This is a genomic window from Hymenobacter psychrophilus, assembly GCF_900107135.1.
Classification (GTDB): domain Bacteria; phylum Bacteroidota; class Bacteroidia; order Cytophagales; family Hymenobacteraceae; genus Hymenobacter; species Hymenobacter psychrophilus.
This window is the reverse complement of the sequence record NZ_FNOV01000006.1, coordinates 111,810-322,152: the sequence shown is the minus strand read 5'-3', so window position 1 is coordinate 322,152 and position 210,343 is coordinate 111,810. Positions and strand designations below refer to the sequence as shown.

Genomic DNA, 210,343 nt, shown 5'->3' with positions numbered 1-210,343 from the left:
CTACCGGAACTGCTGGCCGCCCTGCCCGAAAAGCCCGGCGCTGTGGTGGCCGATAAGGCCTACGACACGAACGCCGTGCTAGCGGCTGTGGCCGGGCAACACGCGCAAGCCGTGATTCCGCCTAAGGCCAACCGGATAGACCAGCGGGCCTATGATGAGAACCTGTATGCGGACCGCAACAAAGTCGAACGCTTCTTTGGCCGGCTTAAGGAGGCGCGGGGCTTTGCCACCCGCTACGAGAAAACCGCCACCTGCTTCTTAGCCGGCGCTCACCTGCTCGCCGCCCTCGATTGGCTCCGATGACTGTCCACACAGTCTAGCCAGCGCCCCGTTCTTCGTAACGCATAACCACCGCGAAACCCGCTACTGGAAGGTGCTCACCGATAAAATGCCCGGCTACCGCCAGGAAATCGAGAACATTCCCAAAGCCAACGACTCGGACAAGGAGCGCGAGGCTTTGCTGAAGAAGCTGCGCACCTTCCGCGAAGACGAGTTTGCCAACGTGCTGCGCGACTGCCACAACATTATCCGCAACCGTGACCACCTCGACCCCACCGCCGCCTTCGATGAAATTGCAAAGGTGCTGTTCGTGAAAGTATTCGTGGAGCGCGAAATGCGGGCCAAGCGGGCCAGCAAAAACCTGTTTACGGTAGAGGTGCTCGAACAGCAGATTGGCGACGACCCGCTGAATATCCTGTTCGAGCAAACCAAGAAGGTGCGTAAATCCGACCGCCTGTTCAAGGCTGACGAGCGCATTATGCTTAAGCCCGAAACCAGCAAGGCTATCGTGAAAAGCCTGGAGGTGTACAACCTCTCCGACACGAGTGAAGACGTGAAGGGTATTGCATTTGAGAAATTTTTGGGTCGCACCTTCCGGGGTGAAATCGGTCAGTTCTTCACACCCCGCCCCATCGTGGAGTTTATGATTCGGATGGTGGGCTTGCAAGAGGGCGAGGTGATTCTGGACCCGGCCGCCGGATCGGGCGGCTTTCTTATCCGGGCCTTTGAGTTGCTGCGGGAACAGATTCTAGCCGACGCCGACCGGCAATACCAAGCCGAAAAGCAAACCATTGAAACCACGCCCGGCCTCTCGGTGGCCGAGAAGGGAGCTCAATTATTGGCCGCTTACAACCGCATTCAGCACGAAATTTCGGCCGAGCGCGAAGGTGGCCGGCTCTGGCACCTGGCCAACCGCTGCCTGTACGGTACCGATGCCAACGACCGTATGGCCCGCACCGCCAAAATGAACATGATTATGCACGGCGACGGCCACGGCGGCGTGCATCACCATGATGGCCTGCTGAACGTGAACGGCATTTTCGAGGGTCGTTTCAATGTTATCCTCACCAACCCGCCCTTCGGCTCCAGCGTGGAGCCTACCGCCAAAGTGCTGCCCAACCAGGTAGAACTAGCGGAAGAAGAAGAGGAGCGCTACCTGAAAATATACGGCGAGCCCTACCGCCTGGCCCGCGAGCAGCAGCAAACCACCCTCAACAAGGCCATTGCCAACCTGTTCGAGCTCGGGCGCGGCCCCAGTGAGAAGAAACCGCTCAAGCAGAAAACCGAAATCCTGTTTGTGGAGCGCTGCCTTAACCTGCTGGCCCCCGGCGGGCGGCTGGCCGTAGTGCTGCCCGAAGGTATTTTCAACAACCCCTCGCTTGAGGCCGTGCGCCACCACTGCGAGGGCCGCGCCCGCCTGCTGGCCGTGGTGAGCCTGCCCGCCGAAACCTTCCTCTCGTCGGGGGCCACTGTGAAGTGCTCATTGCTTTTTGCCCAGAAGTTTACCGAGGCCGAGGCCCAGCAGTACGCCGATACCGTGGCCACGGCCCTAGCCGAGCGCACCGCCCACCACGCCCCCGCCCGCAACCAGGAGCTAGAACGTCTCGACGACCTCATCAAAGAAGCCCAGGCCACTAAGCAGCGCGACGACCTCAAGACCCTACGGGCCGAACGTGCCACCTACGAAAAGCGCCTCGCCGCCACCATCGAGCGCGAAGCCCGACCCTTGGTCAAGCAGCGCCTCGACTACCCCGTGTTCCTCTACGAAGCCGACCGCGTGGGCATCACGGCCACCGGCGAGCCCGACCTGAACGAACTCTACCCCAACGCCGCCCCCCTGCACCCCGACGAGCCCACCGCTCTCGAACTCTACCAGCAGTTCCAGCAAGACCCCGCCGCGTTTGTTGCTTCCGCCCCTACTGAACCTTCTGTATGATTCGTATTAACCCTCAAACATTCGTCGCCAATTGGAGCGAAATAACCCGCTGGGACCCAGTAAGCTTTCACGATATGGTTTGGCACTGGCCGGCCGAGGTACTGCGCCCCATTGGGTCGGTGCTCAAAGCGCGTAAAGAGAAAGTAGACCGCACCAAGCACGATTTTGCCAACTTAACGCCCATTACCATTCACTTTGGCGGTACCATTTCCAAGCGGAATGTGACAGGCAAAAACTACTCAATGGAGTTGTTTTTTGCCCGACCCGGTGATGTCGTTCTGTCAAAAATTGATTTGAAGAATGGGGCCGTCACGCTGGTGCCCGAAGACTGGGAAGACGTGGTTATTACCGGCCACTTTGCTACCTACGAGCCTGACCTTACTCAGCTACTCCCCGCTTACTTCACCCGAATCATTCAGGCAAAACCCTTCAAGGAACTGCTTTGGCGTAACAAAACGGGTGGTGAAGGGCGAAAGGAAGTGAAGCTAGACTTTTTCCTTTCTACGCCCGTGCCCCTGCCGCCGCTGCCGGTGCAGGCGGCCATTGTCGCAGCCTACGAAACGGGCGTGGCCGAAGCCGCCCGGCTGCGGCAGGAGGCGGCCGGGTTGGAAGGGGAAACCGAGAAATACTTTCTGACAGCGCTTGGCATAGAAAACACTTATCGGCCGAAACGCGCGAAAGTACAGGTACTCGAATGGAGCCGGTTGGCTCGTTGGTCGGTAGAAGCGGCCTACGAAGCTATTCATGGGAATGGACAACCCACATCTACCTTATTCCCAATGGTTACCCTTGATGAAGTGAGTGCCGTGTCCTACGGCATCCAAAAATCCCCTTCGAACCGGCCGGGTATGCACCCACGCCCTTATTTGCGCGTTGCAAACGTGAAATCTGGCTATCTTGATTTGAATGAAATTAAATATATCAACGTGCCTGATGCGCAATTTCCTCTGTTCGAAGTGTTGCCCGGTGATTTACTTTTCGTGGAAGGCAACGGTAGCCGCACCGAATTAGGTCGTGCCGCTCTATGGAACGGTGAAATCGATGGTTGTGTCCACCAGAACCATTTGCTAAAAGTGCGCTTCGACCAAAAGAAAGTAGTTCCGGCATTTGCCTCGCGTTGGTTTAATACTGAGACGGGCCGGGGACATTTTTTTCGCTCTGCAAAAACCTCTTCCGGTCTAGGAACTATCAACTCCAAAGAAATGCGACTAGCTCCCATACCCTTGCCGCCTATCGAAATACAGTTATCAATTTTAGAACAGGATTCACTACTCCGCACCCAAGCCGCCGCGCTCCGCCTCGCCGCCGCTGAAACCGAAGCGGCCACCGTGGCGCGGGTGGAGGGGATGATTCTGGGAGTCAACTAAACAGGATGTATGCTGTATAAATCACACCGTAACCAACTATTCCGGTTGTTGCAAAGTGCAGCCCTAAACCCAGAGAAGTTCACAGAACTAACCTCCGGCTTTAGTTACCGGGTTGAAGTAAAAAGCACAGACTTCTTTTTTGAAATAACTCCCGGCGGAACATCGGCTGCCTATTCGGTTTCAACAGTGCCCGGTATTGGAAATACCATCCGCCGCACCAAAAAGGCGGCAAAAACATGGGCCGACATTCAGGAATATTTCATTCGTTGGACTCAGATAATCCGCGAGGAACTCGACACCCCCGACCTCTGGGCCGAAGCCACCAAAACCGCGCAACTCTTCACTGGCACCACCGAAGCTCCCGATGACAAATTCAACCGCCACGAACTAGCCGAAGTACAGGCGCAGCTACGCCAGTTGCAGCAGAGCTTCGCCGCGGCTGCCTTCCCGGAGCCTGCCCGGCAGAAACTGATTGAGTTAACCAAAACAGCCGCTGTAAAGGCCGAGGGCCTCACCAAGAAGGACTGGCAGAACTGGATAATAGGCGGCTTCATTAGCGCCATTACGGGACTAGCACTCAATCCAACTCAGGCCAGCGAAGTATTGAAGCTTGTGAAAGCAGCGTTTGGCGGCTTGTTTCTGCAGTAGTGGGCTTAACCCCCTACGCTCTCAAAATCATGTCGGCCACCTCGCGGCCCGAGGCCAGGGCGGCGTTGAGGGAGGGGTAGGCGGCGTAGTCGCCGCAGCGGTAGAGGTGGGCGCCGAGCCGCAGCGCCTGGCGCGCGGGCTGGCCGGCCGGGTATTCGGGCAAAGCAAAGGGCAGCTCGTAGGTGCGCAGGTGCGGCCAGCCGGCGGCTTCGGGGCCGAACCAGGCCGTCAGCTCCCGGCGCAACTCGGCCGTCAGGCCGGCTTCCGAGAGGCCGTGCTCGCCGTGGGTGCTCACCGACACCAGCCTTTGTCCGGCCGGGGCGTAGGCCGGGGCCACATCCGAGGGGAAGGCCACGTTGTGGGCCAGGCCGGTGGGCGAGGCGTTGAGGCGCAGGAGCTTATCGGGCTTGCCGCTGGGGGCAGGGGCGGCGAAGTAGGTGCAGGTAGTGCGCCGCCACGCCAGAGGTTTGGGGGTCGAAACCAGCGCCGCATCAGTCGCGGCGGGCAGCAGGCGGGCGGCGGCCTCCCCATCAACGGCCACCACTACGGCCGCGGCGGCCAGGGTTTCGCCGCTGGTCAGCCGGACGCTGAGGCCCTCCACGGCGGCCACCGGGCTGTTCAGGCGGACGGTGCCGGCGGGCAAGCGGGCGGCCAGCTGCTCGGGAATCTGTTGCATGCCCAGGGCCGGCACCACCGCTTCGCCAATCACAAACTGCTGAAACACGAACTCGAAAAAGTTGGCCGCCGTGCTCAGGCTCCGGTCGAGGAACACGCCCCCGAAAAAGGGCCGGAAGAAGTTGTCGATGATTTGCTCGCTCCAGCCGTAGTGGCGCAGAAATTCGAGCGTGGTCTGGGCATTGGTGGAGTTGCGGCTGATGAGCTGCGCGCTGTTGTAGCCGCGCATATGCTGCACCAAGCTCAGAATGCGCAGCTTGTCGGGCAGCGTACCAATACGCGAGGTGAGGGCCGAAAACGCGGCCGTGGGCTGCTGCAGCGGGTTCTGCAGGGTCGTCTGCTTGCCATCGGGCAGCCGGATGACGGCCCCCGAGCGGAAGGCTTTGAGGTCCAGCGCCCCGTAATCCAGCAGGCGCTCCACCTCGGGGTAGCGCGTGAGCAGCACCTGAAAGCCCCTATCGAGGCGGAAGCCCTCGGGCGTTACGTCGGTCCGGACCCGGCCACCCACGGCGTCGGCGGCTTCGAGCAGCAGCACGGGGCGGCCGGCGCGGTGCAGGTAGTTGGCGCAGGCCAGCCCGGCCATACCGGCGCCAATAATGATAACGGGTAATTGGGCAGAAGCAGCAGTGATTGTCATAGAAAAAGCAAACTGCAAATGCGGCGCGAAGGTTGTTTTCTAAAGAAGTTAGGAGATAGAAGCTAGTAGCTAGCAGCAGGAGCCTGAACGAAAAGGCCTCTTACTTCTAGCTACTAGCTTCTACCTCCTAACTTCTCTCAAAACAACGGCTTGCGGGGCTTCATGATTTTGCGGGTTTTCATGGTCCAGAGCTCGGCCGCGCCGCTGCGGCTGAGGCTGACGCGCCACGCGCCCATGACCTGGCCCAGTTGGTAGCCGGTGGCCTGGTCCTGCGGGTATTGCTGCTTGATAAGCGCGTAATCGGCGGCGGCAATATCCTGGCCCACTTCGCCGTGGCAGCGCAGGCAAAGCTGGTCGTTGAGCACCAGGGGGCGTTGGTAGGTGAACACCTCCTGGCTCGGGCGGGCCACTTGGCGGGCGGTGTCGGCGGGGTTTAGCTCGGCGGCGGTTAGTTGGGCCTGATTGGCGGGGTTGCGCGGGCGGCTGCTCACGCGGCTCAGCGTGGCCTGCAGCGTTTTGGCCAGCGAATCGGTGCGGGGCAGCTGGGTGGGGCGGCAGAAGGGTAGCGCCGCCGCCACGCCGCCCGCGGCCAGCTTGTCGGCCAGCACCTGGCGCAGCTCGCGCTCGGCGGTGCGCGTGAGCGAGTCGCCGGCCCAGGCGGTGGCCCGCAGCAAATCTTTGGGCATGATGCGCTTTACCTCCCAGTTGGGCGCCTCCAGGGCCAGCTCCTTGGTGTTGCTCAGGTGCTCGACCTGGTCGGGGCTGCAGGCGGGAAACAGCAGGAGCAACAAGGAAGCGAGCGGTAGGATCGGGCGCATAGGTTTGGGCTTATAGCTGATAGCCAGTAGCTGGCAGCTTCTGTACTGGATAAGAAACAGGCGAAATCGAATGTTCGGAGTAGAAACAAAATTGCGCTGCCTACGCCGGAACAACCAGCCGGAACCCTAAAGCTAACAGCTCAAAATGTAACCGTATCTTTGCCATCCTACTACAAATTTCAGAAGGCAAGATGCTAGATAAACTGGAGGCCATCCAACGGCGCTACGAGGACGTGAGCGAGGAGCTGACCCAGCCCGAAGCCATGAGCGACATGAAGCGCTTTAAGTCCCTCAACAAGGAATACAAGGACTTGGGCAAGATTATGGTCGAGTACAAGGCCTACCAGAACGTGCTGGCCAACATTGCCAGCTCCAAGCAGGTCATTTCGACCGAAAAGGACGAGGACTTCCGCCAGATGGCCAAGGACGAGCTCGAAGAGCTTTACCCCGAGGAGGAACGCCTGGAAGCCGTTATCAAGGAGCTGCTGATTCCGAAAGACCCCAACGACAGCAAGGACGTCATCATGGAAATCCGGGCCGGGGCCGGGGGCGACGAGGCCGCCATTTTTGCCGGCGACCTGCAGCGCATGTACATGCGCTACGCCGAAAAGCACAACCTCAAAATGGACCTCATTGACGCCACCGAAGGCACTTCGGGCGGCTACAAGGAAATTATTCTGGCCCTCAAGGGCGAGGATGTATACGGCAAGCTCAAGTTTGAAAGTGGCGTGCACCGCGTGCAGCGCGTGCCGGCCACCGAAACCCAGGGCCGCATCCATACCTCCGTGGCTTCGATTGTGGTAATGCCCGAGGCCGAGGAGCTCGACGTGCAGATTGACATGAACGATGTGCGCAAGGACCTGTTTATGTCGTCGGGTCCCGGCGGCCAGTCGGTAAACACGACTTACTCGGCCGTGCGCCTCACCCACCTACCCACTGGCCTCGTGGCCCAGTGCCAGGACCAGAAGTCGCAGCTCAAAAACTTCGATAAGGCCCTCGGGGTGCTTCGCTCGCGGATTTACGAGATTGAGCTGGCCAAGAAGAACGAGGCCGAAGGCGCCCAGCGCAAAAGCATGATTGGCAGTGGCGACCGGTCGGACAAAATCCGGACCTACAACTACCCCCAGGGCCGCGTCACCGACCACCGCATCGGTTTCACGGTGCATAACCTAGCCAACGTCATGGACGGCAACATCGACGATTTCGTGGAGCAGCTGCGCCTGGCCGAAAGCGCCGCCCGCCTGCAGGAAGGCATCGGATAATTTTTGTCGGCAGGTAATCGTTTGCTGGCTGATAGTGAGAAAAAACGTGTCATGCTGAGCGAAGGCTCAGCATGACACGTTCTGTTAGCATCACACCAAAAACTACCAACTCATGCGTTACCTGCTTCCGCTGCTGCTCCTGCTCTCGGCCCTGACTACGACGGTGCTGCTGCCGGGCTGTGAGCCCAAGGAAGACCTGGTGACGACCGACAGCGGTGCCCGGCTGGAATTCTCGCTCGACACGGTGAAGTTTGACACCGTATTTGTGGCCACCGGCACCGTAACCAAACGCCTGTGGGTGTACAACCGCAACGCCCGGGCCGTGCGGGTGGCCGAAATCAGCCTGCAGAGCCGGCCGGCCGTAACGTACAGCCTACTGATAAATGGCGACGCCGTTGCCAGCGCCCGCAACGTAGAAATCCGGGGCAAGGACAGCCTGCTGGTGCTGGTGCGGGCTACCGTCGACCCCACGCCGGCCGATGGCAAGCCGTTTCTGGTGGAGGATAACCTGCGCTTTGTAACCAATGGCAACGAGCAGGCCGTGAAAGTGCTCAGCTACGGCCAGAACGCCTATTTCCACGACGGCGAAACCATTACCGTCAATACCGTCTGGAAGGCCGATAAGCCCCACGTCGTCTACAATTCGGTGCTCGTAAATCCGGGCATTACGCTGACTATTACTGCCGGCGCGCGCATCTACTCGCACTTCGGCTCGTTTCTGGTGGTGAAGGGCCGGCTGCTGTGCAACCCCGACTACCAGCCCAAAGGTCCCATCAAGCCCACCGACCCCAACATCGTGCGCTTCCAGGGCGACCGGCGCGAGGCCGAGTACGCCGAGCGACCCGGCCAGTGGGGCGGCATCGAGTTCGACCTGGGCAGCCAGGGCAACGTGCTGCGCTACACTGAAATCAAGAACAGCACGCTGGGTCTTTACCTCTATAATCCCTTCGACGAGCAACCCCGTCCCCAGGTGCGGATTGATAACGTGGAGCTGCGCAACATTTCTACGCTCAACAGCGGCTACGGCTTCGATGGGGCCGCACTGCTAAGTTTGTGCGGTGATTTGGCAGTCAGCAACACGCTCATCAGCAACTGCGAGCAGTACGCGGTGTACGCCACGCAAAGCAGCCAGGTGCAACTCGATTACTGCACCATTGCCAACTACAGCCTCGGCACCCGCGACCAGCCCTCGGTGCTGGTTTCGCCCGAAGCGCCCTTTGTGGCTATCAACAAACGGCCGTTGCCGGTGGTTGCGCCGCGGCTCTTTGCGGTGCGTAACTCCATTATCTGGGGTAGCGTGCGGAGCGGCGAGGAGCTGGAATTTGTGGCTGGTGAGCAGTACGTGGGCAATATCAGCATCCGCAACAGCCTGCTCAAAACCAAGCGCTACGACAACACGGGGGCGCTGGGCCAGCAGAAGAACGGCAACATCCTGAACCCCGACGAGTTTACCGCTTCCATCTTTAAAAGCACGCCCTCGCGTCCGCGCCTTCCCCAGCCCAATTTCGAGCTCGACACCCTTTCGCCGGCCAGCAACCGGGCCCTGCCCCTGCCGGGCCTGAGCACCGACCTGCTCAACCGCCCCCGCAACCCCACCACGCCCGATATCGGCGCCTACGAGCGGGTGAACCCTTAGCGGAGAAGTGAGATGGTAGAGGTGAGACGTGACAAAGGAACGTCATTCAGAGCGGAGCGAAGAATCTCGCGTGAAGTCGTTGTTATGTCGTTACACCATCAGCACGCGAGATTCTTCGCTCCGCTCTGAATGACGTTCACTTCTCACTCCTCACTTCTCTAAAATGCACTGCTTCCAAAAACGGTTGCGGCTGCCGGCGCTGAGCCGGGGCTTTCATCTGATAACCGATTTGCTGGTGGCCGAGCTGCCCGAGCTGGAGCAGCTGCAGGTGGGCACGGCGCACTTTTTCATCCAGCACACCTCCGCCAGCCTCAGCCTCAACGAAAACGCCGACCCCACCGTGCGGGCCGATTTTGAGCAGTTCTTCCGCCGGCTGGTACCCGAAAACGCGCCCTACTTCCAGCACACCCAGGAAGGCCCCGACGATATGCCGGCCCACCTCAAAGCCAGCCTGCTGGGCCACGCCGTGAGCGTGCCCATCGGCCGGGGCGAACTGCTGCTGGGCACCTGGCAGGGCATTTACCTGGGCGAGCACCGCACCCATGGCGGCCGCCGCTGGATAGTAGCCACGCTGATGGGGGAGTGAACAGTGAATAATGAACAGTGAATAGTCTTGTCATCCTGACGAAGGAAGGACCTTATCGTGCCCGAACTGTCGTAATAACGACTTGTTTCAGCGGGGTAAGGTCCTTCCTTTGTCAGGATGACAAGACTATTCGTTTCACTATTCGCTAACAACTCCTTTCACCGCGTAGCGCACCGAGTCGAACAGAATCAGCTTCTGCACGCCCTGCACGCGGTAGGTGCGGAGCTGGCCGTTTGGGCTGTCGAGCTCCAGGGTTTTGGATGAGTACACCAGCGGGTTGTCCTGGGCCACAGTGGCGCGCACCTGCTGCACCTGCCCGGCGCGACTGACGACGGCGAGCTGGCGGACCGGATGCTTAACGCCGGGGCGGCGGCGGTAGGTGCGCAGCAGCAGCCCGTCGGGCGTAACCAGCGAATCGACGAGGTACTGGCCGCGCAGGGCGGGCTTGTCGATGTCGGCCTGCTGGAAAATCTGGAGCTCTTTGGCCCAGTCGGTAGGCGTGAGGCGCTTGGTTTCCTGGCCGCCGTCGCGCAGTAGCACCTGTTTTTCTATGGCGGGCTTGCGGCGGTTGAGCGCGGTGCTCTGCTCATTTAAAAAGGCCGGCAGATTAAAATAGCTGGTATGCTGGCGCAGGGCCTCAGTGGGCGCCGGCGCATCAGCACCTGTTCCGCAGGCCGTTAGCAGCAGGGCCACGGCCGCCGACAGCACGAGCCCAGCCTTACGCATTCGGGCCAGCGGTTTGGGGCAGTAGCAGGCTCTGGCCAGTCATGATTTCGGGCTTCGGGATACCCATCAGCTCGAGCACGGTGGGCGCAATGTCACCGAGTTTGCCGTCGGCCAGCGGGCCGCGGGGCTCGTTGGTGGCCAGAATGCAGGGCACCAGGTTGGTGGTGTGGGCCGTGTTGGGCGAGCCGTCGGGGTTCACCATCATGTCGGCGTTGCCGTGGTCGGCAATGATAATGCAGGCGTAGTCGGCGGCCAGGGCCGCTTCTACCACGCCTCTGGTGCATTCGTCGGCAGCTTCGGCGGCCTTTACAGCGGCTTCAAAAATACCAGTGTGGCCCACCATATCGGTGTTGGCGAAGTTGAGCACCACAAAGTCGGCCGATTTGGCCAGCAGTTCCGGCACCAGTGCGTCGCGCAATTCGTAGGCGCTCATTTCGGGCTGTAAGTCGTAGGTGGCTACCTTGGGCGAGTTGCGCATGATGCGGCTTTCGCCCGGAAACTCCACCTCCTGCCCGCCCGAGAAGAAGAACGTGACGTGCGGGTACTTCTCGGTTTCGGCAATGCGAATCTGCTTCTTGCCGTGCTCGGCCAGCACCTGGCCCAGCGTGTGCTCCAGGTTGTCTTTCTCGAAGATGGGAATGACGCCGGTGAAGGTGGCGTCGTAGTTGGTCATGGTCAGGTAGTGCAGGTTCAGCCGGTGCATCTGGAAGGCGTGAAAATCCTGCTGCGTGAGGGCCTCCGTAATTTCGCGGCCCCGGTCGGTGCGGAAGTTGAAGCAGATAACCACGTCGCCCTCGGCAATGGTGGCCAGCGGCGTACCGTCGGCATCCACCTTCACAATGGGCTTCATGAACTCATCCGTCGCGCCCTCCTTGTACGAGTCGAGCATGCTCTGAATCAGGTTTTGCGAGGGCGTGCCGATGCCGTTCACCAGCAGGTCGTAGGCCACTTTCACCCGTTCCCAGCGGTTGTCGCGGTCCATGGCGTAGTAGCGGCCCACCACCGAGGCAATTTTGCCGCTGGCCCCGCGCTGCAAGTGCTGCTCCAGGTCGTTCACGTAGCTCACGCCGCCCTTGGGGTCAGTGTCGCGGCCGTCGGTGAAGGCGTGAATGAACACGTTGTGTACGTCCTGGTCGTGGGCAATGGAGCATAGGGCCTTCAGGTGGTCGATGTGCGAGTGCACGCCGCCGTCGGAGAGCAGGCCCATCAGATGCACGGGCTTGCGGTTTTGGCGGGCGTACTCGAAGGCCTGCTGCAGGGCGGGCATGGCGGTCAGCTTCCGCTCGCGCACAGCCTTGTTGATGCGCACCAGATCCTGGTACACCACCCGGCCGGCCCCGATGTTCATGTGGCCCACTTCCGAATTGCCCATCTGGCCATCGGGCAAACCCACGGCCTCGCCGGAAGCTTGTAACTTGCTGTGCGGAAAACGCTCGAACAGCGAATCGACGAAGGGCGTGCGTGCCTGGTCGATGGCCGAAACCGCTTTGTTCTGAGCCAGGCCCCACCCGTCCAGAATCACCAACAGTACCTGTTTATTCATGCGTGCAAAGATACGGCGGCCCCGCTAAAAAGGCTGGCTCATCCGTAACTTGCCGGCCCGCCGACTTGTTTGGCCAGTGCCCGTTTCCAACCTGTAACACCTTGGCACCATTTTCGCGCACTGGTGGCCAAACTCTTTCTGTTTCCATGAAACGTCTAACTTCTTTTGCTTCGGTGCTGGTGCTGGGGTTGCTGCTGGCCGTAAGTGTGCTGGCCCAGGCCGATGGCTTTGGCCCGGTCCGCAATGCCATTCGCAACAGTAGCGCCCGCGAGCTGGCGCAGCATTTCGCCCCCAACGTGGAGCTGAGCTTCGACAGCGACAAGCAGAGCTACAGCGCCACCCAGGCTGAGTTCGTGATGAAGGACTTCTTCTCCAAGCACGCGCCGGCTTCGTTCGAATTCATTCATTACGGCGGCAGCAATGAGGGCACAACCTACGCGGTGGGCCGCTACACGGGCAAGGAAGGGGCTTACCGCATGTTTGTAAAGATGAAAACAACGGGCAGCGCCCCCAAAATTGCGACCATCGAATTCACCAAAGAATAACGTCCGGCTTCGGCCGGTTTACCCCCGCAATACCGCGCCCCAGGGCGCGGTATTTTTTTGTGGGGTAACAGTGGCACATGCCCAGCAATCCAAACCCGGGGCATGCGTCAACTCCGCCCTAGATGACGCGTTCTGGGAGTTCTGACCGGCCCTCATTCGGCCGGAATCGTAGAGACTTCAACCATACCGCCCGGAACCGGGCCGTTTTTGCTATTTTTGTCCCGTGCAAACGCCTTCCTACCTTACTCCCGAAGCCCTGACGGCTTTCATCCAGGCCGCCCTGGCCGAAGACGTCGGCGACGGCGACCATTCAGCCCTGTCGGCCATTCCGGCCGAGGCCCGCAACCGGGCCCATCTGCTTATTAAAGATGCCGGCGTGCTGGCCGGAGTAGCGCTGGCCCGCCATATTTTTGCCTTCGTAGATGCCGACCTGGTACTGGAAGGGCGTTTGGAAGATGGTGCCCGGGTAAGCTACGGCGACGTGGCCTTTACCGTGGAAGGCCGGGCGCGCAGCATCCTCACGGCCGAGCGGCTGGTGCTCAACTGCATGCAGCGCATGAGCGGCATTGCCACCCACACGGCCCACCTCGTGAGTTTGCTGGCCGGTACCAAGGCCCGCCTGCTCGACACCCGCAAAACCACCCCCAACTTCCGGCTGCCCGAAAAGTGGGCCGTGCTGATTGGCGGCGGCGTCAATCACCGCTACGGCCTCTTCGACATGATTATCCTCAAGGATAACCACGTGGATTATGCCGGGGGCGTGCGCCAGGCCATCGAAGCCTCGCGCGCCTACCTGGCCCAAACGGGCCGGCAGTTGCCCATCGAAATTGAAACCCGCTCGCTGGCCGAAGTGCAACAGGCCCTCGACGCCGGCGGCATCGACCGCATCATGCTCGATAATATGGCGCCGGCCCAGCTCCGCGAGGCTGTGGCCCTGGTGGCCGGCCGCTACCAACTCGAAGCCAGCGGCGGCATCACCGAGGAAACCATTGCCGACGTAGCCGCTACCGGCGTCGATTATATTTCAGTCGGAGCCCTCACGCACTCCGTTCGCAGCCTGGACATGAGTCTGAAAGCATTTTAAAATCAGTGATTAGTGATTAACGGTTCGTGAGTAATGACTGTTCAGGGTGCTTTGCTCCTACTAGCGGGAGGGAGGCGCTGAACAGTCATTAATTACTAATCGTTAACCACTAATCGCTAAGCACTAAGTACATGCAACAACCCAACCAGCGCGGGGGCTACCGGCAGCAGCAGCAGGGCCCCTCGCCGATGGCCATCCGCACCAAAAAGCACCAGCTCGACACCAATACCTACACCAGCATCGCCATGGGCCGGGTGTGGCGGCGCGAGTGGTGGTACGCCCTGATTCCATTTGCGGTAGGGCTGCTGCCGGCCATTATCTGGCACTCTTGGTGGTGGCTGGCCCTGTCGGTCGGCCTCACGCTGCTCTACGTGCTCTTCCGCTCGGCCCAAGTAACGGGCGTAACGCAGGTGGAGCAGAGCAAGCCGCTGTTTGAAAAGATGACCTACGAGTTCGACAACAAGCAAATTGTGCTGCGGCGCAACGAAAAGGAAGGCATGCGCCTGACCTGGGACATGATTGGCGAGGTGAAGCGCGAGCCAGCCGGCTATCTGCTGTTGCTCAAGTCGCCCGAGCTGCCGCCCGAAGTCAAAGGCTTCAAGCGCTGGATGGCCCGCACCTTCGATGCGCCTATCTTTGTGGAAGTGCCCGACCGTATTTTCAACTCCGGCAACGACCAGAAGCTGTTCGAAGCCATGCTCAGGCGCAAAAGTCTTCTGCAGTAGTTCGCCCTGAACACCCAATTCAACGATTCTTTACGAATTTTTCCGTTTCCAATGAGCAAGCAACTCGTTTTTTCCGCTTTGGCCCTGGCTGCGCTAGCCTTGGGCGGGTGCAGCGCCGAACCGTCGGACTGGCGGCCCGATAAAAAAGTGTCGGTGGACATGGTGGCTCCCGGCACCCGCGAGAGTGAAAATTATGGTCATACCGAATTGACCGATAATGAGAAGGGCGGCGCTATTGCCGAGCCCATCAGTTCGGGTGTAACGCTCGACGAGCCGAATCAGCGCAAGCGTACCACGGCCGAAGAAGCCCGGAGCGCCAACGACCCCTCGGCCCCGCTCACGCGCAGCCCTGAGGCCCTGAAGAGCGTGAAAAAGCCTTCGGACACCACCGCTACCAAGGCCCTAGACGGCCCCATGCAGTAGCCCGCTATTTTTAAGCCCATGAAATACCTGAAGCAAGTCGTTCTGGCGCTGTGTCTGTTGCCCTCTTTGGGCCTGCTGAGCAGCTGCGAGCAGAAGCCCGCTACCACCGAAGTCCCGGCGGCCGCTACCGAAGTTCCGGCTGCCACCGATACCGAAGCGGTGCCCACGGCCACGGCCGCCTACATCTGCCCCATGGGCTGCGAGGGCAGCGCCAGCGACAAGCCCGGCCAGTGCCCGGTCTGTAAAATGGATCTGGAGCCTAACCCCGCAGCCCAGCCGGCCACTACGCTCTAACGCCCGGCCCGCGCCCCGCCTGCGGGCAACCTGCTTTCCCGAATGCGAAAAAGGGCGTAGTTACGCCCTTTTTCGTTTTTCCGCCCCTGCCTATGTCTGCTGCTGCCGAATGGTTTAGCACCTGGTTCGATTCGCCTTACTACCACCGCCTTTACCAACACCGCGACTCCGCCGAGGCCCAACAGTTTCTGGGGCGGCTGCTGAGGCATCTGCACCCTAAGTCTGATGCCCGCCTACTGGATCTGGCCTGCGGCAAGGGCCGGCACTCTCGCTACCTCAGCGAGCAGGGCTACGATGTAACGGGTGTTGATTTATCGGCCCAGAGCATTGCCTACGCTCGGCAGTTTGCCCACGAGCACCTGCATTTCTACGAGCACGACATGCGTGACGCGCTGCCCTACGGTCCCTTCGACTTGGTACTGAACCTGTTTACGAGCTTTGGCTACTTTGCCGAGGAGGTCGAAAACGTGGTGGCCCTGCGCCACGCCGCCGACGCGCTGCGGCCGGGGGGCAAGCTGGTTATCGACTTCCACAACACCGACCTGGCCATCCGGCAGTTGGTAGCTCACGAAACCCAGACCATTGACGGCACTACCTTCGAGCTGCACCGCCACCTCCAGCATGATTTCATTGTGAAGGACATCCGGTTTGCCGATGAGCAGGGCCGGCCGCAGCGCTTCGTGGAGCGGGTGCGGGCTCTTACACGGGAGCGGTTCGAAGAGTATTTCCACTTGGCGGGCCTACGCCTGGCCGAAACGCTGGGCGACTATCAGCTGCGCCCCTTCGAGCCCGCTACCAGCCCCCGCATGATTTTCGTGCTGAAGAAATAAGCACAGGAGGACAGGGGCTTACTTTACCTCATCAATTCTTTACTCTATGTGGTTTGCCGTTTTTGCGCTGTTCCTGACGGTGCTGGGGGCCGGGTGGCTGACGCGCTTCGTGCCCACGGCCGGCACCGTCTGGATGAAACCGCTGCTGGCTTTCAGCGGCGCTTACCTGTTCACGCTCACCGTTACGCACCTGTTGCCCGAGGCCCTGGAGCTACGGGCCGGCCACGAGGTGGGCTACTTCGTGCTGGCAGGCTTTTTCGGGCAGATGCTGCTGGAGGTTTTCTCGCAGGGCGTCGAGCATGGTCACGTGCACCATCATACCGAGCACGCCGGTCGGGTACCGTTCATGCTGCTGTTTTCGCTGGCCATCCATTCGTTTCTGGAAGGTAGCATCCTAATCAACGACCCGGTAGCGGGCGATGTCAGCCATAACTTCTACGCCATCCTGACGGGGATTGCCCTGCACCACATTCCGGCCGCCTTCGCCCTGATGGCCCTGCTGCGGCTGCGGCTGGGCTCGTTCCGGCGGGCGCTACCCTACCTGCTGCTGTTTGCGTTGGCTGGTCCGGCCGGCATCGTACTCAGCAACTACGTGGTGCTCGACCAACTGCTGGGCACCGGCCTCTACGCGGCCCTGCTGGGCCTGGTAGCCGGCAATTTCCTGCACGTTTCCACCACTATCCTCTTCGAAACCAGCCCCGACCACAGCCTCAACGTCCGTAAGCTGCTGGCCACGCTGGCCGGCCTGCTGCTGGCGCTGGCCGTGGATGTTGTTTGATTTCATAAGCTGTTAGCTGAGAGCTATTAGCTGTTAGCTTTCGTTCAGAAACCATTAATTATTCCGCACAAAAAAGGCCCCGCACTCAACCGAGCGCGGGGCCTTTCTCGTTTTTCAGCTAACAGCTAACAGCTAACAGCTAACAGCTAACAGCTAACAGCTTAAAAAACCCTACCAGATGCGGGCACGTTGCTGCTCGGTGCGGACCATTTTCGCGGGCTCTTTGCAGCCGAAGGCTTCGTAGAACTCGGGCATGTTCATGAGCGGGCCGTTGGTGCGGTATTGGGCCGGCGAGTGCGAGTCGGTGAGCACCTGCTGGCGCAGGTATTCGGGGCGGGCGTTGGTGCGCCATACCTGGGCCCAGGCCAGGAAGAAGCGCTGCTCGGGCGTGAAGCCGTCGTAGCGGGGCGGCGGGGTGCTGCCGTACTTCTGCATGAGCTGCTTTTCGAGGGCTGAGTAGGCCAAGGCCAGCCCGCCGAAGTCGGCCAGGTTCTCGCCCATCGTCAGCTTGCCGTTCACGAACACCGAATCAAGCGGCGAGAAGGCCGAATACTGGCTCCCAACCATATCGGCGCGCTTCGTGAACTCCGTCGCGTCTTCCTTAGTCCACCAGTCGCGCAGGTTGCCTTGGGCGTCCGACTGCCGGCCGCGGTCGTCGAAACCGTGCGTGATTTCGTGGCCGATGACCGCGCCCATGCCGCCGTAGTTGACCGCGTCATCGGCCTTGGGGTCGAAGAAGGGGGGCTGCATGATGCCGGCCGGAAACACGATTTCGTTGAGCGAGGAGTTGTAGTAGGCATTCACCGTGGGCGGCGTCATGCCCCACACCGAGCGGTCGATGGGCTTGCCGTAGCGACTCACGTTATCCTGGTTTTCCCACTCGCGGGCGGCCAGCACGTTCTGCAGGTACGACTCGCGGCTTATGTTGAGGGCCGAATAGTCCTTCCACTTATCGGGGTAACCGATTTTCACGGTGAACGAGTTGAGCTTCTTCATGGCCTCCTCCTTGGTGGCCGGGCTCATCCACTCCAGCCCCTGGATATGCTCACCCATGGCCTCCTTGATGTTGGCCACCATCTGCTGGGCCTTCACCTTGGTTTCGGGCTTGAACGCCTTGTCTACGTACAACTGGCCGAAGGCCTCACCCAGCGAGCCGTCGGTGGCCCGTAGCATGCGCTTCCAACGGGGTTGCTGCTGCTTGGCCCCGCTCAGCACCTGCTGAAAACGGAACGACTCCTCGACGTAGGCCTGGGGCAGCGCCGAGGAAACCGACGACACCAGGTGCCAGCGCAGGTAGGTTTTCCAGTCCTGCAGCGGCTCCTGCGTCAGGGCCGCGTTGGCCTCCTTCAGGAACTCGGGCTGGCCAATAATCACCTCCTGGGCCGCGGCCAGGTTGAGGGCGGGCAGCATGGCGGGCAGGTTCAGGTTGGGGAACTGCTTGCTGGCCTCGGCCACGTTCATCTTGTTGTAGTTGGCGTAGGGGTCACGCAGGGCCACGCGGTCTTTGCTGGCCTTGGCCAGGCGGGTTTCAATGCGCAGCACCGTGGCGGCATGCTTGGCCGCCTCGGCGGGCGTGTTGCCCAGCATTTTAAAGGTGTTGTTGAGGTACACCGTGTAGGCCGCCCGGATGGTTTTGGAGCGCGAATCGTCCTTGAGGTAGTAGTCGCGGTCGGGCAGGCTCAGGCCGCCCTGGCTCAGGTACAGCGCGTACTCGTCGCTTTTCTTGCGGTCCTGCGACACGCCCAGGCCGAACACCGAGCGTGTTTGCAACTGCTGGGCGCGCACCAGACCCAGCTGCAGATCTTTCAGGCTCTTGATTTTGTCGATGCGGTTCAGCTCGGGGTTGAGGTACTTAAGGCCGGCCTTCTCGATGGTCGTCGAGTCCATGGCCGAGGCGTAGTAGTCGCCCACCTTCTGCAGGTTCGAGCCCCGCGCCGCCGTGGTGTTGGCCGCCGACTCCTCCAGAATCTGGCGCATTACGGCCTCGTTCTGGTTGATGAGCCCATTCCAGGAGCTCCAGCGCGACTCGGCGGCCGGCACCGGATTGTTCTTCAGCCAGGTGCCCGAAGCATACTGGAAAAAGTCCTCGCAGGCCGACACCGAAGGATCGATATTGGCCGGGTCGAGGCCCACGCCGGGCATGATGGGGCCGAGTTGCGGGGCGGCCGCAGTGCTGGCGGTAGTAACCGGCGTGCTGGCCGCGCAGCCGCCCAAAGCCAAGCCGGCGGCGGTGCCTAAAGTGAGTAACAGGGTACGTTGTGGCGTCATGGGGTTGTGGGAATTGGTGAGGGGAATTAAACATTTTTAGAGTTAGCTCCCCTCCTTGGAAAGGAGGGGCTGGGGGTGGTTGATACAGCTTGAACGATTACTAAATCTAATTTCTAGAAACTGTCCAACGCTAATCAACCACCCCCAGCCCCTCCTTTCCAAGGAGGGGAGCTAGTTTCTAGCTTCTGGTACTACCAAATCTTGGCCCGCTCGTCTTCGGCCCGAACCATTTTCTGGCCGGGCTGGCAGCCGAAAGCCTGGTAGAACTCGGGCATGTTCATGAGGGGGCCGATGGTGCGGTACTGGCCGGGCGAGTGCGGGTCGGTGAGGATTTGTTGGCGTAGGGCTTCGGGGCGGATGTTGGTGCGCCGCAGCTGGGCCCAGCTCAGGAAAAAGCGCTGCTCGGGCGTGAAACCGTCGATGAGCGGACGCTGGCCCTTGCCGTAGGTTTTGTCGAGCTGCTTCTGCAGGGCGGCGTACACGATGGTCAGGCCGGCGAAATCGGCCAGATTCTCGCCCATGGTCAGCTTGCCGTTCACGTACACCGAATCCAAAGGCGAGAAGGCCGAATACTGGGTGCCCACGATGCCCACGCGCTTGGTAAACTCGGCTGCGTCGGCCGGCGTCCACCAGTCGCGCAGGTTGCCCTGCGAGTCGTATTTGCGGCCCGAGTCGTCGAAGCCATGGGTGATTTCGTGGCCCATTACGCCGCCAATGGCGCCGTAGTTCACCGCGTCGTCGGCTTCGGGGTCGAAGAAGGGCGGTTGCAGGTAACCGGCCGGAAACACGATTTCGTTCATCGGCGGGCTGTAGTAAGCGTTGATGGTGGGCGGCGTCATGCCCCACTCGGTGCGGTCAATCGGCCCGCCAAACTTGCTCACGTTCTGCCGGTAGCTCCACTGCCGGGCGGCCAGCATGTTCTGCAGGTACGACTCGCGGCTGATGTTGAGCGCCGAGTAGTTCTTCCACTTGTCGGGGTAGCCGATTTTTACCTGCAGCGCGGCCAGCTTCTTCAGGGCTTCCTGCTTGGTGGGCGCGCTCATCCAGGTGTTGGTCTGGATGTGTTCGGCCATGGATTCGCGGATGTTGGCCAGCATATCCAGGGCCTTCTGCTTGGCGGCGGGCGGGAAGGCCTCATCCACGTACAGCTGCCCGAAGGCCTCGCCCAGCGTGTTGTCGGTGGCGCTCAGCATGCGTTTCCAGCGCGTGGGCTGCTGCCGGGCCCCGCTCTGCACCTGGGCAAACCGGAACGCCTCGTCACCAAACGCCTTGGGCAAAGCCGAGGTCAGCGACGACACCAGCTGCCAATCGAGGTAGGTTTTGAGCTCGGCCACCGGCGTCTGCTTCAGCACGTTGCTTAGCTCCTGGAAGAATTCCGGCTGGCCCACAATTACCTCGGCGGCCGTGCCCAGGCCGTTGGTTTTCAGCAGTGCGGGCAGCCCCATGTTGGGGAAGCGCTGGTTGGCTTCGGCCAGCGTCATCTTGTTATAGCTGGCATAAGGGTCGCGCAGCGAAACCCGGTCTTTGCTGGCCTGGGCCAGGCGGGTTTCGAGGCGTAATACGGCTTTAGCTTTTGCCGCAGCGACCGTTTCGCTCTCACCCAGTAGCTTAAAGGTATTGGTCAGGTACTGCACGTAGGCCGTGCGCACGGCCAGCGAACGGGCGTCGCTTTTCAGGTAATAGTCGCGGTCGGGCATGCTCAGGCCGCCCTGGCTCATGCTCACCACGTACTGGCTGCTGTTTTTGCGGTCGGGTGTGACGCCGGCCCGGAAAAAGGCGCCGGTGCCCAGCGTCTGCTGGCGGGCAATTTCGGCGCGCACACCGGCCAGGTCGCGGATGGCCGCAATGCGGGCCAGCTCGGGCTTGAGGTATTTGAGGCCGGCTTGTTCGAGGCCCACCGAGTCCATGCCCGAGGCGTAGAAGTCGCCCACTTTCTGGCGGTTGCTGCCCGGCGCGGCGCTGCGGTCGGCGGCGGCATCATCGAGCAGCTGGCGCAGCTTGGCCTGGGTGCGGTCATTGAGCAGGTTGCGCGGGCCCCAGCTGGAGGCATAGCCCGGCACCGGGTTATTGCGCAGCCAGTTGCCGCCCGAAAACTGGAAAAAATCGTCGCAGGGCTCCACCGAGCGGTCGACATCGGCCAGGTTGATGCTGCGACCGGGACCCAGGTCAGCGGGGGCAGCAGGCGCGGGGGCCGCCGGGGCGGTTTGAGTGACGGTCGCGGGCTGGGTGGTAGCGCAACCGGCCAGCGTCAGCAGCAAGGCCGCTGCCGCCCCGGCCCGGTGAGGAGTGGAAAGGTTGTTCATGCAGGAAGATAAAGACAAGGCTTGAAAGCAAGGTCGTGAAATAGAGCCACAAGCTGCAGGCTTTCAAGAAAACGGTCATTCCGAGCGAAGCGAAGAATCTCACGTGCCATACTAACCCCTGACAGCAGGATTATTTTGGCACGCGAGATTCTTCGCTTCGCTCGGAATGACCGTTTTTTTTATTCAGTCCGCCTGTCGTTTCAGGCCTACCGTTTGGGTTGGGCCCGTTCGTACTGCACCGGCCACTTTACATCAACCCCTAACTCGTGGGCGGCATGAAGCGGGAAGTAGGGGTCGCGCAACGACTCACGGCCCAGTAATACCACGTCGGCTTGGCCAGAAGCTACAATTTCTTCGGCCTGTTGGGCATCGGTGATGAGGCCGACGGCACCGGTGGGCAGACCCGTTTCGCGGCGTACCTGCTCGGCGAACTGCACCTGGTAGCCGGGGCCCACCGGAATGTCGGCCTTGGGCACATTGGCGGCCGTCGAGCAGTCGAGCAAATCCACGCCGGCATCCTGTAGCAGGCGGGCCAGGCGCACCGAGTCGTCGCCGGTCCAGCCGCCTTCGGTCCAGTCGGTGGCCGAAATGCGCACCCACAGCGGCCGGTCGTCGGGCATTTCGGCGCGGGTGGCCGCCACCACTTCCAGCAGCAGCCGGACGCGGTTTTCGAACGAGCCGCCGTACGCATCGGTGCGCTCGTTGCTAAGGGGAGACATGAATTCGTGCAGCAGGTACCCGTGAGCCGCGTGCAGCTCAATTACCTCGAAACCAGCCTCAACGGCCCGGCGGGCACCCTGCCGAAAATCCTCCACTACCTGCTCGATTCCGGCTTTGTCCAGAGCCTGCGGAGTTGGGTAGTCGTCACTGAACGCAATAGCGCTGGGGCCCACGGTGGTCCAACCGCCCTCAGCCGGGGTCAGAGTCTGGCCACCTTTCCAGGTGTTGGCGTGGCTGGCTTTGCGGCCGGCATGGGCCAGCTGAATGCCCGAGGCACCGCCTTGGGTGCGGATGAAATCGGTGATGCGGCGCAGGCCGGGCACATGCTCGTCCTGCCAGATGCCGAGGTCGTCGGGGGTGATGCGGCCGACGGGCGTTACGGCGGCGGCTTCGAGCAGCACCAGCCCGGCCCCGCCCACGGCCCGCGAACCTAAATGCACCAGATGCCAGTCGGAGCTAAAGCCATCAACGGAGCTGTACTGGCACATGGGGGAAATAACGATACGGTTGCGGAGCGTGACGTTGCGCTGAGTGAAGGGCTGAAACAGATGAATCATTCTTGTAGTGAGTTGTCGGTTGTCAGATGCCGGTTGATAGCCGTCTTACGCGGTGATACCGAATCGGGAGGGTTCATAACAAAAGTGGCGGCCAATGTTTTGGTTACCTCGTTATCCTCACTGACAACCGACAACCGACAACCCCAAGCTGATAACTAATCATATGCACACCGTCAAAGCCGTTCATCAAGCCCAAAACGCCCCCGTGGGCGACCTGACGACCTACCGGGCCCTGCCCACCCGCTCGCTGCCGCACCTCGACCCGTTTCTGTTTCTTAACCACCACGGCCCGCAAACCTACCCGGCCCACAACCGCGGCCTGCCCTTCGGCCCCCACCCCCACCGCGGCTTCGAAACCGTTACGTTTATTCTGGAAGGCGACATTATGCACCAGGATTCGGGCGGGCACCGCAGCGTTATCGGGCCGGGCGGCGTGCAGTGGATGACGGCCGGCCGCGGCCTGATTCACTCCGAAATATCCTCCGACGAGTTCAAGCAAGCCGGCGGGCCGCTGGAAATTCTGCAGCTCTGGATAAACCTGCCGGCCCGCCTCAAACTAACCGAGCCCCACTATATCGGCCTGCAGGAACCGCAAATTCCGGCCGCAACGCTCGATGAGGGCCGCGTAGTCCTCCACGCCGTGTCGGGCGAGTGGGCCGGCACCGCCGGGGCCGTGCGGCCGCTCACCGATATGGCGCTGGCCACCTTCAACTTCCGGCAGCATGGCCACTTGCGCCTGCCTGTTGCGGCCGGGCGCACGATTTTCTGCTACGTAATCCGGGGCCGGCTTCGGATCAATGGCCGGGAGGCCGAAGCCCGGCAACTGGTTGATTTCAACTACGATGGCGACGCGTTGGAAGCCCAGGCCCTGACCGATGACGCCGTGCTGCTGCTGGGCCACGCCGCGCCGTTCGGGGAGCCCATTGTGGCGGCCGGACCGTTCGTGATGAATTCCGAAGCCGAAATCCGCCAGGCCTACCAGGATTACCAGGCCGGCCTGTTCGGCACCTGGGCCGACTGACCTAAGCTACGCCGGCAAGCTGGCCCACCCGGCCCTAAAAAAGCCGGCCCGTTGCGCAACGGGCCGGCTTTTTTACAGACGAAAGATAGCAAACTGCTAGGGCGCCACCACTATTTTTTGCTGATACAGGGCATCGGCACTCTGCACTTGCAGCAGATACACGCCGGTTGTCAGCGCTTCCAGGTTCAAGTGGGCCTCGGTCTGCCGGGCGGGCACTTCCCAGCGGCGCACCAACTGGCCCCGCAGGTCGAGCAGCGTGGCGGGCCGGGCCTGGGTGGCTGGTGGCAAGGACAGCGTAACCGACGTTTGAGCGGGATTGGGATACACTTGCAGGGGCAGGATTACCGCGGCCGCCTGGCTCGTTACTACGGGGTTGGTGAGGCGGGCCAAGCCAATGCGCGGCTGTCCGGCCACGTAGCGGAACGAGCCGTAAAGCACGATTTTGCCATCGGCGGGTTGCAGCGCTACGCCGCCGCCACCCCGCGTGCCTACCGCCAGCATATCATCCGAGCCAAACGCCAGGGGCAGCGCCACGGGACTGAAGCTGCCATCCAGGCGGCCATCGGGCGCCAGCCGTAGCAGGGCGTTCGACGCGTAGTCAGTAAACGGCAGGATCCGGGTAACCAGCAGGCGGCCGTCGGGCTGTACCGCCCGAACGGTGTACTTGTCGGCTACTCCCGTAAAGGTGGGGTCGAGGGCCCCGTCAACGGTCAGGCGGACCAGCCCGTAAGCCACGGTTTGGCCATTGAAAGTGGCACTGTTCAGGTCGCTTAGCACAAGCTGGCCGTTGTCCTGCATCACTACCCGATAGCTCCCCGAGCCGGCTCCGGTGCCCGCAGCAAAAGTATTGTCGGGCGTGCCGTCGGCATTGAGGCGCACCATCGTCAGGCCCGCCGGCCCCTGCGAATCGGAGCTAACTATCACCAGCTTGCCGCTGGGCTGCCGCAACACCTGCCGCACCAGGCGGCCGGATGGGCCGGCAGGCGGCGTAAACGTATTGTCGGGGCTGCCGTCGGCATTTACGCGCACCAGCCCGCTGAGACCACCGAAGCTGCCGTAGCTGGTAAACAGGCCGTATAGCAGCGCTTTGTTATCAGGCAAAGCTACCATGCCCCGCGGCTTATCCGGGCTGATGGTCGAGCCGGGGTCCAGCATTTGTCCCACGAAACCCTCATCAACTGCCCCATCAGGCAGTATTCTTATTACCGGATTGCTCAGCAAGTAGAAGCTGCCATCGGAATGCACGGCCAGGATGGTGGCAGACGAGGCGGCAGTGAAGGTTTCATCCAGCGTTCCATTGGGGTTGAGTCGGCGGATGGTAGAAAAGTAGCTGTCTGGCAGGGCCTAGCCGTTGAAATTCCCGAATTCGCCAAACACCAGCAGCTTTCCGCTTGGCAGCGTCACCAGCTCCCTGATGGAGCCCCGGGCTTCAATCAGAGGGGCAAAGCCGGCGATATGCTGGCCGGTGGCGCTCAGGCGTAGCAGTCCGGTTTGGGGCAGCTCGTTATACTCATTGAAGTCCCCTCCAACCAGAATATCCCCGTTGGGAGCTAGGCTGAGCGCACTGCAAGCACCATTCGGGCCGGCAATAGGCGCGAAACTAAGGTCCAGTTTACCAGTAGCGTCGAGGCGCACAAACTGGTGACGGGAGATACCATTATAGTAGGAGAAGAGCCCGGAAACGATAATGCCGCCATTGTTCTGAACGGCAACCCGCAGAATGGTGCCGGCTTCGTTGGGGTCGGCGAGGTTGGGCTGGAAGCTGGCATCCATCCCTCCATTCAGCAGGCGGCGCGTCAGGTTGCGGGTAACCTGCCCGTCGAAGCTGGTGAATCTACCGGCAATAAGCAGCTTGCCATCCGGCTGCTGGGCCAGGGCGTTCACGGTGCCATCGGCTCCCGGTGTGGCGCTGGTGCCGATGGAAAACGAGGCGTCGATGCTGCCGGTAGCGGTCAGGCGCACCAGGTTGCGGGCCGCTTGCCCATTGAAGGTCGTGAAGGTGCCGCCCAGCAGAATCCGGCCATCTGCCTGCACCAGTACCGCGCGGGCGGTGCCGCTGGTAAGGCCCGTGCCCACGTCGAAGCTGGCGTCGCGGGTGCCGTTGGCGTTCAGCCGGACCAAGCCGCCCGCTGGCTGCCCCGTAAAGGTTGCCCCCGAGGCCACCAGGATTTTCCCGTCGGGTTGCAGGGCCAGAGCCGTTAGCGTGCGGTAGTCGTCGGGGGCCGGATTGTAGGCGAACGTAGGGTCGAGGGAGCCGTTGGCGTTCAGGCGCACCAGCATAACCCGCGGCTGGCCGTTGAAGGTGGTAAATGTGGCCCCGGCCACCAGAATTTTTCCATCGGGCTGCAGCAGCAGGTCGTTTATATAGCCATTGGCCCCGGTTCCGTTGGGGTTGAAGGTGGCATCGGTGCTGCCATCGGCGTTGAGGCGCTGCAGCTTGCCGACCAGCGCCCCGTTCACGAAGTCGAAGCCCCCCGCCACCAGAACTTTGCCGTCGGGCTGCACGGCTAGCGTGTTCACGTTTTGGGGGGGAGTGTAAGCGAGCGGCGTTTTCAGTACCGTTGGCTGAAATGAGGGGTCCAGCACCTGAGCCCGCAAGGCCGGTGCCAGCCCGAGCCAGCACAGCAGCACCATCAAAAAATGGAAAGTCTGAGTAGATTTTTTAAGCATCGTAACGCAGTAAGGGCAGGAAAACCGGGTAAAATATCCGGCAAATGTAATTGGGTAATACAATACCGCTGGTGAGTCTATTAGCCGTCCTCCTATAAGATTCGGGAAGTAGATAACCGCGCATCTTTTCTTGCTCCCTTCCTCCCGAAGGCGTGGCCGTTGCGTAAGCGAGTGGCGGTTGAAAAACAAAGCATAGAGGAGTTAACAGAGCTACTCCAAAAACTGGATTCGGGCCGGATAAAACACAAAGGTTGCGCACAATCATTTTCTGTCGTACATTTGTAACCGAATCTGTTACTTACTTCAGTATGAACACCCGCTTTGCCGTCGCAACACACATCCTGGCTTACCTGGCGCACTCGCCGGGGCAGCCGGTATCGTCGGATGTGCTGGCCGGCAGCGCCGGCACGCACCCGGTAGTGGTGCGGCGGCTGCTGGGCGCCCTGCGCACGGCCGGGCTGGTGCAGAGCCAGCGCGGCACCGGCGGCGGCACGCTGCTGGCCCGCCCGCCGGCCGACATTTCGCTGCTCGACGTGTACCGGGCCATGCAGCAGGCCGAGTCCGACCTGTTTCAGGTGGGCAGCACCACCCCCAACCAGGAGTGCAACCTGGGCCGGGTAATGCAGCAGACGCTCGAAGAAATGTTCGGCCCGGCCATTGAGGCCATGTGCACCGCACTGGCGGCCGTGTCGGTGGCCCAGCTGCAGCAGCAGCTGCATCAGCGGCTGGCCGATTGCTGCCCCCACAGCTCGGCCTGACCTAACGGCGGTGCCCCTGGTGCGGGCAGCTTCTTTACTTTTTCTTCTTGCTTCTGCCAGCTTTCGCGCAGAAGCGTCTTTTTTGCCGGCGGCCGGCCCTTATGGGTCTGCCAGCCGGTTTCAGCTCATGAAAAAATCAATTGGCGCAGGACTACTCCTGTTTGCCTTCGCGGCCGGCGGCACCGTAGTGCCCCGCTGGCTCGCCCCCTCCCAACCGGCCCCGGTTTCCGCTGTGGTGGCCTTGCCGCTGGTGTCGGCTTCGGCACCAGTGGCGGGCGAGCCGCTACTGGCGGGCCAGCGCGGCCGGGTCCACGAGGTGTTCTACCACGCGGGCCAGTCGGTTCGCCGCGGGCAGCTGTTGCTGAAGCTGCTGCAAAAGCAGCCCAGCGTGCAGCAGCAGCAGTTACAGCTCCGGCTGAAGCGGCAGCAGCAGACCTACGCGGCTCTGCTGAATCAGGCGGCTCCGGCCGAGCAGCTGGTAGCGGCCCAGGCTCAGCTGGCCGCCACCCGCGAGCAGCTGGCGCGGGCTGTGCCCATGCTCAACTTCGTGTACGTCACGGCTCCGGCCGATGGCCTGCTGCTGGCGCCTACCGCCCACGCCGGCGACCAGCTCCGGCCCGATTCGCCGGTGGCGCAGCTGGCCCCGCTGCCCACCCCCGATACTACGCCGCTGCTCAGCCACGTTGAGTAGGGCCCCAACAGTTCGTTTTTCTGCTTTTTGATTCTCCCATGGAAAATATCATTCGTTATCAGGTGGAGCGGATGCTGCTACGCAAGCGCCGCAACCCGGCGCTGGTGATGCAGCCCGGCACCCGTCTGCAGCAGGACATCGGCCTCGACTCCATCGACCTCGTGGAGCTGGCCATCAATTTGGAGCAACGCTTTCATATTGAAATTCCCGACGCCGAAATGGAGGATCTGCGCACCGTGCAAAATGTGCTCGACTGCGTAGACCAGCACCTGAGTGTAGCCCCGGTGGCCGTGGCCGCGGGCGGCCGGTAAACTTCTGCAGCCCGCCGGTGCGGCTGCCCGCTCAACTGCCAGCCAAAGCCCGGCTATACCCTAATCCGGTCCGGCTGCGTATCTTTTTGCATGATTCCACTCATTACTTACACGCCCCGCCTGACGCTGGTTGCCGCCAGCCGGGCCCTGCTGATTGCCGAAACTGCCAAGCCCCAGTATTTCCCTGTATTACTTGGGGCTCAGCTGCCCGAGCACTGGCCCCCACCCGAGTACGATGCCGAAGTGCAGCAGCATTTTCTGGAGCAGCTCACGGCGGGTGGCCGCGAGGCGGCGGGCTGGTACGGCTGGTATGCCCTGCTACGGGCCGGCGCCGAAGTGGCGGCCAACACGCTCGTTGGCACCGCCGGCTTCCACGGTCCGCCCGTTGACGAAACGGCCGAAATAGGGTTTGCCGTAGTCACCGACTGGCAGGGCAAAGGGCTGGGCACCGAACTGGTGGCGGGCCTTGTACGCCACGCCGCCGACACCGATATGGTGCGCTACCTCACTGCCCGCATCAACCCCGCCAACGCGCCCGCCCGCCGGGTGCTCGAAACCAGCGGCTTCCAGCAAATCAGCGAAGCCCCCGACACCGAAGGACGACACCTGTTCGGCCGCAACGTAACGGCGGCGGATAAGAATGAAAAAAGGGCGTAGAAACCCCACCTTCCGGAAAAGCCGAAGGGCCTTAGCCAGTTGAAACGAGTCGTTGTTACGGCCGTTTCAGCTGGCTAAGGCCCTTCGGTTGCTTTGAAGAGCAAGTTGCTGCTGCTCAGCGCTACTTACTCGCCCGTACCTTAATCTTCTTGGTGGTTGGGTACTGCAGGTCGAGGGCAACGAGCGTGTCGCGCAGGGTTTGGGCAACTACGTGGGCTTTGTACCAGTTCTGGTCGGCGGGCACGATGTGCCAGGGGCAACTGGCGGGGCTGCAGTTACGGAACGCGTCTTCGTACACGGCGCGGTAGGCGGGGCGCTGGCTGGCTTTTTTCTCGTCGCCGGCCTCATATTTCCACCGCTTGTCGGGGTCGGTTACGCGCTCCTGCAGCCGCTCGTGTTGCTCCTCCTCCGATACGTGCAGGTAAAATTTGAGCACCGTAGTGCCGGCCTGCTGGAGCAGCTTTTCAAAGTTATTGATGGCCGTGAAGCGCCGTCGGGCCTCGGCATCGTCAATCAGCCCTTCCACGCGGGTGATGAGCACATCTTCGTACTGCGAGCGGTTGAATACCTGCATCATGCCCCGGGCGGGCGTCTGCTGGTGAATGCGCCACAGGAAATCGTGCGCTAGCTCGGTCTCAGTGGGCTCTTTGAACGAATACACCCGCACGCCCTGGGGATTTATGCCGCTGAACACGCGCCGGATCAGGCCGTCTTTGCCGCTGGCATCCATCCCCTGCAGAATGATGAGCACGCTGTGGCGGCCCTCGGCGTACAGGCGGTTCTGCAGCTCTATCAGCTCTTGCCGGAGCTTCTTGTTGGCCCGCTTAGTGGCCGCTTTATGTACGCTGCCGGGCGCGCGGGTAGGCAGTTGGGTAAGGTCGAAATCAGCCATGCGGGTAGTGTTTGGGGCCTAATGGGTAGCGCTTAGATACAGAAAAGTCATTTCGCGCATGTGGCGCACAAAGCCAGAGTCGAAAAACTGCGCGTGGTTCTTTAGGTGAGTATGGAAACGAATCAGGCCAGGTTCTTCGCGCTGAATAACAGGTTGCCAACAGCCGCCCGCTTACTTTCCTACCGTGCCCAGGGCGGCGAGCGTGAGCGGGCCTTCCGATACGTAGCGGTGCTGGGCGCTCAGGCCCACGTCCTGCAGGTCCTGGAGCAAACCGGCCCCCACGGCCTCGGTCGTGAAGGCTTCGGTCGTGGTCGAAATCAGGGTGATGGGCCGATCGGGCAGGCCTACGAGCGTGGCGCGCCGGTCGATGGAGGGCGGGAAAACGGGTGCGTAGAGCAACAGCCGGTCGTAGTGGGTGCGGCCCCCGGCCAGCCAGCGGCAGGCTGCGGCCGCGCCGCTGCCGTAGCCGAGCACCGTAACAGGCACACCAGCGGGGCAGTGGGCCAGCACTTCGGCGGCTAGCTCGTCGAGGTAGGCGGTCAGATCGGCTAGGTCGGGCAGCAGCGAATCGGCGGCAAACCAGGAAGCCACCGTGAGGGGCGCTCCGGCGGGGCCGGCTGGCATAGTGTAGCGCGAGAGAGCCTCGGGCAACACCAGCAGCCGTTCAGGCGTATCAAAATTAACGAGCTGGGCCGCAAAATCGGCCAGCGCCTGGCTTTCGCCGTGCAGGCAGAAAAACACGTGCTGAATATCGGCACCCGGCTCGCCGAGGCTGATATAGCGGGCCGTGCGGGCCGTAGAAATGGTTTTAGGCTCCATAGCGCGAAGGGGCTGAAGTTGATTGTCTGCACCCGTGTACGCAACGGCTGGGTTTTCCGCCGCCCTGCGGAAAGCAACACACCTGCTGCTGCGCCCGACACAATGGCCGGACCAGCGAAAAAATACTCCTGCAACCGGACTTTATGGCATTGTGAAGCTTGTAGCGCCTTATGTTCATCCTTGGTATAACTTTTGAATTAAGTCAGTCACATCAACAGAAAGGACCCATCTTATGAACCTGATCAGCAAAGAATTTATCCGTAACATCGCGCCTCAGCTCGACCTGCTCAACACCCTGGGTGGCGGCGTCGCGCAGGCCCAGGTGCGGATTGATAAGCGGGAGAAAGGCGTCATTATCCGCGTGGCTCTTCCCTCAGTCAATCCGCAAAACTTCCACGTCGTGCTCAATGAAAGCACCCTGACCGTGTACGCCGAGTTCCGGCACGAGCCCGATGACAAGCTGGCCGCGCCCCTGTTCAGCCGCACGCTCAGCCTGCCGGCCGGCCTCAACGTCAGCCGCATCGATGCCGTGTTTGAGGGTGCCGAATTGCTCGTGCGTATCCCCTACGCCGCCAACGGCGAGTCGCGCGAAATCGACATCAGGCAGCGCTAAGCCGCTTTTCATTGCCATAACGCCGGGACCGACCGGCCCACCTGTATCACCTGGCCACTGCCCTCAGCAGTGGCTTTTTTCATGCAAAAATTCAGGAGAACAGCGGAATCAGCAAGGCGAAACCAACGAGCAGCGAAAGGTAGAACCAACCCATAAGCTGGCCCCGCAGCCGGCGTGGCAGCCGGTTGCTGAGCACCAGCACCGCCACCACTACCAGCGTCAGGTGCAGCAGCAGAAACACCACCGTTTTCACCCAATTGCTCACAATAGTGTTTTCGGGCTGCAGTTGGTCGGCAATGCCGAGGCCCGAGGTAACAAAGCGCAGCAGGTAGTACGCGGCCGTTTCGAAAGCCACGAACAGGCCGGCTCCCACTAAAAAAGCCAGTGGTCCGGTTTTCTGCTTGATTTCGGCCATGGGCGGTGAAGTGGTGATGAGATGAATGGGTGAGGAGGGGATAAGGTGATGATAGAGGTATAGGGTTGTAGGGTAGGAGGGATAATAGAACAGTCATTCTGAGCGAAGGCGCAGCCGCAGTCGAAGAATCTCTACCGCCAAACTAACTCCCGACGACAGGATTACTTCGGCGGTAGAGATTCTTCGACTGCGGCTGCGCCTTCGCTCAGAATGACTGTTCTATTGTTTTCATCCCCTTCACTACCAGCCTACGACTTCGCCTTGCGCAGCTCTGCCGTGCGGGTGTTGATGTACAGCTCCTCGACTTTGGCGCGGGCCCAGGGCGTGCGGCGCAGGAAGGTGAGGCTGGATTTGATGCTCGGATCCGTCGAAAAGCAGTTGATGCGGATGCGGCTGTCCAGCTCGGGCCAGCCGTAGGCCGCCACCAGATACTCCAGAATCTGGGCCAGCGTAACCCCGTGCAGCTCCCGAATCAGGCGGCCCGATTCGTCGCGGGCATCGTGGGCGGAGGGAGGGGGGGATTGGGACATGGCGAAGAAATTTAAGAAGCCGAAGGTGCGAAAAAACCGGCGGTTGCGCCCAACCCATCGGGACTTTGCGGCGGCCGGGGCACCAACTGGCCGGGTTGGGGCGTTACCTTTACTTACGTACCGCCGGTTATATGCCCCTTACGTCGTCTTCCTCGCCGCGGCGCCCGCCCCGCTCGCCCCAACCCCGCCGTGCCACCCGGCGGTGGCTGGGCTGGCTGCTGGCCGGGCTGCTGCTGGCTGGCCTGGGACTTTACGGACGCTACGCGGCCCAGCTCAACCGCTACGCCCGCCGGGCCTACGCCACGCTGCTGGCCGGCTCGCTCACGGGGCGCGAGAAGACCCCGCTCCGGACTGACTACGAAGTGCACGGCATCGACGTTTCGGCCTACCAGGGGCGCATCGACTGGCCCCGGGTGGCCAGCCACGAGGTGCGCTTCGCTTTCATCAAAGCCACCGAAGGCGGCACGTTGCGCGACGCCCGCTTCGGGCGCAACTGGCGCGAAGCCCGGGCGGCCGGCGTCTTTCGCGGGGCCTACCACTACTTCCACCCCAACTCCGACGCCACCCGGCAGGCCAGCCTGTTCACGCGCACCGTGCCGCTCGGGCCCGGCGACCTGCCCCCCGTACTCGACGTGGAGCACGCCAACTTTCACGACGTGGCCCAGATGCGGCGCGGGGTGGCCCTGTGGCTGCGGCTGGTGGAGCGCCACTACGGCGTGCGGCCTATTCTGTACTCCAACTACGGCTTCTATCAGCGCCACCTGGCGGGCCATTTCGACGATTATCCGCTCTGGCTGGCGCACTACGAAGTCGACCAGCCCAAGCTGCCGGCCAGCCGCTGGATTATCTGGCAGCACTCCGACGAATCGTACGTGCCCGGCATCCGGGGGCCAGTTGATTTCAACGTGTTCCAGGGTAGCTTCGAGCGGCTGCGGGCCCTGCGGATTCCGCCCAAACGGCCGTAGTGCTCCGGCCAGACTATCATTTAGCCGTTAACTTTACTGCTATGCGCTACTTCATCCAACTTGGGCTGTGCTGCGGAACCGGGCTGCTGCTGGCTGGTTGCGCGGGCAGTACGGCCTTTACCGAATCGGGCAAAGCCTCATACTACGCCGACAAATTTAACGGCCGCCGTACGGCCAGCGGCACCGTGTATCGGCCCGGTAAGCTCACGGCGGCCCACAACACGTTGCCCTTCGGTACCCAGGTGCGCGTAACCAACCCGCGCAACCACCGCTCAGTAAAAGTGGTGGTAACCGACCGGGGCCCGCACGCCAAGGGCCGCATCATCGACCTTTCGAAGAAGGCAGCCCGCAAAATCGACATCATCGACGCCGGCGTGGCGCCGGTAACCCTGAAAGTAATCCGCAAAGCCCGTTAGCCGGGCCCGCCCGCTTCATCTCCTTCTACTATGCGCATCCGTAAAAAAATCCGCTGGACGGCCCCCGCTGCGGCCGACCGTTTCGTCCAGCTCAGCTCCTTCATTCAGGCGGCCGAAGACGAAGGCTGGCGCGAAGACGAGGTTCAGTTCGTCATCAACGAAATCGTGGAAGCGCCAAACGAGGCCGAGGTAGCCCTCATCTTCCAGGATTACAGCCACTAGCTTCGATCAACGATGACAGATGACAAAAGCAGGGGTTGATTCGAGCTTACGCCTGCATCAACCCCTGCGGTATTACTACCTGTTTTCGCCACCCAAACGGCCTTCATGCAGGTAGTGACGAGCTTACGGACAGCGCCCGGCAAGCGCGCAAATAGCGCCGCAATGCCCGCCTACCGCTTCTTTTTGCCCTTGGCTTTCATGATCTGCACCTGCCTGAGGCTGTCCTGCTCAGCCTTCATGGCGCGGGTAGTCAGGCGGCCGGTCAGCGACATGTAATCACCTTCCTGGAGGCGAACGGTGGTACCGTCGGCCATCATAATGGTGCCATCGGGTTGCACCTTGGTGCCGTTTACCAGGGCCGACTCGGTGCTGATGGCGCCGGTGTGGGCGTCGCGCGTTTCGAGTACCTTACCGTCTTTCATCAGGAAGCCGTCTTTCATGGTAGCACCATTGGATACCATGCGGGGCTTGGGCTGCACGCCGCGGCGGGCGGGCGGGGTGGCGGCCTTGGTTTGGGCTTGCGCCGCAACGGCTCCGCCCAGAAGCAGAGCGGCTGCGAGAGAGACGAAAAATTTCATAAAGCAAGAACTGTTGAGGTGAAAGTAAGAACGGCCGGGGCCAATAGTTCTCCGGTAACCCGTAACGGTCCGGGTTCGTTCTAAAGTATTGACCGGCTTGCCATCTACCAAATTCGGGCCGGTTTTCCTTCCGTCCCTCCGCCCTACTCTCCCGTGGACTACAAAGATTATTACAAGACGCTGAGCGTCGAAAAAACGGCCACGCAGGACCAGATAAAAAAGGCCTACCGCAAGCTGGCCCGTCAGTACCATCCCGATCTGAACCCCGATAACGCCGCGGCCGAGCAGAAATTCAAGGAGGCTAACGAAGCCCACGAAGTACTCAGCGACCCGGAAAAGCGCCGCAAGTACGACCAGCTGGGCGCCGACTATCAGCGCTACCAGCAGGCGGGCGGCCGTCCCGGCGGCAGCGGTGGCGGCTTCGATTGGTCACAGTATCAGCAGGGCGGCGCGGCCGGCGGTGGCGACCCGTTTGGCGGGGCCGACTTCTCCGACTTTTTCGGCTCTATGTTCGGGGGCATGGGCGGCAACGGCGGGGGTGGCAGCCGCCCCCGCACCGGCCAGGACTACCAGGCCGAACTAGAACTGACACTGGAAGACGCTTATACGGGTGGGCCCCGCACACTCACCGTCAATGGTAAAAACCTGCGCCTTACCATTCAGCCCGGCGTCGAGGACGGGCAGGTTATCCGGTTGCGCGACCAGGGTGGGCCGGGCCGCAACGGTGGGCCGGCGGGTTCGCTCTACATCACACTGCGCATCCGGCCCGATGCCCGGCACGCCCGCACCGGCAACGACCTGACCATGGACGTGCCGGTAGACCTCTACACGGCCCTGCTGGGGGGCGAGCATACCGTGGAAACGCTGTCGGGGGCCGTAAAAATCAGCATCAAGCCCGAAACTCAGAACGGTACCCGTCTGCGGCTGCGCGGTAAGGGTTTCCCGATTTATCGCCAGGACGGCCAGTTTGGCGACCTGTACCTGCGCCTTTCCATCAGCCTGCCCCAGCACCTGACGGAGCAGGAAAAAACGCTGATCCGCCAACTGGCCGAGCTCCGCAATCAATAGCCGTCGGGCTTTTGCAAACGGACAAACCGGCGGTACTGAGGTGGATGGCTAGCGGCTCAAGTCAGGTGAGAAAATAATTTCGAACGAAGGCGAACAGCGTAAAAGGAAAACCATGGAAGCGGCTATTATTACGATTACTTTTCGGGAATGCGTGGTGCGCTATGGGCTGAGCGAAGCCGAAGTGCGCGAATTTGTACAGCTGGGGCTGTTGCACCCGGCCCCCGATGTGCCCAACGCGCTGCGCGAGGAGCCCGAGCGCGTTGCCCGGCTGGCCCGCCTGCATCAGGAGCTGGGCCTGAGCAAAGACAGTCTGGATGTGGTGCTGAACATGCACCAGCAACTGGAGCAGCTGCAGCTGGAGGTGCGCCGGCAGCGGGCCCGGGTACGGCAGCTGGAAAACTTTCTGGGGGGCCTGGGGCCCGTGCTCGACTTCGAGTAGCAGTGGTGGTCTGTTTCCCCGATCGGTAGCCCGAACCAGATAGTGCGAATTGACCAATAGCCGGTTATACAGCGGCTTTTTATTGCCTGCAAGCTCCTTTATGTACAGGCAACTTTTTATCTCTTAGCCAAGTATAGAAAACCATTCTGCGTCCGCAGAGTGCTCTCCCGTCACTTTTCCCTCTCTATATGCTTCCACGCATTCCCCTTTCCAAGGTGTTGGCGCTGGGTATAGCGGCCTGTACGCTGGCTCCGCAAGTATCCCAAGCCCAAACTTCCGACCGTAAAACCAACATCAGTGTCTACTACAACTGGCTGCAGTACCACGGCGACCTGGGGTCGGAGTGGTTCAAGCACGACAAGGTAGAGTACGGCCTTGGTCTGACGGTAAGCCGCTACATTGCTCCGGGCCTCGACATCGGTCTGGACCTGAGCTACGGCGACATGAAGTTCTCGGCCGACTATCCAAAGAACACCCAGTTTCCTATCCGGCGCTTTGATGCCAACGTGGTGAACGTGGGCGTTCCGATCAAGCTGAAGCTCAACAACGGCTGGGCGCTGAAGGAGGATGCGTTCATCGCGCCTTACTTGGTGGTACAGCCCGGCGTATTCTTCGCCAGCCCCGATCTGTACGACATCAACGACAAGGTTGTCGGCAACTCGGACGTGTACGCGTTCGACATTGCTGCCGCAGCCGGTATCAAGTTCAACTTCTCGGAGGCTTTCGGCATCTTCATTCAGACCGGCCAGCACTACCCGCTCACCGACCAGATTGACGGCATTACCAACGTTGGGAAGAAGAACGACCGGTACCTGCAGCACAAGCTGGGCCTGAGCTTCAACCTCGGCAAGATGGCTGACGAGGACGGCGATGGTGTGGCCGACAAGAAGGACAAGTGCCCCGGCACCCCGGCCGGCGTGGCCGTGGACATGAACGGCTGCCCGCTTGACGGCGACAAGGATGGCGTTCCGGATTACCTCGATAAGTGTCCGACGGAAGCCGGTGTAGCCGCCCTGGAAGGCTGCCCCGACCGTGACGGCGATGGTGTACGTGACAGTGAGGACAAGTGTCCTGATACTCCTGGCAAAGCGGCCCTGCAGGGTTGCCCCGATGCCGATAATGATGGCGTAATTGACCAGAACGATAAGTGCCCCGATACTCCGGCCGGCGTGCAGGTAGATGCCACCGGTTGCCCGCTCGACGGCGACGGTGACGGTGTAGCTGACTACCTCGACCGTTGCCCAACCCGTCCGGGCCCTGCCTCCAACAAAGGCTGCCCCGAGATGAAGGTAGAGGAGAAGAAGCGTCTGGAAGAAGCTACTAAGTTCATCCAGTTCGAGTTCAACAAGGCCGCTCTTAAGCCTTCGTCGTACTCGACCCTCGATGCCCTGTCGAAAATCATGCAGGACTACCCCGACTACAACCTGAGCATTTCGGCCCACGCCGATAGCAAGGGTGAGGATAATTACAACCTGCGTCTGTCGGATGAGCGCGCTGCTTCGGCCCGTGCTTACATGCTCAGCAAAGGCGTACCCGCTGACCGCATCGTGTCGAAAGGCTACGGCGAATCGAAGCCGATTGCCAGCAACAGCACCGATGCCGGCCGCGCCCTCAACCGTCGCGTCGAGTTCGATGTGTACCTGCCCGGCGACCCAAATCCAGCCGTGGAGAAGTACGGTCCTGCTCCCGAAATGATGGAGGCTCCGGCCGTGGCTCCCAAGGCTCCGGTGAAGAAGGCTCCGGTTCGTAAGCCTGCCCCGCGCCGCAAGTAATTCCGGCTCAGGTAAAGTAAAAAGCAGCCCGCTCAGTTGAGCGGGCTGCTTTTTTTATGTGCTCTGGGGTGGTTTTGAGCGCCCATAAAAAAAATATTCTATCTGGAATATAGCAAGTGTTACGAACTGTTCGTAGAATTACGAAACAATCATAGCATCTCATATGGAACGACTTACCCAACCCGAGGAGGACGCCATGCGCATATTCTGGGAGTTGCGCGGCGGCTTTATCAAGGACGTGCTGGCGCAGCTTCCTGAGCCGCAACCGCCCTACACCACGCTGGCTTCTACGGTGCGCAACTTGGAGCGCAAAGGCTACCTCAGTGCCGAGAAGCTGGGCAATACCTTCCGCTTCACACCCGCCATCGAAGCCGAAGAGTACCGCAAGCGGTTTCTGGGCACCTTCGTGGGCGACTACTTCCGCAACTCCTACAAAGAGCTGGTTTCCTTCTTCGCCCAAGAGCAGAAAATCAGTGCCGAGGAGCTGAAAGAAATTGTGCGCCTTATTGAAAACGGCCCGCCGAAATGAGCACGCCCGAGCTGTTGCCCTACCTGCTGAAGGTGAATGGGGCCCTGGTGCTGTTCTGCGGCATCTACTACCTGGGGTTGCGGCGGCTCACGTTTTTCGGGCTGGCCCGTGCCGCACCGCGTCCGGCTGAGCTGCTGCGCCTGCCCATCGAGTGGCCCGCGTTGGCCCTGCCGCCTGTAGCGGTAGCTCCGGCCGCTACCAGCTGGCTGCTAGTGGCTTACTGGACCGGCGTAGCGGTGTTTGGGTCGCGGCTGCTGATGCAGCTGCTGGCCGTGCGGCGCCTACACCGCCGTTCCCGCCCCCAGCAGCTGCACGGCCAGCCCTTCCGGAGCCTGAGCGGGCCAGTGATGCCCTTCGCCTTCTGGCAGACGGTGTACCTGAACCCTGCCCGGCACCCGCCCGGCGAGCTGCCCGCCATTCTGGCCCACGAGTATGGACACGTGCGCCTCTGGCACACGCTCGATATTCTACTGGCCCAACTGAGCCTAGTGTTCTACTGGTTCAACCCGGGGGGCTGGCTGCTACGCCGGGCCCTGCACGAAAACCTGGAGTTTCAGGCCGATTACCAGGTGTTGCAAGCCCGTCCGCACGAGGCCAAGTCGTACCAGTATGCGTTGCTGCACCAGAGTATCGGGCGCGGTCCGGCCAACGATTTAGTGTGTCATTTCAACTTTCATCTCCTTAAAAACCGCATTGCCATGATGAACCGCCCCCGCTCTGCCCGCCCGCTGGCTGTCCGCTACCTCCTGCTGCTGCCCTTGGTTGGGGCATTATCGCTTGGGAGCTGCGAGAAGCGTGCTTACCCCGAACCCAGCGTGGCAGTTAGCCAAGCCCAGAACGCCAGCAGCCCCGAAAACGGGCTCTACTTCGTTGACGGCGCCCCGGTAGCGTATGCGGCCATCAACCAACTGGACCCTGCTGCCATTGCGAGTATGAATGTTCTAAAGGGCCGCAAGTATCGCCCCGGCTTTAATGAAGCAGCCTTCGAACGGGACTTTGGTGTAGTGGGCGAGCGGGGCATCATCCTCATCCTCACAAAAGTACCTGCTAATCCAGCCGTGCTGGAAGCCTTCAACAAGAAATATAATATTACATACAGCCAGCAGGATCCGGCTGATAAAGTGCTGGCTGAAAAGATAGTAGCTGGTCAGGGTCTGACGGCAGACGAATTACAGGGCCGGCTGCTGATCATGAATGAGAAGGAAGTGGCGGCCGAGAAATCGAAGGTCGCGGCCGGTCAGTTGAAGAGTGTATTTGTCATGAGCCCCGAGCAGGCTGCCAAAAAGTATGGCGAGAAAGGAGCAAAGGGCGCTGTCCTGATTCAGACGAAATAGCACTACACATTGCTTTCACAGCCCCCTGTTTTATGGTCCATCACACATACAATACTGTCCTGATTACGCTGTCTGGCCCAAACGCAGTCGAGGCCGCCGCCGCCGCTAGATAACGTAGAAGTGATGCCCTTGTAACCGCAGAAGCCGTTCATACGCCGACCCGGTAGCACAAAATAGGGGAGAGCGTCCAAAAGGGCTCGATTTTCGTACTGATTAAGGACCGTACAAAATAAAGCCTGCCTTCAGGAGTTTATACCGCCGGGTCGGTTGTCATATGCAACCAGCCCGGCGGTATCTGTATCTTGTTGGTTACAAGTCCTCCATCCTTCCTATACTCCTTCTTATCTATGTCATTTTCCCTTGTCTTAGGCGCGGTGCTCGTAACGGCCGCCCTCAGCCTGGCCGGCGTTGCCCGGGGCCAGAGCCAGCCGGCCGGCGCCGCCGAAACCCGTGCCGCTGCTGCCCCGAGCCTGTATTTCCTCGACGGGCAGCCGACGGCCAAAAAAAATATCGATGACCTTAACCGCCGCACGATTGCCTCGGTGCACGTAGTGAAGGGCGCGGAGGCCATCCGTATTTTCGGGGCTGCGGCCGGCGAAGGCGTAATGGTTGTGGTGACGAAACGCAATGTAGCTTCGGCCGCCGTGGCCGAGTTCAACCGCCGCTACGACATCCGGCCCGTAGAGGCGCCGGTAGTGGCCACGCCCCCGGCCCCGCCCGTGCAGCACTAGCTGGACAGTGAGGCGACGCGTATCATTCTGGCTGCAGGTATCGTATGAAAGGTTTTAACCTTTTGACTGATAGAACTATGCTTCGCTATTTCATTCTGACTGCGCTATTAGCTGGCGGCGCGACTTCGGCCGCTACGGCCCAAACCACTGAAGTCGAAACTCACCTTGCCCCTTCCGACACTACGAACCGGGTGGAGGGTATCTATGTGGCCCCTGGCATGACCGGGGCCCCTAAGCAGCAGGTAACTACCGACTACGACAACCAGCCTCTGAAACGGGCAAAGACCAGGAAAAGCAAGTCGTCGACGCTTACTTCTGACGAGCCGCGCCGGCCTTAAGTGGCCCATTGGCCAACGCTGGCCCCGGTAGGAGCGTATGGCAACGGACCGGCTAGCCGGGTCCACCTGATTCTGCCCGCATGACAACTGCCACTGCCTCGCTCGCCGACTTTCTCGACCTTACCTACCGGCCCGATTTGGGCCTTATTACCGCCCGCTGGCTACGGCCAACCACTTCGGGAGAGTTGCGGGCGGGTTACCAGTTGCTGCTGCGCCACGCCAGCACCTGCAACGCCTGCCAGTGCTGGCTGGTTGATGCCCGTCGCCGCATCGGGGTAGACCTGGACGATGTACACTGGCTCACTGAGCACTTCTATCCTACCCTGCGGCAGCAATTAGGCCACCACGTTTTCCTGGCTTTTCTGGTAGCTCCCTACCAGCTCGACGATGCCCAGGACGAAACGCTGCCCTCCCTGCCCCACACGCACGGCGACTACTGCTCGGTACGCCAGTTCACCGATGAGGGCGAGGCGGTACGCTGGCTTTGTTCGCGCCGGTAGAGGTGCGGTGGCGGTAGCGCCGGTTTTTGTACTATGAGAAGTAGGGGTATTTCGTTGCCTTGCAATAAGACAATTTATTGCAAGGGGGATGAACCGTGCAAAAGATTCGTGGAAAGATGAATTTTTATAGCGCGTGTATTTGCTTTACCTTCATTGTGAGCTAGGTACTTCAATAGTAAGACCCGTAGTTCGCTTCTGGCAGGCATTTCCAATCCACCCTTCTCTTCCTCTCTATGTTCAAAATGCTACTTTTCTTGCTGCTGGCTTTTGCAATGATGCTGGAGCCCGCGCCGGCCCGCGCAACTACCAGCGCGCCCGCGGTTGCAGCCGGTACTGCACTACTGGCCCCGACTGCTACGTTGGGTGGCTTTTTCCGGCGTGCCCCCCGCAAGGGTCGTCCCAACTACATGACCTACAAGGGCGGTGCCCGTAAAAAGATGAAGAAGCTTGGTCCTGTGCGCCGCTGGAAGCTGCGCCGCAAGGCCCAGGCCAAACGGCGCACCCACGTTCCGAACGTGAAGGCCGGGGCTCCGACCCGCGTGATGAAAAAATAGCCAGCCTTACTAAGCCACAAAAGCCGCTTCCTGCCAAGGAAGCGGCTTTTGTGGCTTAGTAAGGCTGGCATTGCCGGCCAACCAAACGCGGCGAGGCTCGTTTAGTAAGCAGCGGCTCCGCCAAAATAGAAGGCTGTCCAATCGACCACTCCGTAGCCGGCCGTCGCCCTGCGCAGCTGCCGGGCTACGGCCGGTTTGGGCGTATGCAGCCGGTGGCGTGTGCGCTCCTCCAACCCATACCTGCATGAACGAAGTAATTGAAATCCGCCATTTGCGGGCCGAAGACTATGAATCCTTTAATGCGGCCATGCGCCGGGCCTACCCCGAAATGGGCAGCTATTGGCCCGCCGAGTCGCTGGCGCGGCTGCGGGACCTGTTTCCGACGGGCCAGTTGGTGGTAACCATGAACGGAACCGTAGTGGCGGCGGCGCTTTCCATCATCGTGGAGCGCGCCAAGTACTCCGATGATCATACCTACCGCCAGATTACCGGCGACTATACCTTCAGCACCCATAACCCGGCCGGCGACACACTTTATGGCATCGAGGTATTCGTGGATCCCGAGTACCGTGGGCGGCGCCTGGCGCGGCGGCTCTATGAGGCCCGCAAGGAGCTCTGTGAGCGGCTCAACCTGCGTACCATTGCGTTTGGGGCCCGCATTGCCGGCTACCGCGAGCACCAGGATACATTGACGCCCAAGGAGTACGTGCAGCGGGTGAAAAACCGCGAAATTCTGGATCCAGCGCTTAATTTCCAGCTTTCCAACGACTTCCATCCGGTGCGCGTGATCCGGGGGTACCTGCCCGGCGACGAGGCCTCGGGCAACTATGCCCTGCTCATGGAGTGGGACAATATGCTCTACCACGAGCGGTCCGCTACGGCGGTGGCGCCCAAAACCCAGGTGCGCCTGGGCTTGGTGCAGTGGCAGATGCGCCTCTATGATGGCGTAGAGGATATGTTTCAGCAGGTCGAGTATTTCGTGGATGCGCTGGCTTCTTACCGGGCCGACTTTGCCCTGTTTCCCGAGCTGTTCCACGGGCCGCTGATGGCCGAAACCAACGAGCTATCCGAAATTGATGCTATCCGTAAGCTCAGCCAGTTTTCGGATGAAATCCTGCGTCGTTTCACCCAACTGGCCGTTAAGTACCACATCAACATCATCACTGGCTCGATGCCCGAGCTGGCCGCCGACGGCCAGCTGCTGAACGTGGGCTACCTGTGCCGCCGCAACGGCACAACGGAACGCTACGAGAAAATCCATGTAACGCCCAACGAGGCCAAGTATTGGGCCCTGAAGGGAGGCAACCGCCTCCAGACCTTCGATACCGACAGCGGCCGCATCGGCATACTTATCTGCTACGATGCCGAGTTCCCGGAGCTGGCTCGTTTGCTGGCCAACCAGGGCATGGATATCCTGTTCGTACCCTTCCTCACCGACACTCAGACGGCCTACTCGCGGGTGCGGCACTGCGCCCAGGCCCGGGCCATCGAAAACGAGTGCTACGTGGCCATTGCCGGTTCGGTGGGCAACCTGCCCCGCGTGAAAAACATGGATATCCAATACGCTCAGTCGGCCGTGCTTACGCCCTGCGACTTCTCGTTTCCTACCACCGGCGTTAAGAGCGAGGCTACACCCAACACCGAGATGATTCTGGTGACCGACGTCGACTTATCCATTCTGGACAAGCTGCGCCAGCAGGGCAGCGTACAGAACCTGCGTAGCCGCCGCCACGATGTGTACTCGCTCAGCTCGGCCGAGCTGATGCCTAAGCATTAAAGCAACTCCCGGGTGCTGCAACCAATCCAACGCCGATAACCGGACTGCCGTAACAGGTAGTGAGGGCCTGCTGCCCTGTTCCACCTTAGCCTCCCCAGCCATGTTTCGTTTCCTGACCGTTGCCCTGCTGCTGGGCGGCCTGAGCGCCCCGCTCACTGGCCTCGCCCAAAACCGCACGCCCACTACGCCCACCCGCTACCAGCCCACCGAGCGCATTAGTCCGGTGCCTGGGGTGGTGCTGCCCACGGGGGTCGGCCAGGGTGGCGCCGAGCCGCTAGCAGTGCCCGCCGTGGAGCCTAACGCTCAGTTGCCCATGCCTAAGGTGCGGTTCGGGGTAGTAAGCGCCGATTCGGTGCAGATAGAGCCAGCCCCGGCCCCGGAGCCGCCCGTGCGCAAGCGCAAGCGCGCCGCCCGGCAGTAATATGCCGCCCAACTGTAGCGCGAAGCTCCGGCTTCGCGTGTCGTTGAACGACGTCGTTATCACGTCAGCAACGACACGCGAAGCCGGAGCTTCGCGTTATAGTCGGGCACCAAGGCATCCTGTTACTTCACCTTCACGGTGCCGTCGTCGGCATCCCGTTTTACTTTGTTGCCGTCGGCGTCTTTCACCTTGATGTCGCCATCGGCCTGCTTCACTATTTTACTGCCATCGGCGCCCTTAATGGTAGTGCCGGGGGGCAGGTCGGCGGCTTGCTCCAGGGGCGTTTCGGTGGTGGCGGGCGCATCGGCAGGTTCGCCAACCGAGGGGTCGGTGGTTTGTGAGCAGGCGCTGAGCAGCAGGGCGGCGGCGGCACTCAGGAGGATGGTCATTCGTTGCATGATGGACAGGGAAAACTATGTGGGCGAAACCGGCTGCCCCGCACAGGCCGCCGTAGGGCCTGCTACGTGCCGGAGCGTTGCCGCGTTGGCGCTGTCCTACCGTGGCACTCGCTTCCCGGCCCGGCCGATGCATGGGTCCCGCCGCTTTTGTAGCTTTGGTTTCTACTGTTTTCGTTATGGCCCCCGATACGCCCGCCGAGCTACTCCAGCTCACTTACCGCGCCGACCTCGACCTGCTGGTGGGCCGCTGGACTCATGAGCCCGACCCGGCCCTGCTGCCCGCCGCCTACCAGCAGTTGGCCCGCGCGGCCGAGGCCAGCAACTGCCGCTACTGGCTTCAGGACATCCGACGCCGCGTGGTGAACGACCCGGCCATTACCCGCTGGCTGCTCACCGAGTTCATGCCCAATATGGCCCGCCGCCTGGGGGGCGTGCGCGTGGCCTACCTCACCAGCCCTGCGCTGCTGGCCCACATCATGGCCGCCCCCGAGTTCAAGTCCGTGGAACACTACGCTGGCAAGCCCTATCAGGTGAATTTCTTCGGCGACGAAGGCGCAGCCGTGGCATGGCTTTTTGGGGTATAAATTTTAGAGTTTAGAGTTTGAATTGGTGGGTGGGGCCGTATGGTAGAAGGGGCAAGCACGGATGTTCAGTAGTAGTCCGGCAATGCCCCCACGACTCACCCACTCCCCCTACTACACTCCCCATACTCCCCCAATTCAAAATCTATAATTCCTCCCCCGTGTCCGCTCCAATTCAAAATTCAGACTCCATAATTCCTGATTCCCGCTTCTCCGCCGAAGTGCTAACGAAAGAGGAGAAGCGGAAATACCGCCGCCATATCCAGCTACCCGAAATTGGGGAGGCTGGCCAGTTGAAGCTGAAGGCTGCCCGGGTACTGGTGGTGGGCGCAGGCGGGCTGGGGTGCCCCGTGCTGCAGTACCTGGCGGCGGCCGGGGTGGGCACGCTGGGCATTGTGGATGCCGATGTGGTGGACGAGAGCAACCTGCACCGCCAGATTTTGTACGGGCCGGCCGATGTGGGGCGCAGCAAGGCCGAAACCGCCGCCGCAGTGGTCGCCCGTCTGAACCCGCTCATCGGCACCGAGGTGCATGCTGTGCGGCTCGATATGGGCAACGTTCGGGCGCTGGTAGGGGCCTACGATGTGGTGGTGGACGGCACCGACAACTTCGCCACCCGCTACCTGCTGAACGACGCCTGCGTGCTGCTGGGACGGCCACTCGTGTCGGGGGCCATTTATAAGTTCGAGGGGCAGGTATCGGTGTTCAACTTTGAAGGCGGGCCCACCTACCGCTGCCTCTTTCCAGTGCCGCCCGGCGCGGCGGAGGCCCCCAACTGCTCGGCTACCGGCGTGCTGGGGGTGCTGCCCGGCGTGGTGGGCACCGCCCAAGCCACCGAAACGCTGAAGGTGCTGCTGGGCCTGGGTGAGGTGCTTTCGGGCCGGCTCTGGCTCTTCGATGCCCTCACGTTTGCCACCCGCACGCTGCGCTTCGCCCGCCGCCCCGAACAGGCGGCCCTGTACCTGGGCACGGCCGATCCTGCCGCCTACGCCGAGTTGTGCCAGCCCGTGCTGCCCACCCTAACGGCCGCCGCGCTGCGCCGGGAGTTGGCCGGCCCCGCTGCCCCGCTGCTGCTTGATGTGCGCGAGCCCCATGAGTACGCCGCCGGCCACCTGTCGGGGGCCGTTTCGCTGCCCCTAAGCCAGCTGGAAGCGCGCGCCGCCGAGGTGCCGGCCACCGGCCCGGTGGTGGTGTACTGCCAGGGCGGCACCCGCAGCGTCCGTGCCGTAGCGCTGCTGCAGGAGGGGCTGGGCCTGCGTAATCTGCGGAGCCTGGACGGCGGGATACAGGGGTTCGGGGAGGGCTAACGGCCTTGCGTTGCCGCCCTCCGTGGGCACCTCACCCCCTAGCCCCCTCTCCCCCAAAAGGAGAGGGGGGACTAAAACTAATTTCTAGTTTAGTTGCGGCTGCTTTAGCTTTAGCAACTACAAGCTAGTCGCCCCTCTTCTTTTTGGAGAGGGGGCTAGGGGGGTGAGGCGCACGCGCAGAGCGGCTACGCGAGGTGCTAGCTGCCGGCGTCTATCACCCGGCGCTGCTGCTCGTACTGGGCTACCAGCTCGGGCAGGAAGGGGCGCAGGTTGGGCATCCGTACGTCGAGGCGTTCGAGGGCGGCGCGGGCTTCGGCCAGATGGTCGAGGGCCTGGCGGCGGGCGGCGGCCCCCGCCACTGTTTGGGTGCGGGCCACGCCCACCATGGCCGCGAAGGCCGCCGCCGTGTCGCGCTGCCGCGTTAGCTGGTCGGCCGTTATCAGCTCGGCGGCCAGCTCGGCAGCCAGCGGGGCCGCTACGGTACCAATCTCAATCAGGGCGTCGGCCTGGGCCTGGTCGCGGAGCTTGGTGAGGGCCGAGGGCGAGTAGGCGGCCACCTTGGCCAGGGCGGGCCGGGGGGTATCGAGCTGGAGGGTGCGCAGGCCGTTTACCACCACCAGGGCGGCATCGAGGGCGGCCGTTTCGGCGGCGTCTTTGGCGCTGGTGTAGCCGGCGGTGCCGGTGCTGCTGCGGGCCTGGGCCTGGGTGTCTACTTCGGCCAGCGCCTGTTGCAGGGTCTCGTAGTCGGGCAGCAGCTTGGCGTAGCGGGCCTCCCACTCGGGGCGGGTGCGGGTAAGCAGGGCCAGCACGCCCTGGGCCATAATGCGGTAATTCTGGCTTTTGTCGTCCATGGAACGGTAACCGAATGGAAGGATGGAAGATAGCCCCCGGTTGCGGGCCGGCAACTACCGGGTAAGCTAGCCAATGCCCCACCCAACTGCAAGTCGCGGGCAGTGGGGTTCTGGTCGGAGCCAGTCGCGCTCCCGCCACGGCCGTTCGCGTCCCCGCCACGGCCGTTCGCATCCTCGCCCAACCCGTTCGCGCCAGCAAAAATAGGATTCGCTTAAGCGTACGTAGGATGCGCACCATTACCGCAGCCGTTCGCGCCAAAGCAAGTAGGATTCGCACAGGCGTAAGTAGGATTCGCACGGGTGCCGCACCTGTTCGCGCCCTTGTCGGCACCGTTCGCGCTACGGCCGTGCTGGTTTGCGCTATAGTCGTTCAACGACCCGCCTGCGCCGTACCTTGCACGCCGTTATGCCCACGCCCCCATGCCTGCCACTGCTTCCCCCTCCGCCGCCCGTCCACGCATCCGCTTCGACCGCAACGAACTGGCCGGGGCCTTCGGCGACTTAGGGACTGATCTGCCCTTGCTCATCGGGGTAATTGCCGCCTCCGGCCTCGACAGCGCCGGGGTGCTCATCATGTTCGGGCTGATGCAGCTGTTTTCGGGCCTCTGGTATGGCATGCCGATGCCGGTGCAGCCGCTCAAGGCCTTCGCCGCCCTGGTTATTGCCCAGAAAATCCCCGGTCGCGTCATCTTCGGGGGTGGGCTGGCGGTGGGCGTGGGCATGCTGCTGCTTTCCGTTACGGGCCTCATCGATGGGCTGGCCCGCCTCGTGCCCAAGCCCGTTATCCGCGGCATTCAGTTCGGGCTGGCCCTGCAGCTCTCCACGCTCGCCCTCAAGCAATACGTGCCCGCCGACGGCCTCGGCGGTTATGCCCTGGCGGCGGCGGCCTTCCTGATAACGGTGGTGCTACTGGGCAACCGGCGCTGGCCGGCCGCGCTGGTCGTCGTGAGCCTGGGCGTTATCTACGGGCTGGTTTTTCAGCTCGATTTCAACTCGGCCCAGCAGGCCCTGGGCCTGCGCCTGCCCAGCTGGCACGTTCCCCAACTGGCCGACATTCTGGCCGGGGCCGTGCTGCTGGCCCTGCCCCAGATTCCGCTGTCGCTAGGCAACTCGGTGCTGGCCACCCGCCAGGTGGTGCAGGACTACTTTCCCGAGCGGCCCCTCACGGTGCGTAAAATCAGCTTCACCTACGCCCTCATGAACCTGGTGAACCCGTTTTTGGGTGGCTTCCCGGTCTGCCACGGCTCGGGCGGCATGGTGGGCCACTACACGTTCGGGGGCCGCACGGGCGGCTCGGTAGTTATCTACGGCGGGCTGTTTCTGGTGCTGGGCCTGTTTTTCAGTCAGGGCTTTCAGCAGCTGGTGCAGGTGTTTCCGCTGCCTATTTTGGGGGTGCTGCTGTTCTTCGAGGCCCTCAGCCTGGCCGCCCTGCTGCGCGACATCAGCACCGAGCGGGCCCACCTGCTGCTGGCGCTGCTCACGGGCATTCTCTGCGCCGGCCTCCCCTACGGCTACCTCGTTGGCCTGACCGTGGGCACGGCCCTCTACTACGCCATGCAACGCGGCTGGGTGGGCCTGGGGAAGTGATTTTTTAAGCTATTAGCTAATAGCTTCGGGGCAGCGGCGCGGGCGATAACCGCCGGACGCAGAGCCGCGTATTCGCGTCTCATCGTTGAACGAAACCAGCAGGAGGGCGCGGTATGCATAGCTGCTCAAGGGCCACCAGAACGAAAGCTACCAGCTAATAGCTATCAGCTAACAGCTCCAAAAATCAGTCCGGCTGAAATGGGGTGAATGGAGCAGGTTTTTCGTCGGCCCTGGCGCGCACGATGCGGTAGACCAGCGTCAGCACGAGGTTGTCTTTGGCCTGGCGGGTGCGGGCGATGAACAGGCCGGTGCCGGGCTGGGCGCGGGCCGGGCGGTAATCGATCTGGTTCAGCCAGGCGGCCTGTACCGTTACGTTCCGGTTCAGCTGCACGCCCCCGCCCGCGTATACCCGGTTGCGCTCGAAGTAGGGTCCCCGCGGGTCGAAGAACACCTCGTTGTACACCGACAAAAACGCCGTGCCGGGCTGCATGGTGGGGTTGTTGAGGGGCAGCACCGCGCTGAGCCGGTAGCGCTGCCGCCCCCGGTAGCGGGCTTGGTTAACAGGCACCACATCGTCGCGGAAGCGCGTCCAGCGCTGCTCTACCCGAAACCGGTGCTCCAGCTTAACGCGGCCCACGGGCTGGGTGAAGGTGAACTGCTGCCACAGGCGCCGCTCCAGGGCCAGGTAACCCGCGCTCAGGTCGCGGTAGTCGGCCGTGGAGTAGCGGCCGGTGCCCAGCAGCACCGTGAAGTTGTTGGTTATGTCGTAGCTGACTCCCCCCTTGATTTCGTTGTAGAAGAACTGGCGGGCAATGGCGTTGGCGCGGCCCTGCAACTCGAAGTAGCCGCCCCAGCCTTTGGGCCCGCCGGGCAGCACGAGCGTATTAATTGTCCAGGAGCCCCACTGCCGGTCGGGCGGGCGGGGGGCGGTTTGGGCGTGGGCAGCGGGGCCGGCCAGCAGCAAGAGGCCTCCCAGCAGCAGGGCGCAGGCGGTGGCTTGGGTGGGAGGGAGGGACGGCCGGTTCATGCCCCGAAGGTAGCGGGCCGGCGCTACTTGCGGTGGCAAACCACCGGCAGGCAACCCCGGCGGGCCGGCGCGCATCTGCGGCGTTACGTGCTGCTTTTCCTCTAACGTAGGCCCCTATGCTTCGCTTCCTGTTTCTGCCGGCTCTGCTGCTGCTGGCTGCCCCCGCCGTCCGCGCCCAGTCGGCCGCCGCCCTGCCCGCTGCGTCCGCCCCCTGCAACTGCGCCCAGAGCCTCGGGCAGATGCGCCAGCTTATCGAGGCCAACTACGCCGGCTACACCGACAAGGTAACGCCCGCCACCCGCCCCCGCCTCGATTCCCTGACGCGAGTGGTGCAAGCCCGCGCCGATACGGCCCGCGCCGCCAGCTGCGGTCTGGTATTGTACGAGTGGCTGACCTTTTTTCAGGATGGTCATTTGCAGATCAAGAACGACCAGCCCCTCCCGCAGCTCGACCCGGCTACTATCCGGGCCCGGTTTGTCGGTGCGCCCCGCCTGCCCTGGACCCGCGCTAGCTTCCGCGCTTACCTCGACGACCCCGCCCGCCCCAAACAGCCCCTCGAAGGCATTTGGCGCGACGCGGGCAACAATTATAGCGTGGGCGTAGTGGCCGCCGGTCAGCCCGCTCACTACCAGGCATTCGTGTTGCGGGCCGACAGCGTGTGGTGGGTGCCCGGCCAGGTGAAGTTCGCCTTTGCGACCCCCACCGCCGCCGGCCCCGCTACCGGCACCTACCGGATGCAAAACCACGAGGAGCAGTTGCGCCGCGTAACGCTGCCGGCCGAGGGCGTTATTCAGTTTGATGATTCGCCCTGGTACCGGGTGTACCCGCGGCCGGTAGCGGTGCCGCCCGCCCCGGCCCGCGTCGCCAATCACCGCTTCCAGATGCTCGACGACACCACGGCCCTCTACCGCATCGCCTCCTTCGACGGCCAGTACCGCCCCCTCATCGACTCGCTCACGAAAGCCAACGCCGCCAACCTGCGCCGCACCCGCCTGCTCATCCTGGACCTGCGCTACAACGGCGGCGGCTCCGATGGATCTTACCGCTCGCTCACGCCCTACCTCTACACCCAGCCCGTGCAAACCGTAGGCGTAGCCCTGCGCTCAACGCCGCTCAACAACGCCAAGTACAACGGCGCCCTCTACCCCGACATGAGCGTGCCCGAAAAGCTGTTCATCGCCCAGCTGCGCCGCCGCCTCGATGCCCACCCCGGCCAGCTTATCAAGCAGCGGCCCAACAGCGACGGGGTTTCGGTGCAGCGGCTGTCCCGCCGCCGCCAGCACCCCGAAGTAGCGCGCGTGGCCATCCTGCAGAACCGGGGCTGCGGCAGCACGACCGAGCAGTTTCTGCTCGAAGCCCGCCAGAGCGGCAAGGTCACGCTGTTCGGCGAGAACTCGGCCGGGGTGCTCGACTACGCCAACATGCAGTTCGCGCCCCTGCTCTGCCCCGGCCTACGCCTGGGCTGGGCCACCTCGCGCACTTTCCGCCTCGACCGCAACCAGGGCATCGACGGCGTGGGCATTGCCCCCACCGTCCGCCTCAACCCCAACGCCCCCGACATGGTGGAGCAGGTGCGGACCTGGTACCGGCAGCCGGGGCGCTAACAGAGCTGGGTAGGGGTGGGGCTTGTGCCCGCCCGCCACCGAAACGACCTCTCAAACGAGGACAACGCTCGTAACGCATCGTTTCTGCGGCGGGCGGGGTCAAGCCCCGAGCCCCTTATGCTCATCAAAACGGTGCCTGCAAATAGGGCCACGCGAAATAGAGAGCCGCGGCTTGTAGCAGCGTCAGCGCCAGGGTAACGCCCCAGAAAGCGGCTTTGCGGTTTTTATGGTGCAACAGCAGGATAGCCGCCCACGCGCCTGGCGCCGCGCCCGGCAGCGTGGCGAGGTGCAGCGTTTTTTCGGCAATGCGCCGCTGGCTCCGTTGGGCTTTCCGTTTATCCAGGGCGAAAAGCAGAAAGCACAGTAGATTGAAGAACAACAGGCAGCTCAGAAGTACATTCATGGTGCGGGAGGCGGGCTGCCGTTGGCGGGGCAGCCGAAGAGTGCATCGGCGGGGCCGCAAGTTATAGGGCCGGGTTCAGGCAAAAAGTCGAAAAGACCCAGAAGGCTTTGCCGTTACACTTGACGAGCCGCTTGGGTAGCCAGTGTCAGTACCTGGAATCAGCAGCTTCGCCTACCCCCCAATCGTGCTCATCGACTCGAAATTGAGCTGATGCAACGGGCGCTGGCTTTCAGCCTCGAAGCCGTTGGCGGCGCGGTGGCGGAAGGCATGGCTGAGAGCGGCTATCAGGTCGTCATCCGAAGCGCCGGTGCGCAGCATGGCCCGCAGGTCGAGCACGCCCTGGTCGTAGAGGCAGGTTTTAAGGCCGCCTTCGGCCGTGAGACGCAGGCGGTTGCAGGTGCCGCAGAAGGTGCGCGAGTAGGCCGCAATAATGCCCAGGCGGCCCTGGTGGCCGGCCACGGTGTAGTGGCTGGCGGTGTCGCCGGGGTGGGAGGGCACGGGTAGCAGTTCGCCCAGGTTGAGGGCTAGATGCTCGCGGATGCGGTGGTGATTCCAGGGCAGCGTGGCGGGTGTGGCCTCGTGGCTGCCGCCGTTGAAGGGCATCTCCTCGATAAAGCGCACCTCCACGGGCAGCTCGCGGGTCAGCTCGGCCAGCGGCAGCAGGTCCTCGATGTTCTGCCCGTCCATCACCACGGCATTTATCTTGACACGAATGCCGGCTTCCAGCAGCGCGTACAGCGTGTCGAGCACCCGGGGCAGCTCGTCGCGGCGGGTAATGGCGGCGAAGCGGGCGCGGTCGAGCGTATCGAGGCTGAGGTTGACGGTGCGCACGCCCAAACGGGCCAGCTCCGGCACGTGCGGAGCCGTGAGCACACCGTTGGTGGTCAGGCTCAGCTCCTCGATGCCGGGCAGCTCACTCAAGCGGGCCATAAACGGCACCAGGTCGCGCCGCACGAAGGGCTCGCCGCCAGTCAGGCGCACCTTGCGCACGCCCAAGCCGGCCAGCAGGCCCGTCAGGCGGAGCATTTCCTCGTAGGTCAGCAGTTCCTGCTTGGGCAGGTACTTGATGCCTTCCTCGGGCATGCAGTAGAAGCAGCGCAGGTTGCAGCGGTCGGTTACGGCCAGGCGCAGGTACTCCAGGGGGCGGTCGTGGTTATCGAACAGCACCGGCCGCGGGGTCGCTTCCCGCGACACGGACGGATTATCGGGAGCAGACGCGGATGAAACGGCGGAAAGGGCCATGAGGGAGCAGGAAAAAGGCGCGGCGGCCGGGCCACAGTGGCGGGGGCAACAGAACAAACGTAACACCAACGCGGTGGTTTGGGTTTGGTCTACGTACTATTGCCCCATCAGCCCAAAAAAACATGCGCCTAAATATAGCCTTGTTCGGCGTGGCCCGCGAAATCGTGGGCCAGTCCAGCCTCGAAATAGAAACCGCCGCCGGCCAGTCGGCCCAGGGCCTGCTCGCCGAGCTGCACGCCCGCTACCCCGCCCTGGCCAACCTGAGCAGCCTGGCCGTCGCCGTCAACAACGAGTACGCCGCCGACGATACGCCGCTGCACGAGCGCGACGAAATAGCCCTGATTCCGCCCGTTAGCGGCGGCTAGCACTAGCATCCTCCATATGATTCACATCGACCTGACCGATCAGCCCATCGCCATAGCCGTCGCCCTGCGCAGCGTGGAAGCCGATGGCGCGGGTGCCATCAATACGTTCATCGGCACGGTGCGCAACCAGAGCACCGGCCGCGCCGTGATCCGCCTGGAGTACGAGGCCTACGACAGCATGGCCCTGCACCAATTGCGCAAAGTGGCCGAGCAGGCGGTGGAAAAGTGGCCCATGCTGCAGAAAGTAACCGTAGTGCACCGCAAAGGCACCCTCTACATCGGCGACGTGGCCGTGGTGGTGGCCGTTTCCACGCCCCACCGCGCCGAAAGCTTCGCCGCCTGCCAGTATATCATCGACACGCTCAAGCAGGTCGTCACCATCTGGAAAAAGGAGTTCTACCAGGACGGCGACGTGTGGGTAGCGGCGCACCCTTGAGACTCTGCGAGTCAATTAAGAATTAATAATTAATAATGAAGAATTGGCCGTTGAACGGTGCCCAAATGGGTCGTTCAGCGGCCAATTCTTCATTATTAATTCCTAATTATTAATTAATCCCATCGCCTGCGCCGCTTCCTCCGGGGTGTTCACGTTGCGCAACTCGCCGGGAGCCGGTGGGGCCAGCAGCTCGATGTCGGAGTTGATGAGGGTTTTGCGCGGGCAGCTGTAGCCTAGGCTCAGGAAGCGCAATAACTCCCCGTAGCTGGCCGGCTCCCAGATGGTAATGAGCGGCTCGGGCCACTCGTTTTCGGGGCTTTGGAAGGTGGTGGCCAACCGGCCGGGCTGGCGGTTTTCCACCAGGTAGCCCAGCGTCGCTTCCGACAATAATGGCAGGTCGCAGGCCACTACCAGCCAGGCGGCGTTGGGGTCGAGGCGGAAAGCCGAGAGCAGGCCGCTGAGCGGGCCGAGGTCGGTGAACGAGTCGGGCAGCGGGCGTAGGCCGGCGTATTCGAGCTCCGTAATCTGGTCGGGGCGGCAGGAAACGTGCACGTCGTGGCAGAAGGGGGCCAGTAGTTCGGCGGCGTAGGCGCGCTGCTCCTGCTGGCCGTGGTAAGCCAGCTGGCCCTTATCCTGGCCCATGCGTTGGCTGCGGCCGCCGGCCAGCACCAGGCCCCGGAGTGGCGGAGCGGCGGCGTGCCACTCGCGCAGCACCAGCTCGGCCAAAGCGGCGGTATCGGCCAGGGGTAGCAGCGGCACCTTGGTTTCGGCTAAGTGCGCCAAGAGGTAGGCGGGCACTTCGGTTACGCCTTCGGGCAGCAGCAGGGCGCGCACATCGGTAAGGCGGTCGAGCTTCTTGTCCAGCGGCTTGGTGGGGTCAAGAATTACCAGCTGTTGGCGCGCCCGAAAGTGGTTGCCGTTTACCAGCGTCAGGCTCTGGCGGGCCAGCAGCTCGGGCTGGCTGAACCGGTCGAGCGGCCGGCGCACATCGAGGCGGGCGAAGCTGATGTTGTCGGTCAGCTCGGCATTGGCCCCGGCGGCCAGCATGCCGGTTTCGGGCGCGGTGCCGTTGCGCACGGCATCGGCGGCGGCGTGGTCGGCATCCACGTAGGCCACGCGCAACGTAGGCGCCAGCAGCGGCAACAGCCGGGCCGCCAGCTCCTTAATCCGGCCGCAGGGCGCCCCCAGAATGGCCAGCTCGCGGCGGCCGAATTCGCCCAGGTCGGGTCGGGCCAGGGCGGCGTGCTTGCGGCGCGGGGCCGGGGCAGCCGGGTCGGAAGTGGGGTCGGTGGGGTTAAGCTTCATGCTGAAAGTCGCTTTTGCCGCCGCTTTTGCTGAGCAGGCGGGTTTCCTGAATAACGATGTCGTGCGAGAGGGCCTTGCACATGTCGTAGATGGTGAGGGCGGCTACGGAGGCCCCGGTCAGCGCCTCCATTTCCACGCCCGTTTTGCCCGTTACGGTGGCCGTACACTCAATCAGCACGGCGTCGGGCCCGTCGGGTTCAATGGTTACCCGGCAGTTGTCGAGGCCCAGCGGGTGGCAAAGCGGAATCAGCTCGGAGGTACGCTTGGCGCCCATAATACCGGCCAGAATAGCGGTCTGAAAAACGGGGCCTTTGCGGGTAGGCAGGTCGCCTTCCTTTACCAGGGCCATAATTTCGGGGCCGAGCACCACGCGGCTGCGGGCCACGGCTACGCGGCGGGTGGGGGTTTTGGCCCCCACATCTACCATGGCGGGCTGGCCGGAGGCGTCGAGGTGAGTGAGTTTGGCAGAATCGGACATGGCAGGATGAAGCAGGCGGAATGGAATGAACCGACAAGTTCGGTACTTGATTGGAAAGAACGGTCATTCCGACGAAGGAGGAATCTCGCGTGCAGTCGGAAGAACAATGGGTATGTTTACTGTTGCACGCAAGATTCCTCCTTCGTCGGAATGACCATTCTTTCCGTTCAACCTTGCTGCTCATGCTCCCGCCCATGATTTCAGTTGCCGAAGCCACCCGCCTCGTCGCCGCCACCATCCGCCCGCTGGGTACCGAACTGCTGAGCCTGTCGCTGGCCGCCGGCCGCATCCTGCACGAAGACCTGCGGGCCGACCGCGACTTTCCGCCCTTCAACCGGGTGGCCATGGATGGTATGGCCCTGCGCTACGACGCGCTGGTTGCCGGGCAGCGGGAGTTTCTGATTGCGGCTACCCAGTTTGCCGGCCAACCGCCAGTAACCGGTACCCCCGCCACCGCTGCTGTCGAAATAATGACTGGCGCCATGCTGCCAGCGGGGCTTGATACGGTGATTCGCTACGAAGACCTTTTGTTCCGCACCGACGAAACCGGCCAGCGCCATGCCACCGTGCAGGCCCTGCCGCCCCGCGCCGGCCACAACGTACACCGCCAGGCCGCCGACCGCCAGTGCGGCGAGTTGCTGGTGCCCGCCGGCACCCGCCTGGAGCCCGCCGAAATGGCCGTGGCCGCTACCATCGGGGCCGCCACAGTAGCCGTGGCGCGGCGCCCGCGCCTGGCCGTGGTGGGTACCGGCGACGAACTGGTGCCCATCAGTGCGCAACCCGCCGCCCATCAGATCCGGCGCTCCAATGCCCTGATGCTGCAGGCCGCTGCCTGGCAGGCCGGCGCCGAGGCCGATAGCTTCCACTTCGACGACGACCCGGCCGTGTTGCACCAGGAGCTGCCGGCGCTGCTGGCCGGCTACGATGCCGTGGTGCTGAGCGGGGGTGTTTCGATGGGCAAGGCCGATTTTCTGCCCGAAATATTGCAGGAACTGGGCGTGGAGCAGCGGTTTCATGGCGTGGCCCAGCGGCCGGGCAAGCCGTTTTGGTTCGGGGCCCGGGCCGGTGGGGCGGTGGTATTCGCGCTGCCCGGCAACCCGGTGTCCACGTTCATGAATTTCTACCGCTACGTGCAGCCCTGGCTGCAAGCCAGCCAGCAGCCCGCCGGAGTAGCTGCAACCGGCCGCGGCCCGGTGCCGGCCGTGCTTACCGCGCCCATCGAGTTCAGGCCCGCCATGACCCACTTCCTGCTCGTAAGCCTGGAGTACAGCCCCGATGGCCGCCTGCTGGCCACGCCCGAGCGGGCCGGCGGCTCCGGCGATATGGCCAGCCTGCTCACGTCAGGCGGCTTTCTGGAACTGCCCCCCGAAATGGAGCACTTCCCGGTGGGCATCGTGCTGCCGGTGTGGCGGTTTCGGGAGTAAGAGACTACTATCTCAATAGTGCCTCCAGAGCCATTCGCGTCTTAATTGCCTGCCTACGATTCACTCCCGGCCCAGCACACTCCTCATAAAAATCAGGCGCATAGAAACATGCGGTCCGGGAGTTTGCACGGGTTAGAAACCAGAGCGTTACAGTACTTGCATCCTCAATTATGCATTCTTCATCACTGGAGCGGGCATCATTGTTGCGCACCTGCCAAAGCTGAGTTGGGTGCAGGTTTTTCCACGTCTGCTTTAGTACCGGTTCAGATACGCGCTGAGGCAGAAAGTACTGATTGGTATCGGGCTGAATAGCCCGGAAGCGGGCTTCCTGCTTGCTGAATTTCTGCGTGAGGCCGCCGGGGATGTAATGGCCCTGAGTCGGTTGATAAGGGCTGCGATACGTGAAAAAATACACCTGCTGCCCCTTCTTCGACAGAATCAACATATTTGGGCCTTGGTTCCAGGAGCCCTGCTGCTGATAGACAATGGTGCTATCAAAATGCTGCTGCAAGAATCGGTACAGCGGTGGAATTGACCCGGGTGGCGCTACGGCAGTAGAGTATTGGCTGCCAATGGCTTCGCCAGGTGTCGATAGCACGGTGGTAAGGGCGCTTACAAGTGGAAGTAGCAGCATCGTTCTTTGAATAGAAGAGCCCTGCCATATAGTAGCGTTCAACCCTGCACCACCTCAAAATCGTGGCCGCAGTGGAAGCAGTGGCACTGGGGATTATCGGAGGCCAGCAGCCAGAAGCGGAGCTTGACGAACAGGTTGTCGGTGGGGCCGGGCTGGTGGCGGCACACTACGTCGTGGTGGTGGCAGCGGGGGCAGCGGGTGGCGGCTACGTCGGTCGTTTCGGGGGCTGCTTCGCGCTCAGCGGCGTCGGGGGCCACGGCGTGCATGTGGGTTTGCTGGGGGTGCAGCGTTTCGCGGGCCGTCTCCACATCGGGGGCGCGCACATAAAGGCCCACATGGCCAAAGGCCGGACCATAAGGGCGGCTTTCATTGCTCAGAAAGCACGGAATGCCGGCCGCGTCGAGCTGGTTGCGGGCCAGGTGGGCAGCAATGGAATCGGTGAACGAGTCGAGCAGCACGATAGCGGCCGCTTCGGAAGGAACATCTGCCGGCATGGAGTAATGCGCGAAATCGGGAATTCGCTAAAACAAACGCGGCACCCAGATGGGTGCCGCGAAAGGTACGCAATAGGAGCCGGAAGCCGACCTACTTAAACAGGTCGAGGGCCTTGATAAAGGTCTGGGATACACCCCAAAGCAGCGGTATGCCTACGAAGGCCCAGGCCAGAAACACGGCCCCGCCCGAACCGGGCGTTTCGGGCGTAGCGGAAGAAACAGGAGGCTGATTCATGTTGATTTAGAGCTTAGTAGTTGGTGCCCCAGGCTTCGTTGGCAGTAATTCGGATGACGTTCAATCCAAAGCACTGCCAACGAAGCCCGGGGCACAAAAAAATTAGTGTCCGCCGGGCTCTGCTTTAACGGGGCCTTTTTCGTTGTATTTCTCGTTGACGGCCGTAACGGCAAAGTTGGCCAGCAGGCCCACTACCAGCAGGCCGGCCATAGCGTAGAACACTGTTTGGTAGGCGGCCGCGCCGGTGAAGCCCTCCGCTTTGCGGCTCTCGTGCAGGAAGTTGACGATGAGCGGCCCCAGCACGCCGGCCGTACTCCAGGCCGTAAGCAGGCGGCCATGAATGGCCCCCACCTGGTACTTGCCGAACAGGTCGGAGAGGTAGGCCGGAATGGTAGCAAAGCCACCGCCATACATACTGATAATTACGCAGGCTACGCCCACGTACAACGCCAACTGCGTGTTGCGGCCCAGGGTCGGGATGAGGGCGTAGAGCAAGATGCCCAGCCCGAAATAGATGGCGTAAGTGGTTTTGCGGCCCATTTTGTCCGAAGCCGACGACCAGAAGAAGCGGCCCAGCAGGTTGAACAAGCTCAGCAGGCCCACGAAGCCGGCCGCCGCCGCTGCCGTTACGCCACGCCCCGCGCCCATAACGGCATCAGAAAAGGACTCCTGGATAAGAGGAGAAGCCGTTTCGAGCACCCCGATACCGGCCGTTACGTTGGTGAGCAGCACCACCCACAGCAGCCAGAACTGCGGCGTTTTCAGCGCATTGTCGGCCGATACGTTGCTGCTGGTAATCAGGGCACTATGCTGGGGGTTGGGCACGTAGCCGGCCGGGGCCCAGTCGTCGGCGGGCACCCGGATGGTCCAGACGCCAAACTGCATGAACAGCAGGTAGATGACGCCCAGCGTGAGAAAAGTAGCGGCCACGCCCAGCGTACCCGTGCCGCTGGTTTTGAAGTGGTCCATGAGAGCCACCGACAGTGGTGAAGCAATCATGGCGCCGCCGCCAAAGCCCATAATGGCCATGCCGGTAGCCACGCCCCGGCGGTCGGGAAACCACTTAATGAGCGTGCTCACCGGCGAAATATACCCGATGCCCAGCCCAATGCCGCCCACTACGCCGTAGCCGAAGTACACAATCCAGAGGTTGTGCAGGTGCACGCCCAAAGCCGCAATAAAAAAGCCGCCGCTAAAGCATAGCGCCGAGGCCATCATGGCTTTGCGCGGCCCCACACGTTCCAGCCACTTCCCAAAAATAGCCGCCGAGAGACCCAGCAATACAATGGCAATCGAAAAAATAATGCCCAGTTGCGTGGGCGTCCAGTCGGCGGCGGCGGGGGCAGCCGGGTCGCCGCTGATGAGGGCGCCCAGGGGCTTTTTGAACACGCTGAAGGCGTAGGCCTGACCGATGGCGAGGTGGATTGCCAGGGCGGCGGGCGGAATCAGCCAGCGGTTGTAGCCCGGCCCGGCCACGGTGCGGCTGCGGTCCAGTAACGATGCTTCTGCCATAAAACAGGTGGTTTGGGAGTGGGAAGAACGAACGAAATCTTGCCCTGCTCCGGCATTCGCCCAGCGGCTTACCAGATTAGGGTTCAATAAGGTAGACGTCTGACACGGGGTTTAAGCCACTTTTGGTCAACTATTTTTTGGAAAATTGCTATAGCTCGTGGCCCCCGTCGGCCCGACTGCTACTGCTCAGCTGGTTGCCGGCCCAGCCAGCCACGCACGCCCCTGGCCCGCGCCGACTTCAGGAAATCCTGAATGCCATCGGCCATATGCCGGACCATCTGCTGCTGCCGGGCGGGGTCGGTGAGAATTCGCTCGTCCTCCGGGTTGGAAATAAAAGCGGTTTCCACCAGCGCATTGGGGTAGTCGGTGGGGCCGTTGAGGGCGAAGTTGAAGTTGCCCACCAGGCCCCAGCCCGGCAGCCCGGTTTGCTGCATGCGCCCGTACAGTGCCTCGGCCAGCGGCCGGAAGGCCACGTAGCGGTAAAAGGCGCTGGTACCCCGCGCCGCCGCACTGCCCGCCGAGTTTACGTGCACGCTCACCAGCAGCGCCGGCCGCTGCCGCTGCAGCAGGGCTACCCGCTTGGCCATATCCAGGCTCACATCCGCGTCGCGCGTCAGCACCACGCGGGCGCCGCGGCGCTCCAGTTCCTTCTGTAGCTGCCGCACAATGGCCAGCGTGAGGTCTTTCTCGCGGGCCCCGCCTGCGCCCACGGCGCCCACATTGCTGCCGCCGTGGCCGGCATCGAGGGCCACGCGCAGGCCGCGCAGCTGCAGCCGCGCCGGCGGCCGGGCCACCCGCACCACCAGCGTATTCTGCTCGTAGCCGATGTGGTAGCCCCAGCTCTGGCGGTGGCGCAGCGACAGCACCAGCCGGAACACATCGGCCTGCGGCTGCTCGTAGTACACGGCTCCCAGGGCCTGCAAACCGGCCCGCTGGGTTATCCAGTTGGTGTTGGAGGTAGCCCCGAACACGTCAATCACCAGCCGGGTGGGGTTGGCCAGCAGCTGCGAGCGGTAGGGCAGCCGCTGCGTAAGCGGCAGGCGCACGTAATCGGCCAGCGAGTCGCCCTGCACGCTCCACGAGCCGGTGAGGGAAGTGGGTACGAAGCCGCCGGGTGGTAGCAGGCGGGCTCTTTCGAGGGGCAGCCAGGCATATTGCCCTTCCGCCAGCCGCACCCGGTACTGGTCTGCTACCCGGCCCACTACCTGCAGCACCACCAGCGAATCGAGGTAGCCCAGCTTGGCTCCGCCCAGGCGGTCGTTGCCGAGGCCATAATTAAGGTGGGCCAGCGTGGTGCGGGTAACGGCCAGTAGCGGCTGCCCGGGGCGAAGCAGGCGCACGGGCGCGGGTGTCGGTAGCGAGTCGTGGCGGCCGTTGGGCAGGCGCAGGTGCAGCCATAGCGGCCGGCCGGCGGCTCCGCCCAGCGTATCGGTAGGTTGCACTATATAGGTGCCCTGGTATACGCCCCGGCGGCCACCAGCCAGCGTGGGGGCCAGTTCCGTCAGAGGCCGGCCGTTGAGAAAGGTGGCCTGGCCACCCGGCGTGCCCAGCAGGCGTACTTGCAGCGCATCGCCAGCACTGAGCCACTGTTCGCCGGCTGGCACCGTTTCAACTTTCTGAATCGGCCGTTGCGCCTGCGCTACGGCTACCGGCAATAGCAGCCCGCCGGCCAGCAAGGCTGCCCACCGGGCCGCCAAAAAAATGAGAAGCTGCCGCATAGCGAAGGGAAAATAAGGATACCACGCTCCGGTGGCGCTGGTTAAGGCCAGCTCAGCTAGGGCTGCTTCACGGCCTGGCCCAGGTCTTTCACGTCGCGGCTCGTTTCGAGGGCCGTAAACTCGGTTTGCAGGGCCCGGATGTGCAGTTCGTCGCGGCCTTTAATATCGAGGCGGATGGCGCGAAATTGGGCGTTGAGCTGGCGGCTGACGGCCGTGGCATAGTCCCAGTCGCGCTGGCTCCATTGCCTGCGACGGGCCCGCACCTGCTGCATAAACTGCACGAAGGCCGGCTCGATGGTGGCCGGCGTGAGGCCGCTGATACTGGCGTAGGGACCCAGCAAGTCGTTGCTGAGGGCCTGCTCGGTGGCGGGGTCGAGGGGCTGACGGTTGCGGACCCGCGAAACGGAATCGAAACGGGCGGCGCGACGGCCGGCCACGCGCAGCTTACCGGCGGCGCGCTCGGCCAGCGTGTCGAGCTTCTGGGTTTCTCTTTCCACCACCTCCTGCCGCTCGCGCGGAGTTGAGTCGCAGGAAGAAAGCAGGCCGGCGGCAGCCAGGAATGAAAGTAAAAGGGGTATTTTCATGCCCCAAGGTAAAACTTGTCGGGCATACTGCGCCGGCCCGGTTCTCCCGCCATCCTAGCGTCCGGCCAGCCGGAAGGTGAAGGGCACATCGATTTTTGATACCACGGCGCGGCTGCCCACGCGGGCCGGAATCCACTGGTCGGGGATGCTACGGGCTACGCGCAGGGCCTCCTCGTCGCAGCCCGAGCCAATGCCCAGCAGCACCTGCTGGTTGCTGGCGCGCCCGAGCGTATCGACGGTAATCGTGACAACCACGCGGCCCTGCACATTTTTGGATTCGGCAACGGTTGGGTAGCTGAGCCGGCTCGTGTAGGTGGTCAGTTCGGGGTCGCCGCCAATGAAGAAAACCGGATGCGTGACCCGTGCGCGGCTCCACTCGCCGGCGGCCATGCTTACCGGATACAGCACGTCGTCGAAGGGCCGGAAAAAAACCAGCCGGCCGGCCGAGTGGTCATATTTCTGGGTGATGACCTGCGAGCCGTTGCGGGTGGTGGCGTAGTATTCCCAAACGCCCACTTTCTCGCCCTTCTCCATCAGGCCACTGCCGGCGGCTGTTTTGCGCAGCTTCTGAGCCGTGGCCGGGGCCGCCAACAGCAGCCCACAAGCCAGGCTGAAAAGGAAAAAGTATCTCATAGCAAAAGGGTGGGGCAGGATGGGAGGCGGCGCAGCCGGCAAAGCGCACCGGTTGATAACACAAATAAAAAGATTTCTTTAGTGCAAATTAACCGGTAGTATGCCGTAAGTTAAAGTAAGTGCTTAGAATATGGCAGGAATACCAGAAAAGCGTATTACTATCCAATTGCAGCCAATGCCGGACAGATGCTGTCTCAGGATAAATCCTATTGTTTCCTGATCAGATGCTTCCTCTTTAACTGCGCAAGAGTTAAGCTATTCCAACTCCTCGCGCAACGTGCGCAACTGCTCCTGTAAGCCAGGCCAGGCCGGGCAAAGTTGCTCCAGGCGCAGCAGTACTTTCAGCGTGCCGCGGGCGTCGCCAAGGGCGCGCAACATCAGGCTCTGGCCCGATAGTGCCCCGAAGTGGCGTGGCTCGCGGCGGAGGGTTTCGCGCACATCGTTCAGGGCGGCTTTGTATTCGCCGCGCAGAAAGTAAGCGGTGGCCCGCTTGTTCCAGCCCTCGGCGTAATCGGGAGCCGTTTCGGTGAGAAAGGTAAACTCCGCAATAGCCAGCCCATAGTCGCCGGCCGAGAGGGCGCGGGTGCCGGTTTCGAGGCGCTTATCGAGCAGCGGGTGGCCGGCCGTGAGCCATATTTGCCAGATGCCATCCTGCAGCGTCTCGATTTCGGCCGGCGCCGTGGCCTCGCGCAGGCGGCTGAACAGGTCGTCGAGCATGAGATGAGGTGGTGAAGGGGTAGATAGGGTGTAAAAGTACGACTGTCAGCCTGCCAAAGGAAGAACCTTATCACGCACGAACAGCATGATAGGGTCCTTCCTTCGTCAGGCTGACAGGGCCGCGCAAACGTCAACTCCCCATTTCACCCCGCTAAAAAAGCGCGGCCGCCACCTGGCGGATGCTGTCGGACTTGCCCATGCTGTAGTAGTGCAGGCAGGGCACGCCGTGGGCCATCAGCTCGCGGCTCTGGTTGATGCACCATTCCAGGCCAATCTGGCGGGCGGCGGCGTTGTCGGGGGCTAGGTGTACGGCGTCGGCTAGGGCTTCGGGCAGGTTAAGGTAAAAAGTGCGCGGCAGCATGGTAAGCTGGCTTTTGGTGGTGAGGGGCTTGAGGCCGGGAATGATGGGCACCAGAATGCCGGCCTCGCGGCAGCGCCGCTCGAAGGCAAAAAACTGCTCGTTGTCGAAGAACATCTGGGTCACGATGTACTCGGCCCCGCGGTCGACTTTGTGCTTGAGGTAGCGCAAATCGGCCCCGTAGTTGGGGGCTTCAAAGTGCTTTTCGGGGTAGCCAGCCGTGCCGATGCAGAAGTCGGTGGCCCAGGTATCGTCCTGTTCTTCATCCAGATACGCGCCTTTATTAAGGTCGGATACCTGCCCAATCAGGTCGCAGGCGTAGCTGTGGCCGTCGGGCTCGGGCACGAAGCGGCCCTCGCTCTTGATGGGGTCGCCGCGCAGGGCCAGCACGTTATCAATGCCCAGAAAGTGCAGGTCGATGAGCGCGTTTTCGGTTTCCTCCTTCGTGAAGCCCCCGCAAATCAAATGGGGCACAGTATCAACGTCGAAGCGGTTTTTGATGGCCGCGCAGATGCCCACCGTGCCGGGGCGGCGGCGCACGGTTTTCTTTTCGAGCAGGCCGTTGGGGTGCTGGCGGTACACGTACTCCTCGCGGTGATACGTCACATCAATAAACGGCGGCTTGAACTCCAGCAGCGGCTCGATATTGGAAAACAGCGTCTGGATGTTCTCGCCCTTTTTGGGCGGCAGCACCTCGAAGGAAAACAGCGTTTTGCCTTCGGCGCGGGTCAGGTGGTCGATTACTTTCATGGTGCTTGCCCACGCAACCCAGGGCTAAAGCCCTGGGCTAGTCAGCGGGTTTAGGAGGCGAAGGGTAGAATAGGGTTGGGGGAAGCGCTCCGTAGCCCAGGGCTTTAGCCCTGGGGCGTTGGAACAGGCGCCACGTTGCTTTGTGCGGGTACAGCCGGCTCGTAGTTCAAATTCGGCATCAGCCAGCGCTCCAGCTCCGGCAGGGGCATGCGCTTGCGCGCGGCCAGGTCGGCCACCTGGTCCTGCCCCACCCGGCCCAAGCCAAAATAGCGCGAGTCGGGGTGGGCGTAGTAGAGGCCGCTGACGGACGAGGCGGGGTACATGGCCAGGTTTTCGGTGAGCGAGATGCCGGTGGTGTTCTCGGCGTCGAGCAGGTTGAAAAGCGTGATTTTCTCGGTGTGGTCGGGGCAGCCAGGGTAGCCGGGAGCGGGCCGCACGCCCTGGTATTTCTCCTGGATGAGGTCGTCGTTGGAGAGGCTTTCGGCCGGGTTGTAGCCCCAGAATTCCTCGCGCACTCGCTGGTGCAGCCGCTCGGCGAAAGCCTCGGCCAGCCGGTCGGCCAGGGCCTTGAGCATGATGCTGCTGTAGTCGTCGTGCTCGGCGGCGTACTGGGCCAGCAGCGGCTCGATGCCCAGGCCGGCCGTAACGGCAAAGCCGCCGATGTAGTCGGTGCGGCCGGTTGCGCGGGGCGCCACGAAGTCGGAAAAGGCCAGGTTAAGCACGCCGGCAGCCTTTTCGCTCTGCTGGCGCAGGGTGAAGAACTCGGCCTGCACCTGCTGGCGGGAGTCGTCGTGGTACACCTCAATTGTGTCGTGGTCCACGGTATTGGCGGGCCAGAAACCGATGACGGCACGGGCCGTGAGCAGTTTCTCATCGATGATGCGGCGGAGCATCCGCTGGGCATCCTGGAAAAGCTGGGTGGCGGCCTCGCCCACGGTCGGGTCGTCGAGCAGGCGGGGGTAGCGGCCCTTCAGCTCCCAGGTCTGGAAAAAGGGCGTCCAGTCGATGTATTCGGCAAGCTCGGCCAAGTCGTAGTCCTCCAGCACCCTGGTGCCCAAAAAGCTGGGCTTGGTGATGGGCGTGGTTTCCCAGTCGGCCTTAAAGCCGTTTTCGCGGGCGGCTTCAATAGTGAGGTAGGCCTTTTCGCGCTGGCGGCCGGCGTAGTCGTTCCGGAGCTGGCGGTACTCGTCGTGGATGGCGCGGGCATAAGTTTCCCGGGCCGAGCCGAGCAGGCTGGCGGCCACGCCTACCGAGCGCGAGGCATCGTTCACGTGCACTATCGGCCCCGAGTACTGGGGCGCGATTTTCACGGCCGCGTGCAGCCGCGAAGTGGTAGCGCCGCCGATGAGCAGCGGCGTTTTCAGGCCGCGCTTTTCCATTTCTTGGGCCACGTACACCATCTCATCCAGGCTGGGCGTAATCAGCCCGCTCAGGCCAATCATATCGGCGCCCTGCTTCTGGGCCTCGTCTAAGATTCGTTCCAGCGGCACCATCACGCCCAAATCCACGATGTCGAAGTTGTTGCAGGCCAGCACCACGCCCACGATGTTCTTACCGATGTCGTGCACGTCGCCCTTCACGGTGGCCAGCAGGATCTTGCCGGCCGTCTGCCGGTCGCCACTCTGGCGGTCGGCCAGCAGATAGGGTTCCAGATAGGCCACCGCTTTCTTCATCACCCGGGCCGATTTCACCACCTGGGGCAGGAACATTTTGCCGGCCCCAAACAGGTCGCCGACCACGCCCATACCGGCCATCAGCGGCCCTTCAATTACTTCCAGCGGCCGGTTCAGTTCCTGCCGGGCCGCCTCGGTGTCCTCGTCGATGAACTCCGTAATGCCCTTGATGAGGGCATGGGCCAGCCGCTCCTGCACCGGCAGGTTGCGCCAATCCAGACTACCGGCAGCCGGCTGGTTGCTCGTGCCCTTCTGGTCCTTCACGGTTTCGGCGAAATCCAGCAGCCGCTCGGTGGCGTCGGCGCGGCGGTTGAGCAGCACGTCTTCCACCAGCTCCAGCAGGGCTGGCGGCACCTCATCGTACACGGCCAGCTGGTTGGGATTCACGATGCCCATATCGAGGCCGGCGCGGATGGCGTGGTAGAGGAAGGCCGCGTGCATGGCCTCACGCACCACGTCGTTGCCCCGAAACGAGAAGCTGATGTTGCTGACGCCGCCGCTGGTGAGCACACCCGGCAGGTTGGTTTTTATCCAGCGCACGGCCTCAATAAACTCCACGCCGTAGTTGCGGTGCTCCTCCAGGCCGGTGCCTACGATGAGGATGTTGGGGTCGAAAATGATGTCCTCGGCCGGGAAGCCTATGCCCATCAGTAGCTCGTAGCTGCGCTGGCAGATGGCAATGCGCCGTTCCAGCGTGTCGGCCTGGCCGTCCTCATCAAAGGCCATGACTACCATGGCGGCCCCGTACTGGCGCACGGTGCGGGCCCGTTGCAGGAACACCTGCTCGCCTTCTTTGAGCGAAACCGAGTTGACGATACTCTTGCCCTGCACGCACTTAAGGCCGGCCTCCAGCACGCTCCATTTCGAGGAATCAATCATCACCGGCACCCGCGAAATGTCGGGCTCCGAGGCAATCAGATTCAAAAACGTGGTCATGGCCAGCTCCGAATCGAGCATGCCCTCATCCATGTTGATGTCGAGCACCTGGGCGCCGCCCTCCACCTGCTCGCGGGCCACGGCCAGCGCCGCGTCGTAGTCGCCGGTGCGCACGAGGCGGGCAAAGGCCCGGCTGCCCGTCACGTTGCACCGCTCGCCCACGTTCACGAACAGGCTTGCGGGGGTGATATTGAACGGTTCGAGGCCGGCGAGGCGGGTTCCGCTTGTAGTAGAGGTGGAGAATGAAGCGTTAAAAACTTCTCCGTTCGAACCCACAGCCGGCTGTTCTCCGGCAGCAATTTTTACTTCCAACTGGCGCGGCTTGTACCGCTCTGCCAGCGCATTCAGCGCCGCAATGTGCTGGGGCGTGGTGCCGCAGCAGCCGCCCACCACGGTCACGAGGCCCTCCTTGAGGTAGTTCTCCACCACGTCGGCGAATTCCTGGGCCGACTCGTCGTAGCCGCCGAAGGCGTTGGGCAGGCCGGCGTTGGGATAGGCCGAAACGTGGACATCGGCGAGGCGGGCCAGCTCCTGCACGTAGGTTTTGAGCTGGTCGGCCCCCAGGGCGCAGTTGAGGCCCACGCTGAGCAGCGGCAGGTGGCGGATGGAGTTCCAGAAGGCCTCTACTGTCTGGCCCGAGAGGGTGCGGCCCGAGGCGTCGGTAATCGTGCCCGAAATCATGATGGGTACTACCCGGCCGCCCTCATCGAAGAACTGTTGCACCGCGAACAGGGCGGCTTTGGCGTTGAGCGTGTCGAAGATGGTTTCAATCAGCAGCGCATCCACGCCCCCATCCACGAGGCCGCGGACCTGCTCATGGTAGGCGGCGGCCAGCTCATCGAACGTCACGGCCCGGAAACCGGGGCGGTTCACGTCGGGCGAGAGGCTGGCCGTGCGGTTGGTGGGCCCCACGGCGCCGGCCACGAAGCGCGGCTTGTCGGGCGTCAGGGCCGAATACTCGTCGGCCGCCGCCCGCGCCAGCCGGGCCGACTCATAGTTCAACTCGTACACCACGTGCTCCAGCCCGTAATCGGCCTGGGCAATGGTGGTGCCCGAAAACGTGTTGGTTTCCACCATGTCGGCCCCGGCGGCGAAGTACTCGGCGTGAATGCCGCGGATAATATCGGGGCGGGTGAGGCTGAGCAGGTCGTTGTTGCCGCGCAGGGGCTTGGGGTGGCCCTGGAAGCGGGACCCGCGGAAGTCCTCCTCCGTCAGGGGGTGGCGCTGAATCATGGTGCCCATAGCCCCATCGAGTACCAGCACGCGCTGGCGCAGGATGGCGTGAAGGGGAGAGGTAGCGGCAGTAGGGGCGGGGGTGGCGAAAGTGGTCGGCATAACGGCTCGGCTGGAAAAAATCGGCGATAAAAACGCCTATCCAGAAAGAGCCGGGCACGAGGCCGGTTCCGCACTTATCTTCTTCCAGACCGACCAGCGGCTTGAAAAGGGAGTTAGCACCTTGCTTTAAATCAGGTTGCTAAGACGTCGTCGGGCCCAATCCCTCGGTCTTTCTGGATAAGTAACGGGACGAAGATAGAACCGAAAACGCGGATTGCAAGGCTCCGGGCCGGCCGCTGCATCAGGTTTCAGCTGGGTATCGGCAATACCCACCATGAAGCTCAGCTGGTTTCCGGGTGAAACGGATAGTCTTTCTATCTTTTGGGCGGCGCTTATTCTATTCAACGCTTATCCGGCACAATGGCCAAACTACTCTATACCGCCCTGGCAGTGAGCCTGCTGTTGCCGCCCGCACTTACCGGCCATGCCCAAACCCTGACCCCCCGCGGCCTGACGGGCACTTATTACCGGGGGCAGAACTTCGAGCGGGCCGTACTCACGCGCATCGATGACCAGTTGGATTTCGAATGGAAGAAGCGCGCACCGGCCCCCGAACTGCCGGCAGAGCACTTTTCGGTGCGCTGGACGGGCTTTTTGGAAGCGCCCGTGACGGGCCAATACACGCTGCACCTGACCGTGGACGACGGCGTGCGGGTTTGGCTGGGCAACAAGCTGTTGTTTGAGTCGTGGAAGGATCAGTACTTCACCGACGGCCAGGCCAAAGTGCGGCTGGTAGCGGGCCAGCGCTACGCGTTGCGCGTGGAGTACTACCAGAACGTGCTGGACTCGCGGCTGCTGCTGGCCTGGCAGCGGCCCGATGCGTCGATGACCGATTTTTTCAGCGGCCAGTCAGTTATCCAACCTATTCCGATGCGCTACCTGTGGTCGGCCCGGCCCGTGCGGATCAGGCTCAACAATGCAGCCGACTCAGCCGCCTATCTGGCTGCCCGATTTGCGGGCATCAGGAGTACGCCCTCCAAATCGGCGCTGGTAATTGGCTACCGGCCCCGCCTAACGCCCGCGCCGTTGGCCAGGTCTGCGCCCGCCGTAGCGACCAAGCCCGTACCTGCGCCCGCCGTGGCCGCCCGCCCGCCGCTACCGAAGTCCGCGCCGCCTACCCCCGCAGCGTCCCAGCCGGCGCTGGCCGGGCTGGGGAGCCTGGCCAAAGGCGCGGCCCTCACACTGTCCAACTTGTATTTCAGCCAGAGTACGGCCGACTTATTGCCCGCCTCGCGGCCGGTGCTCGATGAGCTGGCCCAAATCCTGCGGCGGCAACCCGCCCTGCGCCTCGAAGTAGTGGGCCACACCGATAATGTGGGCGACGCCGCCCGCAACCGGCTCCTGTCGCAACAACGGGCCCGGGTGGTGCGCCGCTACCTGGTGCAGCAGGGCATCGACTCGCTGCGCCTGACGGCCGTGGGCTACGGCGGCGCTTACCCGGTGGCCGACAACCGCAACCCCAGCCTGCGCCCCCGCAACCGCCGGGTAGAAGTGATAGTGCGGTAGAATTTAACCCATCAGCTGACTGCCATCAGCCGTTAGCTGCCGTTTTGGATAACCCCGGTCTGATTTGGGAGGATAAGACCGCCCAGCCAACACCGCCCCCAATTTCGCGTAAGCCATAGTCCACCTGATTATTTCCGCTGATTATGGCTACTAAAAAGAATTCCGCCGCCGACTCGGCCGCCACGCCCGCCGCCAAACAAGCTGCCCAGGATGCTGGCCAAGCCCCCGAGCCGGTAGCGCACCCAACCGCCAAAGACATGGCCAAGCACGCCCAGAAGCTGCCCTATCCGGCCAGGCAGGCCGATATGGAGCTGCAGCCGGGCATGGGGTTCAGCACTTACCGCCCCGCTGGCAAGCTCCAGGATAAAGTGGCCCTGATAACCGGGGCTGACTCGGGCATCGGGCGCGCCGTGGCCGTGGCCTTCGCTATGGAAGGCGCCCACGTGGCCGTGCTCTACAACGAAAACACCGTGGACGCCGAGGAAACCAAGCGCCTCGTGGAAGCGCAGAACCGCCGGTGCATTCTGCTCAAACATGATGTGCGCGAGCCCAAGCAGTGCAAGCAGGCCGTGGCCCGCACCCGTGCCGAGTTGGGCGGCCTCAATATTCTGGTGAATAATGCCGCCTACCAGATGTCGCAGGAGAAGTTCGAGGATATTCCCGAGGAGCAGATTCGTCGCACCTTTGACACCAATATTCTGGGCTACATCTGGATGGCGCAGGCAGCCGTGCCGCACATGCAGCAACACGACTGCATTATCAATACCGGCAGTATTGTGGGCCTCACGGGCATTCCTATTCTGATTGACTACGCCAGCACCAAGGGCGCCATTCATGCCTTCACCAAAAGCCTGGCCCTGAACCTGGGCGAGCGGGGCATTCGGGTGAACTCCGTGGTGCCCGGCCCGGTCTGGACGCCCAACATTCCAGGTACCATGCCCAAGGAGGAAATTGCGAAATTCGGCCATGAGGTAGCCCTGGCCCGCCCCGGCCAGCCCGAAGAATTAGCCCCCGCTTACGTGCTGTTGGCCTCGCAGGACGGCTCGTTCATGACCGGCTCGCTGATACAGGTAACTGGTGGCAAGCTCAGCACCGACGGGTAAGGCGAATACGTGACTTGGTGAATGCGCGGGTTGATGGTTCGGGGGCCGGTTTGCGCCAGTGGCGCAGCGGGCTTTCGTGGGGTCAGCTACCATTTTCAATGTCTTCCCGCAAAACCCTATCGTACCCCTTTCCTGTTTGTGCTGTACTGCTCCCTCTGGTGAACTGACTTTCCGGCGGTGCGCGCCATTTGCGCAATCGGGCCGCTTGAACGTCAACTCACCATTCCACCATCTCACCACTTCCCTTCATGCCCCATTATCCCGAAGGCACCGTCCGGGCCCTGCTGGAAACCGACCTGGTAACGCCCGCCACCCGGGCGGCGCTGGAGGCCCGGCTAACGGCTCCAACTACCTACGAGCCGCAGTTTTTCGATGCCGATACCTACCGGCTGCTACAGGCCGTGGCCGCCCGCATCTACCCGCAGCCCGACCGCGAAACACCCATTGCGCTGGCCCCGGCCGTGGATGCCCGCCTGTTGAAGGGGGGCGCCGACGGCTGGCGCTACGACTCCATGCCGCCCGACCGCGAAGCGTACCGCCTGGGTTTGGGGGGCATCAACCAGGCTGCCGAAGTCCGGTTCCAACAGCCTTTCGTAGCATTGGATGAGGCCCGGCAGGACCAGATTATGGAGTTGCTGGCCGCGGCTGAAGCCCCCGGCGAAAACTGGAGCCAGTTGCCCCAGGACCGTTTTTTCGAGGAAATGCTGGCCGAACTGACCGAAACCTACTACGCCCACCCGTTGGCCCAGGAGGAAATCGGGTATGTGGGCATGGCCGACGTGCCCGGCTGGCAGCGTATCGGTCTGAATGAACTGGAGCCCCGCGAACCGGAAGGAACGAAATAGTACCTGCGCCTGAACGTCGACTCCTACCTTCACCACCTCACTACCTCATCTCATGCCCGACGAAGAAACGCTGGAAGAAGGCGTACTGAACCCGGTTCAGCCCGAAATACAGGACCCGCTGCTGCGGGAAATACTCGAAGAAAACGAGCTGCAGGCCGACCCCAGCCGCAACCCGCTGGAGCAGCCCGCGCCCCTGCCCGACCCCGACGAAGTGGTGGACTGCCTGGTGATTGGTACCGGGGCGGGCGGTGCGCCGCTGCTGGCCCGGCTGGCCCGCGCCGGTCGGCGCGTGGTGGCCCTCGAAGCCGGCCCGCGCCACGATGCAAAAACCGAGTTTGCCACCGATGAGAAAGCTCAGAACTTCCTGTTCTGGAACGACGAGCGGCTTTCGGCCGGCAAAAACCCGGTGGCCTTCGGCAAAAACAACTCCGGCATCGGCTACGGCGGCTCTACGCTGCACTACACCGCCTACACGCCCCGTGCCCACCGCGGCGACCTGACCCTGCACACCGAGTTTGGGGAAGGAGTTGACTGGCCCTTTGGCATTGAGGAGCTGGAACCCTACTACGAGGAGCTGGAGCACTTTCTGGGTGTTTCGGGCCCCACACCTTACCCATGGGACGCCGGCCGCCGCAAGGGCTACCCGCTGGCGCCGCTGCCACTCAATGGCGCGGCCCAACTCATGGAGCGGGCCTGCGCCCAACTCGGCATTAAAACGTCGCCGGCCGCCAATGCGGCGCTGTCGGCGCGCTATTACCAGGAGGGTGTGGGTTGGCGCGAGGCCTGCACCAACCGCGGCTTCTGCCAGGCCGGCTGTAGTACCGGCGCCAAGGCGAGCATGGATGTCACCTTCCTGCCTTTGGCCGAGCAGTACGGAGCCGAAATCAGGACTGGCGCCTACGTAACCGAAATTGAGCGCGATGCCCGGGGCCACGTAACGGCCGTGGTATATGAGCAGGGCGGGCGTACGGTGCGCCAGCGCTGCCGCAACCTGTTTCTGTGCGCCGGGGCCATCGAAACGCCCCGTTTGCTGCTGCTGAATGAGCTGGCGCTGAATAGTGGGCAGGTGGGCAAGCACTTCATGGCCCACGTGGGCATGCAGGTCTGGGGTACATTCCCCGAGGATGTGCGGCCCTACAAAGGTATTCCGGGCGGACTGATTTCGGAGGACACCCACCGGCCCAAAGACGCCGACTTTGTGGGCGGTTACCTGCTGCAAAGCATTGGTGTGATGCCCGTTACGTTTGCCACTCAGATGGTGCGCCAGCGTAAGCTCTGGGGCCAGCCCCTGCGCGATTACATGCGCGACTACAACCACATTGCCGGTATCAACGTGCTGGGCGACTGCCTGCCCCACGCCGATAATTTCCTGGAGCTCAGCGACGAGAAGGATGCCCGCGGCGTGGCCAAGCCCCGCGTACACTTCACAGCCCAGGAAAACGAGCAGCGGATGAACCGGCACGCCGAGCGCATCATGCGTCAGATCTGGGAAGCCGCCGGGGCTAAAGACATATGGGCTTTTGAGCGCTACGCCCATATTATCGGCACGGCCCGCATGGGCACTTCGGCCAACGATGCAGTGGTGGACCCCGACGGCCGCGCCTTCGATGTGCCCAACCTCTACATCTGCGACAACTCGGTGTTTCCGAGTGCCCTCAGCGTTAATCCGGCCCTCACCATTATGGCCCTGAGCCTGCGCACGGCTGATAAATTCTTGGAAAACCAGCAGGCGTAAAAACCGCGGCCGATGGCCGTGCGCTGTTCACTGGCAACGCCCGCAAGCTGGGGCGAAGCGACCTGAACCGCGCTTTTCCCAAAAGGCCGCAGGTTCCGTTTCGGCGGATTCCTGCGGCTTTTTGCTGGTTGTCCGGGCCGGTTGATAGCCCAACCGCGCTTGCATCGCCCCGCGTTGGCCGATGACCCGTGTGGCATACGGTCGTAGAAGATGACAAAACGCCGGCTCACAGATCGGGGCGGATGCTTTGGACTTCTCCCGGCAAGTGCTTTCGCTTTGTTTAGCGTTTCGGGCTGCTGTTGGCGTGGAGCAGGAGGTAGGGGCCGCAAAACTCTTTAGGGTCGTTCGCGTTGCAGGCTCCAAACTTCGCGACTATGATTGTTTATAAAGCCGGTGATTGGTGGCGGGCCCTTTGGCATTTCCATACGTCAAGCATCATTCGGCTGTTGCTACGCCGGGTAGCCTTGGTGGCTGTCTATAACATTGCCGTGGCCCTGATCGTGCTGCGCTACCATGCCGTTCCCATTCAGCTGGGCCGCGAGTACTTCTCGTTTCTGGGTATCATGCTCAGCCTGCTGCTGGTGTTCCGCACCAACACGGCTTACGACCGCTACTACGAGGGGCGACGGGTATGGGGGCAGCTCGTGTCGCATTGCCGGGGGCTGGCCATCGAACTCAATGCCATTCTGCCCCGCGATGCGGCCCGCAGCCGGGCCTACTACGCGGCCCTGATTTCCAACTTCCCCCTGGCGCTCAAGGGCAGCCTGCGCAACAATGTTCGCTACGAGCAGTTCGAGGCTACCCCCGACATTATCGAACGGCTGCAGGCTGCCGAGAGCCCCACGGTCTGCCTGCTGGCCGTTTTACAGGAAAGCATTGAGCAGCTGCGCCAGGCCCAGATAATCGACCCCGTTCATTTACTGGTTTTCAAGCCCCATCTGCTGGGTATGATGGAAGTGAACGGCGTTTGTGAGCGGATCAAGTCTACCCCTATTCCGTTCTCTTACACCTTCTTCATCAAGATGTTCATTACCCTGTTCATTGGCATCATGCCGTTTGTGCTACTGGCTACCAGCGGCTACTGGATGATTCCCATCACGATGGTGGGAGCTTATATCATGCTGGGGCTGGTCATGATTGCCGAGGAAATCGAGCAGCCCTTCGGTACCGACAGCAACGATTTACCCATTACCCAATTGGCCCACAAAATCCGGGTGAGTGTGCACGACGTGCTGAACGTAGAGCTTCCCCATTTTAAGAAAGCATTGGCTTATCCGCCTTACAGTGTAGTCCGGTAGCTGGCTCGCTTATTGCTATTTGTTATACAATTTATTGAATATATGACATGTGTAAGCCGTTTTACGCGTTTTCCAGCCGGCTGATTGCATATTTTTGATTTTTTATAAAAAAATCCGGCCATAATTTTCCGATTCCGTATAGTCGATTCGAACTCGCTTGAGCGCGGGCGCGTTAGTCCCACAATTGGAAAAAATTCCCTCTCTTTTTTAACTCTTCATCAGAATGAAAGCACTATTATCTTCTCCTCCCGCCCTTCGGGGCCAAGTCTGGCAACGGTTATTACCCCTGCTGGCGCTGTTTGTTTTCTTCGGCACGAGCTTCACAGCGCAGGCGCAGCCGAGCAACCCAAACACACGTTTTACGGGCTCCAATATCATAATTGACCCTGGTACTGGCAACGTGACTTATGATGGGCAGAATACCACTGCGGCTCCTGACTTTGATGGAGAGGACTTGGGTACGTTTGATGTATCTAATTTCAACACCACGTTGCTGCTCAATGGCGGTTCCGCTTTTACCTCTGAGTTTGCCCCTGATGTCATTAACAGTGCTACCCTTACCTACAATGTAACAGCTGATGGTGTTAGCGCCCCCGTTACTAGTGGTACCATTGCATTGCCTCTGGTGAACACCAGTGGCGGGGATAAATCCTTTTTCAATGATATAGCTAATATCGACCTACTCAGAGGAGCTACCGCCAATACGACATTAGCACCGGGTTCTTACACCGTCGACGTGTTTTTTACGGTTTCTGGCCGTACCACACGTAGCAATGGTACCCCTCGTACATTTACCATTCAGACGCCCCCTGGGGGGGCTTACCAAGCCACCTTCACCGTAACCGGCGTACGCCCCACTGAGCCTCCGACTTCCACTACTTGGACCGGCGGACAGGATGACAATTGGTTTGATCCGGCCAACTGGAGCAACGGAGTACCTAACTCCGGTAAAGATGCCACGATTCCGGACTTTGGTTCGGGTTCCACAATTCAATACCCCAACATCTACAGCGACGCCATTAAGCTTCCTAGCACGCGCGAAACCGTCATCCAAAATCCAGGCGGTGGCACGTCAACTGTAACTACCGATGTACCCGGTTACGACAATACGGCAACTGGCCCAAGAGGCGCCTCGGGTCCGGCGCAAACCCGCACCTTCACCATGAATGGCACCAGCCAGGCCCAACGTTCTATTACCCGCCTGGTAGTAGGTCGCCTGAATGTATTTGGCGACTTTAACAACCAGCAGGATAGCTTTATCCAGCGCGAAAACACGACTATCGCCTTTGCCGGTACCGACCAAATTATCAGTGGCTCGGCTTCGGGTCTGGTTAATGTGGAAATTTCGGGTGGCGGCATCAAAGACCTGACTACCAACTTTACTGTTCAGGCCGGCGGTGTCCTCCGCTTCATCAACGGTATTCTGCGGACCAATATCAGCGCGGTAAACGTGTCGTTTGTAGAGCTTTCTCCGGCTACCAACGTCAACAATGTAGGTATTCAGTCGGCCCGTATCGAGGGCGAAACGGATAATTCGTATCTGCGGGGCTACGTGAAGATTGCGGAGGTTGCTCGTGCGGGCACTACGCAGGATTTCGGTAACATTGGCCTCTCACTTAACTTCGTTGGCAATAACCCGGGCATTGTAACGGTAACGCGTAACACGGCGGAAAACTACACTTCCGTTAATAATGGCTCCAACAGCCGCCCAACCATCCGTCGCATCTTCGGAGTACGCCCTGCCGACCAGCAGACCAACACCGGCGGCCTGAATGCTACGCTTACGTTCCGTTACCTCAATAACGAGCTAACGAACCTCATCCCCAACAATCAAACGCTTGATGAGAGTAAATTAGCCCTGTTCGTGTCTACATCGAGCGGTAACACGTTCGGGCAGCTGGGCCGCGACGCACTGGATACGGAAAGTAATACTCTGGTCAAAACCAATGTAACCACGTTTGCTACCTTCTCGCTCAGCGAGTTCACCGCACCGCTGCCCGTTACGCTCACGGCGTTTGACGCCAAGCGCGTAGGTAAGAATGCCGAGATTACCTGGGAAACGGTAAATGAGTTGAACAGCCGCGGCTACGAGCTGCAGGTGTCCAACGATGGCCGCAACTACCGGGCCCTGACGTTCGTGCCCAGCGCTTCGCCCAATAGCAACCAGTTGTTGCGCTACCGCTACATCGATACCGAAGCGGGTAAGACCGGCGTGCGCTACTACCGTCTGCGCCAGATCGACCTCGACGGTACCGACCATTATTATGCGCCTAAAGTGGTGACGTTTGATGGGGGCGCTGAATTGGCCAAAGCGGAAGTTCGGGCTTTCCCGAACCCCTTCGGAGAGGTGCTGACCCTGACGGCCAACACGAGCGTAGCCGGCCCGGCCCAGTTGTCGGTAACCGATATGACGGGCCGCGTAGTGAGCCAGCAGGCAGTGCAACTCACTGTCGGTATCAACGACGTATCCGTGCCGAACGTAGCCAACCTGCGCAGCGGTATTTACTTGGTGCGCCTGGTAATGCCTTCGGGCGAAGCCAAGGTGATGCGGGTAAGCAAGCAGTAAATAACCGAATCCGGTTGTAATAATCAGGGGCAGCTCCATCAGGAGCTGCCCCTTTTTGTTGTAGTAATGGGCCAGTGCCACGGCTCCCGACCATCAGCCGCCCACCTTCGTACACACTTTACTATGCCCAACACCCTCACGTTCCTGGCCCTGCACTACTGGGCCGGCGCCGGCCACGAGTTCGACCAGCTAGCCAATCTGCTCCGGCCCGATTACCGTTTGCTCGCGCCTGACTTAGGTGGTTTCGGTGGGGCCCCGGCTCCGGCGCGTGGGTTCTCGGTATCCGCCTACGCCGATGCTGTAGCTGCTTTCATGGAGGCCGAAAAGCTGACCCGCTACGTGCTGGTGGGCCATAGTATGGGGGGCAAAATCGCGCTGGAACTGGCTGCCCGGCAGCCGGTGGGCCTGGTGGGAGTGGTGCTGCTGAGCCCCTCGCCACCCAGCCCCGAGCCCATGACCGATGAAGACCGCCAAACCAGCCTGCAGGCCTGGGGCAAACCGGCTGAGGCCGAAAAAACGGTCTGTAACATCACGGCCCGGCCGCTGCCTGAGGCCACGCACCGGCAGGTAGTGGCCGACAACCTGGCCAGCTCGCGCGCGGCCTGGGAGGCGTGGCTGCTGCGCGGCAGCCGCGAAGATATTAGCGCCCGGGTAAGCCAGATTAGGGTGCCCTGCGCCCTGGTGGCCGGCGACCAGGACGCGGTACTCTCGCCCTCGGTGCATGGCCTCGAAACGCTGCCGTTGCTGCCGCCCGATACGCCCCTCGAAATAGTGGCTGGTGCCGGCCATCTGCTGCCCTATGAGGCCCCCCAGGAAGTAGCCGCACTGCTGCGCCGGTTTGCCAGCGAGCGAATTGCAGAGTAAGTAGTGCCCCGAATTGCCCGTGTAATTTCGGCGGCGTAACACAGCATTTTACCCAGTCTGCCCCCCCCCCGTCAACCAACTCCTGTGCGCCGACCTAATTTCCTTGCCCACCTGCTCGTATCGGCTAAACGGCACTGGTCTAACTACCTGGCCGAAGCATCGGGACTGTTTCTGTTTCTGTTTGCGTCGGGGCTGATTGCTACGGCCGTGCACTATCCGGGCTCGTGGCTGGCCGAACGGCTGGCGGGCCACGAGGTACTGGGCCGGGCCGTAATCGGACTGGTAGTAGGCCTGACGGTGGCTGTTATCGTGTATAGTCCCTGGGGCAAACGCTCGGGGGCCCACGTGAATCCGGCCGTCACCATCGCCTTCTGGCAGCTGGGCAAAATAAAGCCGGCCGATGCCTGCTGGTACATCCTGGCCCAGGTGGCCGGGGGGCTGCTGGCCGGGCAGGCCTTGCTGGCCCTGTTGGGCCGCTACTTCGCCCATCCTAAAGTCGACTACGTGCTTACCCAGCCCGGGCCCGATGGGGTGGCAGTGGCCTTCGGAGCCGAGTTTGTAATTACGTTCGTGATGGTGGCGGTGCTGTTTATGGCCCTGCACACCAAACGGCTCCAGAACCTGGCCGGCTGGCTGCTGGCGGCGCTACTGGCGTTCTATGTGGTAGTCGAAACGCCGTATTCAGGCATGAGCCTCAACCCGGCCCGTAGCCTGGGTTCGGCTGTGGCGGCCCAAAATTACACCGCGCTGTGGCTGTATATGCTGGCGCCCCCGCTGGCGGGCTGGCTGGTGGCCATCCTGTTCAACCTGATCTTCCGCGACACCCCGCTGTCGGGTTCCAGCGTGGCTGGCCCCCGCGAGGAACTCCCGCAACACCCGGTAGAATAGGGGAGGCCGGCCAGTGAGATAATGAGTTGGTGTTCGGGGAATTGCTTCCGTAAATGACACCAGCCGGCTCCGAACAGCAGCTCACCAGTTTATAACGGGCCCTACGCAGCAGGCCTTACGCAGCAGCCCCAGCGGAGCGACGTATCAGTAATCCGATAGGTCGCCCCGCTGGGGCTGCTGCGTAATAGCCGTTACTCACTCACCAGTTCACCCTTAGTCCAGGGCCCGGTCGCGGAAGAGCAGGAAGCCGATATGAGCGAATACGCCGAACTTCTGGCGCGGGTCATCATAGTGAATAAACTGGAGCGAGAGCGGCCCGACCGGCGACTGGTACATAAACCCGGTCATAACCGTCAGGTAGGGGCGGCTGATGGAGTTGAGGCGCTGCGGCAGCAGCGGGTTTACATCCTGCCGCTCCCAGGGCCGGACAAGCGTGTGCAAGTACGCCTCGGAGCGCCATTCCACGTTGGTTAGTACTTCCTTGATATAGCGCAGGCCTACTGCCGCGTAGGCCGTACCCCGATAACGGTCCATAAACAGCGTGCGCGAATCGGTGAGGGGCAGAAAGGCCGCCGAGGTAGTGAGCGAGGAGCGATACGTGGCAAACGCGCCCTGCGTAGTGGCCTGCACTTCGGCCAGGTAGCCCCAGGCGTGTACTTTACGGCCCACCGAGTCGGTTTTGTTGAAGGTAAAGTACTGCTCATTGAACAGGCTGAGCTTCAGCCACTGCTGGGTTTTGCGCCGGCTATCCAGCTCCTCGGCAGTGCTGCCGGGCGTGTAGCTTTCCCGCGCCTGCACGCCCCGGAAACCCAGTTTCACCCGCCGGCCAGCCACCGCGTACTGGCGGCGGTTGAGGGAGTTACGCTCAAAATTGATGGCTGCCGTGAATCCCTGGAGGCGGCTCTGGTCGAGGGTAGCGTTGCTGCTGATGTCGTCGGTGTTAGCAAACCGGTCGCGGTTGGTGAACACGCCTCCGCTGAGTATGTAGCGGCTGCGGTAGTTGGGGCTGAAGCCTACCTGAAGCACCGTTTTCACGTCGCGCTGCTGAATCTGGGAGTTCTGGGCCGACGATTTCAGTAGCGGGCTGGTGTCCTGGTAGTTGAAGTTATTGAACGCGAATACGGGCTCAATATAGAGTGGAATGTTGCCCGGGATACTAATCCGGAACGACGCCCGGGCGCCGTTGTAAAACCGGCCGATGGTAGCATCGGCCTTGATGGCGTACAGAAAGCGGTTGAGGTAGCGGTAGCTGCCCCCGATGTAAAGGTTGCTCATCGAGCGGGTCGAGAGCACGCCGCCCAGGCTGGCCGTCAGGTTCGAGTTCTGGCGCGCATCTACCCCCAGCACGTAGCCCTGCTGCTTTTTATCGTAGCGGATGCGTGGGTATACGTTGTTGAAAAAGTCGTTGCTCACCAGCCGGTAGTAGCCTTCCTCCACGTCGCCGGGCGTGTAGTAATCCGAGCCCGAACGCTGGAAGAAGCGCCGCACAAACTCCTGCTGCTGCGGCGGCAGGCCCTGCACGGTTATCTGTTTGAACTCCGTACTCGGAGCGCGCTGCTGAAACAGCAGCCGGCGGTTCTGGAGCGCCACTGTATCTTGGCGGCGCGCAATGCGGCTGCGCAGTTCGTCCATTTTGCGGTCGGCCGCCTTCACCCCCAGTTCTACCAGCCGCTTGGCCTGGTTGAAATCAGCGGCCGTAATGTCACCTAAATCGGGCTGAATAAAGATGCCGTTGGGCCCCACCGACGACGTGTCGGCCACGTTCGAGCCCAGGAACAGCAGCGTGGAAGTCAGCAGTTGGTCGTCGCGCTCCTTGGGGTACTTCTTAAATGCTACGTCGCCTACGTTCACCCCAATAATAACGTCGGGCTGAAACTCCTGGCGCATCACGCCGGTCGGAAAGTTATCCACCACCGCCCCGTCGAACAGGTAGCGGCCATCGGCCTGGCGGATGGGCCGGAAGGCCAGCGGGAAAGCCATGGAGTTGCGCACGGCGTCGGAGAGCGAGCCGTCGCGCTGAATAACTTTCTCGCGGGTAAACACCTCGGTCGCCACCGCCCGGTAGGGCACCAGCAGATTATCGAAGTTGTAGTTGGCAATGGCACCGGCCGGGGCCAGCATGGTGGCCAGCACATAGTTGAGCGTTACGTCGTTCACCAGCCGCGGCGTAACGTTGATGCGGAAAGCCGAGTCGATGGCCAGACGCAGGTTCAGCGGGGCGGGCGTGGGGTCGGCATCGTAGTAGTTGTACACCTTGCCCTCCAGCGGCGCCCCCGACACCCAGGTCTGGAACTCGGGCCGCAGCACAATCTGCTCAATCTCATCGGGTGAGTAGCCGGCGGCGTACATGGCCCCCACAATGGCGCCCATGCTGGTGCCTACGATGTAGTCGATGGGAATCTGGTTTCTCTCCAGCTGCCGTAGCACGCCCACGTGGGCAATGCCCTTAGCGCCGCCCCCGCTTAGTACCAAGCCTACTTTCTGAGCCTGTACGGCCCCCGGAAGCAATAGCGCCAGCAGGGCCAGCACACAATAAATTCTCCGCATATTATTCTTACTGAATGTAGCCCAGGTGTCCGGCTCCTACGCATTCCGGAACGCGGAGTTATCCGGCCGGCGCGGCATTGGCAGCCAAGGGCTTCCGGCCCGCATTGGGGCCGCAAAGAACGGCTATTTAGGGCAGTAAGAGGTCAGGTTGCCAGGAGATTATTGCTTCGGCATCGGAACAACTGGTTTGGGTCCTACTAGCCGGTTATTTGCTACTCTTCGTGGCCGGCGGCGGCACGGGTGGGGGCGCCTTCGAGTTGCTTGGCTTCGAGGGCCAGGCGCTGCTGCTCCTTGGCCGAGGGTGTGCGCGGCAGCTTATCGAGGTCGGGCTGGCCGGCGTCCACCCAGGCCGTGTACCAAAAGGCTCCTACCAAACGCAGGGCCAGCTTCATTTGGCGCTCTACCTGCCCGCTCAGGCGCTGGTGGTAGGCGCGGGCAAAGTCGCGCGAGTAGGTGCGCACGGTAGCGTTGCCGCGCTGCTCGAAGCCGTACTTGCGGTCCTGTGAAAACTCGCCACTCAGTTCCTGCTCGAAGCGCAGCACCGAGTCGAGGGCAGTGTTGGAGCGGGCCACGGTGGCCCAGATAACGTCGGTGGGGCGCTCCAGGTAGGGCGCGGGGCCGGTGAAAAAGTCGTAGCCGCTGCTTAATAGCTCGGGTAGCCGGCTCTCCCAGAACCCATGAATGCCGCGCTGGCCCGTGAACTGGCCGTTGTAGTTGCGGGTGGTGTGCAGCGGCACGCAGGCATCGGCAATGTAGTGGCCCAAATCGGCCGAGAGGTGCAGAATCCGGTCGGTGTCGCGGGCCTGAAACGCGGCTGTCAGCTGGCCTTTCATGCGGGCTACCTGCCAGGGCACAATGCCATGGCGCAGCAGCGAATCCTCGCTGAGCAGGGCTACCGCGTCGGGGTAAGAGCGGGGCAGCTTGTAGGCGGCCGAGTCGCCGTAGGCATCCAGGTCGAGGAAGTGGCGGGGGGCTTCGCCGGGTACCACCGTACGTCGCGAGTCGGGCCGGGTGGCGTTGGTAGTCAGGTAATCGATGTTGGCCTTGTAGAACCCCACCATTTCGGGCGGTAGCGTGTACACCGCCAGCCGGTTAATCAGCCGGTGCGCGAAAAATCCCCAGGCCCGGGCCGGGGCCGGCAGCAACAATAGTAGCAGCAGAAAGGCAGTGAGGCGGCGCATGAGGGAAGATAGACGTTTTTCAGTCAAAGGAGAAGCGCAAAAAGCCGAAGCCGTTGAATCAGCTATGGGCTGATGTTCAACGGCTTCGGCTTTTTGCGCTTCCCCTTCGGCTTTAGGCCTTAGCTGATGCTCACGCGCACCTTCTTAGTGTACTCGCGCAGGGCGGTCTTGAAGTCAGATTTATGGTCCTGGATGTGGTTGAGGATGAAGATGGCGGCAAACACATGGGTCAGCTGCTCGCCTTCGTCCTCGCCCTCCACCTCGAAAGCAGGCGTCTGTTCCTCCAGCAACGCTTCTTCGGCGGCTACCAGGCTTTCCAGGGTCTGGGTTTCCACCAAATGGCGGATAACGGGCATTTTCATGGCAACGGTGCGGACTAGTTGAGGCGGGAAATGAGGGAGGCTACGGCTTCCTCCTTGCTGGCGGCCACGGTGTCAACCAGCTCGCCGTTGCGGAACACGGCGAAAAAGGGCAGGTTGGTGACGTTGGCCAGCTTGCGGGCCTCGGGGCTGCTCTCGGCATTCACGTCCAGAAACTTCATGTCCTCGTTGCCCTCGGCCTGGGCCAGGCGCTTAAATTTGGGCGAAAACAGGCGGCAGTTGCCACACCAGTCGGCATAATATTTCACCACTACCTTCTCATTTTCCTGAAGCAATTGCTGGAAATCGGCGTCGGTGGCTTTGATAACGGACATTCTGAAAAGGGGTTTGGTGACAGATAACGATGTTTGCAGGTAAGAATGATTCTTATCTGCCAGCAAAGGTAAAGCACAAAACCCCGAAAATAGTTTCTCCGGCCGGCCTTTTCCCAGGCTACTGCCGCACTACCCGCGTGCGCACCACCTGACCATCAACCACGCCCGACAACGCGTATACACCCGCGGGCTGAGCGGCAGCAAACACGGCGGGCAGCCGGTTTTCGCCGGCCTGCAGCACCACCGTACGCTGGCTCACCAGGCGGCCCACGGCATCGTGCATGGTCAGCTGTACCGTTTGGGGTTTAGCGGCCGTGAGCAGCATGGTATAGGCGCCGTGCGTTGGGTTGGGCCAGGTGGCAATAGCGGTGGGCAGGGCGTCGAAGGTCACGCTCTTTACCGCCGAGTAGGAAGCCGTGCCGTCCAAGTCAAGCTGACGCAGGCGGTAGTATTGGAGTGTGCCCCGCTGGGCGGCCCCCACATCGGTGTAGCGGTACTGCTGGGCAACGGCCGTAGTGCCGTGCCCGGCTATAAACCCCAGACGGCGAAAGTTGATGCCATCCATGCTAGCTTCTACCTCAAAGCCTTTATTTTCCAACTCCTGAGCCGTATGCCAGCTAAGCAGGGCGTCTTTCGCCCGCGCCTGCGCCACGAAGGACACCAGCGTTACCGGCAGGGGCCGGTCCAGGTCGGCGGCCGCGAAGATGCCGTAGGTATTCTGCAAGTCAGAGGTGAAAGTATTGGCAGCAGTATTCACGCTGCCCTGCGAAGGCTCCCAGTTGCTGCCGTTCCAGCGCTGCAGACGCAGCTGGCTTTCGGTGATGGTGTTGGGGCTGGTACTCCACTCCGTTTCCTGGTAGCCCAGGGTGAGGGTGGACGTGGGCGTAATGGTGTAGTTGGCCGGCGTAACTATCCAGTAGCGGTCGAGGGCGTAAGCGGCATCTCCCCGCAACGCTGAAACGCCCGTGGGCAGGGGCAGATTACTGGCCGGAGTAGCGTAGGTGGTAAACGACAGGCTGCCATTGCTGCTACCCGCCCCTGTGATGGTCGCCGTCATGGCCATTGGCGCAGCGCCTGTACCCATTGGCACAGTATAGGTGCCCGTGCTGGCCCCGATTACCCATACCAGCCGCCCATAGCCGACGGCCGGATCAGTTTCGGCAATCAGGCGGCCGGTAGTCTGGCTCAGGGCCGAAACCGCTCCGTTGTTGAGCGTAAGCGTGCGGGAATTGAGCTGCACCTGCGTGGCCCCCAGCGTCAGCAGGCCATTGCTGTTGCCCACCGAAATATCGGTAGCCAGCTGCACCGGGCCGGTAGCCCCGCTCACATCCAGCGTGTGGAAAGTAGTAGAACCCGTACCACCGATTTGCTGGGCAGCTGCGCCGACCAGCTGCACCGTGCCGGTGGTCGGCGTCAGCACCCCGCCGGCCGTGCTATTGGTCCAGTTGCCCGTCAGGCTCAAGGTGCCCGCGTTGTCGATGCTGCCGTTGCCGCTGATGGTTACATCACCCATTACGGAGAGCTGCGCCCCTGGCTGAATGACCATTACGGTACCTTGGTTGGAGAGACCCTGGCCCACAACAGGTCCGGCGGCAAGCAGCAACAGGCTTCCAATGGGTGAAAAGTATTTCATAGCGAAAATTGGAAGCCGCTTACCAGCGGGGCGGAAAAACACCTTGCAAGGCAATGCAATAGGAGAGGCCTAAATAGGGCTGCATGTTGTTGTGAGGTTCAGCATTGCCTATGGTTCCGGTGGCCATGTAGCCGGCACCAGAAGCCTCGTATTGGGGCTCGCCGGAGCCGTTGCTGGCCAGGTAAGCACCTTCGGGTGAGCCCAGCGTGCCCAGCTCAGAGCTGTAGGTTAGGGCCAGAGTGTGCTGGTGCACAGGCAGCTCCGTTTCGTTCAGGGTGGTGGTGGCGCTGCCCCCGGTCTGGCCCAGGTCGTAGAGACTGAGCCCTGGGCCCTGGCCGGCCCCGATGGCCACCCGCCCGTTCAGGTTGGGCAAGGCGAACGTCGACCTCCCATCCCCGCCGTAGATGGTACCCAGCAGCGCAAACAAGGCCGTGTTCTGGGAGATAGGCAGCAGCTGACCGTTGCAGCGGGCGTAGCCCTTGGGTACGAAGTTGAAGGGAAACATAACTATTTCCGCCACAAACGGGTCAGATCCGCCCGTGAGCGTACCCGCCGCGGCGGGCGTGGCGCGGCCCAGCAACGCCTGCAGCGGTCCGGCCAGAAAACTCCCGGCCACCAGGCCCGACAGGCGCTTGAGCAGGCTCCGGCGGACCGGCAGGCTGGGGGAAGCAGCAATGGATAACGTTGACACGGCTAATTGGAGCTTGGGTAAATGCCCTGCAGGGCGATAACATAATTGAGACAGGTGAAGGGCTGCCGGTTTTCGTGGGCCTGACTACCTCCCGCAATACTCGAAACGTTTATGGGCGGGGCAGCCGCGGGCGAGTTGGCCAGCGCCGTATTCAAGTTGCCACCGTACTGAGGCGCACCGCCGCCGTTGTCGGCCAGGTAGTTGTGGACTGTGGGCCCCGATGTGCCCGCGAGATTCGTAGTTCCATTAGCCGTGCTGGCTTTAAGGCCGTGCACGTGTGGCGGAATCTGCGTGGCCAGCAGCACCTGGCTATCGGCACCGCTTTTCTGGCCCAGCGTTACATTATCTCCAACACCGGCAATAACCCGGCCGCGCAGGTCCGGCAGGGCAAAGGTCGTTTGCCCGTTACCGCCATAGGTAGTACCCAGCAGGGAAAAGAGCGCTTGGTTCTGGTTGATGGGCAAGAGCTGGCCGTTGCATAAAGCCCAGCCCTTGGGAGCGAAGTTGAAAGAGACCATCATAATCTCCGACAGGAAAGGCTGATTGCCTTGAGGAGCAGCCACATCTAGCGGGGCAGCCGCCACGGCCGGGCTTTTGCCGAGCAGCAAGCCGCCACCCAACACTCCCCCCAGCTTTTTAAGCCAACTCCGGCGCGAGGAACCGCCCGTGGGCGAATCAGTTATTGAAGACATCGTGCGAAGGACTTAGGTCGGTGAAGGGAAGATACCGAACAGCGAAATGATGTAGTTGACCGCCAGGTAGGGCTGCATATTGTCGTGGGGCTGGTTGCCGCCAACCGGGCCCAGCGTTTGGGCCGGCTGGGTTACCAGGTTGGTGGTGGCCTGCGTGTACTGGGCCGAGCCCGAGCCACTGTCGGCCGGTACGGTGCCTATCGGCGAGGCCGAGGTGCCGGGCGCGGTGCTGGCGGCTGGCGTGTGCGTGTGCGCAGGAATCTGGGCCACCGTGAGCGTCACGGACTCTACCCCGCCCTGCTGCGCCAAAGTGTAGCTACTGGTTCCGTTGTTACCCTGGTGCAACGGTGCCCGGCCTCTTAGGTCGGGCAGGGCGAAGGATTCCTGCCCATCGCCGCCGTAAGTGGTACCAATGAGCTGAAACAGGGTTTCGTTCTCGGAAATAGGGAGCAGGCTACCATCGCAGAACATCCAGCCGGAGGGCGGGAAGTTGCCGGCGAAAATGGCAATTTCCCCCACGTAGGGCTGACCGCCGTTGGGGCGCATGGAAACCAGCGCTTGGGGCCTAGCCACCGCGCCGGGCCGGAGCCAGCGCTGGAAGCGTTGGAGCAGGGAACGGCGGCCAGCCGCCGAGCCGGACGCCGAAGAAGAAAAGTCGGCCATGAAACTAGCGGAACGCACGAGAGGAATACAGAAGAGAACGACTGGCTACGACTCGCGACGCCACGCCCCGCTGGTGTAGATGTAGCGCGCCGCGTACTTCGACAGGATATTGCCCGTGCCGCTGCTCGATACGACCGTCAGAAACTCGTTGTCGTTGTTGACGATAACCAGACGCTGGCCCTCGGTACCCGTACCCAGCGTCACGGCGCCGTTGCCGGCGCTGTTGTTGGTGTACACAATGTTGGTTACGGCCGGATTCACGGTTATGGCGGTAGTAGGAGCCGGGGCGTTAGAATTGCTTTCGGCCGTGTAGTTGCCCGCGCCCACCGTCGACCAGCCCGTAGCCGTGTACTGGTAGAGGCCAGGCGTGTTGTCGGTCTGGACAATGAGCAGGCCCACGGCTGGGCTGCTTATGGTAGTGCGCTGAGCCAGTGTCAGGCGTGGGGGAAGCAGGCCCTTACTGGTGCTGCTAACCTCCAGCGCCGCCGAGCCGACCGGCGCGGAGGTGGTACCCACGGCCAGGGTGCCGCCCACGTTACCGTTGCCACTCACGGTGCTTGTTCCAGTTACAATGCTGTTGCCGGTTACCGTTACCTGGCCCGCGTCGCTGATGGTGATGCCGCCGCTGCCGTTATTGGAGAGGCTGAAGTTGTTGAGCTTCACGGCCGAAGTAGCCGTCCCGTTGCCCAGGTTATCGCCGGCCCCGGCTTTATCGGGCAGCCATACCCAGTTGGCTGTGGTAGTAGCGCTGGCATTGTAGTAGAAGCCGGGCTGGGTACCGTCGGTCTGGAACACGAGCAGGCCCTGGGCCGGGCTGCTGATGGCCGTGCGCTGGGCAGTGGTCAGACGCGGTACCAGCATACCCTTTGTGGTGCTGGTCACGTCCAGTGCGGCCGAGGCGTTGGGCACGGCCACCCCAATCCCGACGCTGCCGGTCTGGGCATGGACAGCTGTCATAGAACCCGCTGTCAGCGCCGCTACTACCAACAATTGAAAGCGTAAATTTTTGCTCATACTCGCGAAATTGGGGCTGCACTCATCGGTGCTGAATATTGTATCAAATCTATACTATATATGGCAGATTATACGCATTGATAATGAGGCAAATACCTGGATCAGCTCAAAACATACAATCCTGGGTCAGAAAGCCGCCGTATACATTCGTTTTCCCAAGCCAGTATCCGGCTGCTTCCCCGTATGCAAACCATTCTCTTTTTTGGCGACTCGCTCACGGCGGGTTACCAGCTACCGGCCAGCGCCGCCTTTCCCTCCCGCATTCAGGAGAAAATCGATGCCCTGAATCTTCCTTATAAAGCCCACAACTACGGCGTGAGCGGCGAAACCAGCGCCGGCGGCCGCCAACGCCTGCCCACAGTACTGCCCCGCTTCCCCCAGCTCGATGTGTTCGTACTGGAACTCGGGGCCAACGACGGCCTGCGGGGCCTGCCGGTGCGCGAAACCACCCAGAACCTGCAGTTCATCCTCGACGAAGTAAAGCGCGCCCACCCCGAGGCCCGCCGGGTGCTGGTGGGCCTGGAGTTTCCCTTTGACCTAGGCCCGCTGGCCACGCTGGGCGGCGGCCGTTTCGGGCACTACGCCCACGAGTTCAAGGCCCTGTTCCGCCAGCTGGCTGATAAGAACGAGGTCGATTTCGTGCCCTTCCTGCTGCACGGCGTCATCGGCCAGCGCCACCTCAACCTGTCCGATGGCGTGCACCCCAACGCCGAGGGCCAGAAGCTGCTGGCCGACAACGTGTGGCAGGTGCTGCGTGGCGTGCTGGAGCAGCGGCCGTAGTATAAACGGCTTTCCGAACCATATTCCTGCTAATTTAGCCTCCCAATTCTCTCTTGTCCTTCCGCTTATGAACCGCCCGTTTTATCCCCTCGGCGACTGGCGCCGCAATCTGTTTCTGCTCACGGCCGCGTCCAGCCTGGGCTTAGGCATACTGCCGGCCTGCTCCTCCAACGACAGCCGTCCGGAAGCCGCGGAATCTTCCTGGGACAATGCCGCCACGGACTCCTACAGCCAGGGCGTTATCACCGAAATGACGGAAACCCAGCCGGGCGAGTGGAAAATTACGGCTGAGCGGCCGGCCGGCAAGGAAGAGGTGGCGGCCATTCTGCGGCACGCCGATGGCAAGGTGGATACACTGCAAGGCCAGGCTTTGCAGCAGCAGATGCAGAACTACACCCGCCAAAACCCCGAAAACCGGGTGGCGGGCCGGGGCATGATGGATGTGCTGATGTGGAGCGGCATCGGCTACATGGCTGGCCGCTGGATGACACCCAACTCCGGCGCCTACGCCTCTTCGGGCATTATGCAGGGCAATAACGGCTGGCGGCAAAATATCGCCCAGGAGCGCACCAACGAAGGGCGGGGCTTTTTCGGGCGGGGTTTTACGGGTAACCGCAACGGCGGCAACGCGGGTATCAGCCCCAGCTCCAGCGTACAGCGCAGCACCCCACGCGGCACGTTCCGCAGCTCGGCCCCCAGCGGCAGCCGTAGCGGCTTCGGCAGCCGGAGCAGCTCGCGGGGTTTCGGCGGCTAAGCGGCTGCGCAACCAGCATACCTTCTTATATTTAATTTACCCTGTATGATTCGTTTGCTGCCGCTGTCGGGCAATGTGGAGCCGGCCATGCGTGAGTTGGGCTGGGACTGGGCTGTGGAAGAAGCCTGCGCCGCTTACCTGGCGCCCGAGGCGTTGGCCGTGTCGGAAGCCGAGGCCGAAACGCTGCTGCAGGCCGCCGACACGCTCTACGAGATGCTGGTGGAGTCCATCCCCGACCCGATTCCCGACGATTTTCTGCGCCAGCTGGGCATCCCGCTCAACCTCTGGGAAGCCGTGCGCCACTCCTGGAACGATGACCGGCACTGGCACATCTACGGCCGCTTCGATTTAGCCGACACTCCCGAAGGTCCCAAGCTGGTGGAGTTCAATGCCGACACCGCTACCAGCATCCCCGAAACGGCCGTGGTGCAGTGGGCCAGCCTGATGGCTGCCGGCCGCCCCGCCCACGAGCGGCAGGCCAACGGTCTGTTTGAGGGCCTGGAAGCCCAGCTGCGCCATTGGCGCGAGCTGAACCCCGATCTGGACGCCCACCTACTGCTGGTACACTTGCCCGATAGTGCCGAGGACGAAACCAACTGCGCCGTACTGGCCGAGGCGGCCCGCGCCGCCGGCTTCGGCACGGCCCACATGTGCGGCGTAGATGCCATGCGCGTATCCGTGCAGGGCGAGGAGCGCGGCGTTTGGGCCGAAGTGGGCCCCGACCAGTGGCAGCGCTTCGATTTCCTGTTCAAGCTGGTGCCCTGGGAGCTGCTGGCCGACGAGGAGCCAGCCCTCACCGCCGACCTCACCCAGCTGCTGCTCACCCGCGACGTCATCATTGGCAACCCCGCCTACACGCTACTGTTCCAGAGCAAGGCCCTACTGGCTCACCTCTGGGACACGTTTCCGCACCACCCGCTGCTGGTGGAAGCCAGCCTGCGCAACATGCAGGGCCATCACGTCCGTAAGCCTCTGTTTGGGCGCGAAGGCCAGAACCTAACCGAAATGGATGGCATTAGCACCCGTCAGGAGGAGCCCGGCGAGTTCGGCAACCAGCCCCAGGTACGCCAGCGCTGGCTCGACTTCCCGACCGATACCCAGGGCCGCCGCTATCAGGCGGGCGTATTCTGGGCCGGCGAGGCCTGCGCCCTCAGCTACCGCCGCGACCCGGGCATCATCACCAACCTCTCCGAGTTCGTGCCCCACATTCTGACGGCCTGAAGTTTTAAGCTGTTAGCTGAGAGCTATTAGCTGTTAGCTTGACCGTCTGGTATCCCAACAAAAGAAGGGCCCTACCACGCTTGAACGGCCGTAACAACGGCTCGTCTTTGCATGATAAGGCCCTCTTTTTATTAGGCGGTCAGCTAATAGCTAACAGCTCTCAGCTAACAGCTTTATTTCGCGTCGTACATCCGCTGGTAGTATTCGGTAGCCATGCGGCCTGATTCGAATTCGGGCTCCACGTCGCGCATGGCGGCTTTGCGCATGGCCAGGAACTTAGCGGGCTGGTCGTAGTAGAGCGGGATGATGGTGTTTTCGAGGGCGTCGAGGATGCCGGTGGCTTCGAGGTCGTCTTTCTCGTTTTCGGAGGCGTTGAGGTCGGCCAGCGGCAGCAGGAAGCTGTTTTCGCCGTCGCGGGCGAATTCCGGAATCCAGCCATCGGGGATGCTCAGGCTGATGCTGCCGTTCATGGCGGCCGTCATGCCGCTGGTGCCCGAGGCCTCGCGGGGGAAGCGCGGCGTGTTCAGCCAGATATCGGAACCCTTCTTCATGGTCGCCGACAGCGCCAGCTCGTAGCCCGTGAGGACGGCGCAGGTATTGAAGTGGCGGGTTTTATCGATGAGGCTGTTGAAGATGGCAATGGCCCCGAAATCTTTGGGGTATGGTTTGCCAGCCCAGATAACCTGCAGGGGCCGGCCGGTGTCGGTAACCAGCTGCTGGAACCGCTCGAAGTGGCGCAGAATCAGGTCGGCGCGCTTGTAGCCGGCAAAGCGGCGAGCCCATACCAGCGTGAGGGCGTCGGGGTCGAGCAGCTTGCCGGTCTGGTCGGCCACGAGGTTGAAAAGGCGCTTCTTCAGCTCGCGCTTGCGGGCTTGCAGGGCCTCATCGTTGTTGGCTTCCAGGGCTTCGTGCAGCTTTTCATCGCGCCAGTAAGTGCCGTTCTGCGAGTTGGTAATGGCAATGATGGGGCAGATGCCCTGGTTGGTGCCCCACATTTCGTTGGCCACTTTGCCGTGCACCTTCGACACGCCGTTGCTGATGCGGGCGAAGCGCAGGGCCGTGAGCGTGTAGTTGACCCGCTCGTTTTCCACGATGCCCAGGTCGCGCACTTCGCCCAGCGTCAGCCGGCCAAAAAACGACATCTTGTAGAGCAGCTCCAGCGGGTGCTCCTCGTTGCCGGCCAGCTCGGGCGTGTGGGTGGTAAACACGAGGTGCTCGCGCACTTTGGCCCGGTCGCGGCCGAACTTCTCGTGCAGGAAGAAAGCCAGTGGCAGGCCGTGGCCCTCGTTGAGGTGATACACCTCCGTATGGCGGTTGAGCACATCGAGCAGCTTGCCGCCGCCTACGCCCAGCAGAATGCTTTGGGCCACGCGGGTGGCCGTATCGCCGTCGTAGAGGTGGTGGGAGATGGTGCGCGAGAGGTAGTCGTTTTCCGGAATATCGGTGGTCAGGAAAAACATCGGGGCCGTGCCGAAGGTCTCGGGGGCCAGGTAAAGGGCGCGCACCTGCACCTGGGCGTCGTGGATGGTAATAGGGAAGGTGATGCCGGTGTCCTGCAGGAAGCTGTAGTGCTTGCGGTGGAACTCGGCCCGCATGGTCTGGTCCTCGTTACGGCCCTGGTCGTAGTAGCCGTAGCTCCACAGAATGCTGATGCCGATGACGTTCTGCTTGAGCTCATAGACTGAGCGCATGTGCGAGCCGGCCAGAAAGCCCAGGCCACCGGAGTAGGTTTTCAGGGCCTGATCGAGGGCGAATTCCATGGAGAAATACGCGGCCGGGGTGGCAAACTCGGGAGCGGGGGTATAGAAGGAGAGGTCGAAAGCCATGCGGGCAGAAATTGCGGGTAAAGAGAAAGGCCGAGGCCGGGCGGCGTAGCCAGGCCAACGGACACCCAAAAAAACGAGAAAAGATCTGCCCGATGCGCCCATGCATCTCCTTAATGGCCCGGATGCTAACCAGCCACCGATACTAGCTAAGCGGGCACCAGTACCCCCGCCCGAATCTTGCCGGCCGGGCCATCCGCAACGGCATCAGGTACTTGAGACCAGCCGGAAGGCGCGGGTTGGAGTAGCCGCCGCCCGCCGCCAAGTGCCTTATTGCCCGGTATAGTAACCTGGTGTGGCCCCGTATGGTAAGGCAGCATGCGTATTCATCAACACATCATCATTTTGGCCGCCCGAAACAGTAGCGCGGCGGGCGGGTGAGGGCGTACTTTGTCTATTCCGTTCCTCATTCCCACCCCGCATATGCTCGCTTTCCGATTCCTGCCCCTGCTGGCCGGTGTACTGCTGGCCGTAGCCGCCCCCGCGCTGGCCGCCCCGGCTCCCGCTGCCCCTACCGAAACAACCGCCGCCAAAACGGCCGCCATCCAGCGCATCGACCCCACGTTCTGGTGGGTGGGCATGAAGAACCCCAAGCTGCAGCTGCTCGTGCACGGCCCCGGCCTGCGGGCAGCCACGGCCACGCTGCGCACCTACCCCGGCGTAACGCTGGATGGCGTGCAACAGCTGGCCAGCCCCAATTACCTGCTGCTCAACCTCACTATCAGCCCCACGGCCCGGCCCGGCAAGCTGCAACTGGAATTCCAGGGCAACAAGAAATTTAGCTACGCCTACGAGCTGCGGGAGCGTACCACGCCCCAGGACAAAAGCAAGGTGCAGGGTCTCAGCCAGCAGGATTTCATCTACTTCCTGATGCCAGACCGCTTCTCGAACGGCGACCCGAAGAACGACTACGTGGCCTCCATGCGCGCCCCTAAAGCGGCCCGCGACTCGATGTACGCCCGCCACGGCGGCGACCTGCAGGGCATAGAAAACCACTTCGACTACTTCAAGAGCCTGGGTGTAACGGCCCTCTGGCTGACGCCGGTGGTGGAAAACGACATGCCCAAAGCCAGCTACCACGGCTACGCCCTCACCGACTACTACAACACCGACCGCCGCTACGGCACCACCGAGCAATACCGGCAGTTTGTGGAGCGTGCCCATCAGAACGGGCTGAAAGTGGTCCACGACGTGGTGCTCAACCACATGGGCTCGGGCAACTACCTATTCCTCGACCAGCCCGCCCCCGACTGGTTCAACCAGTGGCCCCGCTTCACGCGCAGCAACTACAACGCCTCGGCCCTCAACGACCCCTACGGCTCGGCCCTCGACCGCAAGCTGTATAACCAGGGCTGGTTCGATACCACGATGCCCGACGTGAACCAGCGCAACCCGCTGGTGGCCACCTATCTGATTCAGAACTTTTTGTGGTGGGTGGAATACACCGGTCTCGACGCCTACCGCATCGATACCTACCCGTACTCCGACCCCAATTTCCTGATGCAGTGGGGCCAGGCGCTGAACGACGAGTTTCCGAATCTGTTCAAGTTCGGCGAAGCCTGGGTGGGCAGCACGGCCCAGCAGGCCTTCTTCGCCCGCAACATCTTCCAGCCCGTCGATGGGTTCAAGTCGAACTTGGAATCGGTGTTCGATTTTCAGTCGCAGGGCGCTATTCATGACGCGCTACGGGGCGACCAGCCCAACCTGAACCGGGTGTACGAGGCCCTGCAGGGCGACTGGATGTACGAGGACGCCAGCCGCAACGTCACCTTCCTCGACAACCACGACATGAGCCGCTTTTACTCGGTGATAGGGGAGGACTTCGCCAAGTACAAAATGGGCCTGGCCTGGCTGCTGACCATGCGCGGCATTCCGCAGCTCTACTACGGCACCGAGGTGCTGATGAAGAACTTTTCGAACCCCGACGGCAAAGTGCGCGAGGACTTCCCGGGCGGCTTTGCGGGCGATAAGCAGACCTACTTTACGGCGGCCGGCCGCACGGGCCAGGCCGGCGAGGCCTTCGAGTACGTGCGCAAGCTGGCCAACTACCGGAAAGACCACGCCTTTGTGCACAGCGGCCGGCTTATGCAGTTCATCCCCCAGGACGGGGTGTATACCTACTTCCGCTACTCGCCGGCCGGCACCCTGATGGTGCTGCTCAACGGCAACCCGGGCGAGAAAACCGTGGACGGCACCCGATTTGCGGAGCGCACCGGCGGCTTTAGCTCGGGCGTGGAAGTAACCACCGGTGCCACGCTGCCCAACCTGACATCGTTCACGATTCCGGGCAAAACGGCCTGGGTGGTGGAATTGCGCTAGATTGGTTTCCGGTTGTTTTCTTACTGCTATGAAGTACCTCCACTTGGCCGCTTTGCTGGCCCTCACCAGCTGCGCCGCCAACCAGCCCGCCACCGCGCCCACTACCACCCCCGCGCCGCCGACTTTCCCCATGACCACCACCGACCCCAATACCACCGACGAAACGCCTCAGGACCACAAGCTGGTAATTTACCAGCTGATGACCCGCCTGTTCGGCAATAAAACGGCCGTAAATAAGCCCTACGGTACCGCGCAGGAAAACGGCGTCGGTAAGTTCAACGACATCAACGACCAGGCGCTGCAGGCTATTAAGGGCCTGGGGGTGAGCCACGTGTGGTACACCGGCGTACTCGACCATGCCACGCTGACCGACTATGCCCGCTACGGCATTCCGGCCGACGATGCCGACGTGGTAAAGGGCCGGGCCGGCTCGCCCTACGCCATCAAGGACTACTACGACGTGGCCCCCGACCTGGCCGTGGACGTGCCCAACCGCCTGCGCGAGTTTGAGGCCCTGGTAAAACGCACCCACGCCAATGGCCTCAAGGTTATTATCGACTTCATTCCCAACCATGTAGCCCGCAGCTATAAGTCGGATGCCAGGCCGGCGGGCGTGGTGGATTTGGGCGAGCAGGACGATAAAAGCCAGGCTTTCCGGCCCGACAACAACTTCTACTACCTGCCCGGCCAGCCTTTCGTAGTGCCGGCCGACTACAACCCGCTGGGGGCTGTGAAAGCACCCCACGAGGACGGTAAGTACCAGGAAAACCCCGCCAAAGCTACCGGCAACGACGTTTTTTCGGCCGCCCCGAGCGTCAACGACTGGTTCGAAACCATCAAGCTCAATTACGGTATCGATTACCAGAACGGCCGCCAGCCGCACTTCGAGCCCGTGCCGGATACGTGGCATAAAATGCGCGATATTCTGGTGTTCTGGGCCCGCAAAGATGTGGACGCTTTCCGCTGCGACATGGCCGAGATGGTGCCGGTCGAGTTCTGGGCCTGGGTGATTCCGGAGCTGAAAAAGGTGAAGCCCGGCCTGCTGTTTATCGGCGAAGCCTACGACGCCAAAACCTACCAGATGTACATTGAGCGCGGCGGTTTCGACTACCTCTACGACAAGGTGGGCCTCTACGATGGCCTGCGCCGCCTGACCCGCGACGAAGGCAGCACCCGCGACATCACCCGCGTGTGGAGTGAGGAAAGCCGCGGTTTTGGTGGCCACATGCTGCGCTTTTTGGAAAACCACGACGAGCAGCGCATTGCCAGCAAGGACTTTGCCGGCAACCCCCGCGCCGCCCTGCCGGCCATGACGGTTTCGGCCACGCTGGGTACCGGCCCGGTTATGCTTTACTTTGGGCAGGACGTGGGCGAGCCGGCCCACGGCTCGGAGGGCTTCTCGGGCGAGGACGGCCGCACGACCATTTTCGACTACTGGGGTGTGCCCGAGCACCAGAAATGGCTGAACGGCGGCAGGTTCGATGGCGGCCTGCTCAGCCCCGAGCAGCAGCAGCTGCACGCGTTTTATGTGCGCCTGCTCACGCTTTCAGGCCAGCGCGAAGCCATCCGGAAAGGCTACTTCTATGAGCTGCAAAGCACGTTTGCCAGCACTGCGCCCGGCTACAATACCGAGCGCGTGTACGCCTACCTGCGCTACACCGGGCGCGAAAAGCTGCTGGTAGTCGTCAATTTCAGCCCCAGCCAAGCCTGCCAGCTGCCCCTGAGCCTGCCCGCCGCCGTGCTGGAGCGCCTGGGCATGCCCGCCGGCCAGCCGCTCCGCTACACCGATTTACTGGGCGACGCCGGCACCGTGCCAGGCGGCACCACCGTTACGCTGGCCCCACAAAGCAGCCATATCTTTGAAATCAAGTAGCGCGATAAGAGCGGATATAGAGGTTGAGCTGAACGTCCATCTCACTTCCACCTTATCGCACTTCATTGCTGCTTCCCGCCTCTCCGTTCTCACTTCTCACTTCCCAAAAAATGGCTTCCCCCACCGCCACAGTTTCGGCCGACACCCGCGACAAGCCCCGCATGAGCTTCTGGCAAATCTGGAACATGAGCTTCGGCTTTCTGGGTATCCAGTTCGGCTTCGAGCTGCAGAACTCCAACGTGAGCCGCATTTTTGAAACGCTGGGCGCCAGCAAAGACGACCTGCCGCTGCTCTGGATTGCCGCCCCGCTCACCGGCCTGCTCGTGCAGCCCATCATCGGCTATTTTTCCGACCGCACCTGGCACCCTACTTGGGGCCGCCGACGACCGTTCTTTTTCTTGGGTGCGGTGCTGGCTACGCTCTCGTTGTTTATTATGCCCAATTCGGGGTCGCTGCTGATAGCGGCCGGGATGCTGTGGGTGATGGATGCGAGTATCAATATTTCGATGGAACCGTTCCGGGCCTTTGTCGGCGACCTGTTGCCTAACAACCAGCGGACTACGGGTTTTGCGACCCAAAGTTTTTTTATTGGCGTGGGCTCGGTAATCGCGGCCGGGCTGCCGTGGGTGTTCACCAACCTGTTCGATATTGCCAACACGGCCCCGCAGGGCCAGATTCCACCCTCCGTGAAATATGCGTTTTACGCGGGCGGCGTGGCGTTCTTTTTGGCCGTGATGTACACCGTGCTCACCACCCGCGAGTACCCGCCGGCCGACATGGCCGAGTTTGAGCGCGAAAAAGCCGGCACCCGGGTATTCGACGGGTTGAAAGAGTCGTTTATGGGCATTTTCCATATGCCCAAGGCCATGCAACAGCTAGCCGTGGTGCAGCTTTTCACTTGGTTTGCCCTGTTTGCCATGTGGATTTACTCCACCAACGCCATCACCAGCAACATCTACGACATGCACGTAGACAACCAGCTGTTTGCCAAAATCGAGCAGCGGGTGCAGGCGGCCTCCGCTTCCGTAAAAGACGTGGCGGCCAAAAGCTTCTTCGACCTGAGCGCCGCCACGACTACTGAGATGCAAGCCAAGGAGCTCACTGCACTCCGCAACGATTTGGCCGATATCAACCGCTTTCAGTCCGGCAGCCCCGACAAGGTGATAACCACCAACCTGGCGGGTTATGCGCTGAAGAGCACTGATTTTACCCCCGCCGAAGTTGCTACGCTCACCCGGGTGCAGCAACAGTACAACGACGGGGCCGACTGGCTGGGCATTTGCTCGTCGGTGCGCAACGGCGTGGCCGCCCTGTTCGCTTTCCTGCTGCCGGTACTGGCCCGCCGCACCAGTCGCCGCTTCACGCACATGCTGTGCCTAGTAGTGGGTGGCTTAGGCCTGATTTCCCTGCGCTTTGTGGATACGCCGGCCCTGTTGGCTGTGGCCATGGGGTTGGTGGGTATTGCCTGGGCCAGCATTCTGTCGATGCCCTACGCCATGCTGGCCGGCGCGCTGCCGGCCAACCGCATGGGCTACTATATGGGCGTATTCAACTTTTTCATCGTCATTCCGCAGATTGTAGCGGCTACGGTACTAGGCTTCCTCACCATCCACCTGTTCAGCGGCAATACCCTCTCGGTACTGGTGCTGGGCGGAGTTACGATGGTTATTGGCGGCCTGCTCACGCTGCGCGTCGATGACGCCGACGATATCCGGCTGGTTTCAGCCGAGCCTGTGGCTTTGCCGGGCGGTGGCTACGACGCTCCTGTAGAAACCGATCCGCGGCTGTGAGTTGGCGCGGCCTAACCAGCCGGCAACGCAGTAAATAAGTAAGGGCCTTGGCCAGAGAAGAAGATTCGTTGTTACGGTCTGCTTCTCCGGCCAAGGCCCTTTTTTTGCGCGCAATGGCAGCACGGTTTCGTCCGGCGGCCGAGCCGCTCAAGTCCTCATGCACCCAGCCACTGGTAGGCGGGCGTTTCTTCCACAAATACCTGGAACTCCAAGCCACTGGTGGCGCCTGCATTCATTTCCTGCAGGCGGCTGGCCAGCATGTCGGCGTGGTAGGGGGTGGTGAAGTAGGCAATGCGGCAGGCTACGCCGGGTAGCGCCGCCCGCAACTCGGCCCGGAAGTCGTGCAGTATCCAGCGCAGGTCGGCGGGGTCGGCCAGGCCGCGGCTGCGCAGATCGATGAGCCAGCGGCCGGCCTGCACGGGCTGGGCCACACGCAGCGCCTGCTGGTAGCCGGCGCGGTGTTCAGCCGGCGTGGCGGGCCGCGTCCAGCGCATAATCAGCAGGTGCAGGTCGGGGCGGTAGGAGATGAGGACGTAATCGGCAGCAGACATCAGCAGGAATAAGGCAGGCGGCAAAGATACGCCTGGGGCACATGTAGACTATATGAACAACCGAGTACGCCCATTGGCCAATGCAACGCGGGCAGTTAGGGGTTCGTCCTTCGCTGCGTATCTTCCGGCTCCAATCCACCCCACTCCATTTCCGCTAATTTATGACGCGCAACCACCTGTTGCTGCTGGGCCTCGGCGCCACGCTATCGATTCAGCCCGCGCTGGCCCAGAAAAAAACCACGCCCACTACCAAGTCTAAAACTATGGCCGCTCCGATGATGGGCGGGGCCAGACTGGTGGAGAAAGTAACCCAGAAGCCTGGCGAACTGGTAATTCCGTACGAAAAGTACGTGCTCCCCAACGGCCTGACGGTAGTTGTCACCGAGGACCACTCCGACCCGCTGGTGCACGTCGATGTAACCTACCACGTAGGTTCGGCCCGCGAGCAGATTGGCAAGTCGGGCTTTGCCCACTTCTTCGAGCACATGATGTTCCAGGGCTCCGACAACGTGGGCGACGAGCAGCACTTTAAGCTGGTAACCGCCGCCGGCGGCACGCTCAATGGTAGCACCAACCGCGACCGGACCAACTACTACGAAACCGTGCCGAGCAACCAGCTCGAAACCGCGCTCTGGCTCGAAGCCGACCGCATGGGTTTCCTGCTCGATGCCGTAACCCAGCAGAAGTTCGAGGTGCAGCGTTCGACCGTGAAAAACGAGCGGGGCCAGAACTACGACAACCGCCCCTACGGCCTGGCTTCCGAAAACGTCTCGAAGACGCTCTACCCCTATGGCCACCCCTATAGCTGGCTCACCATTGGCTACCTCGAAGACCTGGACCGCTCCAACGTCGACGACCTGAAGAACTTTTTCATGCGCTGGTACGGCCCCAACAACGCCACGCTCACGGTGGGCGGCGACGTGAAGGCTGCCGACGTTGTGATGCTGGCTGCCAAGTACTTCGGCTCCATTCCGAAGGGCCCTGCCGTGGCCGCCCAGAAGCTGGCGGCCCCCGTGCTGGCCCAGGACCGCTACGTGAGCTACCAGGACAACGTGCGCTTCCCGATGCTGCAGGTGGTATTCCCGACCGTACCCGCCGGCCACCCCGACGAGTACGCGCTCGACGCGCTGGCCGAAATCATTGGGCAGGGCAAGAACTCGCTGCTCTACAAGAACCTCATCAAGTCCCAGCGTGCCGTGCAGGCCCAGGCCTACAACTCCAGCTCGGAGCTGGCCGGTGAGTTTACCATGGTGATGCTGCCCTTCCCCGGCAAAACCCTCGATAGCCTCGAAATGATAGCCCGCGGCTCGCTGGCCGAGTTTGAGCGCACCGGCGCCACGGCCGAGCAGGTGGCCCGCTTCAAGTCGAGCACCGAGGCGCAGGTGGTGAACAGCCTGGCCAGCGTGAGCGGCAAGGTGAGCCAGCTGGCCGCCAACCAAACCTACTACAACAACCCCAACCGCCTGCCCCTGGAGCTCAAGCAGCTACGGGCCGTAACGCCGGCCGATGTGAACCGGGTGTACAACCAGTATATCAAAGGAAAGCATGCCGTGGTGCTGAGCGTGGTACCCAAGAGCGGCGCTATCCCCCCCCTGAAGCCCGACAACTTCACTGCTTCGAAAGACGGCTACCAAGCCCCCAACTACGGTTACGAGGGTCTCGCCTACACCAAGCCCACCGATAACTTCGACCGCACCAAGCAGCCGAAGGGCGGGGCCGCGCCGCTGGTGCAGGTGCCCGTGGTGTGGCAGAGCAAGCTCGATAACGGCCTGCGCCTGATGGGCAACCGTAACACCGAAATTCCGACTGCCACCATGCTGCTGACCATGCGCGGCGGCCGCCGCCTGGAGCAGATGGACCGTAATAAGGCCGGCATTGCCGCCCTCACGGCCGCGATGATGAACGAGGGTACTGAAAAATACACTTCGGAGCAGTTCAGCTCGGAGCTCGACAAGCTCGGCAGCGCCATCCGGGTAGGTGCCGGCGACGACAACACGACCGTGTACGTGCAGAGCCTGACCAAGAACCTGCCTGCCACCATGGCCCTGCTCGAGCAGCGCCTCATGCACCCGCGCTTCGATGAGGCGGATTTCGCCCGCCTCAAGAAGCAAGCCCTCGAAGGCATTGCCAACCAGGTAACCCAGCCGGTAGTTATTGCCAACAACACCTTCGACCGGCTGGTGTACAACCCGGCCGACATCATGAGCGTGCCGTCGAGCGGCACGGCCGCCACGGTCGGCAGCCTCACGCTCGACGACGTGAAGAAGTTCTACCAGGACTACTACGCGCCCAACGTAAGCTACCTCGTGGCTACCGGCGACGTTGACCAGGCTACGCTGACCAAGCAACTGGGCTTCCTTAAGGGCTGGCAGCAGAAGCAGATTAGCCTGCCGGCCGGCGAAAAGGCCACCCAGCCCGAAAAAACGCGCATTTACTTCGTGAACAAGGAAGGCGCGGCGCAGTCGGAAATCCGGGTGGGCTACCTCTCGCCCCTCACCTACGACGCCACCGGCGACTACTACCGCGCTTACCTGAGCAACTACCTGCTGGGCGGCGCCTTCAACTCGCGCATCAACCTGAACCTGCGCGAGGACAAAGGCTACACCTACGGTGCCCGCTCGGGCTTCCAGGGCACCCGCTACGCCGGTCCGTACACCGCTTCGGCCGGCGTGCGCGCCGATGCCACGGCGGCTTCGGTGAAGGAGTTTATGTCGGAAATCAAGGGCTACCGCAACGGTATTACCGACGAGGAGTTGCAGTTCCTGCAGGCTTCGGTGGGCCAGAGCGACGCGTTGCGCTACGAAACCGGCCAGCAGAAGGCCGCCTTTCTGAGCCGCCTCGTGGAGTATGACCTGCCGCTGGACTACGTGAAGCAGCAGAGCGAGATTCTCAACAACCTCAAGAAGGAGGACGTGCAGGGCATTGCCCAGAAGTATCTGCCCGCCGATAACATGTACATCGTGGTCGTGGGCGACCGGACCAAGGCCTTCCCCGGCCTCTCGGAGCTGGGCTACGAGGTAGTGGAGCTCGACAACGACGGCAACCGCGTAACTGCTACTGCTACCTCCGTGCCCACACCCGCGGCAATGGCCCCCGGCATGGACGTGGAGAAGATGAAAGTGGTGACCAAAAGCGCCAAGGGCAAAAAGGAGAAGACGAAGTCCAAGCGCGACAAGGACAAAGATTAGTTCTTAGCTTGTGACTAACTAAAACGGCCCGGTTCGCATTGTGCGAACCGGGCCGTTTTAGGTAACGACGACTGTTAGTATGGTTGAACGTCATTCTGAGCGGAGCGAAGAATCTCGCGTGCTGACGTTAGGGTTAGTAACTCAACGTCAGCACGCGAGATTCTTCGCTGCGCTCTGAATGACGTTCAGCTTACAACTCCTTGCGCAGCCTTGCCACTGGAATGTTGAGCTGCTCGCGGTACTTGGCCACCGTGCGGCGGGCAATGTTGTAGCCCCGGGCGTTCAGCATCTTCTCCAGCTTATCGTCGGAGAGGGGCTTCTTTTTCTGCTCGCCCTCGATGATTTCCTTGAGGATGTATTTCACCTCGCGCGAGCTGGCATCTTCACCCGAATCGGTGGCAATGCCTTCGGAGAAGAAGTACTTGAGCGGGTAGATGCCGAACTCCGTCTGCACGGCTTTCGAGTTGGCCACCCGGCTCACGGTGCTGATGTCCATGCTGATTTCCAGGGCAATATCCTTCAAAATCATGGGGCGCAGCTTGCTTTCGTCGCCCTCCTCGAAGAACTCGCGCTGGTAGCGCACAATAGCGTCCATGGTGCGCAGCAGCGTGTTCTGGCGCTGCCGGATGGCGTCGATAAACCACTTGGCCGAGTCGAGCTTCTGCTTGACGAACGTCACGGCCTCCTTCATCTTCTTATCCTTCTTCGACGCCTTGTCGTAGGCCCGGAACATCTCGGTGTAGGCCGGCGACACGCGCAGCTCGGGGGCGTTGCGGGTGTTGAGCGTGAGGTTGAACTGGCCGTTATCGTGGCTGAGCAGGAAGTCGGGGATGATGTACTGGATTTTGCCGCCGCCCACCGGGCCACTGCCGCCGGGCTTGGGGTTTAGCTTAAGAATGAGGCCGATAGCCTCCTTTATTTCGTCGTCTTCGAGGTCGAGCTTCTGCTGAATCCGCTGGTAGTGCTTTTTGGTAAACTCCTCGTAGGTGTCCTGCAGAATGCGCTCGGCATTTTCAATAGCTTCGTCCTGGGGCCGACGCTCCAGCTGCAGCAACAGGCATTCCTGCAGGTCGCGGGCGCCAATACCGGCCGGATCGAAGGTTTGCACCACGTGCAGCACGCCTTCCACTTCGGGCACGCTCACCTCCAGGTTCTGCGAGAAAGCCAGGTCGTTGGCAATGGCCGATAAGTCGCGCCGGATGTAGCCGTCGCCATCGATGGAACCGATGAGCTGGCGGCCGATGATTTGCTGCCGCTCGTCGAGGCCCGAAAAGCCGAGCTGGCTGAGCAGGTTGTCCATGAGCGAGCCGCTGGTGTCGGCCAGAGGCATTTCGCGGCCGTCGTCGTCCTCGCCGGGGCCGTCGCCCTGCATTTTGTAGCCGGCTATTTCGTCGTCGTTGAGGTAGTCGCTCAAGTCAAGGTCTTCCGACTCCGAACTTGATTCTGGGGCCTCGGTCGGCTCCTCCTTCACGGGCAACTCTACTTCGGGCTGCTCGTCGCGCTGGTCGGCGTCGTAGTCCTCGTCGAGCGTGTTGTCGGGGTTATCGAGGGCCGCGTCGGGGTCGTCGAAGTCGTCGTCCGCGTCATCGTCGCCGCTGTCGAGGTCGTCGAACTCGTCTTCGGGCTCGTCCTCGCCTTCTTCCAAGGCCGGATTCACCTCTAGCTCCTCCTTGATGCGCGCCTCCAACTCGGCCGTCGGAATCTGGAGCAGTTTGATGAATTGAATCTGTTGGGGGCTCAGCTTCTGCGAAAGAAGCTGCTTCATGTCCAGTCGTTGCATACGCTAAAAACGGTACGCCCCGCCGGGTTACGAAACGGGGAGGTAAAGCCAAATATAGGCCTTTCTGTACTTGAGTTGGGCCGAAAAAGTTGGGATATATCGTGGAGCGGTGCCTCGTTTCCCTGGCTTAGATACGGAGGCTCCGTCTCTGCCGGTTCTGGTAGCCAGGGCGGATTAGCGCCCGGCGGGAACTGCGGCTGGTTCGGACCAGGACAAAGTGGCGCTTCGCCCTACATTTCTACCTTTGCAGACAACTTACGACTCCGACCATGTCCGACCTCCGAAAAACCAGCGTGCAGGACCTGCTGCGCAGCACCGACCTCGACCGCGAGGTGCTGGTGAAAGGCTGGGTGCGCACCCGCCGCGGCAACAAATACGTGCAGTTCATCGCCCTCAACGACGGCTCGGGCTTCAACTCCATTCAGGTGGTAGCCAACGCCGAGCAGTTTCCGGAGGAAAAGCTGCGGGCCGACGGCGTGGAAAACGGCGCCGCCGTGGCCGTGCGCGGCCGGTTGGTGGCCTCGCAGGGCAAGGGCCAGGCCGTCGAAATTCAGGCCGACGAAATTACGGTCTACGGCTCGGCCGATACCACCACCTATCCACTGCAGAAGAAGGGCCACACGCTCGAATTCCTGCGCGGCATTGCCCACCTGCGCCCCCGTACCAACACGTTCGGGGCCATCCTGCGCATCCGGCACGCCATGGCCTTCGCCGTGCATCAGTACTTCAACGACCACGGCTTCTACTACGTCCACACGCCCATCGTGACGGGCTCCGACGCCGAGGGTGCTGGCCAGATGTTCCGCGTAACCACGCTGCCCGACCAGAACCCGCCCCTGACCGAGGACAAAGCCGGCGTGGATTACGCGCAGGATTTCTTCGGTAAGCAGACCAACCTCACCGTATCGGGGCAGTTGGAGGCCGAGGTGGCCGCCATGGCCCTAGGCAAGGTGTACACGTTCGGCCCCACGTTCCGGGCCGAGAATTCCAACACCGCCCGCCACCTGGCCGAGTTCTGGATGATTGAGCCCGAAGTGGCCTTCAACGACCTGCAGGACAACATGGACCTGGCCGAGGACTTCCTCAAGAGCCTCGTGCGCTACGCCCTGGCCCACTGCGAGGATGACCTCAAGTTCCTCAACGAGCAGTACGACAAGGAGTTGCTCACCCGCCTGCAGTTCGTGGTCGACAACGATTTCCAGCGCCTGACCTACACCGAGGCCGTCGAAATCCTCAAGAAAGCCAAGCAGAAGTTCGAGTTCCCGGTAGATTGGGGCACCGACCTGCAGAGCGAGCATGAGCGCTACCTGGTAGAGAAGCACTTCAAGAAGCCCGTTATCCTGACCGATTACCCTAAGGATATCAAGGCCTTCTACATGAAGCTCAACGACGACGGCCAGACCGTGCGCGCCATGGATGTGCTCTTCCCCGGCATCGGCGAAATCATCGGCGGCTCGCAGCGCGAGGAAGACCTGACCAAGCTGAAGGACCGCATGGCCGCCATGCAGGTGCACGAGCAGGACCTGTGGTGGTACCTGGAGCTGCGCCAGTACGGCACCGCGCCGCACGCCGGCTTCGGCCTGGGCTTCGAGCGCCTCATCCTCTTCATCACCGGCATGGCCAACATCCGCGACGTGATACCGTTTCCGCGGTTTCCGGGCAGCGCGGAGTTTTAATCTATATATAGCGTGAAGACTCTCTCAGTCACAGATGAAGAAGTAGAAAAAATATTACTTCTTGAAGAAGGTCATTTCCTGGATGTAAAGTCTAAGGAGATAAAACCTGCTAAGCTTACAAAAACAATTGCTGCCTTCGCTAATGCGGAGGGAGGTGAGCTATACATTGGCATTAGAGAAGATAAAAATTTAAATAAAAACTTTTGGGAAGGATTCCCGCGAATAGAAGATATAAATGGACATCTACAAGCATTTGAGATGCTTTTTCCTCTAGGGGATGGATTCGAATATTCATTTTTGAATAATGTAAAACAAGAAGGATACATACTTAAAGTTGATATTTCTAAGTCAGGTTCGATAAAAAAATCGTCTGATGGTCAGGTGTACGTAAGAAGAGGCGCGCAAAATTTGCCTTATACTGATGAAAAAGACGTCAAACGCCTAGAGCGTAATAAAGGAATTACATCTTTTGAAATAGAAACTATTAATGCTGACATAGATACGATAACAAATTCTCTTTCCGTTTATGAATTTATGTATGAGGTCATTCCTCATTCTGAACCAGAATCCTGGCTCAGAAAACAACAATTAATTCGCAATAACAAGCCAGTTGTTGCAGGGATAATTTTATATTCGGATGAGCCTCAATCTATTCTGGCAAAACGCTGTGGCTTGAAAGTCTATAGATACAAAACATCTGACGATGAGGGAACCAGAGCGGCTTTAGATTTTGATCCAATATCAATAGATGGAAATGCTTATATTCAGATACAAAATGCATTACAAAAAACAGTTAATGTAATTCAATCCGTAAGAGTATCTACAGCTGCTGGTCTGGAATACGTCACTTACCCTGAAACTGCTTTGCACGAAATAATCACTAATGCAGTATTGCATAGGGATTATAGTATTTCTGATGATATACATATACGTATATTCGACAACAGAGTAGAAGTGATTAGTCCAGGCACTTTACCGGCTCATATCACTACAGAAAATATTTTGTCTGAAAGATTCGCAAGAAATGGTATTATCGTCAGACTTATAAACAAATTCCCAAACCCTCCTAATAAAGATGTTGGTGAAGGCCTGAATACAGCATTCACTGCAATGAGAGAGATGAAATTAAAGCCTCCTTTAATTTTACAGGAGGGGAATTATGTCAAAGTAAGTCTGAAGCACGAAAAGCTTGCTACTCCTCAAGAGCTTATTTTGGATTTTCTAAAATCAAACTATAGTATCAACAACAAAATTGCTAGGGAAATATGCTACATAGGATCTGAAAACCAAATGAAGAGAGTATTGCAACTAATGGTCAAGAAAAATCTTATAGAATTAATTCCAGGTACAACTCGCTACAACGCAGCATATAGAATGCCGCAAAGCACAAATAATAATCTTAGTGTGTTACCTCTTTTTGGTTCCTAAAAACAAACAAAATGATAGTTTAATCTATTGCCTAATTTCCTCTATTAGCGACTCCGCAATTCCTTCAATATCTGGTTATTTAGCAATATTTATATCAGCGACTGTCTTTGTTTTAAAGAGCAGCTGCTACTGTTTCCAGGCTGATATAATTAGTCCACTTAGTAACACCTTCCATACTACACACCTTTTGCCCCTTCTCTGACGATGCTGCTGGTGCTTCTGTTGTGGCTGTGGGTGGCGGGCGTGAGCTACGGGCTGGGCCACGCGCTGGCGGGGCCCCGGCTGGCTCCCACGCTGCCGCCCGAGCTGCGGCTGGCGGTAGGGCTGGCGGGCCTGAGCTGGCTGCTGGCGCTGCTGTCGTTTGGGTTGAGCATTGGGCCGGGGGTGCAGTTGGGTCTGACTGCGGCAGCGGTGGGCTACGGATTCTGGTGCTTGCTAAAGGCGCCAGCGGTGGTTCGGCAAACGTGGTGGGTTGAGTTACGGGCCTCGTGGCAGGAGCCGGGCTGGTTGGGTGCCGTGGCACTGGCCTTGGTGTTCGGGGCGCTGCTGCTGCTGCACGCCGCGCAGATGCCCATTCTCTCGGATACCGGCTTGTACCACGCCCAAACGGTGCAGTGGCTGCAAACCTACCCGGTGGTGCCGGGCCTGGGCAATTTGCACGGCCGGCTGGCCTTCAACTCGCATCTGCACCTGCTCACGGGTTTTTTCAGTGCCCGCGCCAACGGCCCCTGGGCTTCGCTGGGGCAGCAGGCAGCGAGCAGCTTCTGGTTCGTGCTGCTCATTAGTTACGCCGCCCGGCAGTTGGCCCGGCCCCGGCCGGCGGCGGTGCTGGCCGTGTACGGCGGGCTCAGCTTGGTTTTCGTTTTCATTGCTTTTCGCCCCTGGATTTCGTCGCCCATGCCCGACAGCGGCGTGACCATTCTCACGCTGCTCGTGCTGGGCTGGCTGCTGGAAAAGCTGCTGGCCCCCGGTGGCTCGGTGCAACTGAGCCGGGCCGAAGCCGGGTTGCTGGTGGCGCTGCTGGCCACGGCCGTAACGTATAAAGCTTCGGCCGGCTACCTGGCGCTGCCGCTGGGCTTCGCGCTGTGGCGGCTGCGGCCGACCAATCTTTCGATGCCGCGCCTTGTAGGGTTGGCCTGCCTGATCGGGGCTTTAGTCGCCCTGCCCTGGCTGGGGCGCAACGTGGTATTGTCGGGCTACCCGGTGTACCCGCTGGCACCCTGGGCCGCATTGCCTCTCGACTGGACCGTGCCCGCCACCCAGGCCGTCGCCGACCTGCTGGAAATCCGCTACTTCGCCCGGTGGCCGGCCGGCGACTGGGTTACCGGTGGCCACCAGCCAGCCCTGGCCTGGGTACCGTTCTGGTGGCGGCAGCAAGCTCCTCACGATCAGGTTCTGGCTCTGATTATAGTTGCATTGGCGCTGCTGTTGGCCCTGCGGCAGCTGTTGAGCCCGGCCCGGCAGCAGCGGTCTGCCACCGTCCTGTTTGGCCTGCTGCTGGCCTGCTGCGGGCTGTGGTTTGCGGCTGCCCCGGCCTTCCGGTTTGGCTACGGTTACCTGATTGGGGCCGCAGCGGTGGGGGCGGCGCTACTGGCGGGCGGCTTACCCGGTGACCCCTGGCTGCGGCGGGCTGTGCTGGCGCTGGCACTGGTGTATGGCCTCAACGGCCTGCGCCACGAAATCGGCGCGTTCAGCCCGGCCACCTGGTTTCGGCCGGCTCCTTATGCCGCGTTGCCCATTGCCTCCACCCGCCTTGAAGGCCGCCCCGTGCGGCTGGGCATCCGGGGCTCCGGCTTCCGCTGCAATAATTGCCCCCTGCCCTGCGCTGCCGGCCGCCTGCCGCCCGATCTGCATTGGCGCGGCCCCCGCATCAGCCAGGGTTTCCGCCGCGGGCTGGAGTGAGGATAGTAGTTGGCGACGCTCATTTGCAAAGCGTTATCCGAATTACCGGGCGCATTGCCGACTTCTGTCAGCAGGCAGACTCAGCAGTAATTCCGCAACTCCTTGTCATCCACGGCCAGCAGGTTGTCCAGCCGCAGCTCGAAGCCATCGGCCAGGCGCAGGTACTCCACTTTGTCCTGGATGAACAAATCCTGAATGATGCCGTGGTAGGTGCTGGGCGGCGTGTCGGGCTCGGTGCGGTAGGTGAGGGTGCAGGGCTGGCCGGTGGTGGCGCGGGCCTCCAACTCGTCGTAGAAGGAGCAGCTGATGGGTTGGTAGGGAGCAGACATGGCAGAAACAGCTTGATGATTCCTGCTTGTACGCGCCGCTAGGCCTGCAGGATGAGTGGGACGAGGCCGTTGTAAACCAGGCAGCTTTTATAACCTGCCTCAGCTTCGGCGCGTTGGCATAAGCAGCCATCCTTCACCTGCTGCCATGCCTTCTGAAATAAACCTCGCCCCCGCCGACGCCCTCCGGGACGGCGAAATGCGCACCTACCCCGCCACCCCCGAAACCGAAGTGCTGCTGGTGCGCCGCCAGGGGCAATACCGGGCCCTGGCCGCCCGCTGCCCGCACTACGGGGCTCCGCTCGAAAAAGGCCGCATCATCAACGACCAAATCGTTTGCCCCTGGCACCACGCCTGCTTCCGGGTGGATGATGGCCACCTGTGCCAGCCCCCGGCCCTCGACGACCTGCCCACCTACCCCGTGCGCGTGGCCGACGGCCGCGTGTGGGTAACGCTACCCCGTCACCCCACCGCGTCCGCCGAAAGTCCCGACGCTACGCCCACGGCCCTGGTGGGCGGTAACCCGCCGGCGCCCGACCGCGCCGCGCCCGACCAGCGCACCTTCGTGATTGTGGGCGCTGGGGCGGCCGGGCAGTTTGCCGCCCAGACGCTACGCGCTGAGGGTTTCGGGGGCCGCCTCGTACTGGTCGGCGCCGATCCGGCCGCGCCCTACGACCGCACCAAGCTCAGCAAGGCTTATCTGGTTGGCAAGGCCGATAAATCGGCCCTGCCGCTGCGTAAGCCCGCTTTCTACGAACAGCACCAAATCGAGGTCCTGACCGATACCCGCGCCACCGGCCTGAACCTGGCCGACCAACTACTGACGCTAACCGGCCGCGACCCACTGCGCTATGATAAGCTGTTGCTGGCCCCGGGTAGCCAGCCCAATACCCTGCCGAAGCTGCCCGGCCACGAGCTGGCCGGCGTGCTGCCCCTGCGTACGGCCCAGGATGCAACCCGGATTCGGGAAGCTGCCGCCGCCGCTCGGCACGTAATTATCATCGGCAGCAGTTTTATTGGCATGGAAGCCGCCGCCAGCCTGGCCGCCGAAAACGAGGCGCAGGCTACCCAGGAACGGCGCGTTACGGTGCTTGCGCGCGATAAAGAGCCGTTCGAAAAGTCATTGGGCCCAAAAATCGGGGCGATGTTCCGCAACCTGCACCGCCGCCACGGCGTGCGGTTCAAGGCGGAAGTGGAAGTTGAGGCCCTGGAGGGTGAAAACGGCCGCGTAACGGCCGTGCGCCTGGCCTCAGGCCAGCGCCTGCCCGCCGACCTGGTGGTGCTGGGCGTGGGTGTGCAGCCCACTACCGGGTTTCTGGCTGAGGCCTTCGAACTGGACAAAGATGGCGGCCTGCGCGTAGACAGCCACCTGCAGGCGGCCGAAAACGTGTACGCGGCCGGCGACGCGGCCCGCTTCCCGCTGGCGGCGGGCCTGGGCCAGCACCGCATTGAGCATTGGCGGCTGGCCCAGCAGCACGGCGCCTGCGCCGCCCGCAACATGCTGGGCCAGGAAGTAGCCTTTGCCGAGGTGCCCTTCTTCTGGACTCAACAGTACGGCAAGAGCCTGCGCTACGCCGGCCACGCCCCCGAGTGGGACGAAATCATCTTCCACGGCGACGTGCGCCGCCAGAATTTCCTGGCCCTCTATGCCCACCGCAACCGCCTGATAGCCGCTGCCGGCATGGGCCGCGACGACGACATGATGATAATTGAGGCGCTGTTCCGCCACGACCAGATGCCCACGCCCACCGCTGCCCGCCGCAAAACGGATTGGGCAAAGCTGCTGGGGCGCTAAAATTTCAGGTAGCTCAAATGCATCCGTAGCTACTTAACGCAATGGGTCGGCCTCTCCTCCGAGAAACCGACCCATTGCGTTAAGTAACTACGGAAAGCTAGTGCTTACCTTTACCGTGCCCTTTGCCCTTATCATGGCCCTTGTGGCCTTTGTCCTGCTCCACGTACACTGGCGAGCCGGCCGGCACCACATATACGGCGCGGACTTTTTTGGCCTGGCCGGGCGGCATACCTTGCGGATGGCCTTGCTTAGGATATTTTACCCGGTGCTCCTGAACGAGCACCCAGGGCTGAGCGCCTACATAGTTGATAACGACCGGGTGAAAGGAACTGGTGGAATAACCGTTGATGGTCTTCAGCTTTTTCCATTTGCCATCGCGCCGCACAATGTACTGCTGGTCGCGCAGGTCATAATATCCTCCCGTTTCCGGGATGTAGTAGTACTGCGTACCCGCCGGCACGGCCGGCCCCCAACTGGGTGGGTTTACATTGATGGTTACCTGGGCTTGGCTCGGCAGACTAAAAGCGGCTATAGAGGCCGTCAGCACAGCCGTAAGCAGGAATTTGGAAGAAGAATGCATGCGGTTGGAGTAGGATGATACAAGGGAAAAGCACCGCCGGAATGGGATGCCGTCCGGGCCCCGTTGCCGATAGCCCGAATTATAGCTAGCCAGTTGGCAAAAATGGAACCAACTTAGTTTTGTTCGCGGCAGGCCACTCGGCACCGGGTTATAGTTGGGCCGGGCTAAAGCAAAATAGCTGGCCGGGCAATCAGAGGCAGCATGCGCGGTGCATCCGCCCGCCCACAGACTGGCTATTACTGCCTGGATGGAGAAGTTTGGGCCATCGGGCACAAACGGGCGGCTTCGGCTGTTATGCCCCATCCGATAGGCTGCCTCTGGCGGGCCCGTCGGCGAAACTGCCTGACTGAAAAGCTATTCGCATTAGCCATCGGGCCGCGTTTCCCTTACCTTTGCAGACTTATCCGCTCCGCTGCCGCATGGCCAAAAAAACGACTGTCGCTCTCGCTCCTTCCGCTACCAAAACCGCTCCGGCTGCTAAGGCCAAGCGGGCCGCTACAACGGCTACTACCACCGAAAAGGCCCCCCCAGTATCTTCGGCTAAAAAGGCTTCAACCAAGGAGGCGCCGGCCAAAGCCACGCCCGCCCAAGCACCCCGCGCGGCCCGTTCGGGCAAGGCGACCAGTGCCAGCCCACCCAGCCCCGGCACTGTATCGGTGGCCGCTGCCGTGGCCGATGGCAACGGGCACCACAGCACGGCCGCCGTGCAGGCGGTGCCCCGGAGCGAGGTAGTGAGCGAAACCATCGTCGAAAACCGTAACGCCATTGGTGGGCAACTGCTGGGCCCGGCCGATTTGGAAGCTCCCTACATTGAGGTGTACGGCGCCCGGGAGCACAACCTCAAGAACGTGTCGGTGCAGATTCCGCGGGGACGGCTGGTGGTGTTTACCGGCATTTCGGGTTCGGGCAAGTCGTCGTTGGCGTTCGACACGATTTACGCCGAGGGCCAGCGGCGGTACATGGAAACGTTTTCGGCTTACGCGCGCTCCTTCATGGGCGGGCTGGAGCGGCCCGACGTGGACAAAATTGAGGGCCTCTCGCCGGTTATCAGCATCGAGCAGAAAACCACTTCGCGCAACCCCCGCTCCACGGTGGGCACCATCACCGAGATTTACGACTTTCTGCGCCTGTTCTACGCCCGCACGGCCGAGGCCTTCAGCTACGCCACGGGCCAGAAGATGATTCGGCAGAGCGACGACCAAATTATCAACTACATCTTGGGCGAGTACGACGGGCGCAAGCTGGTGGTGCTGGCCCCGGTGGTGAAGGGCCGCAAAGGCCACTACCGCGAGCTGTTTCAGCAGGTGGCCAAGCTGGGCTTTACCAAGGTGCGGGTGGATGGCGAGCTGCTCGACCTGACGCCCAAGATGCAGGTCGACCGCTACAAAATCCACGACATCGAAATCGTGATTGACCGGCTCGTGGTGAAGGAGGACGACCGGTTCCGGCTCTCGGGCTCGGTGCAGAACGCCCTTACCCAGGGCAAGGGCACCATGCTCGTGCTCGACCCCGACAGCAAGAAGAAGGATAACACCCAGTTCTTCTCGCGCTTCCTGATGGACCCGGCCACCGGCATTGCCTACGACGATCCGGCGCCCAACACGTTCAGCTTCAACTCGCCCTACGGCGCCTGCCCTACCTGCAACGGTCTGGGCCAGGTGCAGGAAATAACCGAGGAAACGGTGCTGCCCGACCTCAAGCTCCCTATCAGCCGCGGCGGTATTGCGCCGTTGGGGGAGTACCGCGACATCTGGATTTTCCAGCAGCTGGGCCAGATTCTCAAGCGCAACAAGGCCAGCCTGAGCACGCCGCTGCAAAAACTGGCTCCCGAACTGCTCCAGCACCTGCTCTACGGCATCTCGGAAGAGGAAGCTGAGGACGCCAAGCAGCCCGGCTACGCCGAGCCGTTCGAAGGCATTATCCCGTTTTTGCGCCGCCAGATGGACTCCGAGTCGGACAACATTCGGGAGTGGATTCAGCAGTACACCCAGGCCCAGGAGTGCCCCGAGTGCCACGGCTACCGCCTCAAAAAGGAAAGCCTGCACTTCAAAATCGATAGCAAGCACATCGGCGAGCTGGCCGTACTAGACCTGAATGAGCTGGCCGACTGGTTCGTGGGGCTGGAAGACCGCCTCTCGGAGCGCCAGAACCTGATTGCCCGCGAGCTGCTCAAGGAAATCCGCAAGCGCATCGGCTTCCTGCTCGAAGTGGGCCTCGACTACCTGAACCTGCACCGCTCGGTGCGCACCCTTTCGGGTGGCGAAAGCCAACGCATCCGGCTGGCCACCCAAATCGGCACCCAGCTCGTGGGCGTGCTCTACATCATGGACGAGCCCAGCATCGGCCTGCACCAGCGCGACAACGAGCGGCTGATAAAGGCCCTGCAACACCTGCGCGACCTGGGCAATTCGGTGATTGTGGTGGAGCACGACAAGGACATGATTATGCACGCCGACCACGTGCTCGACATCGGCCCCGGCGCGGGCATCCACGGCGGCCACATCGTGGCCCAGGGCACGCCCACCGAGATTTTCAGCTCCGGTTCGCTCACCTCGCAGTACCTGAGCGGGGCCAAGCACATCGAGCTGCGCAAGAAAAAGCGCAAGGGCGAAGGCAACGAGCTGGTGCTACGCGGCGCGAAAGGGCATAACCTTAAGAACGTAACGGCCAAGTTCCCACTGGGCAAGCTGGTGGCCGTCACGGGCGTGTCGGGCTCGGGCAAGTCCAGCCTGATTCATGACACGTTGTACCCCATTCTCAACCAGCACTTTTTCAAGGCCAAGCGCGAGCCGCTGGCTTACGATAAGCTAGAGGGCCTGGAGTTTATTGACAAGGTGATTGAGGTGGACCAGTCGCCGATTGGCCGCACGCCGCGCTCAAATCCCGCCACCTATACCGGCGTGTTCACCGAAATTCGGCAGCTGTTCGCCAACCTGCCCGAGTCGAAAATCCGGGGTTATGGGCCGGGCCGCTTCTCGTTCAACGTGCGCGGTGGGCGCTGCGAAACCTGCGAGGGAGCCGGCATTCGCACCATCGAAATGAACTTCCTGCCCGATGTGCATGTGCCCTGCGAAACCTGTAAAGGCCGCCGTTACAACCGCGAAACGCTGGAGGTGCGCTTCAAGGGCAAGTCCATCACCGACGTGCTCGACATGACGGTGGAAAAAGCGGTGGAGTTCTTCGAGTTCCAGCCCCGCATCCTGCGCAAAATCCAGACCCTGCACGAAGTGGGCCTGGGCTACCTCACACTAGGCCAGCAGGCCACCACGCTTTCGGGCGGCGAGGCCCAACGCGTGAAGCTGGCCACCGAGCTGAGCAAGAAGGACACCGGCAAAACGTTCTACATTCTCGACGAGCCCACCACCGGCCTGCACTTCGAAGACATCAACCACCTGGCCGTAGTCCTGCACAAGCTCGCCGACAAGGGCAACACCGTCCTAATAATAGAGCACAACCTCGACCTGATTAAGGTGGCCGACTACCTCATCGACATCGGCCCCGAAGGCGGCGGTGGCGGCGGCCACATTGTGGCCCAGGGCACGCCCGAGGCCGTAGCCAAGGCCGGCAAGGGTCACACGGCCCGTTTCCTGGCCGAGGAGCTGCGCACGAGCAAGTACGCGGAGGCGTAATAAATGCTGATTTTTAGCTCTAGAGGGCCGGTCACTACAAGGTGGCCGGCCTTTTTGCTTACAGGTAGCGATACGGCTGCCAAGACAACATTTAGCTGTTTCAATTGAAAGTTCGGCAACAACCATGGTGTCTGGTTGCCTTCCTAACCTGAGTGAGTACTCACCTTTAAATAAATTTCTATTGCTGAATATTTGTTATGCTAATGTTATTTCTATAGTTTGAGGGCTCCTAATCCTCTTCCTGCCGTATGAAAGTCCTGGTCTTCCCTGTTCTGCTAGCCATTGCCATCATCACCGGTCCTGCTAAAACTGACTCTGATAAGGCCCCAGCCAACGCGGCCGTTAAGCCCGCAACCACCACTATTGCCCGAACCGAGTTGGTGCAACTTGCCAAGTTGGCTCCTTATGCGTTGGCTACTCCAACCAAAGACGCGGTCAATCATCCTGCCGCCCCGGCCCGCGCCGAGTAGTAGCGCTGGAAACTATCCGCGCAGAAGCAACCACCTGCTTAAACCGGCTAAGCATTGTATTCGCGCGTCAGCCGCTGATAGCGCCGGTTGTAGCGCCACATCAGGGGCCAGACCAGTAACAGGCTGAAGCGACTTATCCAAGGTAAATCAAACGCTACTATTAGTAGCACGCTCAACACGAAAACGCTGACCGGAATCAGAGGGCGCCACAAATCGAGGTCGGGGTAGTGAGCGGCGTGGGGGGCAGTGACTTTGTTGGTGGGGTTACGTAGGTATTGTTGCAGGCGCATTTGCATGAAGCCGGTAAGCATTACGCTCAGGCAATAGAGCAGCCAGGGAGTTTTTAAGTAGGGATATTCGCTCTGGAAGGCTGCTGTAAAGGGAATCAATACAATGCTCATCAGAAAATTGATGTTCATCCAGATGAGCCGGGGTGTAGTACGCACTACATGCCGGAAAATACGGTGGTGCGCAATCCAGCAAGTGGCAATGCCATAGAAGGCCGTGAAGAAGCCGATGAACTTGATAATCAGCTCTTCCCATGCGCGTCAGCACCTCACTCTCCAAGCGGACTCCATGTAAATCGGGCACTTTAATTTCGATGATGAGCAGAGTGATGGCAATAGCAAATACAGCGTCCGTGAACAGCATGACGCGCTGTAGATGAAGTGCTTCGCGGTCGTCAACGGGGTTTCGTTACCATCCATATACCGGGGGGCAACAGGAGAATAAATTGCCAGCCCGGGAATATATAGTTTGTCAGGCATATCGGACGCAAAAAAACCGCCGCACAAAAAGCGCAACGGTTTTCTACTTTGTTTTGGCAGAACAAGGCCTGTATGGCCATAGCATTCAACGCCTTGTGTGCAGTGTTTATGTTTTTTGGTGGGCAGCAGCACGTTCCTGCTTTTGGCAGTAGGCTACAGTTCACTGTCGGCCTTGGGATGGTCGTTCGCCATCCTGCTGGCAAAGCTCTTAGTAGCCCAACTAATTCCCTTACCCAGTGCAAACCTGCTAAAGCCCATTTCATTATGGCCGCCAGTGGCTACCGTTTCCAAAGGAAGTGGGTTGGGAAGCAGCGCATTTGAAGCAGGAAAGCCCTGCTAGGCAGCCGGTTTAGCGGTTCACCTCGGCGTCAGCGGCCGGTATCGAATCGGCATCAGCCGTTACGGTCGGCCCGGCGTCGTTGTCGATAACCACGGCGTCGGCCTTCACGCCCCCATCATCGGCCGCGCTGTCAAGGTCGCTCACGGCTTCACCGGCGGTGCCATCGGTACGGGTTTCAGTGTTGCAGCTGCCCAGCGAGAGGGTGGCGGCCAGGGCCAGGAAGGGAAGGAGGCGCAATTTCATAGGACTGAGAAGTAAGAAAACGAGTAAAATGAGCGGGTAGAATTATGGCTTGAGTTTACCCTGCAGGTCATCGGCCGCCCGCTGCAGGTCTTGCAGCACCACCAGTTGCCGGGTGGCCAAGGGACGCAGGTCGCCGTCGTATGAGTCAGTTTGCAGGTCTTCGTTGGTGTTAGTGTCCTGCTTGAGCGTATTAACCAAGGCCTCGCCAAACTTCTGATCGAAGGCGGCGCCATTCAGGGCGGTCATTTCGCCTACCTGCTGGGCCTGGCTCTCGCTCAAGCCAGTGGGCAGCACCAGATTTTTCTGTTGGGCCAGGGCCTTTAACTCGTTGAGCAGAGTGCCTACCTGATTGATGACGTTCTGGGCCACATATTTGGCATCGGCCGAAGCCGCCTTACGCTGGGCTATCTGGCTGATTTCGAGCAGCTCCATCTGGTGGCTGGCCGTTTCTACTATCATCTCGGCGTCCCTGATCTGGCGCTTGGTGATGTTTTGCTCGCCGATACGCTTCTCGTTCTGAAGCTTGGCCTCAAACACCGGATCTTTATTGCTGGCTGAGCCTGAACAGGCCACCAAGGCAGGCAGCAGCAACAGGACGCAGGCAGCGCGGAAAAATAGCATCAGGTCAGGGGATTGAGAAGGCAAGGGGTATCTGGACCTATACGCGACCCGCCAAATCGGGTTCGACTGTGGCCGCTTAAAAATAAGTTCCCGGCGGGCTTAAACTTTTTTATCTGGGAAGCCTCTAACCCCCGAAAACCGGTTTCCCGGCCTCCGTCTCACTTTCTGTTCTGTGCCCCTTTATGAAGCGCCCCACCTTCTACCTATTGAACATGGCTGCCCTGGCTGGCTCAATCCTGCTGCTGCCCTCATGCGAAAAGAGTAACGACCAGCCGCAGAGCGCCGACATAGCCGTATCGGCGCAGGACCAGAGCCTGGCTGAAGACGAAACCGCCGCCCTGGCCGACCTCACCGATGCGGCGGCCCCCACCGACGCGGCCGTGCCGAACAGCCCCGCTGCCGAATCCGACGACCTGACCCGCCTGGCCGGCCGCTGCCTGACGCGCACCTACGATGCAACTACCCGCACGCTCATCCTCGATTTTGGCCTGACTAACTGCATGGGACCCAATGGTGTGGCCCGGCGCGGCAAAATCGTAACCGTTTTCGGCGGTCCGCTGCGCGAAGCCGGTGCCACCAAGACCATCAAGCTGGTTGATTACTACCGCAACGACAACCAGCACAGCGGTACCCGGCTCATCACCCGGCTCGGCAGCGGCTCCTGGAGCCTGCTGGTGCAGAACGCCAGCATCACTACGCCCGCCGGCACTCACTCCTGGAACGCCAGCCGAACCTACACCCGCACCGCCGGCGAAGGAACCCGCACCCTCACCGACGACGAATACAGCGTAACTGGCCAAGCCGGCGGCACCAACCGCAAAGGCGTGAGTTACACGGCTACCATTGGCCAACCGCTCATCAAAAAATTCCAGCCTGGCTGCGCCCGCACCTTTGTGGCCGGCACAGTATCCATCGTTACCGATAAGGACAAGCAGGCTCTGCTCAACTACGATCCTACCGGCACCCAGGCCTGCGACAACATCGCCTCCATTACAGTCAATGGCGTCACGCGCACTATCCGTATCGGCGGCGGTTTGTAGCAACCACCCGCGCTGAAACTGTCATTCCGCCGAAGCAGGAATCCGGGTCAACCTGTCGAACGGCTTCGTTCGACAGGTTGACCCGGATTCCTGCTTCGGCGGAATGACAGTTTTTACTGGCCCTTGAATTCGGGTTTGCGCTTTTCCAGAAAGGCCTGCACGCCCTCGCGGTAGTCGTCCGATTCGCCCGCAATCTGCTGGCAGTGGGCTTCGTAATCGAGTATTTCGTCGAGCGTGGCGGTGGCGGCCTTATTGAGCATTTGCTTGATGAGGCCGATGCTTTTGGTGGGAGCGGCGGCGTAGCGGGCGGCCAAGCCGTAAGCAGCCTCGTCGAGCTGCTCGGGGGCTACCACTTGGTTCACCAGGCCCAGGCGCAGCGCCTCCTCGGCCGTTACCTTCGAGCCCAGCGTGCACAGCTCAAACGCCTTGAGTGTGCCTACCATCCGCGGCAGAAACCACGACGAGCCCGAATCGGGCACGAGCCCGATGTTGATGAACACCTCAATCAGCGAGGCATCCGACGAGGCCACGATGGCGTCGCAGGCCAGGGCCAGCGAGCAGCCGGCGCCAGCTGCCACGCCATTCAGGCGGGCTATAATGGGCTTGGGCAGCGCCCGCATGGCCCGGATGATGGGGTTGTAGCGCTTGTGCAGCGAATCGTAGAAGGAGCGGGGCTGGCCCTCGGCGGCTTCGGCCTCGCGCGCCGCCTTCAAGTCCTGGCCCGAGCAGAAAGCCCGGCCGGCCCCCGTGAGCACCACGGCCCGCACATTGGTATCGCGCGCCACCTGCTTAAGCGCGTCCTGCAGCTCGTAGCTCTGGGCATCATCGAAAGCATTGAAAACGTCGGGCCGGTTGAGCGTAATGGTGGCCACGCCATCGGGGCGCACGTCGTAAAGCAGGGTAGGCATAAGCGAGAGGAGTAGGTTGATAAGCAAAGAAACGTCATTCAGAGCGAAGCGAAGAATCTCGCGTGCTGATGTTGTGCCAGTAGCCCAATGTCAGCACGCGAGATTCTTCGCTTCGCTCTGAATGACGTTGTTTCCCCAGCGCAAATCACCCTTTCCCGGCCCGCAGCAGCGCCTCGGCCACATACAAATCCTCGGCCGTCGTGATTTTAAGGTTGCGGTAGTCGCCTTCTACCAGCTGAATAGGGTGCAGGTCCTCGACTACACTGGAGTCGTCGGTGAAGGTGCTGAGCTCGGGTAGCTGGTAGGCGCGGCGCAACAGGGCCAGATCGAAGCACTGGGGGGTCTGCACGAGGCGCAGGCGGGCGCGGTTGAGGGCGTAGCTGCCCTGCTGGCTCAGGTTGCGCACCGAGTCTTTGGGCACCACGGCCGCCACGGCCGCCCCGTGGTTATAGGCGGCCTCGTAGGTGGCCTCAATCACGGCGCGGGGCGTGAGGGGGCGCACACCGTCGTGCACGGCCACTACGCCACTTTCACGGTCGGCCAGCTGGGCCAGGCCGGCCCGCACCGAGGCCCAGCGCGTGGCCCCGCCCACCACCAGCGCATGCGGAATTTGCACATTGTATTGCGCGCACAGGGTCTGCCATGTTTCCAGTTGCCCGGCCGGCAGCACCACCACCAGCTCGCGCACGCCCAGCGCCGGATCGGCAAAACGGCGTAGCGTATGCAGCAGCACCGGCTCGCCGGCCAGTTCCAGAAACTGCTTGGGACGGTCGGCGCCCATGCGCGTGCCGCTGCCGCCCGCCACAATAATGGTATATCGGGGGTACTTGGAGGCTGGAGAGCCTGGGAACTTGGGTTCGTTCATCGGAGCAGAGTAGAAACGCAAGTAAGGCATCTACAACAAAAAACGCCGGACGCTACCATAAAAGCAGCATCCGGCGTAACCTGTTTCAAGCATCAGGACTATATCCTAAGCTCTAAGCTCTAAGCTCTAAGCTCTAAGCTCTAAGCTCTAAGCTCTAGATAATCAGCATGGCGTCGCCGTAGCTGAAGAAGCGGTACTTCTCCTTGATGGCCAGCTTGTAGGCCTCAATCAGCAGATCGTGGCCGGCAAAGGCCGAGGCCATCATCATCAGCGTGCTTTCCGGGGTGTGGAAGTTGGTGAGCAGCGCGTTGGCGATTTTGAAATCGTAGGGCGGGAAAATGAACCGGTCAGTCCAGCCTTCGTTGGCCTTGAGGCGCACGTGGGCCGAAACCGACGACTCCATGGCCCGCATGGCCGTCGTGCCGATGGCGCACACGCGCTTCTTGGTATCGAGGGCCTTGTTTACCACCACGGCCGTAGTGCCGGGCACCACGAAGTTCTCCGAGTCCATTTTGTGCTTGGTCAGGTCCTCCACATCCACGGTGCGGAAAGTACCCAGGCCGATGTGCAGCGTAACGGGCGCTACTTCGATACCCTTGATTTCCAGGCGCTTCATCACTTCCTTCGTGAAGTGCAGGCCGGCCGAAGGCGCGGCCACGGCACCGATGTTGCTGGCGTAAATCGTCTGGTAGCGCTCCTTATCGGCCGCCTCAGTGTCGCGGGTGATGAACTCCTTTGGAATTGGCGTTTCGCCCAGGCTGTAGAGTGCCTTGTAGAAATCCTCCTGCGGGCCGTCGTAGAGGAACTTGATGGTGCGGCCGCGCGAGGTGGTGTTGTCAATCACTTCGGCTACCATATCCGACTCGCCGAAGTAGAGCTTGTTGCCCACCCGGATTTTGCGGGCCGGGTCGACGAGCACATCCCAGAGGTGGATTTCCGTGTTCAATTCGCGGAGCAGAAACACTTCTATCTGGGCGCCGGTTTTCTCCTTGTTGCCGTACATGCGGGCCGGAAACACCTTCGTGTCGTTCACCACAAAGACGTCGCCTTCGTCGAAGTACTCCAGAATGTCTTTGAAGGAGCGGTGCTCGATTTTGCCACTATCGCGGTGCAGCACCATCAGGCGCGACTCGTCGCGGTTTTTGGCCGGGTGCTGGGCCACCAGATTCTCGGGCAATTCGAATTTGAACTCAGAAAGCTTCATGGGCCAGACAGGGCAATAGTTGGGGAAACTAGTAAAAAAATCGAGCCGCAAAAGTACGGATATTTAACGGATTAATAGTTAATTTTCGCCCGGAAACATTAATTGCCCTCGCTACGTCCGTTCGCGAGTAAAGTACCCATTGCTGTTTGGCAGCCCGCAGAACAGATATGCTACTGCAACGTGCGTACGCCCGATCCTCGTTCCGCTGGCTACTAAACAGCCGTAGGCACTATAATTCTTAGCTCCCGATCTTATGAAAGCCATCCGCCTCACGCTTGAGAGTTTTCGCTTCGCCTGGGATGCGCTGAAGGGCAATTTGCTACGCACCGTTTTGTCGCTGCTGGGCGTTACAGTGGGCATCTTCGCCATTATTGCCGTGTTCACAGTCGTCGATTCGCTCGAAAAGAACATCCGCAGCAGCATGAACTTCGTGGGTGACAAGGTGATTTATGTAGACAAATGGCCCTGGGTGTTCGAGCCCAACTTTGCTTGGTGGAAGTACTTCAACCGGCCCGTGCCCAGCATCCGCGAGTATCGGCTGCTGCAAAAGCAGCTGGGGCCCAACAATGCGGGCGTGGCCATTTTTGCCAGCAAATCGGGCAATACCTTCAAGGCCGGCTCCAACAGCGTCGACGACGCCTTTTTGCAGGGCGTGAGCTATCAGTACCGCAACATTTCGGACGTGCCCGTGGCCGAGGGCCGCTACTTTACGTCCCAGGAAGTGGACGGGGCCCGCAACGTGGCCATCATTGGGGCCGATATTGCCGCCAACCTGTTTCCGGGCCGCCCGGCGCTGGGGCAGGAGTTTAAAACCCGCGGCCAGCGCTTTACCGTGATTGGGGTGATGGAAAAGGCTGGCAAGAGCCTGCTCGAAATCAAGAGCAACGATACCAACTGCTTTATTCCGTTCGGGGCCTTTTCTAAAATATTCGCCATCAACCCCGGCACCGGCTCGGGCGTGTCGGCCACCATCGGCATCAAGGGCCTCGACGCCGACCCCGGCCTGCTCGACCTCGAATACGAGGTGAAGGGCCTGATGCGCAACATCCGCGGCCTTAAGCCCCGCGAAGACGACAACTTCGTGCTCAACCGCCCCGAAATGCTGGCCAGCGCTATTTCGGGATTGTTCTCTATTCTGGGCGTGGCCGGCGGCGTTATTGGCTCGTTTGCCATGCTGGTGGGCGGTTTCGGCATTGCCAACATCATGTTCGTGTCGGTGAAAGAGCGTACTAACATCATCGGCATTCAGAAGTCGCTGGGGGCCAAAAACTACTTCATTCTCTTCCAGTTCCTGTTTGAAGCCGTGTTTCTGTGCCTGCTGGGCGGGGCCGCGGGCCTGTTGCTGGTGTGGTTTATCACGCTCATCCCGCAGGATTCGCTGCCGCTGTTCATGAGCGGCGGGCGCATTGCGCTGGGCCTCACCGTGTCGGTGCTCATCGGGGTGGTAGCCGGCATCATCCCGGCCGTATTGGCAGCCAACCTCGACCCGGTTATTGCCATTCGGGCGAAGTAGGGTAAAGAGAAATTGTCATTCTGAGCGGAGCGAAGAATCTCGCGTGCCACAGTAATCCTGTCGCAGGAAATTACCATTGCACGCGAGATTCTTCGCTCCGCTCAGAATGACAGTTCCATCGCCCACAAATTGCTATCTTGCGAACCGCTATGTGAGGTCGCCCCCCCCCTTTTTGTGGAGGCGGCCTTCCTTTTTGCCTACCTTATTTACGGCTTGCTTTTTCCGGCGCAAACTGCTCCGGTCCGGACATACTTCCGGGCCCGGACCGGAGCAGTTTGCGCCTCATTTTTCCTTTAAAATTCCCATGTCGAAACTCAAAAAAGAAAGCCGTACCAAAACGGCCGACCAGAACCTGAACGCTGGCAGTGGCCAGACCATCGTTCAGCCCAACGTCAACGACAATAAAGTCAAGACCATCAGCGACATCCGCGAGCAAACCCACGGTGAGCGGACGGTGCAGGTAGAAGACGAGCAGCGCATTCGCAAGGCGTTTGTTGACAAGGACTGGAACGAGATTAAGATTGCCGACTCCTGGCAGATCTTCAAGGTGATGGCCGAGTTCGTGGAGGGCTTCGAGAAGATGTCGAAAATCGGCCCCTGCGTGTCTATTTTCGGCTCGGCCCGTACCAAGCCCGACAACCCGTACTACAAAATGGCCGAAGAAATTGCGGCTAAACTCGTGCGCCACGGCTACGGCGTTATCACGGGCGGCGGCCCCGGCATCATGGAGGCCGGCAACAAGGGTGCCCACTCCGAGGGCGGTAAGTCGGTGGGCCTCAACATTGAGCTGCCCTTCGAGCAGTTCAACAACATCTACATCGACCCCGACAAAATCATCAACTTCGACTACTTCTTCGTGCGGAAGGTGATGTTTGTGAAGTATGCCCAGGGCTTCATCGGCATGCCCGGCGGCTTCGGTACCCTCGATGAGCTGTTCGAGGCTATTACGCTCATTCAGACCAAGAAAATCGGCCGCTTCCCCATCGTGCTGGTGGGCACCAAGTACTGGCAGGGCATGTTCGACTGGATTCAGCAGGTGATGCTGGAGGACGAGCACAACATCTCGCCCGAAGATATGGACCTGGTGCAGCTGGTGGATACGGCCGAAGACGCGGTGAAAATCATCGACGAGTTCTACGGCAAGTACCTGTTGTCGCCCAACTTCTAACCAGGTAGTAACCCGGATTTTAACGGATTGCGCAGATTTTGTAGCTGGTGGCAGCGTAATGCCCCGCTGTATCTGAGCCTTGTTCGTTGCTTCGTGACACCGTAATGGGAAAAAGCCGCTGCTTCGGGAGCGGCTTTTTTGTTTGTAGCTTGGCCGGAGTTTCCGGCCCGGATTTTCTTGGTTTAGCTATGGTTACCCCCGCTGCTTCGTCTGCCCCGCCCCAAGTACCCGCCCTGGTGCGCGACTACGATTACCTGCTGGTGGGCGGTGGGGCGGCGGGCCTGAGCTTAGCGTACTACATCAGCCAAGAGCCGCGGCTGGCGGGCAAGCGGGTGCTTATTCTGGAGCCCGACGCCAAGGACCGCAACGACCGAACCTGGTCGTTCTGGGCCGATGGGCCCACGCTTTTCGATGGTATTGTGGCCCACGAGTGGGCGAAACTGGCCTTTCGCAGCCCCAGCTTCGAGCGGATACTAGCTCCGGAGCGCTACCGCTACAAGATGATCCGGGGGCTGGATTTCTACCGCTTCGTGCGGCAGATGCTGACTGGTAACCCGCAGTTTACCTGGGTAAAAACCACGGTAGAGGAGTTGGTCAGCACGCCCACCGGTGCCCGGGCCGGCACGCCCGAGGGCGAGTTTACGGCCCGTTACGCCTTCGACAGCCGCCCGCCCCGGCTGGCTGAGCTGCGCCGCCCGCGCCACCGCTACCTGCTCCAGCACTTTGTGGGCTGGGAGGTAGAAACCGAGCACGATGCCTTCGACCCCACCACGGCCGAGCTTATGGATTTTCGGGGCGAGCAGGGGCAGGAGGTGCGCTTTATGTACGTGCTGCCCTTCGGCCCGCGCCGGGCGCTGGTCGAGTACACGCTGTTTTCGGAAACGCCGCTCGATAAAGCCGAGTACGAAGTTGCGTTGCGCCGCTACCTGGCCGCGCTACCCGGTGCTGGCAACTACCGCATTACGGCCGAGGAAGTCGGGGCCATTCCGATGACCGACCACCCGCTGCCCGCCCGGCAGGGGGCGCACGTGCTTAACCTAGGCACCCGGGCTGGCCGCGCCAAGCCCAGCAGTGGTTACGCCTTCAAGCGCATTCTGGCCCACTCGGCCCGCCTGACGGCGGCGCTGGCCGAAACGGGCCACCCGCCCCGCCACAGTACCGGCGACCAGTGGCAATTCCGCCTCTTCGATACGCTGCTGCTCGACATCATGCAGCGCCGGGGCGAGCAGACGCGCGACATCTTCAGCCAGCTTTTCGAGCGCAACCCCCCTGACCGCGTGTTCGATTTTCTGGACGAGCGCACCAGCTGGAAGGAGAATTTCCAGGTGATGAATTCGGTGACGCCCTGGCCCTTCCTGCGCTCCATCTGGCACGAGCTGCGCCGCCGCCCGGGCCGCCGCGGGTAGCGGCCCAAGATTGGCATCCGTTTGTAAAAAGTACCCCAAGAGACTGCTGGCCCTCTGGCTGACGGGCTGTTTTTGGGTGCTTTTGCAAAGGGATGTAAAGAAGCTGAACAGTTGCATTATAGGTCGGAAGAACTTGGCTGTTTCGAAGTTGGTGTGATTTTTTGATGGGGTTTTTTTACCCTTCCGACTGGGAGAAGTCCTGTCTTATCGAATAGTGCTAGTGTATATGGGTTGGCCATTCCATATTTGGTAAACCAAGCCCAAATCTGGAATACAACTTCTGATAGAAGTCCGGTCTGGCGGGTGCAATGAGCTGCCCGCGGTCTACGAGTCAGATTGTCAGAACGACTGCCGAATCATCTGTTTACTATGAGACTAACTTTTACTACTCCTATTCTGGGAATAAGTGCGGCGCTGGCCGTGCTGCTAACGGCCGTAGCCAGTAGTTGCACCTACTCGACCGGGGAAGTGCCCAGCCCTTGCCCCACGGCAACCGAAGCTGTGAGCTATGCGAAGGATATTTCGCCCATTTTTGATGCCAACTGCCGCAGCTGCCACGGCGCCTCCGTGTACCAGACGCTGGGTGGCGGCAACGACTACAGCGACTTCCAGGGTATCAAAAAGCAATCGGCCAGCCTCATTCTTGGCTCGGTACAGCACGCTCCCGGCTTCGATCCGATGCCCAAGGGAGGGGCCAAGATAGCCGTGTGCGACATTGCCAAAATTAAGGCCTGGATTGAGGCCGGCCAACCCGATAACTAAGCGCGGGTAGTGGCTACTTCCCAGGCTATTTTAGTTGCTACCGCCTTTTTAGGGCGTGCTGGCTGGGCGTTGCGCAGGCTACAGGGGATTTTAGGTGGCGCGCTGCTACTGGCGGCTCCTTTCCACGGCCACGCGCAGGGGCGTTTCATGACCAAGGAGGGGAGGGTTACGTTCTTTTCAACCAGTATCATCGAGGATATTGAGGCCATTAATAATTCGACGGCTTCCATCGTCGATGTAACGGCCAACCAGTTCGCCTTCTCGGTTCCGATCAAGGAGTTCACCTTCAAGCGCACCCTGATGCAGGAGCACTTCAACGAGAACTATATGGAATCCGACAAGTTTCCGCGGGCCACCTTCACTGGCCGCTTCACCGATGCCGACCTGTCGGTGCTGACGGTGCCGGGCAACCATAACTTCCGGGCCGAAGGCGACCTGACGCTGCACGGCGTAACGCGCCGGATTGTGGTGCCGGCCACGCTCGAAATTAAAAATGGCCAGCTACAGGCCTTTGCCAGCTTCAATGTGGCGCCGGCCGACTACAACATTGAGGTGCCGCTGCTGGTGCGCGAGAATATTGCCAAAATAGTCCGCGTTCGGGTGGTGCTGATTGCCAACCCAGTAGCGGCGCCGGCCGCAACGCGGCCCGCCAACTAAGAATTCATTTCGCAACTGCTTTATATGAAAACATTTGTATCCGTTTTGGGGCTCGGGCTGGGCCTGTTGCTGGCACCTGCCGCATACGCTCAAACCGGCGACCTGCTCGGCCAGCTCGACTCGCAGACCACCGACCCGCAGAAGCGGGAGGTAGTGTCGGCCACGTTCAAGGCCACCCACATCATCAATTCGCAGTCGGTTGAAACGCCGGGCGAGGGCACCCTGGCCTTCCTGATTCAGCACCGTTTCGGCACGCTCAACAGCGGCGCATACAACTTCTTTGGCCTCGACCAAGCCGTACTGCGCCTGGGCTTCGAGTACGGCCTCACCGACCGGCTAACTGTTGGCATCGGCCGTAGCTCGCAGGAGAAAACCTACGACGGCTCGCTGAAGTACCGGGCTATCCGCCAGACAACCGGCGCGCGGGCCATGCCCGTATCGGTCACGTTGTTCGCCTCGTCAGCCATCAACACGCTCAAATTCAACTTGGCGCCCGGCGAAGACCGCTCGACGGCGTCGCGGGTTACGTACTCCTACCAAGCCCTGATTGCCCGCAAGTTCAGCCCCAACCTGTCGGTGCAACTCATGCCCACGCTCATTCACCGCAACTACGTAGCCACGCCGGGCCAGCAGAACGACGTGTACGCACTGGGCGGCGGCTTGCGCCAGAAAATAACGAAGCGCACGGCCCTCACCGCCGATTACTACTACCTGTTGCCGGGCAACACGGCCGATAACTTCCGCAACGCCTTGGGCCTGGGCGTGGACCTGGAAACGGGCGGCCATATTTTCCAGCTGCACGTGACCAACTCGCTGGGCATGACGGAAAAATTCTTCGTGCCCGAAACCACCGGCAAGTTCTTCTCCGGCGACCTGTACTTCGGCTTCACTGTGGCCCGTAATTTCACCCTCAAGTCGCAGCTCTAGCCCTGTTTTGGTATGACTACGCGACATTTCCGCTGGGCGAAAGCCAAGCTGGCTGGGGCTTTGGTGTTACTGACGCTGATAGGTTGGGGCAGTTGGCAGGAGCCCAGCCTGCACGAGTTCACGCCGACCACTGAGTTTATTACCCTAGCGGCACCGGGCCTGCAGCCGGGCGCCGCTGCCCGGCAACTGCAAGCCCGGGCGCTGGCTCTGCCGGGTGTAACGGCCTGCGCCCTGCGCCCCGAAAAGCATCTGCTGACGCTGGCCTATCATTCTGCCGAGCTTAGCGCCGAAGAACTGCAGCAACGGCTGGCGCTGAGCCCATTGCCGCAGTCCGAGGCTACCGCGGCCGAGGCGGCCCGGCAGTGCCCCGTACCACCCAGCTACCTACAGGCCATCGAACGGGTGCGCTTTGCCTTCAACCTGCGGCGTCTTTTTGTGCAGCTCTAGCGGCTGCAAAGCCAAACCAGCTACCTCTCTTTTAACTGATTTACTTTTCATGAAAAAAAACCTACTCGCGGCCAGCCTGCTGGCCAGTTCCCTGCTGCTGGGTGCCTGCGGCAGCAAAGAGGAAGCAGCTCCCACCCTCTATGACCGTTTGGGCAAAACGGAAGGTATTGCCCGCATCGTGGACGGGCTGGTGGCCAACGTAGGGGCCGAAACGGCCGTGCCTAACTCGGTGATGCTACGCTCGCACAAGCCCATGCTTGATGCGGTAAACGGCGTGAACGGCCAGGCCCCCACCGACCCTACCCGCCTGCAGCGGCTGCGCAATAACTTCGTCGATCAGTTGGGCGAGGCTACCGGCGGTCCGCTTACCTATAAGGGCCTGAGCATGCTGGCTGCGCACCGCGGCATGGCCGTTACGCCCAACGAGTTCAGTGTATGGCGCCAGCAACTGGAGGGTTCGCTCAATAGCAACAATGTGTCGGCCAGCGACAAGGCTGAGCTGTACGTCATCATCGACAATATGCACGATGACGTGGTGGGCCACTAGCCTGCTCCCGCCATTGGTATTTGTTTCCTGATTTCCATCTGCCTGCTATGTCCCTCCTATCTGCCCCTCTGCTCCCGGTAGCCGCCGAAGCCAGCATCGTTCCGACGATTCAGCACCTGACGCAGGCCCTGGAACGGCTGCGGCAGGAAGAGCTGCGGCGCTTCAGCAAGCGGCTTTCGCCAGAGCAGACCAACTCGCTTGATGAGCTGACCACGGCGCTGGTACAGCGCGTGGTGCAGGGGCTGGCCCAGCAACTGGGCGCCGCCCGCCAGCGCGGTAACAGCACCCCGTTGCTGCATGTGCTCACGGGCCTGTTCGACCTGCAAGATGCGCCAGCTAACGCAGCCTAACCAGCGGTAATCCCTAGGGGCCTCGGGCCACTACATAAAGCCAGTCTTCCGATGGAGGGCTGGCTTTATGCGTGCGGATGCGGCCCTAAGCTCGCCTCACTTTCCAGGTAAGCCCGCTCGGTGGCCACCAGCTCGGGCGAGAGCACCTGCAGTTGGGGCGCGGGGCGCGAGAGGTTGAGCAGGTAGCCGGGTAGTTGCAGCAGGTTGTCGAGGTCGTGGGTGATGCAGAGCACGGTTTTGCCCTCCTGCTGCACCCACTCGTGCAGCAGCCCGAACACCCGGCGCCGGTAGTACACATCGAGCTGCTGGGTGGGCTCGTCGAGCAGGCATAGGGCCGCGTCTTGCAGGCTGAGCTGGGCCAGCCACACCAGTTGCTGCTCGCCGCCCGAAAGCAGCGTGAAGTCGCGCCCGGCAAGGTGGGCGGCGCCCACGCGGGCCAGCGCCGCGTCGGCCAGGGCATAATCGGCGGCCGAGTAAGCGCCCAGGAAGCGGTGATGACGGAAGCGGCCCATTACCACCAACTCACGCACGGGCAGCGAAAACTCGACGCTGGCCCGTTGGGGCAGGTGGGCCAGTAGCCCGGCCGCGGCCGGCCGCCGCACCGCCCCCAGATCCTGCCCATTTACGCTCACGCGGCCCTCGTACGGAAGCTGGCCGGTGAGGGCCCGCAACAGGGTGGTTTTGCCGCAGCCGTTGTGTCCGATAACCGCCACAAAGGCCGGCTCGGGCACCGTAAAACACAAATTGCGGAGCAGGACTCGTCGTCCGTACCCCGCAATCAGGTTTTCTATGGATAGGGCCTGGTGCATAGTGAGCAGTGCTTAGTGGGCCGTAATGGATGCCGGGGCAAAAATGCGCCCATGCCTTCTAAGCACTAAAAACTATGCGCTATGCACCAAATCCTAATATTCGTCCTCGTTGAACATGAAGTCCTCCTTGGTCGGGTAGTCGGGCCAAACCTCTTCAATATTCTCGTAAGGCTGGCCGTCATCTTCCAAGGCCTGCAGGTTTTCTACTACCTCCATTGGGGCGCCCGAGCGGATGGAGTAATCAATGAGCTCGTCCTTGGTGGCGGGCCAAGGGGCATCTTCCAGATACGAAGCAAGTTCGAGGGTCCAGTACATAAGCGGGTGTGCTACTAAAGAGCTACTAAAAAAATGGTCAAAAACGCGGAGCGCCGTCCGCAAAAATCCGGCCGATACGGTGGGCCTGTCAGAACTGCCTTTCGACAGCCGGCCAAAGGTACGTTGGCGCAATTGCTGACGACAACGTAAATGCGCCGCGAAGGTTAAGCTTAGCGGTCAGATCGGGGGGCGCTTTGGTGGCTGGCTCCTTCCAGGTACATGTTAATCAGGTCTTTCTTGGTTCTGATTTTACGGTCGAAGGCCCTGATTTTACTTTGCAGCAGTGTGCGAAACGTATCGTTGGCCGGGGTGGGGCTAAGCTTGTCGAGGTTGTCGGCCAGTACCTGCCGTTCCTGCTGATCGAGGCGGATGAACTCGCGCAGGGCCTGCACCCGTAGCGCCGCCTCCTCGGCCGGGGCCGTGGCGGGCGCGCCGGGCTCGGCCCCGGCCTGGCGCTTGCGCATGTAATAATCGAGTGCGCTGGTTTCAAACACCCGGTCGCAGGCCATAATAAACTGCTCCCACACCTGGTCCGACTCCTCGCCCCGCACCGGGCCTACCTGTTTCCAGGCAGCCTGCAGCTCTTTGGCCCGAGCCACGGCCTCGGGCATGGGCCGTTCGAGTAGCGCCTGCGCCTCGGCTACCAGTGCCCGCTTGCGGCGCAGGTTCTCTTCGCCGTTGCCATTGTTGCCCCCCGTCGTGCTGCCGCCGGCCAACTGCTGCCGCTGCGTTTCGATATGGGTTTTGAGGCGCTCAAAAAAGTGGTTGTGCGCAGCCCGAAAGCTCGCCCATAGGTCGGTAGCCTGCTTGCGGGGCAGGTTGCCGCCAATGTCCCGCCAGCTCTGCTGCAGCGCTTTAAGCTTGCGGCTGGTTTCCTCGAACTCAGTGGAGTTCTGAATGGCCTCCGAGCGCTTGATCAGGTCTTTGTACTGGTCGAGCGTGCGGTTGGTCATGGCCTTTTTCACGGCCAGGTACTCCTTCTTGCGGGCGTAAAAAGCATCGGCGGCAGTCTGGAAGCGCATTTCCAGCTTGTCGGTCAGCTCCTTTTCTACGGGCCCGGTTTTAATCCAGGCCTGGCGCAGTTCCTTGAGCTGGCTGCTGCCTTCCTGCCAGTCGAGCGTATCGTGCAGGGCCTCGGCCTGCTCGATGAGGCTGTGTTTGGTAGCCAGGTTTTTGGACCGGTTGTGCCGCACGGTGGCCTGGATGGCCTCTTCGGCGGCGCTGAGCTGCTGGTGCAGCCCGGCGAAGTCGCCCAGTGCGTCGTAGGTGCCGGCCTGCTCCTTGAGATGCAGCGCCTTCATCAGAAACGACCCCTTGTTGTCGGAGGCTTCCATATCGCGCAACAACTCTTCTACCTTGGCCTGGTAGCGAGCGAAACGCTGGGCAAAATAGCGCAACGACGCCTCAGCCGACTCTTTTACCTGACCCACTGGCCGGGCCGGGTAATCGAGCACGGGGCGCAGCCAAACCTGGTTGCCCTCCGTGTAGCCATACTGCCGGGCCTGGGCCAGCAGCTGGTCGGGGGATGCGGATAATTCCATAATCGAATAGAAGACAACTAAGTGGGAAAGGAGAACGGAGAGCAGAACGAAGTACAAGTTTACGGCTTGTTAGCCAGATTCGCCGCCGGAGCCGGGGGCGAATTGTTGGGGGAGCTGCCTACCTTTGGTAGGCCGGCAACGGCAGCCGCAATCCGGCCAAGCTCGACATTGCCTGGCCACCTTGTGCTTGAAATAAACACGTATTCTCCCGTCTTTTTCTTTTTTATGAGCGACCAGCCCACCATTATTTTTTCGATGGCCGGGGTCACCAAGGTGTACCCGCCCCAGAAACAGGTTCTCAAAAACATCTACCTCTCGTTTTTCTACGGCGCCAAAATCGGCGTGCTCGGCCTTAACGGCTCGGGTAAATCGAGTTTGCTGAAAATTATTGCCGGCGTCGATAAGCAGATTCAGGGCGACGTGGTGTTCTCGCCGGGCTACTCGGTGGGCTACCTGGAGCAGGAGCCGCAGCTGGATGCCACCAAAACCGTGCGCCAGGTAGTGGAGGAAGGCGTGGCCGAAACGGTGGCCCTGCTGAAGGAGTTCGAAGAAATCAACGAAGCCTTCGGCGGCGAAGACCCCGACTTCGACAAGCTGCTCGAGCGCCAGGGCACCGTGCAGGAGCGCCTCGACCAGCTTGATGCCTGGAACCTCGACAGCAAGCTGGAGCGCGCCATGGACGCGTTGCGCACGCCCCCCGAGGACGCGGTAGTCGGCAACCTTTCGGGGGGCGAGAAGCGCCGGGTGGCGTTGTGCCGCCTGCTGCTGCAGGAGCCCGACGTGCTGCTGCTCGACGAACCCACCAACCACCTCGACGCCGAAAGCGTGCTGTGGCTGGAGCAGCATTTGCAGCAGTACAAGGGCACCGTGATTGCCGTCACCCACGACCGCTATTTCCTCGATAACGTGGCCGGCTGGATTCTGGAGCTCGACCGGGGCGAGGGTATTCCGTGGAAGGGCAACTACAGCTCGTGGCTGGAGCAGAAGTCCAACCGCCTTTCGCAGGAAGAAAAAACCGAGAGCAAGCGCCAGAAAACCCTGCAGCGCGAGCTGGAATGGGTGCGCATGGCCCCCAAGGCCCGCCAGGCAAAGAGCAAGGCCCGCCTTGCCGGCTACGACAAAATGGTGGGCGAAGACTCGAAGGAAAAGGAGCAGAAGCTGGAACTCTTCATCCCCGATGGCCCCCGCCTCGGCGCCCAGGTGATTGAGGTGGAAGGCCTGCGCAAAGCGTTCGGCGACAAACTGTTGTTTGATAACTTGAGCTTCAACCTACCCCAGGGCGGCATTGTGGGCGTTATCGGGCCGAATGGCGCCGGTAAAACCACCCTCTTCCGCCTCATCACCGACCAGGTGCAGCCTGACGCCGGCACGTTCGTAGTGGGCCCCACAGTGCAGACGGCCTACGTGGACCAGCAGCACGATACGCTGGAGCCCAACAAATCGGTGTTCGAAACCATTTCGGGCGGCACCGAAACGATGATGCTAGCCGGCCGGCCGGTGAACTCGCGGGCCTTCGTGAGCAACTTCAACTTCCGGGGTGGCGACCAGGAAAAGAAGGTCGGCAGCCTCTCGGGCGGCGAGCGGAACCGGGTACATCTGGCCACTACCCTCAAGCAGGGAGCCAACCTGCTGCTGCTCGACGAACCCACCAACGACCTCGACGTCAACGCCATCCGGGCCCTGGAAGACGCGCTGGAGAACTTCGCCGGTTGCGCCGTGATTATCAGTCACGACCGGTGGTTCCTCGACCGGCTGGCCACCCACATCCTGGCCTTCGAGGGCGACTCGGAAGTGGTTTGGTTCGAGGGCAACTTCTCCGACTACGAGGAAGCCAAGAAGAAGCGCCTCGGCGACGTGGCCCCCAAGCGCGTGCGCTACCGCAGCCTGGGGTAGGCATTGGTTTTCTGAAGTTGATTTACCGTTATTCGGGCCTATCGGATGCATGCACATGCTATCTGGTAGGCCCGAACTGCATAGGATTAACCTTCCTAATAACAAGCCCACCCATGACCTTCGCCGAATACGACCAACTCGATGGCCTCGCCCAGGCCGACCTCGTGCGCCGGGGCCAACTCACGGCCGCCGAGTTATGCGCCGCCGCCGTGGCCCGCGCTCAGGCCGTCAACCCGCGCCTCAATGCCGTCGTGCTGCCGCTCTACGAGGCCGCGCAGGAGCGTGCCGTGGCGGGGCTGCCGGCGGGGCCTTTTGGGGGCGTGCCGTTTCTGCTCAAGGATTTCGGGGCCCAGTATGCGGGCGTGCCGCACAGCTCCGGGAGCCGGGCATTGCGGGGCTTCGTGCCGGCGCAGGATGCCGAGCTGGTGCGGCGCTGGCAGGTGGCGGGCCTCAACGTGCTGGGTAAAACCAACACCCCCGAATTCGCGCTCATGGGCGTAACCGAGCCGACGTTGTTCGGGGCCTGCCGCAACCCCTGGAACCTCGACTACACGCCCGGCGGCTCCAGCGGCGGGGCGGCGGCGGCCGTGGCGGCCGGCATAGCTCCGGTAGCCGGGGCCGGCGACGGGGGCGGCTCCATCCGGATTCCGGCGGCCTGCTGCGGGCTGTTCGGCCTCAAGCCCAGCCGGGGCCGCAACCCTACCGGCCCCGAGCAGGGCGAGAAGTGGCAGGGCGCGGCCGTGGAGCACGTGCTCAGCCGCTCGGTGCGCGACAGCGCGGCCCTGCTCGATGCTACCGCCGGCCCCGATGCCGGTGCGCCCTACTTCCTGCCCAACCCGGCGCGGCCGTATCTGGAAGAAGTGAACCGCGAGCCGGGCCGGTTGCGCATCGGTTTCAGCCTGGGCCACCCGCTGGGTAAACCCCTGCACCCCGAATGTGCTACCGCCGTGCGCGAGGCCGCCGCGTTGCTCGAAAGCCTGGGCCATACTGTGGAGGAAGTGCCGCTGCCATTCGATGGCCAAGCCGTGGCGCGGGCGTTTCTGATGCTGTACTTCGGCGAAACCGGGGCCAATATTGCGGCCCTGGCCCAGCACCTGGGCCGCCCCGCCCGCCCCGCCGATGTGGAGCCCACCACCTGGCTGCTGGGTCTGCTGGGCCGCACCTACTCGGCCGCCGACTTTGCCGCCGCCCGCCACTCCTGGAACGACTGCGCCCGCAGCCTCGGCCGCTTCCACCAGACGTACGACTTGCTGCTCACGCCCACGCTGGCCGTGCCCCCGGTACGCATTGGCGAGCTGCAGCCCAAGCCCACCGAGCAGCTGCTGCTAAAACTGGTGAACACCTTCGGACTGGGTAGCCTCATGCGCCGTTCGGGACTGGTGGAGCAATTGGCCGAGCAGAGCCTGGAAAAGACACCTTACACCCAGTTCGTCAACCTCACGGGCCAGCCCGCCATGTCGGTGCCCCTGCACTGGACCGCCGAGGGCCTCCCCTGCGGCGTACAGTTCGTGGCTCCAATGGGGGCCGAGGACGTGCTGTTTCGCGTGGCCGGCCAGCTGGAGCAGGCCCGGCCGTGGTTTGGGAAGCGGCCGGTGCTGTAGGCTATTCGCTTGCGGACTGGATGAGGCAGGGGAACGTTGGCCCTGCCTACTGCGGCATAAACCAGTGCAGGTAGGCGCAGTTGGCGCACTCGTAACTCACGGCCATTGGGTCCGACCAGTCGGAGGTGAACAGGCCGGCGCGGTCGAGCTTTATTTTATGGCGGTGAAACCGGTTGTGGCCGCAGATAACGCACCGCAGCGCGTGGCCCTTAATCTCGACGCCAACTGGCGCGGGTGCATCAAATAAGCCCATAGTAGCAATGTATACTGGTTTCGATGAGACTATAGGGACTGCGAATGAGTGGCTCACTCCTTCATCTTCTCAACCCAGCAGCTCCTCGATATCTTCCTTCGTCAGGTTCTTGATGATGGCTTCGTCGGTAGAGATTAAATCCGTCACGAGCTGGATTTTCTTGCGCTGCAGGGCCAGGATTTTCTCCTCGACGGTGCCGCGGGTGATGAACTTGTAGGTGAACACCGTGCGCTGCTGGCCGATGCGGTGGGCGCGGTCTACTGCCTGGGCCTCCACGGCCGGGTTCCACCAGGGGTCGAGCAGGAACACGTAGTCGGCGGCCGTGAGGTTGAGGCCCACGCCGCCCGCTTTCAGGCTGATCAGAAACACGCGCAGCTCGGGCGTTTCCTGGAAGCGGGTGACTTCCTTGTGCCGGTCGCGGGTGTTGCCATCGAGGTAGGCGTAGGCCAACTGCCGCTCGTCCAGGGCGGTGCGTACCAAGTCCAGGTGCTTTACAAACTGGCTGAACACGAGAACCTTGTGGCCTTCGGCCGCCACGTTCTTTATCATCCGGACCACCTCGCGCAGCTTGCCCGACTCGTGGGCGTACGCCGGATCGGCCAGGCGGGGGTGGTTGGCAATCAGGCGCAGCTTGGTAAGGCCCTGCAGCAGCACAAACTGGGTGTTGGCCGAGCCGGTTTCCTCCAGATTCTGCAGAATAAGGTTGCGGTAGTGGCTTTTGGTTTCCTCGTAGAACTGCGCCTGCTCGTCGGTCATGGCGCAGTAGTTCAGGTTCTCAATCTTGGCGGGCAGCTCGGTGGCCACCTGGGCTTTGTGGCGGCGCAGAATAAAGGGCTTGATGAGCGCGTGCAGCCGGCGGCGCTTGTCCTCGTCCTGGTGCTTTTCGATGGGCTTGAGGAATTCCTTGCGGAAAAACGCCTGGGTGCCCAGCAAACCAGGGTTGATAAACGACATCTGCGACCACAAATCCATGGTGCTGTTCTCGACGGGCGTGCCGGTCAGAATCAGGCGGTGACGGGCCGGCAGCTGGCGCACGGCCTGCGAGGTAGTCGAGCCGGGGTTCTTGATGGCCTGCGACTCATCCAGAATCACGTAGTCGAACTGGTAGGTTTTGAGCAGCTCAATGTCGAGGCGCACGATGCCGTAGCTGGTCAGCACCACATCGTAGTCGGCAAACTGGGCTACGTTTTTCTCGCGGTAAGTGCCGGTGTAGATGAGCAGCCGCAAACCGGGCGCAAACTTAAAGGCCTCACTCATCCAGTTATACACCAGCGAAGTTGGCATTACCAGCAGCGAGGCCGCCCCGTTGGCCGCCCCCGTCTCCTTGCGCTGCAGCAGCAACGCCAGCGCCTGGATCGTCTTGCCAAGCCCCATATCGTCGGCCAGGCAGCCGCCAAACTGGTAGTTCTGCACGAAGTGGAGCCAGTCGTAGCCGGCCTTCTGGTAGGGGCGTAGCTCGCCGCGGAACGTGGTGGGCATGGGCTGCTCGGCCACGGCTTCGAACTCGCGCAGCTGCTCCAGCTTGCGGCTCATAAGCACGGTGGCCAAGTTGCCGCTCTGCAAATCGGCTACCAGCGACACGTGGTGCTTGCGCAAACTCAGGCCCTCGTTGTGCTCCTCGGCGAAGGCAAACAGCTCCAGGTACTGCGCAAACCACTCCTCCGGAATGATGGCAATCTGGCCGTTGGGCAGCCGGAACTCGGGCCGCTTATTGAGAATGTAGGGCCGCAGCTTGATAAACGGAATCTCGAACTCGCCAAAGCGCACCACGCCGTGCACATCGAACCAGTCGTTGGTTTCGGTGATGCCCACTTCCACCGACACGGAGCCGATAAAGTAGTCCTTGCCCGAGGAGCGGCCCTGTTTTACCGTGAAGCCGCGCTGGGTTAGCTCGTCGGTGTGGTCGTGGAGCCAACGGAAGGCAGTGGCCTTTTCGAGCATAGCGCGCCCGTCCTGCACCTGCAGGGCCCGGGCCTGCAGCTCGCGCACTATCTCCTGCTCCTGGTCAAGGTCGCGGATAAGGCGGTGGAATACGTAGCTGTCGGCCTGCTTTTCCAGCTTCACGCACACGCGCTTGTCGTGGTCGGAAGGGATGGTGTGGGGGCCGTAGCGAAAGCTCAGGTCAAAGTGGATGTGGTTGGCAGCGGGCACGGCAACGGCAGCCGTTGCGCCGGCCGCGCGCCGGCCCGGGCGTGGGGCCGGCGCAACGGCCGCAGCAAGGGCCGCGGTGGGGGCCGGCGCATCGGAAAACGTGAGCTGGGGCCGGGCTACGTAACGCTCCGAGCGAATGTCGAAGCCGCGGGCGTGCACATCGAACGACTCGACCAGCGGGGCCACGAACTTGTGGAAGTAGCTGTCTTCGACCTGGCGCGGAATAACGATGAATTTCTTGTTGAGGAAGGGCTTGAGCTTTTTGCCATCCACCTCGTTGCGGAAGTTGTGCAGCACGTCGCCAATCAGCAGCCAGGCCGGCTGCTCGCACACTATCACCGCGTTTTTATACTGAAAATCGAGCTTCTGGCCCTGGTACTGAATGGTAGGGAAGTAGTGTGTATTCTCCTCGTTGCGCCGGAAGTGAAACAGCACCGAGGCCGGTTCCGGGGCCAGCGCAATCTCGCGCCAGGTTGGCTCGCCGTCGCGGCCCATAATAAATACGCACTTGCCCGCCAGCCGCGCCAGAATCTGGCCCAGGCGCTCCTGCACGTAGCGGCAGATGGCCTCCTGCAGCACCTTGTCGCCCTTCTCGGGGTCGTAAATCTTCAGGAAGAAATCGGCCGCCGTCGTCTTCTTTCGGGGCCAGAACTCCTTGATAACCGCGTCCTGGCTTATCTGGTCGGTGAGGGCTATCAACTCGAAATCGGTGGCGTCGAGGCCCGCCCCGAACTCGGCCGCGTTCCGGGTCGATACAGTCTGGTGCAGCAGCGTCAGCTGCCCCCGCTCGTTGCGCTGCACCACGTACGACTCGAATAAATACCCCAGATACTCATGCTCCAGCAGCGAATAAACAATCTGAAACGGCTCAGTAGTCGAGACCTTCATGGTCGGGCTTAATAGGGGCAATTAAACAAAGACAGCCCGCTAAATAGGGTAATTTTAATGAATAAGAAAGGTCGACAGTACAATAAGCTGACTAAAAGCCGTTATCTTTTATTGCCGCCCCGCAAAATAGCCTCCTGTAGCGCCCGGTTGGCCGGCCGCTACAGATTGTCGCGCACATCGAGACGGGAGGCGTTCAGGGCCGGCCGGATGGATACGCTAATGGTAATGAAGACGATGGCAATGCCGGTGAGCACGATGTCGGAGAGCTGCATCTTCACCGGGTAAGCATCCACCACGCTCGTAGCCATGCCCATACTCACGATATGGAACGTCTGCTGTAGCCAGCAGATGCTTATGCCTATCACCAAGCCGGTAATTGCCCCCACCTGGGCCACAATGGCGCCCTCGAACAGGAAGATGTTGCGAATCGTCCGCTGGTCGGCGCCCATGGCCATGAGCACGGCCATGTCCTTCTTCTTGTCGATAACCAGCATCGAGAGCGAGAAGAAGATGTTGATGCTGGCAATGAGCAGAATGAAGGCGAAGGTGATGAAGACGAACATCTTCTCTACCTTGATGGCCTTGAGCAGCGACACATGCTGCTCATCAGAGTTGAGCACTTTAAAGGTGGGACCGAGCCGCTCGCGCAGCGCCTTCTGCACGCTTTCAATGTCCTGGCCGGCTTTCACCTTCACCTCCAGCCCCGTGCGGCGGGTGCCGTAGCCCAGCAGGTCGCGGGCGAACTCCAGGGGCACAAAAATGTAGCTGTCATCGATGCGCTGCTCAATGAGAAAAACGCCTCCGGCCAGAATATTTTTCTGGGTGAAGTAGGCGTCGGGGTCCATGGAAACCTTGAATTTGCCGGCCTTGGGGTAGAGCAGGCGCATGGGCGCAAAGCGGTTGTCGAGGGCGATGCTGAGCTCGTGCTGCACGCCGGCCCCCAGTAGGGCGTAGTCGCGACCCTCGCGCTGCAGGCCCGAGCTGCCGTCCACGATGGCCGAATCGATGTTGCTCTGGTAGTGGTAGTTATCTGATACCCCTTTCATCTTTACCACCATTTGCCGGTCGCGGTACTGCAGCAGGGCGTTGTCCTCAATCACCTCGGTTACCAGCCGCACGCCGGGGGTGCGCTTCACCCGCACCAGCAGCGGGGCCGTCAGCTCGAACGATTTGCCTTGCACGGCCGTCACCACCAGATCGGGGTCGGATTTGCCGTAGAGGCTGCGCACCAGGTCTTCGAGGCCGTTGAAAACGGAAAGCACAATAATCAGCGCCGTGGTGCCCACCGCCACCCCCACCATCGAAATGTTGGAGATGATGGAAATGATATTGCGCTTTTTCTTGGAGGAAAAATAACGCCGGGCAATGAGCAAGGGTACGTTCACGTGCGGGGCGGGCCGGGGCAGGGCGGAGTGAAAGGGTAAAAAGGCAGCGGGTTCCGCAGCCAAGATACGCCGTTGAGCCGGAAAGGTCTATTTCCAGGCCTTTACAATAAGGCCGGTGCCCGACTCGTGCTTGGTGTTGGCGTCGAGCCAGTTCAGTAGCAGGCAGAAAGGGAACGTGACCAGGTAGTAGAAGGGCAGCAGCAAAAAGAACCATTTCGACGCACCCAGCATCTGAATCGGGTATTTCATGCTCAGGCGCCACGAAATCTGGCCCGGCTCGCCGTAGCTGTACTGCGCCTCGATGCGCTCGAAACCGGCCGTGCGCAGCTTCTGCTGAATCTCGTGGATGTTGTAGCCATCGCGCACGTGCTCCTCGATAAAGCTGGTTTCGCCGTCGGAATGCACGTCGGAGCCCCCCTGGTCGCTGGGGGTGGAAATGAGCAGCATGCCGCCGTCTTTGAGCGAGGCGTGGATGTTTTTGAACACCTCCACGTCCTCCAGAATGTGCTCCATCACATCCACCGACAAGGCTAGGTCGAAGGTGTTGGGCTGCTGGTAGAGCACCAGGTCCTGCACGGCAAACTGGGCGTTGGTACGGCCAATCTCGCGGAAGAAGCGGTTGGAATCGGCCACCTGCTCCTCCTTTACATCGACGGCCAGAATCTCCCATTTCGGACTCTGGCCCGCCAGCCAGTACGTGTACTGGCCGTAGCCCGAGCCAGCGTCCAGAATGGTCAGCGGCTCCTGGGTGCGGCCCTTGCTCCAGGCGCGCAGCTCGCGGTGCACGTGCCAGGTCCGGAGCAGCAACAGATCGAGCAGATGATAAAAGAGCCGCCGCAGCCAGGGAGTACGGTTGAACACGTCGCCGAGCGACTTCTTAATCGGGTCGTAATGCAAAATCGAATGCGTGAATGCGTGAGTCGGTGAGTGAGGGAGGGTACAGCTGAGGGCCCTGGTGGCTGAGCTTTTCGGTAAGGGGCAGTTCCCGTTCACTTACTCACTCATTCACCGAGTCACTCATTCACTCATTACTCCTCCGAGCCCCCGAACAGGCGTGGGCGCTTGCCGATGCTGGTAGCCGCGTCGGTGGCTTCGCCGGGCGTGGGCTCGGTGGGGGCGGGCGGAATTTCCAGGTCGCCGAACACGCGGTCCATCTGGGCAGCGTAGGCGGCCGAGTCGTCGAGGAAGAACACCAGTTCGGGCACAATGCGCAGCTGGCGCCGAATTCGCTTGGCCAGCGCCTGCCGGATTTCCTTGCTGGTATCCTGCACCAGCTGCATCTGCGCCTCGCCCTTGCTGGCTTTGTCGGCCACGCTGCCAATACTGAGCACGCTCAGGTACACGCGGGCCACGCCCAGATCGGGCGATACGCGCACCAGGTTGATGCCCGGGGGTAGGCCGGGGAACAGGTGGGGCAGGTCGCGCTGAAATACGGCCGCCAACTCCTGCTGGAGCAGGCTGGCTACTTTTTGTTGTCGTTTGCTTTCCATAAGAGGCAACAAAGATAAGAGGGTCTGAGGTCTTGGCTGGAGTCGGAGGGTCTAAAACTCTTGGCGGCTGGTATTTTTGGGGAGCAGGGAAAGATACGGCGGCTGAAGTCGGCCGCTTCAAGCCACCCTTAAGGCCCGTATATTTGCCTGGCGCGTCGTCCCAGGCCTTCCTTCCATACCCCCAAACTTCACTTGCTTCAGTTTTTCAAAAGCTCCCTGCCCACCCGCCTGTTTGGGCTGTTGCTGCTCGTGCTGGCGCTGCGCCTGCCGCTGCTCTGGTGGGGCCTGCCGCTGATGCCCGTCGAGCTGCGCGAAATGCTGCTGGGCGAGCGGCTGGGCGAAGGCGTGCGCCTCTACCGCGACCTGTACGACAGCACCGCGCCGCTGGCCGCCGCCCTGGCCGGACTGCTGGAGCTGGTGGGCAGCCGGCCGCTGTGGCTGTACCGGCTGCTGGCCCTGGCGCTGCTTGCGTTTCAGGCCATCCGCTTCAATTTCGTGCTCAACCGGGCCGATGTGCTGCCCGAGCGCGGCTATTTGGCGGCGCTGACGTACCTGCTGGTGGGCTCCGTCAGCACCGAGCTCGACATCCTCTCGCCGTTGCTGCTGGGCCACACGTTTCTGATTGCCGGCTTCAGCGCCCTGCTGCCCACCTCGCGCGAGGGCTACGACAACCGCCGCCTGTTTCGGGCCGGCTTCCTGATTGGCGTGGCAGCGCTGTGCTACCTGCCGCTGGCGCTGTTTCTGCTGCTGGGCCTGTTTGCCGTTATCATCTTCGCGGCCAACTCGTTCCGGAGTTTTCTGCTGCTACTGTGCGGCTTCCTGTTTCCGTACGCGGTGGTGGCCACGTTTTTTCTCTACACCGATTCGCTGCCGGGCTTCGTGCAGTTTCATCTGCGGCCCACGCTCAGCGGCCTAGTAGCGGGTACTGATGGGCTGCCGCTACCCGTGCAGCTGCGGCTGCTGGCCCTGCCGGGGCTGGTGCTGGCGCTGGGCCTGTTGCGCAGTCTCATCAAACCGCCGGGGCTCGTGTTTCAGGTGAAATTTCAGCAGCTGATGCTGGTGTGGGTGCTGGTAGCGGCCGCTATTGTGGTGGCCGGCCGCGGCGTAGCGCCGGGTACGGCCGCGCTGCTGCTGCCTCCGGTGGCGTACTTCAGCCTGTATCTGTGGCAGAAAACGGCCCGGGCCTGGGTGCCCGAAGTGGGGCTGCTGCTGCTGTTGGGGGCGGTGCTGCTGGTGCGCTACCGGGCCGTTTTCTTCCTCGAAAATGCCCTGCAACTGCCCCTCGAAACCCGCTACGCCGTGCAGCCCGACCCGCGCACCAACTTTTTGCAGGGGCAGCGCCTGCTGGTGCTGGGGCCCGGCCTGCGCCCCTATGCCCAAAACCGCCTCGCCTCGCCCTACCTCGACTGGCGGCTGGCCCAGGTTGACTTCGGCCACCTCGACGAGTACGCCGCCGTGTTCCGGCTCGCCCGCAGCCTCGGCTCCAATCCGCCCCAGTACCTCATCGACCAGCGCAACCTGCTGCCCGAACTGCGCTATAAACTCCCGTACGTTTTCGGCCGCTACGAGCCCACCAGCACCAAAGGCGTGTACCGGCTGAAACGGTAAGTTGGGATAAAGGATGAGGACCAAAGTATTCTGCTCTGTCCCTCATCCTTCACCTCAACTCACCTACCGGCGGCCACCGGCCGGGGCGGCGAACCGCATGCGGTAGTCGGCATCTACGTCGCCCTTGCTGATGCGGGCGAGCTTACCCTTGAGCAGCTGCTTGCGCAGGCCCGAGGTGTAATCGGTGAACAGCACGCCCTCCAAGTGGTCGTACTCGTGCTGAATAACGCGGGCGGTGAGGCCCGAGAAGGTTTCCTCGTGCGTCTGGCGTTGCTCATCTTCGTAGCGCAGCCGGATAACCGGGCAGCGCGTTACCCGCTCCCGAATGCCGGGAATGCTCAGGCAGCCCTCCTCGAACGCCCACGGTTCGCCGGTTTCGCTCAGCATCTGGGGGTTGATGAAGGTCCGCTTAACGGGGGCCGCAGTAGGCTCATCGACAATGGGGTTGCCGTCCTCATCCTCATCGAGCATGGGCGTCGAGTCGATAACGAACAGGCGGATGCTTTTGCCCACCTGCGGGGCCGCCAGGCCCACCCCATGGGCGTGGTACATGGTTTCAAACATGTTGGCAATCAGCAGTTCCAGCTCGGCCGCCGGGAAGTTGGCGGGCAAAGGTTTGGCGAGGGTTTTCAGTACCGGGTCGCCGAAGGCAACGATGGGGAAAATCATCGGGATTCGAGGTAAGATTGAAGGATAATAGTGGCCGCCACCCGATCGACGGTGGCTTTGTCGCGCCGGTCTTTTTTGCCCAGCCCGCCGGCCAGCATGGCTGCGTGGGCCATGCGGGAGGTAAACCGCTCGTCGATTTCGTGCACCGGCACCAGCGGAAATTCCTTGCGCAGCCGGCGCACCAGGCCCACTACGGCGCTGGTGGCGTCGGTGGGCTCGTTGCTGAGCGTACGCGGCATACCCACCACCAGCGCTTCCAGCGGCTCGCGCTGGTGGTATGCTTTCAGGTAGGCCAGCAGCTCCTGGCTATGGATGGTGGCCAGGGGGGTAGCAATCAGCTGAAGCGGGTCGGTAATGGCCAGGCCCACGCGCTTATTTCCATAATCAATGGCCAGAACGCGCCCCATTGCATCAAAAAAGAGTATTGGGCGGGCCGGCCAACCGGCAGGCTCCGCCTGGCAAAGGTACGACTTGCGGCCCGAATGCCCCAGCGACACCGGTTTTCGGCGATGGGGGCAAAGCCTCGGTTGGGCGAGGAAACCAGCCGATTGAGCGAAAGAGCAGATCAATCTATAATTATATAAAAACCTTTGTGATGCCTAGTCGTTGTCGCCGGCTAAAGGTTGGATAAAAGGCCTAAAAACAGTCGTTTATTATCTTCAGATTATAAAAAATTGGATACTTATTGGAAAATGAATATATGGCTGTGTAGCGGCCCATTTTCTTAGAAAAGTTTCAATATGTTTGAAGAACCGATAGCCACCGACTCTCCGTTTATTGACCGAACCTCTACTCGCTTAGAGCCTTATGCCCCTTCAGCCCAAGCAGCCCCTCCGGCCCGTTACGGAGCCCGTGGCCCGCAACTCGCGGTGGCAGGTGCGCCAGCCTTGGCTATTGGGCCTGGTGCTGGCCTGCGGCGTACTGCTGGGGGCCAATCCGTTCCGGCCCTCCAGCCAGAACCCCGACCTGACGGCCCGGGGCTACCTGAAGTTCAAGGAAATTCTTAGCTACATCGACCGCGACTACGTGGATTCGGTGAATGCCGAGGAGCTGTCGGATTATGCCATTACCCGCATGCTGGAGCGCCTCGACCCACATTCGGTGTTTATTCCGGCCAAGCAGCAGCAGCAGGCATCGTCCTTTTTGCAGAGCGACTACGACGGTATCGGGGTCGAGTTCAACCTGTTTCGCGATACGGTAACGGTGGTGGCGCCGCTGAGTGAAGGCCCCGCCGAGCTGGCTGGCCTGCAGCCCGGCGACCGAATTCTGGCCGTAGATGGGCAGGCCGTATCGGGCGTGCATTTTACGATGCAGGATTTGTTTGGCAAGCTGCGCGGCCCCCGCGGCAGCCGGGTGCAGCTGCAGCTGCTGCGCCGGGGCCTGCCCCGCCCGATTACCATGGCCGTTACCCGTAACCGCATCCCCAACTCGTCGGTCGATGTGGCTTACATGGTGGATAACCAGACGGGCTACCTGAAAATCAGCCGGTTCGCCAGCGGCACCTACGACGAGTTTAAGGCCGCTTTGGGCGACCTGCGCCGCCAGGGCCTCACGCGGCTCGTACTGGATTTGCGCGGCAACCCCGGCGGCTACCTCGATAGGGCCACCAAAATTGCCGATGAGTTCATTGGGGGCACCAAAAAAATCGTGTACACCGAAGGCAAAGGCGACCAGTACGACACCCAGACATACTCGCGGGTAGCCGGCGAGTTTGAGAACGGCGACCTGGTAGTGCTCGTGGACGAAGGCAGCGCCTCGGCCGCCGAAGTGCTAGCCGGTGCCCTGCAGGACCACGACCGGGCCCTGCTGGTGGGCCGTCGCACCTTCGGCAAAGGCCTGGTGCAGCAGCCTATTGCCCTGAATGACGGCTCGGAGCTGCGCCTCACCATTGCCCGCTATTACACGCCCTCGGGCCGCAGCATTCAGAAATCGTACGGCAAGGGCCTGGCCGAGTATGAGCAGGAGTTGCAGAAGCGAGGCCGCAACGGCGAGTATTTCCACGCCGACAGCATTCACTTCGCCGATTCGCTGCGCTACCGTACGGCCCGGGGCCGGGTGGTGTACGGCGGCGGCGGCATCATGCCCGACCTGTTTGTGGCCCGCGACACCTCGGCGCAGTCGGGCTACTACCTGCGGCTGCAAAGCCTGAACCTAGTGCGCGAATTCGCCCTCAGCTATTACCAGGACCACAAGGCAGAACTGGAGGCGCTGCGCTTCGAGCAGTTCGGCGAGCAGTTCCGCATCAGCGACGTGCAGCTGCAACTGCTGGCTACCCGCGCCATGCAAAGCGGCCTGCCCGCCAACGCGGCCGGCCTGCGCCGCTGCGCGCCGCTGCTGCGCACCCAGCTCAAGGCCTACATTGCCCGCAGCGCCTACGGTAAGGCCGCCTACTTCCGCGTCCTCAACCACGACGACGCCGAGATGCAACAGGCCCTGAGCGCCCTGCGCGAGCCCGGCAACACTGCCCTACTAGGTCTAGCGGGGCAGTAGGGGCTTCATTCAGTGATTAGTGTTGAGTGATTAGTGAAAGCACGTCATTCAGAGCGAAGCGAAGAATCTCGCGTGCTGAGGTAAACCTGACGTCAGGAGTTACCATTGCACGCGAGATTCTTCGCTTCGCTCTGAATGACGTGCTTCCACTAACCACTCAACACTAATCACTAATCACTAAAACCTACTTATCCTGGAAGCGGAAGCTGTGGTTTACCCCGGCCAGTGGCTGGCCGTCGGCTTCGGCGTAGGGGTACACGAAGTAGTTGAGAGCCTGGCCCTGCTGGCGCGGAGCCAGGGTCAGGTCGCGGCCCCGGCTGAATTCGAGGCGGTTTTCGTCGTGGGCCCCAAAGAAGTAGTTGCGGCGGGCCGGGTTTTTAGCGGCTTCGGAGGCATCAATGGGCACCCAGCCGGTTTCGGGCGTAAAGAATTCGGCCCAGCAGTGGTAGCCTTTTATTTCGGCCGTGCCGCGCTCGGGCGGTAGCGGGAAGCCGATGCTGAAGCGCGCCGGAATGCCCAGCGCCCGGCAGTAGCCGATAAACACGGCGTGGAAATCGGTGCAGTTGCCGCGGCGGGCGTCGCAGGCGTAGTAAATGTCGCCGCGGCCCCAGCCCTGGCCGGTTTTATCGTACGTAACGGTGTTTACCACGTGCTCATAGATGGCGCGGGCTTTTTCGAGGTCGGTTTTCGCCCCCGCTTTCGTCACGACTTGCGTGGCCCAGAGGCGGATGGTAGGGTCGAGCGGCACGAGGTTGTCGGGGGCCAGCCAGCGGCTCAGGTTGGGGTCGGGCTTCTCGGGGGTGGGGCGCATGCCGGCCGTCTGGGGCACGCTGAGGTGCTCGCGCCGAGTGGCCTCCAGGCTCATTTTTACTTCGAACCCCCGCAGTTGCGCCCCCGTGGCCCGCAGGTGCAGGATGCGGTTGCCGTACTCGCCCGTCTGGATGTCGTAGGGTACCGGCGATGCAACCTTTAATCCGCTTACCTGCTGCGACTTATCATCGTGGGGTACGGGCAGCCACAGCTCGATGGTGCGAGTGCCGGCCGGAGCTGCGGGCACGGTAGCCGTGTAGTCGAAGTGAAAGGAGCGGCTGCGCGGTTTCGGGGCCGGGTCGGGCGCGGAAACGAACAGCGCCAGCAGCGGCAACAGAAATGAAAGCATAGTGGGCAGCGGTTAAGGCTAGTAAAGGTATTGGTTGGGAAATTTGTTCACGGATGTTGCTCAGGTAAGCCGCCCCTTGACGACGCCAGGGCTGCCAAGGGCCTGGCACCATCAACCGGCAACTAATAAACTTTGTACCTTCACGAACCGGTAGTTCCCACCCGAAAAGCTCATACGTTATGCCTTTTTATCAGCGTTTAGGCCAGATTCCGCGCAAGCGACACACCCAGTTCCGCCAGCCCGATGGCTCGCTCTACCACGAGCAGCTGGTGGGTACGCTGGGTTTCCACGGCGTATCGTCGTTGCTTTATCACCGCCATGCGCCCACCGAAATCCGGCGCGTGGGCGCCGCCCGGCCCTTCGCGCCCAAGCTGCTGAAAGACCGGCCGCTGGCCCCGGCCCACCTGCGTACGCTGGCCCAAACCAGCACCGGCGGCGACTACCTGGAAGCCCGCCAGACCCTGCTCGGCAACGCCGACGTGACCATGAGCGTGTGCAACCCCACGGAGAAGCGCATGGATTACTACTACAAAAACGCGCTGGCCGACGAGGTGATTTTCGTGCACGAGGGCCGTGGCGAGCTGTGGAGCCAGCTGGGCAAGCTCGCCTTCGAGCCCGGCGACTACCTTGTGATTCCGCGCACGATTATTCATCAGCTGCACTTCGAGGAGGGGCCGGTACGGCTGCTCATCATCGAGTCGTTCAGCCCCGTGGAAACCTGCCGGCGCTACCGCAACCACTTCGGGCAGCTGCTGGAGCATGCGCCCTACTGCGAGCGGGACTTTCGTACGCCCTCCGAGCTGATTGAGGACGATGTACGCGAGTCGGGCGAGTACGAGGTGCGGGTGCAGAAAGAGGGGCAGCTGCACTCACTTTTCTACGGCAACTCGCCGTTTGATGTGGTGGGCTGGGATGGCTATTTCTATCCCTACGCCACCAGCATCCACGACTTCGAGCCCATTACCGGCCGCATTCACCAGCCGCCGCCGGTGCACCAGCAGTTCGAGGGCAAAAACTTCGTCATCTGCTCCTTCGTGCCGCGGCTGTTCGACTACCACCCGCAGGCCATTCCGGCGCCCTACAACCATTCCAACGTCGATTCCGACGAGGTGCTGTACTACGTGGCGGGCAACTTCATGTCGCGCCGGGGGGTCGATCTGGCCTCATTCACCTGGCATCCCAGCGGCATCCCGCACGGGCCGCACCCCGGTACCGTGGAGGCCAGCATCGGCAAAAAGGAAACCCACGAACTGGCCGTGATGCTCGACACCTTCCGTCCCCTCTATCTGACGGAAGCCGCCTTGGCCTACGAGGACGAAAACTACCCGCTCAGCTGGCGGCCCGAGGCCCACAACCCGCCCCGCTCGGCGGATATGATGGATTGAGGGAGCTACCTGGACGATTACTGACAGAACGGTCATGCTGAGCGAAGGCGGAGCCGGAGTTGAAGCATCTCTACCGCCATAGTAAACCCAATGTTAGGGTTAGCACTGCGGTAGAGATGCTTTGACTCCGGCTCCGCCTTCGCTCAGCATGACCGTTTTATTATCTAGTTGCCCTACCTCTTACTTGCCCACCGCCATTTTAAAAATATGGTACGGCTGGTCCTGCTGGCCGACGCCCTGGTTCCAGGTGGCCGTTTTGTGGATGGCCGAATTGGTGACGTACAGCGTGCGGCCGTCGGCCGAGAAGGCAAACGTATCGGGCCACTCCAGGCGCGGGTCCTGCACCACGGTTTCAATTTTCCCATCGGGCGTGCGCCGCTTGATGGAATGGTCTTCGAAGGCGCTCAGGTAGAGGTTATCTTGGGCATCGAGAATCATGCCATCGGAAGCGGGCACCTTACCCAGGTCTTCGATTTGGGCAGCTAGCTGGGCCTCGGTAAGGGCCGGGTTGCGCAGCGCTTCCGTTTTGATGCGGTAGAGCGCGTAGCTGGTCAGCGGTTTCCAGTACAAGTACTGGCGGTCGTGGCTCAGGGCAATACCGTCGGCGTTGAACTGGCCCTGCTTGCCGGTGGGGTCGACGAGCAACTTGCCATCGGCCTTGATGTTGAGGGTGGTGTCGCCGAGCATCGACTTGTGGCCGGCCAGCAGCTGCCGCGACTTGCCGGTTTTCAGGTCGATGACCACCAAGCTGCCGATGCCCGACTCGGTGATGTAGGCGTACTGGGCCTCGGGGTCGACGCGCACGTCGTTGAGGTAGGACTTGCTGGGCGCCACGCTGGCGGGCACAGCAATGTTCTGTACCACTTTGTCGGTAGCCGGGTCGATTTTAACCAGCTTGGGGCCGCCGGCCACCGTGCCCTTGATGCCGGGCGAGGCCGGGTCGAGCACCCACAGCATGCCGCTGGGGTCGGCGTACACGCTCTGGGGGCAAATCCAGTGTTTCTGGGGCTCGTTGCGCACGGTTTCGTCCCACTTGCACCACTCGGCATCGGGGTAAGGCTTGAGCGTGTTGCCGGGGCCGATTTCGGCTATTGGAGCTACCGGGTTATTGTCCCAGCGCGGGAAGTCGCCGAATATCCGGCCGTTGGGCAGCACGGCCACGCCCACAATTTGGGGCTCCCGAAACTGCGCCACTATCTGCAGCGGCGAATTGGCGGGGGCCACCGGGGCAGTGGTGCCAAGCGAGTCGGCGGTGGTGGCAGCTCCAGTACCCGCCGAAGGGCCGGAAGAAGGGCCGGAGCAGGCCCCCAGGCAACCCAGCGCCAGCAGGACCATAGTGCGGGCAGGCCCGAAAAACGAGTTGTACAGCATAAAAAAGGCAGAATAGCGGAAGGGTACAGGCACCACTATGCCAGTGGTTACCGGCATACAGTACGGCAGTTGGCGCGCCGGGTTCAGGGGAGAAAGAAACCCCGGTGGGAACATTCGCGTATGCGCGTTCCGTTGCGCTGCGCTTGGCCAGCGGTGCTGCGGAACAAGCCTGCACCGGTAGAAGCGGGCTGGTAAGCCGGAAAGGGTCATTTATGGTCATGTCAGAAAAAGCACTTACCTTTGGCCCCTCCAAACAGAAACGGCGTACTTAATACAATTAAATCGTCAAATTGTATTACTTAAACCCGATTTTCGCCTCCTATTGCCTGCTTTCGGTCTTTCGGCCGTCACGATAAAAAGGAAGCACTTATTTTTTTCAAAAAAAGTGTTTCTGCCCTTTTGCCGAGTCGGGCCGGCCGCCTATCCTCTCCAGGCCAAGTGAGAGTTCACCGACCCAATTGCCATGTCTATTGCGTTGTTCCTGCTGACTTTTCTTTTTCCCCCCCGCCCCATTTCTTCGACGGCCCTGGCTTTGCCCTCCACCGTCGCCACACTGACCCCCCGTCCGGTAGCCGTGTCGCTGCCGGTGCTGCCCATCAAAAAGGCCCCCGAAACCCTGTCGTACAACGTTACGGCTACCACCTACTGGCCCGAAGTGGGCCAGACCGATGACAACCCGATGGAAACCGCCGACGGCTCCATCATTCCCGAGCGCCATTCCAGCAAAACCCGCTGGCTGGCCGTATCCCGCGACCTGCTCAGCAGGTGGGGCGGTCCGTTTAAGTTTGGCGAAAAAGTCCGCGTCAGCGGCCTCGCCAACGGCCTCGATGGCGTGTACATTATCCACGATACCATGAACCGCCGCCACCGCCATTGCGTGGATGTGCTGGTAAATGAACGGGAATGTAAAAGTGGCCTGGAAGGCCGCTGGACCGGCATTCAGCTAAAGAAATACGCCCCCGAACCTGCCTGGCAGGCCGGGTAGCCATTCGCTGCCTTCACAATTTAGATTGCCAATTCCGGCCTCTTAAGGCGCTTGCTTCTTCCGTTCGCGCCGGGTTTATCCCTTCTATTCTTCGTCCGTTGCCGGGTACCGCTCTAGGTGCCGGGGCTGTCCGTTCGCGTCGTGGAGGTAGCTCAGCGGTAGCGCCGGGTCAGCTAGAATGTCGGACAGCGGAATCTGCCAGCGCTTCCACATTTCCAGCAACGACTGGGCGTAGGCGCTATTATCCCAGGGGTTGAAGATGGATCCGGTCACATCATCGATGAGCGAATCCAGCACTACTTCCTGGTCGTGGGGCTTCACGGGACGAGCAAAGTAGTCGGGCACCACGTTGAGTAGGTAGGCGGCGTAGTAGATGCGGGCCTTGAACTCGGCCGCCTGCACCGGATGCAGGGGGCGACGCGCCTGCTGGTATACCCGGCCCATAGCTCGCCCGATGATACCATTGTCGACCAAGCAGGCCACGAGCACGGTTTCATCGAGCTTGATGCTGAACGTGAGCGTGCTCAGGTCGTCGTCGTACTCGAACTCCATGTCGTCCTGAGCGGAGTCGGTTTCGAGGATAAACACCGAACCCGGCACGAAATCATCGTACTCCATGGGTACGCGCAGGGCCTGTAAGGGCTGGAAAAAGGCCTGAAAGCGGCGTAGCATCTGGGCGTTTTCGGCCAGCGGGTACTGCGGCACAGCCAGCGGATCCTGCTGGTTGATGAGCTCGGTTACCAGAATACCGTAGAACATCTTGCCCAGCCACAGGAACAGCGTCTGCTCGTCGAGCTCGCGAAACCCGCGTACGCCCTGCCGACTGATGGCCTCCAGGTGCGCCTCCAGCGGCTCGACGTGCCGGGTGCGGCAGCGGGCGCAGCAGGCAATGCGCAACTCCGGATACGTAACGATGCGCATATCGAGCAGCTTGATGGGCCGCTCGCGCAACTGGTAGCGGTCCATGAGCCAATCGGCAAAAACGGGTACCGTATCCTGGGGCGGCGTGGTAGGAGTGCCACATAAAAAGCAGGCCTCCAGACCGAAACGCATGCCGTCGAAGGGGTCGTAAAGGGTGAGGTCGGCGGCAGAAGGAGCAGAGTCAGTCATGGATAAGCAGCAGGCAGAAGCGCAAAGTTACGCCAGTTGCTGCTTGCCCTCAACCCTCATCCTGCGCATATCGCATCGTAAGCGGCATGCGCAGGATGAGAGGCCAACGGATCTTACTTCGAGAGCTGCGAGCCCAGCTTTACGAGCAGCTTGCCGAGCTGGGCCAGCGGAGCGGCGTAATCATTGGTGGTTTCTTCGGCTACTTTGCCCGTTTCGATGCCCAGCGAGGCTAGCGTTTCGGCCAAATCATGGGTTTGGGTGTCGGAGGCTGTCAACTGCTCGCGCACCAACTGCAGTTCCTGTGTTATTTTGGCCAGGCCGGCCCGTTCGGTCGCCTTAAGCACTTCAATCCAGCGGTCGATTTCGGCCAGGGCCGGTTCGGCACCGGGCGACTTAGTGCCCAGCAGGCTGAGCGTGTCGGTGAGCAGGGCCGAGTTCTGCTGGTCGGTAACGGTGAGCGGTACGGCGGGCGTGGGCTGGTTGGTGGGGGTGGAGGCGGTGGAGTCCATAACAAGAGCGGTAAAACGAGAAAATTAGCACAGCTAAACTACCCGGCTATACTTGCCTGCGGCCGTAAAAGTTGGCGCATCCGGGTAGCGGCGGCGTGCGTACCCTACCTTTACGCCGGCCTGTCTGGGTCGGAAAGTTGCGGCCATACCGCTCGTTCATGCTGCATCAGTACCAATCTGCCCCATTTTTCTCGCCCATCCGCCAGCAGCAATTTGAGGCTATAGCCGCCGCGCTGGCCACCGAAGCCGGAGCCCCGCCCACGCTGCTACTGGGCCAGGTGCCACTGCCGGCCGGCTATGCCCCGCTCGATGCCCTGCTGTTGCGCCCGCGTAGCATAACCATTGTGCAGCTGCTGCCTGCCGGGGGCGAGCTGGAGCTACCCGACCTGCGCACCGGCCCCTGGTACCTCGATGGGACGCCGCTGGAACTACCGGACCCCGAAACCGATGGGGCCGACAACCCCTTTGCCCGTTTCGAGCGGCAGCGTGCTGCGCTGGCCGCGTTACTAAGCCCGCACTTGCCGGCCGAAGCAGCCAACCTGCACTTTATCACCGGGCTGGTATTATTTAGTGCCCCCGTGCAGTTTGGGGCCACCGTAGAGGCCCGGATGGGAGCCGTACCAGCTGCCTCCACCTTTCATCTGCTGCCTGACCCGAGCCGGTTTACGCGCCGCCTGGCCCAGCTGGCCTCCCCCGAAATCGACCTGACGCCGACCGATTTTGAGCAGCTAGCCGCGCTGCTGGTAGGCGTGGAAGGACTCGTTAGCGGTGCCGCTGCCCCGGCCCCGGCTGCAACGGTCGGACTAGCCGTGGAGCCCGGGTTGCAGGCAACGGAGCCGGAGCCGGCCGGCCCCGCAGAGCAACTGCGCCGGTGGGGCGGGCAGCTGTGGCGGTGGCTGGGGGCCGAAGACGTGGCCGAGCTCGACCGCACCTCCACCGGCTACGAAATCGACCTCGACGCTACTCATCAGGAAAGGCAAGATCTGGAGGCCCTGCGCCAGCAGCTCCAGCAGCAGATGCAGCAGCAGCTAAGCGCCCTCGAAGTGCGCGAAACCGCCCGCGAGCAGCGCATGACGGCGCTGCAGGAGCAGCTTCAGGCGGCTCCCATTGCAGCCAACGCCCCCGATCTGGCTGCGCGCCTGAACGCTGAGCAGCAGGAAAAAGAGGCGCTCGAAGCCTCTGCCGGCCCTTATCAGCCCGATCTGGATGGCCGCAATCAGGAACTGGGCCAGCGAATCCGGCACCTCGAACAGCTCATCACCCAGCTGGCCCCGGCCCCAACCGGGGCTTTGGCTGCCAGTGGTGCTACGGTGGACACTCCTCCGGCAACGGGCAGTGAGGCGTCCGCGCAGGTTCCGGGCTCGTTAGCCCCCGCTGCCAAAACGAAGCCCCTGGCCGACCAGCCGGGAGCGTGGGCCGGCTACTGGGCCCGGGTGCAGGCAGTGGATTGGAAACGGCTGCTGGAATGGGTCCGCGCTACTACCAGTGGGCGGCTGGCGGCGCTTTCGCCCTGCACCCGCTACGCAGGGCTGGCCGGCGGAGCGGCCCTGGTGCTGGCACTCGGCGTGGGCCGGTGCAGCCCGGAGGAGCCGGTAGCATTTGAGCAGAACGGGCAGTACGGCCTGCTGCTGCCCGGCGGCGATACGCTCGTGCCCGCCCGCTACGCCGGCATCAGCGAGTTCCGGGAAGGCCGGGCGGTAGTGGAGCAGGAAGGCGTGTTCGGGTTCGTGGCCGCCGACGGAACGGAGGTCATCAAGCCTGCCTACGACGCCCTCTACCCTTACGCCGACGGCTATGCCCGCGCCCGGGCCGGTGGGCTGTACACGTTTCTGGACGAGGACGGTGCAGAGTTCAGCGCGTTTTACTTCGCTGCCCGCGACTTTTCGGGGGGCTACGCGGCCGTGCTCACTGCCCAGGGCTGGCACTACATTCAGGGAAATGAAGAACCCGCCGCGCCCATTGTTTTCCAGGAAGCCTACTCCTTCGACCAGGAGCTGGCCCGTGTGAAAACGGGGGGCTACTTCACTTTCATCGGCCCAAGCTATCTGGCCGACACCACCGCCGGTACTGCCCCCTTCGGCCGCTACGCCAGCGCCGTCGACTTCGATGACCAGGGGCGGGCGCGGGTCAGCCAGAACGGGCGCACGTTCTTTATCGACCGCCAGGCGCAGGAGGTGAAGGAGTAACGCCCCAACCAGGGCTACTTGTGCTTACGCTTGTGCTTGCCTTTGCCTTTTCCCTTCTTACCCGGCCAAAAAACGGAGCTGGTGCGTGGCGGCGTGGTCTGGATGGTGGCACTGCCCGCACTATGCAGCAGCATGCGGCCACGGCTATTTTGCTCGGCGCGGGCAGCCTCGCCGAGCATGGTGCAGCCCTGGCCGTCGCGCAGCTCGGTGCGGCGGCCGTCGCGCTCCACCACCCAGCCGTCGCGCGTGATGCGGCGGCCGTTGGGCAGCTGCACATCGTGGGGCATGGGCCGCACTTCGCCGTTGCGAACCAGAAACATGGTGCCGTCGCGCCGCTGGAAACCATCGTCGGCCTGGGCTGCGGCCAGATGAGTCAGGAAAAGAAAAGCAAGCGAAAGCAGGCAAACACGCATAGAACAACAAAAGAGGGGGCAAGAACTGTTGGGGCGGCCTTCCATACGGAGCCGGCTGGCTGGGGTTGAAAACGGCGGGCTGGCAGAACTGCGGATGTAACAGCGCGGCGCGGAGAACAAAATTGTGTTTCGCCTGGGCGGGTTACTTTTTCCGGGAGGCCTTATAAACCCAAGTCCGACAGGCCGTCGGTATGCATCTTCTTCCATCTCTGATTTTCTACCCCGATGAAAACCCTGCTCAAAACCCTCTTCGTTGCCGCCGCCGTTTCGTTCGCCACTGCTTCCTGCACCGAGCAGGGCCAGCAGAACGCCGATGCCGCCGCCGAAAACGCCGGTGATGCTGCCGCTGCCGAAGCCAACAACGCCGCCAACGCCACCGACGACGCCCTGGAAAACACCGGCCAGGCCATCGAAAAAACGGCCGATGCCGCCGCCGCCAACACCGAAGCCGCCGCCGACAAAGCCGCCGCCGAAACCAAAATGGCCGCCGATAAAGCCGCTAACAAAATGGATGCCGCCGCCGGCGACGCCAAAGCCGAAATGAACGCCGCTACCCGCACCAACTAACTGATTTGCGCTGGCCGACTGAGGCGAAGTCAGCTGGCCGGCGCAACTCATTGCTGGAAAATAAAGAAGCCCGGACTACTGCGGTAGTCCGGGCTTCTTTGCGTGGAGGAAACCTTCGCGGGCCGCTCGTCAGGCAGGCAGGGGGGCCGGATCGGGGGCAGTGGCCAGCTCCAGCAGCACGGTGTAGTAGGGGCGGGCCTGCACCCGCGAGCCAAGCCAGCTGTAGAAGCTCAGGGCCTGCAAATCTTCCTGCTCCAGGGGTACGAAGGCCGGAATCTGCAGCATCCGGTCGGCAAAGGCGGGGGCGCGGGCGGCGGCGGGGTCGTCGATGATGTCGCCCACCAGCTGCAGGTAGCAGAGCACGGCCGCGTAGCCGCCGCCATCGGCCCCGAACCGCTCCTTCACCAGCCGCTCGATGGCCCGCAGCCGGTTGTAGGCCAGGTCGGAGTTGCCCAGCTCGAACTGAATCAGCATCTCGCCCATGTTGCGGTTGATGACCCACTCCACGCCCATTTCCTGCTCGCAGAAATGGTCGGAGCAGCCAATGGCCTGCAGCACCTGGTTGGCTTTCTGAAACTGGCCCTCGGCAAAGTAGTGGAAGCCCAGTCCGAGCCGGGTGGTAAGCTCCTCGCGGGGCGTCAGGCGCAGGCGCAGTATGGCTTCGAGCAGCCCAATGCTGTCGGGGTTGCGGCGCAGAAAGGCGTAGTTGGCGGCCAGCAGAAAGGTGTAGCGGGGCCACATGGCCGCCCGCAGCAGGCGCGGCCCGGCCTCGAGCAGGGCCCGCAGCTGCTGCAGATACTCCACCGACTCGGCGAAGCGGCGGGTGCGGTACAGGGCGTGGGCAATCATCAGCAGCAGGCCCAGCTGGGCCTCGCGGTGGGCGGGCGCAAAGCCGTGGCGCTTCTCCATCAGGTGGTAGCAGCGGATCACGAAGGGCGCAAACGAGACGTAGTCGCGGCGCACGAGCATGGCCGCGCGGGTAATGGATATGAGCCGCAGCAGCAGCGTGGGCCGGCGGGCAAAGGCCTCCTGCAGGTCGTACTCGCGCAGCACCTGCTGCAAAATCTCATCAAACGACTCGGCGGCCCGGCCCTTCACGCGGGCTTGGCGCAGGCGCTGGCGAATGAGGCTGTCGGCAATGTTGGCCCGCTCCTCCTCCTCCGCGTCTTTCTTGTTGAGGTTGCGCCGGCGGATGATATCATCAAGCGGATCGGCGTGGGCGCTGTGGGCACGGGCAATCTGGAGGTTGTACACGGCATTGAGCAGCTCGTACTGCTCGTTGGTGCGGGCCTGCTTCTCGGCCTTGCGCAACGTGCCCCAGGCCAGCCGCTCGATGCCGGCCTCGAACAGGTACTGGGCCAGCGTGAGTAGCCCGCGCACCGAAGCCGCCGCCGTGGGGTCCTGCTGGTGCTGGCGCAGCAGCAGAAAATCGAGCAGGTGGCGCAGCAGGCGCTTGCGCAGCGCGTAGTAGGCCACGGCGTTGGGCTCGTGGGGGTATAGGCAGGCCAGCAGCTCGGGGGTGGTGTGCTCGCGGGCCTGGGCCAGCAGCTCGTAGAGGCGCAAATCCATGCGGCCCTTCTGCTTGCGGCGCTGCCGCTGAATAAACTGCCGGAACTCCTTGTGGTCGTCGGGCGAGAAGGTGGCGAGCGTGGTGCGCAGGTCGTCCATGCTGGAATAGAGATTTTAAAAGTCTGAATAGCGTATTTTAACTGGTTTAAATTCAGTTGCTTGAACTGAAAATTGAGATTCGTATCGGGTCTAAATATAGAGAATCCTGGTTGCAGTTGAGCGTGGATGAGTAGGTATCTTTCCTGAAAGTTTCACCCTAAGCTCCGCTACCATGCTCCCTCGGTTACTTGGCTTGCTATTTCCTTCGGGTTCTTCCTTTCCTTAATTTCAGAAGCTATGCACACCTTACGCTGTTTACTATTGACTTCAATAGTACTGCTGGGAGCCAGCCAGGGCCGGGCCCAGCAGCGGCCCGGCCCTGGCTGGCTCAACGACCCGGCCAGCACCAAGCCCGGCGGCCGGTGTGAAGGCCGGCACTGGTCCCGACGTTATCGTGCTCCTCAACGGCGACGAGCTGCCGGCCCAGGTAGTGCGCATCATACCGGACGTAGTGCGCTACCTGCCCCCGCCCGCCGTCGATAACTCGCCCGCCGACACGCTGCAACTGGCCGCTGCCAAGGTACTGCTGATTCGCTACTCCGATGGCACGCAAAAGCTGCTCCGGCCCGCCGAAGATTCGGCCTCAGCGGTGCCGGCGCTAGCAGGCCTAAGCCGCGGGCAGCGCTACGAGCGGGGCCGCCAGGATGCCCGCCTGTATTACCAGCCCGCCAAAGGCGTGTTCTGGGGCACCTTCGCCAGCACGGCCGCGGCGGGTCCGGCCGGTCTGATAGTGGGTACCGCGGTAGCGGCCACCGGCCCACCCCGCCAGAGCCTAAAAACCTCCAACCCGGCGCTGCTCACCGACCCGACTTACTACGCCGGCTATCAGCGGCAGGCCCACAACCGCAAAGTGGGCGTCGCGGCCGCAGGTCTGGTAGCCGGCAGTGTGATGTTCGCCGTGGTTGCAATAGTGGTAGCCACTATTGCATTACGATAGTAGCTGCTATTATCTCCAGTATCCTGTTGTGTGGCCATTTGCTCAAGCTATACCAACCCGCCGTAATTATCAACCTGTCGTTTGAATCGGTAGGATATCCCTTCACTGTCTGGCAAAAAAGCTATGCGGTTTTCACCTTTTTCGTTGCTGATTACGGCAGCCATGTTGAGCACCAATCTCAGCCAGGCCCAGCAAACGCCCATCGGGCCCGACTCGGTGACCCGGCCGGCAACCCGCCCCGCGGCCGGGGCGGCAGTTGGCGCTGGCCCCGATGTTATTCTGCTCATTGATGGCAACGAGCTGGTGGGCCGGGTGCTACGCATTACGCCCCAATCCGTGCGCTACCTACCCCTGTCGCCGCTCACCGACTCGCTGGCCAAACGCTCATTTACCCCCACCGACACGCTGCAACTGGCCGCCACGGATGTCTTCCTGATTCGCTATGCCAATGGCACCAAAGAAGTAGTGCAACAGCCAACTCCGGTGGCTGCCGCCCCGAGCCTGGATGGCCTGAGCGCGGCGCAACGCTACGAGCGGGGCCGGCAGGACAGCCGGCAGTACTACAAACCGGCTCCGGGTGTATTTTGGGGTACGCTGGCCGGCTCCTTGGGTGCCGGTATCGGCCTGGTAGGCGTGGGAACGGGAATTGCGCTTGCCACCCCACCCCGGGCCAATCTAAACGCACCCGCGCCGGCCCTGCTCAACGACCCCGCTTATTACAAGGGCTACATTCGCCAAGCTAATAAGCGTAAGCTGGGCAAGGTCGCCGTCGGTTTTGTACTAGGCGTACCAGTGGCGGCGGGCGTCGGAATGCTCCTGTTTAGTTCCGGCTTGTTGGGCACCATCAAATAAGTGCGGGCCAAGCTGCCAACCCTGCAGCTCGGCCACACGTAAGAGTCGGTATCTTCCACCCTAATCCTACTATCATGGACGCTAACAACAACGGCATCGACGACAGCACCGAACTCCGCGCCCGCGGCAACTGGAACGAAATCAAAGGCCAGACCAAGCAGAAGTGGGGCAACCTCACCGACGACGACATGGACTACGAGGAAGGCAAGCAGGACGAGTGGTTCGGCAACCTGCAGCAGAAAACCGGCGAAACGATGGACGACATCAAGCACTGGTTCCAGCGCACGTTCTAGCCTGTCCCAATAGATTATAGTAGAATTCCAACGGCCCGCTGCTTCGGTAGCGGGCCGTTGTGGTTAAAGGGTATTTTATTGCCCAGTATGATAATTTTGCCAATATTTTATTTAACTTTATTAACAAAAAACTATATCTAGCTCCATGCTAACGCTACCGGAAGAACTACGCACCTTAGGTAGCCGGAAGTTGTTGGCATTGCCCAAAACGGTATTTCTGTGTTCCCGCGCCTACCCGGCAGCCATTGAGCGCGACACGTACCTGTGGGCCATGGAGCAACGGCAGCAGCAGCAGTGCATTGCCTCGGGCTTTCATTCGCGGCTCGAGCAGACGGTGTATCATTTTCTGCGTCAGTCCCTCGAGCAGCCCATTGTGTACGCGCTGGGGCGGGGCATTCAGCGTAACCTGGCTTTCGAGAATGAAACTGACCTGCAACTGGGGCGGCTATTGTTCATTACGCCCTTCGAACCCGAAGTAACGGTGGTAAGCTTCGAAACGGCGGCCATCCGGAACCTGCTGCTGGCCGATCTGGCCGACGATTTTTTTATCCCCTACATGGCTCCTGGGGGCAACCTGGCGCAGTTGCTGACCGAAACCATGGCCCGCAACAAGCCCCTGCTCACGCTCGATGTACCCGGCAACGCGGCGTTGGCTTACCCAGGTGCCCGCGTTTATCAGCCTGCTGGCCTGCTGGGCAGCAGCCGGGCCACCTTTTAGCGTAGCTCGCCGTAAAAGACCCAACAGCCGGATTGTAGCTCATCAGTTCTTCCTCCCGGCCTCCGCTGGCTGGGTTCTCTGGTCTACCCCTTTTCAACAACGGCCAACCGACATTCTTACTTCCGCAAGTAGCTGACTTATGACGCTTTCCGATACGATTTCAAACACGCTGCCGACCAACTCACGAACAGGCCTGCGTACGTTGGCCCGGCTGGGGTTTGCAGCCAAAGGCACTGTATACGGCCTGATGGGTCTATTGGCCCTGCTGGCCGCCACCGGACAGCAGGAAGGCCAGACGGCCGACAAAAAGCAAGCTGTTCAGACATTGCAGGGCCTGCCTGGCGGCCCTGTACTGCTCGGTCTTATTGCGCTCGGGTTGCTGGCCTACATTGTGTGGCGCCTAGTGCAGGCAGTGCGCGATACCGAGGACAAAGGCAGCGACACGGGGGGCATTGCGCGGCGCGTGGGTTACGCCGCCAGCGGGCTGGTGTACGCCAGTCTGGCCTGGTACGCCGCCCAACTAGCTCTGAGCGGCTCGGCCGACAGCGGCAGCGACGCCAAGCAGACCCTTACGGCCCGGGTGCTGGCCTGGCCTGCCGGAGAATGGATCATTATGCTGGTGGGGGTAGGTACAATCGGCGTTGGTCTCTACCAGTTTTACCAAGCGTATTCAGGTAAGTTCCACAAGCACGTACAAAGCAGCGACATTCCGGCCGGCCAGCAGAACACAGTGTACCGCCTGGGCCAGATAGGCTACACGGCCCGGGGCATCGTACTGGCTATAATTGGCTACTTCTTCATCCAGGCTGGTCGGCAGTCGCGCGCCACGGCCGTCGGCAGCACCGACGAGGCCTTCGATTTTTTAGCTAATATGGGTCCGGTGGTGCTGGGCATTGTGGCGCTGGGCCTGATGGCCTACGGTCTCTACATGCTGGTGCAGGCCAAGTACCCGGTCCTGAAAGTGTAGGCTCCGGTTCGACTTTCCTTAAAGCAAGCGCGTCATCCGGCCCCTACCGGATGACGCGTTTGCTTTAAGGAAAGTCGAATCCTAATCGGCTACGTAGTCGGCCAGGTATTGGTAGCGGGGCAGCAGCTGCCCGGCCCGGGCAATAGTGGCGCGCTCGATTACCTCGTCGGGGCCACCTTCAGCCAGCAGGTGGGGCAGCACTTTGGCAATCAATTGGCGGGCAAAATCGCGGGAGGCATTGCGGGGCAACTCGCAGGGCAGGTTATCGACGGCCATTACCGTAAGGTTCTTCGGGGCCGAGTAGGCCGGGGCCAGCTCGCCGGTGGTGGGGTTGTAGTCGTAGGCCGGCTCCTGAATGGTGGTGCTGCGGTGGGTGGTGGGCACCGAGCCATTGATGTCGCAGGTAACGTCGGCAATGGTGTTGATGCGGAAACCGGGGTGGCGGGTGTCTTCTTCGGCGAATAGGCGCGGAGCCTGGGGGTGCCAGTAGGCGCAGGCAATCAGCAGGTCGGTAACGGGCAGGAAGTTGTGGAAGGTGCCCACGTATTCCTGGGGGTTGCGGTGGAAATCAGGCGTATCCCAGACGCGGCCGTCGCGGCGGCGGTTGTAGTCAGAGGAGCGCAGCTGGGTGTACACCGGCTCGTTGAAATCGAGGTACAGGTAGTCATACACGCTCACCCGGCGGATGCCCATCAGCTCCAGCACTTCTACCGCACCCTGGGCCACGCGGCCGGTACCAGTCACCACCATTTTGATGGCTGGCAGCTTCTTCACCTTGAAGAACTCTTCCTGCATGTCCTCCATATCCACGCACTCGTAGGCGGGCTTGAGCTGGAACAGATCATGCTTGCGGCCGTAGGTGAGCAGGCCGTTGTAGGCCCCCACAATGCCCGCCCAACGCCCGAACGCCACAATGCGCCCGCCCTGCTCGTCGGTGAGTAGTTCGTAATCAACCAGCGTGATGTTGCGGGCCAGCACCTGGCGCAGCAGTTCGCGGTTGGCGGGCTGCTTCTTGATGGTGTGCGAGAAGAAGAAATAGGTTTTGTTGGGGAGTAGGTCGGCCACCGGCACTTCCTTCACGCCCATCAGCACGTCGCAGTCGGCCACGCTGGGGCGCACTTCCAGGCCTGCTTCGCGGTACTCCTGGTCGGTAAAAGCGCGAATTTCGCTTTGCTGGACCCTAATGGTCAGGCCCGGAAACTGATCCTGGGCCTCAATGCACTTTTTAGGGGTGAGCGAGACGCGCTTGTCGGGCGGGGTTTTGCCTTCGCGCAGCAGGCCAATAGTGAGGGTGGACATACGTAGCAGTTGGATGGGATGGGGCTTAAAGGTAGCAAGCCCATTTGGCATCCGGGGCCGCGCCCAGGGGGGCAAACGGGCCACCAATGCCGGGCCGCCCAACCCACCGGGTTCTGGCTACCAGCTAAAACTCCAGCAGCAGCGAGGCCGGGCAATGGTCGGAATGAACGACATCGGGCAGCAGATCGGCGTGGCGGATGTGGGGCACGAGGCAGTTGTCGACCAGCAGGTGGTCGAGGCGCCAGCCTACGTTGCGGGCGCGCGAGCCGGCGCGGTAGCTCCACCAGGAATAGCGCTGGGGCGCGTCGCCGTGGTGGTGGCGGAACGAGTCGGTGAAGCCGTCGGCCAGCAAGTTCTGAAACCACTGCCGCTCCTCGGGCGTGAAGCCCGGGCTTTTCTGGTTGGCCTTGGGGTTGTGCAAATCCAGCTCGCGCTGGCAGCAGTTGAAGTCGCCGGCCACCACCAGCGGCGGCACCCCGGCGGCCCGCAGCCCCGCCACGTAGCGCCGGAAAAAGTGCAGCCACTCCACCTTAAACGCCTGCCGCTCGGGTCCGCTCGTGCCCGAGGGCATGTAGGTGTTCAGCACGGCGCAGTGCGCAAAATCGAGCCGCAATACCCGGCCTTCGGTGTCGTAGAGCGCCTGCCCGCAGCCCTCGGTTACAGCCAGCGGCTTCTCCTTCGAGAAGGTGGCCACGCCGCTGTAGCCGGGCTTTTGGGCCGGGTGCAGGTAGGCGTGGTAGCCCAAATCGGTCAGCCGCGACACATCGAGCAGCTCGCGGCCGGCCTTTATTTCCTGCACGCACAGCACGTCGGGCTGGGCCGTGGCCACCCAGTCGGCCAGGCCCTTGCTCAGGGCCGAGCGCAAGCCGTTAAGGTTATAAGAAACGATGTTCATCTGATGGATTTTCCGGCGCAAAAAGAACGTCATGCTGAGCTGATCGAAGCATCTCTACCGCAACGGTAAGCCTGGCACTGCTAAGCTGCCTGAACTTCGGAATTATCGCGGTAGAGATGCTTCAACCAGCTCAGCATGACAACGTTCTTTGTTGCTGCTTCTTTATTCCTCCTGATTCTGCTCGTCGAAGTATTCCAGCACGTGCCATTTTAGCATGCGCTCCTGCTCCTTGAGGTTGGAGAAGGGCAATTGCTGCAATAGCCGGTAATGGGGCCAGCCTTCGGCATCCACGCTTTCGCGCTCGTAGTAGCCCGAAATGCTGAACAGCCGGCAAGTGGCAATGTGCATCAAATCCTGCTTCTGCTCCTTCGTGAAAGGCCCCGCACCCTGGCCCAGCTCCTGCACGCCAATGAGTAGCAGCAGGGCATTCAGGTCGGGTTTCTTACCGAAGCGGACGCGCATTTCGGTCATCAACTCCCACCAGCGGTGCTCGAACTGGGCTTCGGTTTCCTGAGGATCGAGCATGTTTAAACGGCGTGCGGATGAACGGGCGGCGGGGTTACGGTCTCTTCCTTGAGGGCTTCCCAGTACTCCACGGCCCGTCGGAAGTGCGGAATCACGATGCTGCCCCCGATAAGGTTGGCAATGGCGAACAGCTCGTAGATTTCCTCCTCGCTCACTTTCTCCTCGTAGCACTTGCCCAGGTGGTACTTGATGCAGTCGTCGCAGCGCAGTACCATTGAACAGGCCAGACCCAGCAACTCTTTGGTTTTCACGTCGAGCGCGCCATCCTGGTACGTATTGGTATCGAGGTTGAAAAACCGCTTGATAACCTTGTTGTCGGCCGCCATGATTTTCTCATTCATGCGCTGGCGGTAATCGTTGAATTCGGTGACGATGCTCATGGCTTACTATACTGACTGAGTGAAGTGTTGAGGTGCTGACTAGGCTTACTAGCTGATTTGCCCGGCTATTGCGCGTAGTGCAACTGGGCCGGCATACAGCACGAGCCGGCTCACTTCAACACCCCGGTGTTGAAGTTTCAGCATTAAGCCCTAAAATTAGGGAGAAGTTTTCCTCCAGGCCCGCTTGCCGCCCCGTTGCTATGCCGCTGCCCGTTGCACTTTCCGATTTCGTGAGCCTGCTGTTTCCGCGGGTATGCCTGGCCTGCCAGGATCCGCTGGCCCGGGGCGAGGATGACCTCTGCACCGACTGCCGCGCTCAGCTGCCCTACACCGACTACCACCGGCTGCCGCCCGCCGAGAACCCGCTGGCCCGCCGCTTCTGGGGAAAGCTGCCGGTTACGCATGTGCTGGGCTACCTCACGTTCCAGAAACACGGCCGGGTTCAGCACCTGCTGCACGCGCTTAAATACCGCAATCAACAGCAAGTGGGCAGGGTGCTGGGTCGCCACTTCGGCCACGAGTTGGCCGCAGCCGGCTACACCGATACGTTCGGCTTGGTGGTGCCCGTGCCACTGCACCCGCGCAAACTGGCCCGCCGCGGCTACAACCAGGCCGACAGCTTCGCCGAGGGACTGGCCACTGCTTTAGGCTGTACCTGGCAGCCCGAGGTCCTGCGCCGCACCGCCGCCACCGAATCGCAGACCCGGAAAAACCGCCTGCAGCGCTGGCAAAATGTAGCCACCGTTTTCGAAGCTGCCCGCCCCGACTTACTCGCGGACCAGCACATACTAGTTGTGGATGACGTGCTGACCACCGGGGCCACGCTCGAAGCTTGCTGCGCCGCCCTGCTCGCCGCCGGGGCCCGCGAAGTCAGCGTAGCTACCATCGCCGTCGCCTAAATCACAGATGCTGTGGATGAAAAGGATTCGTTTTGCTGGCCGGTAGTTGCTCTGCTGGCAGATTGAATGGCGGGTATTATCGATTCATTTGGAAGAACAGTCTGCTTGATCAGCAAAACAGCCACCCCGCATGGGGTGGCTGTTTTGCTGTTTGGAATATCCTGCAAGCTGCTGTGTCAGAACGAGTTCTTTCTCATCTGCAGCACCTGTGGTTCTATTTGTTCGAGCCGGCGTTGATCATCGCGCAGCGGAAACCGATGGTAGCCGTGGCGGAGTCTTCGGCCATGAAACGGCGCGTACCGGGCGAGAGCCAGTAGGCTACGTCGCGCCACGAGCCGCCCTTGTACACGCGTACATGGTCGTCGATGAGCGACTGGTAGCCCTTCTTGTCATACTTCTCCGAGGGGTCGAGGTAGCCGTTGCGGCGGAAGGGGTTCAAATCTTCCACATCCTCGTAAGAAAGGGGACGGTAGATATCCTGCACCCACTCGTTCACGTTGCCGGCCATGTTGTAGAGGCCATAGTCGTTGGGCGGATACGAGAATACCTGCTCGGTAATCATAGCGCCATCGTTGAGCGAGCCGGCAATACCGGCGTAGTCGCCGCGGCCACGCTTAAAGTTGGCCAGGAACTGCCCGCGACCTTTGCCATAGGGGTTGCGTACCTGCCGGCCATCCCAGGGGTAAATGCGCTTGTTCTCCTGGTTTTCGTTGCCGGTCTCCTGGGTACCAATGAGGGCCTGCGCAGCGTATTCCCACTCGGCCTCGGTGGGCAGGCGGTAGTTGGGCAGGGTGTTACCGTTTTCGATGGCGATTTTCACACCACCGTTGTCGGAAGTGCCTTCGGCCGCGTCGCCGCCCTTGTTCTTCTTGCGGCTAAACAGGCCACCCTTACGGCTACCGCCACCACTCTCAGACGCCTCACCGGCCAATACTTCGTTCACTTTGGCCGTGCGCCAAGTGCAGAAGTCGTTGGCCTGCAACCAGCTCACACCCACTACCGGGAAGTAGCGGAAGCCGGGGTATCGCAGGTAATAATCTACGTACGGGTCGTTGAACGACAGCTCGCGGGCCCACACGGTGGTGTCGGGCAGGGCCGACATGTAGAATTCCTCGGCCGAGTCTTTACGCACGTAGTGCAGGTATTCGAGCCAGTGGATGTTGGCTACTTCCACCTCATCCATGTAGAAAGAGGCCAGCGTAACGGTACGCTCCAAGTTGTCGTGGGTCATGGCCACGTCCTCTTCGGCCGAGCCCAGCACCGTGCGGCCACCTTCGATAAACACCAAACCCGGACCCTCAGGGATTCCCTGATAGTCAGACACCTTCATGCCTTCCTCGGTGTTGTACTCAATGCCCGTGGTCGAGCTGTATTTGCCGGGGTTGGTGGCTGAACGTCCGCCCTTATTACAGGCAGTCAGGGCACAAGCTCCGACGAGGGCGAAGCCCAGGTACTTGGAAATATTCATGATCAAGTTGAAACTACCTGTTAAGAAAGCATTTAGACAAGGCAAGTCGGGTGCAATAATACAACATTTTAAAAAGCCGGGCAAGGAATTTTCGGGTAATTGCGTCGCTTCAGTCGGCGCCAGGCTGCTTCCAGCGTATCGAACTCGCGCAGCGTGAGCGAAAGCTCGTGGGCACCACCTAAATCGGCGCTGAACTGACTGAGGCTGACATCGTAGCTATAACCAAGCCGAAAAGTGCCCGCGCTGATACCCGCTACGGCCGTAAGTACCTGCTGGGGGCGGGGGGCACCGGGTAGCGGCAGGCCCCGGTACACGGCCCCGAGTGTAAGTGGCGTCGTGGTAAAATACAATCCAAGGTCGGTGCGTTCCGAGTTGCCCTGGCGGGTGTAGCCGGCCGTGGGGCTCAAGCTGACCTCGCGCTGCTCGCGCACGGTGTTTACCTTGGCAAAGTAGAATTTGTAGCCGCCCTGCACGTTCAGGCGCATCGGCAGCGCGGCCTGAGCGGCAAAGCCCAGGTCGGGCTGGTTGAGGTGGTGGGCTGCCACGCCCAGCCAGAACTGCGGCCCGAACAGCAGCCCGCCCACACTGGCCGTGAGGTAGTTAACGGGCGCATAATCAGCGGCTTCCTGGCTGAGGTTGCGCACCTGGCCGTCATCGGAGAGCTGGTCGCCGAAGATTAGGTTGCTGTAGCCGACGCGCTGGCGGCCGTAGCTGAGCGTGGCCCCGCCGCTGAGGCTAAGCTGGCGGTTCAGGCGCACGTGGTAGGCGTACACGCCCCCCGCCTGCAGGCGGGTGTAGCCCACGGCCCCCGTGCGGTCCTGGTTTATCAGCAGGCCAAAGGCGCTGCGTTGGTTGCGCAGGCGGTAATCGGCGGCCAGCTGGGTGGTCTGGAACGTGCCGGCCAGGGTGGGGAACTGATTACGGTAGCTTAGCGTCACGCCATAGTCGTCGAGCAGGCCGGCATAGGCGGGGTTGAGCTGCATACGGTTGGCAAACGGCTGGGCGAAGTACAGGTCCTGGGCCACGGCGGCGGGGCCAGCCAGCAGCAGCCCGGCGGCGGCCAGCCACTGCCGCCGCTTCCTGGGTTCTGCCGCCGAATTGCTGGTGCTTCGCATACGTGGGCTGCTAACGAGCGGGCCGGCGGGTTTGGTGCCCGGAGTCCGCCAGGAACTGTGAAAGTGTGGCCGGTGTAGAGATGCAGCCGCTGGGGTCTCGTTATTGAACGACGCTGGTTGGCTACGTCAGCCAGCCGCCGAATGACCCGCATCGGCAACATCAGCAGCGACGAGATGCAAGCTATTGCGCCGGTGCGCCGTTGTATAAAACTACGGTGCGGTTGAGTTTCTCCTTACTTTTGCCCGGGTCGGTAGGCGGGCTGATTGTTCTGATAATCAGCCTGGCGGCCGAAATCTACCTCTTTTAAGCATCTGTTTATGCGTAAGTTTTTTGTCGGCCTCGGGATTTTTCTGGTGGTGCTGGTGGCCTTTCTGGCCGCGGCGCCGCTGCTGTTCAAAGATAAAATTAAAGCTGCCTTCGACCAACAACTCGCCCAACGCGTGCGGGCCGAGGTGCAGTACGACCCCGAAAACATCGATGTAACGCTGCTGAGCAGCTTCCCCGACCTGGCGCTGCGCATCAGCCAGCTGCGCATTATTGGCCAGGACTCGTTCTCGCGCGATACGCTGGCCTACCTGCCCGAAACCCGGGTGGGCCTGAACCTAATGAGTGTTATCAGCGGCGACCAGATAAAGATCAAGAACATCACCCTCGAAGAGCCCGACATAAATATAAAGGTGCTGAAAAGCGGCCGCGCCAACTGGGACATCTTTGTGTCGGACTCGGCTGCCGCTACTAAGGGGCAGGATACCTCGGCGGTGAGTTTGGCCATTAAGGGCTGGCAGATCAACAAAGGCCACCTGCGCTACGACGACCGGAGCATCCCGTTCGGGATGGAGCTGCGCGGCATCGAGCACACCGGCTCGGGCGACTTTGAGCAGAACATCTTCGATATGGTGAGCCAGACCACGGCCCAATCGGCCTCGCTGAGCTACGATGGCGTGCAGTACGTGAGCAACAAGCAGCTCGACGCCGACGTGACGATGGCAATGAATCTGGAGAAGATGCTCTTCACCTTCAAAGACAATAAGGTGAAGCTGAACGACTTTCCGGCCACCTTCCAGGGCACCATCGGCCTGCCCAACGCCACCGACATTGTGTACGACCTCACCTTCAAGGCGCTGGAAACCGATTTCAAGAACATCCTGAGTCTGGTACCGGGCGCGTACAACGAGCAGTTCAAGGACATCAAGGCCGATGGCAAAGTGGCGTTTGACGGATATTTCAAGGGCGTGCAGAACGCGCTGCAGATGCCCGGCTACGGCGTGAATCTGCAGATCAAGGACGGCAGCTTCCAGTACCCGGCCCTGCCCGAGCGCGCCCGCAACATCAACGTGGACATGGTGGTCGACAACCCGTCGGGCTTCACCAACAACGTGAAAGTGAACGTGAAGCAGTTTCACCTCGATTTGGGCAAGAACCCGATTGACGGGCAGGTGGCCATCGACGGGCTGGCCCCGATGAACGTGGACGGCCGCTTGAAAGCTAACGTGGATTTGGCCGAAATGCTGAAAGTGTACCCGGTGAAGGACTTGCTGCTACGCGGCAAGCTGTTCGTGGATGCCACCGCCAAGGGGGTATATTCGGCTACCCGCATGCCCGTTATTCAGGCCAGAATGAACCTGACCAACGGCTACGTGAAGAGCAAGCAGTTTCCGGCCCCCATCGAGAACCTGACGCTGAACGGCACCGTCACCAACCCCACGGGCCAGATAAACGACACCAAAGTCAACATCCCGCAGTTTAAAATGCTGCTTGATGGTGAGCCGCTGGAAGGCCGCGTGGCCACCCAGGGCGTGGACAAGCTGGCGTTTGACACCGATGTGAAAGGCACGGTGGATTTGACCAAGCTCACCAAAATTTTTCCGCTCGAAGGCATGACGGTGGCCGGCCGCTTGAGCGGCAACGTGGCTGCCCGGGGCAACATGGCCGACATTGAGGCCGGCCGTTACCAATCAGTAGTAGCCTCGGGCACCGTGCAGGCGCGCAACATCGATTACAAGAGTCCCGATTTTCCGCAGGGCATGAAGGTGAGCCAGGCCACGGCCACCTTTAATAACGACCAGATTGTGCTGCGCGACCTGCAGGGTTTCGTGGGCTCGTCGGACGTGGCGGCTTCGGGCACCATCAGCAACTACCTGGGCTACCTGTTCGTGCCCGGCCAGCCCTTGCGCGGCGATCTTACGGTGAACTCGCGCCGCTTCAACCTGAACGAGTGGATGGTAGACGAGGTGAGCGCCAAGCCCACCGCCGGCGCCAAGGCCACGGCCAAAGCCCCCGCCGCCACCGCCCAGGCCGATGGCGTGCTGCAGATTCCGAAGGAGTTCGACCTGACCATGAACACCACCGTGGGCCAGGTGCTCTATGACAACCTGAAGCTGAACGACGTGAAGGGCACCGTGACGGTGCGCAACCAAGTAGCCACGCTCAAAGGCCTCACTTTCAATACGCTCGGCGGCGCTTTTGCCACTAACGGCTCATACAGCAGCCAGAACCTGGCCCACCCGAAGTTCGATTTCAGGCTGAACGTGAAGAACCTGAACTTCCAGCAGGCGTTTGCGGCCTTCAACTCGATTAAAACGCTGGTGCCGCTGGCGGCCAATCTGGAGGGCATCTTCTCGACCAACTTCAACGTGAGCGGTGAAATGGGCCCCGATATGCTGCCCCGCTACAGCACCCTGACCGGCAAGGGTGTGTTCGATATTGTGCGGGCGGCCGTGGCCAGCTCGCCGGTGCTGGCCAAAATCAGCAACCTTACGCAACTGCAGGAGCTGAAGAATTTCGTGGTAACCAACAAGGACGTGGCGGCCGAAATTATCAACGGCAACTTCGTGGTGAAACCGTTTGATTTGAACGTGGGCCAGATTAAGATGACGGTGGGCGGCTCGAACAGCATTGCCGACGGCGGGCTGGAATACGTGGCGGCTCTTGATGTACCCACGGGTCAGGTCGGTAGTGCCCTCAGCAGCCAGCTCACCCGCCTCACCGGCGTAGCCAACCTCAAAAGTACCGAGCGCGTGACCTTGGGCCTGACTATCGGCGGCACCATGAGTAACCCCCAGGTAAAGCTGAGCAGCGGTAGCGTGAAGGGCCAGGCCAAGGATATTGCTAAGGAACTGGTTAGTGGCATTGTGCAAAGCAAGCTCGACGACTCGAAGGCCGGTTTGGCCGCCAAGCTGCTGCTTTCCCAGGATAGCCTCAAGAAAGAAGCCCTGGTGAAGCGCCAGGAGCTGGAGCTCCGCGCCCAGCAGGAGCTGGAGAAGCGCCGCCTCGAAGCCGAAGCCAAGCTGCGCGAGCAGGCCAAAAAGGGCCTCAATAGTCTCTTCGGTAAGCCCAAGCCGGCCCCTGCTCCGACCCCAGCGCCGGCCCCCACCGAGCCCAAGCCGACCCCTGCGGCCACCCCGGCTCCGGCGCCCAAGCCCGCCGCCCCCAAAGCCCCGGCCGATACGGCCAAAGCGGGCGGTTAATTTCGGTCGTGCTGAGGAAGTGCAATTTTTGGCTAGTTTGTTGTAGGGCCGCAAAGCCCGCCGGCGCAAGCATCGCCCCGGGCTTTTTATTCCACCAATTCACCCATCTGCCATGCTGTTTGCCCGCCCGCTGTTCTATGTCTTCGTGGCCGCCCCGCTGCTGCTGGCCTCCTGTAGCAATAATGATAAGTCGGACGACGCGCTTGCGTCCGGCACGCTCGAAGTGCGTCTGACGGATGCTCCCGGTGATTTTCGGGCGGTAATACTCGATGTGCGCCAGATTGAGATTCATCTGAAGGAAGAAGGCAACCCTGATGGCTGGCAGCTGCTGCCTTTCCAGGCGCAGCCCATCAACGTGCTGGAGTACGTGAACGGCCGCTCGGCGCTGCTGGTTAGCTCCGATTTCGAGCCGGGCCAGCTGAAGGAAATCCGCCTGATTCTCGGCCCCGACAGCTACGTAACCGGCCGCGACGGCCAGCGCTACGACCTGAAAACGCCCAGCGGCCAGTCGTCGGGCGTGAAGCTCAAGCTTAGCAAGAAAGACCTGTACCAGCAAAGCAGCAACTACCAGCTGCTGCTCGATTTCGACGTGGCCAAATCCATTGTGGAGCGCGGCAACTGGAAGCCCGGCAACGACAAAAAGGAGCGCTACCTGCTCAAGCCCGTGATTCGGGTGGTGGCCCAGGATATCCGGGGCGGCCTGCGCGGCACGGTAACCCCAGCCGCGGCCCTGCCGCAGGTGCTGGCCATCCGCTCGTCCATCACGCCCGCCGACACGTTCAGCACCTCCGCCGATGTGGCCGGCGCCTTCCAGCTGGGCGCCCTGCCCTCGGGCACCTACCGGGTCGAGTTCTTCCCTTCGGCCACCGCGCCGGCCAACCAGGGCAGCTACAAGCAGGTTACCCGTACCGGCATCATCGTAACCAACGACCAGCTGACGGACATCGGCAGCACCCCGCTGCAGTAAGCCCGTTTTGGCCTAACTTGGCTGCCCAAAGCAAGCGCGCCCCCTGCCGGTTTGGCAGGGGGCGCGCTTGCTTTGGGGGGCGGCCTCGTCGGCCGTAATCAGTTCTCCACCCGCAACAGCAGCAAGCCTATGTTTTATCTGATACCGGGTTTGGGGGCCGATGAGCGGGTGTTCCAGCGGCTGCAGCCCTTGCTGCGCGAGAGCAGCCAGGTGCTGCCCTGGCTGCCGCCCGAGTCGGCCGACGAACCGCTGCCGCACTACGCGGCCCGGATGGTCGGGGCTATTCCGGTGGACGCGACGGGCTGGCTGGTGGGCGTGTCGTTTGGCGGAGTGGTGGCACTGGAAATGCAGCGGCTGCGGCCGGGGTTGCGGCCGGTGCTCGTCAGCAGCCTGCCCGATGCCCAGAGCCTGCCGCTGCTGCTGCGGCTGGTGCGGGCCTCGGGGCTGTACCGGCTGGTGCCGCCGCAGTGGCTGAAGCTGTTTCCAAGGGCCGGACAGCTGTATTTCGGGGTGCGGGGCGGGGCCGAGTACCGGCTGTTCCGGCGCATTCTGCTCGATATGGAGCCGCGCTACACCCGCTGGGCCATCAATAGCCTGCTGCACTGGAACAGCACCGGCGTGGCACCTGCCGTGCAGCTGCTGGGCACCCGCGACCGGGTGTTTCCGCCCGGCAACCGCCCCATCGACTACCGCATTAGCGGCGGCGGCCACTTCATGATATTGAGTCACGCCGAAGAAATTGCGCAGATTCTGAACGGGCTGGATTTGGGGTGAGGCAGAGGGAGGAACGTCATTCAGAGCGCAGCGAAGAATCTCGCGTGCTGACGCTGCAATGCTAACCCAACGTCAGCACGCGAGATTCTTCGCTGCGCTCTGAATGACGTTCCTTTGTGTACGTTTCCCACCCATCACTCTATCATCTCACCCTATGCTTGCCACTTACCCGCACCACGGCCGCACGTTCAGTTTCAACCCGCACGAGCCGCTGGATATTTCGCTGCCGCTGGCGCCGGGCGATGGGCAGGTGAGCTGTTTCTGGGCCGAGCCGGTGGAGTTTGAGGTGATTCTGGTGGGCGACTACGTGGGCAGCGTGGCGGCGGGCGGTAGCACCAACTACAAGCGCGTGCACGTTACGCCCCACGGCAACGGCACGCATACCGAGTGCTACGGCCACATTTCGGCCGCACCGGAGGCTACGCTTAACCGCTGCCTGCGCCGCTTTCTGTTCGTGGCCCGGCTGGTATCGGTGCAGCCGCGGCCCCAGCCCAACGGCGACGAGGTGGTGATGCTGGCCGACGTGCGCCGCGAGCTGGAAGGTGGTTCCGAGGCCGCCGTACGCCCCGAGGCCCTGGTGCTGCGCACGCTGCCCAACCACCGTGCCAAGCGCAGCCGCCAGTACTCGGGCACCAACCCCACCTACCTCGAACCCGCGCTGGCCGACTACCTGGCCCAGCAGCACATCGAGCACCTGCTGCTGGATTTGCCCAGTGTCGACCGCGAAGAAGACGGGGGCGAGCTGCTGGCCCACCACGCGTTCTGGCAGTACCCGCACGCCACCCGCCAGCAGGCCACCATCACCGAGCTCATCTTCGTGCCCGATGCCGTGGAAGACGGCCTTTACCTACTCAACCTGCAGATAACCAGCCTGGAGCTGGACGCCAGCCCCAGTAAGCCGGTGCTGTATGCGTTGGGAAACTAAGCCCTAATTCAGCCACACCGTGAGCAGCAGCTCGAAGCGGTGGGGGGCAAAGGCGTTGTAGTAGGGCGCTTCCCCCTTGAAGCCCAGTACGTGGACCAGGGCAATGCCCTCGGTGCGCGAATCGACGGTGCGGATGGGGTAGAGCCGGCCGGCCTCGGGCCAGTCGCCGACGTGGTTGTGGGGACGCTGGTCGGCGTCGAGGCAGCGGGCGTAGTCGATGAACGGGGCGTGGCGGGTGGCTTCGGCCAGGGTCAGGTTGTCAACTTCGTATTTAGGCATGGCGTTTTTTGAGCTACAAGCGGTAAGCAGCAAGCTACAAGCGTAGTGCTGGGCGTCGACCTGCAGCTGGTGGCTGACGGCTTACTACTCCGAGTTAAAGGCTGAATTTCAGGCTGAGCTTCACCCCGAACGTGCGGGCGTCGGGCCGGGTGCGGTAGGTGAGGCGGTGCAGGAAGTCAACCCGTACAATTTTAAAAATGTTCTCGATGCCGTAGCCCACCTCGGCGTAAGGCAGGCGGCCCAGCGACTGAAAGGCGGGCAGCGGCTGGCCGGTAACCGGGTCGTTGAGGGGGATGATACGGCGGTTGGCGTCGCTGACATTGCCCCAGAGCAGATTGGTGGTAGCCACCAGCCGCCAGTTAAGCTGCTTGATAGCCGGCAGCGAGTTCAGCAGGAAGCCCCCGAACTGATGCTCTAGCTGCAGGCCCGCGTACCGGTCGCTCACGAACTCGAAGTAGCGCATCAGGTTATAAGCGCCGGCGTTGTAAAAGAACGACTGGTTGCCCAGGTGGCTTTTGAGCACCGGATACGGCACGGTGCTCGGGATGTAGCCGGCATCGAGGCGGTAGGTAGTGCGACCCAGCTGGCCCAGGCGCAGGCTGTGGTCGATGAGCAGGTTGAACTTCTGGTAACGAAAATCGGAGCCCAGCAGGTTGTTGAGGCCCAGCGTGTAGCGCACCGTGAACACCGGCCAGCGCTTGAGGCCCACGGCTGTGCGGCGGTTCTGATTGTTGGCCACCAGCACTTCGTCGCGGGCGTAGCGCGATTCCACGATTACTTCCGAGAGCGTAAAATCGGAGCCGGTGGGGTTGCCGGGCTGGGGCTCGCGGGTGTAGTAGAGGAAGGGGTAGAGCGGCTGGAACTGCTGGCGGCGCAGCATCACGCGTTGGGTGAAGCCGCGGAACAGATCGGACTGCACCGCCACGCTGGTTAAGTCGCGCAGCAGCGGGCGGCTGTTACTGATGTTGCCCAGGCGGGCGGCGGCCTCAAACAGCGGATTTTCGAGGGCGTAATCGTTGTCGAGCAACGCTACTTGGTCGATGTCGTGGCGGTGTTCGAAGTTGGCCACCGTCCAGTGCCGGCGGTCGATGATACGCTGGGCCCGCAGGCCGTACTTGAAGCGGCCGTCCTGGGTGCCGTAGGCCAGGTAGGGCCGCAGCTGCCAGTCGCGGCTCCACTCGGTAGAGGTGCGGAAGCCCAGGCGCAGGCGCAGGCCCTCGATGTTGTTGTAGCCGACGGTGGCCAGAATCGGCCCCAGATCAACCTTGCCCAGCGGATAGTAGCCGTTCACCACAATATCGGCCAGCTCCATGACCGAGCGCACGGCCGGCAGCTGGCGCACCGTGTCGAGCACAATCAGCGTGAGCTGCTCCTGGCGGCTGAGCGAGTCGGGCCGGTTGGCGGCGAAGTAGCCGGGCGGTACGTCGTAGGCGTCGGCGGCTACCTCCAGGGGCTTGTCGTAGAACGCCAGCGGCCGGGGCTGGTTCACCTGGAAATTGGTGTACACCGTGCTGATGCGGGCCAGCACGCCGGTGCTGCCCTTGGTGGGCCGGATGCCGATAGCAAAGCGCGTAACGGTAGGCAGCCAGGGCCCGGCCTCGGTGGGGGCCAGCTCCTGGCGCACGGCAATCTGCTCGATGAAGTTGAGGTTGGCCTGCGTGCTGACTTCCACATCGAGCTTGCGCAGGGCGTAGGTGTCGGTGGTTATCCAGATGGTGCCCTTGAAGGCCAGATCCTGGGGGCGGCGGGGCGTTACCTTCAGCTTGTAGCAGTAGTCGTCGCCGACCATGAGCGAATCCTGCAGCTCGTACTCATAAGAGAACTTCCAGCCCTCGGCAATGGGCGAGATGAAGTCTTTGCCCACAATGCGAATCCAGTTGCGGTAAAAATCCCAGTCCTGAAATGACGAGCCCATAATCTGCGACACCACCGAGCCCTCGCGGGGGGCCGCGCCGTGCATCTGGGTTTTGGCTACTTCCTCGCGCTGGCGCAGCGGCTCGTTGTTCTGATAGTAGTGCGACAGTACTTCGGAGGCGAAGATGGGCACTACCGGCCGGCCGTTGGCGTCGCGCTCCAGGCCCAGCGTATCGGCCACGGCCGTAATCTGGCGCAGCAGCTTGCGGCGGCTCAGCTGGTCGGGCAGATTGTTGATGAGCAGCTCGTTGCGGGCGTAGCTGTCGTAGTCGTAGGCCGTCAGTTCGGTTTTCTGGTTGCGGCGGCGGTTATCCTGCACCCGGCGCAGGATGCGGTAGGCCGGGTTTTCGTAGGGCCGCACCACCACCTCGCCCAACGACACGCTGCCGCTGCCCAGCACAAAGTTGAGCGTCTGGCGGGCGGCGATGCCGCTGATGGCCTTTTTGACTGGGGCAAAGCCAATGGCCGAGGCCGTCAGCGTGTCGGCCGGGCCGGTGATGGTGAACTGGTAGCGCCCGTTTTCGTCGGCGGTAGCACCCTGGCTGGTGCCGCGCACAAACACCGAGGCAAAGGGCACGGGCTGGCCGTTGGTTTCGGTGATGCGCCCACTGAAGCTGACGCGCTGGGCCCAGGCCGTTGGCCCCATCAAAAGCAGGAGCAGCAGCAAAACGGGAACAACAGCAAGGCGCATAAACAGGGAGGCAACGAGGTAGCCGGCCACAAACAAGGCTAGCCGCAGTAAGATAGGTTCCTTGGCCGGGAAAACCCAACCGGCCCCGGCAAGTTCCGGCCGTGTCGCTTATTTGGGGCACTCCTCCCGCGTGAGGGTTTCGTTGATGCAGATGGCGGCACCGCTCCCCTCGGCCGCGGCCAGCAGCGCCTGCTGGGTGCCGGGCGTATTGTCGCCGGCCGCGTACAGGCCCGGCACCGAGGTCTGGTGCTGCTTGTTTACCCGGATAGCTCCCTTGGCGCTGAGCCGGCAGCCCATTTCTTCGGCCAGCGGACTACGCTGGTGCTGGTGCGGATGGATGAACAGGGCCGTGCGGGCCAGCCGCTCGCCCGACTCGAACACCAGGTGGCGCAGCTCGCCGCCGGCCGTGCCTTCGAGACCCACCAGCGGCTCGTCGCGCACCACAATGCCCTGGCGGCGCAGGCGGCGGCGGGCGTGCTGGCTCAGGCTGGCCGGGTCCTCCACGCACACCACCACATCGGGGCTCCAGCGGCTCACCAGCAAAGCCAGGCCGGTTACCAGCTTGGCCCGGCCGTACACGGCCAGGGCCTGGTCGCGGTGCTCCCAGCCGTGGCAGTAGGGGCAATGCAGCACCCCCTGGCCCCACAACTCGCGCATGCCTGGCAGGGGCGGCAGCTCATCCTCGACGCCGGTAGCCAGCAGCACCTTGCGGGCCGTGCGCGTGCTGCGCCGGCCGGTAGGGCCCTCCAGCGTCAGCTCGAAGTGCTTGCCACACCGGACCAGCCCCACCACTTTCGCTTCCTTTATTTCCACCGAGTCGTAGGCCTCCAGCTCGGCCCGGCCCAGGTTCAGCAGCTTGGCGGGTGGCGTGCCGTCGCGGGTGAAGAAAGCCTGCACGGCCGGTGAGGGCGCATTGCGGGGCGGACCTCCATCGAGCACCAGCACCCGGCGCAGGCAGCGGCCCAGCACCAGCGCGGCGCTCAGTCCGGCACTGCCGGCCCCGATAATGGCTACATCAACATCAGTAGGTACCCGGCCGGGTACACAGCGGCGAGCAGAAGGCATAGGGCAGATGGGATAAAGAGGGACTACGGGGAAGGCGTGGGACCAGCCGATACGGCCGCAACCCTATACCGCCAAAGCAGTTGGCTGGTTGTGCAGGGCAGCCACACACGGCACCCCCAAAAGCAAGCGTCCCCCCGCCGGGTGGCGGGAGGACGCTTGGTTAATAAACAATCAGCGAGTGACTATTGCTTGACAACGCGGCGGCTGAACGACTGACCGTTGCCCTGCACCTGCACCAGGTAGGTGCCGTTGGGGAGGTTGGTCAGTTGCAGCTCCTGCACGGTACCGCCGTTCTGGCGGAAGGTGCGCAGTACGCGACCCGTCATGTCCACCAGCGTTACCTGGTAGGTGCCGGCTGGAGCGCCGCTCAGATCGAGCTTGGCATCCTGGATGGCGGTGGCGGGGTTCGGGTACACGTCCATCAGCTTGCTGGCCGTGAGGCCAAAGCGTACTGCCTGCACTTCGCTCAGTGCTTCGGTGCCGTCGGTATCTACTTGGCGCAGGCGGTAATATACCAACCCGGCCGGGGCCTGACTGGCTACCTGCACGTCGGTGTAGTCGTAGGTGCTAACCGACTGGGTCGAGCCCTGGCCTTTCACCTGGCCCACGGCCACGAAGTTGCGGGCATCGAAGCTGCGCTCTACCACGAAGCGGTCGTTGTTGAGCTCCTGCGCTGTTTTCCAGTTCAGGCGGGCATTCAAGCCGGCGGCCTGAGCCCCGAAGGCTACCAGCGTTACAGGCAGCGGGTTGTTTTTGATAACGATGTTGACTGTCTGGGTCGTAATGCCGCCGGTAACGTCGGTGGTACGCACCTGCACAGGGTAGGTGCCCTTCACCAATTTCGTCCGGTCGGCTACGAAGAACCGGCCGGTAACAGCATCCAGACCCACGCCGGCAGGTAGAGCCGTAGTGCCGCTAAGCGCCGTAGCCGTATTAACTGCACCATCGGCATCCGATACGGTAGCCAACGAGGCGCCATTGGCATACCCCCCGGTGGGGGCCGCTACTACCGAGTAAATGGCTTCGGTGTCGTCGAAAACAGTGATGGTAACTGGTATGGCCGTGGAAGTGCCGCCTGCCGCATCCTGGGTCGTTACGGTGTAATTGTAAGTTCCGGCGAAAGGTACTGAAGTACCAGTCACAACAATTCGGCCCGTAGTCGCGTCAAGCGTCATGGCGTTAGCCAGCGGACCCGTAACCAGGGTGGCACTGGTTACATCTGTATCGGGGTCCGTAACCGTGGCCAGGGTCGATCCATTGCTCAAGCCGTCTCGGTTGAAGCGGTTGTTGGTGGAGTAAGTCGCCGCGTTGTCAGAGGCAATGATTTTGATAGTCACAGGAACGGAAGCAGTGGTGCCGCCCGTACCGTTGAAAGTTGTTACGGTGAAGTTGTAAGTGCCGACTGCAATATTCCCAGTACCGTTTCTATAGAAATTTCCTGATCCGGCGTTCCTATCGTCGAAGAGCATGTTGGTAGGCAAATTACCCGTTAGTATGGTGGCTCTGGTAATAGAGCCATCTGGGTCTGTGACAGAGGCGAAAATTTCACCACTACCAGTACTAGTTCTATAGAAAACGTTCGGCGAGGAGTACACCGCCGGCTGGTCTGCCACCGTCAGGGCGTAGTTTACATTCGCGCTCCTGCCGCCGTAAGGATCCGATACGAAATACTGTAAAGTTGCAGTAGTAGGTGTGGCAGTCGTTCCGCGCTTGAATTCCAGTGTAGCTACCTGGTCTGCAGTCAGGGCTGTGTTAGCCGTAACGGCTATTCGGCCCCCACCATTATTGTAGTACAGGACACCGAAACCAGCTGCCGGAATTGACGCGAAGGTGTAGGTCAGGGGGTCGCCATCGGGGTCGTTGCCAGTCAGGGCCGGCAGAGCGGTGAACGCGGCCGTGTTGGCCGAAACAGTAGCCGACTTAGCCTGGGCCGTTGGGGCGCGGTTAACGGTCGTGGTAACGTTGGCGGCGGCCAGCGAACCGTTGTTGTCCGAGGGGTCGGCGTCGTCGGTGTCGATGGTGCTGCTGGCCCTACCCGTTACCGTCGTGCTTGGCATGTTGAAGCTGATGATAGCAGTATTTGCAACCCCCGGATTCAACGTCTGAATAAGTGGTAGTGTGAGCAGGCCGCTCGTATTGTTGTAAGAGCTGTTAGCCGGAAAATTAAGATCTTGGGAGTTTAAGCCGGGGCTGAGCTGCACTACGGGTCGCACACCGGTTGCGGCAAAGTCGCCGCTAGCTGTGGTGGTAGCAGTATAGGTTACACGCGGGCCTGCAATTGCGCGGGCCGGGCCACTGAGCGTGGTAGCGACGTTAGCCTGGGTGCACCAGGTCATGTAGTCGATACCAATATATTGCAGGCCCGGATCAGGCTGGCCTGCTCCGATATCATTCTTGTAAACAATGGTAAAGCTAACGATAGGCTTGTTGAAGGTTACCTGTACTGTTCCGTTAGCCGATCCATCGGCATTATTCTGGATGCCTGAAATAGTATTGCCCGACAGATCAGTGTAGGCCGTGTTGTTGACTACGGTAGCATCAGTGGAACTCAAGTTTAGAACTGAGCCATCGGCCTGGTAGGCCAGAAACGTTACCGCATCAATGAACGTGTTACCCCGGTCAAGATCCTGAATCTGAAGGGAGAAAGAATTAACTGGCCGGTTGAAGGAATAGCTGATTTGGGTGGCAGTTCCTGCTAAGCTAGTGTAGTCTGTGTACCACATCAGCGTATTGCTCAACTGCGTACGCTGCGTATCCTTGACGCGTAAGGATGTTTGGGTACCGTTGCCCGGCTCTACGTAACTGCCCTCAGTGGTAATAGTAGTATTGCGTGGCGCGGCACCTACTACTACGGGTGGAAGGCTTTTCCAGTCTTCGTTGGTCGTACGGGCAGAAAAAACCAAATCAGTCGAAACTGCACAAGTTGCTGCTACTGCCTGTGCCCGGGTGCCAACAGCCGAAACAGCCTGTCCTCTGGACGCGGTAGGGTTGCCGGTGTCTTCCCGAATGATTGACTTTTGCGCGGTCGAAGCTGATGGCTTCTGATGACCCGCTGCTGTCTTGTTACCCATTCCAAGTGCGTCAGTCGAAGAGTCACGAACAGGAACCTGAGCCAACGCGCCCAAAGGCAACAGCGTCAGGAGTAAAGAACGTACTAGTGTTTTCATGAAATGAAAAAGAAGTGAAGTTTCGAAGAATGCAGGGTAACGGTTGGCTAAGACGATTATTTGAGCCGGACAAAAGTACCCTACGGGCGACAAATGTAACCTTCTTATTCGGTCAACGTAGCATCCGGCTCGGTTAACTGGCCCGTTTACAGGTAGAATTTCTATGTCAAAAAACTTCTATTCCGATGCATTGCGCCTAAAAGTCTTTTTCAGGTGATGTCGAAACCTTCTAATATTAGCGCTACTGCCGGATTATGAGTGATTTGACGGGAATATGATGGGGTTCCTAATGTGTTAAAAAGATTATATTAAATAAATATATAATTATAAAAATGCAATATCGTTAACTGATCTATAGATTCAGGCACTTCAGCACTTCGCTCTCTCCTGCCAGCCATAGTCGCGTTGGAGGCAGTTACAGGTGTAGGACCAATACCTATTTTATTTGCAAGAAAACCTCCCCAAAAATCGGAGAGGTTTATAGTGGTCAGTGAGTTACACAAGCCACTGTTGCTCAGACGAACAGATGCCCAGGCAGCATTAGCATAACTGCCGCCGTCCGCTCTGGCCTACCAAGGCCAGCACCTCCTCGTTGAAGCCGGCTTGTTCAACCAGCTCCTCCAGCGGTAGGTGGAAGCGGTACTTCCAGAAGTGGGTGGGGTTGCTGGGTACGTTGATCTGCTCAGCCCGCGGGTCCTCCCGGCGGAGCTCGGCGCTGAGGGCCACCACGTCCTGGAGCGGGAAGATGGCCCACATGGCCGGCGAGTGCAGGTGCTGCTCCAGAATCTCGCGCACCACCCAGGGCTCGCAGAACTGCGGGGTGGCCTCGTGCCAATGGCCCAAAATGGTTTCAAAGAACCGTTGGGTCTGGGCGGGGTCTTCTTCCCACCAGCCGCGCAGCGTGCCCATGTCGTGCGAGCCGGGGCTCACTACGCTCAGGTAGGGCGCGGTGCCGGGGTGGCCGAACTCGGTGGTCGGGTCGGCGGGCATGCGCTGGATGTGCAGGCCCAGGATGCCCAGGTCGCGCATCACGCCGGGCACCGAGGCGGGCACCATGCCCAGGTCTTCGCCGCAGATGAGCATGTTGGTGGCCCAGCGCACGGGCGGCAGCTTGGTGAGGCCCTGCTCGCGCCAGAAACCCTCGTGGCGCTGGTAGAAAAAGTCGTGGTAGAGCGCTTCCAGGCGCGGGCGGGCGGCGGCGTCGAGCTCTCGGAACGAGCGGCTCAGCGGGAGGGTGATGCGCGGGTGGTAATGGTCGGGCTGCTGGTCGTCGGGTACCAGCAGCACCTCGTTGGCCAGCCCGAACAGGCCGGTGCGCAGCCAGCGGTAGTAGTCGGCCTGGGCCGGGTCGGCGGCCAGCTTGTCATTGATAACGGCCTCCATCTGGCGCTGGGTGCGCACAAACTCCTGCAGGCGGATAGCGCCGTGGCCGGCATCCTCCATGAACTCATCGAACACGACTTGCGCCTGACCGCCGAACACCTCCTGCACCACGTGCCAGCGGATGTAGGGCTCGCACAGCCGGCCGTAGTCGAACCAGCCCAGGCGCTGCTCAATTTCCTGCTGCGAGAAGGGTAGCGCGGGCGAGAAGTGGCCCAGCAGGCCCTCCACCGAGTGCGCCGGGATTTCCCAGATCCGGAAAAAGCCCAGGATATGGTCGATGCGCAGCGCGTCGAAGTAGCGGGCCAGGTGGCCCATGCGCTGCTGCCACCACTGGTAGCCGTCGAGGGCCATCTGCTCCCAGTTGTAGGTGGGGAAGCGCCAGTTCTGGCCGGTGGTCGAGAAATCGTCGGGCGGGGCGCCGGCCTGCTGGTGCAGGTGGTAGAGCTCGGGCTGGGTCCAGGCATCCACCGAGTGGCGGTAGATGCCGATGGGCAGGTCGCCCTTTACCACCACGCCCCGCTCGCGGGCGTAGGCCACGGCCTCGCGCAGCTGCTTATCAAGGTGAAACTGAATAAAGAAGAACAGCCCGAACTCATCGAAATCGGCGCTGGCCTCATCCGTAAGCGCCTCCACCTGCGCCGGGGTGCGGTATTCGGCGGGCCACTGCTGGAAATCGGCCGTGCCGAACCGGTCGCGCAGGCCGCTGAAGGCTGCGTAGGGCAGCAGCCAGGCCACCTGCTCCGCGCGGAAGGCGTGGAAGTCAGCATCGGCCAGGAAAGCCTTTTTCTCCTGCTGGTACAGTTGGCGGATAAAGCGCCACTTGGCGGCCATCATGGGCTCGTAGTCCACGAAGTCGCGGGCGTTGAGCTCGTCGCGCAGCTGCGCCAGTTCCTGGCGCGCCGCCGCATCGCGCAGCTCGGCCACGGCCTCCAGGTTGAGGTACTGCGGGTGCAGGGCAAACACCGAAATGGCGGCGTACGGGTAGCTGTCGACCCAGGTGTGGGTGGCCACGGTGTCGTTGATGGGCAGCACCTGCACCATTTGCAGGCCGGTGGCTACGGCCCAATCTACCAGCAGCTTCAGGTCGGGGAACTCGCCCACGCCCAGGCCCCGGCGGCTGCGGAGCGAAAACACGGGCAGCGCCACGCCGGCCCCGCGCCAGGGTGCGGTTGGGTAGCGGTACTGGTTGTCGGCGAGCACGCGCAGCGTGTGCTGGTTGGTTTCGGGCGCCAGCAGCCGGTCGTCGCCGGCCTCCAGGTCCACGACCTGGCCGGTGCCGGCGTCCCAGATGCCGTACTTGTAGCGGGTTTCGGCGGCGGGCGTCGCCAGCGTTACGTTGGCCGTCCAGGTAGGGTAATCGGCATCCGACAGCACCACGGCCCGGGCCGCATCCCAGGCCCCCAAGGCCTCATCGGAGCCCAATACGCACAGCTGCTGGCCGGGCTGCACGCGCGGCGCCGCCAGCTGGAAGCGCACGGCCGGGCCAGCCGTAGCCGTAGCCGCCGGAGCAGCCGGGGCAGGGCGGCGGAACAGCGCCTCGGTAAAGGCGGCCGTGAACAGCTCGTTTTCGGATTGGGCCGGAGCCCGCCACCAATCGGCCAGCACCAGCTGGCCAAAGGTGGCAGCGGCAGCCGGCAGCTCGCGGTTGGGCCCCCACTCCCAGTGCCGGCCGCCGTCGCGCTCGTCGAGTAGCAGATACTTATAGGTAGCGCCGGCCAGCTCGGCGGCGGGCAGCTCCAACTCGCGGCTCCATAGGCCCGAATCCTGGTTGTAGTGCAGGGGCAGGGCTGCCTCGGGAACCCACTGGCCCAAGGCTGGCAGCGAGCCGCAAACCACCAGCCGCTGGCCCGGTTCGGTGCGGTAAGGGAGCGTAAAACGAAGAATCATCGAAAGCTGAGTCAGGTAGAAAGCCAGCCCGAAAGATACGGCTTCGTGGGTTGAAAAAGCCGACTTTCAGCCATGAAAACCACGTGAACCGGCCCCAAAAAACTGTGCAGTGCGGCGCGCTAATGCCGGGTTGCCGGCCGGGCGGTGCCCCGTTGACGGTGCGTTTGGAAAGCCTGCGTTACTCGTGGCGGGGGCGGGGCTGAGTGCAGGAGTGGGCGCTGCCTCCCGCCCCCGGAAGTAGCAGTTTTTCGGGCGGCCGTAGTAGCCGCATCGTTGTCCAGTAGCCGGCGCAGTTAGGGCAGCAGTAGCGGCTCGTTGGGCAGTGGTGGGGCGGCAGCAGCCGGTAAGGGGGTGGAAACTTTGCCGGTAGTTGTCGGGTTGGCTCCAAATCTGCTGAGCTTGAGCGGGCTGGCTTACCATCCCAACTGAATTACGATTGGCGTCGGGCGGCGCTTCTAAGCGGGTAAGTCCGGCCAACCTGAAGCGCGGTTTTCCCGTTTGGCTAACTTGCGGTCGGTGACGCAAAGTACCGCACCGTACCGGGGGCTGAAACGCGGCCGGCTATAATACGCTGCGTCAGTCAGGCTTTCCCTTCTTTACTCCGACCTCTACTTCTCGTCTTTTGCCGGTTTACCTGCGTCGCATTTTGTACGCCCTGCTCGGGCTGGTTGGGCTGATTCTCCTGGTGGGAGTCGGCCTGTTTTTGTACGTTCAGACGCCCTCGGGGCAGGATTTTGTGGCCAACCAAGCCCAGAAGTATCTGCGCGACAAGCTGCAGACCGACGTGCGCATTGGCAAGTTTCGCTCCGATTTCCGCAACACTATCAGCTTCGATGACGTGTTTCTGGCCGATCAGCGGGGCGATACGCTCGTGTCGGTGGGCCACCTGGGCGTCAACATCGATATTTTCGCCCTGCTCGATTCCAAAATCAAGGTTAGCAGCCTGGAGTTGAACGACGGCCGCATCGCCATCAGCCGCACCGAGCCCGACAGCATCAGTAACTACGACTTCATTCTCAATGCCTTTGCCACCGGCGACACGGCCACGGTAACCCCGGCCGCTGCCGACACCACCGGCGGCTTTACCTACGACATCGGCGACGCCAAGCTGACCAACATCCTGCTCACTTATAAGGATGCGGTGGATGGCCTCGACCTGCGCACCAAAGTGGGCGCGCTGGCTTTGAGCATGGACGAGGTGGACGTGGACAACTCCATCTATAAGGTGAACGAGGTGGCGCTCAGGAACACGACTATTCAGTTCGTGCAGACCAAGGTGCCACCCGATTCGCCGGCTGATACGGCGGCGCTGGCGTTGCAGTTCGGCCTGCGCAAGGCCCGGCTCGATAACGTGGCCCTTACCTACCGCAACCAGCCCTCGGCCCAGTACATCAGTACCCGCATCGGCGAGGCTGAGGTGACGGCCGACAACATCGACCTGATTAACAGCCGCGTGGCCCTCAACAAGCTCACGCTACGCAACACTACGTTTGCTTACGCCCAGAACGAGGACGTGCCCACCGAACAGCGCGTGGTGAACCCTGCCAAAGCGGTGCGCGACCTCGATGCTTCGGTAAAAAGTGCCACTGGCCAGGAATCGAACTGGGTAGTGAGCCTCAACGAGTCCGATATCAGCGGGGTGGAGGTGGCCTTCGACAACTTCAACGAGCCGCGCCAGCGTACCAAGGTGCGCGGCATGGACTACAATCACCTCAAATTCAGTAACCTCACGCTGAATACCGAGAACCTGCGCTACTCCGAAAACAGCACCACCGGCCGCATTACGCAGCTTGCGGGCCAGGAGCAGAGCGGCTTTGCCGTGACGCGCGCCCAGGCCGACGTGGTGTTCGACTCGACCGAAACCCGCCTCGACAACCTCGACCTCGTAACGCCCCATACCCGCATCCGGCGCACGCTGGCCATGCAGTACAAGAGCCTTGACGCTATTGCCGACGACCTGGCCAACCTGCAGCTGGAGGCCGATTTGCGCGACACCCGCCTCGGCTTCCGCGACATTCTATACTTGGCGCCTGAGCTGATTGACACCCCGCCCTTCACTACCGGCCCCAACCAGTCGGTGCTGCTGAGCGGCAAGGTGGGCGGCCGGGTGGGCGACCTGCGCATTCAGGGCCTGGAGGTAGTGGGCCTGCGCAACACCCAGCTGCTGGCCAGCGGCCGCATTCAGGGCCTGCCCGAAACCGACCGCCGCCTTTACGTCGACCTCGACATTAAAAAGTTCATCACTACCAACGCCGACATCCGGAGCCTGGCTCCCGCCGGTACCATTCCGGCCGGCTACTCGCTGCCGCCGCTTATGCGCGTGAGCGGCACGTTTAAGGGCCGCCCCACGGCGCTGGTGTTCGACACCGACCTGAAAGCCACCACCACCTACGGCAACCTGGCTGCCCAGGTGAACGTGGGCGCCGGCCCCGTCGGCCAGGAGCCGGTACGGGCCGTGTTCAGCACCCAGCAGCTGAACGTGGGCAAGCTGATTGGTGACCCGACCATTGGGACCGTGACGGCCAGCGGCACGCTTAACGGCCGCGGCGGCCTCGACCCCAACCAGCTGCGCGGCCAACTCAACGCCAAGGTCCAGCAGGCTACTTACAATGGCTACACCTACCGCGGTATCGTGGCCAAGGTCGATATCGACCGTAACCGCTACGTGGTGGACGCCAGCAGCAAGGACGACCCCAACCTCAACCTCGACCTGCTGGCCACTATCGACCTGCGCAACGCCTCCAACCCCACCTATACTGTAGACCGGCTGGACTTGCGCGGCGTGAACCTGACAGCGCTGGGCTTTTACACCGGCGGCAACCTAAGCGTGCAGGGCGACCTGCGGGCCAACCTCAGCGGCTCGGACCTGAACACGATCAACGGTACGTTCTCGGGCAGCCGCATTGCCATTGTCAGCGACGGAAAGCCATTTGTGCTCGACTCGGTGAGCGGGCGCATTGTGCAGCGCACGGGCCGCACCGAGGTGGACTTTGCCAGCTCGGTGGCCGACCTGACGCTGCGCGGCAATACCCGCCTCGGCGACATTGCCACGGCCCTGGAGCAGCACATCGACCGCTACTTCAACCTGCCCGGTGTGCAGTACCGGCCTAGCAATACCTACCGGCAGTTCACGTTCGAGGCGCAGGTGAAGGAGCCCAAGGTGTTCAGCGCCTTCGTGCCCGACCTGCAGCAGCTCACGCCCTTCAAGCTGACTGGCGGTTTCGACAGCCGCGAGGCCGACCTGCGCCTCAATACCCGCATTGCCCGCATCAAGTATGCCGGCTACCAGCTCGATTCGCTACGCCTGAATATATCTTCGGACCCGCAGAAGCTCGACTATGCGTTGCGGCTCGACCAGATAAAGCAGGATACCACCCTTAACCTGCCCAACCCCAGCCTGGTAGGCAGCGTGGCCAACAACAAAGTGGGCACCGAGCTGCGCATTGCCCGCAACGACAGCACCGTAAACCTGGACTTGGGGGGCGTGCTGCAGGTGTATGAGCAGGGCGCGGCCTACGGGTTCAGCTTCGACCCTAAGCTCATCCTCAACAACCAGCAATGGGCCGTGCAGCCCAACAATGAGCTGCGCTACAACGTGAACACCGGGGCCATCCGGGCCGAAAACGTGGCCCTGAGCCAGGGCGACCAGCGTATTTCCCTCCAGACGTTACCCGGTGCCGGCTACCCCCTGCAGGCCCAGTTCAGCAACCTCAACCTGAACGCGCTGGCTACCGCCGGTGGCCTCCAGGACTCGCTGGTGGGCGGCACGCTCAATGGTCAGGCCGTCGTAAAGTCGCTGGGCCAGCCCAACATGGGCTTTACGGCCGATGCCAGCCTGCGCGGGCTGGCCTACAGCAAAACCCTTCTCGGCGACCTGGCCCTGAAAGCCAGCAACCCCGCCGCCGACCGCTATAACGTGGACCTGCGCTTGACCGGCGGCCCCAACAACAACGACGTGCGCGTGAGTGGCGACTACCTGGCCAGCGGCGCGCTGGACATGCAGGCCGATGTAGCGCGCTTCGCGCTGGGTACGGTCGAGCCCTTTTCGCTGGGTGAAATCCGCGAAACGACCGGCTACCTCAGCGGCCAGCTGGCTATTGCCGGCACTACGTCGGCGCCTGAAGTGCGTGGTAAGCTCACGACCAACGAGGCCGGCTTCACGCTCAGCCAGCTCGGCGCCCCCTTCACGCTGCCCCGCCAGGACCTGACGTTCGATGAGAAAGGCATCCGGCTCAACGACTTCGTAATTCTGGATTCGCTACGCAACAAAGCCGTGGTCGATGGCTATGTGCTGACCACCAACTTTGTCGATTACGGCTTCCGGCTCGATGCCACGACCGACGACTTTATTGCTGTGCAAAGCACGCAGCGCGACAACCCACTGTTCTGGGGCAAACTCATCGTCGACTCGAAGTCGCGCATCACCGGCGACTTGAACCTGCTGAAGATCCGGACTACGGCCAGCGTCGAGGACGGCTCGAACTTCTTCGTGGCCGTACCCAACGACGAGGCCGACAAGGTGAGCACCGACGGCATCATTGAATTCGTCGACAAAAGTGCCCCCATCGACACCATGCTGCTGCGGCAGCTGGCCCGCCAGGATTCGGCCAAAACGGCCGCCGGCTACGACATTGCCGCCACCATCACGGTTACCGACAAAACGCCCTTCACCGTTATTGTGGATGAGGCGTCGGGCGATAACCTGAAGGTGCGGGCCAACGGTACGCTGGCCACGGCCATCGACCCGGCGGGCAACATCACGCTCACTGGCCGGCTGGCCGTGGAAAGCGGCAGCTACCACCTCTCGCTCTACGACGTAACCGAGCGCGACTTCCAGATTGCCCGGGGCAGCACCATTACCTGGTCGGGCGACCCGTACAATGGCATTGCCGATGTGTCGGCCATTTACGTGGCCAAGGCCGCCCCGGCCGAGTTGCTTTCGGGCCAGGGCAGCGCCGACGAAAGCCTGAAGTCGACGGGCCGCAATGCCCTGCCCTTTAATGTGTACCTGAATGTGGACGGGGCGCTGCTAAAGCCGGCCATCAGCTTCGATATTCAGCTGCCCGAGGATTCGCGCTCTGAGCTGCGCACCCAGATTGAGAACCGCCTGGCCCAGCTGCGCCAGCCCAGCCAGACCGACGAGCTGAACAAGCAGGTATTCTCGCTGCTCGTGCTCAACCGCTTCCTGGCCGAAAATCCCTTTGAAAGCAGCGGGGGCAGCTTCGTGAACGAGCAGCTGCGCGGCAGCGCCAGCCAGGTGCTCACCGAGCAGCTTAACAAGCTCACCGGCTCCTACCTCTCCAACCTGGGCGTGGAGCTGGGCGTGAACTCGCAGGCCGACTTTTCGTCGGGCTCCGAGAAAACCCGTACCGACCTGAACGTGGCCGTGCGCCGCCAGCTGTTCAACGACCGCATCACCGTGCGCCTGGGTACCGACGTGCCGCTGGCGAACGGCAACCAGGCCAGCAACGGCCAGAGCAGCCCGAGCAATTTTGCCGGCGACGTGAGCATCGAGTACGACGTGCTGGCTAACGGCCGGCTGCGGCTGCGCGCCTACCGCAACAACGGCTTCAGCGACATCGACGGCCAGTACGTGCGCAGCGGCGCCTCGCTGATTTACCAGCGCGACTACCAGAACTTCGCCGACCTGTTCAAGGGCATTGATAAAGATGTGAAGCAGCGCAACAAGGAAATCCAGAAGCGCCAGAAGGAGCAGGAAAAAGCTGCTGCCGACTCGGTGAAAACTACCGCCGTTACGCCCCGCCGCGACTCGGCACGGGTGGCCGGCCGAAAATAGTGCTTAGTGCTTGGTTATTGGTGCTTAGGCCGTTCTGGTAAGTCAATTACAGGCAGCGCCACCTAAGCAACAACAAGCAAGCCCTATCACCCAAGCACTAAGCACTACTATTTAAGCACTAAACCCTCGTGCCCCAACTTCAACCTCCCCGCCCCTTGTTCTCCCGCTTTACCCGCTCCGGCCGCCAGCTGGCCGCCGGGCTGCTGCTGGCCGGGCTGGCCGGATGCAGCGGCCTCAAGTTCATCCCCGATGATGCCCGGCTGTACACCGGCAGCACGGTTACGCTCAAGTCGAATACCGGCACCCCGATTCCGAACGAGGCGGCGGTGCAGACCCAGCTGGAAGCCGTGATTTCGCCTCAGCCCAACGCCTCCATTCTGGGCATGCGGCCCAAGCTGTATTTCTGGCACATGGGCGTGGGCAAAACCAAGGGCCTGGGCCACTGGCTGGCCAACAAGTACGGCGAGGCGCCGGTGCTGTTCAGCGAAGTCGATACTGCCCGCGTGGCCGGCCTCATGCTCAACCGCCTCAACAACGACGGCTTTTTCAAGCCCGAAGTGCGCAGCAACAGCAAGCTCGAAGACCGCACGGCGGCCGTCGACTACGAGGCCCGCGTGAACCAGGTGTACCGCATCAAGGAAATCTTCTTCCCGGAGCGCGACACGCTGCTCGACCGCGACATTCGGGCTACCCAGGCCGCTTCGCTGCTGAAAGTGGGCGACCCCTACAACCTGCAGACCTTCGTGAACGAGCGGGTACGCATTGATAACGAGCTCAAAAACCGGGGTTACTACTACTTCGCGCCCGACTACCTGCTCTTCCAGGTGGATAGCACCCTGGATAACCAGCTGAACGTGTACCTGAAGGTGAAGGGCAGCATTCCGGCCAAGGCGGCCCAGCCCTACGTGCTCAACCGCGTGGTGCTCAACACCGACTACACCCTGGAAGATACCACGACCAACAAAACGCCCATCAACTACCGCGGCTACCGTTACTACCCCGACGAGTCGGTGTTTAAGGCCAAGGCCATTACCAACGCCACCTTCCTCTACCCCGACAGCCTGTACCGCCGCCGCCGCGCCGACCAGACGCTGAGCCGCCTGATGAGCCTGGGCACCTTCCGCTTCGTTGATCAGCAGTTCCGCCCCGCCCGCAACAAGCCCGACTCGCTGCAGTACGGCTTTCTGAACGCCATTGTGCGCATGACGCAGGTTCCCAAGAAGTCGTTGCGGGCCGAGCTGCAGATGAACACGTCGAGCCTGTTTGTGGGGCCGGGCGTGGTAGTGCAGTACCGCAACCGCTCGGCGCTGCGCGGAGCCGAACAGCTGCTCATCAACGCCAAGGCCTCCGTCGAAACCGGGCAGGGCACCGCGCTGTCGGGCGTAACGTCCACCCAGTACAGCCTCGATGCCCAACTGCTGGTGCCGCGCCTGATTACGCCGCCCTTCAACTTCCGGCTGATCAACTCCGACTTCCAGCCCCGTACCTTTTTCGAGGCGGGTGTGAAGTACGTGGACCGTACCACCTATTTCCAGCAGCAGGTGTTCAACTTGGGCTACGGCTACACCTGGAAAACCAAGCTCACCAACGAGCAGCGCCTGCAGCCCATCGACCTGCAGTATGTGAGCAGCACCAACGAGCCCGTGTTTGAGCGCCTGCTCGCCACCAAGCCCTTCCTGCGCCAGAGCTTCCGCCAGCAGTTCATTTTGGGCAGCAGCTACACCTATACCTACAACCAGCAGGTGCTGGAGCAGCGCCGCAACCAGATTTTCTTCAGCGGCGGCCTGGAGCTGTCGGGCAATCTGGCCTACCTGCTCAAAAACCTGAGTGGAGCGGCCAAGGAAACCGACGCTGAAACCGGAAAAAGTGCCTACACGCTGCTTAACCGGCCTTTTTCGCAGTATTCCAAGGTGAATCTGGAGCTGCGCGACTACTACCGCACATCCATCAACCCTACCAGCGGCAACAAAATAGTGGGCCGTCTGCAGATTGGCGCCGGCCTGCCCTACCTCAACTCCAGCGTGCTGCCCTACCTCAAGCAGTTCGGCATCGGCGGCCCCAACAGTGTGCGGGCCTTTGCCGCCCGGGGGGTGGGCCCCGGCACCTACCGCGTAGCCGATAATAACTCCGACGCCGGCTTTTATGATCAGGTAGGCGATATTCGCATCGAAGGCAACCTGGAGTATCGCCAGGACCTGTTTCCGTACGTGAAAGGCGCCGTGTTCGTGGACGCGGGCAACATCTGGCTGGTGAACCCCGACCCCGCCCGCGCCACTTACGTCAGCAATGGCGACTCCGAGCCCGGTGCTGAGAACGGGGTGCTCGACGGGCAAAACGGACAGTTTAAAATCAATACGTTCTACAAGCAGCTGGCCGTGGGCGCGGGTGTGGGCTTGCGCATCGACGTGCAGTTTTTCGTCATCCGCCTCGACGCCGCCGTGCCCATCCGCTACCCCTACGCCAACGAGGCAATCAGGGCTCGTAGGAATGCCGATATTCCGATTCCTCCGGGCCTTTCTAACACATTCAAGGCCAGCCCGACAGTTTCCGCCGATGGTTTCGGTAGCGTCCGCCTGAACATCGGTATCGGATACCCGTTTTAATGTTAGCTGTTAGCGGAGAGCTTCCTTTCAGAAGCCCTCGATAATCCAACGAAAAGAAGGCCCCGCACTCAACCGAGTGCGGGGCCTTCTTCGTTTTTCAGCTAACAGCTAACAGCTAACAGCTAACAGCTAACAGCTAACAGCTAACAGCTAACAGCTAACAGCTAACAGCTTAAGCCTGGGCTTCTGCTTCCATCCGTAGCTCTGCCGGGGCGCCGGTGGTTTTGCGGGCCGGTATTACGGTTACGCGCACGTACTTCGAGGTGGGCGTATTGCTCTTCTTTGCCACGCTGCCGATGGGAATGAGTGGGTTGGCCTCGGGGAAATAGGCCGATACGTTGCCGCGCGGGATGTCGTAGGGTACGGCCACGAACTTCTCCACCGTGCGGTCCTGGCCGTTGTAATGGCTGGTGATGTCGATGAGGTCTTTGGCCTTGAGGCCGCGGTCGGCCATGTCCTGCACGTTCATGAACAGCACGCGCCGCTCGTTGTGCACGCCCCGGTAGCGGTCGTTGTAGTCGTAGATGGTGGTGTTGAACTGGTCGTGGCTGCGCACAGTCATCAAAATCAGCTCATCGGCCCCCACCTCGTAGCGCTCCAACTCGGTGGTCGTGAAGTGCGCCATGCCATCCTTGGTCGTGAAGTTCCGGTCGCGGGGACCGTTGGGCAGGTAGAACCCGCCGGGCCGCCGCAGCTTCTCGTTGAAATTCTCGAAGCCCGGAATCACGCGGGCAATATGGTCGCGGATAACGTCGTAGTTCTCCGTCATGGCCACCCAGTCGGCAATGTTGGTTTTCTCGCCTAGCGTGGCAATAGCCACACCACTCAGGATGGCCACTTCGCTCAGCATCTGGCCAGGTAGCGGCGACAGTACGCCCTTGTTCTGGCTTACCACGCCCATCGAGTTTTCGCACGAGGTCATCTGGTGGCCGCTTTTCTGCATATCAATGTCTGCGTGCGTGAAGCAGGGCAGCAACAAGCTGGTTTTGCCCGTAATGAGGTGGCCGCGGTTGAGCTTGGTGCCCACAAACACGGTCAGGTTCTGCTTGCGCATGGCCTCCGCAATGTATTCGGTATCGGGGCCAGCGGCCAGCAGGTTGCCCCCCAGTCCGAAGTACACCTTTACTTCTTCGCGGTGCATGGCCTTAATGGTATCCACTACGTCGAGGCCGTGCGCGGTGGGCGAGGTGAAGTTGAATTCAGCCCCCAGCCGGTCGAGAAAATCCTGCGACATCTGCTCCCAGATGCCCATTGTGCGGTCGCCCTGCACATTGGAGTGCCCTCGCACCGGGCAGGTGCCCGCGCCCGGCTTACCGATGGCGCCCTTCAGCAGCAGCAAGTTCACCAGCTCCTGAATTGTCTGCACGCCCTGGCGCTGCTGCGTCAGGCCCATGGCCCAGCAGATGATAATCTTCTTTTTGGTGGCCAGCAGGTTGGCCGCCTCCAGCAGCTCGGCGCGCGAAACGCCGCTCACCTCCTCAATAACCTCCCAGCTCGTAGCCTTGATGTTGGCAATGGCCGACTCGTAGCCCTCGGTGTACTTGTTGATGAAGTCGAAGTCGAATACCTGGCCGGGGTTGAGCTCCTCGGCGGCCAGCAGGTGCTTCATAATACCGCGCAGCAGGGCCATGTCGCCATCAATGCGCACTTGCAGGTACACGTCGGTAATCACCGTGCCGTTGCCCAGCAGCGCGCCCAGCGCCTTCAGCGGGTTCATGAAATCCTGGGGGTTCTTGAAATGGTTGAGGCCGGCCTCAATCAGCGGGTTCACGCTGATGATTTTGGCTCCGTTCTGCTTGGCCAGCTGCAGGGCGCTCAGCATCCGCGGATGGTTGGTACCCGGGTTCTGGCCGATAATCATAATGACTTCGGCCTCGTGAATGTCGTTGAGTGTAACCGAACCCTTGCCCAGCCCGAGCGTGCTCGACAGGGCCGCGCCGCTGCTTTCGTGGCACATGTTGGAGCAGTCGGGCAGGTTGTTGGTGCCGAACTGCCGCACGAAGAGCTGAAACAGGAAAGCCGGCTCGTTGGGCACCTTGCCCGAGGTGTAAAACGCCGCCTCGTTGGGCGAGGCCAGTGCGTTCAGCTCGGTGGCAATCAGCTGGAAGGCATCGGCCCACTCGATGGGCTTGTAGTGGTTGTCGCCGGGGCGCAGTACCAGGGGGTGGGTGAGGCGGCCGGCGTTGTTCTGGTCGCGGTCGGTCATCTTCGAGAGCTGGGCCAGGCTGTGGCGGGCGAAGAACTCAGGTCCGCAGGCTTTGTCGTCGGCGTCGGAGGCAGTGGCCTTGGCGCCGTTCTCGCAGAACTCGGCCACCGAGCGGTGATGGTCGGGGTCGGGCCAGGCGCAGCTCGAGCAGTCGAAACCGTCCTTCTGGTTCATGTTCAGCAGGCCGCGGGTGCCACGGTCGAGGCCTCCCTCACTCCAGCTAAACGACATACTTTTAATAACGGCCGTTACCCCGGCCGCCACCGTCTGGCGGGGTTCCAGGTGCAGGCCCGTCAGCCCCTCGGGCGGCTGCGCCAGAATGGGATACTTGTACTTGGCGTTGGCTACGTCGGGCGCTTTAATGGGGTCGGGCACGTTGTTGCGGTTAGTGGGGTCGTAGTTGTCGGCTACCGGGGCCTGGCCCTGATCGGGCCGCTCGCCGCTTTTAGGCGCGTTATCGGCCTTTTGCTCGTTGGTCTGGCCGGCTTTTCCGGGGTCAGTGGCGGGAGAATTTTCCATAGAAAGGCGAATAGCAAAAGTGGGATGGGTGGGTAAGCCGGACCGTAGCGGCGCAATCAGTGCGCGCAGCCCAGGTCCTTCTCTACCAAGATAAGCAGGAATTGGTTTTCAGCTACTTCTAGTTTCGTGCGCAGACTGATTTCATCCGACTCCGCCCAGGCCATAGCCTGCGCCGCCGGCACCAGCACCCGGATGCGGCCCGGTTCCTGGCGCACCGTCAGCGTCGGCACGTCGGCATCCCGTTCCAGCGAATACCGCAGCTGCCCGCCGTCGCCCGGCCCCAGCGGCACGGCCGTTTCCAGCCGCCCGGTGGCGGTAAATTCGGTTACCTCCTCCGGATCCAGGCGCAGGCGGATGGAGGTTTCATCGAGGCGGAGTTTCATGGGCGGGTGGGGGTTTGGGGTGGGAAGTTGATGTTGTTCTGCTGGCGCACCCCACCCCCGGCCCCTCCCCTCCGGGAGAGGGGTGCGTTCAAAGCATAAGATGTTCAGATTCATACAACCCGTGTCTGGCACCCCTCTCCCAGAGGGGAGGGGCCGGGGGTGGGGTTCCACGTCAGGGTCACCCTATCCGCTCGGGGTGGGTATAGATGTTGAACCGCTGCTGGCGCACGAAGCCGCAGAGCGTGAGGCCGAAGTCGCGGGCGGCGGAAACGGCCAGCGAGGAGGGCGCGCCCACGGCGGCCATCACGGGGATGCCGGCCACGGCCGCCTTCTGCACCAGCTCGAACGAGGCCCGGCCGCTCACCAGCAGCACCGCCTGGTGCAGCGGCAGCTGGCCGGCAAGCAGCGCGGCCCCGATTACCTTGTCGAGGGCGTTGTGGCGGCCTACGTCTTCGCGGAGCAACAGCAGCTCGCCGCTGGCCGAAAACAGGGCCGCCGCGTGCAGGCCGCCGGTTTGCTCGAACAGCTCCTGGGCCTGGCGCTGGCGCTCTGGCAACTGATGAATCACGTCGATGGGCACCTGTACCGTGCCCATGGGCAGGCGCGGGCAGCCGGCGGCGTGCACGGCGGCAATGCTGGTTTTGCCGCACACCCCGCAACTGCTGCTGGTGTAGAAGTGGCGCTCCAGCCGCGGCAAATCGGGCTGCACGCTGGGGGCCAGCTCGGCCCGCACTACGTTTTCGCGCTCCTCATCTTTGGTTACGTCGGGGCAGTAGAGGATGCCCTGCAAGTCCTGGGGGCCCGTTAGCAGGCCTTCGGTGAGCAGGAAGCCGGCGGCCAGCTCGAAATCGTGGCCGGGCGTGCGCATGGTGATGGCCAGCGTGCGGTGCTCGCGCTGCCCCACGGGCCCAAAGCCCACCCGAATTTCGAGCGGCTCCTCGGCGGCCAGCACATCGGTGGCGTCCTGCACCTGCTCGCCGCGCACCTGCCGCACGGTGGCGTATTCGTAGCTGGTGGGCGGGAGCAGGGCTTTCATGGCGCAGGAAGTAAGTGGGAGCGTAGAGAAACCAACATACGGCTTTCCCTTATGTTCCGCCGCTTAGCCGAACGAAAAGCGCCGCCCCCACTCAACGGAGCAAGGGCGGCGGGTTCGGAAGCTGTTGGAGGCACTGCTGGCCTCGTTGCTGCGGCTCGAAAAGCTCCTGCAACCGCTGCCGAAAGCCCGAAACAAACGCCTGACTAGCGGCGGGCTGGTCTGGTACTTTAGTTCTGGCTGGCCGGCCACTGGGCGGGTTAGCCGGTGTAAGCGCCCGAGGAGTAGGTCAGTTCGTAGCTGTGGGTGTAAATCTCGAAGACGATGCCGAAGGGGTCTTCCACGTAGCACATGCGGTAGGGCTTCTCGTGAGGATAGTAGGCGCGGATGGGCATGCGCTGCCTGCCGCCCGCGGCCACAATCTTTTCTACCAGCCCCTCAATGTCGGGGTCCTGAATGCAGAAGTGAAACAGGCCGGTGTTGAAGGGCTGGAATTCCGGCGCTTCCTTGCGGCCCTGGGCAAACGAGAACAGTTCGATGCCGATGCGGTCGGCGGTGGCGAGGTGGGCAATCTGGAACTGCCCCCAGCCCTCCCCGAACACATCGAGGCACATCTGGCCGATGGCGGTGTCCATTTCCTCGGTCACGACGCTGGGCTCCATCACGAGGTACCAGCCCAGCACGTTGGTGTAGAAATCCACCGCGGCCTGCATGTCGGGGACGGTGATGCCGATGTGGGAAAATGCTTTAGGGTAAGGCTGCATAAGATACGGGGTTGAATGAGCAGGCAAAATTGGGCTATATTGGCGCTAAGCGCAAGTACTTACTCCAAAGTGCTATACTAGCGAAAAAGAGTAAAATAATGATTGTCAAGCGAAAAGAATTAAGTTGATGCAAGAAGTTTCCTGTCCTCTGCACCGTACCATGGACCTGATCGGGACGAAGTGGAAGCCGCTGCTGCTGTTTCATCTGCTGCCGGGGCCGTTGCGCTCCGGCGTGCTGCAACGCACCGTGCCGGCCATATCCAACAAGATGTTCACGCAGACCATGCGGGAGCTGGAGCGCGACCAACTCCTCCTCCGCACAGTGCATCCGGTGGTGCCGCCCCACGTCGAGTACGCCCTCACCGAACGGGGCCGCTCCCTGGAACCCATCCTGCGCGCCCTCGACCACTGGGGCCAGCAGTTGCCGGCCGTGGACAATAAGTCCGGCAGCTAACCCGGCAACGCATTCGGGCGGGCCACCTGCCGATACACCCCTGGGGCCGTCACGAACACGAACAAGCCGAACAGCGCCTGCTCTAACAAACTCAGCGGCACCAGCCCCGCTACCGGCGGCCCAAAGTAGCCCGCCGCGTATACGTAGCTGTTCACGCTGATATCAACCACCATAATGGCTACGGCCAGCGGTAGGCCCAGGCGCGGCCGCCACCACACCAGCACCGCCGCCAAGGGGTCAAGCAGCGTCAGCGCATCCCAAAATACCCCAATGCCAACTGGTACCGGCGCGGCCAGCAGCCCCCGCCGCAGGATGCCCGCTGCGTGGGTGTATGTGCCAATCAGGAAGCACGCGGAGTAGATGGCCAGCACCACCCGAACGGACCAGGCGTAAGACGGAGCAGACGTAGTTCGGGAGCGCACGGCGGCAAGGTAGCGGCAATGGCCCAGACTACGGGCTGCGGTGCGGGCTTGCCGCGTTGCAGCAGGGCAGGTATAATTGCTACACCATGGCTGGTTGCGCGTTGCGCTGCACTAAACCCGTGCCCGGTGGGGGCAAATAAAACCGGCTGGCGAGGTGGTAAAAAGGTCGGGCCGGCCAAGTATCGAATACTACAAAGCGAGTGGCCCTAAAGTGGTAGTTTTACCGGGCGGCCTCCAGCGGCGGCTCCTCCAGCGGCGGCTTATATGTCGTTCTTTTTTTCCTCCTCGTTTTTTTGCTATGTCTACCCCGCTTGCTGTTGTTCAGGAATATTTCGCCCTGGTCGATGCGTTTGAAACCAAGGCGGCCGCTTATGCCGCCGTGCTGCACCCCGACGTCGTGCAGACCGAGTACCCCAACGGCCTCTACCGAACCACCCAGACCCGCTCGCTCACCGGCATCCTGGACAACCTGCGCCTGGGCCGCGAGCTGCTGGAGCAACCCCACTTCGAGGTGCACCACACGCGGCTCTGCGACGATGGCAGCGTGCACGTAGAGGGCCAGTGGCAGGCCACGGCCACCAGTGATGCCGGCCCGCTGCTGCGCGGCCAGCGCGTCAGTGCCCACCTCTGCCTCATCTTCGAATTCAAAGACGGCCTGATTTTCCGGCAGCGCCGCTACCCCTGCTACGAAATCCTGTAGCCCCACCGCGGCACCCAGCACCCCGGGCCCGCCTGACACCACTGGTGCCGGGCGGGCTCGTTTCGTGCCACTCTCTCCCGCGTAGCTCCTTAACTGCCCGGGAGTCTTCTACAGATTGGAATCAGCCTCCCCGGCTCCCACCGTGCAGCAAACCGAATGGTTCGGTGCTTCGGCGGCTTCTTAGGTCTACCACTGGCGCACGAGTAGAGAAGCGTAATTCTTGCTGGGTAAAAGAAACCTTGAAAGGTAGCTTCTCGTACTGTTACCTCCACTCCACAAACTAGCTCGTTAGTAACATGGACATGTGGCGAAATTGGTAAACGCGCCAACTTGCCAAGTTGGTCCCTACGGGGTTACGGGTTCGAGTCCCGTCTTGAGTTTTCGCCTATAAGTAGGCTTAGGTATATAAAAATAGAGGCCGCTCATGAGCGGCCTCTATTTTTATATACCTAAATCAGAAACCCATATTTTGCCTCTCTTTTTTCAAAGGCCTCTTGCCCACCCTCTAATATTTCACAAACATGTTCACGAATACCCATCTGGTAAAGTATTCCTTTGCAAGATTCGTTTTTTTGAAAGTGATGTTCTAATGCTCCTGATACATATTCAAATTTAAATTTATTATTTTCTTTTTTATTTTGGCCTGCTTGGCTTGCAACAATCACTAATTCTGCATCCGTTGCAACGACTAAGTTGGCGTTATGCGTTACCATTATTATTTGCCTTTGTACCTTTCTCTTCTTTAAAAAATCTTTCAATTCGTTGTATATAGTTCTGTAGTCGAGATTGTCTTCAGGCTGGTCTATTAATATTGGTGATTTTTCATTTTTCAAGGATAAAAAAAGCTTTAATAATATTAGTCCCTTTTTGCCTGGAGACATCCTGCCTATATCGTCACCATCTTGTTCAATAGTAAATGTAAGCTCGAAATAGTCTTGAAATAAACCCTTTATAGCATCTTCATTAATATTGGAATTTTTGAATTTTACTTTACTATTGTATTCTGTGTCTATCAGGATATCAAAACATTTGTCAATAAATTCAATGTGTGTTTCATCCTCATAAGTATAAATGTCGTTATTCTCAAATATTGTCTTGCCATCGTAATTAAACAAATTTGCAAAAGATGTTGTTTTTAAATTAAATAGATTAATAAATTTATCCCAAAATACATCCTTATTAAAGTTGTATTTAGCAATTAGTCTGATGCCATCATCGTCTACAACATTTCTATATTCATTATTTATCTTGTCAACTATATTTTTATATTCGTTTCTTAAATCAGTATAATTATCAAGTAATAATTTCTTGCTTTCATTGATTTTATTTAAATATAATTGTACTGATTTCGCTTTGTTGTCTATTCGCTCAATTTCAAACTGAAATCTATTTAGCTCGATAGTTAACTCGGTCGTTTTAGATTGATTGCCAATCTTTTCCGCTAAAGGCGCTTGGTTAGCTAAGTTAAGCGCTAGATCATTTTTTAAAATTGTTATACGTTCTTTTATTTCTGTTCTTTTTGTAAATGTATTATATATTTCCTCCAAATAAGGCAATGTAATTAGGTTTATATTTTCTACTGTTTCGTCAACTGTCGAATGTGAATCTTCCTGTAGTTTAGATTTAAGTTCAAGAGCATTGGACTTAAGTTTGTCAAGTAAATTCACAGTATGATTTGTGTGATAGTCAAGAAGGTCTTCTATTACATTTGCAAGAGCATTCTTCTCCTTTATTTCTGCCGCAATATCCTGTTCATTTGATTTTAAATTTATAAACTCTGTTTGTTGATCGTCTGATAAAGTGGAAGCCTTTCTAATATTATCAATCTGAAGCTTTATAAATTCAAGTTCCGTTATCTTGGCCTGCCTGTCGCCTAAGCTGTTTAACTCGTTTTTGTCCTCAGCTAAGGACTTGTAATCATTCATTAGTGATATTATCACTGTTTCTATTCCTACAGTCTTATCTCGACGTTTGTTGATATGGCTATTATAATGTTGATTGAATTCTGGTTTCTCTCTTAGTGTTTTAAGGATTATTTCATTGAACTGAGTTTTATTGTCCTTTAACATAGTTTCTATATAAAGCTGTGGTATGAACGTGACTTGCCTACTTTTGTCTTGTTGCTTGTCACTGAGTAGATATATCTCGCCATCGCCCCATTCTACTTGAAAATCAATATCAGGTATGTCGTATATGGATTTGCTGCCTGGATCAATGGTGCTATTTATATAATCTAATAATAAAGATTTTCCTGTAGACTTCCCGCCTATAATAGTTGTTAAATTTTGATTAATATTTATCTCTTCATTAATAAAATATTTTGACGAGCTTTGGTCTATAAATTTTATACGTTTTATATATTCTGATTTGTGTTTTTCTTCTGGTTTATCAGTTTGTATTTTTATTCTATCCCCTGGTTCATGAACAATTTGCTTTAATCCTTCAAAAGTAGGAGTAGCTTTAATCCAGCAGAAACGATCCTTAGATGGCTTGCCGATCCTCTCTAAGCTATGTGCATCAGAACCATGTATACACGGCTTTAACTTTCCATAGTCTTGAATTATTTTGTCTGCAGTATGATGCTCATTCTCCCCTAAAAAGAATATAGAGTCTTTTGGGTTTCCTGAAAATATAATATCTGAAGAGTAAAGAATGTCTTTTTTTATTAATGAAAAGGCACTTGCGTCTTCCGTGTCTTTTAGTCCACTAATTCCGTCATTTGATCCATTGGCAACTCCGATTAATGCATGTGAACGCAATTCTTTATCCTTATAAAATATATCATTAAGTGCAGCTATAGATACGTCAAATTGATTGATGCCTTGAAGCCAAGCAGAGTGGTCGCTGTCGGTTTCTTCTACTTTTCGACCTAATTTTATTAAATCCTCTTTTATGCATCTATAAATTTTTCCTTGAAAATTAAACTCTAAGCGACTAAAAAAAGATGAATCTAATTGAGGTACTATATCTGGTGAAAATATTATATGTGCATTTATTTTACTTCCCTTTATTGTTCCCTGAGATAGTCTCAATTCTACGTTCGGTAGGATGAGGTCAATATTATTTAAGTTGCCGTCACTTTTGTACTTAGCTACTCGCTTGTAATCCTCGATACAGAAATAGTCAGTAATTCCTATTGCTCTGAATTCCTGGAGTTTAGATAACTCTTCAAAGTATTTAGTCCAGCCATCGTCTGTATTTCCTGCAGAAAAATTGTTGTTCTTCTTTGTGCCTGGCGCATGAACATGTAAGTCCCATTTTGCCCACGTTGAACCCTCTTCGTATTTATTATATGACATTGGAATTTCTATTATTAAAGAAAAAGGGAGGCAATATATTTATCGCCTCCCTCTTCATACAATGTTAGTGGACTGATTAAATCTTACGAACCGCAAGCCTCGCAGCCTTCCGGATCGTCCAGGGAGCAGGCCATGTCGGAGGCGTTCTGGGCCACGGCGTTGAGCGGCTCCAGGGTCTCGGCGGCTTGCTTCTGCACCGTGAACTTGATGGCGTCGGCGGCGGCTTTGGTGCGCAGGTAGTACATGCCCGTTTTCAGGCCCTTCTTCCAGCTGTGGAAGTGCATGCTCGTGAGCTTGCCGAAGTTCACGTTCAGCACGTGCAGGTTCAGGCTCTGGCTCTGGCAGATGAACGCGCCCCGGTCGGCCGACATATCGATGATGCGGCGCTGGGAAATCTCCCACACCGTTTTATACAGGTCCTTGATGTTCTGCGGGATGCTCGGAATGTCCTGCACCGAGCCGTTGGCGGCAATGATGGCCGTCTTCATCTGCTCGTTCCAGAGGCCGAGCTTGATGAGGTCCTTGAGCAGGTGCTTGTTCACCACCATGAACTCGCCGCTGAGCACCCGGCGCACGTAAATGTTGCTCGTGTAGGGCTCAAACGACTCGTTGTTGCCCAGAATCTGGGCGGTGCTGGCCGTGGGCATGGGGGCCACCAGCAGCGAGTTGCGCGCGCCGTGCTCCATTACCTGCGCCCGCAGCGTGTCCCAGTCCCAGCGGCCCGAGTCGGGCGTAACGCCCCAGAGGTCGAACTGGAACTTGCCCTGGCTCAGGGGCGAGCCGGGGAAGGTTTCGTAGGCCCCGTCGCGCTGGGCCAGGTCCTTGGAGGCCGTCATGGCCGCGAAGTAGAGCGTCTCGAAGATGTCCTTGTTCAGGCCGCTGGCTTCGTCGCTCTCGAAGGGCATGCGCAGGGCAATGAACGTATCGGCCAGCCCCTGCACGCCCAGCCCGATGGGGCGGTGGCGGCGGTTGCTGCGCTCGGCCTCGGGCACGGGGTAGTAGTTGATGTCGATGACCTTGTTGAGGTTCAGCGTGGCGTGGTAGGTTACCTCGTAGAGCTTCTGGTGGTCGAAGAACAGGTTACCGGCCTCGTCGGGGCGCACGTAGCGGGGGAGGGCCAGCGAGGCGAGGTTGCAGACCGCAATTTCGTGCTCGTCGGTGTACTCCATAATCTCGGTGCAGAGGTTGGAGCTCTTGATGGTGCCCAGGTTCTGCTGGTTGCTCTTGCCGTTGGCGGCGTCCTTGAACAGCATGTAGGGCGTGCCGGTCTCGGTCTGGCTTTCCAGAATGGCGAACCACAGCTCCTGGGCCTTGATGGTTTTGCGGCCCTTGCCTTCGCGCTCGTACTTGAGGTAGAGCTTCTCGAACTCGGCGCCGTGGCTGGTGTCGAGGCCCGGGCACTCGTGGGGGCACATCAGCGTCCAGTCGCCGTTGGCTTCCACGCGCTTCATGAACAGGTCGGGCGTCCAGAGGGCGAAAAACAGGTCGCGGGCGCGCATCTCTTCCTTGCCGTGGTTCTTTTTCAGATCCAGGAAGTCGAAGATGTCGGCGTGCCAGGGCTCCAGGTAAATGGCGAAAGCGCCCTTGCGCTTGCCGCCCCCCTGGTCCACGTAGCGGGCCGTGTCGTTGAACACCTTGAGCATGGGCACGAGGCCGTTGGAGGTACCGTTGGTGCCTTTGATGTAGGTGCCGGTGGCGCGCACGTTGTGCACGGCCAGCCCGATGCCGCCGGCGCTCTGCGAAATCAGGGCGCAGTTCTTCAGCGTGTCGTAAATGCCGTCGATGGAGTCGTCCTTCATCGTGAGCAAAAAGCAGGAGCTGAGCTGGGGCTTGGGCGTGCCGGCGTTGAAGAGCGTGGGCGTGGCGTGGGTGAACCACCGCTCGCTCATCAGCTCGTAGGTTTCGATGGCGGCGGCAATGTCTTCCTTGTGAATGCCCACGGCCACGCGCATCAGCATGTGCTGGGGCCGCTCGACCACCTTGCCATCAAGGCGCAGCAGGTAGCTGCGCTCCAGCGTTTTAAAGCCGAAGTAGTCGTAGTTGTAGTCGCGGTCGTAAATAATGGCCGAGTCGAGGGTGGCGGCGTGCTGGTGCACGATTTCCCACACGTCCTGGGCCACGAGCGAGGCGTTTTCGCCCGTCTTGGGGTCCTCGTAGGTGTGCAGCCGCTTCATGGTGCTGCTGAACGACTTGCTGGTCACCTTGTGCAGGTTGCTCACGGCAATGCGGGCGGCCAGGATGGCGTAGTCGGGGTGCTTGGTGGTGAGCGAGGCGGCCGTTTCGGCGGCCAGGTTGTCGAGCTCGATGGTCGTCACGCCATCGTAAATGCCGTCAATCACCTTCTTGGCCACCTCAATCGGCGACACGAAGTTCATGTTCAGGCCGTAGCAAAGCTTCTCGATGCGGGCCGTAACCTTGTCGAACTTCACAGATTCGCGGCGGCCGTCGCGCTTGAGTACCAACATAAGCGTACTGGTTGAGGTGTTGAGGGAGTAGAAAGAGGCCCCGGCTACCCGTTACAAGCGGCTAGCCGAGGCGAAGAATCAGATGGAGCCAGCCCGGCGAGGTATCCGGACGCAGGCATTGATACCGGAAGATATTCCTATCTGTTGGCTAGGACAAACCTTCTTTTCAGAAGTTTTCCACATAAGCCTAAAACGGTGCAGTTCAGCGGGTTTTTTAGAATTTGCCGACTGCTATATAGCGTTGCCAGCCGCGCAAAATGAAGTTGGCGGATTGGCGGGGAAGTGGTATTGGCGGGGAGAGACGCCGAGCAAAAAGAACGGTCATCCTGAGCGGAGCGAAGGATCCTTCCACGTTGCAACGACAATCGTTGGTGCGACTGGTTGCAACGTGACAGGATCCTTCGCTCCGCTCAGGATGACGGGCTTTTTTGGCTATTTTTCTATCCCGATAGACACGCTGCTCCATGCCTTACTACGTCTATATCACCACGAATCCTAGCCGTCAGGTTCTCTACATTGGGGTCACGCGTAACCTTGCCACACGGATGGCGCAGCACTACCAGAATCGGGGCACTGCCCAGACGTTTGCCGGACGTTACTTCTGTTATCACCTGCTCTATTTCGAAGACTACCCCACGAGCACCGCGGCAATTGCCCGCGAAAAAGAATTGAAGGGCTGGACGAGGGTAAAAAAGGAGGCATTAATCGCCGTGCAGAATCCGCAGTGGGAGTTTCTGAAAGTGTGAAAAGGCTTCGTTGATTTCCTGAAAAACAGCCCGTCAGAACGCCAAAAAAAACAGTCATCCTGAGCGGAGCGAAGGATCCTCTCACGTTGCAACGAGTCGTCTCAACGATTGTCGTGCTAACGTGACAGGATCCTTCGCTCCGCTCAGGATGACCGTTTTTTTTGGCGTTCTGACTGGTTAAAAATCCTCGTCCAGCGAGAAGGCGTTTTCGGTCCGCTCGCTCATCACGCCGGCCTTCTGGTACTCGGCCACGCGCTTCTCGAAGAAGTTGGTTTTGCCCTGCAGCGAAATCATCTCCATGAAATCGAAGGGGTTGGTGGCGTTGTAGATGCGGCTGTAGCCCAACGATTCGAGCAGGCGGTCGGCCACAAACTCGATGTACTGATTCATGCTTTTGGCGTTCATGCCAATCAGGTTCACGGGCAGCGCATCAGTCACGAACTCCTGCTCGATGCTCACCGCATCGCGGATGATTTCCTGTACCCGGGCCTCGGGCAGTTTGTTCTGCAGGTGGTCTTTGTAAAGCAGGCAGGCGAAGTCGCAGTGCAGGCCCTCGTCACGCGAAATCAGTTCGTTGCTGAAGGTGAGGCCGGGCATGAGGCCCCGCTTTTTCAGCCAGAAAATAGAGCAGAACGAGCCCGAGAAGAAGATGCCCTCCACGGCCGCAAAGGCAATGAGGCGCTCAGTGAAATTCTCCGAGTTGATCCACTTGATAGCCCAGTCGCCTTTTTTCTTCACGCAGGGTACCGTTTCGAGGGCGTTGAAGAGGTAATCCTTCTGCTTGGGGTCCTTGATGTAGGTGTCAATCAGCAGCGAGTAGGTCTCGGAGTGGATGTTTTCCATCATCACCTGGAAGCCGTAGAAGCAACGGGCCTCGGCCATCTGCACTTCCTGCATAAAGTTGATGGCCAGGTTTTCGTTCACGATACCGTCGGAGGCCGCGAAGAAGGCCAGCACGTGCGAAATGAAGTGCCGCTCGCCGTCGTTGAGGTTGTCCCAGTCCTTCTGGTCCTGGCTCAGGTCAATTTCTTCGGCCGTCCAGAACGAGGCCTCAGCCTTCTTGTAGAACTGCCACACGTCGTCGTGCTGAATCGGAAAAAGAACGAAACGGTTGGGATTTTCGGTGAGTAGGGGTTCCATGCAGGTAGAAATAAAGCGCGAAAAACAAAGTGAAGAAACACCCCGGCGAGGGGCTTTGCTAACCCGGCCCGGCGGCCTTTGTTTAGTTATCGGACGAAGCCGGCCGAAGTCAAAGATAGCCCCCGCGACCGGGAAGCACTACCGCAGTACCTTGTTTTTTCTGCGTTATATTTTACGTATGCCGCTAAGCTGATGCGCCTTGCCATGGTTTGGCGCCCAGGTAGTTGTTACGTATGCGAAATTGTCAAAACATAAAAGTTATCCACATTCTAACTGTGGATAATGATAGTTATCCACAAAAAGTTATTCGCGTACCCGCCGGTGCGTTCCTTGAAGAATGCCTTCTGAGGGCAATCCGGATAGGTACTCTGCTATTTAGTTAGTTAGAGTTTGGATATATGAAACGTTACGGGTACTTTTGCCTTCCAATTTTCAGAAACGCCAAGACGCCGATGTACGCAATTGTCAACATAGCCGGGAAGCAGACCAAGGTCGAAGCCAATAAATTTGTATACGCCCACCGTTTGGCTGGCAACGTCGGCGACGAGGTGCAGCTGGGCAAGGCTCTGCTAACCGATGATAACGGAACGCTTACCATCGGTTCGCCGCTGCTGGACGTAGCCGTAACCGGCACCATTCTCGCCCACGTAAAGGGTGACAAGGTGCTCGTATTCAAGAAGAAGCGCCGTAAGGGCTATAAGAAGCTGAACGGCCACCGTCAGCAGTTTACCAAAGTAATGATCAACAGCATCGGCTAGTTGAACAAGCTGTTAGCTGATAGCCGTTAGCTGTTAGCTTTCCGTTCAACTGGTTTGCTCGTTTCACAAAAAGCTAATAGCTAACCGCTATCAGCTAACAGCTCCAAAAAAATGGCACATAAGAAAGGCGTAGGTAGCTCCAACAACGGCCGCGAATCGGAATCCAAGCGCTTGGGCGTGAAGATCTTCGGCGGTCAGTCCATCATTTCCGGCAACATCATCGTGCGTCAGCGCGGTACCAAGCACCACCCCGGCCAGAACGTGGGTATGGGCAAGGACCACACCCTGTTCGCCATGATCGACGGCACGGTGCAGTTCCGCAAGGGCCGCAAAGACCGCTCGTTCGTGTCGGTAGTAGCCGGCGACGTAGTTGCCTCGGAGGTGCACACCTCGGCTCCCGCTTCGGCCGAAGCCCACGACAACGCATAGTTTTTGAGCCGTTAGCTGCTGGCTATTAGCTGTTAGCTCGTCTCAAAAAGCAAAGCCCCTGCCGGCTCTTTTCCTGCTAAGGATGAGGGCCGGCAGGGGCTTTTGTGCTACTGATTGCTGCTAACGAGTTGGGACTGCTTGGGACTGCGCGCACGACGGGCGGGGCTTAATTTCCGTTCCTACAGCACGACCAGCTATTGAGCGGCTCTCAGAAAAACGAACACCTCATCCTCGCCCAGCCGGAACTGCTCGTGCAGGCCGCACAAACCTATTTTGGGCGCGGGCACGCCGCCGCCAAGTCGCTTGGTGGCCCGAATAACGCGGGCTTCGTCCCAAAGGCCATCTTTGAGCAGCGAGTTGAGTACCGTGGTTCCGCCCTCCACCAGCACCGACTGTATCTGCCGCTGGTGCAGGTGGCGCAACATCTGCGGGAACAGGTCCTCGGCTTCCGAAAGTACTATGAACTCGACGTTGGGGCGGCTGCCCCGCTCGCGGTAAGTAAACACCAGCGTCGGCTGGGTGCCGTCGAAGAGGGAATGGGTGGGCGGTAAACTCAGGTTTTTGTCGATTACCAAGCGGAGGGGGTTTTGTCCGGGCCATTCGCGCACATTCAGGCGGGGATTGTCGTGCAATGCCGTGCGCGTGCCCACCAGAATGGCCTGCTCCTCGGCCCGCCACTGATGCACCGCAACCCGGCTCTGCTCGCCGCTGATGGGCACCGACTGATAGTAGGGCCCGGCCAGGTAACTATCGGCCGTTTCGGCCCACTTGAGCACCACGTAAGGTCGCTGCTGCTCCTGGGCCATGAAGAAACGCCGGTTCAGCCAGCGGCCTTCGGCTTCCAGCACCCCGGTTTCTACCCGAATGCCCGCCTCGCGCATCTTCGCGATACCCCGGCCGGCTACCAGTGGGTTGGGGTCGGGGTTACAGATAACAACTTCGGCCACCTGCCTGGCGATGAGCAAATCGGCGCAGGGGGGCGTTTTGCCGTGGTGGCTGCATGGTTCGAGCGTAACGTACACCCGGCTTTCAGGCAGTAGCCCGGGCTCCTTAACGCTATTGATGGCGTTTACTTCGGCGTGGGGCCCGCCGTACTGCCGGTGCCAGCCCTCCCCGATAATGCGGCCTTCGTGGGTGATAACGCAGCCCACCAGCGGGTTGGGCCGGGCATATCCGGTGCCGAGCCGGGCCAGATCGAGGGCGCGGCGCATCATCAGCAGGTCGAAATCGGGGGTAGGCGGAAGCATAAGCGGTAAAGGCAGGAGTAGGAGGTGAAGATACGCGGCCGGCCTGAATGGGGCCGGTGGTCGGGGCAGAGGCCGTACTTTTACCCCATGCCCACGCTCCGCCAACTCACCGCCGACCTTAGCACCGCCCTGCAGGCAATTTACGAAACCCCGGAAGCCGAGGCTATGACCGGCCAACTGCTCGAGCACCTGCTCGATCTGACGCCCCTGCAGCGCCGCACGCGGACCGATGAGCCGCTTGGGGAA

Annotated in this window: 185 protein-coding genes, 1 pseudogene and 1 riboswitch (1 of these 187 running past the window's edge); of the genes and pseudogenes, 98 read left to right on the top strand and 88 right to left on the bottom strand. The window is 61.1% G+C overall.

The window, feature by feature from the left end; translation table 11 throughout:
• The 4 genes from BLW21_RS11425 to BLW21_RS11410 form a co-directional block, all read left to right on the top strand.
• Window positions 1-303, top strand: a 303-nt coding sequence (locus tag BLW21_RS11425) for a transposase (protein WP_139255184.1), incomplete at its 5' end; no start/stop codon positions are given.
• A gap of 70 nt (window positions 304-373) precedes the next feature.
• Window positions 374-2,215 (top strand): N-6 DNA methylase, encoded by a 1,842-nt coding sequence (locus tag BLW21_RS11420; RefSeq protein WP_217633858.1) that lies wholly within the window; start codon window positions 374-376, stop codon window positions 2,213-2,215.
• Window positions 2,212-3,582 carry a restriction endonuclease subunit S gene (locus tag BLW21_RS11415; RefSeq protein ID WP_092740089.1) on the top strand — a complete coding sequence of 457 codons (1,371 nt, stop codon included), beginning with the start codon at window positions 2,212-2,214 and terminating at the stop codon, window positions 3,580-3,582. Before BLW21_RS11420 ends, BLW21_RS11415 begins: the two co-directional genes overlap by 4 nt.
• A gap of 186 nt (window positions 3,583-3,768) precedes the next feature.
• The gene (locus BLW21_RS11410) at window positions 3,769-4,230 is read left to right on the top strand and encodes a hypothetical protein (RefSeq protein WP_092740087.1); all 462 of its coding nucleotides are present in this window, start codon (window positions 3,769-3,771) and stop codon (window positions 4,228-4,230) included.
• A 13-nt stretch (window positions 4,231-4,243) separates the two neighbouring features.
• On the opposite strand, the gene BLW21_RS11405 is transcribed toward BLW21_RS11410, so the two are convergent.
• Window positions 4,244-5,542 carry a protoporphyrinogen/coproporphyrinogen oxidase gene (locus tag BLW21_RS11405; RefSeq protein WP_139255183.1) on the bottom strand — a complete coding sequence of 433 codons (1,299 nt, stop codon included), beginning with the start codon at window positions 5,540-5,542 and terminating at the stop codon, window positions 4,244-4,246.
• Between the two features lie 137 nt (window positions 5,543-5,679).
• Window positions 5,680-6,360, bottom strand: coding sequence for a Tll0287-like domain-containing protein (locus BLW21_RS11400; RefSeq protein WP_092740085.1), 681 nt, complete (start codon window positions 6,358-6,360; stop codon window positions 5,680-5,682).
• Window positions 6,361-6,551: 191 nt separating this feature from the next.
• Between BLW21_RS11400 and prfA the strand changes: the two genes are divergently transcribed.
• The 3 genes from prfA to BLW21_RS11385 all read left to right on the top strand — a co-directional run bounded on the left by prfA (window position 6,552) and on the right by BLW21_RS11385 (window position 9,844).
• The gene (gene prfA / locus BLW21_RS11395; protein WP_092740083.1) at window positions 6,552-7,622 is read left to right on the top strand and encodes a peptide chain release factor 1; all 1,071 of its coding nucleotides are present in this window, start codon (window positions 6,552-6,554) and stop codon (window positions 7,620-7,622) included.
• A 112-nt stretch (window positions 7,623-7,734) separates the two neighbouring features.
• Window positions 7,735-9,258 (top strand): hypothetical protein, encoded by a 1,524-nt coding sequence (locus BLW21_RS11390; RefSeq protein WP_092740081.1) that lies wholly within the window; start codon window positions 7,735-7,737, stop codon window positions 9,256-9,258.
• Window positions 9,259-9,421: 163 nt separating this feature from the next.
• On the top strand, window positions 9,422-9,844 hold the full coding sequence (locus tag BLW21_RS11385; protein WP_092740079.1) for a secondary thiamine-phosphate synthase enzyme YjbQ: 423 nt from the start codon (window positions 9,422-9,424) through the stop codon (window positions 9,842-9,844).
• Between the two features lie 138 nt (window positions 9,845-9,982).
• On the opposite strand, the gene BLW21_RS11380 is transcribed toward BLW21_RS11385, so the two are convergent.
• Both BLW21_RS11380 and gpmI read right to left on the bottom strand, forming a co-directional pair.
• On the bottom strand, window positions 9,983-10,570 hold the full coding sequence (locus tag BLW21_RS11380; protein WP_092740077.1) for a hypothetical protein: 588 nt from the start codon (window positions 10,568-10,570) through the stop codon (window positions 9,983-9,985).
• Window positions 10,563-12,113, bottom strand: coding sequence for a 2,3-bisphosphoglycerate-independent phosphoglycerate mutase (gene gpmI, locus BLW21_RS11375; RefSeq protein ID WP_092740075.1), 1,551 nt, complete (start codon window positions 12,111-12,113; stop codon window positions 10,563-10,565). Before gpmI ends, BLW21_RS11380 begins: the two co-directional genes overlap by 8 nt.
• 146 nt (window positions 12,114-12,259) lie before the next feature.
• Here gpmI and BLW21_RS11370 point away from each other — a divergent pair, with 146 nt between their 5' ends.
• From BLW21_RS11370 to BLW21_RS11340, 7 genes are all read left to right on the top strand, one after another.
• The gene (locus tag BLW21_RS11370) at window positions 12,260-12,658 is read left to right on the top strand and encodes a DUF4783 domain-containing protein (RefSeq protein ID WP_092740073.1); all 399 of its coding nucleotides are present in this window, start codon (window positions 12,260-12,262) and stop codon (window positions 12,656-12,658) included.
• A gap of 223 nt (window positions 12,659-12,881) precedes the next feature.
• On the top strand, window positions 12,882-13,742 hold the full coding sequence (gene nadC, locus BLW21_RS11365) for a carboxylating nicotinate-nucleotide diphosphorylase (protein ID WP_092740071.1): 861 nt from the start codon (window positions 12,882-12,884) through the stop codon (window positions 13,740-13,742).
• Between the two features lie 131 nt (window positions 13,743-13,873).
• Complete coding sequence (locus tag BLW21_RS11360) at window positions 13,874-14,467, top strand: hypothetical protein (protein WP_092740070.1); 594 nt, start codon at window positions 13,874-13,876, stop codon at window positions 14,465-14,467.
• Window positions 14,468-14,518: 51 nt separating this feature from the next.
• A complete protein-coding gene (locus BLW21_RS11355; RefSeq protein WP_092740068.1) occupies window positions 14,519-14,890 on the top strand; it encodes a hypothetical protein in 372 nt (123 codons plus the stop codon).
• Between the two features lie 18 nt (window positions 14,891-14,908).
• Window positions 14,909-15,184 carry a heavy metal-binding domain-containing protein gene (locus BLW21_RS11350; RefSeq protein WP_092740066.1) on the top strand — a complete coding sequence of 92 codons (276 nt, stop codon included), beginning with the start codon at window positions 14,909-14,911 and terminating at the stop codon, window positions 15,182-15,184.
• 92 nt (window positions 15,185-15,276) lie between these two features.
• Entirely contained in the window at window positions 15,277-16,014 is a 738-nt protein-coding gene (locus BLW21_RS11345; protein ID WP_092740064.1) for a class I SAM-dependent methyltransferase, read from the top strand.
• A gap of 46 nt (window positions 16,015-16,060) precedes the next feature.
• Window positions 16,061-16,792 carry a ZIP family metal transporter gene (locus tag BLW21_RS11340; protein WP_092740062.1) on the top strand — a complete coding sequence of 244 codons (732 nt, stop codon included), beginning with the start codon at window positions 16,061-16,063 and terminating at the stop codon, window positions 16,790-16,792.
• Window positions 16,793-16,963: 171 nt separating this feature from the next.
• Here BLW21_RS11340 and BLW21_RS11335 read toward each other — a convergent pair whose 3' ends face one another.
• From BLW21_RS11335 to BLW21_RS11325, 3 genes are all read right to left on the bottom strand, one after another.
• Window positions 16,964-19,060 (bottom strand): M13 family metallopeptidase, encoded by a 2,097-nt coding sequence (locus BLW21_RS11335; protein ID WP_092740060.1) that lies wholly within the window; start codon window positions 19,058-19,060, stop codon window positions 16,964-16,966.
• 191 nt (window positions 19,061-19,251) lie between these two features.
• On the bottom strand, window positions 19,252-21,363 hold the full coding sequence (locus BLW21_RS11330) for a M13 family metallopeptidase (protein ID WP_092740058.1): 2,112 nt from the start codon (window positions 21,361-21,363) through the stop codon (window positions 19,252-19,254).
• 206 nt (window positions 21,364-21,569) lie between these two features.
• Window positions 21,570-22,640, bottom strand: a complete 1,071-nt coding sequence (locus BLW21_RS11325; protein ID WP_092740056.1) for an NADH:flavin oxidoreductase/NADH oxidase — start codon at window positions 22,638-22,640, stop codon at window positions 21,570-21,572.
• 163 nt (window positions 22,641-22,803) lie between these two features.
• Between BLW21_RS11325 and BLW21_RS11320 the strand changes: the two genes are divergently transcribed.
• Entirely contained in the window at window positions 22,804-23,661 is an 858-nt protein-coding gene (locus tag BLW21_RS11320) for a pirin family protein (RefSeq protein WP_092740054.1), read from the top strand.
• A 96-nt stretch (window positions 23,662-23,757) separates the two neighbouring features.
• On the opposite strand, the gene BLW21_RS11315 is transcribed toward BLW21_RS11320, so the two are convergent.
• Window positions 23,758-24,816, bottom strand: coding sequence for a T9SS type A sorting domain-containing protein (locus BLW21_RS11315; RefSeq protein WP_092740052.1), 1,059 nt, complete (start codon window positions 24,814-24,816; stop codon window positions 23,758-23,760).
• 189 nt (window positions 24,817-25,005) lie between these two features.
• A complete protein-coding gene (locus BLW21_RS11310) occupies window positions 25,006-26,331 on the bottom strand; it encodes a WD40 repeat domain-containing protein (RefSeq protein WP_092740050.1) in 1,326 nt (441 codons plus the stop codon).
• Window positions 26,332-26,639: 308 nt separating this feature from the next.
• Between BLW21_RS11310 and BLW21_RS11305 the strand changes: the two genes are divergently transcribed.
• From BLW21_RS11305 to BLW21_RS11290, 4 genes are all read left to right on the top strand, one after another.
• Window positions 26,640-27,089 (top strand): Rrf2 family transcriptional regulator, encoded by a 450-nt coding sequence (locus tag BLW21_RS11305; RefSeq protein WP_092740048.1) that lies wholly within the window; start codon window positions 26,640-26,642, stop codon window positions 27,087-27,089.
• A 127-nt stretch (window positions 27,090-27,216) separates the two neighbouring features.
• Window positions 27,217-27,780 (top strand): biotin/lipoyl-binding protein, encoded by a 564-nt coding sequence (locus BLW21_RS11300; protein ID WP_092740046.1) that lies wholly within the window; start codon window positions 27,217-27,219, stop codon window positions 27,778-27,780.
• Between the two features lie 38 nt (window positions 27,781-27,818).
• Window positions 27,819-28,091: a phosphopantetheine-binding protein gene (locus BLW21_RS11295; protein WP_092740044.1), complete on the top strand. Its 273-nt coding sequence runs from the start codon at window positions 27,819-27,821 to the stop codon at window positions 28,089-28,091.
• 90 nt (window positions 28,092-28,181) lie between these two features.
• Window positions 28,182-28,748: a GNAT family N-acetyltransferase gene (locus BLW21_RS11290; protein WP_092740042.1), complete on the top strand. Its 567-nt coding sequence runs from the start codon at window positions 28,182-28,184 to the stop codon at window positions 28,746-28,748.
• A gap of 121 nt (window positions 28,749-28,869) precedes the next feature.
• Here BLW21_RS11290 and BLW21_RS11285 read toward each other — a convergent pair whose 3' ends face one another.
• Window positions 28,870-29,640, bottom strand: coding sequence for a PPK2 family polyphosphate kinase (locus BLW21_RS11285; RefSeq protein ID WP_092740040.1), 771 nt, complete (start codon window positions 29,638-29,640; stop codon window positions 28,870-28,872).
• Between the two features lie 171 nt (window positions 29,641-29,811).
• Window positions 29,812-30,459, bottom strand: coding sequence for an alpha/beta hydrolase (locus tag BLW21_RS11280; RefSeq protein ID WP_092740038.1), 648 nt, complete (start codon window positions 30,457-30,459; stop codon window positions 29,812-29,814).
• Window positions 30,460-30,691: 232 nt separating this feature from the next.
• On the opposite strand from BLW21_RS11280, the gene BLW21_RS11275 reads away from it, so the two are divergent.
• A complete protein-coding gene (locus BLW21_RS11275) occupies window positions 30,692-31,072 on the top strand; it encodes an Hsp20/alpha crystallin family protein (RefSeq protein WP_092740036.1) in 381 nt (126 codons plus the stop codon).
• Between the two features lie 91 nt (window positions 31,073-31,163).
• Here the strand turns inward: BLW21_RS11275 and BLW21_RS11270 are convergent, their stop codons facing one another.
• Both BLW21_RS11270 and BLW21_RS11265 read right to left on the bottom strand, forming a co-directional pair.
• Window positions 31,164-31,487, bottom strand: coding sequence for a hypothetical protein (locus BLW21_RS11270; RefSeq protein WP_092740034.1), 324 nt, complete (start codon window positions 31,485-31,487; stop codon window positions 31,164-31,166).
• A 248-nt stretch (window positions 31,488-31,735) separates the two neighbouring features.
• On the bottom strand, window positions 31,736-32,017 hold the full coding sequence (locus tag BLW21_RS11265; RefSeq protein WP_092740032.1) for a VF530 family DNA-binding protein: 282 nt from the start codon (window positions 32,015-32,017) through the stop codon (window positions 31,736-31,738).
• Window positions 32,018-32,148: 131 nt separating this feature from the next.
• Here BLW21_RS11265 and BLW21_RS11260 point away from each other — a divergent pair, with 131 nt between their 5' ends.
• From BLW21_RS11260 to BLW21_RS11250, 3 genes are read left to right on the top strand one after another with little or no spacing between them, the layout of a single operon-like run.
• A complete protein-coding gene (locus tag BLW21_RS11260; RefSeq protein WP_092740030.1) occupies window positions 32,149-32,982 on the top strand; it encodes a glycoside hydrolase family 25 protein in 834 nt (277 codons plus the stop codon).
• A gap of 41 nt (window positions 32,983-33,023) precedes the next feature.
• Window positions 33,024-33,398: a septal ring lytic transglycosylase RlpA family protein gene (locus BLW21_RS11255; RefSeq protein ID WP_092740028.1), complete on the top strand. Its 375-nt coding sequence runs from the start codon at window positions 33,024-33,026 to the stop codon at window positions 33,396-33,398.
• 30 nt (window positions 33,399-33,428) lie between these two features.
• Window positions 33,429-33,620, top strand: coding sequence for a hypothetical protein (locus tag BLW21_RS11250; RefSeq protein WP_092740026.1), 192 nt, complete (start codon window positions 33,429-33,431; stop codon window positions 33,618-33,620).
• Window positions 33,621-33,790: 170 nt separating this feature from the next.
• Here the strand turns inward: BLW21_RS11250 and BLW21_RS11245 are convergent, their stop codons facing one another.
• A complete protein-coding gene (locus tag BLW21_RS11245; protein ID WP_092740024.1) occupies window positions 33,791-34,198 on the bottom strand; it encodes a DUF6799 domain-containing protein in 408 nt (135 codons plus the stop codon).
• 153 nt (window positions 34,199-34,351) lie between these two features.
• Here BLW21_RS11245 and BLW21_RS11240 point away from each other — a divergent pair, with 153 nt between their 5' ends.
• The 11 genes from BLW21_RS11240 to BLW21_RS11190 all read left to right on the top strand — a co-directional run bounded on the left by BLW21_RS11240 (window position 34,352) and on the right by BLW21_RS11190 (window position 43,661).
• Entirely contained in the window at window positions 34,352-35,266 is a 915-nt protein-coding gene (locus BLW21_RS11240; RefSeq protein WP_092740022.1) for a DnaJ C-terminal domain-containing protein, read from the top strand.
• Between the two features lie 112 nt (window positions 35,267-35,378).
• Window positions 35,379-35,705: a chaperone modulator CbpM gene (locus BLW21_RS11235; protein WP_092740020.1), complete on the top strand. Its 327-nt coding sequence runs from the start codon at window positions 35,379-35,381 to the stop codon at window positions 35,703-35,705.
• A gap of 188 nt (window positions 35,706-35,893) precedes the next feature.
• Window positions 35,894-37,477 carry an OmpA family protein gene (locus BLW21_RS22055; protein ID WP_092740018.1) on the top strand — a complete coding sequence of 528 codons (1,584 nt, stop codon included), beginning with the start codon at window positions 35,894-35,896 and terminating at the stop codon, window positions 37,475-37,477.
• A gap of 163 nt (window positions 37,478-37,640) precedes the next feature.
• On the top strand, window positions 37,641-38,006 hold the full coding sequence (locus BLW21_RS11225) for a BlaI/MecI/CopY family transcriptional regulator (protein ID WP_092740016.1): 366 nt from the start codon (window positions 37,641-37,643) through the stop codon (window positions 38,004-38,006).
• Entirely contained in the window at window positions 38,003-39,340 is a 1,338-nt protein-coding gene (locus tag BLW21_RS11220) for a M56 family metallopeptidase (RefSeq protein WP_092740014.1), read from the top strand. The genes BLW21_RS11225 and BLW21_RS11220 overlap by 4 nt, the downstream gene beginning before the upstream one ends.
• Before the next feature lie 347 nt (window positions 39,341-39,687).
• Window positions 39,688-40,071, top strand: a complete 384-nt coding sequence (locus tag BLW21_RS11215) for a hypothetical protein (RefSeq protein ID WP_139255181.1) — start codon at window positions 39,688-39,690, stop codon at window positions 40,069-40,071.
• Window positions 40,072-40,148: 77 nt separating this feature from the next.
• Complete coding sequence (locus tag BLW21_RS11210) at window positions 40,149-40,409, top strand: hypothetical protein (protein ID WP_092740010.1); 261 nt, start codon at window positions 40,149-40,151, stop codon at window positions 40,407-40,409.
• An 80-nt stretch (window positions 40,410-40,489) separates the two neighbouring features.
• On the top strand, window positions 40,490-40,909 hold the full coding sequence (locus BLW21_RS11205; protein ID WP_092740008.1) for a hypothetical protein: 420 nt from the start codon (window positions 40,490-40,492) through the stop codon (window positions 40,907-40,909).
• Window positions 40,910-41,151: 242 nt separating this feature from the next.
• Window positions 41,152-41,463, top strand: coding sequence for a hypothetical protein (locus BLW21_RS11200; protein WP_139255180.1), 312 nt, complete (start codon window positions 41,152-41,154; stop codon window positions 41,461-41,463).
• A gap of 244 nt (window positions 41,464-41,707) precedes the next feature.
• Window positions 41,708-43,240, top strand: coding sequence for a bifunctional GNAT family N-acetyltransferase/carbon-nitrogen hydrolase family protein (locus BLW21_RS11195; protein ID WP_092740004.1), 1,533 nt, complete (start codon window positions 41,708-41,710; stop codon window positions 43,238-43,240).
• A gap of 100 nt (window positions 43,241-43,340) precedes the next feature.
• A complete protein-coding gene (locus BLW21_RS11190) occupies window positions 43,341-43,661 on the top strand; it encodes a hypothetical protein (RefSeq protein WP_092740002.1) in 321 nt (106 codons plus the stop codon).
• A gap of 122 nt (window positions 43,662-43,783) precedes the next feature.
• Here BLW21_RS11190 and BLW21_RS11185 read toward each other — a convergent pair whose 3' ends face one another.
• A complete protein-coding gene (locus BLW21_RS11185; RefSeq protein ID WP_139255179.1) occupies window positions 43,784-44,059 on the bottom strand; it encodes a hypothetical protein in 276 nt (91 codons plus the stop codon).
• Window positions 44,060-44,235: 176 nt separating this feature from the next.
• Here BLW21_RS11185 and BLW21_RS11180 point away from each other — a divergent pair, with 176 nt between their 5' ends.
• Window positions 44,236-44,643: a hypothetical protein gene (locus BLW21_RS11180; RefSeq protein WP_092739998.1), complete on the top strand. Its 408-nt coding sequence runs from the start codon at window positions 44,236-44,238 to the stop codon at window positions 44,641-44,643.
• A 218-nt stretch (window positions 44,644-44,861) separates the two neighbouring features.
• Complete coding sequence (gene moeB / locus BLW21_RS11175) at window positions 44,862-45,947, top strand: HesA/MoeB/ThiF family protein (protein WP_092739996.1); 1,086 nt, start codon at window positions 44,862-44,864, stop codon at window positions 45,945-45,947.
• Between the two features lie 197 nt (window positions 45,948-46,144).
• On the opposite strand, the gene BLW21_RS11170 is transcribed toward moeB, so the two are convergent.
• A complete protein-coding gene (locus BLW21_RS11170) occupies window positions 46,145-46,798 on the bottom strand; it encodes a hypothetical protein (RefSeq protein WP_092739994.1) in 654 nt (217 codons plus the stop codon).
• A gap of 420 nt (window positions 46,799-47,218) precedes the next feature.
• Here BLW21_RS11170 and BLW21_RS11165 point away from each other — a divergent pair, with 420 nt between their 5' ends.
• Window positions 47,219-48,385: a putative sulfate/molybdate transporter gene (locus tag BLW21_RS11165; protein WP_092739992.1), complete on the top strand. Its 1,167-nt coding sequence runs from the start codon at window positions 47,219-47,221 to the stop codon at window positions 48,383-48,385.
• 184 nt (window positions 48,386-48,569) lie between these two features.
• On the opposite strand, the gene BLW21_RS11160 is transcribed toward BLW21_RS11165, so the two are convergent.
• Window positions 48,570-49,412: a DUF2490 domain-containing protein gene (locus BLW21_RS11160; RefSeq protein ID WP_092739990.1), complete on the bottom strand. Its 843-nt coding sequence runs from the start codon at window positions 49,410-49,412 to the stop codon at window positions 48,570-48,572.
• Between the two features lie 116 nt (window positions 49,413-49,528).
• Between BLW21_RS11160 and BLW21_RS11155 the strand changes: the two genes are divergently transcribed.
• Window positions 49,529-51,016 carry a S41 family peptidase gene (locus BLW21_RS11155; RefSeq protein ID WP_092739988.1) on the top strand — a complete coding sequence of 496 codons (1,488 nt, stop codon included), beginning with the start codon at window positions 49,529-49,531 and terminating at the stop codon, window positions 51,014-51,016.
• A 124-nt stretch (window positions 51,017-51,140) separates the two neighbouring features.
• On the opposite strand, the gene BLW21_RS11150 is transcribed toward BLW21_RS11155, so the two are convergent.
• Window positions 51,141-51,419 (bottom strand): DUF1294 domain-containing protein, encoded by a 279-nt coding sequence (locus BLW21_RS11150; RefSeq protein WP_092739986.1) that lies wholly within the window; start codon window positions 51,417-51,419, stop codon window positions 51,141-51,143.
• Window positions 51,420-51,590: 171 nt separating this feature from the next.
• Window positions 51,591-52,586 (bottom strand): GTP 3',8-cyclase MoaA, encoded by a 996-nt coding sequence (gene moaA, locus BLW21_RS11145; protein WP_092740119.1) that lies wholly within the window; start codon window positions 52,584-52,586, stop codon window positions 51,591-51,593.
• Window positions 52,587-52,783: 197 nt separating this feature from the next.
• Between moaA and moaD the strand changes: the two genes are divergently transcribed.
• Entirely contained in the window at window positions 52,784-53,026 is a 243-nt protein-coding gene (moaD, locus tag BLW21_RS11140) for a molybdopterin converting factor subunit 1 (RefSeq protein ID WP_092739984.1), read from the top strand.
• Between the two features lie 16 nt (window positions 53,027-53,042).
• On the top strand, window positions 53,043-53,462 hold the full coding sequence (locus BLW21_RS11135) for a molybdenum cofactor biosynthesis protein MoaE (protein ID WP_092739982.1): 420 nt from the start codon (window positions 53,043-53,045) through the stop codon (window positions 53,460-53,462).
• Window positions 53,463-53,564: 102 nt separating this feature from the next.
• Here the strand turns inward: BLW21_RS11135 and BLW21_RS11130 are convergent, their stop codons facing one another.
• Both BLW21_RS11130 and moaC read right to left on the bottom strand, forming a co-directional pair.
• Window positions 53,565-54,767, bottom strand: coding sequence for an NTP transferase domain-containing protein (locus tag BLW21_RS11130; RefSeq protein WP_217633857.1), 1,203 nt, complete (start codon window positions 54,765-54,767; stop codon window positions 53,565-53,567).
• Complete coding sequence (moaC, locus tag BLW21_RS11125) at window positions 54,757-55,245, bottom strand: cyclic pyranopterin monophosphate synthase MoaC (protein WP_092739980.1); 489 nt, start codon at window positions 55,243-55,245, stop codon at window positions 54,757-54,759. Before moaC ends, BLW21_RS11130 begins: the two co-directional genes overlap by 11 nt.
• 182 nt (window positions 55,246-55,427) lie before the next feature.
• On the opposite strand from moaC, the gene BLW21_RS11120 reads away from it, so the two are divergent.
• The gene (locus BLW21_RS11120; RefSeq protein WP_245711873.1) at window positions 55,428-56,669 is read left to right on the top strand and encodes a molybdopterin molybdotransferase MoeA; all 1,242 of its coding nucleotides are present in this window, start codon (window positions 55,428-55,430) and stop codon (window positions 56,667-56,669) included.
• Window positions 56,670-56,676: 7 nt separating this feature from the next.
• On the opposite strand, the gene BLW21_RS11115 is transcribed toward BLW21_RS11120, so the two are convergent.
• The 10 genes from BLW21_RS11115 to metH all read right to left on the bottom strand — a co-directional run bounded on the left by BLW21_RS11115 (window position 56,677) and on the right by metH (window position 68,248).
• Entirely contained in the window at window positions 56,677-57,303 is a 627-nt protein-coding gene (locus tag BLW21_RS11115) for a hypothetical protein (protein ID WP_092739978.1), read from the bottom strand.
• A 38-nt stretch (window positions 57,304-57,341) separates the two neighbouring features.
• Complete coding sequence (locus BLW21_RS11110) at window positions 57,342-57,797, bottom strand: putative signal transducing protein (protein WP_092739976.1); 456 nt, start codon at window positions 57,795-57,797, stop codon at window positions 57,342-57,344.
• 91 nt (window positions 57,798-57,888) lie between these two features.
• Window positions 57,889-58,032, bottom strand: coding sequence for an MFS transporter small subunit (locus BLW21_RS21520; protein ID WP_175470937.1), 144 nt, complete (start codon window positions 58,030-58,032; stop codon window positions 57,889-57,891).
• 102 nt (window positions 58,033-58,134) lie between these two features.
• Window positions 58,135-59,544 (bottom strand): L-lactate MFS transporter, encoded by a 1,410-nt coding sequence (locus tag BLW21_RS11105; RefSeq protein WP_092739974.1) that lies wholly within the window; start codon window positions 59,542-59,544, stop codon window positions 58,135-58,137.
• A 179-nt stretch (window positions 59,545-59,723) separates the two neighbouring features.
• Window positions 59,724-61,262, bottom strand: coding sequence for an N-acetylmuramoyl-L-alanine amidase (locus BLW21_RS11100; protein ID WP_092739972.1), 1,539 nt, complete (start codon window positions 61,260-61,262; stop codon window positions 59,724-59,726).
• Window positions 61,263-61,318: 56 nt separating this feature from the next.
• Window positions 61,319-61,846: a hypothetical protein gene (locus BLW21_RS11095; RefSeq protein WP_092739970.1), complete on the bottom strand. Its 528-nt coding sequence runs from the start codon at window positions 61,844-61,846 to the stop codon at window positions 61,319-61,321.
• A 54-nt stretch (window positions 61,847-61,900) separates the two neighbouring features.
• Window positions 61,901-62,479, bottom strand: coding sequence for an energy transducer TonB (locus BLW21_RS11090; RefSeq protein WP_092739968.1), 579 nt, complete (start codon window positions 62,477-62,479; stop codon window positions 61,901-61,903).
• Between the two features lie 255 nt (window positions 62,480-62,734).
• Window positions 62,735-63,196, bottom strand: coding sequence for a tetratricopeptide repeat protein (locus tag BLW21_RS11085; protein WP_092739966.1), 462 nt, complete (start codon window positions 63,194-63,196; stop codon window positions 62,735-62,737).
• Between the two features lie 151 nt (window positions 63,197-63,347).
• On the bottom strand, window positions 63,348-64,304 hold the full coding sequence (gene metF / locus BLW21_RS11080) for a methylenetetrahydrofolate reductase [NAD(P)H] (protein ID WP_092739964.1): 957 nt from the start codon (window positions 64,302-64,304) through the stop codon (window positions 63,348-63,350).
• A gap of 104 nt (window positions 64,305-64,408) precedes the next feature.
• Window positions 64,409-68,248 (bottom strand): methionine synthase, encoded by a 3,840-nt coding sequence (metH, locus tag BLW21_RS11075; protein WP_092739962.1) that lies wholly within the window; start codon window positions 68,246-68,248, stop codon window positions 64,409-64,411.
• 71 nt (window positions 68,249-68,319) lie between these two features.
• A riboswitch (SAM riboswitch) is annotated at window positions 68,320-68,432 on the bottom strand.
• A 176-nt stretch (window positions 68,433-68,608) separates the two neighbouring features.
• Here metH and BLW21_RS11070 point away from each other — a divergent pair.
• From BLW21_RS11070 to BLW21_RS11035, 8 genes are all read left to right on the top strand, one after another.
• Complete coding sequence (locus BLW21_RS11070) at window positions 68,609-69,754, top strand: PA14 domain-containing protein (protein WP_092739960.1); 1,146 nt, start codon at window positions 68,609-68,611, stop codon at window positions 69,752-69,754.
• Window positions 69,755-70,011: 257 nt separating this feature from the next.
• Window positions 70,012-70,857, top strand: a complete 846-nt coding sequence (locus BLW21_RS11065; RefSeq protein ID WP_092740113.1) for an SDR family oxidoreductase — start codon at window positions 70,012-70,014, stop codon at window positions 70,855-70,857.
• A gap of 248 nt (window positions 70,858-71,105) precedes the next feature.
• A complete protein-coding gene (locus tag BLW21_RS11060; RefSeq protein WP_092739958.1) occupies window positions 71,106-71,702 on the top strand; it encodes a gluconate 2-dehydrogenase subunit 3 family protein in 597 nt (198 codons plus the stop codon).
• Window positions 71,703-71,754: 52 nt separating this feature from the next.
• A complete protein-coding gene (locus BLW21_RS11055; RefSeq protein ID WP_092739956.1) occupies window positions 71,755-73,437 on the top strand; it encodes a GMC family oxidoreductase in 1,683 nt (560 codons plus the stop codon).
• 374 nt (window positions 73,438-73,811) lie between these two features.
• Complete coding sequence (locus BLW21_RS11050) at window positions 73,812-74,735, top strand: bestrophin family protein (protein WP_092739954.1); 924 nt, start codon at window positions 73,812-73,814, stop codon at window positions 74,733-74,735.
• Window positions 74,736-74,958: 223 nt separating this feature from the next.
• Complete coding sequence (locus BLW21_RS11045) at window positions 74,959-77,301, top strand: T9SS type A sorting domain-containing protein (protein WP_092739952.1); 2,343 nt, start codon at window positions 74,959-74,961, stop codon at window positions 77,299-77,301.
• A gap of 123 nt (window positions 77,302-77,424) precedes the next feature.
• The gene (locus BLW21_RS11040) at window positions 77,425-78,165 is read left to right on the top strand and encodes an alpha/beta fold hydrolase (RefSeq protein WP_175470936.1); all 741 of its coding nucleotides are present in this window, start codon (window positions 77,425-77,427) and stop codon (window positions 78,163-78,165) included.
• 84 nt (window positions 78,166-78,249) lie between these two features.
• Window positions 78,250-79,053, top strand: coding sequence for an MIP/aquaporin family protein (locus tag BLW21_RS11035; RefSeq protein WP_175470935.1), 804 nt, complete (start codon window positions 78,250-78,252; stop codon window positions 79,051-79,053).
• A 213-nt stretch (window positions 79,054-79,266) separates the two neighbouring features.
• Here the strand turns inward: BLW21_RS11035 and BLW21_RS11030 are convergent, their stop codons facing one another.
• From BLW21_RS11030 to BLW21_RS10990, 9 genes are all read right to left on the bottom strand, one after another.
• The gene (locus BLW21_RS11030) at window positions 79,267-81,600 is read right to left on the bottom strand and encodes a patatin-like phospholipase family protein (RefSeq protein WP_092739946.1); all 2,334 of its coding nucleotides are present in this window, start codon (window positions 81,598-81,600) and stop codon (window positions 79,267-79,269) included.
• Between the two features lie 212 nt (window positions 81,601-81,812).
• Entirely contained in the window at window positions 81,813-82,781 is a 969-nt protein-coding gene (locus tag BLW21_RS11025; RefSeq protein WP_092739944.1) for a zinc dependent phospholipase C family protein, read from the bottom strand.
• 119 nt (window positions 82,782-82,900) lie between these two features.
• Window positions 82,901-83,143 carry a DUF6952 family protein gene (locus BLW21_RS11020; protein ID WP_092739942.1) on the bottom strand — a complete coding sequence of 81 codons (243 nt, stop codon included), beginning with the start codon at window positions 83,141-83,143 and terminating at the stop codon, window positions 82,901-82,903.
• Between the two features lie 14 nt (window positions 83,144-83,157).
• Entirely contained in the window at window positions 83,158-83,475 is a 318-nt protein-coding gene (locus BLW21_RS11015; protein ID WP_092739940.1) for a thioredoxin family protein, read from the bottom strand.
• A gap of 118 nt (window positions 83,476-83,593) precedes the next feature.
• Window positions 83,594-85,108, bottom strand: coding sequence for a hypothetical protein (locus BLW21_RS11010; RefSeq protein WP_092739938.1), 1,515 nt, complete (start codon window positions 85,106-85,108; stop codon window positions 83,594-83,596).
• A gap of 19 nt (window positions 85,109-85,127) precedes the next feature.
• A complete protein-coding gene (locus BLW21_RS11005; RefSeq protein ID WP_317040233.1) occupies window positions 85,128-85,799 on the bottom strand; it encodes a phage tail protein in 672 nt (223 codons plus the stop codon).
• Window positions 85,800-85,801: 2 nt separating this feature from the next.
• Window positions 85,802-86,491 carry a phage tail protein gene (locus BLW21_RS11000; protein ID WP_317040232.1) on the bottom strand — a complete coding sequence of 230 codons (690 nt, stop codon included), beginning with the start codon at window positions 86,489-86,491 and terminating at the stop codon, window positions 85,802-85,804.
• 12 nt (window positions 86,492-86,503) lie between these two features.
• Window positions 86,504-87,154 carry a phage tail protein gene (locus BLW21_RS10995; RefSeq protein WP_317040231.1) on the bottom strand — a complete coding sequence of 217 codons (651 nt, stop codon included), beginning with the start codon at window positions 87,152-87,154 and terminating at the stop codon, window positions 86,504-86,506.
• Between the two features lie 45 nt (window positions 87,155-87,199).
• Window positions 87,200-88,111: a hypothetical protein gene (locus BLW21_RS10990; protein WP_139255178.1), complete on the bottom strand. Its 912-nt coding sequence runs from the start codon at window positions 88,109-88,111 to the stop codon at window positions 87,200-87,202.
• 240 nt (window positions 88,112-88,351) lie between these two features.
• On the opposite strand from BLW21_RS10990, the gene BLW21_RS10985 reads away from it, so the two are divergent.
• From BLW21_RS10985 to BLW21_RS10975, 3 genes are all read left to right on the top strand, one after another.
• Entirely contained in the window at window positions 88,352-88,948 is a 597-nt protein-coding gene (locus BLW21_RS10985) for an arylesterase (RefSeq protein ID WP_092739934.1), read from the top strand.
• A gap of 67 nt (window positions 88,949-89,015) precedes the next feature.
• The gene (locus tag BLW21_RS10980) at window positions 89,016-89,702 is read left to right on the top strand and encodes a Cj0371 family chemotaxis-regulating polar lipoprotein (RefSeq protein WP_092739932.1); all 687 of its coding nucleotides are present in this window, start codon (window positions 89,016-89,018) and stop codon (window positions 89,700-89,702) included.
• A gap of 45 nt (window positions 89,703-89,747) precedes the next feature.
• The gene (locus tag BLW21_RS10975) at window positions 89,748-90,923 is read left to right on the top strand and encodes a glutathionylspermidine synthase family protein (protein ID WP_092739930.1); all 1,176 of its coding nucleotides are present in this window, start codon (window positions 89,748-89,750) and stop codon (window positions 90,921-90,923) included.
• 173 nt (window positions 90,924-91,096) lie between these two features.
• On the opposite strand, the gene glgP is transcribed toward BLW21_RS10975, so the two are convergent.
• Window positions 91,097-92,749 carry an alpha-glucan family phosphorylase gene (glgP, locus tag BLW21_RS10970; RefSeq protein WP_092739928.1) on the bottom strand — a complete coding sequence of 551 codons (1,653 nt, stop codon included), beginning with the start codon at window positions 92,747-92,749 and terminating at the stop codon, window positions 91,097-91,099.
• Between the two features lie 420 nt (window positions 92,750-93,169).
• Between glgP and BLW21_RS10965 the strand changes: the two genes are divergently transcribed.
• The 3 genes from BLW21_RS10965 to BLW21_RS21835 all read left to right on the top strand — a co-directional run bounded on the left by BLW21_RS10965 (window position 93,170) and on the right by BLW21_RS21835 (window position 98,728).
• Window positions 93,170-95,065, top strand: a complete 1,896-nt coding sequence (locus BLW21_RS10965) for a glycoside hydrolase family 13 protein (RefSeq protein WP_092739926.1) — start codon at window positions 93,170-93,172, stop codon at window positions 95,063-95,065.
• 28 nt (window positions 95,066-95,093) lie between these two features.
• On the top strand, window positions 95,094-96,938 hold the full coding sequence (locus BLW21_RS10960; RefSeq protein WP_092739924.1) for an alpha-amylase family glycosyl hydrolase: 1,845 nt from the start codon (window positions 95,094-95,096) through the stop codon (window positions 96,936-96,938).
• A 110-nt stretch (window positions 96,939-97,048) separates the two neighbouring features.
• Window positions 97,049-98,728 (top strand): MFS transporter, encoded by a 1,680-nt coding sequence (locus BLW21_RS21835; RefSeq protein WP_092739922.1) that lies wholly within the window; start codon window positions 97,049-97,051, stop codon window positions 98,726-98,728.
• A 155-nt stretch (window positions 98,729-98,883) separates the two neighbouring features.
• Here BLW21_RS21835 and BLW21_RS10950 read toward each other — a convergent pair whose 3' ends face one another.
• Window positions 98,884-99,279: a hypothetical protein gene (locus tag BLW21_RS10950; RefSeq protein WP_092739920.1), complete on the bottom strand. Its 396-nt coding sequence runs from the start codon at window positions 99,277-99,279 to the stop codon at window positions 98,884-98,886.
• 161 nt (window positions 99,280-99,440) lie between these two features.
• Between BLW21_RS10950 and BLW21_RS10945 the strand changes: the two genes are divergently transcribed.
• Window positions 99,441-102,467 carry a M16 family metallopeptidase gene (locus tag BLW21_RS10945; RefSeq protein WP_092739918.1) on the top strand — a complete coding sequence of 1,009 codons (3,027 nt, stop codon included), beginning with the start codon at window positions 99,441-99,443 and terminating at the stop codon, window positions 102,465-102,467.
• Between the two features lie 190 nt (window positions 102,468-102,657).
• Here the strand turns inward: BLW21_RS10945 and rpoN are convergent, their stop codons facing one another.
• Window positions 102,658-104,247 (bottom strand): RNA polymerase factor sigma-54, encoded by a 1,590-nt coding sequence (gene rpoN / locus BLW21_RS10940; RefSeq protein ID WP_092739917.1) that lies wholly within the window; start codon window positions 104,245-104,247, stop codon window positions 102,658-102,660.
• Window positions 104,248-104,516: 269 nt separating this feature from the next.
• Here rpoN and asnS point away from each other — a divergent pair, with 269 nt between their 5' ends.
• From asnS to BLW21_RS10925, 3 genes are all read left to right on the top strand, one after another.
• Window positions 104,517-105,923, top strand: coding sequence for an asparagine--tRNA ligase (gene asnS, locus BLW21_RS10935; protein WP_092739915.1), 1,407 nt, complete (start codon window positions 104,517-104,519; stop codon window positions 105,921-105,923).
• A 12-nt stretch (window positions 105,924-105,935) separates the two neighbouring features.
• Window positions 105,936-107,351 (top strand): ATP-binding protein, encoded by a 1,416-nt coding sequence (locus BLW21_RS10930; protein ID WP_217633856.1) that lies wholly within the window; start codon window positions 105,936-105,938, stop codon window positions 107,349-107,351.
• Window positions 107,352-107,555: 204 nt separating this feature from the next.
• Window positions 107,556-109,253 carry a DUF8201 family protein gene (locus BLW21_RS10925; protein WP_092739913.1) on the top strand — a complete coding sequence of 566 codons (1,698 nt, stop codon included), beginning with the start codon at window positions 107,556-107,558 and terminating at the stop codon, window positions 109,251-109,253.
• Window positions 109,254-109,333: 80 nt separating this feature from the next.
• Here the strand turns inward: BLW21_RS10925 and BLW21_RS10920 are convergent, their stop codons facing one another.
• Complete coding sequence (locus BLW21_RS10920; RefSeq protein WP_092739911.1) at window positions 109,334-109,582, bottom strand: hypothetical protein; 249 nt, start codon at window positions 109,580-109,582, stop codon at window positions 109,334-109,336.
• 145 nt (window positions 109,583-109,727) lie between these two features.
• On the opposite strand from BLW21_RS10920, the gene BLW21_RS10915 reads away from it, so the two are divergent.
• On the top strand, window positions 109,728-111,374 hold the full coding sequence (locus tag BLW21_RS10915) for an FAD-dependent oxidoreductase (protein ID WP_092739909.1): 1,647 nt from the start codon (window positions 109,728-109,730) through the stop codon (window positions 111,372-111,374).
• Between the two features lie 97 nt (window positions 111,375-111,471).
• Here BLW21_RS10915 and BLW21_RS10910 read toward each other — a convergent pair whose 3' ends face one another.
• Window positions 111,472-111,954, bottom strand: coding sequence for a YajG family lipoprotein (locus BLW21_RS10910; RefSeq protein WP_092739907.1), 483 nt, complete (start codon window positions 111,952-111,954; stop codon window positions 111,472-111,474).
• 419 nt (window positions 111,955-112,373) lie between these two features.
• On the opposite strand from BLW21_RS10910, the gene uvrA reads away from it, so the two are divergent.
• Together uvrA and BLW21_RS10900 are read left to right on the top strand one after the other, a co-directional pair.
• Window positions 112,374-115,583 carry an excinuclease ABC subunit UvrA gene (gene uvrA, locus BLW21_RS10905; RefSeq protein ID WP_092739905.1) on the top strand — a complete coding sequence of 1,070 codons (3,210 nt, stop codon included), beginning with the start codon at window positions 112,374-112,376 and terminating at the stop codon, window positions 115,581-115,583.
• A gap of 248 nt (window positions 115,584-115,831) precedes the next feature.
• Entirely contained in the window at window positions 115,832-116,053 is a 222-nt protein-coding gene (locus BLW21_RS10900; RefSeq protein ID WP_092739903.1) for a hypothetical protein, read from the top strand.
• Between the two features lie 47 nt (window positions 116,054-116,100).
• Here the strand turns inward: BLW21_RS10900 and BLW21_RS21725 are convergent, their stop codons facing one another.
• The 4 genes and pseudogenes from BLW21_RS21725 to BLW21_RS10875 all read right to left on the bottom strand — a co-directional run bounded on the left by BLW21_RS21725 (window position 116,101) and on the right by BLW21_RS10875 (window position 118,024).
• Window positions 116,101-116,343 (bottom strand): hypothetical protein, encoded by a 243-nt coding sequence (locus tag BLW21_RS21725; RefSeq protein WP_217633855.1) that lies wholly within the window; start codon window positions 116,341-116,343, stop codon window positions 116,101-116,103.
• 298 nt (window positions 116,344-116,641) lie between these two features.
• Window positions 116,642-116,704: pseudogene (locus tag BLW21_RS22130) on the bottom strand (TMEM175 family protein); the annotation flags it as partial.
• 465 nt (window positions 116,705-117,169) lie between these two features.
• Window positions 117,170-117,403: a hypothetical protein gene (locus BLW21_RS10880; protein WP_092739895.1), complete on the bottom strand. Its 234-nt coding sequence runs from the start codon at window positions 117,401-117,403 to the stop codon at window positions 117,170-117,172.
• Window positions 117,404-117,445: 42 nt separating this feature from the next.
• Window positions 117,446-118,024 (bottom strand): DUF4142 domain-containing protein, encoded by a 579-nt coding sequence (locus BLW21_RS10875; RefSeq protein WP_092739893.1) that lies wholly within the window; start codon window positions 118,022-118,024, stop codon window positions 117,446-117,448.
• Window positions 118,025-118,206: 182 nt separating this feature from the next.
• On the opposite strand from BLW21_RS10875, the gene BLW21_RS10870 reads away from it, so the two are divergent.
• Window positions 118,207-119,064: a hypothetical protein gene (locus tag BLW21_RS10870; RefSeq protein WP_092739891.1), complete on the top strand. Its 858-nt coding sequence runs from the start codon at window positions 118,207-118,209 to the stop codon at window positions 119,062-119,064.
• Between the two features lie 113 nt (window positions 119,065-119,177).
• Here BLW21_RS10870 and BLW21_RS10865 read toward each other — a convergent pair whose 3' ends face one another.
• The 3 genes from BLW21_RS10865 to queA all read right to left on the bottom strand — a co-directional run bounded on the left by BLW21_RS10865 (window position 119,178) and on the right by queA (window position 122,041).
• A complete protein-coding gene (locus tag BLW21_RS10865; RefSeq protein ID WP_092739889.1) occupies window positions 119,178-119,972 on the bottom strand; it encodes an enoyl-CoA hydratase-related protein in 795 nt (264 codons plus the stop codon).
• 145 nt (window positions 119,973-120,117) lie between these two features.
• Window positions 120,118-120,837, bottom strand: a complete 720-nt coding sequence (locus BLW21_RS10860) for a 2-C-methyl-D-erythritol 4-phosphate cytidylyltransferase (RefSeq protein WP_092739887.1) — start codon at window positions 120,835-120,837, stop codon at window positions 120,118-120,120.
• 154 nt (window positions 120,838-120,991) lie between these two features.
• The gene (queA, locus tag BLW21_RS10855) at window positions 120,992-122,041 is read right to left on the bottom strand and encodes a tRNA preQ1(34) S-adenosylmethionine ribosyltransferase-isomerase QueA (RefSeq protein WP_092739885.1); all 1,050 of its coding nucleotides are present in this window, start codon (window positions 122,039-122,041) and stop codon (window positions 120,992-120,994) included.
• Window positions 122,042-122,294: 253 nt separating this feature from the next.
• Between queA and BLW21_RS10850 the strand changes: the two genes are divergently transcribed.
• From BLW21_RS10850 to BLW21_RS10810, 9 genes are all read left to right on the top strand, one after another.
• On the top strand, window positions 122,295-123,554 hold the full coding sequence (locus tag BLW21_RS10850) for an ABC transporter permease (RefSeq protein WP_092739883.1): 1,260 nt from the start codon (window positions 122,295-122,297) through the stop codon (window positions 123,552-123,554).
• 304 nt (window positions 123,555-123,858) lie between these two features.
• Window positions 123,859-124,722, top strand: a complete 864-nt coding sequence (locus tag BLW21_RS10845) for an LOG family protein (RefSeq protein ID WP_092739881.1) — start codon at window positions 123,859-123,861, stop codon at window positions 124,720-124,722.
• Window positions 124,723-124,910: 188 nt separating this feature from the next.
• A complete protein-coding gene (locus BLW21_RS10840) occupies window positions 124,911-126,128 on the top strand; it encodes a lycopene cyclase family protein (RefSeq protein ID WP_175470934.1) in 1,218 nt (405 codons plus the stop codon).
• A gap of 369 nt (window positions 126,129-126,497) precedes the next feature.
• On the top strand, window positions 126,498-126,890 hold the full coding sequence (locus BLW21_RS10835) for a hypothetical protein (RefSeq protein WP_139255177.1): 393 nt from the start codon (window positions 126,498-126,500) through the stop codon (window positions 126,888-126,890).
• Between the two features lie 9 nt (window positions 126,891-126,899).
• The gene (locus BLW21_RS10830; protein ID WP_245711872.1) at window positions 126,900-127,547 is read left to right on the top strand and encodes a YceI family protein; all 648 of its coding nucleotides are present in this window, start codon (window positions 126,900-126,902) and stop codon (window positions 127,545-127,547) included.
• Window positions 127,548-127,571: 24 nt separating this feature from the next.
• On the top strand, window positions 127,572-128,474 hold the full coding sequence (locus BLW21_RS10825) for a DUF5777 family beta-barrel protein (protein WP_092739873.1): 903 nt from the start codon (window positions 127,572-127,574) through the stop codon (window positions 128,472-128,474).
• Window positions 128,475-128,486: 12 nt separating this feature from the next.
• A complete protein-coding gene (locus BLW21_RS10820) occupies window positions 128,487-128,921 on the top strand; it encodes a hypothetical protein (RefSeq protein ID WP_092739871.1) in 435 nt (144 codons plus the stop codon).
• A gap of 49 nt (window positions 128,922-128,970) precedes the next feature.
• Window positions 128,971-129,468, top strand: a complete 498-nt coding sequence (locus BLW21_RS10815; RefSeq protein ID WP_092739869.1) for a group I truncated hemoglobin — start codon at window positions 128,971-128,973, stop codon at window positions 129,466-129,468.
• A gap of 47 nt (window positions 129,469-129,515) precedes the next feature.
• A complete protein-coding gene (locus BLW21_RS10810) occupies window positions 129,516-129,818 on the top strand; it encodes a hypothetical protein (protein WP_092739867.1) in 303 nt (100 codons plus the stop codon).
• 65 nt (window positions 129,819-129,883) lie between these two features.
• On the opposite strand, the gene BLW21_RS10805 is transcribed toward BLW21_RS10810, so the two are convergent.
• The 3 genes from BLW21_RS10805 to BLW21_RS10795 form a co-directional block, all read right to left on the bottom strand.
• Window positions 129,884-130,627, bottom strand: coding sequence for an ABC transporter ATP-binding protein (locus BLW21_RS10805; RefSeq protein WP_245711871.1), 744 nt, complete (start codon window positions 130,625-130,627; stop codon window positions 129,884-129,886).
• A gap of 93 nt (window positions 130,628-130,720) precedes the next feature.
• Complete coding sequence (locus tag BLW21_RS10800) at window positions 130,721-130,942, bottom strand: DUF2795 domain-containing protein (protein ID WP_019948259.1); 222 nt, start codon at window positions 130,940-130,942, stop codon at window positions 130,721-130,723.
• Window positions 130,943-131,112: 170 nt separating this feature from the next.
• Entirely contained in the window at window positions 131,113-132,483 is a 1,371-nt protein-coding gene (locus BLW21_RS10795; protein WP_092739863.1) for a DUF349 domain-containing protein, read from the bottom strand.
• A gap of 225 nt (window positions 132,484-132,708) precedes the next feature.
• Between BLW21_RS10795 and ettA the strand changes: the two genes are divergently transcribed.
• Both ettA and BLW21_RS10785 read left to right on the top strand, forming a co-directional pair.
• Window positions 132,709-134,376: an energy-dependent translational throttle protein EttA gene (gene ettA, locus BLW21_RS10790; RefSeq protein WP_092739861.1), complete on the top strand. Its 1,668-nt coding sequence runs from the start codon at window positions 132,709-132,711 to the stop codon at window positions 134,374-134,376.
• 113 nt (window positions 134,377-134,489) lie between these two features.
• Window positions 134,490-135,977, top strand: a complete 1,488-nt coding sequence (locus BLW21_RS10785) for an amidase (RefSeq protein ID WP_092739859.1) — start codon at window positions 134,490-134,492, stop codon at window positions 135,975-135,977.
• Window positions 135,978-136,023: 46 nt separating this feature from the next.
• Here BLW21_RS10785 and BLW21_RS10780 read toward each other — a convergent pair whose 3' ends face one another.
• The 5 genes from BLW21_RS10780 to BLW21_RS10760 form a co-directional block, all read right to left on the bottom strand.
• Window positions 136,024-136,230 carry a hypothetical protein gene (locus tag BLW21_RS10780; RefSeq protein ID WP_092739857.1) on the bottom strand — a complete coding sequence of 69 codons (207 nt, stop codon included), beginning with the start codon at window positions 136,228-136,230 and terminating at the stop codon, window positions 136,024-136,026.
• Window positions 136,231-136,299: 69 nt separating this feature from the next.
• Complete coding sequence (locus BLW21_RS10775) at window positions 136,300-139,269, bottom strand: DEAD/DEAH box helicase (RefSeq protein WP_092739855.1); 2,970 nt, start codon at window positions 139,267-139,269, stop codon at window positions 136,300-136,302.
• 158 nt (window positions 139,270-139,427) lie between these two features.
• Entirely contained in the window at window positions 139,428-140,717 is a 1,290-nt protein-coding gene (locus BLW21_RS10770) for an FtsX-like permease family protein (RefSeq protein WP_317040230.1), read from the bottom strand.
• 24 nt (window positions 140,718-140,741) lie between these two features.
• Window positions 140,742-141,551: a class I SAM-dependent methyltransferase gene (locus tag BLW21_RS10765; protein ID WP_092739853.1), complete on the bottom strand. Its 810-nt coding sequence runs from the start codon at window positions 141,549-141,551 to the stop codon at window positions 140,742-140,744.
• 131 nt (window positions 141,552-141,682) lie between these two features.
• Window positions 141,683-142,144, bottom strand: coding sequence for a ribosome-binding factor A (locus BLW21_RS10760; protein ID WP_092739851.1), 462 nt, complete (start codon window positions 142,142-142,144; stop codon window positions 141,683-141,685).
• Between the two features lie 192 nt (window positions 142,145-142,336).
• Here BLW21_RS10760 and BLW21_RS10755 point away from each other — a divergent pair, with 192 nt between their 5' ends.
• Complete coding sequence (locus BLW21_RS10755; protein ID WP_092739849.1) at window positions 142,337-143,752, top strand: hypothetical protein; 1,416 nt, start codon at window positions 142,337-142,339, stop codon at window positions 143,750-143,752.
• Window positions 143,753-143,815: 63 nt separating this feature from the next.
• Here BLW21_RS10755 and def read toward each other — a convergent pair whose 3' ends face one another.
• Both def and ruvX read right to left on the bottom strand, forming a co-directional pair.
• Window positions 143,816-144,421: a peptide deformylase gene (def, locus tag BLW21_RS10750; protein WP_092739847.1), complete on the bottom strand. Its 606-nt coding sequence runs from the start codon at window positions 144,419-144,421 to the stop codon at window positions 143,816-143,818.
• Window positions 144,418-144,828: a Holliday junction resolvase RuvX gene (gene ruvX, locus BLW21_RS10745; RefSeq protein WP_092739845.1), complete on the bottom strand. Its 411-nt coding sequence runs from the start codon at window positions 144,826-144,828 to the stop codon at window positions 144,418-144,420. The genes def and ruvX overlap by 4 nt, the downstream gene beginning before the upstream one ends.
• 400 nt (window positions 144,829-145,228) lie before the next feature.
• Between ruvX and BLW21_RS10740 the strand changes: the two genes are divergently transcribed.
• A complete protein-coding gene (locus BLW21_RS10740; protein ID WP_092739843.1) occupies window positions 145,229-146,911 on the top strand; it encodes a S41 family peptidase in 1,683 nt (560 codons plus the stop codon).
• 184 nt (window positions 146,912-147,095) lie between these two features.
• Here BLW21_RS10740 and BLW21_RS10735 read toward each other — a convergent pair whose 3' ends face one another.
• Entirely contained in the window at window positions 147,096-148,070 is a 975-nt protein-coding gene (locus BLW21_RS10735; protein WP_092739841.1) for a transglutaminase-like domain-containing protein, read from the bottom strand.
• A 179-nt stretch (window positions 148,071-148,249) separates the two neighbouring features.
• On the opposite strand from BLW21_RS10735, the gene BLW21_RS10730 reads away from it, so the two are divergent.
• Entirely contained in the window at window positions 148,250-149,455 is a 1,206-nt protein-coding gene (locus tag BLW21_RS10730; protein WP_092739839.1) for a homogentisate 1,2-dioxygenase, read from the top strand.
• A 180-nt stretch (window positions 149,456-149,635) separates the two neighbouring features.
• On the opposite strand, the gene BLW21_RS10725 is transcribed toward BLW21_RS10730, so the two are convergent.
• Window positions 149,636-150,883, bottom strand: a complete 1,248-nt coding sequence (locus BLW21_RS10725; protein ID WP_175470933.1) for an SMP-30/gluconolactonase/LRE family protein — start codon at window positions 150,881-150,883, stop codon at window positions 149,636-149,638.
• 406 nt (window positions 150,884-151,289) lie between these two features.
• Between BLW21_RS10725 and BLW21_RS10720 the strand changes: the two genes are divergently transcribed.
• Complete coding sequence (locus tag BLW21_RS10720) at window positions 151,290-151,811, top strand: RlpA-like double-psi beta-barrel domain-containing protein (RefSeq protein ID WP_092739835.1); 522 nt, start codon at window positions 151,290-151,292, stop codon at window positions 151,809-151,811.
• Window positions 151,812-151,895: 84 nt separating this feature from the next.
• On the opposite strand, the gene BLW21_RS10715 is transcribed toward BLW21_RS10720, so the two are convergent.
• Window positions 151,896-152,921: a hypothetical protein gene (locus tag BLW21_RS10715; protein ID WP_092739833.1), complete on the bottom strand. Its 1,026-nt coding sequence runs from the start codon at window positions 152,919-152,921 to the stop codon at window positions 151,896-151,898.
• A gap of 113 nt (window positions 152,922-153,034) precedes the next feature.
• A complete protein-coding gene (locus BLW21_RS10710; protein WP_092739831.1) occupies window positions 153,035-153,430 on the bottom strand; it encodes a hypothetical protein in 396 nt (131 codons plus the stop codon).
• Between the two features lie 158 nt (window positions 153,431-153,588).
• Between BLW21_RS10710 and BLW21_RS10705 the strand changes: the two genes are divergently transcribed.
• On the top strand, window positions 153,589-155,616 hold the full coding sequence (locus BLW21_RS10705; protein WP_139255176.1) for a WG repeat-containing protein: 2,028 nt from the start codon (window positions 153,589-153,591) through the stop codon (window positions 155,614-155,616).
• A 14-nt stretch (window positions 155,617-155,630) separates the two neighbouring features.
• On the opposite strand, the gene BLW21_RS10700 is transcribed toward BLW21_RS10705, so the two are convergent.
• Window positions 155,631-156,029: a DUF6799 domain-containing protein gene (locus BLW21_RS10700; RefSeq protein WP_092739827.1), complete on the bottom strand. Its 399-nt coding sequence runs from the start codon at window positions 156,027-156,029 to the stop codon at window positions 155,631-155,633.
• A 225-nt stretch (window positions 156,030-156,254) separates the two neighbouring features.
• Between BLW21_RS10700 and BLW21_RS10695 the strand changes: the two genes are divergently transcribed.
• Entirely contained in the window at window positions 156,255-156,596 is a 342-nt protein-coding gene (locus BLW21_RS10695) for a hypothetical protein (RefSeq protein ID WP_092739825.1), read from the top strand.
• A gap of 129 nt (window positions 156,597-156,725) precedes the next feature.
• On the opposite strand, the gene BLW21_RS10690 is transcribed toward BLW21_RS10695, so the two are convergent.
• A complete protein-coding gene (locus BLW21_RS10690; protein ID WP_092739823.1) occupies window positions 156,726-158,264 on the bottom strand; it encodes a hypothetical protein in 1,539 nt (512 codons plus the stop codon).
• Window positions 158,265-158,628: 364 nt separating this feature from the next.
• On the opposite strand from BLW21_RS10690, the gene BLW21_RS10685 reads away from it, so the two are divergent.
• The 5 genes from BLW21_RS10685 to BLW21_RS10665 all read left to right on the top strand — a co-directional run bounded on the left by BLW21_RS10685 (window position 158,629) and on the right by BLW21_RS10665 (window position 162,031).
• A complete protein-coding gene (locus BLW21_RS10685; protein WP_092739821.1) occupies window positions 158,629-159,201 on the top strand; it encodes a hypothetical protein in 573 nt (190 codons plus the stop codon).
• 162 nt (window positions 159,202-159,363) lie between these two features.
• The gene (locus tag BLW21_RS10680) at window positions 159,364-160,053 is read left to right on the top strand and encodes a hypothetical protein (protein WP_175470932.1); all 690 of its coding nucleotides are present in this window, start codon (window positions 159,364-159,366) and stop codon (window positions 160,051-160,053) included.
• Between the two features lie 74 nt (window positions 160,054-160,127).
• The gene (locus tag BLW21_RS10675; protein ID WP_092739817.1) at window positions 160,128-160,346 is read left to right on the top strand and encodes a CsbD family protein; all 219 of its coding nucleotides are present in this window, start codon (window positions 160,128-160,130) and stop codon (window positions 160,344-160,346) included.
• Window positions 160,347-160,491: 145 nt separating this feature from the next.
• On the top strand, window positions 160,492-161,064 hold the full coding sequence (locus BLW21_RS10670) for a DNA-binding protein (RefSeq protein ID WP_139255175.1): 573 nt from the start codon (window positions 160,492-160,494) through the stop codon (window positions 161,062-161,064).
• A gap of 139 nt (window positions 161,065-161,203) precedes the next feature.
• Window positions 161,204-162,031: a DUF1206 domain-containing protein gene (locus BLW21_RS10665; RefSeq protein WP_092739813.1), complete on the top strand. Its 828-nt coding sequence runs from the start codon at window positions 161,204-161,206 to the stop codon at window positions 162,029-162,031.
• An 81-nt stretch (window positions 162,032-162,112) separates the two neighbouring features.
• Here BLW21_RS10665 and BLW21_RS10660 read toward each other — a convergent pair whose 3' ends face one another.
• The 4 genes from BLW21_RS10660 to BLW21_RS10645 form a co-directional block, all read right to left on the bottom strand.
• Window positions 162,113-163,330: an NAD(P)-dependent oxidoreductase gene (locus BLW21_RS10660; protein WP_092739811.1), complete on the bottom strand. Its 1,218-nt coding sequence runs from the start codon at window positions 163,328-163,330 to the stop codon at window positions 162,113-162,115.
• A gap of 124 nt (window positions 163,331-163,454) precedes the next feature.
• Window positions 163,455-164,258: an exodeoxyribonuclease III gene (locus BLW21_RS10655; protein ID WP_317040229.1), complete on the bottom strand. Its 804-nt coding sequence runs from the start codon at window positions 164,256-164,258 to the stop codon at window positions 163,455-163,457.
• 129 nt (window positions 164,259-164,387) lie between these two features.
• Complete coding sequence (locus tag BLW21_RS10650) at window positions 164,388-164,750, bottom strand: hypothetical protein (RefSeq protein WP_092739809.1); 363 nt, start codon at window positions 164,748-164,750, stop codon at window positions 164,388-164,390.
• 2 nt (window positions 164,751-164,752) lie between these two features.
• Entirely contained in the window at window positions 164,753-165,130 is a 378-nt protein-coding gene (locus BLW21_RS10645; protein WP_092739807.1) for a carboxymuconolactone decarboxylase family protein, read from the bottom strand.
• Window positions 165,131-165,330: 200 nt separating this feature from the next.
• Between BLW21_RS10645 and BLW21_RS10640 the strand changes: the two genes are divergently transcribed.
• Window positions 165,331-166,029, top strand: coding sequence for a ComF family protein (locus BLW21_RS10640; RefSeq protein ID WP_092739805.1), 699 nt, complete (start codon window positions 165,331-165,333; stop codon window positions 166,027-166,029).
• A 214-nt stretch (window positions 166,030-166,243) separates the two neighbouring features.
• Here BLW21_RS10640 and BLW21_RS10635 read toward each other — a convergent pair whose 3' ends face one another.
• Together BLW21_RS10635 and BLW21_RS10630 are read right to left on the bottom strand one after the other, a co-directional pair.
• The gene (locus tag BLW21_RS10635; RefSeq protein WP_092739803.1) at window positions 166,244-167,497 is read right to left on the bottom strand and encodes an SUMF1/EgtB/PvdO family nonheme iron enzyme; all 1,254 of its coding nucleotides are present in this window, start codon (window positions 167,495-167,497) and stop codon (window positions 166,244-166,246) included.
• A gap of 68 nt (window positions 167,498-167,565) precedes the next feature.
• Window positions 167,566-168,612 (bottom strand): PorP/SprF family type IX secretion system membrane protein, encoded by a 1,047-nt coding sequence (locus BLW21_RS10630; protein WP_092739801.1) that lies wholly within the window; start codon window positions 168,610-168,612, stop codon window positions 167,566-167,568.
• A 318-nt stretch (window positions 168,613-168,930) separates the two neighbouring features.
• Here BLW21_RS10630 and BLW21_RS10625 point away from each other — a divergent pair, with 318 nt between their 5' ends.
• From BLW21_RS10625 to BLW21_RS10610, 4 genes are all read left to right on the top strand, one after another.
• Entirely contained in the window at window positions 168,931-172,080 is a 3,150-nt protein-coding gene (locus tag BLW21_RS10625; RefSeq protein ID WP_245711870.1) for an AsmA family protein, read from the top strand.
• Between the two features lie 112 nt (window positions 172,081-172,192).
• A complete protein-coding gene (locus BLW21_RS10620) occupies window positions 172,193-173,047 on the top strand; it encodes a DUF4382 domain-containing protein (protein ID WP_092739799.1) in 855 nt (284 codons plus the stop codon).
• A gap of 129 nt (window positions 173,048-173,176) precedes the next feature.
• The gene (locus tag BLW21_RS10615; RefSeq protein WP_139255174.1) at window positions 173,177-173,821 is read left to right on the top strand and encodes an alpha/beta fold hydrolase; all 645 of its coding nucleotides are present in this window, start codon (window positions 173,177-173,179) and stop codon (window positions 173,819-173,821) included.
• A 154-nt stretch (window positions 173,822-173,975) separates the two neighbouring features.
• Window positions 173,976-174,746, top strand: a complete 771-nt coding sequence (locus BLW21_RS10610) for a cyclase family protein (RefSeq protein ID WP_092739795.1) — start codon at window positions 173,976-173,978, stop codon at window positions 174,744-174,746.
• A gap of 3 nt (window positions 174,747-174,749) precedes the next feature.
• Here the strand turns inward: BLW21_RS10610 and BLW21_RS10605 are convergent, their stop codons facing one another.
• The 5 genes from BLW21_RS10605 to BLW21_RS10585 form a co-directional block, all read right to left on the bottom strand.
• Complete coding sequence (locus BLW21_RS10605) at window positions 174,750-175,025, bottom strand: hypothetical protein (protein WP_092739793.1); 276 nt, start codon at window positions 175,023-175,025, stop codon at window positions 174,750-174,752.
• A gap of 94 nt (window positions 175,026-175,119) precedes the next feature.
• Window positions 175,120-177,630, bottom strand: a complete 2,511-nt coding sequence (locus BLW21_RS10600) for a DUF5686 and carboxypeptidase-like regulatory domain-containing protein (RefSeq protein WP_139255173.1) — start codon at window positions 177,628-177,630, stop codon at window positions 175,120-175,122.
• Between the two features lie 108 nt (window positions 177,631-177,738).
• Window positions 177,739-178,695, bottom strand: a complete 957-nt coding sequence (locus BLW21_RS10595) for an NAD(P)/FAD-dependent oxidoreductase (protein WP_092739789.1) — start codon at window positions 178,693-178,695, stop codon at window positions 177,739-177,741.
• A gap of 182 nt (window positions 178,696-178,877) precedes the next feature.
• Complete coding sequence (locus BLW21_RS10590; RefSeq protein ID WP_175470930.1) at window positions 178,878-181,598, bottom strand: T9SS type A sorting domain-containing protein; 2,721 nt, start codon at window positions 181,596-181,598, stop codon at window positions 178,878-178,880.
• An 804-nt stretch (window positions 181,599-182,402) separates the two neighbouring features.
• Window positions 182,403-185,132, bottom strand: coding sequence for a 4-alpha-glucanotransferase (locus BLW21_RS10585; protein ID WP_092739785.1), 2,730 nt, complete (start codon window positions 185,130-185,132; stop codon window positions 182,403-182,405).
• A 622-nt stretch (window positions 185,133-185,754) separates the two neighbouring features.
• On the opposite strand from BLW21_RS10585, the gene BLW21_RS10580 reads away from it, so the two are divergent.
• Window positions 185,755-190,929 carry a translocation/assembly module TamB domain-containing protein gene (locus tag BLW21_RS10580; RefSeq protein ID WP_092739783.1) on the top strand — a complete coding sequence of 1,725 codons (5,175 nt, stop codon included), beginning with the start codon at window positions 185,755-185,757 and terminating at the stop codon, window positions 190,927-190,929.
• A 155-nt stretch (window positions 190,930-191,084) separates the two neighbouring features.
• Window positions 191,085-193,532, top strand: coding sequence for a translocation and assembly module lipoprotein TamL (gene tamL, locus BLW21_RS10575; RefSeq protein ID WP_092739781.1), 2,448 nt, complete (start codon window positions 191,085-191,087; stop codon window positions 193,530-193,532).
• A 172-nt stretch (window positions 193,533-193,704) separates the two neighbouring features.
• On the opposite strand, the gene BLW21_RS10570 is transcribed toward tamL, so the two are convergent.
• The 4 genes from BLW21_RS10570 to BLW21_RS10555 form a co-directional block, all read right to left on the bottom strand.
• Window positions 193,705-196,257, bottom strand: coding sequence for an FdhF/YdeP family oxidoreductase (locus tag BLW21_RS10570; protein WP_092739779.1), 2,553 nt, complete (start codon window positions 196,255-196,257; stop codon window positions 193,705-193,707).
• A gap of 56 nt (window positions 196,258-196,313) precedes the next feature.
• Window positions 196,314-196,640 (bottom strand): DUF7009 family protein, encoded by a 327-nt coding sequence (locus tag BLW21_RS10565; RefSeq protein ID WP_092739777.1) that lies wholly within the window; start codon window positions 196,638-196,640, stop codon window positions 196,314-196,316.
• A 178-nt stretch (window positions 196,641-196,818) separates the two neighbouring features.
• Entirely contained in the window at window positions 196,819-197,676 is an 858-nt protein-coding gene (fdhD, locus tag BLW21_RS10560; RefSeq protein WP_092739775.1) for a formate dehydrogenase accessory sulfurtransferase FdhD, read from the bottom strand.
• Window positions 197,677-197,933: 257 nt separating this feature from the next.
• Window positions 197,934-198,437, bottom strand: a complete 504-nt coding sequence (locus BLW21_RS10555) for a lactoylglutathione lyase family protein (RefSeq protein ID WP_092739773.1) — start codon at window positions 198,435-198,437, stop codon at window positions 197,934-197,936.
• Window positions 198,438-198,597: 160 nt separating this feature from the next.
• Here BLW21_RS10555 and BLW21_RS10550 point away from each other — a divergent pair, with 160 nt between their 5' ends.
• Window positions 198,598-198,891: a winged helix-turn-helix transcriptional regulator gene (locus BLW21_RS10550; RefSeq protein WP_245711869.1), complete on the top strand. Its 294-nt coding sequence runs from the start codon at window positions 198,598-198,600 to the stop codon at window positions 198,889-198,891.
• Here BLW21_RS10550 and BLW21_RS10545 read toward each other — a convergent pair.
• Window positions 198,888-199,313: a hypothetical protein gene (locus tag BLW21_RS10545; RefSeq protein ID WP_139255172.1), complete on the bottom strand. Its 426-nt coding sequence runs from the start codon at window positions 199,311-199,313 to the stop codon at window positions 198,888-198,890. The two genes, BLW21_RS10550 and BLW21_RS10545, sit on opposite strands and share 4 nt — an antisense overlap.
• A 298-nt stretch (window positions 199,314-199,611) precedes the next feature.
• On the opposite strand from BLW21_RS10545, the gene BLW21_RS10540 reads away from it, so the two are divergent.
• The gene (locus tag BLW21_RS10540) at window positions 199,612-200,013 is read left to right on the top strand and encodes a nuclear transport factor 2 family protein (RefSeq protein ID WP_092739767.1); all 402 of its coding nucleotides are present in this window, start codon (window positions 199,612-199,614) and stop codon (window positions 200,011-200,013) included.
• A 449-nt stretch (window positions 200,014-200,462) separates the two neighbouring features.
• Here the strand turns inward: BLW21_RS10540 and BLW21_RS21160 are convergent, their stop codons facing one another.
• Together BLW21_RS21160 and BLW21_RS10525 are read right to left on the bottom strand one after the other, a co-directional pair.
• Window positions 200,463-203,312 (bottom strand): TrlF family AAA-like ATPase, encoded by a 2,850-nt coding sequence (locus tag BLW21_RS21160; protein ID WP_139255171.1) that lies wholly within the window; start codon window positions 203,310-203,312, stop codon window positions 200,463-200,465.
• An 83-nt stretch (window positions 203,313-203,395) separates the two neighbouring features.
• The gene (locus tag BLW21_RS10525) at window positions 203,396-205,777 is read right to left on the bottom strand and encodes a ribonucleoside-diphosphate reductase subunit alpha (protein ID WP_092739763.1); all 2,382 of its coding nucleotides are present in this window, start codon (window positions 205,775-205,777) and stop codon (window positions 203,396-203,398) included.
• Between the two features lie 464 nt (window positions 205,778-206,241).
• Here BLW21_RS10525 and BLW21_RS10520 point away from each other — a divergent pair, with 464 nt between their 5' ends.
• Window positions 206,242-206,523 carry a GIY-YIG nuclease family protein gene (locus BLW21_RS10520; protein ID WP_092739761.1) on the top strand — a complete coding sequence of 94 codons (282 nt, stop codon included), beginning with the start codon at window positions 206,242-206,244 and terminating at the stop codon, window positions 206,521-206,523.
• 177 nt (window positions 206,524-206,700) lie between these two features.
• Here BLW21_RS10520 and BLW21_RS10515 read toward each other — a convergent pair whose 3' ends face one another.
• Window positions 206,701-207,663: a ribonucleoside-diphosphate reductase small subunit gene (locus tag BLW21_RS10515; protein ID WP_175470928.1), complete on the bottom strand. Its 963-nt coding sequence runs from the start codon at window positions 207,661-207,663 to the stop codon at window positions 206,701-206,703.
• A gap of 452 nt (window positions 207,664-208,115) precedes the next feature.
• Here BLW21_RS10515 and rplU point away from each other — a divergent pair, with 452 nt between their 5' ends.
• Together rplU and rpmA are read left to right on the top strand one after the other, a co-directional pair.
• Window positions 208,116-208,421 carry a 50S ribosomal protein L21 gene (gene rplU / locus BLW21_RS10510; protein WP_092739757.1) on the top strand — a complete coding sequence of 102 codons (306 nt, stop codon included), beginning with the start codon at window positions 208,116-208,118 and terminating at the stop codon, window positions 208,419-208,421.
• A gap of 111 nt (window positions 208,422-208,532) precedes the next feature.
• Window positions 208,533-208,850: a 50S ribosomal protein L27 gene (gene rpmA, locus BLW21_RS10505; RefSeq protein WP_019946837.1), complete on the top strand. Its 318-nt coding sequence runs from the start codon at window positions 208,533-208,535 to the stop codon at window positions 208,848-208,850.
• 194 nt (window positions 208,851-209,044) lie between these two features.
• Here the strand turns inward: rpmA and ribD are convergent, their stop codons facing one another.
• Window positions 209,045-210,097: a bifunctional diaminohydroxyphosphoribosylaminopyrimidine deaminase/5-amino-6-(5-phosphoribosylamino)uracil reductase RibD gene (gene ribD / locus BLW21_RS10500; RefSeq protein ID WP_092739755.1), complete on the bottom strand. Its 1,053-nt coding sequence runs from the start codon at window positions 210,095-210,097 to the stop codon at window positions 209,045-209,047.
• 87 nt (window positions 210,098-210,184) lie between these two features.
• Here ribD and prmC point away from each other — a divergent pair, with 87 nt between their 5' ends.
• Window positions 210,185-210,343: the start of a peptide chain release factor N(5)-glutamine methyltransferase gene (gene prmC / locus BLW21_RS10495; RefSeq protein WP_092739753.1), read on the top strand. The gene runs 717 nt beyond the window's last position; 159 of the gene's 876 nt are visible here — the first part of the coding sequence; the start codon lies at window positions 210,185-210,187; its stop codon lies off the right edge, out of view.

Coding starts and splice junctions, on each gene's coding strand:
- BLW21_RS11030 (WP_092739946.1), bottom strand. CDS start 81,600: ATGCGGAGAATTTATTGTGTGCTGGCCCTGCTGGCGCTATTGCTTCCG.
- BLW21_RS11300 (WP_092740046.1), top strand. CDS start 27,217: ATGAAAAAATCAATTGGCGCAGGACTACTCCTGTTTGCCTTCGCGGCC.
- BLW21_RS11000 (WP_317040232.1), bottom strand. CDS start 86,491: ATGTCTTCAATAACTGATTCGCCCACGGGCGGTTCCTCGCGCCGGAGT.
- BLW21_RS10520 (WP_092739761.1), top strand. CDS start 206,242: ATGCCTTACTACGTCTATATCACCACGAATCCTAGCCGTCAGGTTCTC.
- BLW21_RS10810 (WP_092739867.1), top strand. CDS start 129,516: ATGTCCCTCCTATCTGCCCCTCTGCTCCCGGTAGCCGCCGAAGCCAGC.
- BLW21_RS11090 (WP_092739968.1), bottom strand. CDS start 62,479: ATGAGATACTTTTTCCTTTTCAGCCTGGCTTGTGGGCTGCTGTTGGCG.
- BLW21_RS11385 (WP_092740079.1), top strand. CDS start 9,422: ATGCACTGCTTCCAAAAACGGTTGCGGCTGCCGGCGCTGAGCCGGGGC.
- BLW21_RS11310 (WP_092740050.1), bottom strand. CDS start 26,331: ATGCTTAAAAAATCTACTCAGACTTTCCATTTTTTGATGGTGCTGCTG.
- BLW21_RS10720 (WP_092739835.1), top strand. CDS start 151,290: ATGTCTATTGCGTTGTTCCTGCTGACTTTTCTTTTTCCCCCCCGCCCC.
- BLW21_RS11235 (WP_092740020.1), top strand. CDS start 35,379: ATGGAAGCGGCTATTATTACGATTACTTTTCGGGAATGCGTGGTGCGC.
- BLW21_RS11370 (WP_092740073.1), top strand. CDS start 12,260: ATGAAACGTCTAACTTCTTTTGCTTCGGTGCTGGTGCTGGGGTTGCTG.
- BLW21_RS11415 (WP_092740089.1), top strand. CDS start 2,212: ATGATTCGTATTAACCCTCAAACATTCGTCGCCAATTGGAGCGAAATA.
- BLW21_RS10690 (WP_092739823.1), bottom strand. CDS start 158,264: ATGGACGACCTGCGCACCACGCTCGCCACCTTCTCGCCCGACGACCAC.
- BLW21_RS10570 (WP_092739779.1), bottom strand. CDS start 196,257: ATGGAAAATTCTCCCGCCACTGACCCCGGAAAAGCCGGCCAGACCAAC.
- BLW21_RS11200 (WP_139255180.1), top strand. CDS start 41,152: ATGCTACTTTTCTTGCTGCTGGCTTTTGCAATGATGCTGGAGCCCGCG.
- BLW21_RS10615 (WP_139255174.1), top strand. CDS start 173,177: ATGTTTTATCTGATACCGGGTTTGGGGGCCGATGAGCGGGTGTTCCAG.
- BLW21_RS11405 (WP_139255183.1), bottom strand. CDS start 5,542: ATGACAATCACTGCTGCTTCTGCCCAATTACCCGTTATCATTATTGGC.
- BLW21_RS11400 (WP_092740085.1), bottom strand. CDS start 6,360: ATGCGCCCGATCCTACCGCTCGCTTCCTTGTTGCTCCTGCTGTTTCCC.
- BLW21_RS10525 (WP_092739763.1), bottom strand. CDS start 205,777: ATGTTGGTACTCAAGCGCGACGGCCGCCGCGAATCTGTGAAGTTCGAC.
- BLW21_RS10785 (WP_092739859.1), top strand. CDS start 134,490: ATGACCTTCGCCGAATACGACCAACTCGATGGCCTCGCCCAGGCCGAC.
- BLW21_RS10945 (WP_092739918.1), top strand. CDS start 99,441: ATGACGCGCAACCACCTGTTGCTGCTGGGCCTCGGCGCCACGCTATCG.
- ettA (WP_092739861.1), top strand. CDS start 132,709: ATGAGCGACCAGCCCACCATTATTTTTTCGATGGCCGGGGTCACCAAG.
- BLW21_RS10780 (WP_092739857.1), bottom strand. CDS start 136,230: ATGGGCTTATTTGATGCACCCGCGCCAGTTGGCGTCGAGATTAAGGGC.
- BLW21_RS10925 (WP_092739913.1), top strand. CDS start 107,556: ATGCTGCTGGTGCTTCTGTTGTGGCTGTGGGTGGCGGGCGTGAGCTAC.
- BLW21_RS11105 (WP_092739974.1), bottom strand. CDS start 59,544: ATGGCAGAAGCATCGTTACTGGACCGCAGCCGCACCGTGGCCGGGCCG.
- BLW21_RS11280 (WP_092740038.1), bottom strand. CDS start 30,459: ATGGAGCCTAAAACCATTTCTACGGCCCGCACGGCCCGCTATATCAGC.
- BLW21_RS10805 (WP_245711871.1), bottom strand. CDS start 130,627: ATGCACCAGGCCCTATCCATAGAAAACCTGATTGCGGGGTACGGACGA.
- BLW21_RS10980 (WP_092739932.1), top strand. CDS start 89,016: ATGAACCGCCCGTTTTATCCCCTCGGCGACTGGCGCCGCAATCTGTTT.
- BLW21_RS11250 (WP_092740026.1), top strand. CDS start 33,429: ATGCGCATCCGTAAAAAAATCCGCTGGACGGCCCCCGCTGCGGCCGAC.
- BLW21_RS10555 (WP_092739773.1), bottom strand. CDS start 198,437: ATGCAGCCTTACCCTAAAGCATTTTCCCACATCGGCATCACCGTCCCC.
- metH (WP_092739962.1), bottom strand. CDS start 68,248: ATGCCGACCACTTTCGCCACCCCCGCCCCTACTGCCGCTACCTCTCCC.
- glgP (WP_092739928.1), bottom strand. CDS start 92,749: ATGGCTTTCGACCTCTCCTTCTATACCCCCGCTCCCGAGTTTGCCACC.
- BLW21_RS11025 (WP_092739944.1), bottom strand. CDS start 82,781: ATGCGCCGCCTCACTGCCTTTCTGCTGCTACTATTGTTGCTGCCGGCC.
- BLW21_RS10760 (WP_092739851.1), bottom strand. CDS start 142,144: ATGGAAAGCAAACGACAACAAAAAGTAGCCAGCCTGCTCCAGCAGGAG.
- BLW21_RS11115 (WP_092739978.1), bottom strand. CDS start 57,303: ATGCTGCTACTTCCACTTGTAAGCGCCCTTACCACCGTGCTATCGACA.
- BLW21_RS10630 (WP_092739801.1), bottom strand. CDS start 168,612: ATGCGAAGCACCAGCAATTCGGCGGCAGAACCCAGGAAGCGGCGGCAG.
- BLW21_RS10625 (WP_245711870.1), top strand. CDS start 168,931: ATGCGTAAGTTTTTTGTCGGCCTCGGGATTTTTCTGGTGGTGCTGGTG.
- BLW21_RS11350 (WP_092740066.1), top strand. CDS start 14,909: ATGAAATACCTGAAGCAAGTCGTTCTGGCGCTGTGTCTGTTGCCCTCT.
- BLW21_RS11040 (WP_175470936.1), top strand. CDS start 77,425: ATGCCCAACACCCTCACGTTCCTGGCCCTGCACTACTGGGCCGGCGCC.
- BLW21_RS10865 (WP_092739889.1), bottom strand. CDS start 119,972: ATGCCTACCCTGCTTTACGACGTGCGCCCCGATGGCGTGGCCACCATT.
- BLW21_RS11210 (WP_092740010.1), top strand. CDS start 40,149: ATGCTTCGCTATTTCATTCTGACTGCGCTATTAGCTGGCGGCGCGACT.
- rplU (WP_092739757.1), top strand. CDS start 208,116: ATGTACGCAATTGTCAACATAGCCGGGAAGCAGACCAAGGTCGAAGCC.
- ribD (WP_092739755.1), bottom strand. CDS start 210,097: ATGCTTCCGCCTACCCCCGATTTCGACCTGCTGATGATGCGCCGCGCC.
- BLW21_RS11015 (WP_092739940.1), bottom strand. CDS start 83,475: ATGTCCGTTATCAAAGCCACCGACGCCGATTTCCAGCAATTGCTTCAG.
- def (WP_092739847.1), bottom strand. CDS start 144,421: ATGATTTTCCCCATCGTTGCCTTCGGCGACCCGGTACTGAAAACCCTC.
- BLW21_RS10680 (WP_175470932.1), top strand. CDS start 159,364: ATGTTGAGCACCAATCTCAGCCAGGCCCAGCAAACGCCCATCGGGCCC.
- BLW21_RS10845 (WP_092739881.1), top strand. CDS start 123,859: ATGTCGAAACTCAAAAAAGAAAGCCGTACCAAAACGGCCGACCAGAAC.
- prfA (WP_092740083.1), top strand. CDS start 6,552: ATGCTAGATAAACTGGAGGCCATCCAACGGCGCTACGAGGACGTGAGC.
- asnS (WP_092739915.1), top strand. CDS start 104,517: ATGTCCGACCTCCGAAAAACCAGCGTGCAGGACCTGCTGCGCAGCACC.
- BLW21_RS10655 (WP_317040229.1), bottom strand. CDS start 164,258: ATGACGTTCTTTTTGCGCCGGAAAATCCATCAGATGAACATCGTTTCT.
- BLW21_RS11390 (WP_092740081.1), top strand. CDS start 7,735: ATGCGTTACCTGCTTCCGCTGCTGCTCCTGCTCTCGGCCCTGACTACG.
- BLW21_RS10985 (WP_092739934.1), top strand. CDS start 88,352: ATGCAAACCATTCTCTTTTTTGGCGACTCGCTCACGGCGGGTTACCAG.
- BLW21_RS10700 (WP_092739827.1), bottom strand. CDS start 156,029: ATGCGTGTTTGCCTGCTTTCGCTTGCTTTTCTTTTCCTGACTCATCTG.
- BLW21_RS11130 (WP_217633857.1), bottom strand. CDS start 54,767: ATGAAGCTTAACCCCACCGACCCCACTTCCGACCCGGCTGCCCCGGCC.
- BLW21_RS11320 (WP_092740054.1), top strand. CDS start 22,804: ATGCACACCGTCAAAGCCGTTCATCAAGCCCAAAACGCCCCCGTGGGC.
- BLW21_RS10695 (WP_092739825.1), top strand. CDS start 156,255: ATGAAAACCCTGCTCAAAACCCTCTTCGTTGCCGCCGCCGTTTCGTTC.
- BLW21_RS11225 (WP_092740016.1), top strand. CDS start 37,641: ATGGAACGACTTACCCAACCCGAGGAGGACGCCATGCGCATATTCTGG.
- BLW21_RS11215 (WP_139255181.1), top strand. CDS start 39,688: ATGTCATTTTCCCTTGTCTTAGGCGCGGTGCTCGTAACGGCCGCCCTC.
- BLW21_RS11170 (WP_092739994.1), bottom strand. CDS start 46,798: ATGGACGACAAAAGCCAGAATTACCGCATTATGGCCCAGGGCGTGCTG.
- BLW21_RS11120 (WP_245711873.1), top strand. CDS start 55,428: ATGCTCCCGCCCATGATTTCAGTTGCCGAAGCCACCCGCCTCGTCGCC.
- BLW21_RS10965 (WP_092739926.1), top strand. CDS start 93,170: ATGCTCGCTTTCCGATTCCTGCCCCTGCTGGCCGGTGTACTGCTGGCC.
- BLW21_RS11010 (WP_092739938.1), bottom strand. CDS start 85,108: ATGAAATACTTTTCACCCATTGGAAGCCTGTTGCTGCTTGCCGCCGGA.
- BLW21_RS21835 (WP_092739922.1), top strand. CDS start 97,049: ATGGCTTCCCCCACCGCCACAGTTTCGGCCGACACCCGCGACAAGCCC.
- BLW21_RS10825 (WP_092739873.1), top strand. CDS start 127,572: ATGAAAACATTTGTATCCGTTTTGGGGCTCGGGCTGGGCCTGTTGCTG.
- BLW21_RS10995 (WP_317040231.1), bottom strand. CDS start 87,154: ATGGCCGACTTTTCTTCTTCGGCGTCCGGCTCGGCGGCTGGCCGCCGT.
- BLW21_RS10710 (WP_092739831.1), bottom strand. CDS start 153,430: ATGGACTCCACCGCCTCCACCCCCACCAACCAGCCCACGCCCGCCGTA.
- BLW21_RS10675 (WP_092739817.1), top strand. CDS start 160,128: ATGGACGCTAACAACAACGGCATCGACGACAGCACCGAACTCCGCGCC.
- BLW21_RS11340 (WP_092740062.1), top strand. CDS start 16,061: ATGTGGTTTGCCGTTTTTGCGCTGTTCCTGACGGTGCTGGGGGCCGGG.
- BLW21_RS10550 (WP_245711869.1), top strand. CDS start 198,598: ATGGACCTGATCGGGACGAAGTGGAAGCCGCTGCTGCTGTTTCATCTG.
- BLW21_RS11185 (WP_139255179.1), bottom strand. CDS start 44,059: ATGCAACGAATGACCATCCTCCTGAGTGCCGCCGCCGCCCTGCTGCTC.
- moaD (WP_092739984.1), top strand. CDS start 52,784: ATGCGCCTAAATATAGCCTTGTTCGGCGTGGCCCGCGAAATCGTGGGC.
- BLW21_RS11055 (WP_092739956.1), top strand. CDS start 71,755: ATGCCCGACGAAGAAACGCTGGAAGAAGGCGTACTGAACCCGGTTCAG.
- BLW21_RS11295 (WP_092740044.1), top strand. CDS start 27,819: ATGGAAAATATCATTCGTTATCAGGTGGAGCGGATGCTGCTACGCAAG.
- BLW21_RS10735 (WP_092739841.1), bottom strand. CDS start 148,070: ATGCTTTCATTTCTGTTGCCGCTGCTGGCGCTGTTCGTTTCCGCGCCC.
- BLW21_RS11050 (WP_092739954.1), top strand. CDS start 73,812: ATGATTGTTTATAAAGCCGGTGATTGGTGGCGGGCCCTTTGGCATTTC.
- BLW21_RS11085 (WP_092739966.1), bottom strand. CDS start 63,196: ATGCTCGACGACCTGTTCAGCCGCCTGCGCGAGGCCACGGCGCCGGCC.
- rpmA (WP_019946837.1), top strand. CDS start 208,533: ATGGCACATAAGAAAGGCGTAGGTAGCTCCAACAACGGCCGCGAATCG.
- BLW21_RS10840 (WP_175470934.1), top strand. CDS start 124,911: ATGGTTACCCCCGCTGCTTCGTCTGCCCCGCCCCAAGTACCCGCCCTG.
- BLW21_RS10900 (WP_092739903.1), top strand. CDS start 115,832: ATGAAAGTCCTGGTCTTCCCTGTTCTGCTAGCCATTGCCATCATCACC.
- BLW21_RS10875 (WP_092739893.1), bottom strand. CDS start 118,024: ATGCTATTTTTCCGCGCTGCCTGCGTCCTGTTGCTGCTGCCTGCCTTG.
- BLW21_RS10640 (WP_092739805.1), top strand. CDS start 165,331: ATGCCGCTGCCCGTTGCACTTTCCGATTTCGTGAGCCTGCTGTTTCCG.
- BLW21_RS10870 (WP_092739891.1), top strand. CDS start 118,207: ATGAAGCGCCCCACCTTCTACCTATTGAACATGGCTGCCCTGGCTGGC.
- BLW21_RS10880 (WP_092739895.1), bottom strand. CDS start 117,403: ATGAAATTGCGCCTCCTTCCCTTCCTGGCCCTGGCCGCCACCCTCTCG.
- BLW21_RS11305 (WP_092740048.1), top strand. CDS start 26,640: ATGAACACCCGCTTTGCCGTCGCAACACACATCCTGGCTTACCTGGCG.
- BLW21_RS11060 (WP_092739958.1), top strand. CDS start 71,106: ATGCCCCATTATCCCGAAGGCACCGTCCGGGCCCTGCTGGAAACCGAC.
- BLW21_RS11380 (WP_092740077.1), bottom strand. CDS start 10,570: ATGCGTAAGGCTGGGCTCGTGCTGTCGGCGGCCGTGGCCCTGCTGCTA.
- BLW21_RS10620 (WP_092739799.1), top strand. CDS start 172,193: ATGCTGTTTGCCCGCCCGCTGTTCTATGTCTTCGTGGCCGCCCCGCTG.
- BLW21_RS10960 (WP_092739924.1), top strand. CDS start 95,094: ATGAAGTACCTCCACTTGGCCGCTTTGCTGGCCCTCACCAGCTGCGCC.
- BLW21_RS10635 (WP_092739803.1), bottom strand. CDS start 167,497: ATGAATATTTCCAAGTACCTGGGCTTCGCCCTCGTCGGAGCTTGTGCC.
- BLW21_RS11180 (WP_092739998.1), top strand. CDS start 44,236: ATGGCCCCCGATACGCCCGCCGAGCTACTCCAGCTCACTTACCGCGCC.
- BLW21_RS10800 (WP_019948259.1), bottom strand. CDS start 130,942: ATGTACTGGACCCTCGAACTTGCTTCGTATCTGGAAGATGCCCCTTGG.
- BLW21_RS10660 (WP_092739811.1), bottom strand. CDS start 163,330: ATGTCCACCCTCACTATTGGCCTGCTGCGCGAAGGCAAAACCCCGCCC.
- BLW21_RS11070 (WP_092739960.1), top strand. CDS start 68,609: ATGGCCAAACTACTCTATACCGCCCTGGCAGTGAGCCTGCTGTTGCCG.
- BLW21_RS10740 (WP_092739843.1), top strand. CDS start 145,229: ATGCCCCTTCAGCCCAAGCAGCCCCTCCGGCCCGTTACGGAGCCCGTG.
- BLW21_RS10670 (WP_139255175.1), top strand. CDS start 160,492: ATGCTAACGCTACCGGAAGAACTACGCACCTTAGGTAGCCGGAAGTTG.
- BLW21_RS10595 (WP_092739789.1), bottom strand. CDS start 178,695: ATGCCTTCTGCTCGCCGCTGTGTACCCGGCCGGGTACCTACTGATGTT.
- BLW21_RS11270 (WP_092740034.1), bottom strand. CDS start 31,487: ATGGCCGAAATCAAGCAGAAAACCGGACCACTGGCTTTTTTAGTGGGA.
- BLW21_RS11285 (WP_092740040.1), bottom strand. CDS start 29,640: ATGGCTGATTTCGACCTTACCCAACTGCCTACCCGCGCGCCCGGCAGC.
- BLW21_RS10585 (WP_092739785.1), bottom strand. CDS start 185,132: ATGATTCTTCGTTTTACGCTCCCTTACCGCACCGAACCGGGCCAGCGG.
- BLW21_RS21520 (WP_175470937.1), bottom strand. CDS start 58,032: ATGAATCAGCCTCCTGTTTCTTCCGCTACGCCCGAAACGCCCGGTTCG.
- BLW21_RS21725 (WP_217633855.1), bottom strand. CDS start 116,343: ATGCGCCTGCAACAATACCTACGTAACCCCACCAACAAAGTCACTGCC.
- metF (WP_092739964.1), bottom strand. CDS start 64,304: ATGAAAGTAATCGACCACCTGACCCGCGCCGAAGGCAAAACGCTGTTT.
- BLW21_RS11315 (WP_092740052.1), bottom strand. CDS start 24,816: ATGCTGGACCCCGGCTCGACCATCAGCCCGGATAAGCCGCGGGGCATG.
- BLW21_RS10975 (WP_092739930.1), top strand. CDS start 89,748: ATGATTCGTTTGCTGCCGCTGTCGGGCAATGTGGAGCCGGCCATGCGT.
- BLW21_RS11135 (WP_092739982.1), top strand. CDS start 53,043: ATGATTCACATCGACCTGACCGATCAGCCCATCGCCATAGCCGTCGCC.
- BLW21_RS11065 (WP_092740113.1), top strand. CDS start 70,012: ATGGCCAAGCACGCCCAGAAGCTGCCCTATCCGGCCAGGCAGGCCGAT.
- BLW21_RS21160 (WP_139255171.1), bottom strand. CDS start 203,312: ATGTCATATAATAAATACGAAGAGGGTTCAACGTGGGCAAAATGGGAC.
- BLW21_RS11290 (WP_092740042.1), top strand. CDS start 28,182: ATGATTCCACTCATTACTTACACGCCCCGCCTGACGCTGGTTGCCGCC.
- BLW21_RS10600 (WP_139255173.1), bottom strand. CDS start 177,630: ATGCGCCTTGCTGTTGTTCCCGTTTTGCTGCTGCTCCTGCTTTTGATG.
- BLW21_RS22055 (WP_092740018.1), top strand. CDS start 35,894: ATGCTTCCACGCATTCCCCTTTCCAAGGTGTTGGCGCTGGGTATAGCG.
- BLW21_RS11205 (WP_092740008.1), top strand. CDS start 40,490: ATGACAACTGCCACTGCCTCGCTCGCCGACTTTCTCGACCTTACCTAC.
- BLW21_RS10665 (WP_092739813.1), top strand. CDS start 161,204: ATGACGCTTTCCGATACGATTTCAAACACGCTGCCGACCAACTCACGA.
- BLW21_RS10835 (WP_139255177.1), top strand. CDS start 126,498: ATGAGACTAACTTTTACTACTCCTATTCTGGGAATAAGTGCGGCGCTG.
- BLW21_RS11345 (WP_092740064.1), top strand. CDS start 15,277: ATGTCTGCTGCTGCCGAATGGTTTAGCACCTGGTTCGATTCGCCTTAC.
- BLW21_RS11325 (WP_092740056.1), bottom strand. CDS start 22,640: ATGATTCATCTGTTTCAGCCCTTCACTCAGCGCAACGTCACGCTCCGC.
- BLW21_RS10540 (WP_092739767.1), top strand. CDS start 199,612: ATGTCTACCCCGCTTGCTGTTGTTCAGGAATATTTCGCCCTGGTCGAT.
- BLW21_RS10990 (WP_139255178.1), bottom strand. CDS start 88,111: ATGACAGCTGTCCATGCCCAGACCGGCAGCGTCGGGATTGGGGTGGCC.
- BLW21_RS10645 (WP_092739807.1), bottom strand. CDS start 165,130: ATGAGCATCGTCACCGAATTCAACGATTACCGCCAGCGCATGAATGAG.
- BLW21_RS10515 (WP_175470928.1), bottom strand. CDS start 207,663: ATGGAACCCCTACTCACCGAAAATCCCAACCGTTTCGTTCTTTTTCCG.
- BLW21_RS10820 (WP_092739871.1), top strand. CDS start 128,487: ATGACTACGCGACATTTCCGCTGGGCGAAAGCCAAGCTGGCTGGGGCT.
- BLW21_RS11100 (WP_092739972.1), bottom strand. CDS start 61,262: ATGCGGCAGCTTCTCATTTTTTTGGCGGCCCGGTGGGCAGCCTTGCTG.
- BLW21_RS10860 (WP_092739887.1), bottom strand. CDS start 120,837: ATGAACGAACCCAAGTTCCCAGGCTCTCCAGCCTCCAAGTACCCCCGA.
- rpoN (WP_092739917.1), bottom strand. CDS start 104,247: ATGCAACGACTGGACATGAAGCAGCTTCTTTCGCAGAAGCTGAGCCCC.
- gpmI (WP_092740075.1), bottom strand. CDS start 12,113: ATGAATAAACAGGTACTGTTGGTGATTCTGGACGGGTGGGGCCTGGCT.
- uvrA (WP_092739905.1), top strand. CDS start 112,374: ATGGCCAAAAAAACGACTGTCGCTCTCGCTCCTTCCGCTACCAAAACC.
- BLW21_RS10910 (WP_092739907.1), bottom strand. CDS start 111,954: ATGCATTCTTCTTCCAAATTCCTGCTTACGGCTGTGCTGACGGCCTCT.
- BLW21_RS11255 (WP_092740028.1), top strand. CDS start 33,024: ATGCGCTACTTCATCCAACTTGGGCTGTGCTGCGGAACCGGGCTGCTG.
- BLW21_RS10915 (WP_092739909.1), top strand. CDS start 109,728: ATGCCTTCTGAAATAAACCTCGCCCCCGCCGACGCCCTCCGGGACGGC.
- BLW21_RS11265 (WP_092740032.1), bottom strand. CDS start 32,017: ATGTCCCAATCCCCCCCTCCCTCCGCCCACGATGCCCGCGACGAATCG.
- BLW21_RS11360 (WP_092740070.1), top strand. CDS start 13,874: ATGCAACAACCCAACCAGCGCGGGGGCTACCGGCAGCAGCAGCAGGGC.
- BLW21_RS10605 (WP_092739793.1), bottom strand. CDS start 175,025: ATGCCTAAATACGAAGTTGACAACCTGACCCTGGCCGAAGCCACCCGC.
- BLW21_RS11190 (WP_092740002.1), top strand. CDS start 43,341: ATGTTTCGTTTCCTGACCGTTGCCCTGCTGCTGGGCGGCCTGAGCGCC.
- BLW21_RS10815 (WP_092739869.1), top strand. CDS start 128,971: ATGAAAAAAAACCTACTCGCGGCCAGCCTGCTGGCCAGTTCCCTGCTG.
- BLW21_RS10610 (WP_092739795.1), top strand. CDS start 173,976: ATGCTTGCCACTTACCCGCACCACGGCCGCACGTTCAGTTTCAACCCG.
- BLW21_RS10920 (WP_092739911.1), bottom strand. CDS start 109,582: ATGTCTGCTCCCTACCAACCCATCAGCTGCTCCTTCTACGACGAGTTG.
- BLW21_RS10705 (WP_139255176.1), top strand. CDS start 153,589: ATGCTGCATCAGTACCAATCTGCCCCATTTTTCTCGCCCATCCGCCAG.
- queA (WP_092739885.1), bottom strand. CDS start 122,041: ATGAAGCTTTCTGAGTTCAAATTCGAATTGCCCGAGAATCTGGTGGCC.
- BLW21_RS11245 (WP_092740024.1), bottom strand. CDS start 34,198: ATGAAATTTTTCGTCTCTCTCGCAGCCGCTCTGCTTCTGGGCGGAGCC.
- BLW21_RS11220 (WP_092740014.1), top strand. CDS start 38,003: ATGAGCACGCCCGAGCTGTTGCCCTACCTGCTGAAGGTGAATGGGGCC.
- BLW21_RS10850 (WP_092739883.1), top strand. CDS start 122,295: ATGAAAGCCATCCGCCTCACGCTTGAGAGTTTTCGCTTCGCCTGGGAT.
- BLW21_RS11165 (WP_092739992.1), top strand. CDS start 47,219: ATGCCTGCCACTGCTTCCCCCTCCGCCGCCCGTCCACGCATCCGCTTC.
- BLW21_RS11355 (WP_092740068.1), top strand. CDS start 14,519: ATGAGCAAGCAACTCGTTTTTTCCGCTTTGGCCCTGGCTGCGCTAGCC.
- BLW21_RS11110 (WP_092739976.1), bottom strand. CDS start 57,797: ATGCCGGCAGATGTTCCTTCCGAAGCGGCCGCTATCGTGCTGCTCGAC.
- BLW21_RS10950 (WP_092739920.1), bottom strand. CDS start 99,279: ATGTCTGCTGCCGATTACGTCCTCATCTCCTACCGCCCCGACCTGCAC.
- BLW21_RS11150 (WP_092739986.1), bottom strand. CDS start 51,419: ATGAATGTACTTCTGAGCTGCCTGTTGTTCTTCAATCTACTGTGCTTT.
- BLW21_RS11330 (WP_092740058.1), bottom strand. CDS start 21,363: ATGAACAACCTTTCCACTCCTCACCGGGCCGGGGCGGCAGCGGCCTTG.
- fdhD (WP_092739775.1), bottom strand. CDS start 197,676: ATGAAAGCCCTGCTCCCGCCCACCAGCTACGAATACGCCACCGTGCGG.
- BLW21_RS11195 (WP_092740004.1), top strand. CDS start 41,708: ATGAACGAAGTAATTGAAATCCGCCATTTGCGGGCCGAAGACTATGAA.
- BLW21_RS11160 (WP_092739990.1), bottom strand. CDS start 49,412: ATGAACCGGCCGTCCCTCCCTCCCACCCAAGCCACCGCCTGCGCCCTG.
- BLW21_RS11275 (WP_092740036.1), top strand. CDS start 30,692: ATGAACCTGATCAGCAAAGAATTTATCCGTAACATCGCGCCTCAGCTC.
- BLW21_RS11155 (WP_092739988.1), top strand. CDS start 49,529: ATGCTTCGCTTCCTGTTTCTGCCGGCTCTGCTGCTGCTGGCTGCCCCC.
- BLW21_RS11095 (WP_092739970.1), bottom strand. CDS start 61,846: ATGAAAATACCCCTTTTACTTTCATTCCTGGCTGCCGCCGGCCTGCTT.
- BLW21_RS11045 (WP_092739952.1), top strand. CDS start 74,959: ATGAAAGCACTATTATCTTCTCCTCCCGCCCTTCGGGGCCAAGTCTGG.
- BLW21_RS10565 (WP_092739777.1), bottom strand. CDS start 196,640: ATGAAACTCCGCCTCGATGAAACCTCCATCCGCCTGCGCCTGGATCCG.
- moaC (WP_092739980.1), bottom strand. CDS start 55,245: ATGTCCGATTCTGCCAAACTCACTCACCTCGACGCCTCCGGCCAGCCC.
- BLW21_RS10725 (WP_175470933.1), bottom strand. CDS start 150,883: ATGCCGGTAACCACTGGCATAGTGGTGCCTGTACCCTTCCGCTATTCT.
- BLW21_RS10730 (WP_092739839.1), top strand. CDS start 148,250: ATGCCTTTTTATCAGCGTTTAGGCCAGATTCCGCGCAAGCGACACACC.
- ruvX (WP_092739845.1), bottom strand. CDS start 144,828: ATGGGGCGCGTTCTGGCCATTGATTATGGAAATAAGCGCGTGGGCCTG.
- BLW21_RS11020 (WP_092739942.1), bottom strand. CDS start 83,143: ATGAAAATGCCCGTTATCCGCCATTTGGTGGAAACCCAGACCCTGGAA.
- BLW21_RS10650 (WP_092739809.1), bottom strand. CDS start 164,750: ATGCTCGATCCTCAGGAAACCGAAGCCCAGTTCGAGCACCGCTGGTGG.
- BLW21_RS10715 (WP_092739833.1), bottom strand. CDS start 152,921: ATGACTGACTCTGCTCCTTCTGCCGCCGACCTCACCCTTTACGACCCC.
- BLW21_RS11260 (WP_092740030.1), top strand. CDS start 32,149: ATGCCCCTTACGTCGTCTTCCTCGCCGCGGCGCCCGCCCCGCTCGCCC.
- BLW21_RS11335 (WP_092740060.1), bottom strand. CDS start 19,060: ATGACGCCACAACGTACCCTGTTACTCACTTTAGGCACCGCCGCCGGC.
- BLW21_RS10775 (WP_092739855.1), bottom strand. CDS start 139,269: ATGAAGGTCTCGACTACTGAGCCGTTTCAGATTGTTTATTCGCTGCTG.
- BLW21_RS10795 (WP_092739863.1), bottom strand. CDS start 132,483: ATGGAATTATCCGCATCCCCCGACCAGCTGCTGGCCCAGGCCCGGCAG.